We start from the raw sequence: 230,686 nt of genomic DNA on the forward strand, positions 1-230,686 counted from the left end.
CGTCAGTTACGGTTTTAAAGTTAATGATTTTCGGTTTAGCACTGACGTTAGCAATTCCGAGTGGATTCGGACGTAGTCGAATCCGCCGTAATTGCGGTTATACATTGTTGTGCTTAGTTTTTTTATTTTGTTTCGTACCAATCTTTATAATCTAGATGTTTGTTAAATTCCTCATCATCCATTTTAAACAGAATCTTTGAATATTCTCTTGATTTTGAGATTCCTTTTTCGTTCAGAAAATCGGTAATCATAAAATAAACCGAAGGATGTTCAATATCATCCATTTTCAAAGTCGAATATCTTTTCCTTGATTTCGGATATTGTTTCCAAAATCGTTTGTAATCGCGATAAATTTCATCCGTAACTTTTGAGATAATCTGATTTAACAATTCTATTGGGATTTGATTGTCCGACAGTCCAACATAATACTCTTTGATTTTCGAGTAAAAGTCTTGTTTAGGTTTAATTTTATTTTCAGTTTTCCAGAATAGCATTTAAGTCAACTGTAATTCAATATTTTCGTGTTCTTTTATTATTTCAACTATTCGGTCATAGTATTTTAGTTCCGATTTGCTTTTTTCACTACGATGCCATTTTAAGATATATTTCTCATCAACATCGTCACTCCAAATCCGCCATACAAAACATCATTAAATGCGTTTAAATTCCGTCCAATTTTCCAATTCAGTCCGAAAGTCATTTTCGATTCTATCTCTCGATAAAATCCTTTCATATTTGAAAATTTATTTCCGTTTATCTCGATTATTCGCATTTTGGGTAAATTAAGCACAACTCCCGTATAACAGGCACTCTAAAAGTAAACAAATTAATACAAAACACATAAAAAAAAGGCTAACCAATTAAGGTTAACCTTTTGCTTTGTTTAATATATTTATTTAGTTATTAAATTTTAAATGTCATTACTGGTAGTACGGCGTGGTTAGCAATATCTTCGGAGATGCTGCCTTCTAAAAAGTGGGTTATTCCTTTTCTGCCATGAGTAGCAACAGCTATTAAATCGGCATTAATTTCGGCAGCTTGGTTTAAAATACCAGCTTCAACAGAATAGTTAGACACAAAACTTGTATCGGCCATTCGGTTGGTATGGCCTTCGGCTTCTATTAAAAACGTGGCTACTTTTTCGCGCATTTCTTTCGAGGTTATAAAGCGGCTTGGTGTATTCACATAAACCAAATTCACTTTGGCATGTAAGGCTTCAAACTGTGCCACAGCGCGTTTAAACACTTCAATAGAATCGGTAGCAAAATCGGTGGCAAACAACACATTTTTAAACCCTACGGTTTTTATTTCGTCTTTTAACACCAACACGGGTATTTTAGAGTGTCGCACCACCTTTTCGGTATTACTGCCTACAAAAATTTCAGTAATACCACTAGAACCATGCGAGCCCATTACAATTAAATCGGCGCTATGGTCTTCGGCCACATCGCTAACTTCGCTAAACACTTTAAAATGCTTTACAATTGGAGTTACTTTTATACCTTGTAAATACTCACGATTTAAAAAGGATTTAAACTTTTTCTCGGCCAGTTTTAAATAAAAAACAGCTTCTTCATTTTGTTGAAAACCGCCTTTGGTAAACACAGCTTCCGACAATTCCAACATGTGTAATGCCAAAACTTCACCTTGATGTTGTTTGGCTAATATGGCTGCGGCTTCAAGGGCATATTCAGAATATATTGAAAAATCTATAGGTACAATTATTTTTTTCATGACAAATAATTTAGATGGTTTATTTCTTTATTAAAGTACAAAATTTTAAGCACTTTTTCAAGTAAATTAACGTTTATATCGTCATGGAAAACAGTTGTTTTTCAGGCTTTTTTTGCTGTAATAATACATCGAAAGCCATACAAACATTACGAACAAATGGTTTTCCTTTTTTAGTGATTTTTAATCCATTATTCTCGATAACTACAAGCTCATCTTTTAACATTTCAGACAATTTATTTAAAGTATCATCTAAATTTTTAAAAGTTGAATCACTGTTATTCCATGCGGTTTTGTAATGACACATTAAATTCAAAATATGTTGCCTTATTACTAAATCTTCTTCATTTAAAATATGACCTCGAAACACAGGTATAATGTTGTTTTCAACTAAATGATAGTACGCCTCGATGCCTTTTACATTTTGAGAAAAACCATACCAACTATCGCTAATAGACGATACGCCTAAACCAATCATCATTTGCGTTTTTGATGCGGCATAACCCATAAAATTACGGTGTAGCTTCTGGTTGACCATGGCGGTGTACAACGCATCGGTTGGTAAGGCAAAATGGTCCATACCTATTTCGGCATAACCCGCATCGGCCAACAAGGCTTTACCAACTTCGTATTGCAAACGTTTTTCTTCGGGTTTTGGTAAGTTTGCTTCGCTAAAACCGCGCTGTCCATTGCCTTTTATCCATGGTGTATGTGCATAACTGTAAAAAGCAATGCTATCGGGCATTAATTGTCTTGTTTTAGCTATGGTTTCGCGAATATGGTCAACAGTTTGAAATGGTAAACCGAAAATAATATCGTGTCCTACACTGGTAAAACCAACGCTTCTTGCCATTTCGGTAGCGCGTTTAACATGCTCGAATGGTTGTATTCTATGTATAGCCTTTTGTACGGTATCGTTGTAATCTTGCACACCAAAACTAACACGCCTAAAGCCTAAACTGCACAAGGTTAACAGATGTTCTTTTGTTGTATTATTGGGATGACCTTCAAAACTAAACTCATAATTTTCGGCTAGAATAGCTTTTCTGGTTATCCCTTTTATCAATCGGTTTAAATTTAAAGGCGAGAAAAACGTTGGAGTACCACCGCCTAAATGCAATGCTTTAATTTTTGGTTTGTCGTTGAATAATTCACAATACAAATCCCATTCTTTTAAAACGGCGGTAATATATGGCGATTCTACCTCGTGACGTTTAGTAATGCGCTTATTACAGCCACAAAACGTGCATAAACTTTCGCAAAATGGTAAATGAATGTACAAACTAATGCCTTCGGAGGTATTGCTTTCGTTAAACGATTGCCGTAATGATTGTTTCCATTGTTTTAAACTGAAGGTATTATTGTCCCAAAAAGGCACCGTTGGATAACTGGTATACCGAGGCCCTGGTACATTGTACTTTTTTATTAAATTATGGCTCATACTAATTAATTTGAGTCAAAACTAAGGGCATAAAAAAGAAAAAACCATGACAAAAGTCATGGTTTGGTTATTTGCAGTTTATTATACTTTAAAAAATATTGGATTCCATAGTACGCTGATTAATAGAATTATTAAACACTTCAATCATACGTTTAGCAATACCTGTCCAACCAAAATTACGACGTGCAAAACGCGCACCTTCAACAGAAAGTTCGTTACGCATTTTTGGGTATAATAATGGCATTGCCATCATCGCACCAAACTCTACCGGACGATGTGGATCGGCAAATAAGGCTTGATTTCCAAAATCGATTAAGTCGTACAAACCACCATGAACCGTTACAACACTTGGCGTACCACAGGCCATAGCCTCGATAGCTACCATACCAAATGGCTCGTAACGTGATGGCATTGCAAAAATATTTGCCGAACGATATACGTTTGCTAAATCTTCGTCGGCCACATAACTTTTCCAGGTAATTTTATCTAAAATACCTAATTCGCCAGCGAGTTTCTTTAAACCTTCAACACCTTTGTCGTCTTGTTTAGAATTATCGCCTCCAATGGCAGCAACTAAGCGTGCTTCGGGACATAAATCGAAAACTGTTGGTAACGATTTTATTAATAAATCATAACCTTTATTATGAGCCATTCTACCTAAAGCTAAAATATCGGTTGGTTGAATATCGTATTTGGCTCGAATTTTGTCGTTTTCTTTACTTGGTACTGGAAAAAAGCGGTTCTCATCAATACCTGGAGGAATCATACCACAATTTCGTGGTAACACATCGTATTGTTGCGTTAATAAATCGACTTGTGGTAAGGTGGTTGCAATTACAAAATTACACATTTGGTATACAAAATACTCTTTACGAATACGCTCCTTGAAACGGTACTTCTCCTCCATTTCTTTTTCTTCCATATCGCTTCCCATTGTATGTTGTTTCCACCAACCTAATGAGTGCGGTGTATGCACGTGAGAAATACCAAGTTCTTCGGCAATTTTTTGTCCTGCCCAACCAGCATCCCAATAATGTGAATATACCACATCGTAACGCTTACGCTCCTTTTTTATAGCAGCTAAACAATTGGTTACAAACTTTTTTAGGTGGTCGTGCATGTCTTCTTTTCTAATAAACTTTTTACCACCAAAAGGGATACGCCAAACGCTGTAATTTTCGTCTACATGATCGTATTCTGGTTGGTCTTCAAATTGGCGCGTTACCAAATCTACTTTTTTTCCTAAACGGCTAAACCGCTCAGCGAGCTCTAAAACATAAACTACTTGACCTCCTGTATCAGGTTTTCCTAATTCGGCATTGGCTCCTACATATCCGTGTAAGGATATCATTAAAATTGATTTCATAGTTTTAAATTTTAGTTAATCTATTTATAATTTTTAAGTCGTGACAAGCAGAAATATATTGTGCTGCCGACCACGCTTGGTATGCTTTACCCATGGCTTTTCCTGTAATTCCATGCGCCCATTCTGTAAATTCCCATTCTTCGGTTAAACCTTCTTTGTTTATTAAAGCAAGCTTGTATAATTCTGAAATAGCAACATCTTTTAAACCTAATTTATTAATAAATTTCACCCAAAAACCACCTACAAAAGGCCAAATACCTCCGTTGTGATAATGGTTTGGTAGATTTAAAAGATTTACGGTATAATACGGTCTCCAATCTGGATCACCCGGTGTAACTACTGGATACACGTTAGATACTGGAAACGGATCGTTAACCCCAACTCCTAGCATAAATTTGAAGGTTTCATGGGCTTTTTCGGAATCTGTTGCGCCGTGTAAAAAGGCCAATACATTTCCAAAAACATCGCATCGCCAGCTAAAATCGAAAGGTGTGGTTTGAGCAATTAAGTATGAGGTATCACCTAGGGTAAATTGGCGTTCTGCAAAGGACACCGATTGAAATAATTTTTGCTGTGTAGATGGCCAGAAGTTCTGCAATATTTCTTTTTTAATCACCTGAGACCATCTAATGTATTCGCCAGCTTCTTCGTAATCGCCCAACATTTCAAGCATTCTACCAAAGCACACGTTGGCTCTGTACCATAAAATTTCGTCATACAATATGTTGTAGCTTCCTCCGAATAAATCGGTCCAATCGCCTGCTTCAGGAATTTCTAAAAGGGCATCGTTATTACTATCGTGCGCGCCCAACCAACGCATGGTTTCTTTTATATCTTTTATATATTTTCTAAGGAATTTTATATCCTTGGTAACATTAACATACTCGTAAAACGCGATTACTACCCAAATACCGCTATCGATTGAACAAATACCGCCAACACCAGAATAATCGGGTTGATTATCTTTTATACGCACATTTGAAGGAATTTGTCCGTTTCTTGAAATATGTTCGAATAAGGTTTCCAAAGTTTTACGCTGACAAGCATGAATTTCTTCATCGTGAATAAGTGGTAACGAGCCAATAACGGTAATTGCACCATCGCGTGCCCAAACGCTATAATAATTTTCGTCGGTTCCTTTAGACACGTTATCTTTTATAGAGCAAGCCGAAAATCCTAAAGGCGTGATATTCTTTTTTAATGCAATTACGGCTTTTTCGTAACCTTCGCGTATCAAAGCTAACTTTTCATCTTCATCTTCCTCAGCTATATGACTTAGCTCTTGTTGAATAATATAATCGTCAGTATGATCGATATTTTCAGATACTTTAGCATCCTTTGGCAATACACCATAATAAATTAAGCCTTCAATAATACCATCGCTATGAATATTTTCGGCATGATACATTTGCTTATACTTGGTATATTTATAAAGCTCTTCATGAGCATTAGCAACCACAATTCCTTTTACACCATCCATATCGAACATGGCCGAATCGTTGCCACTATCGCCTGCTACTAGAACATTTTCAGCGTTTATATCAACATTATTTAACAGCCATTGTAAAGCATTTCCTTTATTTGCCCATTTTGGAAGTACATCTAAAAATTGATTGCCCGAATACACAATGTTTACAAACATGTTGGCATCGGCGAAATCTTTCTCTATGCTCTCAATTAAATCGTCGGTAGCATCGTGAAAAAAGTAGCTTCGTTTATAAGCGTGTTGAAACTTTGTTGGTTGTTCGCTAATAGGATGCTTTATATTTTGAACAATTTTTTCGACAGCTTCTAAATCCCAACCATCATCTAAAACATCGTTAAAGGCTTTAACGGTACGCTGCTTTTTATAATCGTAAATTAAAGTCCCAACACCAGCAATTATATAATCTGGCTCGGGCAAAGTACCTTTTTCTATTAAACCTAAAACATCGTCGATTAAACGCCCCGTATTATAGGTTAGTAAAACGTTTTGGGGTTTGTAGGATTCCCATATTTTTTTGAAGTTACTTTTATGGGTATGAAAATCGATTAAAGTGTTATCAATATCGAAAGACAGAAGTTTAATGACGGCATGATTGCCATCTTCGGTTTTGTTCATGTTTTTTTGCTTTTTTTACAAATTTTGGTAAGATTTTCTCATAATTTAAGCCAAAATGGGCTAAAAAGCAAGAAAACACGAACTATTCTAATTTCAATTTTTAATGTAATAAATTGAAAGCGTTTAACTACGAAATCTAAAATTAAACTCTATTTTTATTAAATTTTCAATAATTTAAAAATTCAATTTAAACCGTTACAAACCTTTAATAAAATTCCCATAAGGATCTTTAAATTGAATGCCTTCGGTAAAGCGTTGTTTACTTAAAAGTTTAAATTCTACCAGCGCCCAAAGCACAAATTCTTTCACAAAAAAACTATCTTCTTGAGCTATGTTAGGTTGATATTTGGCAAGCAAATCGTTTAAAGGTGAAATGTTGCTCAGCAACATATTGTATTCTTTATCGCTTAAATCGTCTAATAACTCGAAGCCTTCCTTTAAATTAAAAAACCACGACACAATATCGTCGTATGGCGTTTCTTCGTTAGCCTTTTGAAGCTTCTCAATTTTAGGAAAATACTCTACAAACAAACTCTTTACAGCTTCACCAATTAAATTGTAAGCCACCACTGCAGCGCCTTCTTGTTCGCCTTCATAAACCAACTCAACTTTACCTGTAATGGCTGGAATAATACCCACAAAATCGGATAATCGCAGCGTGGTTTGAGCATCGCCATTAACTAAAGCTCTACGCTCTGCGGTACTTAACAAATTTTCTAAAGCCGTAATGCTTAAACGTGCACTAACCCCACTTTTTGCATCAATATATTCGCTTTCGCGCGCCTCGAAAACAATTTGTTCCAATAAATCTCGTGCTAAATCGGGAACTGTAACCGTAGATTTTTGAGACTCGACCACCTTAGCTTCTTGCTCGGTAATTTTTCTTGCCGTTTCAATATCAATAGGATAATGCGTTAAAATTTGCGAACCAATACGATCTTTTAAAGGCGTTACGATACTACCTCTATTCGTATAATCTTCGGGGTTTGCGGTAAACACAAACTGAATATCTAAAGGTAATCGTAGTTTAAAACCTCGAATTTGTATGTCGCCTTCTTGTAAAATATTGAATAAGGCCACTTGAATTCTAGCTTGTAAATCGGGTAGCTCATTAATTACAAAAATGCAACGATTGGCTCTTGGAATCATCCCATAATGAATCACTCTATCGTCGGCATAACTTAGTTTTAAATTAGCTGCTTTTATAGGATCTACATCTCCAATAATATCGGCTACGGTAACATCGGGTGTGGCTAATTTTTCGGCAAAACGTTCGCTTCGGTGTAACCAAGTAATTGGTGTATTATCGCCTTTTTCTTTTATAAGCTCGGTTGCAAAACGCGATAAGGGTTGTAAAGGATCATCATTGATTTCGGAACCTTCAACCACTGGAATATATTCATCTAACAAGTTCAACATTAATCGCGCAAGACGCGTTTTTGCTTGTCCGCGTAACCCCAATAAGTTGATATTGTGCCTTGATAAAATGGCGCGTTCTAATTCTGGAATTACCGTATTTTCGTAACCGTGAACTCCTGTAAATGTGGTTTCTTTATTTTTTATTTTTTCGATTAAATTATCTCGAAGTTCATCTTTTATAGATTTCGATTGGTATCCTGAAGCTTTTAATTCGGCTAATGTTGTTATGTCGTTAACTTTCATTATGTGTTTTTAATTTTAAGAAACATCTCGACTGCGCTAGATGTAACAATACATTTTTCTTTTTCAATGCATAAAGCATTTATTACCCTCTAATTCTTTTTTTTCTGTTGGTTTCGTAATCTTCAAAAATCATTTCACCTAAACCTTTTAAGCCTGTATAAAATGCTTTACCTTGGTTGGCATAGGTAAATTCACGCACAAACTGCATTAAATAGCTATCTTTTGCTATCATGAATGTGGTTATAGGAATGTGTAATTTTCTGGCTTGTTGTGCCATCATATAACACTTATTGGTGATGGTTGGGTTTAACCCGATGCTATCTTTAAAATATTCTCCGTTTTTAAGGCGCAAACAACTGGGTTTACCATCGGTTATCATAAAAATTTGCTTGTTGGTGTTACGTTTTCTTCTAAGCAAATCCATGGCTAACTCTAAACCTGCTACTGTATTGGTGTGATACGGGCCAACATTTAAATAAGGTAAATCTTTGATTTCTATTTGCCAAGCATCATTACCAAACACTAAAATATCTAAAGTATCTTTTGGGTAGCGCGTGGTAATTAATTCGGCAAGTGCCATCCCTACTTTTTTGGCCGGTGTAATTCGATCTTCGCCATACAATATCATACTGTGGCTAATATCTATCATGAGCACGGTACTCATTTGTGATTTATGAAGTGTTTCTTCGACAACCAAATCGTCTTCCGAAAGTGTAAAATCACCAATACCATGGTTTATTTGCGCATTTTTTAAACTCTCGGTCATCGACACTCTATCTAAAGCATCTCCAAACTGATAATTTTTAAAATCGCCAGTATGTTCATCGCCAACACCTGGACTTTTACTTTTATGATTGCCTTGTCCGCTGCGCTTTATTTTACCAAAAATTTGATCGAGGGCTTGTTGCCTAATAGCGCGTTCGGTTTTTGCAGTAATGCCCATACCGCCTTTGCCATCGGGTTTTATCTCTTCGCGGATGTAACCTTTCTTTTTTAAATCTTCAATAAAATCGTCGATTGTATATTCGGCAGTAGTCAGTTTGTATTCTCTATCGAGTTCGCGTAACCAATCTATGGCTTCATCAAAATCACCAGAAGTATGCGTAATAAGTTCTTTAAAAATATCAAAAAGCTTATCGAAAGGCGACTGATCGGGAGCTTCGTATTTTTTAAACACAAACCCTTTTCTGTTAGCTTTATTTTTTGTCATAGCTGTATAAAATTAGTGAATTTTAAAACAACTTGCTAATACTAACAATTACTAAAATTTATGGGCTCATTAAAAATCTTTACAAACCGAAACGTTTAATCTTCTAAAGCCTTAATTGAATTATTATTTAAGTTGATTGAAAAGTTTACTGAAGGCTGCCCAGACATGGTTTTTAAAAATAGAGTACCGAATAATTTTAAGTCGGCATCGTTACCTTTTTGAAGTGCTTCGGATAGCATTTTATATTGATTTAAACGCGCTGCTCCTATTTGTTTATACACTAAACCATCGGAAAGTTTTAAACGATAAAAATCGACGAGCATATCGTTGATCGTCCACGAATCTAAGTCTTCTAATATTTGAAGATTAATAGCGTTTGAAGCATCTTGAACCGATAGTAGCAAAGCCTTACCCGTTTTGTTAAGCAATTTCTCTTTTAACGGTTCTGGCCAATCGTTAGGTAAAAAACGTAAGCGCACCAATTCTTTTAAATGCCAATCGGTTAAATGCAAGTACGATTGCGCTTGTAGCACTTCTTTATTCCAAATTTTAGAGGCTTGAGATGCCTTTAAATAAGCATGCTCTTTTTCGTAAAGCGGAAAAAGTTCGTTATAATTTAAAACCGAATCTAATACAACGGTTTCTACCTTAACATGCGTATCATCGTTAAAAGTGAGTACTTTATACGCTGGCATGTAGCCTGCTAACGAAGGTGTTTGAATGTTAAACAATGTTTGTCCGTTTTTAGCTTTATGCACACCAGTATCGTTGGCATGCATGTGGCCACCAAAGTGTAACTGCAAGCCCAAACTCGCAAAGGTTTCGGCTACTTCTAGATTTGGCACACGTACCAATTGCATTTTATTGTCTCCAAATAGTTGTTTAAGTTCGTTGGTTGCGCCATCGTTAAATTCAACCATTGGGTAATGACTGAAAGCCACTAACTTTTTATTATGTTTTTTAGCTTCTAAAACCACTTGTTTCACCCAAGAAACAAGATGCTTTTTATGTTGTATTACGCCATTATAACCGTTACCACTAGCACCACCAAATTCAGTGCTTGTTTCATTTTTCGGAAGATACACATTACCATCTATGGCTAACAACCATAAGCCCTCAACGGGCTCAACCACATAACTTACATCTGGAATTTTTAAGGTTGATTTCTGAACGTTGTAGGTTCTTTTATCGAGTTCGGATTGAGATTTAGCGAGATCAAAATTATATGTATCAAAATTATATGTAGAAAAGGGTGTTTGCCAAAACAAGTTAGATGCCTTCGGAAAAAAACCAAATCCTGATAAGGTTTCGGCAATATCTTGATAACCCCAAAATTGAACATCGGGTGTTATTATTGGCGGATTTTTATACGATCCTTGTCGCATTAAACTAGAATCGCTAACAATAATTTGCTCGCTGCCATCTTCGGCTAGAAAATCATGCTTCCCACCAGGTCTTGGAAATGGCCTTACCGGATCGTGATTGCCCGTGGTAATAAAAAATTGAATATCGTATTGCTTCTCAAAAGTTTCTAAAATACTTTTCAAAGCTTTTACGTTTGCTGGCTGACCATCATCTGTGAAATCGCCAGGTAAAGCCACTATTTTAATGCCCCGTTTCGCGACTTCTTGCAATGCCGATTGAAATGCAAAATAATTCTCGTTAAATAAACGCGTAGAATGCAATTGAGAATCCATAGAACGGATTACATTGTATTTTCCCGTTACAGGATTCTCAATGCCTTTATAATTGGTATTCGAAAAATTTGCGTAAATGTCATGCAAATGCACATCCGATAGAAAAGCTAGTTGCACGGGTTTTTTGGCAGGTTTTGGCGTAGAACAACTCAAAACAACACTCAACAAACAGCAAATTTTAAAAATACGAATCATTATTATTTCTGGGTTTTATGGTTTTTAATGGCGAGCATCATTTTATGGTAAATGTCATTATTTTGATAGATTCCTGCAAAATTTTCTTCACCTGCACCTTTTGCAAACACCGGAATTAAATCGCCACTATGCTGATCGTAGTTAAAATACACCTTTACTTTTTCTGGGTTTTCAGTTTTTTTACCAGTGGCTTCATCTACATCATAAAATTTACCAATACTTGCACCACCTGTTTCATGATCTGCTGTAACAACAAGTAGTGTATTTGGGTGTTTATCTACAAATTTTAAAACTTCACCAATGGTTTTATCAAAATCGGCTACTTCTTGAATAAGCATTTCATCGTTCATGGCATGCCCACCCCAATCGATATACGATCCTTCAATCATTAAGAAAAATGGTGCTTTTTGTGCTTCAAAATAACGTAAGCCTAAGTTGGTAGCATCTTGTAAAAACGAACCGCGACCATCAATTTTAGACGGCAATCCTTCGCTTGCTAGTAAATACCCGTTTTTCTTAGTTGTATCGACTTCCGATAATTTAACAGAATCTAACTTAAAACCTTTTTCTTGAAGTGCTGCGTATAAATCTTGTTTATCTTCTCGTTTATTGAAGAATTTTAATCCGCCACCAGCGAAAAAATCAACATCCGATTTTACTAAAAACTCAGCAATGTCTTCATGCATATCTCTATCTACAACATGTGCGTAATACGCTGCAGGTGTAGCATGCGTAATACTGGTTAAACTAATTAATCCGGTTTGGTAACCCTCTAGTTTTAATTGCTCTGCAATGGTAGGTAAAGCCACACTATCTTTAGAAACACCAATAGCTCTTTTATAGGTTTTCTCTCCTGTAGAAAATGCTGTTGCACCTGCTGCCGAATCGGTTATAGTATGGCTTGTACTTGAGGTTTTTATTAATCCTAAGGTATTAAATTGCTCAAAATTCGGGGTATCATCCCCAAAATAAAAGGCGGTTGATACTTGTGGTAAACCCATGCCATCGCCCACCATAAAAATAATGTTTAAAGGTTCTGGAGTTTCAGTTTTTACAGTTGATTTCTCGATTTGTTTTTTATTTGAACAGCTTAAAATAGCTAAGGATAACGCTGCTGCGGATATTTTTTTAATCATAATTTGACTTATTTTTTATTTATACAAAATGGCAAGAAGCATAAAACTTCTTGCCATAATTGCTTTTATTTTATTTTGAACAAGGCTTTACCCCCCTGATCATTTCATTTTCTTTAACGAATTAATACCCTTGGTTTTGCTCTAAATACCCAGGTACGTTTGAAGCACCATCAATAGCATTTTGAGGAATTGGGAATAATCGGTGGTTTACATCGGTGTCGGTTTTTTCGGTGTAGGTATCTTCAAAACGACCAAAACGAATCATGTCGGTACGTCGTGCCATTTCCCAGTAAAACTCAAATCCGCGTTCGCGATATAAAACATCTAAATCTAAACTCGCTAAAGCTGGCGGTGTTTGCTCAGGACGTGCCGTTCTTTGTGCACGAACGTAGTTAACATCGTCTAAAGCTGTAGCATCACCTTTTCTTAATTTAGCCTCGGCACGCATTAAGTAAATATCGGCATAACGTAATAAAACTAAATCTACGCTACTATAGTTATTACCATCATCTGATGTTTTACTAAACTGCCATTTTGCAACACGGTAACCACTCGCATAACCAATAGTTGGTGAAAAATCGATATTTTCAGTGTGATCCACATAATAAGTAACGCCACCGTTACCGTTTTCACGAATTTCGGCTAAAGGATAAATTCTATACCCTTCATCACATTGCATAGATCCGTTAGAACGGTTAAAATCAATTTTACGAGGCGCCCAAATAGTTCCTCTTAAAATACCTCTATCCATTTCAAAATCGTTAATACCATCGCCATCTTCATCACCAACACAATAGTAATGATCGGCATCGTTGGTTGGATTTAAACCTGTTAAATCTTCAAGTTCTGCAGGCACCATGGCATTTTTTTGGTAGAATCTAGCATCGCGAGAAGGATCTTCGCTACCATAAGCCTCTACCCAAGTTTGATAAAAATCTGAAGTAATTGCTGGTCCATCGGTACCGTCCATACTTCTGTAATACTCGTCTGGTCTTGGGAATAACGATCCAGACATAGACCAATATGCCCAACGGTTGTGGTCGTTGTTTAACACACCACGTAAATCTACCGCAAAAATTAACTCTGGGTTATCGTGGTTTTCATCGTTAAACAAATCGAAATACTCTGGAGAAATCGAGAATTTTTGTGAGTTAATCACGTTGTTGGTGTACTCGATAACTTTATCCATATCGGCATCGGTAAAGTTAGGCGTACCATAAGGATCGCGGTATACCGCAGCGTTTAAATGTAATTTGGCTAAGAAACCATAAACGGCAGATTGCGTGATTCTACCAGGACCAATATTATCGCTAATATCGTTTACCACAGCAGAAAATTCGCTTTCAATATAATCTACAGCATCTTGACCTTTTAAAATTTCAGAAGTTTCGTTTGATGCTTCTTTTTTAAAGGCAATACCCCAAGCATCTAAAACCAACATATTAAAATAAGCACGTAATGCTCTTAATTCGTAAACAGCTGCTTGAGCTTCAGAATCGCCAGCTTCAGCCAATGGCACTAAAGATTCTATACCTGTAACGGTTCTAGAAATATTGGTTGTAAGATAATCCCAAGACTCACCAACTAAACTGTTTGCCGTTGGGAAATTGTGTGTATGTAAACCAACATATCTATCGCCATCTTGCCATTGTGTACCTGCACCGTTGTTACCGTTTCGTGGTGGTAAAATAGCTTCATCTGTAGCTAATTCAACCAAACCAAAATATCGTGTGTGTCTAAATGTTTGCGCCATGTTTCCGTAAGCCGCAGATAACGCACCACTAACAGGCTCTGTAGCGCCATCGGTTCCCGTTAAACTTTCGTCTAACACTTGTTCGTCTAAATCTGTACAATTATAATTTAATAAAGTACAGACGCTTAATATTGCGATTATAAATTTATTTTTCATTTTCTTTTAAATAGTTTTTATTAGAATGATACGTTTAAGCTTAATAAGAATGTTCTCGCTTTTGGATACGTATAACGGTCTATACCAAAGGTTTTTATACCTCCTGTTTCGCTACCAGTGTTGACCTCTGGATCGAAGCCTGTGTATTTAGTAATTACGAATAAGTTTTCGCCTGTTAGAGATATTCTTACGGCGTTAACCCAATCGTTAATTCCTACCTTTTTAGGATCTAAGTTATAACCTAAAGTAGCGTTGTTTAAGCGTAAGAAATCGCCATCTTCTAAATAACGTGTTGAGGCTACGTTTGAGTTTAAAGGTGATTCGTTTGGATATTGAACTGCTTGATCTGTCGTGTTAGCAGACCCTTGAATATTTCCAATATTGAATGACGACATGCGTGTATGGTTGTAAATTTTATTACCACCAGCTCCGTTAAAGTTTAAACCTAAATCGAAATTTTTGTAGTTAAAGTTTAAGTAAAACGCATATAAATAATCTGGTAAAGCACTACCTGCAATGGTACGGTCTCTATCATCGATAGCACCATCGTCGTTAATATCTCTGTAGATGCTGAATCCTTCGCCGTCAATTCCTAAAAACTCACGCATGTAAAACGCTCCAATTGGTTCGTTGTTAATGTAACCGTTAATGGTTGCACCACTTTGCCCTGAACCTTGCGCAGCTCCAGTAGTTAATACTTGGTAAGGCGAATTTTCTACTTTGTTTTTAGTTAATGAGAAGTTACCACCAATGTTGAATGTAAAATCTCTTGTAGCATCACTTTGGTAATCTAAAGCAACCTCAACACCATTGTTTTTAATTTCCATGTTAGGAATGTTGGTCCAATATGTTGTTGTTGGCTGAATAGGATCTGCAGGAACTACTTCTAATAAAACATTTTCAGACACTTTATTAAAGTAATCTACCGAACCTGTTAATTGGTTATTTAATATACCAAAATCTAAACCAATGTTAGTTTGTGTAGATACTTCCCACTGAATATCTGGGTTTGCAGTACGCGAGTATACTAATCCTAACGGATAATCGGCTGCATTAACAACACCTTCCGTTAACGGATAAATATCGTTGTCGTTACCGCTTTCGCCATAACTTGCTTTTGTAATTTTTGAAGGTATTTCTTGGTTACCTGTTTGTCCCCAACTAGCACGTAGCTTTAAATTTGAAAATGGACCATTTTCCATAAAGCTTTCGTTAGAAATGTTCCAACCTGCAGCAACCGATGGGAAATAACCGTATTTGTTATTCGATCCGAATTTTGAAGAACCATCCGCACGCATAGTTGCAGTTAACATATATTTATTTGCAAAAGCATAGTTAACTCTACCAAAAAACGATTGTAACTCGTTAATTACCGCCGATGCAGAATCTCCTGTTAAGTTACCAATACCTATTTGATATCGTGGTTCAATACCGTTATCTGGAAAACTGTCGTAAGACCACCTTTTGCTTGTGTAGAAATTCTCTTGATACGATTGCCCTACTAAAGCCGTTAAGCTATGGTTTTCGCTAGCAAAGTTATAAGTTAAAGTGTTTTCAACTTGGGTGGTTTTATTTTCGTTGGTGTAGGTATTTAAAAAACCTTCAATAACATTAGCTTCGGCTAATGGCATAGTTTGTACATCGCGGTTTGCTGTTGAATAATCGACACCTAAATTTAAACGATACGTTAATCCTTTAAAAATCTCGATAGATGGCGCAATGTTTGCCAAAATACGATTGTTGTTAGTAAAGTCTCTGTATACTTTCTCGGTTACAATTGGGTTTGTTCTATCACCTAACTCGGTTGGTAAACCGTTCGTGTAAACTGGCACCGTTGGGTTAAGCTCTAACATATCTGTAATGATAGATGTTGCATCTGGACGCACATTTTCGGTTCTGGTTGCCGCTACATTAAATTCGATTTTTAATTTGTCTTTAAATGCTTTTTGAGTTGCGTTAACGCGAGCCGAGTAACGTTTTAAATCGTTATTTCTTAAAATACCTTGAATATCATCAACACCAACTGAAGCGTAGTAATTAGAACTCTCGGTACCACCGCTTAAAGAAAAGTTTGTTTTTTTAGTTACCGCAGTACGTGTAAGTTCGTCTTGCCAATCGGTATTTGCACCACCATCAGATAGTTCGCCACCTACAGCAACCACTTGTTGTCTAAACTCATCAGCAGTAAATACATCAATTTTATTTGCAATTTTTGAAAGTCCCGCAGAAACGGTTAAATTCATTTGCATTCTGCCTTTTTTACCTTTTTTAGTGGTAATAACAATTACACCATTGGCTGCTCTTGCACCATAAATGGCAGCGGCAGACGCGTCTTTTAAAACATCAATACTCTCAATATCTTGAGGATTAATAAAGTTTAATGGGTTTGTTGGCACACCGTTACCAGAGTTGTCTAATGCAAAACCATCAACAACATATAATGGTGTCGTGCCCGAACGTAAACTACCAACTCCACGAATTACGATGTCTTGACCAGAACCTGGCTCTCCAGTTACATTCGATACATTTACACCAGCGACCTTACCTTGTAGTAATTGACCCGCATTGGCTACAACACCTTTATTAAAGCTTTCGCTTTGTAGTGAACCAATGGCACCTGTAACATCAGATTTTTTTTGTGTACCGTAACCAACAACTACGACAGCGTCTAGCTCTTCATCGTTTGAAGTTAAAGTAATTTTTAGTTTAGAAAGATCGCTTATGGTTATTTGTTCTGCGTTGTATCCTAAGTAAGATACTTCTAATACATCGCCCACAGAAGCTTTAATGTTAAAGCCGCCATCAAAATCGGTAATCGCTCCTGTAGCTGTACCAATTATGGTTACGCTTGCGCCTGATAATGGAATGCCTTCTTCATCTATTACAACACCTGCAATATTAGATTGACCCCATGAAACAGACAAAAAGCCAAATAATAAAAATAAAATTAAGAGTTTTTGTTTTTTCATTGTTTGAAAATTAAGTAAAGGGATTAGTTTGATAATTTCAAGCAAAGAAATAACGAGAACCTAAAAGGTTTGTAAATTCAAGATTAAGCAATATTAAACTTTGTTTAAACGGTTTGTTTTCTCAATGTTAATTTTAAAACACCAAAAATTGCGCATTCTTAACATTACCTCACAAAACCTTTATTGATAACGCCTTACAGAAATACGTTAAAATTTACTTAAGTAATATTAAGTTAACTTTTAAATTTCTTGTTTTACTCCTGCAAATGTATTGTTAACACGTGTCTGTTTTTTAATGATTAATTTGCTTATTAATTTAATTTTAAAAGTAAGTAAACCCCTATGAAACCTAAGTTTTCAGCTATTTTAACAACATTAATATGTTGTGTGTTCTATAATGTATACAGTCAAGATTTTATGATTCACGCACACAACGATTACGAAAACCCTCTACCCTTTTGGAACGCCTATGCCAATGGTGCTAATTCTATTGAAGTTGATGTTATTTTGAAAAACGACACCTTATATGTTGCACATGAAGAAACTTCAATTAAATCCAACAGAACAATTGAACGATTATATTTAAAACCATTAACCGAAGCTTTAAATTTAGAATTAGGCTCGCTGCAAAAGCTTCAACTATTAATTGATATAAAAACGGAAGCGGTTTCAACTTTAAACCAAATTGTCGAAACACTTAAGAAACATCCGCAGTTAATTGAAAACAAATCTATATCGTTTGTTATTTCGGGTAATCGCCCACAACCTCAAGATTATTTGAAATACCCTGAGTTTATTCAATTCGATTATCAAAGTTTGGAACCTATTAGTGATCCTAAAATTTGGGATAAAATCGCGCTGATTAGTTTACCGTTTAAACGATACTCGGTTTGGAATGGTAAAGGCCGTTTTACTGAAGACAACCTTATCAAAGTAAAAAAAGCCATTGCGAAAGCACACAGTTACCATAAACCATTTCGTTTTTGGGGATCGCCCGATGGTAAAAGCGCATGGAAATCACTACACGATTTAGGTGTAGATTACATCAATACCGATGCGCCTGCGACTTGTTATACTTATTTAAGCACGCTAAAACAACGCACTTATACCAATACATTCCATTCGCCAGTGTACACACCAACTTACGAATCTGACCAAAAAGATACCGAAGTAAAAAACATCATTTTACTTATTGGTGATGGTAATGGGTTATCGCAAATATCGGCAGCTACATTGGCTAACCAAGGTGCTTTAACGCTTACACAATTAAAATCGATTGGATTTATTAAAACACAATCCGCCGATGATTTCACAACCGATTCTGCTGCTGCAGGAACCGCCATTGCTACAGGCGAGAAAACCTATAACCGCTCGATTGGTATGGATATTAACCGAAAACCTATTGAAAACCTCACCGAGTTTCTGTATAAATACGACTTTGTAACGGGTTGCATCACCACAGATGAAATTACAGGTGCTACGCCATCATCATTTTACGCGCATCAAATAGATCGCGATATGACCGATGGCATTACTGCTGATTTAATTACTAGCAAACTCAACTTATTTATTGGTGGTGGCGCCAATCGTTTTAGTGATACAAATCTTGATAAAACTTTTGCTGTCGTTAATAACCTTTCGGAAATAGAAACGTCTACCGAACAAAAGATAGGTCATTTTCTATCGGAATACGGCGTATCAAGTATGACAGAAGGTCGTGGACACATTTTAGCCGAAGCGACCAAACAAGCTTTGACATTTTTGAACAACAAAAACAAACCATTCTTTTTAATGGTTGAAGGCGCTAAAATTGATACTTATGGACATTTTAATAAAATAGACGGTATCGTTTCTGAAGGTATAGATTTTGATACTGCTATTACCGAAGCCATCAAATTTGCCGATACCGACAAAAACACCCTAGTTATTATCACGGCAGATCATGAAACCTCTGGTTTGAGCATTCCTCAAGGTGACGTAAAACAACAAATTATTGAAGGTGACTTCACAACTTTTGATCATACTGGCACTATGGTTCCTATTTTTGCTTATGGGCCACAATCGTATAAATTCTCTGGTGTTTATGAAAATAACACCATTTTTAACAAGGTTAAAGAAGTCTTAAAGTTATAACATAAGGCCATCAAATATTTGTGATTGCTGTTAAATTGCCTTAATTTCGAGTTATTCAAAAATTGAAAACCAAATGAAAAAATTAAACATACTTTTACTTTGTTTATCTTTAAGTATTATCGCTTGTAAAAACGAGAAAAAAGAAACCAAAACTGAAGAAACCGAAGCAATTGCAACCAAAAAATTTGTTGTAAAACCAGAAGCTACTTCGGTAAAATGGACAGCTTACAAAACTACTGAGAAGAAAGCCGTTGGTGGCGAGTTTACTACCGCTAAATTTGAAGAGCAGTCTGGTGACACTCCAGAGGAAGCTTTAAACAATTTAAGTTTCTCTATTCCTATTAGTAGCTTATTCACAAATGATGCTACGAACACACGTGATGCTAAAATTAAAGATTCTTTTTTTGGTAGCATGTTAGATACTGAGTTTATAAGCGGTCAACTTCATGCTGAAAATGGGAAGTATAAAGCTACCTTAACCATGAATGGTGTTACAAAAGATTTACCGCTTGATATAAAAATTACAGACGAAAGACGTGTAAGTTTAACAGGAACAATGCAACTAGCAGAATGGAATGCACTAGATGCCCTTGCTGCATTAAATAAAGTTTGTTTCGATTTACATAAAGGTCCAGATGGCGTTAGTAAAACTTGGGAAGATGTTGCTATTAATGTAGAGACTTACTTAAGAGAAAATTAAAATTCTTAATGACTACCCAACAAATTCTTGAAAAATTAGTATCGTTTCCTGTTTTAGGTGGCGATACTAATTTAGAAATTATTAATTGGATACAACAATATATAGAAAGCTTTGGTGTTACCACGTTTTTGGTTTACAATAACGATAATACCAAAGCTTCTTTGCATTGTAGAATTGGGCCAGCCGTGGGTGGCGGAGTGATTCTTTCGGGGCATACTGATGTGGTTCCCGTGAAAAATCAACCTTGGGACACCAATCCGTTTGAGTTAGTTGAAAAAGCTGACGGTAACCTTTACGCTCGCGGCAGTTGCGACATGAAAGGCTTTTTAGCCTGTTGTCTTGCGACCTTGCCTAAAATGGTAAAAGCCAACTTAACAAAACCTATTTATTTTGCCTTTTCTTATGATGAAGAAATTGGTTGTTTAGGTGCCGAAGATTTAATAAATGACATTAAATCTACATACAGCGAAATACCAAAATTTGCGATTATTGGTGAAGCCACCATGCTACAGCCTATAATTGGTCAAAAAAGTATTCATATTTTAGATATTACCGTTAACGGTTCCGAAGGTCATAGCAGTCGCATAAACCAAGAAGTAAGCGCCATTCACGAAGCCGCAAAAATTGTACTTTGGGCAGAAACAAAAATGGAAAAACTGGTTAAAACGAGTAATGACGTTCGTTTTAATCCGCCACACTCCTCGCTTCATGTTGGTACTATAAATGGCGGAATAGCTGCAAATATTATCGCAAACAACGTCACACTTTCGTTAGATATGCGATGCTTACCCAAAGATAACCCCAATAAACTACACCAAGATTTAATAAACTTTTGTAAAGAACGAGAAACCATAAAACGCGCTATTTTCTCAAATTTTACAATTAAAGTTGAAGAAAACCATCGGATTGTTCCTGCTTTTAGTACTCATGAATCTTCTGAAGCCGTTACATTAATTGGAGAAATTACAGGAAATTATAACTGGAATACAGTCTCGTATGCTTCTGAGGCAGGCTATTTTGCCAATGCAGGTTTCGAAGCCATTATTTGTGGCCCTGGCTCTATTAAACAAGCGCATCGTGCCAACGAATTTATTTCGAAAGACCAATTAAATAAAGGCACCGCAATGATAGAAGCCTTAGTTACTTATTTGGAAAAATAAGGTTTTAATTTATATGGAATATTCCTTATAAACCTAGTCATGTTTAAAACTCATAAAGACTTACTTTTCTAGTTTTCTTAAAAAAAAAATGATTGCTCAAAGAGAACAATCATTTAACTTTTTGTAATATAAACAATTACAACTAACAATTTTGTCTTACTGAGGCATTAGAAGAAATAAACTTATAATCAGTACTTTGTAGCATCTTTTTATATAACTGTTCATTTACAGTTACAGGGACTTCTAAATATGGAAATTGAATATGATAGGAATTACCTTCTTGACTCAGTACTTTAACTTTTACAGGCTTTGTTTTCATAATCCGATATTCTAAGTATTAAACCATAAAAAATTTTATATCTGCGTTCTCTCAATAGTTTTTTCACCATTGGTATTTTCATTATCCTCTTCTGGAGGAATAATATATCTATAATTGTCATTAAAAAAATGTTGTCTCAAGGCTTCCATTTGCTTCATCTTATCATCTATATTGGGTATTCCAGACTTTAAACCATTAGAAAAAAAGTCATTTATGGAAAAATTATTTGAGAAGAATTGTTTAAATATAGAATCATGGTTAGTAAAAGTATTTATATCTGGTGATTGAATCATTGAAAAATGTTTTTCCATCAAAGATTGCATCCTATTAAAAGCACTATCGGTGTCTATACTTTTCATATTGCCCGATGAGGACCAACTATAAATACTGTCAAACCTTTTAAGATTCCCATTCTCATCAAACTCCTTATTAACCTGCCATGATCCCTTAGGAACAATTTCCTCTTTATTTCTTTCTAACCCTGAAGAATTGTTTTTTTTCTGCTCACTTACTTGACCATCACAACTGAAACTTAAAAAAGCCAAAAGCAGTAATAAAATATTAGCTTTCATATCTATACGTTTAAAAATTGTTAATGAATAAAATGAATGATCAAGAAAGAGTAATATTCTTCCTTGATCATTATATGCTTACTAAGAAATAGTAATCTGTTTAGGAGGTTTTTGCTTTGCCTCTTCCTTCTTAGGCAGATGAATACTTAAAATCCCATCGTTATACCTGGCTTTAATCTTATCTTCATTCACGGTTTCTGGTAATGTAAATGATCTTTTAAATGAAGCATATCCGAATTCCCGCCTATTAAAGTTTTCATCTTCGAATTGATTCTCTTCGTTAACCTGAGTAGAAATAGATAATAGTTGATCCTCAAGATTAATTTCAAAATCTGATTTCTTCATACCTGGAACAGCCATATCAACAAAGTAAGCGTCAGAGGTCTCTCTGATATTAACTTTTGGAAGTGTCATTCCGGTATTAAAATTTGAAGTAAAAACTGATGGTAAGTCACGATTAAAAATCTCATCAATCCAACTTGACCAACTTGGAAAGTTTAAATTTGAATTAGTGCTACTTAAACTTCCATTTTTAGGAACATTAATTAAATTGCTCATAATAATAAAATTTTAAATTAAACAAAATTTCAAAAATGAAATCCATTATGATTCCATGTAATCAATTCAAAAAAAATGCCATTACAATAAAAATGTCAAAATGACATTATTTTATGATTGGTGTCGCACAAAACACCACAACGTGTATAATGCATTGCTCTGAACAATGGATATATCTTTATTTACTATCTTAGCAAGAACGCAACAAACCATACACGAACACGTTTAGCTAAAATCGAGGTAATCAATATTTTCAATTACAAAAAAATAAGCTTAACTTTCCCCAAAAAATAAGCCTATGCAACTCGAGCTTTTAGTAGAAAAGTTTCAGCAAAAAGATGAAAAAGCTTTCGAAACACTTTATAACATGTACAGCGAAAGCATGCATGGTGTTATTTTTAATATCGTTAGAGACAACGATATTGCACAAGAAGTCATGCAAGACGTATTTATAAAAGCATGGCATAAAGCAGATACCTACTCGTCTAGCAAAGGGCGATTTTTCACCTGGCTTTTAAACATTTCTAGAAACGCTGCAATAGATAAAACGCGCTCTAAGGCCTTCAAAAAAAGTAAACAAAACCTCGACTCCGATTTTTTCGTAGATATTTTAGAAACCAATGATAGTTTAGATAATAAAACCGATGCTATTGGTATAAAAAAGTTTGTAAGCAAGCTTGCCGAAAAATGTAAATCAGTAATAGAACTGCTTTATTTTAAAGGCTATACACAAACCGAAGCATCAGAAACTTTAAACATGCCCATTGGTACTATAAAAACTAGAAATAGAAACTGTATAAAAGAATTAAGAAATTTAGTTTTAAACTAAAATGGAAGAGATAAAAAATTATATAGAATCCGGAATATTAGAAATGTATGTAGCCGGTGCACTTTCTGAAAAAGAAAACAGAGAAGTGTATCAAATGATGTTGCAACACCCCGAAATACTTCAAGAAGTTTTAGAAATTGAATCGGCAGTTGTAAAATTAACCGCTTCGGTTGCACCAACAGATCAAATTACATCATTCTCAACTATACGAGAACGATTAATTGATGGTGGAAATAACTCGAAAGTTATCTCTATAAATAAACCTAAGTACAATTGGGTTACTTATACAGGTTGGGCTGCATCTATTGTTCTTGCTGGTGGCTTATTATGGACATTAAGTTTAAACAAAACTTTAGAAAACGATATTAAAGTTGCCGAAACGCAGCAAGAATTGTTAGAAACTCAAATTGAAAAATCTAAAAATAGCTTAACAGAAGCCCATACATTAATTAGTGTTTTACGTGATGACAACATTACCCAAGTACCACTTGCTGGTCAAGGTAATTTCGCGAGTACCTACGCCAAAGTGTATTGGGACAAAACCAAACAGCTTATATTTTTAGATGCCCAAGGTTTACCAGAACCTCCTGAAGGCAAAGTTTATCAAGTTTGGTCATTAACTCTAGCGCCTTTAACACCAACAAGTTTAGGTACCATAGATAGTTTTACAACCGATGAAAACAAAATTTTTGAAATAGAAAACGCAAACGAAAGTGAAGCATTTGGTATTACCCTTGAGCCTGCTGGCGGAAGTGAAACACCAACCATGGAACAATTGTATACGCTTGGTGTTGTTGAATCGTAACATTTTTAATTTTGAACTTTTTATAAATCTATTTTAATTTCTTATTATTTTTAATTAGTTCCATTTTCCTGATTAAAATAAGTTAAAATTCATTAGTTTTATAAAATCTCTTCCTAAGACAGAAACATAAATTGATAAATGGAAAAAAGTTATCGAAAATCTGGCTTTTTATTGCTTCTTATTATTCCTTTAATGCTTGTTGCATTTTACCCAAGTTATTTTAAATATTTTCCCGCGTTTAAAAATAACATGTACAAATACACTCATGTACATACAATTATCTCGGTTGTTTGGGTTTTAATTTTGATATGCCAACCTTTTTTAATAGTCAATAAAAAATATAAGTGGCATAAAATTTTAGGTAAATCGACCTATATCATTTTTCCATTATGGATAGTAAGCTTCTTTCCAATGATGTATAATCTTTTTCAAAGAAAGATGTATTACAATCTTGTTTTTCCTATTGGAGATCTTATCATATTGATAATACTTTATGCACTCGCCATAAAATATAGAAAAGTACCAAGTAAACACATGAGGTATATGATTGCCACGTCACTTGTACTCATAGATCCAATAATAGGTAGAATTGCTTTTAATAATTTACCTTTTGGTTCTTTAGCGATGCCTATAGCATATGCCCTAATGAATGGTATCCTATTACTTTTAATATGGATGGATTATAAAAATAAAAAAGACTACTCGCCATACATACATGCTTTAATCTGTTTTATTTTGTACCATATATCGTACTTTTTGGTTTACTATATAATTTAAAAACGGAAATATTTCTTATTTTACACATAACCTTTAACCGAAAGATAATATCAAACCTAAGTACTTGTTGATATTTTTATGGAATCAAAAAATCTTTTGAAATTAATACTGACATGGTTAGCCTCTTTGATCCTTACCTTATTTTTTTATTACAAATGCCTTAAATAAAATAATTCAAACTAATCAACCCGATAAAATTGTTACTAATCGTGGAATTATGATTGCCACAGGCATTTTTCTATTGCTCGCAACAGGGCTTTTTTTATATAATAAAACGGTAATATTAGGAACAACTCTATTATCACTTTACATGACATTTATCTTATTTATTCACATGTATAAAGGCAAACCATACGAGTTAATATTCCTAATCATCATAGCAACAATTTTTGCGTCTTATTTAAGAAAACCTAAGTTTTTTTAGAACATAAACCCTATAAATCAAGAAAGCGCTGATTTATTAACTAAACCAACGCTTTCACCTAACAAAAAACCTAAAAAATCAAACGCTTCGTTTAGGCTTCTTTCTCATCATCATCTATCTTTATTTCAACAATATTATTTTTAACTTAAAATCGGTATGTTACTAAACCTTTTATAAAAAAAGGTGTTCCTGGTGTAAAGTGTATTTCTTCAACGGATGCTGGTTCGTTTTGTAAACGCGATTCTGTTGCAAATTGTGTTTCATTCCAAGCCACATCAAATAAATTTTCAATAGCTACACCAAAGGTGACATTGTTCCATTGGTAATTAGCATTTATATCGGTTACCAAGTAACCTTCAGCAACAATGCTGTTATCTTCATTTGCTGGTCTATCATCAATAAACCTGTAGCGAATACCTCCGGAAAAACCATCTAAATTATTTACAGCCAAACCACCTGCCATAGTAAAGTTTGGCGCTAACGGAATGTAGTTTTCACCTTCAGGATCTTCGGTACTTCTTGCATGTGTTAAGGTAGCATCGGTATCGAAAAACAACCAATCGGTTAACTGGTAACGTAAGCCTAAATCGAGACCGTAACGTTCTGTTTTTCCGCTTGGTTCAACAATACCTGCATCACCCACATAAACAAATTCTTGCTCTAAAAACAAATACCATAACGCTCCGTTAAACACTAAGTTTGAAGTTGGTTTCCAAACTGTTCCAAAATCTGCACCATAAGCTTTTGGTAAAATATCGCGTCCTTGATTACTAACCACCACACGCGTATCATTGGAGTGAAACCCAATACCCGACTTTAAATACCATTGTAAATTATCTGTGGCATTATAAAAAAAGTTTAATTTTGGGCTTACAGTCGATTTATGCTCGGTAGCATTAGAATATGTTGGTTGTAACTTATCGTTGTACATAAACGTAAAATAATCGAAACGTAAGGCCGGAGCAATGGCAAATCTTCCCATTTCAAATTTTGTATTAACATAAGCGCCAATATTCGTTTGGTTGATATCTCCCAATTGTATTTGCTCTAAGGTTGTAGTTCGGTTAAGTGTGTGAGACAACTCGGTATCTGCTGCCACATCGTGTCTTAAACTCAGACCTGATGTTAAACTAAATTCGGTATCACCTAAAAATGTGTTGTAGTTTAACGCCGAATTAATTCCGAAAATATCTCTGTTTTCCTTTTGTTTTATTTGATCGCCATTTTCTGGATCTTCTAAAAAGAAGGTAAAGTTCGAATATAGCTCAAACCCATAATGCGAGTAAAAAGCATTGGTTTTAAAGGTGGTATTATCCGATACGTTTTTGTTGTATTCTACATTTAAATTGGTGCGTTGCGTGGTTCCGCCCTCGGTATCGTCTATCGCTCCAAAGCGTGAAATATTACCATTATCAACTTCGCGTTGCGGAATTTGCCCTGACGCATCCCAACGACTCGTAAAATGCGATGCCGTTAAGGTTAATTTATCGTTGTTTGGCGAAAACACCACGTATTTACCAAAAAGATTTAATCGGTTAAAATTTTGAGGTGATTCGAAAGGGCCATCACCTTGCAAATATTCAACAGCCATATAGGCGTTTTTATTTTTTTCTTTTTCTAACAAGTCTATCATGCCCAGTGTTCTAATGGTGTTAAATTGCCCCACTGAAAACGTGACTTGACTATCTTCTAAATAATCTTTTGTTGAAAAATCGACATAACCCGCCGTTGTAAAATCGCCATGATTAGCGTAGTAGGTACCTTTACCAAAATCTATTTTACTTACCGTTTCCGGGATTAAAAAGTGTAAATCGCTATAACCTTGCCCGTGTGCATGCGATACCATATTTACGGGCATACCATCTACATTAATTGAAATATCGGTACCGTGATCGATATCGAAACCACGTAAAAATATCTGTTCTGCTTTACCTCCACCAGCATGCTGACCAATAATTAAACCAGGTACTTTTCGTAATACATCTTGCGATGAATTCACAGGATTGGTATTTAAATCTAATCTTGCAATGGTACTTATTGGGTTTTGTTGTTCTTGTAAAACCATTTCATCTAACTGAAATAATTTTTCCTCTAACACAATCGTTAAAACCTCTGTTTCATTTAAAGCTGCAATAGCAACTATGTTAGTTTTATAGCCTAACAAACCTATTTTAAGCGAGTCGCCAACGTTAGAATTTTCAATAATAAACAATCCGCTTTCTGAAGTATGCGCATGTGTTTTCGTATTTAAATTGTAAACATAAGCGCCTTCTAAAGGTTGGTTGGCTTCATTTTTTACAACGCCTTTTACTTGCTGCCCTAAAGTGACCTGAGCCATGAACAAAGACAAACAAATCGCTATGAATTTTAGTACTTTCATTTTTTAGATTGATGTTAGATGTTTTTAATTTCTTTTGCCGTTACCGGACCGAGCTCAAAAGTACTTTCTTCCAATTCCTTTTTTAATTCTTTAACTTTTTTTAACATGCCTTTAGCTTTATAAATTTTCGCTAAGTGTAAAATCACATCAGGTTCGTGAGTTTTACCAATAACGTGCGTCTCCATAATATCCAAAGCATCATCAACTTCGCCATGGTTAAAGTATGTCCACGCTAATAAATCGTACGACTGCGGCGTTGGTCTATTTTTAACCTCAATGTGTGCATATTTTAAGGCTTTCGCCGAAGCTGTGTCGTCTTCAGCAAAAAGCAAAACGTTGTATTTGTTATACATATCGCCATACATCGGATTTTTTACAGCATTGTAATAAGAAGTCAATTCGTTTTCCTTTAAAACATCATCACCCTTAAAATCGGCTATTTCGGCTTTTAGTAAATGATAATCTGGCGCATTAAATTTGGTGTTTATGCCCTCAAGAATTCGTAAGGCTTCATTTGGATTTTTTTCATGAGAATATACAATCCAAGCAATTCCTTTTTTGGCGTAAGCATCATCCGGATTTAGCTCAAGTGCTTTTAAATAATGTGCATACGAATCGTTAATTCTTCCGGCGTGACCGTAATAATCGGCTAAATTAGTATAGACCCATTGCTTAGTTCCAGAAATGTTTGATGCTTCGGCAATTGCTTTGGCTTGCTCCATGTATTTTATAGCAGCGTCTAAATTACCACGATGGTCGCTCCATTTAGATAATCTTATTAAATAATCGAAATCATTTGCTTTTCTAATTGTTTCAAGATAAGTTTTGGCTACATCAAAGTTACCGAGTTCAAGGTGTACATCGAAAAGCATTTTTTGAGTTGCTCGTAAATTTTCGCCGTTTGTTTCGGCTTTTTTCAATAGCTCTAAAGCCTGCTTAAATTTATGTTGTGAAATATAATTTCGTGCTAATGCACACAAATAACCTGGCGTATTATAATCTGTTATTTCGTTAGCTTTTACTAGCTGTTTTTCGGCTTCAATTAGAGCATTAATATCGCCTGTTGTGCTGAATATAAGAGATTGAGATGCTGCAATTTTAGCTAAATAAGGAAATTGATTGGGCTCTTTTTCTAGCTTTTTTTCCCAGAATTTTAAATCTGCAGTTGCTAATTGCAACATCTCGTTCTCTTCACTCACAAAATAAGGCTCGTAATCCTTGGCATTGGTAATTTGTTGGTTGCTATTACCACAACTGTATAAAACAATTATTAGTAAAGCGCTTAATATTTTATATATTGGTGTCATGTGTTTGAGTTTTGTTGTTAGGATTTTTTTAATACTCTAAAACGAGACTTAAACAGCTCGTTTTAGAGTTAAAGGTATTACCATGGTGAGGCTAAGTATGGGAACGCGGGCAAAAAGGGTTTATCGTTTTCGTTAACATTATCGTTAGATAGTCCTGGATTTTCGCTAAAATCTTCACCTCCAAAAATTAGAAGTAATTCTACGGTTATAACATCATCGGCTAAGGCTCTACCAGTTAAAACATTAGTGCCATCATAAAATGTTGTTGTGCCATCTAGCGATACGTTTAAAACATCGGTAGCTAACAAACCTGTAAAGGCTGCAGCATCTTGCCCAAGGGCATTCATGTCGCCATCGTTTGCAAATGCTGGACTTAATCCCGTTAAATTGGTTTGAAACATACTTTGAAAGTTGCCACTTTGCTGCGACGGAATGGTAGTATTAAACATATCTTTACTATCTGATGAGACAAAAACAGTGTTTACGGCAGGTCGCCCCATTTGATCTTCTTGCATGTAAGTTCCAGAAAAATCTGGTTCCATTGGCATTTCCATCATAGTGTTATCATCATCATTCGAACAATTAAAGGCTAAAATTGACAATGCTATTGCGGTTATTATTTTTATAGATTTCATGTGTATTGTGCTTTAAGGTTAATTATTATTTACGTTTAGATTCTACCCAAGTGTTAATGGTTCCTGTACCACCAATCATAGATTTTGGCACTTCAACCACCACCGACATCACATTTGTTCCAGCAAAAGTATCAGCTCCTGGCATATTAAAACTTGTAGCATTTCCAGCAATAATTTCACTGTATTGCGCGAAATCCATAAAGAATGGGTCATCTCTTGGGCCAGCAAAAAAGCTCATTCCATTGCTAGTTTCTATTGACGGATCACTACCGTATGCAGAAATATATACCCAACCAGTATATGCTGCAGACGTTTCAACAACACTATTTAATCCTGTTTGCGAAGGTGCTACCGGACCAAAAAAGTACATTTTACCATCTCTTGGTAATGCTTGAATAACTAAATCTTCAACATTATCGCCTGTGTTATCGATGTTGAACTCAATCATAACATTTTCATCAAAAGTTGCCGAACCTGTGCTAGCAGGACTCAACAAACCTTGTAAGTTGGCTACAAACGCAATATTGTTGGTGTTTTCACCTTGAAAGGCATAAAAATCGGTAATATCGCTGCTACCGCCTTGAACTGCCGGCGCATCAATGTGGTCGGCTGCTAAAATGAAGCCTACAACGGTGGCTACGGCTCCAATTCCTAATAGTTTTTTTAAATTTCTCATAGTTTTTGAGGTTTTGTAGTTAATATTTTTTGAACTCTCGCAAATACCTACGGAAAATATAAATGAGTGGTTTTGTTAAAATTTTGTTAATGAAATGAATTTACCTTCAAAAGGAATCAATCACCATTACAACAAGTATATTTTATTTAGTAAATTAGCTATGTTTAAACCATAGGATAATTCATTCTAGCCCTTTAGTATATCGTTAATGACAATACATAAACTTTCAGTTATTATACCTGCCTATAACGAAGCAGAAACCATTCACAACATTTTAAACAAAATAAAATCGGTAAAACTTATAAATAACATTGAAAAAGAAATTTTAATAGTTAATGATTGCTCAACAGATAAAACTAAAAACGCCATTAGCTCCTACATTTCTGTAAACCCAGATTTACCAATTAGTTATTTTGAGCATGAAATTAACCAAGGTAAAGGAGCAGCCTTACACACTGGCATACAAATGGCAACAGGAGATGTTTTAGTAATACAAGATGCAGATTTAGAATACAATCCTGAAGAATACAACGATTTATTAAAACCTATAATAGACGGTTTTGCAGATGTTGTTTATGGTTCTAGATTTATGGGAAGCAAACCTCATAGAATATTATTTTTCTGGCACACCATAGGTAATAAATTCCTAACATTTTTATCAAATATGTTTACCAATTTAAATTTGACCGATATGGAAACATGTTACAAAATGTTTAGAAGCGACATTATTAAATCTATAAAATTAAAAGAAAAACGATTTGGGTTTGAGCCAGAAGTAACAGCCAAAATTTCGAAAATTAAACACATCCGTATTTATGAAGTTGGTATAAGCTATTACGGTCGAACTTATTACGAAGGAAAAAAAATAGGCTGGAAAGATGGCTTTAGGGCAATTTGGTGTATTTTTAAGTATCGCTTTAATTTTTAAAAATGAAAATAAGTCATTTTAAATCTATATTCCTTTTTTTTCCATTACTTATACTTTATATTTTAATTGCTTTTTTAGTAATTGATAATGGTTTAGGAGGAGACCAAGCACGCTACCTTCAATACGCAGAAAATTTAATAAACGGCACTTATGCCATTGATGGCGCTTTATTTTTATGGAATGGCCCTGGATATCCGTTATTACTGGCTCCGTTTGTATTTTTAAATGCATCCATAGTGTTTTTAAAAAGCCTAAACATTATTTTTATTTTTTCTGGTGTATATTTTTTTCATAAAACTTGTTTAGAGTTTTTCAATAAAAAACAAGCCATAATTTGTAGTTATATTTTAGGGCTATATTACCCCAATTTATTATTCTCATTAAAGTATATTTTAACAGAAGGGTTTGCTTTTTTTTTAGCCTGTGGTTTATTGTTTTACTTAACAATTGCAATTAAAAAAGGTAAACGAAAACATATTTTAGTAGCATCGATATACTTAGTATTATTACTATTAACAAAGGTAATTTTTGCTTATGTAATCTTTGGATTAATTGGTATTTCACTATTTGCTTTAGCCATTAAAAAATTTAAATCTCCGGCTAAACGAATTTTAATAATATGTGTATTTGCAAATGTATTATCGCTTCCCTATTTATTTTACACTTATACTTTAACCAATAAATTTCCCTACTACTCCAATGCTGGAGGCCAATGTATTTATTGGTTAAGTACACCCTACGAAAACGAACAGGGCGAATGGGTTTTAGCAAGCGATAAATATTTTAAAACCAAACCACAATATAAAAATCACAATACATTTTTAAGTTCAATAAGCAATTTAAAACCTGTTGAAAAGGATGCGTCATTAAAAGAAAAAGCAATTGCTCAAATAAAGCAAAATCCGAAAAAATTCGTTAAAAATTATATTTCAAATATTAGCCGATTGTTTTTAGATATACCTAATAGTTACACGCCGCAAAATATTGGTTTTATTTTTTATGCAGTTCCTAATAGTTTTGTTTTTGTGTTTTTATGCCTAAGTATTCTTTTTAATTTTTTAAACTTAAAAAAACTTCCGTTTAGTATCCTCGTTATTTTAACTTTTGTGTTAATATACCTTTTTGGAAGTTCTTTACTATGTGCCTATCCAAGAATTCTTTATCCTATTCTTCCTTTTCTTTTTCTATGGATCTTTTACTCTACGTTTAATTTTAAAACAAAAAATAATTTTAACATATAAACTAAAAATTCCACTATAATATCTAAAAACACTACTTTTATATCCTAAACCCTATTACTACAATATGAACCCTTCGGCTTCTGGTTGGATAAAAAAACTACTTAAAAACTGCGATAGTAATCATCCTGTTTTTTTGTTAGATGAAGATGCGCTTTACAAGAACCTTAGGGCTTGCGGATTTATATATGGAAGCAACCTACATGTTATTGAAAAGGTTTTTGAAAAAAGCGATTTTACCGAAGAAGAAATCTGTAAAATAAACCTGTGTTTGGCCCTACTTTATATTCACAATAAAGCTGAAACCTCAACCAATTTTACCGAAAGTGTTATTAATTTTTACAACAGCGTAAATGAAACGAAAACAACATTTTTTAAAGCTTTACTAGGTGAGAAAAAAACAACCGAACAGCTAGAAAAAATCTTTCATAAGCGTGTACAAATAGACAACAATATTGTTACCAAAAACTTTAAATACTTTATTGTTAATGCGCTTTTATTTGTTGATGTTTTAGGTTATAAACGTTATTTGGAAAATGAAAAAATTTCGGTTGATTATTTAATTAAAATTGAAGAGTCTATTGCTGCTATATCATTAAATGTACTAAACTCTAAAGCCGAAAAAAACCAATACGACGAGAGTTTAATTAAACTTTTTGAGTCTTCGTTACGCTATTTTGATAGTGATACCAACGATTATAATAAAGCCATTTTAAATATTAAATCGCCACTTGAAAAACAATATTTATTAGATTTAGCGTGTATGGCCACTTGGACTGATAAAGTTATTGACATACAAGAGCAAAAATTTTTAATTACACTGGCGCGTGATTTAAATGTAGAAAAATCGGTTTTAAAATCTTCAATAATAACCATAAACTCATTTTATACCGAAAACAAGGACAATATTGCCTTATTAAGCTCCAAAAATATTGTACAAAGCTTTTATGATAATTCTAGTAAAATGGTTACCAAACTTATATCTAGAAACAAAAAACGTTTGTATAAAGAACTGTTAGATAGCAAAGAGCTAATGGTTTTACTCACACAATCTACAGTGCGCGATTTAACTAAAGAAGAACAAAAAAAAGTACAAGAGCAGTTATTCGATATTTTTAAAAGCATCCCAAGCTTAGCTATTTTTATGCTTCCTGGTGGCGCTATTTTACTGCCTTTAGTTATAAAATTTATACCTAAACTATTGCCATCGGCCTTTGATGAAAATCGGGTTGAAGAAGATTAAAAATTTATGCGTCTTTTACTTTTTTTTGTTTTACTGCTAAATCTGCCATAAAAAAAAGTTAAAAGTGGGAACGTGGAATTACACATATTGGTATTATTGTCAAAAATAAATCCAAAAACGGAAGACTAAATTTAATAGTTCATAATATTGGAACAGAACAAGTTCTAGAGATTGTCCGTTTAATTTTAAATTTATTGAACATTATTAAATTATAAGTCTTGCTTTTTCTTCTAACAAAATTGTAATTTGGGATTTTAATTAAATGCTTTATTATGAAGATAAAAATTACCTTAACTTTCCTACTTCTCAGCCTTTATGTAAATGCTCAATACAATGATTGGACAAAAGCAACAGTTCATTTAATGAATAATGAAATATTTGATGGTCATGCTAGATTAGCTATGCTTAATGCCAAAGAATTGTTTAGCTCAAAGGAGAAGTTACGTTTTGTAAATTTTGAAATCAAACAGCGAACAAGTACAAAGTTTAGTCCTGAAGAAGTTGAAAAAATCGTTTTTGAAGTAAGTGAAAAAATTAAAGGAAGAAGGATAAAAAGGAAAGCGGTTTTTGTACCAGTAATTAAAGAAATAACTAAAAAAAAGAAAATTTTGGGTTTTGCTGAAATTGTAATTGACGGAAAGGTTAAACTTTTTAAAAGAACTGTTTATGGTCAAAATAAAATTTATGAGGAGTCATTAATTGCTAAAGAAGGTGAAGCTGTGATTCCTTTTAACTATATTGAACTTAAATCTTTTAAAAACCGTGCTTCAGAATATTTTAAGGATTGTCCGAATTTAGTTTCAAAACTTGAAAACAAAAAGTATAGAAGAAATGATTTAGAGGAAATAGTAACTTTTTACAATTCTAACTGCGCCAAATAATCATAATGTTCACCTTCACCAATCAATTCACACTTTAAGCCAACCGTTTCGCAGGCTAATTTTAAGGTGTCAAAATCGAGATACAACCATTTCATAGGTACTTCTTTTTCGCCTTTGTAACTTAAAAAATAATCAAGTTCGCCGTAGTAGCTCGCATTCATATCTTGCCAATAACCGCCGTCGTCATCTAAATACATATATTTAATATCGGATGAATCGATTAAAATTTGTCCGTTAGGCTTCAATAAACTTTTTAAATGCGTTAAATATTTTGATACTTGGGTGAGCTCTTGAAAAATTCCGGTGCCATTCATTAGTAATAAAATGGTGTCAAAGGTTTTGGTTTCATTCAAAACATTTAAAACTTCAGCTTGTTTAACACCGCGTTGTTTAGTCACAGTTATAGCACCTTCCGAAACGTCGATAGCTTTCACAGCAAACCCTTTTTTTTGAAGGTATAAACTATGGCTTCCGGCGCCGCAACCAACATCTAATATGGTTCCTTGGCATTTTTTTAAAGCCTGTTGTTCAAGTTTAGGCATTTCAGAAAAACTTCTAAACAAATAAGGAAGCGGCAATTCATCTTCATCAGAAATACTTGTTGATGTTATAATGTCTTCAGTGTAATTTCCGTTTTGGTAATCGATTAAGGCTTTTCCGAAAATATCTTTCATAGGCTGTCATTGCGAGACTTTTTTAGTCGTGGCAATCTGTTAATTTAGTGTTTCAATTTTGAAGATTACTTCAGTCACAAACTTCGTTTGGGTATTTTCAATCAAAATATATTTTGATTTTTGAATAGTCTTCGTAATGACGAAAAACAGTATTTTTGTATCATGCAAGACATCATAAATAACCTTCCAAAGCTCGCCAAAGATAAGCATAACGAAAACAAAAAGTTCTTTGCTAAGCTTAAAAAAAAGCCGCCAAAAAATTTAGATTATGTGATGCAAGAATTACATGAAGATGAATTTGAGCGCACCGATTGCCTACAATGTGCCAATTGCTGTAAAACCACAGGGCCGTTGTTTACCGATAAAGATATTGAGCGTATTGCGAAACATTTTAGGTTAAAACCGCAGCAATTTATAGACCAATATTTGCGCATTGATGAGGAAAACGATTATGTACTGCAAAGCGTGCCTTGTACCTTTTTAGATGCCGATAATTACTGTTTAATTTACGATGTACGCCCTAAGGCCTGCCGAGAATTTCCGCATACCGACAGGAAAAAATTCCAACAAATAGCCAACTTAACACTTAAAAATGTTGCGATTTGTCCTGCTGCTTATAACATTGTTGAAGCTATGAAACAACAAATAAAATAAGATACCGTTTTTTTATACGAACCTTAACATACTTAAACAAAAAATTGGCAAAAAATAGGTAAATTTAGCATTTAAACTATGCTAAAATGGAAACCTTAATTAATTACTTTGAAACCATTCCGTCGTTGCATCGCAGTATCATTATTGTTGGTGGTTTAACCTTCTTTTGGTTACTAGAAGGTGCCATACCGCTTTTTAATTTCAATTATAAAAAATGGAAACATGCGGTGCCAAATATATTTTTCACCTTTACAACCATACTTGTTAATTTAGTTTTAGCCTTTTTATTATTAAAATCATCCGATTGGGTAATGGCAAATAATTTTGGCATTTTAAATTGGTTACCCGAACTTAACATTTGGATTTATGGTATTTTAGGTATTTTTTTAATGGATTTTTTTGGCGCATACTTACCGCACTTCGTGGAACATAAAATCCCGCCACTTTGGATGGTGCATTTAGTACACCACTCCGACCACAAAGTAGACACCACCACCGCTAACAGACACCACCCCATAGAGAGCGTTATTCGATTTATTTTCACACTTTTAGGCGTTTTAATAATTGGTGCGCCAATCGCTATTGTAATGATGTATCAATCACTTTCGGTGGTTGCTACGCAATTCACACATGCTAATATTAAACTACCGAAAAAAATAGACAAAATAATGAGCTACCTACTCGTTTCGCCCGATATGCATAAAGTACATCATCATTATGTTTTACCTTACACCGACTCTAATTATGGCAACATTTTTTCGGTTTGGGACAGGCTTTTAGGAACTTACATGGAGCTAGACCGCGATAATATAATTTATGGTGTAGATGTATTTCCAGATGAAAAAGAGAACAGTAAAATATCGAGTTTATTAAAACAACCATTTCAAAAATATAAACGCCCAACAATAAAACCAAAGGAAACTTGAAACTATTAATTTGTACAAGCTTAGCTTTAATTTTAATGAGTTGTAATTACAATAATACCGATATTCAAGGGCATCGTGGTTGCCGTGGATTAATGCCAGAAAACACCCTACCGGCATTTAAAAAAGCCATCGCCCTTGGGGTGCACACTTTAGAACTCGACGTGGCAGTAAGTGCCGATAAAATTGTGGTAGTTTCACACGAACCATTTTTGAGTAGAACCATTTGTTTAGATGCTGAAGGACATAAAATCCCGAAGGAAGATGATATGAAATATAACTTATATCAGATGACTTTTGATAGTATTAAACAATACGATTGCGGATTAAAAAAACACCCAAGATTTCCAGAGCAAGAAAAATTGAAAGCCTACAAACCTTCGCTTGATGAAGTTTTTAAACTCGCAAAACAGTTAAATCCCAACATAAAATTCAATATTGAAATAAAAGCCAAACCCAAATACGATAGTGTTTTTACGCCTAAACCTAAAGAATTTGTTGCCTTAGTTTTAAACGTAATTGAAGAAAATAACGCTTTCGCGGAAAGTAATTTGCAAAGTTTCGATTTGCGTATTCTTGAAGAAATTAAACGGCAATCTCCCAAAATGAAAGTCGCTATTTTAGTTGATGAAGATGAAAACATAAACGAGAAACTGAAACAGTTAAGTTACAAACCCGAAATTGTAAGTCCGTATTTTAAACTCTTAAACAAGCATACAGTTGAAGCTTTACAAACAGACAATTTCAAAGTAATACCTTGGACGGTTAACAAATCCAAAGACCTCGAAAAAATGATTGATTACCGAGTTGATGGCATTATTACTGACTATCCCGATAGACTAATTAATATTTTAGAGTAAGAAACCTATTGGTCAGGGTGAACGCAGGCGAAACCCAATCAATTTTTTCTTAAAAACATTCGTGAATCCGAGGCAACACAAATGCCGTTTAATCCACAAAAAAAGCTTCCAATTCACTTCCTAACTTACTAATAGGAACATTACTTAAATTACTAACAATGGCAATTACGACGTCCTCTTCGGGATAAATGAGTAATAAGGTTGAAGCACCAACACCGCCACCAGAATGACTGTATTTAGGTGAATTGTTTTTGGTGTTGTACGAAAAGAATCCAACGCCATAATGCGTGCTTTTTCCTGTGGTAAGAATTTGTGGTGTTACCAATTCCTTTAAAACTTCAGGTGAAATAATCTTCGGATGAATCATTTCGTTTCCAAACTTCACTAAGTCTTCCGAGGTTGATAAAAATCCGCCACCAGCAGCTTTAAATTCATTGCAAACCGTTTTTCCTTGATAAACACCACCACTTTTTCTTTTCATATAAAATGTAGTTCTATTCGGGATTATCGAATCGCAATAATCTAACAGCGTGTGTTCCATTTTTAAAGGCTCGAAAATGGTTTTTGCGGTGTAGGTTCCAAATGGTATTTTAGCAACTGTTTGTATCACTTCACTCAACAAATTCCATCCGTAAGTACTGTACTTAAATTTTGTTTGCGGCTCAAAAAGAAGTCTATCATTTTTAAAAATCGAAATGCCTTCCGAGATACTAAGTTTTTTGTTCAATAAAAACTCTCTGCCTCTGTAATGCCTTATGCCGGCTGTATGTCCGCCAACTTGTCTTAGCGTAAAGTCGTATGCTTTTTTAGGGTAGTTGGGCAAATACAGATACAAACTGGAATCTAAATGTATCTTTTTTGCATCTACCAAAGTTGCTAAACTAACGGCAGAAATCGATTTAGAAATACTAGCAATACGAAACAATGTAGAATCTGGCGACACCTTAATCTTGTTTGTAATATCGGCGTATCCAAAACCTTCAGACCAAATCAGTTTTCCATGTTTCGATACCGAAATGGCCATTCCAGGAACCTGTTCTGTAACCATAAACCGTGCAACACTTTCTTGAGGCGTTTTAGGTTTTACCTGAGTTGTACTAACCGTACTTTTACAAGATAGCGCAACAATGAACAAACCTAAAAGCGCATTAAAAGCAGGTTTTCTCATTAATTTTCTATTCATAAATTAAATACTGCGCTCTAGTCTTTTTGAATTTTTTTAAACCGGTTTGCCATGTGGCTTTTATTTCAGTTTCACTTAAACCCGATTCAATTTGCTTTTGCAACGTTTTAGTACCCGACAGTTTTACAAAAAAGTTATTGAAAAATTTAGCTTTATCGGAGGTGTTTTGGTAAGCATCAATTAACCACGATAAGTTTAAGGTGTTTAATGTTTTGTACTTGGTTAAATCACTGCCGTGGCATAATTCATTTTGATACTTCGGGTATTTCGCGCCTTCATTAGGTTGCGGCGTAAAACTGAATTTAAACACGTTAGTATTTAAAAACGGACTACCAAATATTTGAAATTGTGTTTCTGTACCTCGACCAGCACTTACATTGGTGCCTTCAAAAAAGCATAAACTTGGGTACAAGTTTATGGCTTGGTCGTTAGGTAAATTCGGACTTGGTTTTATGGGTAAACTATACGTTTTATTGTGGTTGTAATGTTCCATAGAAATTACAGTTAACTCACATGTAACGGCATTTTTCAGCCATTTTTCACCGTTAATCATTTTTGCATACTCGCCAATTGTCATACCATGCACAATAGGAATTGGGTGCATACCTACAAAACTCTGGTTTTCTATTTCTAAAATAGGGCCGTCTATGTAATGACCATTCGGATTTGGTCTATCAAAAATAATAACAGGAATTTTAGCTTCCGCGCAAGCTTCCATAACATAATGCAAGGTAGAAATATAGGTGTAAAAACGTGCGCCAACATCTTGAATGTCGAAAATAACTAGATCTAAATCCTTCAATTGATCTGGTTTTGGCTTTTTATTGCTCCCGTAAAGCGACACAATTGGTAAGCCTGTTTTGGTATCAATACCATCTTTAACCACCTCGCCAGCATCCGCTTTACCACGAAACCCATGTTCTGGCGCAAATACTTTTTTTAAATCAATTTGTAATGCCACTAACGAATCTACCAAATGCGTGTAGCTTCCTTCTTCAGCTTTAAAAACAACACTCGTTTGGTTGGCAACAACACCAACGCGTTTACCGTTTAATAAAGGTAAATAGCGTTCGGTTCTGTTGGCTCCAACAACAATATTGGTGTTTTGGGTAACTTGATCCTGTGGTTCATTTTTTAAAACTGTTTCGGTTTTCGAGGTTTTGTCCTCCGATTTCGACAAGTTTGCACACGAAATCATGACCAAAACAAATAATAAAACTGTATTTTTGATAACTTTAAACGGCATCATATATTTTGAATTACGAGTATTTTATAGCTAAACGCTTAATTGGTAGTAAAGCGTATAAAAGTAGTGTTTCGGCACCAATAATAAAAATTGGTATTGCTGCCATAGCCATAGGCATTGTGGTGATGATGATTGCCATTGCAACCGGTATTGGGCTGCAACAAAAAATACGCGATAAAGTGGTTGCTTTTAACGGGCATGCCACTATAACGAATTACGATAGTAATAACTCGCAGGAAAGCGTTTTTCCTATATCAATCAATCAAGAATTTTATCCAGATTTTAAATCGGTCGATGGCGTTTCGCACGTTCAAGGTGTTGCCGCAAAGTTTGGCGTAATTCGTACCGAAACCGATTTTGAAGGTGTCGTTTACAAAGGTGTTGGGCAAGATTACGACTGGCAATATTTTAAAGAATTTTTAATTGACGGCCAACTGCCCAGTTTAGAAAAAAAATGGAGCGAAGAAGTTTTAATATCGCAGTATTTAGCCAACCGATTAGGCTTTAAAGTAGGCGACGAATTTCAAATGGTTTTTGCAAAAAACGATCCCGAAAAACTTCCTAATTACCTAAAATGTAAAGTTACGGGTATTTACAATTCAGGGTTTCAAGACCTTGACAAACAGTATTTAATAGGTAATTTACGTCACATTCAACGCTTAAACCAATGGGAAAGCGACCAAATTGGAAATTTTGAAGTGTTTATCGACGATTTTTCCCAGATTCAAGAAAAAGGCATCGAAATACATCAAAACACGCCATCAACATTCAACACCATCACCGTTACCGATAAATATGCTAGCATTTTCGAGTGGTTTACCATATTCATAAAAAATATAAACGGCATTATAGGCATCATGATACTAGTGGCGGGCATTAACATGATCACCGCGCTACTCGTTTTAATTCTAGAGCGCACCCAAATGATAGGCATTTTAAAAGCCCTAGGAAGCAACAATTGGAGCATTCGTAAACTATTTATCTACAACGCATCCTATTTAATTTTGTTAGGTTTGTTTTGGGGCAATCTCATCGGTTTAGCACTGCTATTTGCCCAAAAATATTTAAAACTTTTTCCGCTCGATCCAAGTGTATATTACGTTACCGAAGCACCCGTTTACATCAGTTTTGGTTACATTTTAGCGTTAAATGTTGGCACGCTCGTGTTGTGTTTAATTATGCTTTTGGTACCGTCGTACATCATCACAAAAATATCGCCGGTAAAAGCCATAAGGTTTACCTAAATTTGGGCGTTCCCTAAGGGGCGGGCTTTCACTACTCGCTTCACGCTCAAGCGTGAGAGCTCAAACATGCCGTTCAATCCCTAACGTGCTGGCGAACTCCAAAGTATCTTTACATTTTCAGAAAGCAAAATCAATAAATAAAAATTATCAAATCAATACCTATAAATAAATTTTGTTTATTTCAGTATTTAAAATAGATTTCAAAATCCGAATAAAAATTTCAATACTAATCGTAAATTTGACTTCAGAAAAAAAGAAACCATATGAAACTCGTATTATCGCCTGCTAAGTCATTAGATTTTGAAAGTGAATTACCAATAAACACACACACCGAAGCACAATTTTTAAAACAAGCCGAACGCTTAAACAAACTTTTAAAAAAGAAATCGGCCAAAAGTTTATCGAAACTCATGAGCATTTCCGATGCTTTAGGGCAATTAAATTACGAGCGTAATCAAAGTTGGGAACTTCCTTTTACAGAAGACAATGCACGACCTGCTGCCTATGCTTTTAATGGCGATGTTTATAAAGGTTTAGATGCTTACACCATTCCTACTGACAAAATAGACACGTTTAAAAACACCGTTCGTATTCTATCAGGATTATACGGCATTTTAAAACCAACCGATTTAATACAACCGTATCGCTTAGAAATGGGCACAAAAATGCCTGTTGGAGTAAAAAAGAACCTTTATGAATTCTGGAAAAAAGACATTACAAAAGCATTAAATAACGAACTTGAAGACGACGAGCTATTTTTAAACCTGGCTAGTAACGAGTATTTTAAAGCTGTTGATACAAAAGCATTAAAAGTACCTGTGATAACTGCCAATTTTAAAGATTTAAAAAATGGCGAATACAAAGTTATTTCGTTTTTTGCTAAAGAAGCTCGCGGACTCATGGCACGTTATATTGTAGATACAAACGCAAAAACTATTGATGATTTAAAAGGATTTAATTACGAAGGCTACGGTTTTAGCGAAAGTATGTCTAAACCAAACGATTTAGTATTTATTAGGTAGTATTATTTAGGTGTGGCTTTGTGACCAACGCTTATTTTTTTCTCAATAGACGGTCTTTTTTTAATTCGTGGTCTTCTATTGCCAAAAGTACCTCGGTGTATTTTTCCTCGTTTTGTTTTTTTATCGCCTTTTCCCATTAAAAGTTGTTTCTTTATAAAGTACAAAAAATAACAACGCAAGTCAAATTTTATACGTGTTTAAGCATAAGCATCCATACGATCCTTTTATTCAGCCTGATACAGAAAAACTCATTGTGGGCACTTTGCCACCTCCGCGATTTTCAATGGGAGAACTTTTAGAAAAAGATGTCGATTTTTGCTATGGCAGCTACTACAATTCACTTTGGCTGTACATTGATAAAATTCATAATCTAAACTTACGATACGACAACTCTACAGAAGCCGTACAACAGCGCAAAGATTTTTTAATAACACATAAAATTGGGGTTTGTGATATTGTAGCAAGTTGCGAACGCGAAAAAATTGATGCTTCCGATTTGGGTATGACGAACATTAAACTACGCAATATTATTGGCCATTTAAAACAAAATCCTAATATAAACACCTTACTTTTTACAGGTGGAAACAGTAAAAATGGTCCAGAGTATTTCTTTAGAAAGCATCTTAAAGAACATGGTTTAAAACTTGAATTAGTCAACAACGAAACACCAAGAATTCACCAATTTTCGCTACCTGTCATTGCGACTGAAGCGAAGCAATCTGCACAAAAAGAAACTATCATTACTAACACAGCCGAGGAATCTCATCAAAAATCACGAGTTATCAAAACCGTATCGTTAACATCTAGTTCTGGTGCAGCCAATATTTCAATCAGTAAAATCCCGCTATACCGACAATTAAAAGCTAAAAACCCCGATTTTAATACGTTTGCTTTTCGGGTTATGCAGTATCGCGAGTTTTTTTGAGCAAAGCTTATTTAAATTAAATTCGAAACCTTTTAATAGGTTGAACTAAGCCTTAAAAAACGTAATTAAAATTCTTTCGACTGCGCTCAAGATGACAAGCAAATAATCTATTAAACTTTTAGTTACTCTATTTTTAGTTTTATCTCGAACTCTAATTTATTTAGGTTCTCGTAAAATCTTTTCCATTTTACGGCCTTTGGCTAATTCGTCAACAAGTTTATCTAGATATCGAGTTTGTTTGGTTAACTCGGTTTCAATATCTTCAATTCTATAACCGCAAATAACACCTGTAATTAAATACGCGTTAGCATTAATTTTGGCTTGTTTAAAAAAGGTTTCAAAGGTTACTTTTTCGTTAATTAACTCTTGTAATTTGGCCTCATTAAAACCTGTAAGCCACTCAATTACTTGGTGTAACTCTTCAACCGTTCTACCCTTTTTTTCAACTTTAGTCACATAATGTGGGTAAACCGAAGAAAATGTCATGCTCGCAATACGTGCGTCGTGTTCTGGTGTTGTTGCCATAATTTTATTATTTAGTTGTGTTTTCAATATCACTAATATGGTGTTCTAAGGCTTTTACCGATATTTGAATTTCAACAACCAATAAAGCCAATGAAACTATTAACAACAATAAAGCCATACCAAACACCCAAACCGCAACGTTTTGCTGTTCAATATAAATTAAAAACATAGTTAACACGCACAACAACAAACTGCTAATGCCAAAAATTTGCATATAGCGCGTTAAATATAAACGGGTTTTAATATTTTTAATTTGCACCATTAAAACGGAATCTTTTTCTTTTTTATACTTATCGTGCAAACTTCTAATTACCGATGCGTATGCCAAAAACCTATTGGTATAGGCCAGCATAATTAACGAAATAGCTGAAAATAGTAAAGCTGGTGTTGTTAAGGTAAGTTGTTCCATAACTTATTTTTTGGTTTGTTTGTATTTATCATGTAAACCTATGCCGCTTAAAATTAGAGGTGTACACTTTTCTATTCGTGCAGTTCTGGTTTTAGCTTGTTTGGGTTGCGAAAAATAAAGAATATACCCACGCTGCCTACCAGGTGTTAAACTTTTGAAAGCCGATTTAAAATAGGGATCATCTTCAAATTTTGCTTCTAATTCTTCAGGAATGGGTTCGGGATTCTTTTTAAATTCAATTTGTAAGCCTGCCTTTTCTGCTTCAATAGCTTCAAAAATATAGGCTTTTATATCAGCTTCAATCGATTTAATATCATCTAAATTAGTAAACTTAAATAATCGTACAGCTTGAGAGTTTTCTCCTGGCTTCTCTAAAAGTTGTTTTTCATCGGCGAGTAAAGCACCTTTAAAAAAACCGATAGCACAATAATTTTTTAACGCAGTTATATTTAAAACATTTTTACCATTAAAGGTATAACAAGGCACGCCCCATTTACAGGTTTCGGTGAGGCCACATTGCAAAACAATGTGCCTTAACAATTGGAGTTCCCTTTGCCATGTGTGTATTTTACAATCGGGTGTCGCCCCAAGCGGACATCGACCACATCCCTCAATAAAATAATTTTCAACCGATGTATTCATTATTCTAATTTAGAATTAGTTCAACAATATAACTCTATTAAAAGCAATATCAAATAGATAATTCTCGCACGACTGCAAAAAGTCGTAATAAATTAAGAATTGAACATTACAGATATTTTAAGCAATTTATTCGAGAGTTTACATGATAAATATCATTCCATATAGGCTTCAATTCCAATAATTTTACTGTATTAAATTATTTAAGTCATGAAACCTAAAAAGAACCCAGAACTAGAAATAGGACGACATAGCAGTATATATTTTGCCATTGGGCTTAATTTAATGTTATTACTGTCTTGGAGAGCGCTTGAACACAGAACTTACCAGAAAGACGACTTTGTTATGGAAGTTCTAGATGTTAATTATAAAATTGAGGATGATATTCCTATTGTTAAAATGAATACGCCGGCTCCTCCTCCACCGCCTGCCAAAGTCCCCCAAATAATTGAAGTCATTGAGGATGATATTGTTGATATAGAAGAAACAGTTATTGAGAGCACAGAAACAGGGCAAGATGATGCCATTGAAGATTTTGTTGCTATTGGCGTTGATGAAGTGGTGGTTGAAGAAGTTGAAGAAGATGTGGAAGTTGCCTTTGCCGTAATTGAAGAAGTACCCGTTTTTCCTGGTTGCGAAGGATTAAGCAAAGAAAAAACTAAAGCTTGTTTTCAACAAAAAGTACAAGAGCATGTTGTAAAGAACTTTAATTACCCCGATGTTGCTTTACAACTAGGTATCCAAGGGCGTGTATCGGTTGTTTTTGTTATCGATTCACAAGGTAAAACTACCAAAATACGCTCTAGAGGCCCAGATAAATTACTTGAAAAAGAAGCCGAACGTATTATAAGCATAATGCCCAAAATGGAGCCCGGAAAACAACGTGGCAAACCTGTAACAGTACAATACGCAGTGCCTATTTACTTTAAATATGCTGCAACACATTAAAATGGGGTGATTTTGTTTCATGAGAGGCCGGATATGAATATGTTTTCTATCTGGCCTCTTTTTTGTTATAAAACTATCACTTTTACATTTCAGAATAAAAAAATAACAATTCGGTTATTCACTTTTTAAAAACCAATACTTCATCAAGATATTTGCAGTGTAATTAATTAAGCACTTTATTTATTAATTTTAAAAAAGTTTATAAAACATTACACCATGTCAAAATCTGGAAAAAACATATTAATCACTTTTATTTTAGGCTGTATCGTTTTTGTAATTGGCACCTTATTATCCGGTGGTTTTAATTTCGAAACGGTAAACGAAGCCATTATAAGCTTCGCCTTTTACCAATTGTACGCTTTTGTTTTAGGGTATTCAAATATGTTGTTTTTCGATTTTTTAAGTCGTAAAAACTGGAAAAAAACAGACTCTGTTAAACGCATAATTATTGGCGTAATTGGAGCCACAATTTTAACCATAATTGGGTTATTTATTTTACGAGCTTTAACCGCTCTATTAATGTATCACCAAACATTTAACGAGTTTATTACAAACGAAAAGTTTGCTTATTACAAGTTTGGTTTATGGATTACCTTAACCATTGTTGCCGTATTTCATGTAATTTACTTTTACAATAAATACCAACAAAACCGCATAAAAGAACAAAAAGTAATTGCAGGTACCGCGAGTGCTAAATTTGATGCTTTAAAAAACCAATTAGATCCGCATTTTTTATTTAACAGTTTAAATGTGTTAACTAGTTTAATTGAAGAAAACCCAGAAAGCGCACAAAAATTTACCACCTCGTTATCAAAAGTTTACCGTTATGTTTTAGAGCAAAAAAACAAAGAATTAGTTACGGTTGATGAAGAACTGCAATTCGCTAAAACCTATATGTCGCTTTTAAAAATGCGTTTTGAAGACAGTATTGTATTCAACATGCCCGAAAAAGCAAGTAACCCCGATAGTAAAGTGGTGCCATTATCGCTACAACTACTTTTAGAAAATGCCGTAAAACACAATATGGTTACAAGCAACAAACCTTTACATATAAGCATATATGAACAACAAGGCAATTTAGTGGTAGAAAACAATTTACAACCTAAACAAATCGTGAAAAAAAGTAGCGGTGTTGGCTTAAGTAATATTAAACAACGCTACCAACTTTTAACACATAAAAACGTATTCATTAATCAAGAAGCAAACCGTTTTGCAGTTGCAATACCAATGCTAACCAAACAATTATCAGTTATGAAACCTATGCATTCAAAATCAAATTTTAGCGATAGCTACGTGCGTGCACGCGACTACGTAAACGAACTTAAAGGCTTTTATTATAGTTTAATAAGCTATTTTGTAGTAATTCCTTTTTTAATTTACATTAACTACAACACCTATTGGGGCGTAAAATGGTTCTGGTTTCCTATGTTAGGCTGGGGCGTTGGTCTGGTTTTACAAGGCTTTAAAGTATTTGTTAATAATGGTGCCTTTGGTCGCAACTGGGAAAAACGTAAAATTGAACAATTTATTCGCGAAGAAGAAAATAAAAAACGTTGGAATTAAAAACTAAAAAATCATGGAAAATAAAGATATACAACCTTACAACGACGACTTTAAAAACAAAGCTTTTTTAAAAGAAGAAGCTTACCTACGAGCTAAAGAAAAAGTAAAAAAAATAGTAGGCTTTTATTGGCATTTAGCCGTTTTTATAGTAGTAAATGCCTTTATAATAATTACCATTGTTGTTAATGGTGGCAGTTTGTGGCACTTTGGTACCTGGGCAACACCTTTGTTTTGGGGCATTGGTTTACTTTTTCACTTTTTAGGTGTTTTTGGCGTTACGTTTTTATTTGGAAAAGACTGGGAAGAACGTAAAATTCGCGAGTTTATGGAAAAAGATAAATCGGAATGGGAATAACAAATTAATTAACAACACTAACCAATCAAAATTATGAATGTTATTATTATAGAAGATGAAAAACCTTCGGCACGTCGTTTACAACGTATGCTAGAAAAACTAAATATTAAAACCGATATTCTTTTGCATTCGGTTGAAGAATCTTTAGCTTGGTTTAGCAACAATACACATCCTGATTTAATTTTTTTAGATATCCAGCTAAGTGATGGCTTATCGTTCGAAATATTTGAAACAATTGCTATTAAATCGCCTGTAATTTTTACCACAGCCTACGATGAGTATGCGCTACAAGCGTTTAAACTTAATAGCATCGATTATTTATTAAAACCTATTGATGAAGACGATTTAGCAACGGCTGTAAAAAAATACCAAGAACGCCAACCACAACAACAAGCCGTTACTTTAGATTTTAACGATATAAAGAAACTTTTGGTAAACCCCATAGATCGTGAGTACAAAAAACGCTTTTCGGTAAAGGTTGGTCAGCATTTAAAACTTATTTCGGTTGATGATATTGAATGCTTTTTTAGTGAAAATAAAGGCACTTATTTACACACCACGGAAGGCCGAAACTATTTACTTGATACCACATTAGAACATTTAGAAAACGAACTAGAACCACAAACCTTTTTTAGAATTAACCGTAAATTTTTTGTGAATATTAACGCCATAAAAGATATGGTAAGCTACACCAATTCGCGTTTGCAAATAAAGCTTAAAACATACAACGAACAAGATGTTATAGTGGCTCGCGAACGTGTAAAAGATTTTAAAGCTTGGTTGGAATAATTATTTAATGTCTGACTTAAATGGTAAAAATAGTTTTAAATTGCTCGCAAATAATAATCATATTTTGTGACGGTTGATCGCCTTTAACTGCCATTTCTCTGGTATAATACGCCCAATGCACCTTTTGCCAATAGGCTAACGATTTATCGCCTTCGCCCTCAAGTTTAGCGTAATTAGCCGATATTTTATTGTAAGGTACGTGCTCGATTTTTATGGTTTTAATTATGGCCTTGGCCTCACCATTCCAATTAGTTACTATATTTAAATCGCCAACATTTGGAAACGCATAACCATAGGTTTTAAACCACCACAACGATGTTGATGTGGCTTGTTTAACACCTTGCACAACCAAACTTACGCAAGTATCGGCATCGGTTTGGTTATCGCAGAAATACCAAGCTTCGGGGCGATTATAATTTTTATGCTCTGGATTCGCTTTTACAAAGTTATTCCAAAGCGTTTGTACCGATGCGTTATTAAACGTTTTCATGTGCACAAAATACTATAATTTATACAAAGTTTGCGTTAAGGATTGCAGTGGAAAGCCCACAGGGAGGCACGACCGAGGACTTGTAACGGAAAGCCTGACCCCTTGTGGGTAACGCTCAAATAATTAAGTTTTTTTTACGGAAATACCTTTGAAACCCTGAAATAAATTCAGGGAGACAACAAGTATCTTAGAATTTAAACTTTTTGCTCTGGCAGTAATTTAAAAATCGAATTTATAGGTGGCACCTGCCAAAAACTGAATGCCCTGAACCGGGAAATTTTGCCATTTCTGGTAACTGTTGTTTGCTAAATTATTTCCTCTAGCATACACCGAAAATTTATCGTTTATATGGTAACCTACGTGTGCGTTGGCATCGAAAAAGCTATCTAGAGTTAAAGTTTGTGTAGTTGGAGAACTTTCCATTACAATTAAATCTTTTCGCTCGCCTACATAAAATAAATTTGCTCCTGCAAACCAATTTTGGTTGATTTGATAATCGAAAAACAACGACCCTTTTATGTCTGGTAAATTCCAAGCTTCTGGCTGTGTTTTGGCATCGTAAGCAAAATATTCGGCTTTTAAACCTAACTTAAAATTACGACTAACATCCACATTTATTTCGCCAGCTACTCCAAAGGTATCGACGTTATCGTAAACAATTCCGAAGGAATTCCCGTACTCGTAAGCCTCGGTAGCCGATACATCTTTTATAGCATTGGTTATAAACAAAGCTTTGTTTTTATCGGCATTGTAATGACCACTTATACTATAACTCATATTACTCGATAACTTACCTTTTAAACCAATGAAAGCTTTGTAAAGATTATCGGTTGGTGCAATATTTAAAGTTGGCGACACAAACGGGTTTTCGGCCGCAAAACCATAGTATGAATTTTGGTTTAAATCGCCTTGAACACCACCATAAACAATTAAAACATCGTTTACCAAACGATAAGTTGCTGTTACATTTGGATACAAATAAAACTTACTCGCCCCTGTTTCTTTATCGTTTAAATAATAGGTTGACACACCAAGATTTAAGGTTAAATCGTCGCGTTTAAGCTCGTAAGTTGGCGAAAGACCAACGAAGAAATTCCCATAATCGAGCGCATCGGTGGTGAAATAATTTTTATCGAACGTACCACCAAGATAATCGAATGTTAAACCTGCTGAGATTTCGATATCGTTTATAGGCAAATCGAAAGCTGTATTTACGACTAACCTATTTTCTCCCGAACCTTGGTTATCGCCGAAACGACGAAATTTAAAATCGGCCGATTTAATATAAGCATCTTCAAAAGAAATATCGGCACCAAAATGCGCATTATAAAACATATGATCGACCGCTGGGTTATTTGTCTGTACGGTTAAAACTTGCGATTCGGGCACACCATACCAGTTGTAAACTTGATGCTGAAAACCACCTTCTACATTCCAAGCGTAATCGCGCATGTGGCTACTGTAATTTACATTAACTTTTGAATTTGAAAAATGGTCGTCGAACTCAACGCCTTCAATACCGCCTTGTGAAGAATGATGACTTACATAACCACCAACACTTTCGTTACGGTTTAAAGCATGGTTTAAATACACTTCCCCTAGAAGTGTGGTGTATGTGCCCACGCCCAAAGTGGCGTAATTATCGAAAATTTTAGCAGGTTCGCGCTTTTCTACAACAGCTGCCTTACCTTTTGCAGGTGTAAATGTTGATGCCACCGGAAAAGAAAAAATATTGTATTTCACCACTTTTTTAGTTTCGGTGGTTTCGTCGTCAAGCTTTGGTGTTTCACGAACTTTAAACGCATCAGAAATAGTTGGTGTATATGGTTTTACAACATCAATAACACCAGTGTTTATAGTATCTCCTTGTCGGTTTTGAGAAAACGCTACCGTAGCATTAATTGTAAATACTACCAATAAAATATGTTTTATGTGCTTTCGCATGGGTTTTGCTTTTTTTTACTTAATCCACAACCGTGGAATTGATTTTGATTTTATTCTGATTGATATTTTGCACTATTAATTCAAGATAAACGCGTGTTGCTCTTAAAATTAATCTTCAGTTTCAATTGATGAATTTGTTTTAGCTTCTTCGGTTTTAATTTTCTTTAATTCGGCTCTCGCTTCGCTAATAACATCGTCGAAATCTGGAAAATTTTGGATCACACTTTCTAAAATATACGTGGCTTGAAATGCATCTTTTAAAGCATAAAAGTTTTTAGCCATAAGCACCAAACCTTTGGCACTGTAATATTTATAACCCGAAAAATCTTTTGCTAATTTTTGTACCGCCGTGTTTGAGGATTCATATTTTGCTTCTTTATTTTTAAAATAAGCGTTGTAATATAAAGCTTCAGCAGCGGTTTCGCCTGTGGCTACTTTTTCAACTTCTGCGTAAGAGGTTTTAGCTTTAGCTTCATTGTTTGTTTTTATAGCCGAACGTGCAATAATTACATGTGCATCACTTTTTATTTTGTTATCAATTTTTGAACTGTTCAACACTTTTTCCGCGTAAGCGACAGCCTCATTATAATTTTCTAATTGATAATTGGCTTTCATTAAATTAGACTGTGCAAACACCACGTTTTGAGGAAAATTAGCTTCGGCCTCCAAACGCTGTAGCACCGGAATAGCGTTTTTCCAGTTTTTCTTCTCTAAATGATATTGAGATAAACGTGTTAAAGCTTCTTCGGTATATTCGTTTTGCGATGTTTCCGCAATATATTGGTAATGTGGCGCTGCGTTTTCTAGCAAATCTTTTTTGTAATACAACTGTGCGATATAAAATTGCGCTTGTAAGGCGTGCAGACCATTTGGAAACTGACTTAAATATTGGTTGAATTGTTTAATGGCTCTATCGGTGTTGCCATCGACGTATTGTTTTTCGGCTGCTTCGTAAGTGGTATTATCCAAATCGGTGTCGGTAACCTCCACATAATCCAAGGTTTTTACCCAAGCAGCATACTCATCAACTTTTCCTAAATCAATATAAATTAAACGCGCCGTTGAAACCGCTTGCACTGCCTCGGGCGAACCTGCATAATTACTAGCAACGTTTTTAAACTTCACCAAAGCATCTTGGTTTTGGTTGGCGTTGTAATAAATTAAACCTTGTCGTAACAATGCTTTTGGCACAAACGAACTGTTTTTATACGCTACACTTAATTTGTTATACGTGGTGTGCGCTTTTTGAGTTTGACCTTCTTTCACATAAGAATTACCAAGTTCGTACATGGCATCGTCACGTAATTTTGACTTTGGATATGTTTCAATAAAAGTTTCTAATTCATGTATTTTTTTTGAAGATTGCCCCGCATAACCAACGCTTAAAGCTTTTTGAAAAAAGGCATAGTCGGATTCTATTTCGTTTAACTTTATGGCATTTTGATAGGCATTTATTGCATTTTGGTATTCGCTAGACACAAAATAACCATCGCCTAACCTTAAATACGCATCGTTAAGTCTTACCTTATCATCCTTATGATTACTAATGAATTGATTGAAATAGGTGGTTGCCTGCGGATAACTTTTTAACTTAAAATAAGTGTAGGCTAAATTATAATCTAAATTCTCGAATTCTGGTGTTTCTGAAGCTTCTGCCATTTGGCCAAACTGTTTAAAACCTATTAAAGCATCATCAAAATTAGATAAATTATAATCGGCTTCGGCTTTCCAAAAAGTCGCTCGTGCTGTGTAAATAGCTTCCAGCGATTCTTTTAACGAGGCATCAAATAAATTTTCGGCTTCTAAATAATCGTTTTCATTATACAACTCTAAACCGCGATAAAAAGCTACTTTTTGGTAAGCTACTTTGTTATCGTAACTATTTTTTCCTTTTAAAAGCTTTAAAGCTTCGGCATAGTTTTTTGATGTGATGTACGAATCGATTAACAGGGTTTCAATTTCTTCGCGATAGCTTGTTTCTGGGTATTTATCTAAATAAGCTGCTAAAACTTGTGGTGCCGATTGATACGGATTCCCTATTTCGTAACTAATTTTAGCATAATTCAACCAAGCATCTTCTTGAATTTTTAAATCGAAATCCATTTCTGAAGCATTTTTAAACGCATTTAAAGCTTCTTGTTTTTTATCGAGATGCACATAACTTTCGCCTAAATGATAATAGGCATTTTGAGCAATGCTGTTACTACCACCTACAATTTTATTAAACTCATTTATAGCATTTTCGTAATCTTTTTGTTTGTAATAGGTGTAACCCAATTGGTAATAATCGGTGTTATTCCACTTGGCGGTTTTATCGCGCTTTCCTTGTCGTCCTTGGTACGCTTTTAAATACGGTAAAGCTTCAGTGTAATTTTCGAGATTAAAGTAGCTCTCACCTATTATTTTTGATAGTTCGGATACTTCATTTTCGTCACTAGAATCTAATCGGTCTTTTGCTAACGCAATAGCTTTTTCAAAATTTCCTAGTTTAAAATTTAAATCGGCTTGGTAGTACGATAGTTTTTCTTTGTAACGTTCTTGGTCGCTTACCTGATCGAAATACTCGTTAGCTTCATCGTAATCGTCGCCTTCATAAGCCATAAAACCAATGTAATATTTGGCTTGTGAGCCATATTCTTTTGAGCTTTCAACACGATTTAAATACTTTTTAGCATCTTTATATTGCTTCACAGAAAACGCCGAATAACCATTGTTAAAGTAAAATTTTTCCTTTTCACTTCGGCCTAAAGCATTTTCGTTTACTTTATCATACCACTTTCTGGCATACGCATATTTAGAATTTTCGAAATAATAATCGGCTACATCAACATAAGCCGTATTTCGCTTGGTACTTGTTGGATATTCTGCTACAAAATTCTCAACCAATTGGTCGGCATTTTGCTGATTTAAACGCACCGCACAATTGGCTATATAATAAGCACAATCGGATTGTAAAATATCTTCTTCGGCCGTTTTTTTAACGCTCGAAAACAGCGATTGCGCTGCTAAATATTGCTGATTATTATAAAGCGATAATGCTTTTTGATAATCGACTAAGTTGCTAGTATAAGTGGCCGATTGCTGTGCCATTGTTGGGAAAACAAAACCCAAAACAAGCATGAGGGAAAGTATGTTTTTGTAAATCATTTACAAGTCGTTTTTTAATTTGAGTATTCAAAGATAAATGAATCTAAATTGTATAACGCAACAATCGTGCTAGAATTATAAATGGAGTTATTAAATATTTTAAATGATAAATTTTAGAATATTAAAAGTAAAAAGTAACACACTACACAATAAAAATATAAGCATATGGTTTGTTAGGTTAAACTATAAACTTTAAACTTGTACTCTTAAACTGTTATAACATGTCTACCCCTATTTTACAATTAAAAGACGTCTCTATTTTTCAAGGCGGAAGCTTAGTTCTTTCTAACATTAACTTAGAAATGAACAAAGGTGATTTTGTATATTTAATTGGTAAAACAGGCTCCGGAAAAAGTAGTTTTATGAAAACGCTTTACGGCGATTTACCTTTAACTGAAGGCGAAGGTAGCATTGTAGATTTTGACTTAAAAACTTTAAAAGAGAAAGAAATCCCGTTTTTAAGACGTAAATTAGGTGTTGTTTTTCAAGATTTTAAATTATTACCCGACAGAAACATTAATGATAATTTGCTTTTTGTTTTAAAAGCAACTGGTTGGAAAGACAAAACCAAAATGACCACTCGCGTTGAAGAAGTTTTAACCAAGGTGGACATGAAAACCAAAGGCTTTAAATTTCCGCATGAAATTTCTGGAGGCGAGCAACAACGTGTTGCCATTGCTCGTGCTTTACTAAACCATCCAGAATTAATTTTAGCCGATGAGCCCACAGGAAACTTAGACCCTCAAACCAGCATTGAAGTTATGGAGGTTTTACAAGAACTCAGCAAAAATGGTAACACTATTTTAATGGCAACACACGACTATGCGTTACTATTAAAATATCCTAGAAAAACATTAAAGTGCGACGAAAACCAAGTTTATGAAGTCGTGCAGCGAAAAAGCTAATGATTTACCATGTAATAAAACAAAAGGCCAAAACTTTAATTCCGAAAAAAGTTTTATTTAAAAACGAATTATTCTTTCGTTCGCTTTACGGTTTTTTTCACAAAGGCAAAACCCACCAATGCAATATTTGCAAGCATAAACTAAAACAGTTTGTACCTTTAAAAACCAACGATTTACTTTGCCCGTTTTGTGGTAGTTTATCAAGAAACCGTAGGTTATGGCATATTTTGAATAAAGAAGATGCTATAAATGGTTCTATCTTACATTTTTCACCATCACGAAGCTTATATAGAATCTTAAAAAAAGAATCTTCCGTAAAATACTTTAGCACCGATTTTGAAGATGAGTTTTTAGCCGATTACCAATTTGATATTACAAAAATAAATAGACCTAATAATAGTTTCGACACCATAATTTGCTATCATATTTTAGAGCATATTGTTGAGGATCACAAAGCCATGGAAGAGCTTTACCGTGTTTTAAAACCTAACGGAAAACTATTTATACAAACACCTTTTAAAGCAGGAGCTATTTACGAAGATGCATCAATTGTTTCACCTGAAGCTCGATTACAACATTTCGGACAAGAAGATCATGTAAGAATATATTCGGTTGAAGGCTTAAAAGAAAGATTAGAAAAGGTTGGCTTCACTGTTAACATACTTCAATTTAATAATCACATTGAAGACTCGAAGTTTTATGGGTTTACAATACCTGAAACCATCTTAAAACTTAGCAAATAATGCTTTCGGTATTAATTCCAACATACAACTGCCAAATTACCCAGCTTGTAAATATTTTACACAAACAAACCACCGCTTTAAATATTGCATTTGAAATAATTGTTTTTGATGATTGCTCTACAAACAAAGAAACTACTAGGCAAAACCAACGAATAACTGCTTTAAAAAACACATATTATACTATTTTAAGTAAAAACTTAGGAAGAAGCGCCATTAGAAACGCTTTAGCAAAACAAGCAAAATACGATTTGCTGCTTTTTATAGACGCTGGTACCATACCTAAAAGTAATAGTTTTATTAAAAATTATATTGACTTAAAAGTTCACAAAATAGCATCAGGAGGTATGACATTTCTAGAAATTCCTCCCCAAAAACCTAATAAATTACGATGGTTGTACACGAAACGACGCGAATTTAAGGCTCTATGCTCTTCAAATTTTATAATACAAAAAGAAGTGTTTTTATCTCATCCTTTCGATGAAACCATAAAAACCTATGGCTACGAAGATGTTTTGTTTTTTAACACCTTAAAACAACATCAATTTAAAATACATTTTTTTAATAATCCGGTTATTCATAATGCCGACGATAACGCCAAAATTTTTATAAAGAAAACGGAAACAGCCTTAAATAACTTAGTGTTACTTTATAAGAAGAAGAAGATTTCTCCAGAACAAGTTAAACTATTACATGTGTATTTAACTTTAAAATCTTTAAAAATAGCTGGTTTAACCTCCTTTATCTTTAAAATTGTTAGACCATTAGTGCTAATCAACTTAAATTCTAACAATCCCTCTATTTTATTGTTCGATTTTTACAGAATAGGTTACCTTTGCCGCCATTAACAAAAAGCGAATGTCATTTTTTTCTGTAATTATTCCTTTGTATAACAAGGAAAAATATATTGAAGCCACCTTAAATAGTGTTTTAAACCAAGAATTTAAAGACTTTGAAATTATTATTTTTGATGATGGCAGTACAGATGATAGCTTAAAGCAGGTTGAAGCATTCTCTGATTCAAGAATTTTAATAATAAAAGAGATAAACCAAGGTGTTTCGGCCGCAAGAAACAAATCAATTGAGCTGGCCAAAGGCAAGTACATAGCGCTTTTAGATGCCGATGATATTTGGGAACCAAACCATTTAACAGAATTACACAAATTAATAACACTTTTTCCAGAAGCTGGACTCTATTGTAACAACTACCGTGTGTTTTATAACAGTGCTGTGTCTCGACCTGCAAAATTTAATTTTCAATACGCTGCAAATGGGGTATTGGTTAACGATTTTTTTAAGGCGAGCATTATAAATTGTGTTGCTTGGACGTCATCGGTATGTTTTGCAAAAAATACATTTACTGAAATTGGAGGGTTTAAACCCCACTTAAAAACATCGCAAGATTTAGATTTGTGGATTAGGTTTGCCCTTAAGCACCAAGTAGCTTTTAACCCTAAAATAACTATGAGCTACAAACAATACGTTAGTAATAGTTTATCGAAAAACGAAAGCCATTATAACGAAATTCGCTATAATTTTATATCTAGTTTCTCTGAATTTGAAAAAACAAATACCTCTTTAAAATTATATTTAGATATAAATAGATATGCCGTTTCGCTTAGAGCCTTGATAAACAATAATAAACCGCTGTATAAAAAACTAAAGCAGGAAATTGACTTTAAAAACTTAAACTTTAAGCAAAAAATACTAATAAATACTCCAAAAGTGGTGTTAAAACTTCTTAAAAAGCTTCAAATAAGTTTAATTAAAATGCGTGTTTATTTAACGGCATTCGATTAATTAATATCTTGCTCTATTAATCTTTTCCAATCTTTGGCTATTTTTTCAACAGCAAATTTCTCAACACTTTTTCTAGAATTATTTTTACAAGTTTTATAAAGTTGCTTATCTATAACAAAACTATTAAATGCTTTTGCTAAAGCCTCTGGATTATGGTTTTCAACCAATAAACCATTGTGTTTATGTTTTACAATTTCACTTGGCCCCGATTTACAATCTACAGAAATCACAGGTGTTCCGCAAGTTAAAGATTCTATTAATACTCTTGGAAAACCTTCGTGATAACTTGTTAAAGCAGTAAAAACAGCATTCTTCACGTAAGGAAATGGGTTTCTTAAAAAAGGAGCATATTTAACTTTATTGTTTACTTTTAGGTTATTTATTAATCCTTTTAAAATATGGACATCGTTACCAAACCCAATAATGAGGAGATTAATGTTTTTATCTGGTAATGTTGATTTTTTATAGGCGTTTAATAACAAGGTGAAGTTTTTTACACTTTCTTCAATACGACCATACCACAAAATAAAATTGGAGGGCGTTTTTACCTCTTTATTTAACCTAACATCCAACAAGTTAACATCAATTGCATTATAAATTTGTTTAACATTTTTTAATCCATAGTTTTTTTTAATGGACTTTTCTATTTCTTTACTTACGGCAACCAATTCAATAGGTTTTTTATAGAGCAATTTTGCCAAAACTTTATTTTGCGGAAAATATTTTTGAAGCCCATAACTACGTACCACAGCAATCCTTTTTTTTGCCTTAAAAACGAAATTGTATAAAAAAAACTCCTTAAAAAAACTCGGTCGGGTCCGGTTATCAATAATAACATCAAATTTATTTCTTTTAAAATATTGGCGCAAGGTTTTAAATTTATCAAAGCTAGTAAACTTAACACCAAGCTCTTTTTCTAGATTAAATAAGGTACCTGCATATTTATAGTCTATATCGTTCTTAGTTATCATTATGTGCACATCATAACTCAAACCAGTTAGCATTTGTGAGAGTATCGCACTAGAACGTTCTGCGCCTCCTTTTCCTAAAGATGTTGCAACAATGCATATTTTTTTCATAACCTCTTGCTATAAATCCAATTAATCACCCGTTTTAAAATAGGCATCATAATCCAAAGTATCAAAAACAATCCGAGTTCTTTCCCTTAAATGTTCACTAAAAATACTACGAGAAGAATCAACATCTTTTGCCTTTATACAAAACAAATCCGCCATGGAATGAAACAAATCATCGGACATATACTTTCGGTCTTGATTAGAAAAAAGATTTCGATTTTGTTTATATTTTTCTGACTGCCAAAGCACAAAAGGAATCTCGTATACATTTTTTGTTCTTACCATGTCTCTAAAATGACCTGAAAACTCAATATCGTCATATACTTCTTCGCCATGATCGGAAAAATAAAGCACTGCACTTGTAACATTTTTACTTTTAACCGACTCAATCACAGACTTAACTATATAATCTGTATAACGTACAGCATTATCGTAAGCATTAATCTGACTATAAATAACATCCTTTTTAAACTTGCTTCTTGGAATATCTTTAAAAACATTATAATGTTCTGGATAGCGATACTTATAGTTCATGTGCGTTCCTAAAGTGTGCAAAAAAACAACCTTTTTATCGTTTTTATCTTGAAGCACTTCATGCATTTTTTTAACCAAAACTTCATCATACAATGTTTTTTCCTTTGCATTTTTAATATTCAAAAAATACGACTCACTTGCCCCCATGCCTATTTTTGTAACATAAGAATCGTTAGCTCCTAATGGTTTTTGTGCCGAAATCCAATAGGTTTTAAAGCCTGCTTGATTTAATAACTGGATGATTGAACCATTATATTTAGCATCTGGATTTTCATAATTCCCCAAGGTAAGCACTTTAGTTAAACTAGCTATGGTATAAGTATCTGGACTAATAACTTTGTTGTAAATTGTTAATTCGTCTTTCATAGCATCGAGCAATGGTGTCGTATTTCTGTAATATCCATATATACCTAAATGCGACCGCGCCGTTGATTCTCCAACAATTACTACATAGATTTCTTCTCCGTAAATTTTAATAGACCTTTCTACATTTGTAAAACTGCCCATTTTATCTTTAGCATAATCACCTAACTTACTAGATTCTATATGGTAGCCAACGGCAGATCTAGCAATCATAAAGGGCAAATTGTAAATTATTAAACCTGAAAACTTTAACAAAATAATGATACCAAAAGCAAGAAGCGACATTTTTGTAGCAATTCGAGGAAATTGTAAGCTTAACTTGTTTAATTTAGTTAACAAAAATAAGGTTACAACCAATAAGCTAATTCCTAAAACAATAATAGGTGTGTCAAAATAAAAACCTATAAATTCTTTGGTTTCTTCGGAGTTGGTATCGAATGCTACAAAAATTGCCGATTCTGTAAATATGGTTTTAAACAGATAATAAAAAGCTGTTTCAACAAATAAGAACACCGAAAAAACAACAAAAGATACATTTAAATAATATGACTTTAACTTATTATTACCAAAACAGTAAAGCGGACAAATAAGAACTATAGCAAAAAGGATATTTTCTACAAGGTTTAAAACTAAGCTTAGGGCCAATTTACTAAAAACACACTCAAACAGTATAGCAACTAAAATAAGTAATAGGTATTTTGAAAATATCTTAAAAAATTTGGACATAACTTGTTTACAACGTATTGCTTTTACCAAAAGCATAGTTTTTAAATATAAAAACCACAACAACTAAGTATATAACGTACCTAAAAAAATGTGCCATTACAACACCTTTTAGACCAAAGTTATTAATAAGTAAGTGTGATATAACTACAAATAAAACTACTGCTAAAACTTCAGTAAAAATATAAAACTTCATTCGCCTTTTTGCCAAAAACTGATAGGATAATACAAATGCAACAAATTTAATAAAATCACCCAAAAGCTGCCATAAAAACAAGTCACTTACTTCTAAAAACTCTCTAGTATACAAAAGGTTAACAATAGTTTCTCGTAATAGAAACACCAAAAACATTCCTAAAAAAATAAGAGGTAACAACAGTTTGTAAATTTGTTTCACTTCAACCTTAAATTCTGAAAAGCGATCTATTTGTGAATATTTAGGTAATATATATAACGGAAATATGGCCGCTGTAAACTGCATGTAAGTTTTAGAAATAGACGTCATTGCCGTCCAATACCCCGCAGCCGACATATTTAATTTATTTTCTATAAGATTTCTAACAATTATATCTGTTAAATTAACAGACAATACAACTACTAAAGTTACACCACCGTAACTAAGTAAATCTTTTTTTAAGTTGGAGCTAAAACTTACTTTTTTAAAACTAAAATATGTCGAAACTATTTTTCTTGAAAAAAAGATGTAATTAAAAAATTGAAGAAGAGGGTTAATAATAATTGCAAATAAACTACCCATTAAGCCCCATTTAATTGTAAAAACCACCAATAAAACAGATGTTAAAACAATTGAAACCAACGTGATTTTTGTGTATTGTTTATACTGAGAAAGCCCATTTAATAAGGCGTATAAAATCACATTAACTGCCATAAAGGGAAAAATAAACGACAAAACTTTAATAACTAACACATAGTTATTTTGTTTACCAAAAACGTAATTATTAATTGGTTCGGCAAAAAAAAACAGCACTAAAAAAGATGCTATTGTCGAAAGCATTGAAAACACAAAAGTTGCTGAAAAAAGCGCATGTAACTTTTTACTATTGTCTTTAAATTCCGCTATGTATTTTATCAATCCATTCGTCGTTCCTAAAACCGATAATTGCTCAAGAAAAACAACTAGGTTTTTTAAGTTTCCAATAATAGCTAGTCCTTCTGCCCCAACAATAACGGCAAGAATTTTTTGCGAAATTACCGAAAACCCCATTCTTACCAATACCAAAAATGTATTTGCCGATGTTGCTTTAAGTAGCAAATTACTTTTTATAAACTCCCGAAGTCTAAACATTCAAAAAAAGCGCTTAAATGTTCTCTATTTTTTCTCTGTCAGCTCCAAAAAACGAGCTGCTAAAAATTAGTAAAATAATGCCATAATACATAACATAACTTACAAAGTGAGCAACCACAGCACCTTTTACACCGCCAAATGCATTTATAAAATACACACTGGTTATATATAAAATAATAATTAAAAAAGCCTCGGTTAATACATAGTGCCAAAACATTTTTTTTGCAAGAAACTGATAGGCAATAATAATGGAAAGTACTTTTACAAAGTCCCCCAAAAGCTGCCAGAAAAACAAGTCTTCTACAGGTTGAAATTCTTCAGTAAAAACGCCTAAAATAATGTATTTTTTAAAGACATAGATGAGTAGCATTCCTGCACCCAAAAATGGCACAATAGTTTTATAAAAATGCCACACTTCCTTTTTAAAAGCCTTTGTTGTTTTAATTTCTGAAAAACGCGGTAATAAATACAACGAAATTAACGAGCTTACAAACATTAAATAATATTTAGAGAGCCTTGTCATAGCTTCCCAAAAACCAGCTTCCTTATAACCAATATTATCAATAATATACGATCGAATAGCAATAGTAACTAAAGGTAATAACAACGCCGGAAATAAAGCCATAACAGAATACGCACTTAACTTTTTCAACATTTTAAAACTTATAGCTTTAACCTGTATATGCGGCAACATACTTTTTCTGTTAATAATGCCAACGAGTGTAATTAAAAAGATAATAGACTCTGCAATAGCAACCGAAATTAAAGCGCCTTTTAACCGTTCTTGATATATTAACAATAAAGCAATACTCACACTAAGTATTTGCCCTATGATATTGATTATAATAAGAATTTTATACTTTGAAAACCCATTTATAATAGAAAAGGTAAACATGTTTAAAGCATAAAACGGTAAGGCAATAGCGAATATTTTTATAACATAACCGTAGTCGTTATAACTTGGAAATATGATGGTATTTATCCATTCAGCACCAAAATAACAGAAAAAAGAAACGAGCATGGTAGACATAAACCCGAAATAATAGGCCGTAGAAAGCGTTTTAGCTAAAGCCTTACTATTATCCTTAAATTGTGCAACATACTTAACAATACCTTTATAAAAGCCTTGAGTGGCTAAGGTTTGAAACGCAGCTACAAAATTTCTTAAATTACCAATTAAAGCTAGCCCAAATGGCCCCACAATTACGGCAATAGCTTTCGAGGTTAGTAAGCCTGCAATTATTCTGGTTATTATGGCAACCATATGCAGCGAAGCTATTTTTACTAAAACTTTATCGTTTATGTATTCTATTAATTTTCTCAATTAATAACTTTTGGATTGGCAGATTAACTCTACAACGTAAAAATTAACCTAATATTCTAAAAACACGGTTACTGTGTGCTTAAATATACAAATCATTTAGCTTTATCATAATTTAAAGCCTACGAGATATTAATGTTTCCGATAAAAAGCAATTAAAACTACTTTTTAACGATATAATATAAGTTGATAAAAAAAATAGCCAGATTAGTTATAATAATTGGCTTAGATAACGGAGTAAGTAAAAAACCGTAACAAACAAATAATAAACACCCTACGCAATTAACAATGCGCAAACGGGTAACGGCTTTCATTAAAAATGAAGTTAAAACGGTAGCGGTGGCTAGGTAACCTAGCCACTCTACCCAATGTATTCCGAAAAAATCCATATATTAAATAGATTTATTTCGTTTTCTATCTACTTCTTTTAAGTATATTTTACGAAGACGTAAGTGGTTTGGTGTAACCTCAACGTATTCATCTTTTTGTATGTATTCTAAAGCTTCTTCTAACGAGAATTTAATAGCAGGTACAATTTTAGCTTTATCATCTGCACCAGCACTACGTACGTTACTCAACTTTTTAGTTTTGGTAACGTTAACCGTCATATCATCCTGACGAGAGTTTTCACCAATTACCTGTCCTTCGTAAATATCTTCACCTGGATCGATAAAAAACTTACCTCTATCTTGTAATTTGTCAATAGAATAAGGAATAGCAGTACCATTTTCCATAGATACTAACGACCCATTTTGACGCTCTGGAATTCCACCTTTTAGGGGCTGATATTCTTTAAAACGGTGTGCCATAATAGCTTCACCCGCAGTAGCTGTTAATAACTGGTTACGTAAACCAATAATACCACGGGATGGAACAATAAACTCACAAACCATACGGTCGCCTTTAGCTTCCATACTCGTCATTTCACCTTTACGCATCGTTACCAATTCTACCGCTTTACCCGATACATTTTCAGGTAAATCAATGGTCATTTCCTCAACTGGTTCACATTTTACACCATCAATTTCTTTAATAATTACTTGTGGCTGACCAATTTGTAACTCATAACCTTCACGACGCATCGTTTCAATTAATACCGATAAATGCAGTACACCACGGCCAAAAACCATAAACTTATCAGCACTATCAGTTTCTTGAACACGTAAGGCTAAGTTCTTTTCAAGCTCTTTGGTTAAACGCTCTTTAATATGGCGCGATGTTACAAACTTTCCATCCTTTCCAAAGAAAGGCGAATCGTTAATAGTAAATAACATACTCATTGTTGGCTCATCGATAGCAATGGTTTTTAAACCTTCTGGATTTTCAAAATCGGCAACCGTATCACCAATCTCAAAACCATCAAGACCAACAATAGCACAAATATCTCCAGTTTGTACTTCATCAACTTTAATACGTCCTAAACCTTCAAAAACATGTAATTCTTTAATTCTATTTTTAACCATAGAACCATCACGTTTTACTAAAGTAATTTGTTGATTAACCTTTAATTCACCACGTGTTAAACGCCCAATAGCAATACGTCCTGTAAAGCTCGAGAAATCTAACGATGTAATTAACATTTGCGTAGTACCTTCTTCAATTTTTGGCTCAGGAATATGCTCAATCACCATATCTAATAAAGGCTCAATATTTTCGGTTGGCTTTTGCCAATCTTCACTCATCCAGTTGTTTTTCGCACTACCATAAACCGTTGGAAAATCTAACTGCCACTCCTCTGCTCCAAGTTCGAACATTAAATCGAATACTTTTTCATGTACCTCTTCTGGCGTACAGTTTTCCTTATCCACTTTATTTACAACAACACAAGGTTTTAACCCTAAATCAATAGCCTTTTGTAACACAAAACGTGTTTGTGGCATAGGGCCTTCAAAAGCATCAACAAGTAACAACACACCATCGGCCATATTTAAAACACGCTCAACTTCACCACCAAAATCGGCGTGACCAGGCGTATCAATAATATTAATTTTAGTGTCTTTATAAGTAACCGAAACGTTTTTAGAAGTAATAGTAATACCTCGTTCACGCTCTAAATCGTTGTTATCTAAAATTAAATCGCCAGTATTTTCGTTTTCTCTAAATAACTGACAGTGATACATAATTTTATCAACCAAAGTCGTTTTCCCGTGGTCAACGTGCGCAATAATTGCAATGTTTTTAATAGTAGCCATAATAGTGCTTATTTTAAGGGCGCAAAGGTAGTTATAAATTCTCGATATTCAACACATTTTTTTTATTTGGGCATTACCCTTTGCAACCCACAAAATTTCCAACTTAAAACCATGTTTATTAATAGGTTGCAAAGCGTCGCGCTTTCGTTACTCGCGCTCTGCGAGGCGCTCAAACAGGCCACTCAATCGCTAATGCACTTTTTTGCTAAGGTTGTTTTATGTAGTGCTTTAATTTTGGTGTATTAAATTCGGGCATTAATACTATCTTTGTGGCATCAAATTTTAAAGCATGACACTTCAAGACATCCCTAAAATAAAACATACCAATAGCAACAACTTCTTTTTACTTTGTGGCCCATGCGCCATTGAAGGCGAAGACATGGCTTTTCGCATTGCCGAAAAAGTGGTTAACATTACCAACAAGCTAGAAATTCCGTATGTATTTAAAGGAAGTTTTAAAAAGGCCAACCGCAGTCGTATTGATAGTTTTACAGGCATTGGCGACGAAAAAGCCTTGGAGATTCTTGCCAAAGTATCCGAAAAATTTGATGTTCCAACCATTACCGATATTCACGAAATAAGCGATGCCGCCAAAGCTGCACAATGTGTAGATGTGTTGCAAATTCCGGCGTTTTTAGTACGTCAAACCGATTTGGTTGTAGCTGCCGCCGAAACTGGCAAAGTGGTGAACCTTAAAAAAGGACAATTTATGAGTCCGGAAGCCATGAAACACGCCGTACAAAAAGTAAAAGATGCTGGTAGCGACAAAGCTTGGATTACCGATCGTGGTACCATGTTTGGCTACCAAGACATGATTGTAGATTTTCGTGGCATACCAACCATGAAGCAATACGCTCCAGTGGTTCTTGATGTCACGCACTCTTTACAACAACCTAACCAAACAGCTGGAGTAACAGGTGGTCGCCCAGATATGATAGAAACTATTGCACGTGCTGGTGTTGTAAATAATGTAGATGGATTATTTATTGAAACGCATTTCGATCCTGCAAACGCAAAAAGCGATGGCGCGAACATGCTTCATTTAGATAATTTAGAGCAACTTTTAACGAATCTTGTTACTATCCGAAAGACTATTAATAATTTATAATCGGGTATAATAAAACGCCAAAAATCCTATTAACAGGAACTTCTTTTTAGTAATTCATAGCACTTTTTAAATACATGTGCTCATTTCACCTGTGCGCTATTCTCAATAAAAAACACCTCTTATTGAAATAACCCAAAACTCTACTTCCCATAACCAATAATCACTTAAAAAATTAACACTTAAAAAATTTATTTATAATTAGTCTAAATAAATTTTGAAGTTATGTTTTTCCCTCATAGATTTGCGTTATATTATTTAGACTAATTAAAAATAAATAACTAATGACTAAAAATGTTATACTTTTAGTTTTTGCTGCGCTCTTTTCTTTTGCAGTAAAAGCCCAAACCGGAACGATTCAAGGAAAAGTCGTTTCAAATCAAAACACACCAATTAACAACGTTAATATAACCTTAGTAAACACTAACAAAGGGACTACCACCAACGCGAATGGTGATTTTACACTTAGCAATTTATCGGCTGGTGACTACACATTACATGTTTCTTTTGTTGGTTTTAAAGAAGTTAATAAAAACATCACCGTTACAAATGGTACGCTTACAGTGCCTACAATTACCTTAGTTGAAGGCAACGAAGAGTTAAGTGAAATTATTCTTGAAGGACATAAAAACAAATATTTAAAGCGAGAGGCATCTTCTTCATTACGTTTACAAGGAGAGCTGATTGATTTACCACAAAATGTTCAAATTATTAGTAGTGAATTGCTAGCAGACCAGCAAGTAACCTCTATAATGGATGGGTTAACACGTAACGTAAGTGGGGTTACTATGCTAGAACACTGGGGACATTTTGCACGTATTAACATGAGAGGTTTTAGACTACCTGCCTTTAGAAACGGTTTCAACTTTTTAGATACTTGGGGGCCACTTGCCGAAGACATGAGTATTGTTGAAAGTGTAGAATTTGTTAAAGGACCTTCTGGTTTTATGATGGCAGCAGGCGAACCTGGTGGTTTTTATAACATCGTAACTAAAAAACCTACCGCCAATAGAGTTGCAAATATTACGCTTTCTGGTGGAAGTTTCGATTACTTGAGAGGCGCTGTAGATTTAGGTGGCAAACTAACCGACGACGGCTCAATTCTTTACCGCTTTAACGCCATGTACCAAACTACCGATTCTCATCGTGGTGACGAAAATGTAGACAGATATGGTTTTGCTCCGGCACTTACCTTCAATTTATCTGATAAAACATCAATCACTACCGAGCTAACTTACGATAAAGCCGAAAGTTTAATTGGTTCTGCATATGTTTTTGCTCCTGTTACCGATGGTTATGGAAGTTTAGATCGCGATTTCAAATTTACAGACACCAATTACCCGGCTACTGATATTGAGCAAGTTGTTTTTTACACCGACTTTAAACACCAATTTAATAAAAACTGGGATGTACAAGCAAAATTCAACTATTTACGATACGACCAAACAGGTAATTCTACTTGGCTTTGGAGCCTTGATTCTACCACAGGAGATGCCGTAAGATATGTTAGCGAATGGGATGCTTTATCTCTTGGTAAATACTTCCAAGCTTATGTAAACGGTAAATTCAATACAGGAGGTATAAGCCATAAAGTGATGGGTGGTTTCGATTTTACAGAAAAACAATACTGGGCAGATTGGGCAGATTTAGTTGTTGTTGATACCCAACAACCTTTTAATATCTACAATCCACATTATGACATTGATGTAGATTACAATTTCGATCGCTCTCAAAATGTACAGGATAGAAACGGTGGTACACCTTACAACGGAAATACGGTACGCTCATTTTATGCTCAAGATGAAATTGGTTTCCTAGAAAATAAAATCCGTTTAACCCTTGCTGGAAGGTACACTAATTTAAGTACTTTAGGAAAACCAGATAACGATAAAGAATTTACACCCAGAGTTGGTTTAAGCGTAGATATCTTACCTTCTTTTGTGGCTTATGCTTTATATGATCAATCATTTTTACCACAAGCAGGACGTACACTTTCTGGAGAATTAGTAAATCCAGTAGATGCTGTTGATATTGAAGGTGGATTAAAGAAAACTTTCTTCGATGGTCGTTTGAAAGCAGCTCTAGGTGCCTACCAAATCACCAAACAAAATATAGCATTCTCCGATCCTGCTGACCCTACAGGAAATTCGGTAATCGAGCTGGGAGAAGTACAATCTAAAGGGATAGAATTCGATTTACAAGGAGAAATTCTTCCAGGACTTAACGCTGTACTTAACTATGCTAACACCAATGTTGAAATTACAAAAGACCAAGACCCAAACTTAGTAGGTAATCGTGTATCAGGACATGCTAAACATGTTACAAACGGATGGTTTAATTACAATTTTGGAGAAGGTTCAAAATTAAATGGCTTCGGTGCTTCTTTAGGCTACCAATACCAAGTCGATCGTTCTACTTGGGCTTGGGCTGCCGATAACCAAAGTGATTTACCAGATTATTTTAGAATGGATGGCGCTTTATCTTGGAAAAACAAAAAAGTGCGTGTACAACTTAATGTAAATAACATTTTAGACGAGTATTTATACGCTGGCGCCAACTACGGTTCTTACCTTTATTGGCAATCAGAACCTGGTATTAATGGTCGTTTAACTGTAACTTATAATTTTTAACCTAAACAACAAGGCAGTCTCCTTATAATTTAAGCAGACTGTTTTTGTTATAAACCGCAACTCATGAAAAAAACAATTTTCGCAATATTACTTCTGGTATTAGCAACAACAAAATCGTTTGCACATTACCTTTGGGTTGAAACCAATCCTTACGGCACCATTGGTGAACAACAAGACATTAAAGTTTATTTTGGAGAATACACTTACGGCGTAATTGAAGAAGTTAAAGGCGACGCATTTTCAAACGTAAAAAACTTTACACTTTGGATAGTCGATCAAGCAGGCAACAAAACGCAATTAACAGTAACACCAAAAGCCGATCATTACATTGCTAAGTTTACACCAAAAGCAAATGGCGTTTATACCGTGATTTTAAACAACAACGATATTGACGTTATTGATTACACCAAATACGATTTCGGAATTTTCAAAACTCATTACCACGCTACCGCTAAATTTCAAGTTGGTAAAACATTAACCGATACTTCGGCAAATAACCCTGAAGGTATTGTGGTTAAAGATGTTTCGAAAAATCCAAACGAAGTTACGCTACAAGTACTCTATAAAAACAAACCTTTAGCAAACAACGAATTGCAGGTTTATGTTTCAGATTTGTGGAGCAAAACGCTGCATACCAACGAGCAAGGTGAAGTAACGTTTAAACGCCCTTGGAATACAAAATATATTGTAGAAACCACAACCAAAGAAGAAGTTCCTGGAACTTTTAAAGGTAAAGATTATGAATTTATATGGCATTGCGCAACGTATTGTTTGCCATAGTTAATTCAATTTTTTGAGTTAGTTTTTTTAGTGGAACTCTAGGATTTTTTAATCCTAGAGTTTGTTAGTTAATAATATTATGATAACAATAGCCTTATTTTTAAACTTTTTAGCATTTTATGTGCTGTACAATACCACAAAAAGAGTGGTTATCACGCCACATTTAGGCTTTGAAAAACACATACAGCAAAACATTAAATCCTCTAAGATTATTGGTCTTATGTTGCTGTTAATAGCATTAGTTTTTAATGTTATAAGCTTTGGCCTTGGTGTGGGCACATTGTTCTTTTTTATTGTTTTAATGACCTTTGGTAGTCTTGTAATCTTACTAGCTCCATTAAAACTTATCAATACCAAAACTTTAGTGCTCTTTTTTATAGCGACATTAATTTTAGAACTCTTATTTGTATAATTATGCCTGCAAACAAAAAACACCTTTCTACACCTTGGCAACGTTTTGCTAAAATAACCGCAGGCTTTATTGGTGGTTTTTTAGTTACGGTAACGCTTCATATGGCTTTAGCCATTTGGATAAACCCCGAAAATGTAATCATCACCTCATCATTTACAGGGTTTATGCTTTGGATTACTTTAATGATTTGGGCCTTTGTAGCTGAAAATGGTTGGAAAATCTGGGGTATTTTTATAGCACTTAGCGTTCTTTTTTACGCATTGGTTTATTTAGGAAACACTTACGTCCCGTTAGTTTAAATATAATTACATCTAATAACAACAAATTAATTAATGAAAAACAGAATTTATAATATATTATTCCACACGCATACTATTAGTGGTATTATTATTAGTGCAGCACTTTACGTGATATTTTTTGCGGGTTCGTTTTCGTTTTTTAGAGACGACATCGTGAATTGGGAACGGAACGATGCACCTCCTGTTTCAGATCATATTTTTTTAGACTACGACAAAACTCTAGACTCATTAAACAGCGCTCATAATTTAAACGGACGTGATGTTGAATTTACCAAATATTATATTGAAAACCGCGTAAGCGTTAACCTCTCACCTACCAAAGACACGCTTGCCGAAGACGACTTAAAAACCAATAAATTCTTTTACATTGATGCCGATAATTTAAAAGAACACACTTACGCCGACAGCTATTCTCTTGGCGAATTTTTATACCGACTACACTTTTTTGCTCAAATAAAATATCCGTTTGGTTATTATTTATCTGGCTTTGTAGCGTTTTTCTTTTTGTTTGCTATTGTTACAGGCGTACTCGTACATTGGAAAAAAATAGTATCGAACTTCTATACGTTTAGGCCACTGGCTAAATTAAAAACCATGTGGACCGATGCGCATACAGGTTTAGGAATGATTGGTTTGCCATTTCAATTTGTATATGCCGTTACTGGTGCTTTTTTTATGCTGAAAGCTTTACTAATTGCCCCAATGGTTTTAACCTTATACAATGGCGATGATGCTAAATTTTATGATGATTTAGGGTACAGCCATCCGCATTTTGAATATGCAAACAAACCGTTATCAACTTCATATAGCATTAACAGTTATATCGAAAAAACAAAAGCTGAATGGGAAAATTTCAATGTTACTCAAATTCATATTTTCAATTATAATGATGAAAATATGCATCTTTTAATTGAAGGCCATTTAGACTACCAAGATAAATTTAACGCAACGGGTGAAGCCCTGTACAACATAAAAAATAAAACATTAATAGAAAGTAAAAGTCCGTTTGAAACTAAAACCTATCTCGATGGTGTAAAAAATGTAATGTACAGAATACATTACGGTGATTACGGCGGTTATATTTTAAGACTTATTAGCTTTATACTTGGAATTATTTCGTGTTTTGTAATTATTTCTGGGGTTATGATTTGGCTTGTAGCTCGAAACAAAAAAAATATCCCAGAGAAAAAACGTAAATTCAACGAAATACTGGTTCGTATTTACTTAGCCATTTGTTTAAGTATGTATCCTATTACAGCAGCTTCGTTTATTGCTGTAAAAGTAGCTAAACCTGCAAGTATGAGTTTTATTTATAACTTCTACTTTATTGGTTGGTTAATCTTAACTTTATTATTCATTCTTAAAAAAGACAACTATTTTACTAACAAAATATGTTTATTATCTGGAAGTATTATTGGCTTACTTATTCCATTTGCAAACGGATTTATAACAGGCAATTGGTTCTGGAAAACTTATAGCAATGGCGATGTACAACTCTTTTTTATTGATGTATTTTGGATAGTATTAAGTTTAATTACGCTTTGGGTTAGCCTTAAAATAAAACGGAAAACCGTTTAAACAAACCACGCTTTCTTACTCGCTTTTAAATGTTTTGAAGCTTCTTTTAATATGGAAACAAACTCGTTATGATTAAAGGTTTCCAGACTATAAATTTGTAATGACCGAACCTGTTTTCTATTTGAATTGTTTTTTAAAACAGGAAACGCTTTTTCTAGCAAAATGCCTTGTACAAAAGCCACATCAACATAGGTTTTTCCTTTTAAAATATTAAGGTAAAGTAGTGGTTTTTTATCGATGCGATAAAACGGAATTTTGTAGCTATAATATTCTTCAGCTTCTGGTAATGTGCTTAAAATCGAATCTCTAACACAAAGCATTATGGATTGATACGGCTCTTTTTGATTTAAAAAATATTGCTCAACTGGCTTCATTTAAACTTAATTTCTTCCAAAAAGATAAGAAATTAGAATAAATGGGTTCTGGTGTTTCTGGAGATATTTCAAAATAACCTTGGTCAACAAAAAAATTAAAAACCAAACATTTATAGTCGTCACAACATTCTTCTATCTGATTCTGAATTAAAAATTTTGAAACTTTTTTCCTAAACGCATACTCCATATCGAGTTTGGTTTGCACATACACTTCGTCTAGCTTTGTTTGAGATTGCCAATTAATTTTCATTTTTAAGAGAGGAATTGATAACGATTGCAAAATAATTTATTTACATTAATTTAACAAATAATTAACATTGAAAACTAATTCTGAATTGGTAAATGAATTTACTTTGCATTTCAAAGTACTTTAAAATGGAATCAAAAGATTATTTAAAAGACATATCAGAAATCAAAAATTTAATGAATAAATCCTCTCGATTTATTTCATTAAGCGGTTTATCTGGAGTATTAGCAGGAATTTATGCCCTTGTTGGTGCAGCCATTGCCTATTTTTTAGTTAAAAATTCTGATCGCGGTTATTTAATTTTAGATGGTTACATTTTTAAACTATGCTTACTTATTCTCGCTTTAGTTGCCATTTTAAGTATTGCCACTGGAATTATTTTAACCACCAAAAAAGCGAAAAAACAAGGTGTAAAAATTTGGGATAACGCTTCAAAACGATTGGTTATAAACTTTTTAATTCCGTTATTATCTGGTGGTTTATATATTTTAATAGTATTATGCCAAGGTAAATACGGACAAACCGCTGCTTTGATGCTCATTTTTTATGGTTTAGCGCTCGTTAACGCTTCAAAATACAGCATTGGAGATATTAAATACTTAGGTATTATCGATATTATTTTAGGTTTAATAGCTGCTTCATGTCCTGGATATGGCTTTTGGTTATGGGTTATTGGTTTTGGCATTATGCATATTGTTTACGGCACATGGATGCATTTTAAGTATGATAGAAATTAGTGGCTAGTTTTTAGTACGGTAAATTTTAGTTTACCTAACTTGAAACATTAAACCTGAAACTTTGAATCAACAACATGAGCATCATTAATAATATAAATAAAGCATTCGATCACCGAATTAGATTAGGCATCATGTCTATTTTAATGGTTAACGAATATGCCGATTTTAAAATGCTTAAAGAATTACTCGATGTTACCGATGGCAATTTAGCAAGCCACACCAAAGCACTAGAGAAAGTTGAATATATAAAAGTAGAAAAGCAATTTATAGGTAGAAAACCAAATACCCGTTACGCGACAACAAAACTTGGCGAACAAGAATTTAAAAAACATATTAATGCCCTTGAAAAATTAATTAATAAACAATAAATCCTTTTTTTTAATCATTTACTTTGAAATTCAAAGTACTTTAATTTACTATTTATGGAAACACCTCAAAAAACAGCACCACCCAACCGATTTTCAAATTGGTTAAAAACATCTATCACCTCACGCATGGTCATGATTGGGTTTTTAACCTTAGTTTTATTAGTACCACTCACCTTTATTCAAAATTTAATACAGGAACGCTCTTTCCGACAGGATGAAGTCGTAAACGAGATAAACGAACAATGGGGCAACGAAGTACTTATTTACGGGCCTATATTAAAAGTGCCCTATAAAACCTATTCGGAAAAAATAGTGACCGACAAAAAAACTAAAAAGGTGTTTACCGAAACAAATGAAGTTATTAATTACGCTTATTTTTTTCCTGAAAGCCTCAATATAAAATCGAACATTAACCCCGAAACGAAACAACGTGGTATTTATAAAACCGCGGTTTACAATAGTAACATTGAACTTAACGGCAATTTTACAAAACTCGATTTTAGTGATATTGAAGTTTCGGAAAATGATATTCTTTGGGAAAAATCGAAAATAATTATTCAAACTTCAAATGTAAAAGGTGTTAATGAAGCGCATTTAACACTTAATAAAAACACCTACGATTTATCATCAAAATATAACAGTCAAACCAATTTAGCATACAACCAAGTTGCAATGCATACGCTAGAAACTAAAACATTTACTAAAAACCCGATAAATTTTAACGCCCCAACATCCTACACCATAAACTTCAATATAAAAGGCAGTAAACAAATTCGTTTTATTCCAACAGGAAAACAAACTGAAGCACATGTCACATCAAACTGGAAAACCGCTAATTTTATTGGGGAATTTCTACCTTATAATGGAGACAAAATAAGTGACGCCGGTTTTGATGCAAAATGGAAAATTCTTGATATAAATCGTCCGTTTTCGCAACAACATTTCAACAATTTACCAAATTTACAGGCGTTCGATTTTGGTGTTAATTTTATGATTCCTGTAGATGAATATCAAAAAAGCGAACGATCGGCTAAATACAGCTTTTTGGTTATTGGCTTAACCTTTTTGGTCTTTTTCTTAATTCAAACATTAAGTAAAATAAATATTCATCCGTTTCAGTATTTAATGATTGGGTTGGCCTTAACCATGTTTTACACACTTCTCATCTCCATTTCGGAACATAGTAACTTTTTTAAAGCCTATATAACTGCTGGTATTTCGGTAATCGTTTTAATTACGCTTTACTCCAAAACCATATTAAAAACCTTTAAGTTTCCCATATTTATTGGATTGTCCTTAACGGCACTTTACACCTTTATTTATGTAATTATTCAGTTAGAGAATTACGCATTACTAGTTGGCAGTATTGGTTTGTTTTTAATACTCACAACAGTCATGTTTGTATCTCGCAAAATAGATTGGAATAACGCATAAGTTTTATTAGTTAATTACCAAAACCTTGTTTCTAAACCCCAATACATGAAACAAGGTTTTACTAAAAACATAAAAACTAGGTTTTGACTGCGCTCAACCTGACAAAAGGCATAAACCTTTTTCAATTATATAAAACAACAGTAATGTTATAAAAAACACTCTTTAAAAATTTAAAAATCATGGAACAGATAAAAGAATTATCATTTAACAAATACAGCGCTTTAAGTATTTTATTTATTGCGCTATCGTCAAGCTTTTTTTTACTAGCCGTTAAAATGAAGCTTACACATGCCTATCATTATTTATTTTTAGTTTGGAACATCTTTCTAGCAGTCATTCCCTACGCCATTACCACATATTTAAAGCGCAACCCCAAACGTTATAAATTAAGTATGGTGTTATGGCTAGGTATTTGGCTGCTTTTTTTACCTAATGCGCCCTATATAGTCACCGATTTTGTGCATTTACAATACAACTACAGTCATTATTTTTGGCTCGATGCCCTTATTATTGCAGCCTTTGCTTTAAGCGGGTTATTATTATTTTATTTTTCGCTTTTAGATTTTAATAAAATCACTGCTAAATATCTTTCATATAAAACCAGTTTATATACTACTGTGACTATTTTGTTTGCATCGGCATTTGGGGTTTATTTAGGAAGATACTTTAGGTATAACTCTTGGGATATTGTAAGTAATCCAATAGATTTAATAGTTGATATTTTTCACCTTTTAACCAACCCAAAATCTATGACAAACCCTTGGTTATTCACCATTATTTTTGGATTATTTCTTTGCGGTGGATTTTGGATAATTAAAACATTAGAACAACAAAATTTGAAGCACTAACTAGTTCTTTCTGTTTTTCTCTTGAAGTTTTCTAACTATTGAAGCTGCCATATTACGAGGAATAATACGCGGTAATGTTGCTAAAAATTTATTAAACCCACCAGGAATAGCATAGGGTTTACCTTTTAACATGGCTTTATAACCATAAAGCGCGACCGATTGCGCACAACCCATGTTAAATTTTATTTTATTTTCTGAAGTGTTGGCAGAAACCGTTTCTTGAAACGCCGTTTTTGTTGGGCCTGGGCATAAAGCGGTTACCGTAACGCCTGTGCCTTTTAATTCGTTTGCTATAGCCTCAGAAAATGATAACATATAACCTTTTGAGGCATAGTAAATAGACATTAAAGGCCCTGGTTGAAAGGCAGCCAACGAAGACATATTTAATATTTTCCCCGAACCACGTTTTACCATACCATCTAGTGCTAATTTAGTTAAATGTGTTGCGGTAACAACGTGAACGTTTAGCATTTGAGACTCACGTTCCCAACTGGTGCTGGCAAAAGTACCGAATAAACCAAAACCCGCGTTATTTATTAAAACATCTAGAGGTTCGTTGTTTATGTCGTTCATAATCTCTTGAGCGACATTTACTTGACTCAAATCCTTTTGTAAGGTAACCACCTCAACATTATAGGACGCTTCTAGTTCGGTTTTTACTTGTATTAATTTTGAAGCATCAATATCAACTAAAAATAATTTGTAATTGTCTTTGGCTAACAAAACAGCCAATTCGTAACCTAAACCAGAGGCAGCACCTGTAACTAAAGCGGATTGTTTCATACCTCAAATAAAGTAATAATTATGGAAAATCACTCTTTTTCGTCTACAAAATCTTGTAAATAGCTAAATTTTGCGGTTAACTTACCCTTTTCGGTAATTTTGGCGCGTTTTAAAATACCGTCTTTATCTCCATTAAAAAACGCAGGAATAACGTGTTGTAAAAACATATCGCCAAAACCTTCGCTAGCATCTTGCGGTAATTCGCATGGTAAATTATCGACCGCCATAACTACAATGGCGTTTTCGTTTTTATAATCTATTTCCGATTCTGTCTGCGAATCGTAACCATAAATAGGATCTGCAATGGTTGATGCACGAAGCGTTGTTGCTACTGGTCCATCGACATCGCAGCTAATATCGGCGACCACTTTTATGTTAAAATCGGACGACTTAACATCAGCTCTGGTATATAAATATGGTGCGCCATCGCCGTAAAAATGACCGGCGATATAATAGTCGGTTACTTTTGCAAATCGCATAAAGTTAGATTGATAATCTTGTGGATTATTAAAAAAATCGATATTGTTAAGTACACGTCCGTCGCGGCGTTTATTATAATCGAGCACATCAATTTTGCAATACACAGGCTCGTTGAAGCTGTCGTTTAAATACTCCTTAACCGACACCGATTTTATACGCATAGCATCTAACATTTCTTGAGCTCCGTTTGCGACTTTACCACTTCCGGTTAGCAGTATTTTGATGTTAGGAAGTTCAATTTGGTTTAATTCGGCAATTAAAGCGGCTTGATTAGGCAACGGACCTGCTTTTGGTAACTGCCAAGTATTGTATTTTAAACCCCAAGCACGAAATCCGTTGTAAGCCCCAACAATGCCTGCAAATCTTCCGAAGCCTATAAGTCGGTTGCCTTTAGCATCGACAATGGTTTCATGGTCGTAAAGCTCAATATTTTTATCTAAAATGGCTTTTAATAATTTACGGTTGTAAGGTTGCTTTTTTATGGTATGCGAAAAGAAGAAATATTTTTTATTAGGAATTAATGCCGAAATAGGCACTTCTTTTACGCCAATAAAAACATCGGCATCTGATACGTCATTAACAACTTCAATACCTGCTTGTCGATACGCCTCGTCTGAAAACACACGAATATTTGAAGCTTCTACAACAAATTGGGCTTCTGGAAATTGCCTTTTAGCCTCAACTAATTTTTCTGGTGAGAAAACCACACGACGATCGGGTGGTGTTTTACGTTCTGTGATTATTGCGAATTTCATAGATTTTATGCGCCCAAAAGTGGCAGATGTTTTATTTTATGATAGGTTAATGCAAGAGTTATGCAATGCTTAAGTTCGGTTACAGGAATCGTTTCATTTAGATTAAAAATGATAGCTCTATTGCCTTCGAATTTAAAAACGCCTTTGTAAATTATTTTAAAAGTAGAAACGAGTTGCGAGGTGCATTGAAAATACATAGCGTATTGGTTGGGTGCTTTTGGTTTCCAATCGATTCGCAACGTACTTCCGTGTTTTGTAACATAACTGGGTTCATTCCATTTTAGGGTTTCTTCTAGTTTTTCCAAGCCTTCAACGTTGTCTGCGGTATTTAAAACCAAAGCTCGCAATGCATCCATTTTGAGTTTTACTTGTGGTGGATAATTATTAAATATTTCGGTTACTTTTGGATGACTGACAATTTGCATAGCACAATACAATGGAATACTTTTTGTTGTAATTTAAGTGTATTAAAACAGATTTACAAACTTTTTAATATCTTTGCCGCCCGCGTTAAGGATTGAGGTATTGTTGGAGCTCCTCGCAGAGAGCGACTACCGAAAGCCTGACGCACTTTTGCCATTAAAAGCAAAAGTGGGTAACGCACACTGTTTAAAAATACGCTTCGACTTCGCTCAGTGTGACAGTTGAAGTGACATAAAAACTTTTAATTGATGAGCTCCCGAAACAAGTTCGGGATTAATTCAATAACGTAAATTAAAATTTACTATTTCATTAAGGGGTCGACTGGTTTTGACAGCGAGATTAATTGAACGGTAAGCACGTGGTGTAATGGTTTTGAAACACCTAAAAGGCTAGACCAAACTTTAAACGGCGAGAATAACTACGCTTTAGCTGCTTAATAACTGAATTATAGTAAGTTCAAGCCCCGGCACACAAGGTGTGCAAGCTAAATGTCTCTAGAAAGCCCTGGTTAATGGCGTTCTTTTTTGAGGCATCGTAAAGATTAACTAAGATTAGGTAGCGCTTTGATGCCTTTTCGAGATTTAAAAGCTAAGTTGTAAGTGGGTTGTCTTTAACCAGCTTGCAATCGAAAAAATAAGAAAAGAATAAACGTGTAGAAAGCCCTTTGGTTACTTGTTTGGACGAGAGTTCGATTCTCTCCGACTCCACAAAAAAACGCTCTAAATTATTTTAGAGCGTTTTTTGTTATAAATGCCGTAAAAAAGATTCTGGATTGTTTAAAAACATTTTTGTTATGGAATAATGATCAGTGCATTCTAAATCCGTTTTAACCATACTTTGATTGGTCACCTCGTAAACAATTCTTGTCCAAAATCTCGCCTAACACGATGTAATTGAAAATTTGCACTATCTTTCATTTGTTGGACAATATGTTGAGGCACCTCTTCTCCTAAATTAAATTGATTTTGTAAATTAATATTGTTTCGGTGTACACTATTTAAATAACCGCCAAAATATTCTGCTCAAAAAAAGAAACCTACCGATCGCTCTATATTCCATTGCAACTTCAGATATTAAACTAACTGCTTCGCAGCCTCAAAGCATTTTTTAGAATAACTTGTACCATCCATATGCGGTAGTTGTAGACGATACGCTAAAGTCTGAAGCAAACTAGACTTACCTGTTCCATTTTCACCAATTATAAAAGTAATTTTGTTGGATAAATCAATATGCTTCCCAAATTTTATCGCTGGCACATCGTAAGGATAAGGCTGTGTTCTATTTATATTTAAATTTATTGATGAAAGATATGGCATGATTAAAAATTTTCAACACTAAATTTAAATGGATTATTTCAAATTTCACACTAAAACTTGCTGTATACAAGTATTACCCGCGCCTATCAATAACCAAAATAGGTTTCCTGCTCATTTTCGGGAAGCGGAGTTTTTCAATCGTTTCTTTTGGATGAAGCTCTATATTTGGCGTTACCCGAAGTTTGGCTCTAAAATGATCTTTTATAGCGTTTAAAAAATCTTTGGAATTGTTTGTCGTCGCTATTTTTAAGCAAATTTCGTCGGTACCAATACTATTATGGCTAATCTCGATAACATAACTTTCCACCTCGGCAAAATCGTTTAGAATATTATCCATAGCCGGCGGATATAACGTGGTGCCTTTATATTTTATCATTTGCTTTTTACGACCAACCACAGGTCCAAGTCGTAAGGTAGTTCGACCACAAGGGCAAGCTTCGGTGTGGGCTTTTACCATATCACCAGTTTTAAAACGCAATAGCGGCATGCCTTCAACCCCTAAAGTTGTAATTGTTAATTCACCTACTTCGTCTTTTGGTACAGGTTGGTTATTTTCATCTAAAATTTCAGTAATTATTAATTCTGGATGCTGATGCCCTCCTTGATTGTGTTCGCACTCGGTAAAGGCTGTATTCATTTCGGTAGAAGCATAAGTTGAATACAAATTAATATCCCATTTTGCGGTAATTTTTTCGGCTAAGGTGTTTAATGTAAAATCTTGATTTCTTAAAGATTCACCAATACAAATTGCGCCTTTTACACCAGATTTATTAACATCGATACCATGCGATTCGGCATATTCAATAAGTTTTAGCAAAAACGATGGCACCACAATTAAATAAGTAGGATTAAATTTTAAAATAGAATCCCATTGCAATTCTGGCACGCCAGCACCAACACGAATTATGGTGGCTCCTAATTTTCTAACACCTAAAAAATAGGCTAAACCTGCCATAAATCGGCGGTCTATGGTTGTCATAAGTTGCACCACATCGCCTTCTTTCACGCCTGCGCAAGCAAATGAAATAGCCTCGTTATATGCTAAACGATCTAAATCTTTATCGGTTAAACCAAAAATTACAGGATCGCCTAAAGTTCCCGAAGTCGTCACATAATCGCGAATTTTATGCTTAGGCACGCATAAAAAATCGTCGTTGTTTTTTTGTAAATCATCCTTTGTGGTAAAGGGAATTAGGCTTAAGTCTTCAAGAGTTTTTATAGTTGAAACATCAATATTATTTTCTGAAAAAACGCGTTGATAATACGCTGAATTTTCACTTAAATACGCTAATAATGATGCTAATTTTTCTTCTTGAAAAACTTTTATGTCTTGCAAAGATGCTTTCTCTATGTCGGGAATCATTTACAACTTCCTTTTTATTTTTTTAATATATGCTTTTAAATTTTCACGATCTGGCACCGTAGTTACTTCTTTGGTTAAAGCTGCTTCAAAATTAAGCAATGCCGCGGTATAATATTTCTTTTCGTAAAAATACTTTCCTACCAAATAATAGGCTTCCCAAAAATTAGGATTTAATTGTTTAAAAGCTTCTAATTTGTTGGTATTAATGTGTGTGTTATTTGAAATAGCTTCGGATAGCTTTCTACTTTCAACACGATAATTTTCATAATTTTTATAAGCTTCAGAATACAAAAACGGATCGGTTTCTATATTCAATGCTGAAGTTTGATTCGATTTAAAATCACCTTCCGCTTTTGCGAAAACATCATTTAAATTATAAGCCACAAATTCGCCTAAATTATATGGGTTTGAAGACACCCAAACCAAACCTTGCTCAGGTTTAAAAACCACACCATGATGCGCCAACAACTGATTTAAAGCTTTTTCGTTACCATAACCTAAGGCCAAATCGTGCAATCCTTCACGATTGCGCAACATAGCCACTGCTTTTTGTGGCGTTATTTTTTCTTCTTCATTTATAAGTTCTTGCAAGCGCTCGTAACGGTATTGTGAATGGCTATTGTGAATATGTTCTGCATTGCGATCATCGGTTTTATAAGCATCACTTTGAAAATGATTGGTACAAATTAACTGATTGGCATTAGGCACTTGATACACCCCAAAGTTTTTAGGCGACACCTCGATAGTTACTGCATTTTTATCGGCGGCGCTTCCTATAAATATAGATTCGGACACAAAAACTTGTCGTTTTTTAGCAATCGCCACAGCTTCTTCTATATTTGATGCATATTGCAAAATTTCTCGTGTTAAAATGGAAATAGGCGTTTTGGCCACTAACGGAATTTTAGACTTACCAGCATTTATAGTAACAGTTAAACCTTTTTCGTTCATCCCAGAAACCACTCCAATCATTCCTGGCCAAGTTACCGACATAAAATTGTAACCACTTTCGGGTTTTACAAAGGCTATTATTTTTTGTTTGGCAAAATCGTCGCCCGCATAAAAATCTAAATTCCGACCAATTAGCATGCTACCATCGCTTGTTTTATCGCCCCAAACGGCAAACGATGAACAACCAACCAAGGCCAAGTCTTGAAAGGCATGACCAATGTCGTGCGCACCGTGTAAATAAAGAATGCGCAAATAATCATCGGCAATATAATCGTAATCATCGCCAGCATATTGGGCTAAACCGTAAATTTCGGTTTTAAATTCTTCTGGAATGTGTAAATACATTTTGCGATTATACCACGCCATAAGTTTACGTAGTAACTTCTGCTTAAATTTTGATGGCACCATGGTTTCCACCTTTCCTAAAAAATAAGCTTCCTGTTTGGCAAATAATTCTTGTGTTAAACGCCCCGTTTTTAAACCCAATTGCAACGGATTGCCACTAACCAACAATTCCCATTGCCCTTGCTTATTTTTGGTAAGAAAGTTATTGTTTAAAGCAAATGTAGAATCGTTTATTGTTGTTCTCTCTGGTATTTCTGAAGAAAACTGAGTAACATCTGGTATATCGTGCAAGGATTTTTTAACACCACAAGACACCAGCATTAAAACAGCCAAAGTGCAAAACAATTTATGTACCGACTTAAAAATCAGTTTCATGCCAAAACTACTTTATGGTTTCCGATACTTTGGTTTCCTTATTAATTTTATCTACCAGATAATCCATTCCTAAAATCTCAGAACAGGTTATTACGCCACCAATAGTAACCCCTAAAATACCATGCATATTTAAACTTTGTCCTGTAAAATATAGATTTTTCACCTTAGTTTTTGGGGATACAATAGATTGTAACGGCTTGTTCACATCCTTTACATAACCGTACATGGACCCGTTGTGACTACCAATATAATCGCGATACGATAGCGGTGTAGATGTATAGTATGATTCAATACAATCGCGAATATTAGGAAACTTTTTCTCTAATTCATCAATTAATTTTTCGGCTTTTGCTTTTTTAAAAGCTTCGTAACTTTCACCTCTTTCGTTTTTCTCTTTAACGGTATTAAACGTATCGCTCCAACCTTCAACTTCATCCCAACGCATGTAAGTCATCACCGTTAAACATTCGGCAAAATCGGAGGTGTTTTGGCCCACTCCAAACGATACCATATAACCTTCTGGCCATGTTTCTTGAGTATAATCTTGCGAATCCCACATTTTTTCTACGTCGCGAAAATGATAGAAATTATGATTATAATATTTAAATGAATTTTCTTTAAAAACCACATATAAACTAAACGGTGCTATGGTATTTTCAATAGTGTTAATACGGTTTACATAGGCTTTTTTTAAAGGGCTATCTTCCCCTAACATTTGCAAGGTTAATTTAGGCTCGATATTAGATATAAACTTATCGCCTCGAATTACTTTTCCATCGGCACAAACCACCTGAGTTACTTTCCCATTTTCTGAACTAAACTCGGTAACCTTTTGGTTTTTATAAGCTTCACCTCCATGCTTTTTTAATTGCTTAATAAGTTGTTTTGTTATTTGGCTTCCACCATTAACACAACGATAAGCACTTTCTATATACGAGTTAACCGAAAGCGCATGCACATACAACGGCGTGTCTTCTTTATAACCAGCATACAAATAATTTGTTCCTGCCAAAACCCCTTTTAACTTGCTATTATTGGTTAAAGAATCAATAAATCCTTTTGCCGATTCTTGAAAAATTTCAATATCGTAAGGGTTGCCTTTTTTTACCGAATACAGCGGAAACTTTTGGCAAACTTCAATCATTTTATTGCAATAGGTTACAATAGCGTCCTTTTCGCTGGGAAACTTTTCAATAAGTTTTTCTCTAAAGTTATCATAACCTTGAGCGTATGGAAATTCGCCTTCATAATTATCGAAAGTCACGACATCAAAACCATCAACATCTAAACGTTTTAGCTTTAAATGATCCATAATCCCGATATAGGAAAAATAAGTGTGTAGATTTTGACCTTCATCTAACCCGCCAATATAATGTACGCCCGTATCGAAAATGGTTTTATCTCTTACAAAAGTTTGTAAGTTACCCCCGTATTGTTGGTTTTTTTCTAAAACACATACGCTATAGCCTTCTTTTGCTAAAATTATGGCACTCACAAGACCTCCAAGTCCGCTTCCTACAATAACAACGTCGTAGTGCTCCTTCATTAAATCGTTTTATTTTTTTGTTAAAATAGCTAGATATGTTTCTTCGTGCTGCACCGCAAATTGATGCTCTGAAACAAACTTTTGGGTTAAAATACAACTTTCTTTGAGTAGCACCAATGTTTTAATGTTTTCTGTTGTTTTTAATTGATTTGCGACTATTTTTGATTCAATTATTAATACATCAGCGGTATTTATTTTTTCCTCAAACCCTTCAAAACCATCATTATAATTTAGTTTATAATGTGTATTAGTCAAGTATGAATTTTTAAGGATCTTCCGAACACTTAAGTCTTCAATAAAGCTTTCAATTTTTAATGCAGGATTATTTAAAGCCATCAAGAAATCTAATTGCCCGTTTTTTGTTGAAATATGACAAACTTGTTTGCTGTCATGAAGCCGTTTCAAAATTTTATAATACTGATTTTTATACTGCTGCAAATCAGTTTTTACCCAATTATACAGCGCATCGCCTTTATACCTAAAATCGCATAACACTAAATGATGAAAGTAAGTGGCATCTTCATTTTCTTTTCTAAACTTTAAAAATTCAGCTTTAAAATGTTTGCTAATAAGTTTAGTTCTGGCTCTAGTTGTTTCTCCAAAAGACACATCGTTAGCTTTAACACGATCGAGCACTTTTAGGGTAATTTTTCCTTTCCTAATTATAAAATCACCTTTGGAATTTACTTCAGAATTCCCATGAATTAAAATAGGCAAAACATCTAAATTAAACTGTTCTGCCAAATAAAATGCGCCTTTATGAAACCTGTTAATTTTATTTGTAAACGAACGTGAGCCCTCTGGAAACACCATAATACTATAACCTTGAGCTACTTTTTCTTGTAATTGTTCCAGTCCGTTTTCAATACCATCGGACACTGGGAAATATCCAGCAAGTTTCATGGCTCGTGCATAAACTGGCGAATTATAAACCCAATCGTTTACCAAAAAAATAATTTTGGGTGAGACCATTTCAATCGTCAATGTATCTAAAAAAGAGGTGTGATTTGCAATAATGACTGCTGGTTTTTCAAACGTTTCATCAACATCATTAATGATTGTTTTGGGCACAAACGGATTAGATTTTAAAACTGAGGTTAAAAATTTAGAGACAATTTTATGAAACCTTAGTAAATAAGCGTCCTTTTTTGAAGGTCGTATTTTTATAAAAATAGTGGCTACTATTGATAATAAAACCGTTCCCAAACCGTAATACGTAAACGACATGGTACTATGCAACAACTCGAACACCGTTTTTGGTCGCGATGTTTTACTGCCTATTAATAATTTAAACAATAGAGGTTGAATGGTAAAGGCCATAACCATAGCCGATAATATTCCTATTATAGACACCACCGAAATGGTATATAGCGCCGGATGTTTTGCAAAAATAAGCACACCAACACCTAAAATAGTAGTGATAACCGATAAAACAATTGAGGTTTTATGGGTATTTAAAACGCGTTCGCCAGTGCGGTATTCATGCAGTAAACCATTGGTTACAAATATGCCATAATCGATGCCTAAACCAAAAATAAAGGAGGAAATTATAATATTAAAAATGTTGAATTTTATCCCCAAAAGTCCCATTAAACCTACAGTTGCAAACCATGTTAATGCAATAGGAAGCGCCGTAATTAAAGTTAATGATGCACTGCGAAACGAAATGAACAAAATAACAATTACAACAAGCAATGAATACCAAACCAAACGATTAAAATCTGATTTTAAATTTCCTAAAAACTGCTCGTTAATTCCTTTTCGATCTATAATAACAACGCCTTCTGTGTTTTTAAACTGAGTTGAAAAAGCTTCAATATTTGCTTCATCGAGCTTTACTAAAGATGAAACGGTATAAAAATTATCGCTTTCGCTGATGAAATCTTCAATATTTAAAACTTTTAAAACCGAATACGATGCAGGTTTAATATATTGAAACTCCTTATTAATTAAATTATAAAATTGCTGATGTGTTTCGGGCTTAAATCCTAATATTTTTCCGCTTTTAATTAAGTTGGTTTTTACTGTATCTTTTTCATTTTCACTCCAGAATTGTTGCCATTGTAGTATTTTTTCTTGCTGATGTGATTCGGATTGAACCAATGCGCCTACCGAACTAAAATCGATAATTTCACCGCTAGATTTTAATTGATTCAAAACATTAAAAACCAAATCGTTTACTTGTAAAGCCTCTTGCAACGTATTTCCATGAGCGGCCACGTAAACCGATTTTGATGCCACATTTGTAATACGCTCTAAATTGCTTTGAGCTTGCATAAGTTTAGGTGGCTCGAAGTTTAACTTGCTTAAATCTTTATTAAAACCAACCTGCTTATACGTAAATATAGAGATTAATAAAACCAAGGCAATGCCTATAAAAACAGCTTTCTTTTTATGAAAATTTATACTTGCAAACGCATCAATAAATGTATTTGAATAGGATTTTGAAGCTGACTTTTTATATAAATGCGGTATTAAAACTAAGGCAAAAACCGACGAACCTAAAGCACTAACACCTGCAAATAAACCTAAATCTTGCAGCGCTTGTGAATCTAAAAACAACAAACAGAAAAACGCCAATGAGGTGGTGACGCTACTCATTAAAACAGGTTTTGTAATGTCGTTGTATAAGGTTTTTATGTTGTTATTATCTCGAATATGAGTAAGAATATGCAAGGCATAATCGAGTGTTACGCCCAACAACACCGAACCAATACCTAATGATATAGCCGAAATTTTTTCGCGTAACACAAACAATACGGTGATGGCTAAAAGTCCGCCAAAAATAGTTGGCACAAACAAAATTATAGGCAACAATAACTTGCGATAAAACAAAATGAGAATCACCAAAAGTATGGTTAACGTAATGCTAACTGTAAATTGTATATCGTGTTTTATTTGTTTAGCGTTTTCAACAGCTACCAAGGCACCTCCAAAATAATCGACACTTACTTTGTTTTTAAAATTGCTATTTAATGTACTAGCTAAAGCATATAAATGCTTCGAAAGTTGTGCGTTTTGTGCTGTTTCACTCGACTTTAATTTTGGTGATATAAACAGTAAAATGTGTTTTTTATCTTTCGTTAGCAAATAACCATTGGAAAGGTTTAAATCATCTCCTAAGGTTAAACTTTGCAGTTTTTTTAAACCTAAAAACGATAATCCCAAAGGATCTTTTACTATGGTTTTCTTTAAAACAATCCCCGATGGCGACACTAAGGTTTTATAATTATTTTTGGTAATCGCATCAATACTATCTTTACTGAGTTTGTTTTTTATATGCTCATAATCTTCAGTATCTAAAAAAAGAGGCAAGTTGTTGTATACAAAATCGAGTGTGTTTACGGTGGCATCATCGTCAATTTTTCCTTGAATATTTTCAATATATTGGCTTGATGACGCGTTTAAACTATCAATAAACACATCAGCAAAATGGGTTAAATCGTTTACACTTCCGTTTTCCTCTAAAGCAATATTGACAATTATTTTATCGGCAAACTTCATCGATTTAAACACTTTACTTGCGTTTTCGTTTCCTTTATTTATAGGAATAAGTTTGGTAATATCTTCTTCAAATTCAATTTTAGTCGCAACAAAAATCAAACTAAAAAGCAACAGTAAAAACCCGAAAACACTTAGCGTTTTCCGATTTTGAATAGCCTTGTATATACCGAAGAAAATCTTAGCCATTTTTTACAATTACGTTTTTACGTCCTACTAAATTAAACAACAAAAAACTAAGCGCCGTAAGTACTATTGATGCCACCGTTGCCAGTACAAAACTACCAACAATATAGGTTTCCAAATGTTCTAAAATCACGAAATCTTTGGTGACCTCATCGAGTTTATAGCTAAACTCTACGCCATAAAGCCACTGCCCAATTTTTGAACTGAAATAAATGATAAATGGAATACATGGTGGTATGCTAACGTTGGAAAACGCAAAGGCAATGGTTTTGTTTAACTTAAAAAACATCGCCAGAAAAATAACCGTTACCGTATGAAATCCCCAAAGTGGCGACAAACCAATAAACACACCTAAACCTACTGAAAGCGCTTTCTTTTTTGGCGAATCTTGGCTCCCTAAAAAGTCTTCTAAAAAAAAACGTTTAATGCCTTTTTTTTTTAATCTACGAAACAAATTTCGTGGTTTTATATAAAGCAACATGATTAAAACAAGCACGGTATTAAGTACGCTAATTCTAGCAAAATCCTTTACAGGCCTAAAATGTGTAACGCGCTCGCTCAAGTCGTACAACACTTTTACTGGCATATTTTTAACCGCAACACCAGCCCAAGCTAATCGTACAATAACTTCAATTTCGAACTCAAATTTATTGGTGAAAAATTTGCGTGTTTCTATAATGTGTAACGGATATAACCTAAAACCCGATTGTGTATCATCAAGTTTAATACCTGTTTCAAACCAAAACCAAAAGTTAGAAAATTTATTACCAAAGCTACTTTTTTTAGGCACTCCTTCTTGACTCATATTTCTGGAACCAATTAGCAACAAATTTTTGTCGGGATGTGATTCGAGAGCTTTAACAAAATTAGGAATATCTTCAGGAAAATGTTGTCCATCAGAATCGATGGTTATAGCGAATTCGTAACCTTTTTTAATGGCTAATTTAAAACCTTCGCGTAGTGCTTTTCCTTTACCTTTATTCTTATCGAAGGTTATAACCTCAACCCTATCGGTGTAATTTTTAAGAATGTTTGATGTATCGTCGGTAGAACCATCATTTACAACAATAACGTGGTTTGAATAGTTTAAAACGCCATCAATAACCCGTGCTAATGTTTTTTGATTATTATAGGTTGGAATGATAACGCAAATGCTAAAATGGGTTGGTTCTTTTTTCATTTGCTTTTATTTTACTGAAAATGCTTTAAAAAACTCAGTTTGCTACTTGTGCTTTTTCTTCATCAGTAAAAACTTTCGATTGCAAGATATAATCTTCTATATAATTTTTCAAATGACTATCGGAAATACTTTTTAAACCACTTAAAAGTTTGGTTTTATCTTCAGGAATATTCTTTTTGTATCCTAAAATTTTAGGCGCATTTTCTTGAATTGTTAGCCGTATTAATCGGGCTTCCAAGTTATTTGGATGCTTTTCAATAGCATGTTCTACCCACGAAACGCCTTCAATAAACCCTTCTTTTTTATCTTTAATTTTCTCGGCACTTTTAGCTTTTAAGGCAATAACCGCGCCTTTATAAGCAACCAACGCTGGCTTGTCATTTTTTGTTACAGCAATTAAGATTTTATCGAGTTGCTCTGTTTTTTCAGTATTTTCAGCCGATTGTCTATACGTTTCTCTTACCGATTTTAAATCGATTTTTTGAGGTAAAATCATCAAAAACAGAACACAAGACATTAATAGTTTCATAATTACACCACCTTTAAATTCATGCTTAATTTAAGCGCCACTGTATCGTTAAACTTGGTTACGTTTTTTACTCTATAAACACCATCAAGTTCGGTAATATTTAAGGTAAATTCTAAATCGGGCGTAACTTCAGGATTAATAATTTCCATGAATTTCACGTTGCTCGACGAAGCCATAAAAAGCAATTTCCCCACCACTTGGCTCGTTATATCTTTTACTATTTGCATAATGCAAACACCAGGTGTTACAGGATTGCCAGGAAAATGCCCTTTAAAAACCTCGTGGTCCTTATTAATAGTTACCAAAGCAATAGTTTGCTCGTTTTCGGTTTGTAAACTGTTTATTTTATAAAAATCTTGTAATAACATTAGCGGAACTTAAATTTATAAATTAACCCCAACTGAAACACTTTGTTTAATTGGTTCTCATCATCATAATAGTAGGTCTCGTCTTCGTGATTGTAATTATCGTAATCGTTAAACAAGTCCAAATCTATTAAACCTTGTTTTATACGTGCTTCAACCGTTAAACCAAACGGAAATTCGTAACCAATACCACCTAAAATACAAATATCTATCGGTGTTATATCATATTCCACATCATCATTTAAAATATTTACCCAATTATAATCAACGTTTACATCTATACTCGGTCCAACAATTAAGTGCAATCCAGTACCTTTTGCTATAAAAAACTTGTTAGCCAAAGCCACCGTTACATAATTTAAATCGATATCTTCTCGACTAGAGTATAACGACTTACCGCCTTGGCTGCTGTAACCAATTTCGGGTTGTAAGGCATAAAACTCGGTAAATTTAATTTCACCAAAAAGTCCCGCATAAAAACTTGTTTTCGTATCTACTGATTCTAAATTAGTCACTTCAGCAAAATTTGCTCCAAAACGAAGACCCGATTTAAAAGTTACCTGTGCAAAACTTGTTGTAACTGCTAACAAAAACAGTAAACTAAAAAGATTCTTTTTCATGATTTATTGATTTAAGGCCTTAAGATTGATGTGTAATTTTATTGATTGATGCACAATCTCAATTTTTTGTGCAAAACTATTCTTTATTTCGCTAAATAAAAATATTGTTTTTGGCTTTTGATGCTTAACGCTTTCAATTTTAGATAAATTTGAATTTGAAAAATAATAGTACAAATCACTTTTATCTTTTTCAGATTTTAAAATATTGAAATTATCTATTTTGAAAGATGCCCTTACCGGAAGATTCGATTTTATTAAAGTTGAAAAATCTTGTTTTAAGATATTTATGAGCATTTTTTTATTTAAGTCTTCTAAAATGAAGTTTACTTTGAAGCTATCATCTATAAAAGAAAAATCGAAAATTTTATTACCAAATTCGGTTGTAAAGGCTACACGATGATTGTTTTCGGCAAGCTTTTTCACAATTAATAAGCCGCCAAAATTATTCCCGTAAACCGTAATATTTGCTTTGTACACATAATCGGTTGATGCCGAATCAAAATAAACATTCTCAATCGTATTTATTGAAACTGGTTCGCTTTGCAACCCGTATTTTTTGCTATACGAACCGCAAGACACCAAAACAAGACACAGACTAATTATTAAAAATCGCATCGTTAATTGTGGAGTTTAAAACGCGGTTTGTAAATTCAATTTTGGTATAATCACCAGATGGCTCAGTCATTTTAATACTATCTACATCGCCTTTATCATCAAAACTAATTTGGAAGCTTTTTATAAAATCACTCAATTTTTCATCCTTGGGTTCAAAATTAACCACGCTACCCGCATCTACTTTAAAATAAGAAATATCAAACTGCTCATCGTCAAACATATCGCCTTTTACACTGTTTACGATTAAATTATTAAGCTCGGTAAACATTTTACTCGAACCTACATCAACCTCACTTTTATTGCCTTCGTTATTTATAAAAAGTGTTTCATTTTTAAAAATTATACTGTACTGAAAAGGTTTTACATAAGCCCATTTTACAAAACCAGGCGATTTATAATGTAATTTTCCTTGCGTTACAATATCGTTCGATAAAAAATCTAAATGCTTGTATTGTGTAAAATCGCTAACAATAGTCTTTTTTTGCGACGCTCTCGTTTTTACCAAAGCCTTTAAAGTTTCGGCTTCGGTGTTTGTCATTTTTTGTTGTGCACTTGCCCAAGTAGCGACCAACAAAAAGGCCATTAAAATTTTATTCATAAGGTTTTAAATCGCATAAAGCATCAATAGTTACCGATGCTAAATTTTTCTGCTGTAAAAATAACAATAATTGTTCCAAAACGATTAGTGTTTTCTCGCTAGTGTCGTGTAACAGAATAATATCACCTGCTTTTATGTGTTTTGTAATGCGATTTAAAACAGTTCCTGAATTTCGCGATGTTGTATCGAGCGACCGCACATTCCATCCAACAGATGTTAACCCTAAAACCTTAACTGCTTTACTAATATTTGGGTTTGTAACTCCAAAAGCGGGCCTGTAAAGATTCATTTTCAAGCCCGTAAAATTCTCAATAATAGTGTTTGTTTTCTTTAATTCTGAAATAACTTTTTGGGTTGAAAAAAATCCGAAGTTGTTTGAATGTGAATACGTATGATTACCAACGGTGTGCCCATCGCCTATAATTTGTTTTAGAATGTCTGGATGATTTTCGGCATGCTTACCAATACAAAAAAAAGTAGCTTTAGCATTAAACCGATTTAAAAGTGCTAAAACTTGAGGTGTAAATTGCGAGTTTGGGCCATCATCAAAAGTAATTGCAACCGCCTTTTTTGAGGTTTTAGCATTTGAAAGCACCGATTTTAAATGATAATTCCAACCAATTAAACCTGAGCCTAAACCTGTAATTACAAACCAAATTACAACTACCAAAACCATGAAAATCCAACTGCTATTACAAATAATTAAACCAAGTAAAGCAATACAACTAACAATGCTTATGGTTTTAAAATTTAGCATGATTTTAATAAAGTAAAACTATGATTTTGCCCGCGATACTGGTTGTAAAGTAATACATTTTTTATTTCTGAAGGCATGTCTCCTTTTAAAACCACAGCTTCTGGAATGGTTTGTAATTTTAAAACGCGAGCAGCAAGCCAAAACCCAAAAGAGGATGCGGTATGGAACTCACCAGACAAATGTTTGTAAAATAATTGCGACGTATCTTTTAAGCTATTTTCGGCTAAAACATCGTAAAACCCATCGAATTCTACATCGCCATTACAGCCTAAAACAACAGCACTTAAATCTTGAATGCTGAGATTTTGTTCTTCTAGAAAAGCATTAAGTTCTGTATTTAATTCATCGGCTTCCAAAGTGTTAATTAGTTTCACATCGACAACCTCAGCGTAGCTAGTTTGAGATTTTTCATTTGAAACCACAAAGAAATTAGCGCCTTCGCTAAATACAGCACCTTTTGTTTTATTTTGCAGTAATTTTGAAGCCTCAACAGCTTCAGATTTTATATGATTTACCGCTTTATGAATTTCTATAGTATGTGGCGCCAATTCATCTACTCCACCTATTAAAATAGATTGACTTTCATCGGTTTGTATTTGCAACATCGCATCTAACAATGCCGACTCGAACGACACCGAGGCATGCACGTAGGTAAAATTATAACCTTTGCAGCCCATATCTAAGGCTATTTGACCGCCAACCGTGTTGTGTGTAGATTGTATAAATGGTGTTGGCGTTAAATATTGCTCGTCGTTATCGATAATGGCACTTAAAAACTTCTCGGAATCGCGTACACAGCCCATACCTGTTCCTGTAATAATGGCATCAACATTTTCTAAATTTGCTTCTTGTAACGCAGTTCGTGATGCGGCAATTCCCATTTTAATACCTTTAGCCATACGTCGTGCGGCAGCAGGTGGAATAAAGGCTTTGTAATTAACATCGATAACTGGAATTACACGGTCTGTGTAATATTCAACATCGCTTAAAAACGCCGTATTATCAAATGTATTTTGCGCCGAAATACTTCCTAAACCATTTACGTAAACTTTCCCCATAATTATTGCTTTTTAGAAAATATTACGGTTGAACAATTTCCGCCAAAACCTAAAGAATTTGATAAAACTGTATTAACCGCCTCTTTTTTTAACTCCAATTCAGGAACTAAATTAAAAGCCGTCATTGGTGTTTTATAGTTTAAATTAGGATACACAACATCATGCTGTAATGCTAAAACCGAAAATACAGCTTCAATACCACCAGCAGCTGCCAAAGTGTGTCCTGTAAACGGTTTTGTAGAACTAAACGGCGGCATATCATCACCAAAAACTCTTAAAAACGCTTTACCTTCCGATAAATCATTATTCCCTGTGGCAGTACCGTGTGCATTTACATAATCGATAGCTTCCGGTTTTAAATTGGCCACTTTTAAAGCTTGTTGCATTGCTAAAGTAGCACCATCGCCATTTTCTGAAGACGCCGTTTGATGAAAAGCATCATTTGCATTACCGTAACCTTTTACATAGGCCAAAACGGTTTTATTTTCAGCCTTCACAACCGCATCAGATTCTAACACTAAAAATGCAGCAGCTTCACCTAAATTTAAACCCTTTCGGTTTTCGTCGAACGGTGTGTTATAGGTGTCCGATAAAATCATTAAACTTTTAAATCCGTTAATGGTGAATTTCGATAAACAATCGGCTCCACCAACAATAACACGATCTAATTTCCCTGATTTTATAAGACGCGCCCCCAACATAATGGCATTTGCCGCCGAAGAACAAGCGGTGCTAATAGTTGTAACTAAACTATTTTTTAAACCTAATTGTTCGGCTATTTTTTGGGTCGAATCGCCTGCATGATGCGCTTCAATGTATTTTTGAACTGTTTTATCTTCTAAATACTCGTAATAGTATTTCTCGGTCATATCCATACCTCCAACACTGGTTGCTGATATTAAACCTGTTTTGTATTCATTTATATCAGAAATACGAGCGCTTTCAACTGCTTCTTTTGCAGCTACTGCGCCTAATAAAGCGGTTCGAGAATAATTATTAGTTTCGGGTAATTGCAACAGGCCTTCCAATTGGCTATTGGTATAAGCAATTTCACCAACCATAATATCGTTTTTATGATTGGTGTTAATTTTAACCACACGACCAATGCCTGTTTTACTAGCAAAAAGGGCTTCGCGATTTTCATCTACATTGTTTCCAATAGCAGATATTATACCCATACCTGTAATTGCAACGCCTTTACCCATGTGTATAATTATTTTGTGCGGTGTTCTGCAATGTAAGCAGACATGGTGTTAATCGATTCAAAAATAGCACGACCTTGTTTTGGGTCGGTTAATTTTATGCCATAAGTTTTATCGAGCATCACAATAAGCTCTAACGCATCAATAGAATCTAAACCTAATCCGTCTCCAAAAAGCATATCGTCATCGCCAATTTCGGCAGGTGTTATATCTTCTAAATTTAGTTGTTCTACAAGGCTTTCTTTCAATTCTTGTTTTAAAGCGTCCATAATTCGTTGTATAATGTATTTATTTGTTGTTCTGTATGTTGTAGGTCTCCGTTGGGTGTTACAAGATATAAAAAGGCTTCGTAATCTTCATCATCTACATTTACCCAACCGCATAAAATTTTATCGGCTTTATTATCGACAATTAAACTTTGTGCGTAATTATAAAAATAATTGGTTTTAAAATTCTCGAATACAAAGAAACTATTTTCTGAGTACAATTTATATTTAATACTAATTTCGCCCAACATTATATTTGGTAAAGTGTACACAAATACCGCTGGACTTGGGTAATAACTCGTTTTATCTTGTATGCTATCTTGGTGTTTCCTATCGGTATCTAAACTCGAGGCTTTGTTTCCCATAACCAAAGCTATATTCTCTTGGTTTTCTTCGGAAATATTTTCGTACTGAAACAAAACGTCTGCTGCTAAAAAGGCTAACTGACTTAATTTATCCATTTTAAAAAACTTGGAATAATTAACATTTAGCGCTTTATAAGCTTGTTTTAAGAACGTTGATTCTTCAGGTTTAACTGAAAATAGAACCTTTCCGTTAAGACTGATTTTATTTTGCTTAACATGACAATAAGACGATATTTTAAACTGATTTTCCATTATTAATCTATCTATCTTATTTTACTTTTTTAAAGATTACTGCTGTGTTACATCCACCAAAACCTGAAGCTGTTTTTAAAAATGTATTAAGTGGTTTTTCGGTTGTTTCTTCAATAATGTTTATCGGCTGTGTTACACCCATTTCGGCAAAACCTAAGGTTTTTATCAGCTTATTTTGTTTTAAAGCCTGCATACCAATAATGGTTTCAAGCAACCCTGAAGCCCCAAGTGTATGCCCAAAATACCCTTTTAAACTGTTAACTGGCGTATGTTCTAATCCTAATCTATTTAGGGCAATGGCTTCCATTTCGTCGTTATACATCGTTGCTGTACCGTGCGCCGAAATATAATCGATGTCTTCTGAAGTTAAATTTGCTTGATTTAAAGCCGATTTTATACTTCGATACAAGCCTTCACCTGTTCGCGATGGTCCCGAAATATGATTAGCATCATTACAAGAAGCTTCACCTAAAATTTCAACAGCATCATCACTTAGGTTTGCTTCATTTTTAGTGACTAATGCACTTACTGCTACTTCGCCTATGTTAATACCAATGCGGTTTTTATCGTATGGTTTGCAAATCTCTGAGCTTAAGGCTTGAAATGAATTAAAACCCGACAAAATAAACTCGGTAACCAAATCGCCTGCCACAATAAACACCTGATCGAACATGTTACTTTTTATGTAACGTTTAGCAACCGCAACTGCTAAAACTCCCGAAACACAAGCGTTTGAGAGCACGATAGGTTCTGTTTTAAAACCAAAATAATTAGTTACATTTTTTGCTAAAACGTCAAGATATGCGCATTCTTTTGGAAAATCATTTGCATCATCTAAAGCATCAATATTGCCTTTTGTCGTTGAAATAATTAAACCAACACGATCGGTTAGCGCAATGTTAGATTGACTAAAAGTATCTTGAAGCGATGCTATAAACATCTGCTCCAATTTTGTATATTTTTTTTCAGAGGTATTGTTGAAGGCTGCTGATAATACTTCATCATCAATTAAAGAAGACATAAAAGGTTCTGGCATTATCGAAGCATCTGCAATTTGCTTGAGTCCAGATTTGCCCTGAATCACCTCTTTTGCAACCGAAACACTATCGAACCCTAAAGAGGATATAATGTTGTTATATGATACATACACTTTACTCATCTAACAGACCTACTTTTTTCTTCCAAGCTGTAAAAAAATCTGGTGGTGTTAACCATAGTTCACCTTGACCAATATTATCTACAAAAACCTGAACGGTTTCTCCTGTGCAAACCAACTCGTTGTCTTGGTTATAAATTTCGTAGCGAAAAATCATTTTTGCTGCCGAACTATCTACAAAAATGGTTTTAACCGTCGCTACATCGCCATATTTAAGAGGGCGCTTATGTTTAGTTTTCGATTCTATAATGGGAGTTGCAAAGCCGTATTCCTTTTGATCTAAATACGAAATACCATGGTGTCTTCCAAAGTTTTCTCTACCATCCTCGAAATATTGAATGTAATTTCCGTGCCATACAATACCTAACGGATCGGTTTCTACAAACCGAACACGTACTTTACTAGTATGTTCTATTTCTTTTGGTTTAGACCGCATGTTTCTTTTCGTTATAAAATATAGACAGTATGGTTGTGGCTGCAAAAAACAGTAATAGTAATAGCAATTCGGGTAAAATATCGGATAAACTACCGTTGCGTAAAAACACGTCGTAATACGCGTTTAAGCCCCAATTCATTGGTGAAATATTCGATAATACCTGCATAAACTTTGGCATAATAAACACTGGCACCCAAACCCCGCCAATGGCGGCCAAAATAACTACAAAAGTAGCTCCAAATGGTGCCGATTGCTCTTGCGTTTTGGCAATAGTACCAATTAAAACACCCAAACCTATAGCTGCTAAACCAGCAAAAATACTAACTACAAACAACAATGGCAACCTACCTGAAACATCAAGTGTTGGTAAGCCTATTTTTGGAAATACAAATACGCCAACCGCCAACATTAAAGCAAATTGAATAAGGCAAACAGCTAAATAAACAACTGTTTTACCGCCTAAAACCGTAGCATAACTTACAGGGTTGGTGCGCAACCTAACAAAAGTACCTTGACTTTTTTCTTTTACAATATTTATTGAAAGCGGCACGATAATAAAGAAAATGGCAAATAACGACCACGCTGGTACGTTATGTTGTGCCGAATTGGGCATGTACTCTTCTTGATTATCCTTTTTAGGTAAAATTTCTTTGAAGGTTACAAAGTTATCGGTTTTAAAAACGACATCGTCTGGATTATCACTTAATTGCTTTTGAAAACTGGTGTAAATGGTTTTCATTTCAATTTTCGATATCATTTTATCGATGCCATTTTTAACTGAATTTTTAAACGACACTTGCGTTGCTGGATCGAAATATAAACGCACTTCTTTACTAGTAACTTCAGGTTGCTCTAATGCTTTTTCTTCTGAATCTATTCCAAAATTTTGGAGTAAATTATCAACGTTATTATTTACTTTTTGATGTAAATCGACTGTTAAATGCTCTGGAATAATAACGGCCAATTGGTAATCGCCACCAAACACTAATTCTTTAGCTTCAGTTTCTGTATCTTTTGTAACGATTTCGAAAGCTTCAGAGGATTTTAAACCTTCTAACATGGTTTTTGCAACCTCGCCTTTATCATTATCGACCACCAAAATAGGAATTTGAGTATTTTCGATGGTTTTAAACGTGCTATCTTGAATTAAGGTGATGGTTATAATTAACACCAATGGCATTACAAACAAAATAACTACACTACCAAAATCGCGCTTAAGCAGCAAAAACTCCTTATATGTTGAAGCAAATAACTTATGCATAATCGCGCAGCTCTTTACCGGTTAAACTGATGAACACATCTTCTAAATTATGTAAATCTTCGGCTTTATTAATTAAATCCTTTGGCTTGCCTTCTACAATTATTTGTCCGTGATCAATAATGGCAACCTTAGTACAAAATTGTTCGGCTTCGTTAAGATGATGCGAGGTATAAATTATAGTTGTTCCGTTAGCGTTTAACTCCTTTAAAAAAGAAATAATTACATTTTTTGATTGCACATCAACACCAACAGTAGGTTCGTCTAAAATTAAAACTTTAGGATTATGCAAAATACTAGCCAATAAATTAACACGACGTTTCATACCTCCAGAAAAGGTGCTAATTTTTTTATTAGCAAACTTCTCTAAACCTAAAATTTCTAAATGACTTAATATTTTTTCGTTTAACGCTTTCCCTTTTAAACCATACATGCTCCCAAAATATTTTAGATTCTCGAAAGCTGTTAAGGTTGGGTACAACGCATATTCTTGAGGTACAATACCAATTAGTTTTTTTATTTCGGTTTTATGTTGTTTGTAGTTTAAATCATTAATGGTGAAACTCCCCGAAGTTGGTTTCACTAAAGCACAAAGCATAGAAATTAAAGTCGTTTTTCCTGCACCATTTGGCCCAAGAAGTCCAAAAATTTCCTGATCGTTTATAGACAGACTCAAATTAGACACCGAGTAATTTTCGGCACCTAAGTACTTCTTAGAAATCTTATCTATAACTATCATTATTTATTTAATAGCTTTTTTAAGGGCTTTAAAGAAAACTTCTTCTTTATCGGCTAACTCTAATAACATTTCTGAAACCTTATCGTACGATCCTGTGGTTGCTTTACGATTTTTATACAAACGCGAGGCTTCTAAGGCAAAATCGCGCCATAAATCGCCAATTTCGGTCATTTCTTTAGAAAGTTCTCTTAATTTTTCATTATTTAAAATACCGCTAGACTCTTGTAAAAACGCTGCAAAAATATAACGAAAACCACCACCACCGGTTCCAATTTCTTCTTGCATTCGTACAATTTGCCCTAAATAATGATTAGCTACTTTTATACCTTTCTTCTTTGGCCACTTTTTAATAAGTTTTGCCACTCGCCTAATACCTTTAACACCTACAATTGGAATAGGTGCCAACATATCGCGACACGTTTGGTTTATACCTTTTATAATAGCTTCTTTATACGGAATATCACTTTCTTTTGGGAAAGAAATAGGATAATAAATTTGTCCGTTTGGTGCAAATGGTCCTTTGGCAAAACGTGCCTTTTCCATTTGTTTTTCATCTAAAGTTGCAACCGTTTCAATAACGGGATCGCTAACTAAATAATTGTTATCTTCTTTACCGTAAACCACAATATTGTGGGCATTAAAATGAAAACGGTAATGATCTGGTAAGTATAACAAATGATAAATACCAACTTGTAAACCAACCGGATTATTGTTTTTTAAATTTTCGTCTAAACGCTGTTTCGCTTTGGTTACACTTTTAAACTTTTCGCGTTTAAAAGTAACCCCGATACGTTTTGCAAAACGCTTAAAAATAAGCCCAGGCATAACACGATAGGTTACTGCTGGACCGTGATTTACCTTTAAAAACGGAATGTAACAGTATATAAGCCCAGAACCTATACCAAAAATCATAGGTTCGCTAATGTTTAAGCCATTATGCTTCATTAAATTTGAAACCACACCATTTTCGCAATGTGCAGACTGGTGATGTTTAAAATCAATCTTCATTTAAATCTCCTTGTTTTAGTTGCTCCAAACTTATGTTAAAAGCATCGGCGTATTTTTGTAATAATTTATCGGATAATTTTTTAAAGCGCTTCGGGTTAAAATGACGCTTTACGCGAAATGGCCAAATACCAACATAACCTGCTAGAATAGTAACGTCCATTCTATTTAATTCCATATAATACTCAATAGGACTTGTTTGATTATTTATGACGCGTTGTTTCGCTTCTTCGGCACGTTCTTTAATATCTTCAATGGCATTATTTAGAGCAATTGTTTTGGGCGTCCAACCACTACTTTTTGTGGTGATGTAGTTACCGTTTTCGTCGGTAGCGTAGCATAATTCTTTTTGGTTAATAGAATCTAAACTACTTTTATCTTGAGGCACTTCGTTTGCTTTCATACCTTTAATTAATTTCGCGAATAATTAAATTGAGATTGCAAGATACTAATTCTTTATGGTCTTGAATGATTGTACATTCAATATTACACAGGCTGTAATCGTCTGCATCGAACCTAGAAATTAAATTAGCGTTAGAGGAAATGGTAGTATTTACTTTTGGTAAATGTTGAATTGTTACTTTTTTTATAGCACTAATAAAACCAATAAGTTTAACAGTACTTTTGTTGTCGTAAAACGATTTGCCAACAATACAAGAACAGGTTTGCGCCGCATATTCTATTAAACCTGCTTCGGCAAAATACCCATTATCGTTGAAGATTGATGTTTCATTAATAAAAAACTGCGTACATACCCGTTCATCATCAATAGAAATGACTTTATCAACCATTAAAAATGGCGGCCGATGTGGTAATAATTCGCTAATGTTTATTTCCGAAAGGTTCATTACGAAGCTAATACGGTTTTCATTTCACCAGAAGCAATTTCCTCATTTTCAGCATTAAAAACCGAAATTTCCACCATGGTAACCCCCATAATTTCGTGTAACACATTTACTTTTGTCGTAATGGTTTCGTTAACTTTAGGAAGCTGTGTAATATTTGTTTTTTTTATAGAACCAATATAACCTGTTGGCGCATCTTCACCTTTTACAAAATAATTGTAACCGGTATGTAAAGCAATGGTTTGCGCCATATTTTCTACCAAACCAGGTTCGGTAAATTTATTATTTTCAACAAAAATATTATTGGTTGGAATGGTGAATGCTGATACGACTTCGGTTTCAGAGAAACTTATAAGTGAATCAACCATTACAAATGGCGCTTTTTGCGGAATTAACTTAGTAACATCTTTAATAGGAAATTGTGCACTCATCCTTTAACAAACCGTTAGTAAGGCAATAGAATACGAAAATCTGGCACTTTCTGGTACCGATAGCAGTATTTTTTGACCTTTTTTAAGTTTCCCAGAAGCCACCAATTCTTCAATCATTAAATAAATTGAAGCAGCACCCACGTTACCAACGCGGTCTAAATTCATAAACCATTTATCCCATGGAATTTCAATACCTGCCGCTTTCATACCATCATATAAACCTTCTTTAAAGTAATAGGATGAAATATGCGGTAAGTAATAATCGATATCATCAACCGATATATTATGTTTAGCAAACGAGCGTTTTAAACTATCTACACCTTTTTCAAGAATATTGGCACCTAATAGTTTAACATCTTGCTGAACGGCAAATAATGTTTTTTTACTCCATTGGTCGGCAGCATATTCGCGCCACGGTTTTAAAAGTCCGTCGTCCTGTTTTTCACCTCCCGAATACATACAAGCTTCAAGCTCGTCGGCATACGAGAAGCCTTCCATCCATTCAATTTTTAATGGTTGTTCGCCTTTTGGCTCACTTTCTAGTAACAAAGCTCCTGCACCATCAGAAAGCATCCATCGTAAAAAATCTTTATTAAATGCAATAATTGGGTTTTCTTCTAAGGTTTCCAAATGCTTTACTTCATCTTCAAAAATATCAGAACGAAACCAGGTTGAACTTCTTTCAGACCCTGTTACAACGGCATTATTCGATTGTTCGCATTTTACTGAAAGATATCCGTATTTTAGGGCATTCATGCCCGAACAACATGCGCCAGACGGTGAATTTACCTCAACATTTCCATTTTTTAAAAAACCGTGTACCATTGAAGCGTGCGATGGCAAAATATGGTCTGGACTCGATGTACCACAAGACAATACTTCAATATCGGTGGTTTTAAAATTACTATCGCAAAGGCCTTTTATAGCTTCGGTGGTAAGTTGGGCATTATTATGAGTGATATTACCAGCCTCATCAATGGCATAATATCTGGTTTTTATTTGGTTATTTCGTAAAACAATGCGTCTTCCTTTAGAATGTTTACCATTAATTAAACCTAATTTAGCTTCCATTTCGTCGTTAGAAACTGGTTTATTTGGTAAAAACTTAGAAATACGAGTTATATAAACTTCTTTCATAAATTATTTAATCTGCTCTAATAATGCAACCGAAGCATAATACTCCTTTTGCCTTTTTATTTTTTGGATATTTAGTAAATAAGTTAGCAAAAATAACACAAAAACTACTGGGGAAATAATCCAAATGGCAATTAACAAATAAACATTAAACATTTTAAGTAATATTTTACGTTTTTTGGTATTGGCTTCACTTGATTTTGAGATAAAAGTAGACCATTTAGAAAAAATGATATTGGCTTTTCTATCTACAGTTATTAAAAAGGGTTTTATTTTTACTGCCTCGTGCTTTAATAAGTTTTCTTGAAGGGAATCGAATTTATTTTGAATGAGGTGTGATTTTATAATAGGGCCAAATTTGGTAGCATTATCGATATCGGTTTGACTGACACCTGGTTTCGGAAAAATTCCTAAATAGCGCTTTTTCTTTCCAGAAAACATCCAACGAACTATGGTAATTACGCTAATATGGTTTACGTGCCTATCAACTAAAGCTATGTTTCCTACCAAATTGGCTTGCAAATTTTTTAGGTGCTTTTTCACCTTTTCCTGCGCCATAATCCACATGTTTCTAGAACCGCTTACCGTTACTACGTTTGCGTTTTTAAATAGTGTTTTTGCGTAATCGGATTTTAAAAACGACGATACTGGCAACGATGGTGTTAAATACCACACTTGATAACCTAAAATAACTAAATCGTATTTTTTGTTTAAAATATCCTGAGGCACAGGTTTAACAGGCTGTTTTTTTTGCAAAAAAGTATCGGGAAAAACCCCAAAAAAATCTTCTTTTTTCCAAGGAAACGGAAAGTTTTTTTCGAGTTGCATTTCATGAAAGTTAAGTTCTACATCATCTCCTTGTGCCAAACTAGAAACAATATTATTTACTATTTCGGTAAGTTGACCAGATTGAGAATAATGCAATACGAGAACTTGCTTCATGCCTATTTAAAAATTATCGGTAAAAATAACCATTTAAAACTTTAAAACTAATTTTTATTTTTCAATCTAATTATTAGCACATTAAACATTAATAATTAACGCAGTTTCTCCCAAAAGTCGAAATAATTAAACCATTGTAATGGGTATTTTTTAAGCATCCAAGTAAGGCTTTCGGTATAATCGTTTAAAAGAGATTCTACATCGCGATGCTTTGCTTGCGATTGTCTGGCATATAAATGATAATGCAAATTTTTCTCTTTCATTACATAAACAAACAAAACAGGCACGCGTAAGCGTGAGGCCAACATAAAAGGTCCTGCCGGAAATTTTGCCTTTTCGCCAAGAAAATCTTTTTCTAAAAATTTGGTATTTTGGGTGTAACGATCGCCAGTTATACAAACAATTTCGTTTCTAGCCAATGCCGCATTTATTTCGAATATGTGCGACAAATCATCTTTTAAAATTATAAGATTGATGTTAGATTTAGTAGTTACACGTTCTAAATACTCTTTTATAGCCGTGTGTTCTTGATTTGTGGTAAGTAAACTAATAGAAGCCGATTCATCTAAATCTCCAAAAAAGTGTTCGGCAATTTCAAAATTACCTAGGTGAGCACTTATTAAAATACCGCCTTTTTTATTTTTTAAAGCTTGGTTTATTAAATGAATTCCATCGAACTCGTAAGTGAATTTTTTACGCAAGCCTGATGAAATAGCTACTTTATCAATAATAGTTTGCCCAAAAACAAAGTAACTATTGTATACATTTTTAAAGCTTTTAAATTTTGAAAATCCTTGCCGCTTATGTAAATAGTAAAAAATAGCCTTAAAGCTATCCTTTGCAAATAAAACGAAATAAAAGGAAACAAAATAAAGCACAAAATAAGCTGCCTTAACACCTAGTTTTTTAATACAGAATACAAAAATTTTGTATCCTAAAACGGTTCCTCTGGATTTACCTTTCCATTCGGCAGCCATAATGTTATTTATAAAGCGTTAGTTAAGTTTACGCTCAATTAAATCGTAAAAATCTTGAAGTACTTTAACGTTAACAAAGTCTTCGCCTACCAATTTCACACCAAAATTAGCTTCAACCGACACGACTAGATCTACAAAATCTAAACTATCTAAATCTAGAGTTTCTTTTAAATCGGCATCCGGCGAAATATCGTCGCTTTCAACTTCAAATTCATCTATAAGGAAGTTGTCTATTTTTTCAATAATAACCTCTTTTGTCATCACGCCACTATATTTTTTTTATTATTAATGCTGAATTGGTTCCTCCGAAACCAAAAGAATTGGACAAAAATACATTAATTTTTTTATCTATGGTTTTACTCACCAAATTTAATTTTTTAGCATCTTCGTCGGGCGTTTCCAAATTAATATTAGGTGCTACAAAACCATGCTGCATCATTAACATAGAGTAAATTATCTCGCTTGCTCCAGCCATCCAACACTCGTGCCCCGTCATCGATTTTGTTGAACTTACCGCTGGACCATTATCGCCAAAAACATCGTAAATAGCCTTGGCTTCGTTAGCATCACCAACAGGCGTTGATGTAGCATGTGCATTAACATAATCGATATCGCTAGCTTGGATTCCTGCCTGCTTTAAAGCCATTTTCATGGCCGAACTTGGCCCAACAACATTTGGTGTAGAAATATGCTCGCCGTTTGATGAAAAACCATAACCAATAACTTCTCCTAAAATTGGAGCGCCACGTTTTACAGCAGACTCGTATGATTCTAAAATTACAGTTGCAGCACCACCACTTGGCACTAAGCCATCGCGATTAGCATCAAAAGGTCGTGAAGCTTTAGCTGGATTTTCTGTATTTACCGAAAACACTCCTAAACCGTCGAAACTGGACATAACGTACGGATTAATTTCTTGGGCTCCTCCACAAATAACACAATCTTGTAAACCACTTTTAATTAATTGATACGCCATACCTATGGCATGCGAACCACTAGCACAAGCGGCACTAATTGTAAAATTAATTCCAGTTAATTTAAAAATGGTAGACAAATTCATGGTTACTGAAGAGTTCATACCTTTAAAAATAGCTCCAGAACCAACTAAAGTGGTATCTTTTTTTTCACGAACTTTATCAACCGATTCTATTACAGATTTGGTTGTACTATCGTTTCCGTAAAGGATACCAACTTGATTTGCATCAATAAAATCTTGATCTATTTTAGCATTTTTAAACGCTTCAACGGTCGCCATATAGGCGTATTCGCCTTCTTCACCAATACTAATGCGTTGTTTACGCGACAAAACACCTTTTAAATTAGGCTTGCTAACCATTCCTGTTAAAGGCGAACGGTAACCAAATCCAATGCGTGCTTCATCTATAACAATTCCTGATTTACCTTGATAAAGCGATTCTTTTACTTCGTTTAAGTTCTCACCAATACACGAGTAAATCCCCATTCCTGTAATTACAACTCTGCTCATTTTAAAAAATTACGAGTAAATTCCGCCATTAATATTAATAACCTCGCCTGTAATATAAGATGCTTTTTTAGAAATTAAAAACGAAACGGCATGAGCGACTTCTTCTGGCTCGCCAAAACGATTTATTGGAATTAAGTTTTTAAGCTCTTTTTCGTCGAGTTCGGCAGTCATATCGGACTTTATAAAACCAGGCGCCACAGCATTAACCGTAATTTTACGTTTTGCAACCTCTTGCGATAAGGCTTTTGTTGCACCTATTAATGCCGCCTTAGCTGCCGAATAATTAGTTTGCCCTGGTGTACCTTTTACCCCAGAAACGGAAGCTATATTTACAATACGCCCGTAACGGTTACGCAGTAATTTTTGAATAAAAAAGTTGGTTACGTTATAAAACCCGCTTAATGAGGTGTTTATAACATTATTCCAATCTTCGGCAGGCATCCACATAAACAACCCGTCTTTGGTTATACCAGCGTTATTTACAATAACTTCGACTACCGCGTCTGGGTTATTTTCTTGCCATGTTGATAAAACCGATTGTACTTGTTGCGCATCGGCTACATTAAATTGTAAAATTTCACCAGTATTTCCTTCGGCTTCTACAAATTGCAACGTTTCTTTTGCTGCTGCTTCGTTGTTGTTATAATTTATAAGAATATGATACTCTGAATCTTTTGCTAACTGAACACACACAGCTTTTCCTATACCTCTAGATCCTCCAGTTATTAGGGCACACTTCATTAAAAAATATATTATTAGTTGGTTAGATTTTTATTTTTTATTCGAAAAGTTCTAAGTTTTGGTACCACGTATTATTTAATACCTCGCCTTTAGTATTTAAAAAGGCCCACTCCTTTTTGTATTTTACACGCACTAAACCATCGATGAAGCCTTTTTCGGTTTTTACGCCAAAAAACATACCAAAATTACCTGCGGTAATTCCGTATTTTTCTTCTATCACCAATTTACCATCGGTGTTAATAAAGCCCCATTCTTTTTTTGTTTTTACTGGTGCTAAGCCATCTTCACTAAACACCTCAGCATCTTTATATTGCGCTTTAATTACCTCTTCGCCCTTTAGGTTAATATAGCCCCAAAGTTTATTTTCGTAATATGGCGCTAAGCCTTTTGTAAAACCTCTAACTCTTTCGTATTTTGGCTCGATTACCCATTCGCCATTGGCATTAATAAAACCAACTTTTTCACCTTTTTTGGCATAAGTTATATCGCCATTAAGCGTGAAATCCCAAATTTTTATAGCACCCTCAACATGAGTAAAAGTTTTGTCTTTTATTAAACCCCAAACACCTCCTTTTTTAGCTACAATTATACCATTGTAAAGATTTCCAATTTCTTCGTATTCAATTTTTATATACTCGTTTCCGGTTTTATCGATTAACCCCCATTTTTCATTTTTTTGAACTCTAGAATACCCATTATAAAAATCGAATGCCTTGGTATAATCTTTAGGAATAACTGTTTCTCCCTTCTTATTAATAAACCCAACGTTATCAACCGTTCGAACTACAGCTAAATCTTCAGAGAAATCGTAAACTTTATCGGTTACAACATCGCTTAAAATTTTGTTTCCAGTTTCATCTATATAATACCAAGAAAGGCCATCGTTTACAATTGCAATACCGCATTGAAACGCCTTTGTTTTTTTTAAAGTTGGTTTAATTACCCACTCGCCGCTTCGGTTTATATAACCCCAAAGTTTATCGTTAGCCATGGCTTGTGCATAATCGCCAGAAAAACTTTTAGCGTTTAGAAATTGAGGCTTAATTACCCAATCGCCAGATTTATTAATATACCCAAATTTTCCGTCTACTCTTGCTAAAGCTAGTTCTTGAGCAAAACATAAACTTAAACTAAAAAAAGCAACTACAAAAAACAGTTTTTTCATAACTAGAAACAATTAGATTTATTTAATTTTCATTAAATATTGTTTCACCTTATTTACGTAAGGATACATCACAATATCTTCTGTAAATATAGGAACTATTTCTCGTATATCGTCGTAAACTTTTTTGGTTTTTGAAGAAACTTTATCTTTAACTTCTAGATATTCAATAGCTTGAACAATGGTGATAAGTTCGATAGCTAAAACCTCGAACGCATTCTCTATAACCTTCTTTGTTATTAAAGCCGCATTGGTTCCCATACTAACAATATCTTGATTATCGTTGTTATTAGGAATACTATGCACATACATTGGATTTGAAAGCGTTTGATTTTCGGCCGTAGTTGAAGTCGCTGTAAATTGCACCCCTTGCATCCCAAAATTTAGGCCTAATTTACCTAAATTAACAAATGGCGGTAACATATCATTTAATCTTGCATTTAATAGGTAATTTAACTGTCTTTCGCTCAACATACTCAATTTAGTAACAGCAATTTTAAGCTTATCCATTTCGAGCGACACGTAATCGCCGTGGAAATTTCCGCCGTGATATACATGCTTACGTTTTACATCGACAATAGGATTATCGTTTGCCGAATTAACCTCATCAACTAGGATCTCTTCAACACTATTTAAAGTATCTAAAACAGGCCCTAATATTTGCGGCACGCAGCGTAACGAATAATACTCTTGTACTTTTTCTTTAAAAACCGAAACGTTTTCGTTTTTTGAGTACAAATAATGCTCGCGTTTACGCGTTAATTGACTATCGGATAAATGTTCGCGCATAAGTTCGGCAATATCTTGTTGCCCTTTATGACGCTTGGTTTCGTTTAGCTCTAAACTTAAATGATCGTCGTATGCTTTCACAATTTCGTTTATTGCAGACGAACAAACGATCATGTTATTCATTAATTCACGCGTATAAATAACATTTACAAGCCCAATACCTGTCATTGCCGAAGTACCATTCATTAATGCTAAACCCTCACGTAGCTCTACCGAAATTGGTTTAAGGTTTTCGGCCTTAAAAACATCGGCAGTATTGGTACGTTCTCCTTTATAAAACACTTCGCCTTCACCTATTAAAACCAAAGCCAAATGCGCTAATTGCACTAAATCGCCACTAGCACCAACGCTACCATGCTCAAAAATTACAGGCGTAATATCTCTATTTATTAACTCTTGCATTAATATAATAGCCGATTTATGTATACCTGAATTCCCTTTAGATAATGTGCTTAATCTCGCTAACATAATAGCTCGCACATACATAGGTGGCAAAGGTTGCCCAACACCAGACGCATGGCTTCTAATAAGATTGTATTGTAGCTTTATGCGTTGAGAGTCTTCAATTTTATATTGTGCCATAGGCCCAAAACCAGTATTTACACCGTAAATAACCTTATCTTGAGAAAAATTTACCAAAAATTTAAAACTCTCTTCTACCTTTTGTATTGTAGCATCATCTACTACAAAAGGTTCATCTTTAAAAATAATTTTAAAGAAATCGTCTATTTCTAGACTTCCTTTATAGGTTAGCATATTTATTTTATAAATTTATTGAGTAAAATCGTTAATTTCTTGCGCGAAAATAGTTAAGTTCGTCGTAAATATAAAATAATAAGTAATTATTCCAACATCTATGGATATTCAAAATGAATGTGTTGACGTATTAATTATTGGGGCTGGCCCATCCGGGATTGTAGCCGCAGCCTACCTTAATAATCAAGGCCATAACGTAAAAGTTATTGAAAAATCGAAGTTCCCACGATTTGTTATTGGCGAAAGTTTACTACCACGTTGTATGGATCATTTTGAAGAAGTAGGACTACTTGACTGCTTAAAAGCTGAACATTTTGAAGTAAAATCTGGCGCCCGTTTTTTAAGTAAAGATGTGGTTTGTAATTTCGATTTTAGCCAAAAACACACCCCTGGATGGGATTGGACCTGGCAAGTACCACGTGCCGATTTTGATAATGCCCTTGCTACCGAATTAATAAACAAAGGGGTCGATATTATTTTTGAACACGAAGTTACTAACGTTATTTTTAACCCAGACGGAAGCTCAGTTACGTCTGTAAAAAACAATATTGGCGATAATTTTAAAATTGATGCTAAATTTATAATTGATTCTTCTGGATACGGACGTGTTTTACCAAGATTACTTGGTTTAGACAAACCATCGTCTATCCCTACGCACTCCTCAATTTTCACTCATGTTAAAGATGTAAAACGCCCTGAAGGAAAGGAAGGTACATTAATTACTTTTGATGTTATTGATAAAGACACTTGGTTTTGGGTTATTCCATTTTCTAACGGCATAACAAGTATTGGTTTTGTGGGAGAAAATAGCTTATTCGACTCTTATGAAGGCAACACAACCGAGGTTTTAAATAAGATGTTAAAATTATCGAACTACTACCATGATAGATTTTGCGATTTAAACTACGAATTTGTACCTGTACACATAAAAAACTACTCGAAAGCAGTAACCAAGCTCTGCGGCAAAGGCTTTGCTTTAACTGGTAATAGTGCCGAATTTTTAGACCCTGTATTTTCTTCGGGTGTAACATTTGCTACCGAATCGGGTTTAAAAGCAGCCAAACTAATTTCGAAAGAATTACAAGGCGTAACTGTAAATTGGGACACCGACTATGCTGGCTACATTGCCGAAGGCGTAAATGTATTTGCCTCGTACGTAAAAGAATGGTATACCGGCAACTTACAGACTCTATTTTTTCATCGTCCAGAAAACTTAGAAGTAAAAAAACAAATTTGTGCGGTTCTTGCGGGTTATGTTTGGGATAAAACTAATCCGTTTGTAAAAAAACACAACCGCATTATCGCAAGTATGGCGCATGTAATTAGCATGCAAAAAGAAAAAACGACCAAATAAGGTGATTATATCTTTTTAGAATATACCCAATTGCCCTCTTCACAAAAAACCAACATGCCTTCAGAAAATAAACCCTATGGTATTATTTTTGAGATTGAACACACAGGTCTCACAATTATTTAAGTGTAAAAACTACACTTAATAAAAATAAAGCATTAAATTTACCCCAAGTACAACCAAACCAATAAGCGTTAATCTTTTAATTTACCATATAAATGAAGGCAATTATAACCATATTATTAGCACTAGTAACTTTTAATATTTCTTTAGCTCAAAACGACACATTCGACAATCCACTAGCCGAAAAGCGTGCCGATCCATGGGTTTTTAAAACCGACGAAGGTGTTTACTACCTTATTGCCACTGTACCAGAATACAATCAAATTGTTCTGCGCCAATCACAAACTATTAATGGCTTAAAAACAGCTGAAGAAAAAGTAATATGGACAAAGCATAAAACTGGCGATATGGGAAACCATATTTGGGCACCAGAATTACATAAAGTTAATGGAAAATGGTATATTTATTTTGCTGCTGCACCTGCCGAAGACTTATGGAAAATTAGAATGTGGGCACTTTCAACAGACCATAAAGACCCCATGAAGGGCAAATGGAAAGAAGAAGGCCAAATAAAAACCAAAAACGATTCATTTTCTCTCGACGCCACCTCGTTTGAGCATAACGACAAACGCTACCTCATTTGGGCACAACGTGTTGGCGATGGCACAGCTTTAATTTTATCGGAAATGCTTAACCCAACAACACTTACTGGTCCCGAAGTTATTTTAACAAGACCAGAGTTTAGCTGGGAGCGCGTTAAGTATAATGTAAATGAAGGACCTGCAGTTATTAAAAAGAACGGTAAAATTTTTGTTACGTTTTCGGCAAGTGCCACAAACCACAATTATTGCGTGGGCCTACTTTGGGCAGACGACAAAGCCGATTTACTTAATGAAAATAACTGGCAAAAATCGCCAAGTCCAGTATTTTACACCAATGCAGATGTAAAACGATATGGACCAGGACACAACTCCTTTACAACTAGCGAAAATGGCGAAGATATTATTATGATTTACCACGCCCGCGATTACAAAGATATTATTGGTCATGAGTTAAGCGACCCTAATCGTGCTACACGTGCACGTGTAGTAAACTGGACTCCAAGTGGTTTCCCAGATTTTATGCAATATATTGGAGATTAACAAAACATATTTGTTCCATCATTTTTAACACGCAAATTATTTAAAAAAGAGCTGTAATTACTCGTTACATTTCTTTTACCAATTTGTTAACAAGTTCCGTTTTTATTACTAATAAATAATCGTATTTTTACCCCTAACAAAACCAAACTAGTTAATGGGTAAAATTATTGCAATTGCTAACCAAAAAGGTGGCGTTGGTAAAACAACAACCTCAATAAATTTAGCAGCTTCATTAGGCGTTTTAGAGAAAAAAGTATTGCTTATAGACGCCGATCCTCAGGCTAATGCCACTTCGGGAATTGGTGTAGACGTAGAATCGGTTGAAATTGGCACCTATCAAATTTTAGAGCATTCGCATGGACCAAACGAGGCTATTATTGGCACAAACACACCCAATTTAGATATTATACCTGCACATATAGATTTGGTAGCTATTGAAATTGAATTGGTTGATAAGGACAACCGCGAGTACATGCTTAAAAAGGCCTTAAAAGATGTAAAAGACAATTATGATTACATTTTAATAGATTGCGCACCATCATTAGGCTTATTAACACTTAATGCATTAACAGCTGCCGATGCTGTAATTATACCAATTCAATGCGAATATTTTGCGCTAGAAGGTCTAGGTAAATTATTAAACACCATAAAAAGCGTACAAAAAATACACAATAAAGATTTAGATATTGAAGGCTTACTACTTACCATGTACGATGCACGTTTAAGGCTATCGAACCAAGTGGTAGAAGAAGTACAAAAACACTTTAACGATATGGTTTTTCAAACTATTATACAGCGTAATGTACGTTTAAGTGAAGCCCCAAGTTATGGCGAAAGTATTATTAATTTTGATGCCTCGAGTAAAGGCGCTAATAATTACTTAAGTTTAGCCAAAGAAATTATAAATAAAAACTCCTAAATTATGGCGAAGGCAAATAAGAAACAAGCTTTAGGAAGAGGTTTATCGGCCTTATTAAAAGATCCAGATAACGATATACAATCGGCGCAAGATAAAAACGCCGACAAAGTTATTGGTAATATAGTTGAATTAGATTTAGAGGATATTGAAGTTAACCCGTTTCAACCGCGTACCAATTTTAGCGAAGAATCGTTACGCGAACTAGCATCTTCAATAAAAGAGTTAGGCATTATTCAACCTATAACCGTTCGAAAAATTGGGCACAACCAATACCAATTGGTATCGGGTGAGCGTCGTTTTAGAGCTTCAAAATTATTGGAATTAGAAACAATTCCAGCATATGTTCGTATTGCAAACGACCAAGAATCGCTAGAAATGGCCTTGGTTGAGAATATTCAACGTCAAGATTTAGATCCTATTGAAATTGCCTTATCATACCAACGTTTAATAGATGAAATAAATTTAACCCAAGAACAAATGAGTGAGCGCGTGGGCAAAAAACGCTCTACCATTACCAATTACTTGCGTTTACTAAAATTAGACCCCATTATTCAAACTGGTATGCGCGACGGGTTTATTTCTATGGGACACGGTCGTGCTTTAATTGCTATTGACGATACCAGCACACAACTCGATATTTACGAAAGTATTCTTACCAAAAAATTATCGGTTAGAGAAACCGAAAGTATGGTTCGCAATATAAACACACCTAATACCAAGGCCTCAAATAAAACCGATAACGAGATTCCTACGTTTATAAAAACAGGAATTAATTCGTTTTCGGAATACTTTGGGCACAAAATTGACGTTAAAGTCTCTAAAAACGGAAAAGGAAAAATAACGATTCCTTTTCATTCTGAAGAAGATTTTAACCGCATTAAAAAATTAGTTGAAGGTGCTAAATAAAATTGTAATAGCAAGTCTTTTATTTTTATTCTGTAGTTTTTCAATACTGGCTCAAAACGAGAACAACACCAAAGAATCAAAAAAAAAACAGCTCACTAACGAAGTTGTAATCGATTCTATTATTGAAATTCGAGAACCTATAGATGCTTTGCGCCCTGCTAAAGCCGCCTTTTTTTCGGCCATTTTACCAGGTTTAGGTCAGGTGTACAATAAAAAATACTGGAAGGTTCCTTTAGTTTATGCCGCTATTGGAACGGGATTATATTTTTATATTGATAACAGCAAGCAATACAACCGCTATCGCGATGCTTATAAAAGTAGATTAGCAGGCTTTACTACAGATGAATTCTATTATGATTCAAACGGAAACTTTCTAGAAACCCCAAGAATAACCACCGAAAACTTAGAAACTGCACAGGATTTCTACAAAAAAAACAAAGAAATCTCTCTTTTAGTAACCATTGGTTTATACGCCCTAAATATTATTGATGCCAATGTTGATGCGCATTTAATGCAATATAATGTAGACGAAAACTTATCTTTGGCACCACATTACGAATTTAATCAAATTGATGCCACAAGTAATTTAGGCTTAACCTTAAATTTTAAATTTTAACCTTTTAAATAAGGAAAAAATAAACACACACACATGAAAATAGCTTTACTAGGATACGGAAAAATGGGTAAAACCATTGAACAAATCGCTTTAAAACGCGGCCACGATATTGTTTTAAAAATAGATAAAGGCGATACCAATTACGACATTACCCAAGCCGATGTTGCTATAGATTTTAGTATTCCAAACGTTGCTTTTAATAACATATCTAATTGCTTAAATAATGGCGTTCCCGTAATTTCTGGAACAACTGGGTGGTTAGATGATTTCGATAACGCTGTTAATTTATGTAACGAAAAGAAAGGCGCGTTTATTTATGCTTCAAATTATAGTTTAGGCGTTAATATCTTTTTTGAACTGAATAAAACACTTGCTAAAATGATGACTAATTTGAAACAATACAATGTTTCGATGGAAGAAATTCATCATACACAAAAATTAGATGCGCCAAGTGGAACCGCTATTTCTTTAGCTAACGATATTATTTCAAACAACGCCAATTACAACGATTGGAAGCTGGAGGAAGCAGGCGAAAACATTATTCCTATTGCAGCAAAACGCATTGAAGATGTTCCTGGTACCCACACCATTACCTACGAAAGCGAGGTAGACACCATCACCATAGATCATGTGGCACACAACCGCCAAGGTTTTGCCTTAGGCGCCGTAATTGCTGCAGAATGGATTGTTGGAAAAACAGGCGTTTTTACCATGAAAGATGTGTTAAACATTGGTTAAAATCTATTTAACAAGTAACACAGAATAACATTTTGGTACTAACAACAACATTAACCTATTGCTAAGAGGCAATAATCAACATAAAAAGTTATGACTTGGACACAGTGGTTTATATTCTTATTAATTATTCAAGTAATTCATGGTTTAGGCACCTGGAAACTTTACATTAAAGCTGGCAGACAAGCTTGGGAAGCATTTGTTCCTGTGTATAATGCCATAGTTTTAATGAAAATAATTAACCGCCCTTGGTGGTGGACTATTTTACTGTTTCTACCCATTGTAAACCTCATTATGCTTATGGTGGTTTGGGTTGAAACTGCTCGTAGCTTTGGCAAAAACAGTATTCAAGATACAGCACTAGCCGTTTTAACATTAGGCTTCTATAATTATTATTTAAATTATGTTGCCAATGTTTCTTACGTTGAAAACCGAAGTCTTCAACCTAAATCGGGTTCAGGTGAATGGACAAGCTCTATTTTATTTGCAATTGTAGCAGCAACCATTGTACATACCTATTTTATTCAACCGTTTACTATTCCGTCATCGTCTTTAGAAAAATCGCTACTAGTTGGCGACTTTTTATTTGTTAGCAAGTTTCATTTCGGTGCACGTGTGCCTATGACAACCGTTGGAGCGCCTATGGTACATGACACCATTCCGGTAATAAAAAAGAAATCCTATTTATTCGATGACCATAAAGGTAGCTCCTCTTGGAAAAACAAACTACAACTCCCTTATTTACGTATTCCAGGGTTTGAAAGTATTGAGCGTAACGATATTGTGGTTTTTAATCAACCTGCCGATACGCTTTTGGATATGAACAACTTTCATCCAGATCGTAACTATTACAAACCTATCGATAAAAAAACCAACTTGGTAAAACGTTGTGTTGGGGTTGCTGGCGACACCCTAGAAGTTCGTGATGGTTTTGTTTACATAAATGGGAAGAAAAACGAACTGCCCGATCGTGCGCATCTACAATTTAGCTATTGGGTTCAACCAAAATCGAGCCAGTTCAATCCTAAATTTTTAAAGGATCGTTACGATATTACCGATGGTTTTGGGTTGAACAATCAAAATATATATTATTTCGCTGCTATTTCCGATGAAGCTTTGGCAAAGTTTAAAAACAATCCAAATGTAGTTAGCATTACGCCTAACATTAAAGAAAAAGGTGAACGTGATCCTAATATTTTTCCACATGATCCTAATTATAATTGGAATGTCGATCAATTTGGGCCACTTTATATTCCCGAAGAAGGAAAAAGTATTAACATTACCGTTGATAACCTGCCGCTTTACAAACGTGTAATTACCGAGTACGAAGGCAATACATTAAGTGTAAAGGGCAACCAAATTATAATTAATGGTGAAGTAACAAACAACTACACCTTTAAACAAAACTACTATTGGATGATGGGTGATAACCGCCACAACTCTATTGATGCTCGCGCTTGGGGCTTTGTGCCGTTTAGCCACGTGGTTGGAAAACCCGTATTTATTTGGATGAGTTGGGATGGCTCTAGCCCACGTTGGGAGCGCTTTTTTACAACGGTACAAGGTAAAGGAGAAGCTTCGTCTATGCTACTTCCTTTCTTGATTATTCTGATCGGACTATTTTTATTTAATAGATACTTAAATAAAAATTCAGACATATTTGAATCTGAAATGCCGCTTTCTGCCTTTCAATTTGCGTCAATTTTTGATCGTGTTAAAGCCGCCTTTATTGACACTGTTATACTCATTTTAATGATGTATGTATTCTCTTTAATTTTTGACAGTTTTGAACCTGTTTCAGAAATCATAAAAATTACGATTTACATATTGCTATTTATTTTATACGACCCCTTGTTAACAGCTTTAAAAGGAGGAACAATCGGTCATTCTATTCTAAAATTAGGTGTTAGAAAAGATGAAAACTATGATGAAAAAGGCAAAAGAATTCCTTTTTTAATTGCCATAATTAGATTTATACTTAAAGGCACTCTTGGTTGGGTTTCTTTATTAACTATTTCTGGAGACAAAAAGAAGAAATCAATACATGATAAAGCGGCTAAATCAGTCGTGATCAAACTCAATAAATAATCATTTAAAAAAAATTATTTACTTAAGTTATTCACACATTTCAATTAAAAAATTCCCACTTTCGTGGGAATTTAAATTATGAATATCATCTTACACCCAACATACTTCCCAAACATTAAGCATTTTGTTGCTATGGCAAATGCCGAAGAAGTATGTTTTGAAATGGATGATAATTTTATAAAACAAACCTACCGAAATCGAGCAAATATTTATGGTGCAAATGGTAAATTAACCTTGAATATTCCGGTTGTTTATTCTCAAAAAAATCGGCAAAAATACCGTGATGTTAAAATTTTTAATGATGAAAACTGGCAGAGCAACCACTGGAAATCTTTAGAATCGGCTTATAGAACCTCTCCTTTTTTTGAATTTTATGAAGATGAATTGCAACCACTTTTTACCGAAAAAGCTGATTTTATTTTAGATTTTAATTTGAAGTGTTTTGAAGTAGTGTGTGTTTGTTTACAATTAGATTTAAACCTAACACAATCTACAACCTTTGAAAAGGAAATAACCGATAAAACAGATTTTCGACCATTAGTTAATGCTAAAAAAGAAACCGCGCCTAACTTTGATAGTTACACGCAAGTTTTTAGCAATAAACACGGTTTTATACCCAACTTAAGCATCCTAGATTTACTATTTAATGAAGGCCCAAATGCCTTAAATTATTTAGAATCTCAGCAACTAAATGTATTATAATGTTACAACCCTTTGTACATTACGGCACTCATTTTTTATTACCTTTAATAATAGCCATAGTATTTTACCGTAAACAATGGAAAATTGCTTATATAACTATGGCTGCAGGCATATTAATAGATTTAGACCATTTGCTCGCAACACCTATATTCGATCCTAATCGTTGCAGTATAGGTTATCATCCGCTGCATTCTTGGTTTGCTATTTTATTTTATATTTTTCTTTTGGTTCCTAAAAAATCGCGTTTAGTCGCACTTGGCTTAGTTATTCACATAATTGCCGATATCTTAGATTGCAGCTTTATGTAATTAAATACCACCGTAAATTAAATCTTCGGTTAAATCTAGAGTTTCAACCTGACTCAAATCGGTTACCAAACGTGTACTGTAGGCTTTACAGGCCTTCCACTCGGTTTTATAGTATTTTTTTACGGCTTTCAATTCCTTTTTATCAATAAGCGGTTCTTTAGTAAACATGCTGTCTGGCAATAATCGCGCTCCATGTAAAATGCCATAACGCAATCCGCCTAAATACAGTTTCCAAAATAAATTTAAAACTCCATTTTTAAATTTGCGTCGCTTAGTCATATTAACATATTTACCAACAAATTGCATCGCTTTTAATTGTTTTTCTGAATAGGATTTATGTTTTCTAGACAAATCTAAATCGCTTAAATTGACCGTCGTATTTAAAGCATTTGCAATACCTCCTATAAAAGCTTTTGAATCATTTTTTAAATCGTTGTAAACTAAAACCAAAGGCTTTTTATTAAAATTAGTTTCTAAAATTTTAATTTGCCTATCGTAATCCATGTGTAATTTTTTAAAATAACCTGAATCGTTTTCTACATCAAAAAAATCTTTAAAACTCCCCGTAAAACCATTTTTTACATAACGTCTATATTCCGAAGCAATGTAACTATCATGCCTTCTAAATACAATTATAGATAAAGTATCTGGGTAAGCTTTTGCGAATTTTTGAACCTCACTTTCAAAAACTCGACGATCTAACTCGCGTGATACCAAATACCTTTTATACGCGCCTTTGCTTATAATTTTTATAGATTTTTTATAGCGCGTTCGTTGAATATAAAAAAGCCCTTTAAGCTTTGGAAAGACGCGATATTGTAAAAAAGTAGTTCCTGTTTTTGCGGTACCAACATGAAAAAAAACTTCAGGTTGATTGTTTTTGGTTAACGTTTGCATTTGTAAGTTTTTGATGGTTAGCACTTAAACCACAAACATAATTGCACTATGTTATTTAAAAGTTATTGCTAATTCTTTTTATAGCTAACATTTAAAGCAACATATTAATAAAGCGTTAAACCTATTTACTACTTAAAGTTGTTGTAATGGGATAATGATCGGAGTAATGACCTTTAAACGTATTAAAACCATTTACAGAGAAGGCATCGTCGGCAAAAATAAAATCAATACGAATGGGAAAGAATTTAAAATGATAGGTTTTACCAAAACCACTCCCCGCTTCAATAAAAGCATCGTTTAAATCGCCTTTAATTTTTCGGTAAACATATGAAAAATCCGTATTGTTGAAATCACCACAAATAATCATTTTATAATGGCATTTATTACGATGCTCTAAAAATAATTCGGTTTGAAACTCTTGTTCCTTAAATGTAGAATTAACCCTTTGAAACAAACGTTCGGAATCTTCATTTTTAAGACTTTCTACCTCAGGATTTATTTTTAAAGATTCTAGGTGAATATTATAAACTCTAATGGTATCTTTTCCGTTTACAACATCAGCAAAAATGGCATTATTGGCTGTATTAGGAAACTCAATTGATCCAGAATTAATTATTGGGAAATTCGAAAAAATAGCTTGTCCAGATTTAGTTTTCTTCCCTGATAGCTTTTCATATTTATACTTAAAAAAAGATAAATCGACGTTTTTATGTGGATGATATTCTTGAATGCTCAAAATATCGGGAGAGGCGTCTTTAATTAAATCTACTATTTTGGTTTCAACATTTTCTTCAGGCAACCAATCGTAAAGATTAAATAAGCGCACATTGTAATTCATCACTTTAAAATTACCCGAATTTTCAATATGTTTTGATGATGAAAACTTATACAGCGATCCATAGGTGAAATAACCTATAACCAAAACAACTAACGACAATATTAACTGCTTTTTTAGCTTAATAAGCCAATACAATAAAAACAGTAAATTCATTAAAATTAGAAACGACACCCCCAAATTTAGCACCGCTAAAATGCCAAATGTTTTAGGTGGTAAAAAAGGCAACACATAAGACAGCAACAATAACAGCGCAAAAACGCCATTAAAAAAATAAACAACTTTATTTATAAAGCTAAGTTTACTCATGTGTTGCTTGTATTGCTTGTTTTAATTTGAAGATTTTTAAACTTTGAAAAATTACGAGTTTACTACTTACCTGCTCTAAATAAAAACTCCTTTTCCTCTGATGTTAAACTATCGTAACCACTTTTACTTATTTTATCGAGAATAACATCCACTTTTTTTTGATTATTAAACTCATTAAAATCGGCTTTAGTATAACCACCTACTTTATTTTTGTTTTTGTGTACTGTTTTTAAAGGCCCTTTTTTTGAAGACTTAAATACGTTGAAAATTTTGTCCATTAACCGTTCAAAACCACTACCAATATCACTTCCAACTTGTAACTGCTTCGCATAAATATAACCTAGTAATGCACCTCCCAAATGAGCCAAATTACCACCAGCGTTAGCACCTAATAACCCAACAACATCTAAAACTACAATACCTAAGCCAATATACCATAATTTAATATTGAAAGTAAAAAAGCGCACTTCTTGGTTTGGCATGTAAGCACATAAAAAAATAAGTAACGCCCTAACTGCAGCCGAAGCTCCCAACAACCTAGAATACTCACCAAACAAGCTAGGCAACAAGGTATAACCTAACATAAATAATATGCCCCCGAAAATAGCTCCTAAAAAATAAACGTTTAAAGCCATTTTTGAACTAAACAGATTTAAAAACATACGCCCCAAAAAGAACAACCAAAGCATATTGAACAAAATATGTAAAAAATCGGTTTCCGAATGCAAAAACGCATAACTAATTATGGTCCACGGTTTGGTAATAAACTCACTAAAACTACTTGGTAATTCAAACCAAACCATTTGATTTTTAAACACAAGTGATAGCAAAAAAACAACCACATTAATGGCTATAATTTTTTCTAATACATTTAGGTTAGCAAATTTGTATTTTAAGTCTTGAACAAAAGAACTCATTAATACCAACGATTTTGGTTAAACTGATTTTTTTTCCAATACCACATAATAATAAATCCGGTAATCGCGCCACCAACGTGAGCCATATATGCCGTATTACTTGGACTAAAAAAGGATTGTCCTGTAATGCCAGAAATCAAATCTAATATAATAATTCCAGGGATAAAATACTTAGCTTTTATAGGGATAGGAAGAAAGATCATCATAAGTTCTGCATTAGGGTTCATCATCCCAAAAGCTGCTAAAACTCCCATTATACACCCCGAAGCGCCTACCATTGATGCAAAATAAATTTCGTTAAACTCCTGCCCAATAGCTCTAAACGCTTTACCTTCTTTAAACACTTCAATAATTTGGTCTTGTGTAAAACCTAAAGCCATCGCTTCTTGTTCCATAGGAATATACCTAAAATAATAGTAGCCTAACTGTAACGCTACCGCTCCTAATCCAGCCGATATATAAATAAACAAAAAACGCTTTGAGCCTAAGGCGTTTTCTACAGGCGTACCAAACATCCAAAGTGCAAACATATTAAACAACAAATGTGTAACACTAAGGTGTTGTAAATATCCGCCACCATGCATAAACATGTGTGTAATAATTTGCCAAGGTTTAAACGCTTCATTTTTTGGAAAATATAAAGCAAACCAATCATAAAATACTCCATTGCCAATAAAAAGCGTTCCTATAAACATTAATACATTAATGATTATTAAGTGTTTTACAGTCTCGGAGATTCTCATCATAATTTAAACTTTCTTATTGTAAATCTTTAATCTAAGTTAAAGTAACATTATATAAATTTTTTATCTAATTCATCAACACTCATCGTAATAAATGTTGTTTTATTAGTAGGCGAAACATTAGGTTCTTTACAAGCAAATAACTTATTTACTAAATGTTCCTGTTCATCTTTTTGTAAAGATTGCCCGGTTTTAATTGCCAAACTTTTAGCCATTGATTTCGCTAGTAAATCGGCCGCACTAAAATTACTATCGGGCACTTCGTTTTCTACATCGCTTATTAACTGCTCTAAAATAATAGATACTTCACTTTCGGGAACACCAACAGGAACGCCTGTAATTTCGACAGTTTCTTGAGTTATTTCAGCAAACATAAACCCTGTAAATTCAAGATCTTCTTTTAATTGCTTAATAATTTCTACATCTTGTTTTGAAAAATGCAGCTGAAGCGGAAACAATAATTGCTGGCTCGTAGCTTCTTTTATTGTTAGATTTTTTAAAAAATCCTCATACAACACCCGCTGATGCGCACGGTACTGGTCGATAACCAACATACCCGATTTTATAGTACTAACAATGTATTTATTGTGAATTTGATAGGTTGTATTCGCCTGTTCAATCTCCTCATTTTCGAACATTGAAGCTGTTTGTTCTTCACTTTCAAATTGAACTTCACTAAAATCGACAAGTGTATCGTCGTTATTATTAATTTCTTTTGAAGCTACACCGACATATAAACTATCCCAATTACTTGGCGTTGTTTTAAATGAAGTACTTTGCTTAGACACAGAAGAAAAGGACGGTTTTGCTTCACTTTTAACCGCTTCATCTTGAAACGGGTTAAAGCTTCTGTCCACTTCAATTTGCGGCGCTTTTATATTGCGTTTTTGCTGTTCGTAAGTCGTATCTAAATTCGGGTCTCTATCAAAATCTAAAACTGGAGCAATATTAAACTGCCCTAAACTGTGTTTAACCGCAGCTCTTAATATGGCGTAAAGCGTATGCTCGTCGTCGAACTTAATTTCGGTTTTAGTTGGATGAATATTGATATCGATAGTTTGCGGATCGACATCTAAATTTAAAAAATAACTCGCATGTGTCCCACTTTTAAGCAATCCTTCGAAAGCTGAAGCAATAGCATGATTTAGGTAGGCGCTCTTTATAAATCGATTATTTACAAAAAAGTATTGTTCGCCTCTAGTTTTTTTAGCATACTCTGGCTTACCAACAAAACCTGAAATTTTAAGTACTTCGGTGTCTTCGTTAACAGGAACCAATTTTTCATTGGTTTTGCTTCCAAAAACATTAACAATGCGCTGTCTAAAATTACTAACAGGCAAGTTAAAACTTTCGCCACCGTTGTTATACAGCAAAAAACTTATGTTGGGATGCGCTAAAGCCACACGATGAAACTCATCGATAATATGTCGTAACTCTACAGCATCTGATTTTAAAAAGTTACGTCGCGCCGGGATATTAAAAAACAAATTCTTTACCGCTACCGATGTACCGTTAGGTGTAACCACAACCTCTTGGGCTACCACTTTACTTCCTTCAATTTGAACCGTGTTCCCTACATCATCAGTTTCTTGCTTCGTTTTAAGTTCTACATGAGCAATGGCCGCAATACTTGCCAAAGCTTCACCACGGAAACCTTTTGTATGTAGCTGAAATAAATCGTCGGCAGAACGAATTTTAGATGTGGCGTGACGCTCAAAACTCAATCGAGCATCGGTAGTACTCATGCCTTTACCATCGTCAATAACCTGAACTAAGGTTTTGCCGGCATCTTTAATAATTAATTTTATCGTATTTGCTCCAGCATCAATGGCATTTTCAAGAAGTTCTTTAACTACCGAAGCGGGACGTTGTACAACTTCTCCTGCGGCTATTTGGTTTGCTACATGATCGGGTAAAAGTTGTATAATGTCTGCCATAAATTATTATGAAAAAAATATAGATAAATCGAAATCGATTATAAATAAAAATATTAAAACTAAAATTCCCACAATTATTAAAATACGACGATTCGCTTCTTTATCTGGATTTTTATAATCTTCTAAAGCCTCGTTAAATCGTGTTTTTATGCTTTTGTTGGTTTCAACGGTTTTTCTAAAATCGTCGAATTTATGTTTAATTTCAAACGGATTACCTTCGCCTTTATCGTCGAAATAACGTGGTTGATAATTAAATTTTTTGTTTTTACGCGTTTTTAAAAGTCCCATAGTGTTTAGCTTTAAGTTACATGTATTTTTTTTCGAGTAAATACATACAAATCAATAATAATACCAAAGCCAAAATTAATGTGCGAATTGGCATAATGCCCTTTGCTTTTTTTCTGTTCCCCACACTGCTTCGCCATTTTGAGACAAAGTCTTTTTTATCGGCATCACTTTCGTTGGATTTTTCTTTATTTTCCTTTGAAAAACGAGGCTGGTAATTAAACGTTCTGGGCTTGCGTTGTTTAAACAAAATTGTGGTATTTAAACCTCAAAAATACTTAAAAATAGGCAGAATTAAGACGTAGAAATGCCAAAAATTGTTAACAACAAGGCTTGATGACCACAGACTCGAGGCCAAAATAAATGCGAACTGCTTACTGTTAACTATTCAAACGCAATTGGGCCATTTTAATAGCAGCAATCGCTGCTTCAGTACCTTTATTACCATGTTTTCCGCCAGAACGATCGATGGCTTGCTGCATAGTATTATCGGTAAGTACACAGAAAATTACGGGTGTATCGGTAGTAACATTTAAGTCTTTTATACCTTGAGTTACACCTTCGCAAACAAAATCGAAATGCTTAGTTTCACCTTGTATCACACTACCAATGGCGATTACAGCATCAACCTTTTGTTCAATCATTTTTTTACAACCGTAAATAAGCTCGAAACTTCCTGGAACATCCCAACGAATTATAGCATCTTTAGCAACACCATTATCAATTAAAGCATCAATAGCACCTTTACACAAGCCTTCGGTGATGGTTTCATTCCATTCTGAAACAACAATCCCAAACCGAAAGTTACTCGCGTTTGGGATTGTGTTTTTATCGTATTCTGATAAGTTTTTATTTTCTGTAGCCATATTATTTGTTAGCTAACACTTGTGCTTTTCCTATTAACACTTCAACTTTAGAAGCTTCGGTAGAATTAGCATAGTCTTCTTGTATTTTTTCAAAATATCCTAAAGCCCTACTTGCTTTTCCTAATTCTAAAGCAATTACACCTGCCTTGTACAAATACATTGGTGTAGTATACTCATTGTTTCTCATATTAGCAGCTTCTTCGTAATAGCTTAATGCATCTTCTTGCTGATTTAATTGTGCAAATGCATCACCTATATTTCCTTTTGCTAATGGCGCTAACACTTCATCTTCACTTTTAAAATCACTTAAATACTCAATCGCATTTTTGTAATTTTTTAAGTTTAAATACGCTGTACCTGCATAGTAATTTGCTAAGTTAGCCGATGGTGTTCCGCTGTATTCTTCAACAATATCTAACATACCAAATTTACCTTCGCCACCAGACAACGCTAAATTAAATAACGAATCTTTCGCCGTTCCTGTACTGTTTACAGCATCGTTAAAATATTTTTGAGCTTGAAACATATCGTTCATAGCATTGATTTGTTTTGGCTTCGCAATAAACTCTTTATAGCCCATCGAACCTAAAACTACTAAGGCAACAACACCAATAATAATGAATATATATTTCTGATTTTTCTCAACAAAAGCCTCTGTTTTCGACGCAGTTTCGTCTAAGGTATTAAATACTTCTGCAGTAGTAGAATCCTCTTCAATATCAATTTGCTTTTCTACTTTTGTTTGTGGTTTCCCACCTTTCTTTTTATAAGTCGCCATGCTATGCTGTCTAAATTATTGTGGCGCAAAAATAAAATTTTTCTTCATAACTAAAAGCCTATTTATTTGATATTTTTCAATAATTTGCGCTTCTTTATAGCTTGTAAGCCTTTAAATGCAAATTTAGCTGCCCTTTTTTATGATTTTAAAATCGTTATCCTTACTTAATTACAAGAATTTTGAAAGTAAATCGTTTGTTTTCAACAACAAAATTAATTGTATTGTAGGTAACAATGGCATTGGAAAAACAAATGTGCTTGATGCAATTTATCATTTATCCTTTGGAAAAAGTTATTTTAACCCAATTGCAACACAAAACATTAAACACGACGAAGATTTTTTTGTAATAAATGGCAATTACGATAAAGCTGAAGCTGAAGAAAAAATAACCATTAGCCTAAAACGCGGGCAAAAAAAAGTAATAAAACGCAACGGTAAAGCTTACGATAAATTTAGTGAACACATTGGTTTCTTACCTTTGGTAATTGTGTCGCCCGCCGATAGAGATTTAATAATTGAAGGTAGCGATACCCGCCGAAAATTTATTGATAGTGTAATTTCACAAAGCGATAAAACCTATCTAAATCAATTAATTAGCTACAACAAAATCTTAGCACAGCGCAACGCACTACTAAAATACTTTGCCTTAAACCATACTTTTAATCAAGATACACTTGAGGTTTACAACAACCAACTTAATGAATTTGGCACCCAAGTTTTTAAAAAGCGAGATGCTTTTTTACAAGCATTTATTCCTATTTTTAAATCGCGTTACCAAGCCATTAGCAATGGTAATGAAACGGTAGATTTGGTGTACAGTAGTCATTTATTTAACAATGATTTAGACACGCTTTTAAAACAAGCTATTAATAAGGACAAAGCCTTACAGTACACCAGTGTTGGTATACATAAAGACGATTTACAGTTTAATATTGAAACGCACCCAATTAAAAAATTCGGGAGTCAAGGACAACAAAAATCGTTTTTAATAGCGTTGAAATTGGCTCAATTCGATTTTATAAAAGCGCAAAGTGGCGTAAATCCCATTTTATTACTCGATGATATTTTTGATAAGTTGGATGAAAACCGAGTAGCACAAATTATAAAATTGGTTGACGATGAAAATTTCGGACAGTTATTTATAAGCGACACCCACGCCAACCGAACCGAAAATGCCGTAAAACAAGTACACCAAAGCTACGAGATTTTCAACTTATAAAACCACACCAATTCTTCCCACACGCCTTTAAAACACCGGATTTATCAACCACAACTATTTAAACAACTCAACTCGTTTTTTAAATTATATGCTCACGTTTTATCATAATTTCGATGTGCATAAAACATACAAATTATGAAAACATATAGCAGAATACTTTTAGTACTTTTTACAATAATTTTCTGCGGATGTAATAAAGATGAAGAAACCTCTGAGATTGAAAAGACGACACCATAAGCCAATGTTAACGTAACACTTACGCTATCTAACAATCAAACCCTATCATTTACCATGCATGATGCGGACTTTATTTTTGCCTGCGGACTTGAAGGTGGTATTCAAGACGATGCTCATTGGTTTATTAGAGGCCCAAAAATAACCAACGGTTCAGAATCTATTGAAATTAAATATCTAAATTTGATTATGCATGATATTGGTAATGTAAATACGCCGTACACCTACTCTGGCATTCCTGTTGATGGAGAAAGCTACAACACCGTATTAAGAAATGATATTGAATATACTATAACCGCTGTTACGTACTCTATTTTAGAGTATAATGTAATCAATTCCAATTTCAGCTCATACTTTGCAACCGCATCGGGTTCATATTTTATAGAAATTGAATCGCCTAATGGCGACAAGGAATCTATACTTATCTCGTTTAGCCCAATGCTTCAAACGGATTACGGAGGCGGTTGTTAAAAACCCTTTTGAAGCACATCGTTTTTTTAACATAAAAAATGTATTGAAACAAAATATTAATCAACAATAACGTTTTAAAATAATTACCTTTGATACTTATTTTGAAATAATAACATGCAAAAAAGAAACCATGACCATTTAAGTATTAGTGACGCGCTAAAACAATTTGTAGAAACCAATAAATTAGAAAAGGGTTTAGACAAGGTTAATGTGGCCAACGCTTGGGAAAAACTTATGGGTAACGGTATAACCAACTACACCAATTCGGTAACTTTAGAGCGTGAAACTCTTTATGTTAGCTTAAGTTCGAGCGTGCTTAGAGAAGAATTAAGCTATGGTAAACAAAAAATTATTAACATGCTTAATGAAGAGTTAGGTAAGGAAATTATTAAAAAACTGATTTTAAGATAATTACATTTTTTATTAATTTTAAATTAATACCTCAAAAAATAGTTTCAATGCTTTTTTTTAGTATCTTTCGGCTGTGTAACTTTTTGTTAAATCGATAGCTAATAATTATTATTTGGCACTGAGTTTGCAAAACATAATAATTAATTTAATATTTTAAAAAATGACAGGAACAGTTAAATTCTTCAACGACTCAAAAGGCTTTGGTTTTATTGTTGAAGAAGGTTCAAAAAAAGAACATTTCGTTCACATTTCTGGTTTAATTGATGAAATTAACCAAGGAGACAACGTAGAATTCGAACTACAAGAAGGTAGAAAAGGTTTAAACGCAGTAAACGTAAAAATTATTTAATTATATATATACAAAGTAATTGCTGACTTTTTTAAAAGTAAAAACCCGCTAATTAGCGGGTTTTTTAATTTCTATGTTTAAAAAATTTCGCTTAAAAAGTATCTCTTCCTGAAAAATGGAAAGCACCTTCAATCGCTGCATTTTCATCACTATCACTACCATGCACAGCGTTTTCACTAATTGAAGCAGCATATAATTTTCTTATCGTTCCTTCAGCAGCATCTTCAGGATTAGTAGCTCCAATTAAAGTTCTAAAGTCTTCAACCGCATTATCTTTTTCTAGAATTGCCGCAACAATTGGACCTCTAGTCATATATTCAACTAAATCTGCAAAAAACGGACGCTCATTATGAATAGCGTAAAATTCTTCAGCATCAGCTTTAGTTAATTGTGTTAATTTCATTGCTACAATTTTAAATCCTGAAGCCGAAATTTTTTCTAATATTGCACCAATGTGTCCTTTTTCAACAGCATCAGGCTTAAGCATTGTAAATGTTCTATTTGTTGCCATGTAAGTTATTTATTTGCCTGCAAAAGTAATGTATTTAAAATTAAAAACAAGCTATTCAATTTTAAAAAATTGTATCTTCGCCAACTATGAATAATGCAGACTTAACACACATAAAACACTTATTTTCAACACGAAAGCGCATTGTAATTGTTGCGCATAAAAACCCCGATGGCGATGCTATTGGGTCTTCACTTGGTTTATTTCATTATTTTAAAAAAGGAAATCACGAGGTACAAGTTATAATGCCCAACGATTATCCTGAATTTTTAAAATGGATTCCTGGAAACGAAACTATTCTAAAGTATGAAGAATCGCCCGTAAATTGCGACACTTTTATAAACAATGCCGATGTTATTTTCACCTTAGATTTTAATGCATTTCATCGTACGGGAACCATGGAAGAGTCGCTAACCAAAAGTAGCGCATTAAAAATAATGATAGATCATCATCAATCGCCAGACGCTTATGCTACTTACACCTATAGTGATGTTACCATGAGTTCTACTTGCGAAATGGTTTATAATTACATTAATATGTTGGGCGATGAAAATAGTATTGATGCCGATACGGCAACATGTTTGTATGTGGGAATAATGACAGATACAGGCTCATTCCGTTTTCCTTCAACAACAAGTAAAACGCATCAAATTATCGCTAATTTAATCGAAAAAGGAGCCAACAATTCGCAAATTCATAATAATATTTACGACACTAATAGTTACGAACGCCTGCAGCTTTTAGGTTGCGCCCTTAATAATTTAAAAGTAATACCCCAAAGCCGTACTGCATATATTACGCTGTCGCAAGACGAACTTAATCGTTATAACTTTAAAAAAGGGTTTACCGAAGGTTTTGTAAACTATGGTTTATCGTTGCAAGGCATTGTTTTAGCTGCTATTTTTATTGAAGATAAACAAGAAGGTATTATTAAAATTTCACTGCGATCAAAGGGTGATTTCTCTGTAAATTTAATGTCTCGCGAGCATTTTAATGGTGGCGGACACACCAATGCCGCTGGTGGCCGAAGCACTTTAAATTTAACCGAAACGGTTGAAAAATTTATTAGTATCTTACCAAATTATAACAATGCCCTTAATAATGAATAAATTTTTAACCTTTTTACTACTTATTTTAGTTTTTGGATGCAAATCGCCCGAAGCCAGACGACCCATTTCAGTGAAATCGGGATCGTTTATAAACGAATCTATCGAACGTAATAAAAAGCTAAACGCCAAAGAGCATGCTTTAATTGAAAAATTAATGCAAAATAAAGCCGAAAATTATATAGCTTCCGATAACGGTTTTTGGTACTATTACAATAATAAAATTGAAGCAGACACCCTAATAACGCCTAAATTTGGAGATATTGTTAACTATAATTACAACGTAAAAACCTTAAACGGACACGAAATTTACTCCGCCGAAGACATAAAAACTCAAAACTATGCCATGGATAAAGAAGAATTATTTTCTGGTATGCGTGAAGGGTTAAAACTTATGAAAGCAGGAGAAACCATAACCTTCATTTTTCCATCGCAAAAGGCCTATGGTTATTATGGCGACGACAATAAAATTCATCACAACACCCCATTAATTTGTAAAGTAACTGTAAACTCAATTACCCAAAATCAAACCCCATAAAAAAATGAATATCTACAACAAATCTATTTTCATTTTAAGCTGTGTTTTATTACTTAACCTAAGCTCTTGCAAAGCCCAATATCCTGATTTAGAAGATGGCATTTACGCCGAATTTATTACCACAAAAGGTATTATGGTAGCTAAATTAAACTTGGAAAAAACCCCAATTACCGTAGCCAACTTTGTGTCGCTAGCCGAAGGCACCAATACTATGGTAGATAGCATTTATAAAGACAAACCATTTTATAACGGCACTATTTTTCATCGTGTTATGGATAAATTTATGATTCAAGGAGGCGATCCACAAGGTACAGGCATGGGTGATCCTGGATATAAATTTAAAGATGAATTTCATCCAGATTTAAAACACGATAAACCTGGTATTTTATCGATGGCAAACTCAGGACCAAACACCAATGGCAGTCAGTTTTTCATTACCGAAATTCCTAAACCACATCTCGATAACGTACATAGCGTATTTGGCGAATTGGTTATAGGTTTAAATATTCAAGACTCTATCTCCAATGTTGAAGTAGATGGTAGAAACCGCCCTAAAAAAGATGTTGTAATTACCGAACTAAATATTATTAGAAAAGGCAAAGTAGCTAAGAAATTTAAAGCTAATGATGTTTTTATTAATCATTTTGCAGAAGAAGAACGCTTAGCTAAAGAAAAAGCCGAAAAAGAAGCTGCAATAATTAAAGCTTCGCAAAACAAATTTGAAGCTCAAAAAGTAAAAGCAACAACTTTAGAATCTGGCTTAAAATACTTTATTTCAGAAAACGGTACAGGCGAAAAACTAAAAGACGGCGATATTGTATCATGCCATTACGCGGTATATTTTGAAGATGCCAAACTACTCGAAACCAGCAAACTTGAAACGGCTGAAGCCCTTGACGCCGTTAACGAAAAACGAAAATTAGCAGACAAATACCAACCTGTTGAATTGGAATTGAGTGCCGATGCGCCGCTAATTTCGGGTTTAAAAGAAGGATTAAAACAACTAAGTTTAGGCGATAAAGCCACCTTTTTCATTCCCTATCATTTAGCCTATGGCGAATATGGCAATCGCGGTATTCCTGGAAAATCGAATTTAATTTTCGAGATAGAGACCATTGAACTTATTAATTAAAATTTAACAAAAAACACTGTTTTTAGGGCTATATTTACCCATAAAATTACACCTATGCATTTACTAAAACTCGATTGGAATCCCGTTACTGGCATTGATATTGTTGGAAATTTTAAAATCCATTTTTACAGCCTTATGTGGGTTGCCGCTTTTGTAGTTGGTTGGTACATTATGAAACGTATTTTTACTAAAGAAAAAATTGCTTTAGAAAATCTCGATCCGCTTTTTATTTATACCGTTTTAGCAACCATGCTTGGAGCGCGTTTAGGCCATGTGTTATTTTATCAATCGGAATTAATACAAGAAGACTTTTTTAGCATATTTCTGCCATTTAGTTTTAAAAATGGTGTTGAGTTCACGGGTTTTCAAGGTCTTGCTAGTCATGGTGCTGCCATTGGCATTATTATTGGCATGTATTTATACCGAAGAAAATACAAGTACAAATCGATACTTTGGATATTAGACCGCATTGTAATTGCTGTGGCTTCAGGAGCTGTTTTTATTAGAATTGGAAACTTTATAAATTCTGAAATTATTGGTAAACAATCGGGCGACTTCCCTTTAGGCGTGCGTTTTATTCAAGATTATTACAACAAATATGAAGCGGTACAAATTACAGGCATTAAAAACGTACAAAAAGCTTATGATGCCATTGCTAATAACGCTGAATTACTTAGCGCTGTACCATACAGACATCCAGCGCAATTATACGAATCGTTCTGCTATATTTTCGTGTTTTTAATTTTATTGTATTTCTACGCAAAAACTAAAAAAAGTGAACAAACAGGCTTTTTATTTGGGCTATTTTTAATTCTATTATGGTCTATTCGTTTCTTTATTGAATTCTTTAAAGAACCCCAAGGCGAAGAATACATTAACTGGTTTGGTTTAAATACAGGACAATGGTTAAGTATTCCGTTTATTTTAATTGGACTTTATTTTATGTTTGTTTACAAACCCAAAACTGTGGCAAAATAATGACTATTAAATCCTACGTTTCGTATTTCTTGTTAAGTTTGGTAATTGTTTTCACGTCGTGTAAAGAAGACAAAAAAGTTATTAAACAAACCGAAATTAGCTTTACAAAAGAAGGCGAACTTACTATTTTTAAAAGTGACAGCACACAAGTTAAATTTGACATTGAAATAGCAGAAACCAAGTACGAAACCCAAACTGGTTTAATGTACAGAAATAGCATGAAAGCGAACCGTGGTATGCTTTTTATTTTTAATGATGTGCAACCGCGTTCGTTTTATATGAAAAATACAAAAATTGGATTGGATCTTATTTTTATTGATGACAATAATAAAATTGTTAGTTTTCAAAAAAACGCGAAACCTTATAATGAAGCTTCTTTACCATCAAACGTTCCTGCAAAATATGTTTTTGAAATTAATGCAGGCTTAGTTGATGAAAAACACATTCTGGTTGGCGATAGTATTGACTTTATAAAACAATAGTTATTTCTTTTTTGAAGTCCTAAATATCCTTAAAAACAAAAAAGCCCTAATTGAAAAAGAAGAATATCAATTAAAGCTTTTTTAAAACTAACTAACTCAAAACGTGTCAAAACAATACTTTCATTTTGACAGCGCAAATATTGAATTATTATATTAATAAATTGTTACGATAATAAAAACTTACTATTATTTAATTGTTGTAACCAAAACGTCTCAATTGGTTTTGATTACTTCTCCAATTTTTATTCACCTTAACATATAAATCAAGGTGAATTTGCTTACCAAAAAAGGTTTCTAAATCTTTTCTAGCCTCAACGCCTACACGCTTTAAGGCACTACCTTTATGGCCAATTATAATACCTTTTTGTGTATCGCGTTCTACCATAATAACCGAGCGCACACGAATAATTTTTTCTTCTTCTAAAAACTCTTCAGTATCTACCTCAACGGCATAAGGAATTTCTTTTTTATAGTGCAGAAGAATTTTTTCGCGAATGGTTTCGTTTATAAAAAAACGCTCTGGTTTATCGGTAAGCTGGTCTTTAGGATAAAATGGTGGCGATTCAGGAAGTAACTCAATTATTCGGTTAAAAACAGCCTCTACTTGAAAACCTTCTAAAGCAGATATAGGAATTATTTCGGCATTAGGTACTTGCTGCGACCACAGTTGCACTTGCTCTTCTAATTGTTCTTGATTTGAAACATCAATTTTATTTAAAAGTAATAAAACAGGTATTTTTGAATTTGTTATTTTATTAAAAAAGGCTTCATCTTTTAAAGCATTTTCACCAATTTCAACCATATAAATAAGCACATCGGCATCTTCAAACGCCGATTTTACAAAATCCATCATCGATTCCTGTAACTCATAAGCGGGCTTAATGATACCTGGCGTATCACTAAAAACTACCTGAAAATCGTCACCATTTACAATACCCAAAATACGATGACGTGTTGTTTGCGCTTTTGAGGTTATAATAGAGAGTTTCTCGCCTACAAAAGCATTCATTAAGGTAGATTTACCTACGTTAGGATTTCCTATAATATTTACAAAACCAGCTTTATGCTTCATTTTAAAAAATTTATTTGCTGCAAAGGTACAACTTGGTATTTTATTTTGTTCCATAAAAAAAGGTGCTAAACGTATTTAGCACCTTTTTACGAAGTTTATTATTTAATTACTCTAATATTTCTAGTAATTCTACATCGAAAATTAAAGTTGCATTTGGCTCAATTTTTCCACCTGGTCTTGGGTTTGCACCGTATGCAATATCGCTAGGCACAAAAAACTTATACTTTGCGCCTTCTTTCATTAACTGTAAACCTTCAGTCCAACCTTTTATTACTTGTGTTACTCCAAATTCGGCTGGTGTACCTTTATCTACAGAGCTATCGAAAACTGTACCATCAATTAAAGTTCCATGATAGTGAACTTTTACTCTATCGGTAGTGGTTGGTGTTGCGCCTGTTCCTTCTTTTAAAACAATATATTGTAAACCACTTTCGGTTGTTACAACACCATCTTTTGCTTTATTTTCAGCTAAAAACTTCTCGCCTTCTTCTTTATTTTGCTTCGCTTTTTCTTGTCTTTTAGCTAACTCTTCTTGTTGTTTTTTCTGAAAATAGGTTCTTATTAATTGTTGTGCTTGAGTGGCATCTATTTGCATATCTGTAGAATCGGTAACATTCATAAAGCCTTGAATAAAAAGCTCTGTATCGAACTCATCGAAGCTATTTTTTACGTTTTTAGCCACATCCATACCAATGGCATAACTTACAGAGTCTATTTCTGTTGTTAAGGGTTTATTTGTAACACCTTGTTTGTTACATGATACAAGTAGCACTGCTACAATTGCTAAACTTAAAAATCTCATTAGTTTCATTTTATTTTTTATTGATTGCCAAAAATAGGAAAAATAATATTGAAGACTAAACTATTTAGAAATAAAAAAGGAATGCTCTCGCATTCCTTTTCCAAACAATCAATCAACTTACTAGTTGCTATTAACAACCATGCTCTTTATTGGTGTGCTATTAACCTTTCTCTTTTTTCTATAAACCCATGCAATTTGACCTAACTGCATAACTATTTTAACCGAATCTTTCATTGATAATTTTGAACCATCGGCATGAATCCATCGTTTTAATGGTTGCTCGCATAGCAATGTTCTTGCTTGTTTTAAACCAAAATGATGACTTATGCGTTTAAATATTTCAACATCAAATATCCATTGGGTAACAAATTTTTCTCCAAATGCAATGTTTATAACATCTTTTCTAAAAATTTTAGCACCACACTGAGTATCTTTAAAATCCATTTTCAAGATTTTACGGATAATATAATTAATGGTTAAACTTATAATTTTTCTTGCCGATTCTTTGGTTATGTTAGCGCCCATTCTAGAAATTCTAGAACCGCTTACTATTTTAAAGTTTGAAGCTTCAATGGTTTTTACTAAATCGTCGAAATCTTCTAAATCGGTCGATAAATCGGCATCTAAAAAACCAATAAAATCTAAATCGTTTTTGGCCGCCATATGCAGCATACCTAAACGTACCGCTTCTGCCTTTCCTCCATTTTTCTCACAATTATATACCGTGATAAAATCTTCTCTTCCTTTTTGTAAATTCTTTAAAACATCGAGTGTATTATCTTTACTTCCATCGTTAACAAAGCATAAATGATAACCAGAATACTTATCGATATAACTTAAAAACTCATCACTTAATAAGCGTTCTTCTTCGTTGTAACATGGAATAACCACGCCAACACATCGCTGTTGAATTACAACTTCGTCATTTAAGGTGCATTTTGTTTCATCGGGCACACCAATTAAACGTTTTACTCGAGCGCAAACCTCGTTTAAACTTAGCGGCTTTTTCATGTAATCGTCTATTCCTAAATCGAATCCCTTAGTAATCACATCGTCTTGTGTGTTTCCAGAAAGCACCATAATAGAAGTTTTAGGTTTATCAGATTTTCGAATATGCTCTACCACTTCTAATCCTGAAATCTCAGGCATGTTAATATCTACAATTACTAAATCTGGATTAAATGTTTTAAAAACCTCTAAGCCTTTTTTAGAGTTTGTTTCAATGGCTACTTCGTAACCAAGCTCGGTTAATCTTTTTTGTAATGGCAGTAAAACTAACTGCTGATCGTCGATTGCTAAAACTTTCATAACTAAGTTGATTTGTTACTGATTTGGATTACAAATGTATTACGATAACTCACTGAAAAAGCTTATTTTAGTTTAAGGGAATATATTGTGTAGACGAATGGTATTTTAGTATAGACGAGTGAAAAAATTTAGTACAAACCAATTTATATCTTTACTTTTATTAACAAAACAACAAGTTGAAACCCGAAAAATCTAACAAATATTTAATAGCAGCGCTTCTTTTAGGGTTGGCATTTCATGGGAGTTCTATTTTTTTTACTTTAGAAACCACTTACGATGCTTTGATACATTTGTTTTTTGCCGATCATTATGCGAATAGCTGGTTTGAACCATGGAATTACGAATGGTACACTGGTTTTACCGTACAAAGCTACCCGCCATTGGTGCATCAATCTATTGGTTTACTGTCGTATGTTGGCGGTGTAAAATTTGGAATGTTTGCAGTAGCGCTAATTGCAATTATTTTATTTATAACGGGTTCTTACCGCTTTTCTTTACTCATTTCTGGCAACCGAACTGTTGCTGGTTACGCCTCGGTTTTAGCTGTATTTTCGTCGTCGTTTGTAGAAACCTTACATATTTTTGGTCAGTTACCTAGTATTGTTGGTGTATCGGTTTTAATGCATGCCTTACCCGAAATATATTTATGGATTAAAACGGGAAAAAAATGGTATTTAGCCACCTGTTTATCGCTTATTGCTGTTACTGTAACCTCGCATCACGTTACCCCTATTTTTGGTATGGTATTTTTTATATTCCCATTAATAGGAATGGTAATTATGGATGTTTCTCGAGAGCAGGTTAACACCACTAAAGAAGTAACTTTCAAGATTTTTTTAAACAGCTTTTTTAAACTTTTTAAACGTATTGTTATTTTTGGAGGTTGCTCGCTGGTTTTAATAGTAGGTTGTATACTACCTTATTGGATAAACTCGAAAGCCAACCCAATAACTCAAGTTCCTATTCCACACGGTTCGCGCGATAATTTTTTAGAAATAACCTCGTCCGGACTCGTATTTTTCCTAATTCCTTGGGGCGTTTTATTAGTGCTTTTACCTTATATTTTTTACAGATATTATAGCAAGCGTTATATTTTTTTTGGTTTATCTATTACCATTCTAACTATTTTAGGTACGGGCGGAACGACGCCAATTCCAATTAAAGTTTTAGGCGAAACGGCATTTAACATATTAACCTTAGATAGATTTACACTTTGGGCTTCTATAATGTCCATTCCTCTTATGGGTGAATTTGCATATCGATTTGTTGAAGGCGATATGAAAGCATTAATTCAAAATAAGTTTGGTGCAATATATCATCGTATAATTGGCGGAATTTTAGCTGGTTTATTTGTGTTTATGGTCGTTTTTACTATGAGTTTAAATTATTTTAGACCATCGCAACCGCAAAAAATTAAAATGCTACCTATTGTTAATTTCTTAAATCAAGACGACCATGACAAGTGGCGATTTTTAACCCTAGGATTTGGCGATCAAATGGCGTGGCTAAGTGCACAAACAAACGCTATGACTGTTGATGGAAATTACCATTCGGCACGTCGTTTACCCGAATTAACCACGCGCCCCATAGAACGTTTAGAAAACTCTAAATTTAAAGGTGTAGCTGGCATTGGCTCGTTACAACAATTTTTAACCACTCCCGAAAAATATAATTTAAAATACATTTTCTCGAACGATAAATTCTACGATCCTATTCTATTTTTTTGTGGTTGGCAACGTCTGCGACAATTAGAAAATGGTATTATGGTTTGGGAACGACTAAATATTCCTCCAGTTTCATCTATTTTACCCAAAGAAGATGTCGCTAAATGGCTAAAAATTCACTGGGGCATTATGCCGTTTTTAACTGTTTTAATTGCTTTTATTTTAAATATACAAATGCTATGGGTTAACATGCTAAAAACCCGTGTAAAGCCTCCTAAGGCGTTTTTAAAATTTAGTATTACTTACAATAAATTTAATAGAAATGTTTTAAGAATTACACATGTGTGGTCCCTTTTTCTGGCGATAGTTGTGTGTTACGGCATTTATTTATTTTATTTAAAAAACGATTCACAACGAAGTCCTGAAAATGCAATTATAGCATATTATGATGCATTAGATTTTAAAGAATTTGAAAAAGCCCACAGCTTAATAGACCCTAAAAGCAACATACCCATTGCGCAATATATGTTAGAAATTTCGGTTACAGACGGCTTATTAAGCAGTTATGCTAAAATGGATGCCATAAAAGCCGAAGTAATAATGCATAACGATAGTACAGCCACAGCTACGGTATTTACAAACTGGATTACCCCTTTGGAAAAAATTGCTAAAACCGACTATAAATCGCTTACTAAAATAAAAGGAAAATGGTATTTATTACCCGATGATCTTGATAACGATTTACCTCCAGACCAACTTTACTCAAACAACGTTACTAAATATTACAACCAAGGTCGCCGCCGTATTACCACCGAACAAACACACCACGAGGATATTTTAAAACAACCCGTTTTAGAGGTAATTTCTGCAAAACTTGTAAAATACAATGGTAGTTATGCTATAATTGGCGAAGTACAAAATATTGACAATGTACCAGCCGATATAATTTTAAAAGGTACACTTTACAACAATAACAATAAACAACTAGCAACCTATAATGCAAAATACCATGTAAAGCATAAACTTATGCCTAAGGAAACTAGTAGTTTCAGGATTAATTTTGAAGGCATCGCATGGTCTAAAACACAAGATTCTATTCCAGATACTTTTAACCCCGATGAATTTACTCCCGTAGCATTCGAGGAACAACCCACCAAATTCAATTTACAAGCAGCTGGAAACGTAGCCGGATCTGATTTATACAAAAGTGTTGTACTAAGCGACCTAAGTATTAACCAAAACAGTATAAGCGGCAATTTATTTAATAGTGGCATTCAAGAAATTACTATTCCTCAATTACTTATAACGTATTACGATGAAAATAAATCGATGCTTTGGGTGGACCACTTATTTATAAAAGAAGGTGTTAGGCAAGAGCGCAAACAAGATTTTAATTATCCTATTTTAAATGAAGGTGCTGTAGAAATAATTAATTCTAGCATGAAAAACATTTTTGTTAATGGTTTACCTAATGAAGATATTTCGAATAAAATTGTTCCTAATCGTATTTTAAATCATGTAAATAGCGAGCTTCAACCTATAAATCACCCTGATTTTAGTTTTATAAAAATTGAAATCAACACCTATATTGCTAGTCCATTTTAAATGAAATTAAAATTAATATACATATTACTTTTAAGCTTGGTTTCAGTTATTTTTTCTGAAGCTCAGCAAAATTCATCTATAAAATTATTAACTAACACCGCATCAATACCTGTTGGCGAACCTATCGTTTTAAAATTTTCAAGCAGTACTAATTTAAAACCCCTTTTATATTGCTCAAATAGTTATGGTAGCACCGTTTTAGCATCAAAGCTAAATAACAACATTTTAGAATTTACTATCCCAACAAACATGACCAATAAAATTGGAGCTATAAACTGGAAAATACTTGGTACACCCGAAAATATTTCAGGCCATTTAACCATTGTTCCAAAACCCCAAGTAGCATCAATGGAAACCTACATTGGGCCGCCAAGTATTGAAGCCGGCGGTACAGATTATAGTATGCTTGTTGTAATTCCTACCGATAGTTTAGACAACCCTGTACCAACCAATACTTTAGTAAACGTAAAACATCAATTTATAAATATTGAAGAAACTAATGCCGTTTATACCAAAAACCTAATAGCTTACCGTAATATTTACGCACATAAAAAAGATGGACGCATTTTGGTGTCTTCTGAAAGTTTAGGAACAAATTCAAAAGAATTCACGGTAAATGCTATGCCTGCAATTCCATCAAATTTTACCATTATGGTAAATCGGCCACATAATTACGCCGATGGAAACCAAATAACCACGTGCACGACTTCTGTAATAAAAGATGCACATAACAATGTGGTAAGTGATGGTACTTTTGTTAACTTTTTTATTACGAATAATAAAGGTTACGTTTTAAAGTCATCGGGGTTAACCATTAACGGCATTGCTACTGCTAAAATTATTCATCCAGATTATGGCGACACTTGGCGCATAAAAGCCTATGTTGAAGGTATGGCCGAAAGCAACTCTATTTTGGTAAGCTACCAACAAGTTATTCAAGATTTTGAAGTTGCTTTTAAAAATAAAAACCGCAATCTAACCATTGGACCTTTACAAAGTTTTATGAAACAGATGATACCCGATGGCATGCAGGTAAAACTTCAAATTCATCAAAACAACAAACGCATTGAAACCTTTATAAAAACTTCTTTTAATGGCTATGTAACCTTTAATTTAAAACCCGAAATTTTTAAAAACGGCACATATGATATAACCGTTGAAACTGCTGGAATTACAAAAGAATTTAAAACCTTAACGTTATGGTAAGTTTAAACAAAACTATTATGCGAACCATACTTATTGCATCGTATATTATGCTTATAGCCCTTTTAACTTATGGTTTAAGTGCTATTTTTAGCTATTTAAATACAGGAGCCGACCGCAGTAAAATGCTCCATACAGAAATTGCAAAGGTGGAGCAGTATTTACCAAAAATTATTTGGCAACCATTACGTAACGAAGGTCGCCCCATGGATAATGAAAACTTAAATACCTTACAAAACGATTACCTCGATGCATGGTACGTTAAGCAAATTGCTTACAAAACCAATAAAATAGCTGGCATTAAAGATTACTATACCGAAAGTGCACGCGAAAATTTGTATCGCTTTATTGAGCTTAACAAAAAAAACAACATTTCGATTGAAGCAACAACGCTTAACCATAATCCTAATTTAGATTTTTTTAGTGAAGATGGCCAACTTGCCGTAATTACCGATAAGGATGTAACTGAATACAAACGCATATTTAAAAACGATAGTCTTTTACACGAAACCAATGAAACTTCGACTTACAAAATTGTATTTTTACTTGAAGATGGCTTTTGGCGTATAAGGCATATGGTAAAAGAACAAACACAAGAAACAAAACAAACCTCTGCAACTATAAGCACCAATAGTTTAAACATTAAAGGTATAAATTACTATCCGCAAGCCACACCATGGGATATGTTTGGCGACCAGTTTTCGACCGACACTTTAGCGCAAGACTTTAAAATTATTAAAGATGCTGGATTAAATTCTATTAGAATTTTTGTGCAATACGACGATTTTGGTGCGGCAAAAGTAAATCCTTTAAAACTTAAAAAACTATTACAAACACTGGATATTGCAAAAGAGCATAACTTAAAAGTGGTTTTAACCTTGTTTGATTTTTATGGCGATTATTCGATGATGAATTGGACACTTAACCAACGCCATGCCGAACAAATAATTAGCGCAGTAAAAAACCATGACGCTATATTGGCTTACGATATAAAAAACGAACCAAATTTAGATTTTGAATCTAGAGGTAAACAAAATGTAATAGCTTGGTTAGAAAAAATGATTGATTTAGTAAAAACAATGGATAAAAAACACCCGGTTACCATAGGATGGTCCAACACCCAAAGTGCCACAATTTTATTGAGTAAAGTTGATTTTGTTTCGTTTCATTATTACGAAGATTTAAAGCAATTAAACGAGGCGATAACATCCTTAAAAAAGCAAATAAAAAACAAAGCTATTGTTATGCAGGAATTTGGATTATCGTCGTATAACGGGTTTTGGAAACCCTTTGGAAGCACCGAAGAAGACCAAGCAAATTATCATAAAATGGCACAAAACATAATTGCTAAAAATGAGTTACAATTTATGTCTTGGACCTTATACGACTTTGCTAAAATACCAAAGGAAGTCGTTGGTCGACTTCCATGGCGAAAACGAGTTCAAGGGCATTTTGGCTTTATTAACCAAAACCGAGAGACTAAACCCGCCTTTCAATATATTTCTAAAGAATAACTTCGTTTGTAGCTAATTCTTCTCTATTATTTCGCTTTGATAGTATACTTTTAAAAGTAGCCACATACATTTGAGCTATTTTAGACATGGGGTATGCCGTAGCTGCTTTATAATTGGCTTTTCCAAGCTTAACTCGGTATTCCTCATTGGTTACAATGGCTTCAATAGCATTAGCTAAACTAGTTACCGAGGTTGGCTCGAAAAACTCACCGCGATAACCTTCATCTTTTATTAAAAGTGCTAAATCTCCTAAATCGGGCATTACAACCGCTTTCCCATAACTACCCGCTTGATGTAAAACTCCAGAACTTCCAGTAGTTGAAGTATATGGAAATACCACCACAGCACTATCGTTAAACAAACCAGGAACCTCATGCTCTTCTACATAACCTGTAAATCGTAGTTGCTTAACATGACAATATTGTTGTTTTACCCCCTCTAAATATCCTGGAACATTTGGGTTATCGGTTCCTGCAATTACAATTTCAAGATTCAATCCTGTTTTAGTTCGCACTTGCTCTACGGCTTCAATCATCTGCTCTACCTTTTTATAAGTACCAAACTTACCAAAAGTCATAATTTGCATTGGCGCTTTTGGTATGTTATAATTTGGCTCTTCAGCTATCTCAAACGTACCATGAGGTATTAATTTCACGTTTTTAGCGTGATATTTATCCTGTAAAATATCAACATACTTTTGCATAGTTAGTGCAACGGTATCGGCTTGAAGTATTAAACGTGTTAAACTAGAACCAATAAAACCATATATTTTTTGCATAAGCTTACTATTTGTAAAACCTGCACTGCCTAAATCTACCTCTTCTAAAATATTATGAAGCAAAACTATACTAGGAATACGCTTTAATTTACAAACAAGTGGCAACATTAAACCTAAAGCGGCAGCTACTTTTTTATCGCCAAATTTCATAAACTGTAAATTAAACAATACCGCATCGGGTTTCGTATTGTTAATAGCCTTAGTTACACTAAAAATATTTTTATAACTATTAAAACTCCAACATTCTTTAACAGTAATTTTACAACCTGCTTCGGTAAAGTTAAGATCCTTATTGCCTTCTGTTTTATCGGTTAGTAATATAAGTTCTGTAATATCTTCCTGTTGCCTAAATTGTTTTACAAGATGGTATGCATACTCATTTAAAGTAACCTTACTTGGCGGATAAGCTGTAACTAGTGCTAATTTCATGATATAGATTTTTTAGGATTATGGTACAAATTTGAGGATTTACCTTACTTTAATAAGTAATTTTAGATAGAACGCTATTTTAGTGTAGACGAATGGTAATTTGCTTTAGACTAGACTATTTTTTATGATTTAACTTAAAAAACGCCATTTGAATAATAAGTAAAAGTAACATAGCTATTATTTGCATATGTACAACCTGAGATAAGCTATCGTGAAAAAACACAACTAATCCCATTTGCAAAACCCCAAAAACACCCGATATTATAACGGGCAAGTATTTATCGAGCGATAAATAATAATATGCAAAAATATTTGAAATAGCGAACATCGAGGTGGCTAAAGCGTATTTCCATAATAAGGGTGCCATAGCTAAATAACTTTTACCAAATAACAGGGTAATAGCCGTTTTTGGAAATAAGGCGCATACTAATGTAATTAAAATGGCAATTCCTGCTATATAGGCCACATACTTAAATAAAACTGGAGCTGTTTCTTTTCCTTCTTTTTTTAATTGAATTACTGTTGGTAATAATAACATTACAAACATCCAAGCTATAAAATAAACGATACGTCCTATTAAAGCTAACGATGCATACAAGCCTGCATCGTACGATTCAAAATAATGCTTTACCAATAAAATATCGCTATTATTTATTATAATTTGGGTTAACTCATAAAAAGCTGTAATTACAAAAAAACTTCTAATTGCTTTTGTATTAGTTTGGCTTAACGATAAATGCTTTACCGATACTATTTTAGGCATCTTAAATGGTACTAAGCCAAACATAAACGACACTAAAATACCAATGGCTATTACTATTGAAGACTGCAAATTTAACATATAAATTAACCCTAAAGTAATAACCAAACGGCTTAACATTTCGCCTTGGTAGGTAATTGACAGCGACTTAAACGCTTTTTTCCCTTGGTAAACACCGCGATTTACGCTCATTATAAAATACAGCGGCACACCAAAGCCAAAAACCATAAACATACTGGCAGACGATGTATTGAAAACCACTTGCAATTGGTTAGCAAATAAAACAATTAGCAATCCTAAAACAACACCTACCAAAAGGGCATTCTTATAAATTTTACTAATAAAACTGTTAAACGTATCGTTCTCAAACAACACCGAAAATTTTGCTGTAACCAATTGAAATGTCATGGCTGCAAAACTTAAAACCAGCAAAAAAGTAATTAAAACGGCTGCATCTGCAAATTGCGCAGGTCCTAAAATACGACCCAGAATTAAATTGTATAAATAATTACCTCCATTAACAATTAGTACGCTAAGCATAAACAATTGTTCTGGAGTAATTTTCCTTGTTTTTAAAGTGGCTAAAAGTTGCATGATAGATTTGGAGTTTATCAATGTTGGGGCTATTAATAATTTATAGGTTACTTATGTTTTGATTATAAAATTCGCTAATTTGCTTACCTTCAACCGATAAGACTTTTTTCTTCTCAAAAGCAAATAAGTTAAGTTCTATAAAGGCTTTTATTCCTGCCAGACTTATAGACTTTACCTTATCAACGTTCAAAATAATTTCACTATAACGATTAAAAAGTGCTATAATCTCGTTTTTAAATTGCGAAACGTTAGAGGCGTCTATTTCGCCTTCTATCACAAAAATCTTATTTTTAGATATAATTTCCATAGTCATTTTGCGTAACATTAATTTATTATTCGTTTGATATTGATGCAAATATCATTTAAATATCAACCGACGGCTTTTAAATTTCGGTGAGTTGCAATTTGCTGTAGGTGAATGAAGTGCATTTTGGTATTAACTTGCAGTATCACTAATATTTAAAATTATGATTGTAAAAAGGCCACTTATCTATCTTTTAATTTTTCTTTTAAACTACACCTACGCCCAAAATATGAAAGAAGGCTTTAATTATTTAGAAACAGGTAATTACCAAGATGCAGAGATCTATTTTAAAAACATTTTAAGTGACTATCCTACCAACAAAACAGCCCGATTATGTTATGGGCGTGCTATTGGATTAAATGGTAAAGCAAACGATGCAGAAATACTATTTAAAGCTTTATTAGAAGATTTTCCAAACGATTTTGAAGTAAAATTAAATTATGGCGAATCGCTTTTGTGGAACAAAAAATTCACACCAGCAAAGGCATATTTTAAGCAATTAATAACCGAAGACCCAAAAAGTTTCGCTGCGTTACTTAGTTATGCCAATACGCTATCTAATTTAAAAGAATACCCCGAAGCTTTAACGTACGTAAATAAGGCTTTAAACGTTTCTCCTGGAAATATAAATGCATTAACCTCAAAAAAATATATGTATTTGGGCTACGCTTACCAAAAACAACAAGCACAACAATACCAAGAGGCCGAAGCCCTTTTACAAGAAAACCACAGACTTTTTAAAAATGATAAAGACACGCTAATAAATTTGGCTAATTTGTATTTAATTGCAAACCAACTAGAAGATGCAGAAAACACATATAACACTTTAGCTCAAAAGGCAGAAAATATGTTGACTGCTTTAAATGGATTAGCACTAGTTGCTCACCTAAATAATAAAGAAAAAAAGGCATTACAATTAAGCGAACAAGCCTTTTTAAGTTTAGGTGCAAATACTGATGCCAACATGATAAAACCAACCACCGAACGCTACATTCAAGCTTTAATTTGGAATAAAAAATTTAAAACAGCGAGCCAACTTATTTCTAACTTAATAAAAAGTTCCCCAAACGAAAACTGGATACTTGCGCTACGAGCAACACTAAATATTTATAAAAGTGACTTTAAAAAAAGTGTTACCGATTACAATCAAATTTTACTTAACGATAGCTCCTCTTTTGATGGCAACTTAGGAAAAGCGAACGCTTTAAAAGCCTTAGGATTTTACAAAAACGCTTATACCTCGGCAGAAAACACCTTGAAATTTTACCATAAACAAAAAGATGCCACCAATTTTATAAACGATTTAAACACCAACTTTACGCCATTTGGGGAAACAAAAGCGTCATACTCTTTCGATAATGGCGACAATAAAGCTTTTAATGTACAAACAGGTATTGAGTTTCCTACCTCAACAAAATTTAAATGGCTAGTAAACTATGCTCACCGCAATACCAGTAATAAAATAACCAATAATGAGGCAACATCAAACACCCTTTTTGCTGGTTTTGCCTATCAAATTTTAAACAATATAACATTACATGCAAATGGAGGCATAACAGCTGCAACTGCCAACGGAAACAACTTTACACAATTTGTTACAGATGTGTCGTTGCACCTAAAACCATTTAAACTACAAGTGCTAGACGTTGGTTACAAACGCGAAATACAAAGTTTTAATGCCGAATTAATTAATAGGGAAATTGTAATGAACAACCTTTACGCCAATTACAATTTAAGCACCAATTTTAACCTAGGCTGGTTTACCCAATACTTTTATACATGGCAAAATGACAATAACAACAGAAACCTTTTGTTTACCTCGTTATACTATAATATTTTAAGTAAACCTGCATTAAAAGCAGGATTAAATTACCAATATATTACATTTAAAAACCAAGTACCCACCATTTATTTTAGTCCAGAAAAATTTAATGCCGGCGAAATATTTGTAAACCTAATTAAAAACGAAATTATAACGAAACCCAACGAATGGTTTTACGAACTTACTGCTGCTACAGGCTTACAATTTATAAATAACGATAAAAGCCAAAGTACCTATCGTATACAAGGTAAACTAGGTTATAAGTTTTCCAACCGTTGTTTAAGCAATATTTATGGTACCCGCAGTAATATTGCATCGGCTACTGCTGCTGGTTTTACGTACACCGAAATTGGTGTTAGATTTAAATGGCTCTTGTTTAATAGTCCCGTTTTTAGGAAATAAAACGTTACTCCACTCTATTTAAGGTCATTTCAAAAAACTGTATCCAAGTGCCATCACGATTGTATTCTCCTGTTTCTTGCCACTGTTCGTTTTCATTAATCCAAATTATATAACGCATATTTTTATTCGGATACCAGAATAGTTTTTCATTAATTAACTCCGCCTGAAACTCAGCATTTTGCCCACTTGGTAAATACGACCGAAACGAATAAGCTTCGGTTTCTTTATTATAAGATAAGATAGCAAGTGCGTTATGTATAATACGGCCTTTCACCTTCCCTAAGCCTTCAATTAAAATTGCAGTAGAATCAAGCTTAAATTGAATATTTTCTATTTGGTTAAACTCAGATTTATTAGGACCTCGCATCATCCACCCATTTCCTTTCCAATTACCAACCATAAAACCTAATGCTTTAATTTTAGATTGGCTTATTAAATCGGTTTGCGATGACTGAGCTAGACTAGAATTCATTAAAATTAAAACAAGAAAAAAAGTTAAAGCAGCTTTCATATATGACTGATATTTAAAAGTTTACAGTTGACTCAAATTTAAGGTTTTAAAATAAAAAAAAGGGCAAAAACATAATGTTTTCACCCTTTTAAGTAAATAATCACTAAAAAATCACTCCTTCATGAACGTACCAGAGTAAACTCTTTTATTGCTATCAATCAATTTAAATTTATATAAACCTCTCGATAAATTCGGGGCGCTATATGTGATTGCTTTACCGTGTGTTAAAATATGTTGTGTATCTACAGTTCTACCTAGCATATCGTAAACTTTTATATCAACAAATTGAGCATTGCTTTTAAGCTGTACTGTTGTTTTTGTGGTAAACGGATTTGGGTAAGTATTTAAACCTTCAGCTTCTTCAACTTGAGTATTAGACAAACTTGCCTCGCTTGAAAATGCTAACTCGCTTATTGACAACGTAAATGGTTGCAGTGTTGAATAATTCCCTAAAACCGAAAACACTATGGTTTTTATATTAGTTATATCTGCTGAGTTACCATTTGCATCCTTAAAATCTGAAAAATTAATGACGTGCATAGTTTCGGTACTATTAGCTGGTAATGTGTAACGCAATCTATTATTCCAATCGGTTAATTCTTCAGGCATTAATACAATTTCTACTGGTTGCGAATTAAAAATTTCGAATTGAACACTTGTAAACTCTGAAACATTTAAGGTTTGATCGCCTGGTAAAATATGTCGGAATAAATTAACATTATCTCTAACACTTCCAGAAACCATTGGTTGTCTGTTAACCTCATAAACATTATCGCTATAATTTGAAGCTTCATTATCTACTAAAAAAGTATTTATATTGGCGGCTTCATCTAGATAATCTAACCCCCAAGGACCATCAGCTAAATACAAGGCATCTTTTTGGGCAGATGTATTCGTAGCTAACGAGAAGCCTATATCAAAAAGAACACCTGTATCAACACTTATTACTTCGTTATAAGCACCACTTAATGCTATATTTTGTTGGATATTAGAATGATTAGACACTTCTGTTTCGGCTACGTTTCCGTTAAATATAAGGCTGGTAGTTGCGGTTTTATTAATAATATTTAAATGAATTTTTCCGTTTGAATAGTAGCCAGATTTAACAAAAACCGACGGTATTTTATCTTCAACTAAAGTACTTGTTAAGGCCTTTTCGCTTGTAAACGTATCAATAATATGATTTGCTATTGCAAACACCTGCGAGAACGAACTACCCCATATTTGAAAATTATTATAATCGCCTTCTGGGTATTGATCAATATTCCAAAAACTAAATAACTTATTGCTTTCTGCCTCTAACTTTACCGAAAAACTTAAGGTGTATTCTGTTTCTCCTGTTGCTCGTTTAATTTCTGAATTAATAACGTTATGGCCTCGTACTGTTACGGTTCTAATATCTTCTAAACTCGAACTATTTAATCGGTCGCAAATTGCTTTAGAGTGGTCGTAAACACCCCCAACTGTTTTAGTAGCTAAAACCGCAGAAACCCTATTTGAATCTTGATATAAATCTACCGAAAAAACTTCTTGAGCATTAGTAATACCTAACAAATCATCGGGACTAGAAACATATGCCGTTTCATTGCCATACATTCCTGTTTCTGGCAAATATTTTTCTAAAGAGTTTGTTCCAGAATTTTTGCCAGATTTCCCTTTAGCATAAGTTTTTTGTAAGATTTTTTTATCGGCAACCTTTCCCATAATTTTACGCTTAAAGTTACGCTTTGCAATTTTACTCGCTAGGTTACCATTACTTTCTAAACCGCCTAAATTAGCCGAAGTTATTGTGGTAGACTCTGGGACAACTTCTGGTAAATTTGTTGTTTTTATAGCGTCGTAAGGGTTTGCAGTTACATAAAAAATAGCATCATTAAAATCGTTATCGCATGAACTATAATCGCGACGAATATCTTCAAAACCTAAAATAACACGGTCGTTTTCAGGATCGGCTAATAATACATTATGGTGTCTTAAATGCTCGTCGGCTTCAGGGTTAAATTCTGTATTTGAATACAACTGCCAATGTCCCCAAGTAACCAAAGACCCGTTCCACGCATTAGCTAAAAGTACCCAACCAATTACAGTATCTGGTTGAAATGTACCTATTTTAACCTTATTACCAGGTTGTAGTCCGCCACCGCTTCCAACGGCAGAAACATTAGGAAAAATTATGGTTATATCTTGGTCGGTTGGCATTACCGGATTGGGATCGTTAATATTGTAAGTATAAAACCCTAAAACATTGCGGTAGCCGGCACCTTCATCAACAAAAGTAACCCAAACATCGGCAGGTTTTTCAATTACAATATCGGTATCGTAACCCGAAGAAATATAATGTGGATTGTAGTCTGGAACCGGATAGCCTTCTGGAAGCGAATTACTTACCATTTGCATGGTAGCATCGTCAATGACATCCGAAGTCGGTTCTAAATACAGTGGCGTTCCATCATAAGTGTAGTCTCCTAAATAGTTAAAGTTTTGAGCAAAACTAAATACCGAGACAATTAAAATTAAAAGTTGTAGTATTTTTTTCATGATATATAGATTTGTTGAAACAAACTTATATCAATACATACAGTATTTTTTTAATTTTCGACTGACAAAACATTAAGTGTAGACGAATGGTAAAAACAACGGGATGAGCGTTATAGCAAATTTAAACGTTTCATTAACTCAGGGCGGTTAGATCGGCTTACAGGTATTACATCCTTTTTAATTAAAACACTATTATCCTCTATATCAACAATTTTTTTAATGTTAATAATAAAAGACCTATGCACTTTTAAAAACACATCGTTTGGTAGTTTTTCTTCAATTTTTTTTAAAGTTGAATGTACCGTGTAGTTTTTATCTTCGGTTTTTAGCTGAATATAATCGCCTCTAGCTTCAACCATATAAATACTTGGAATATCAATTTTTATTAAACGTCTATCTATATTTATATACAAATCATTATCCGATGATGCTTCTACCTCTTCGGTTGAAGTAACGGTTTGGGTTGAAGTAGGACTTGAAAGTGATTGAGCCTTTTGAATACCTTTTAAAAAGCGTTCTTGAGAAATGGGTTTTACCAAATAATCAACAATACAATTGTACTCAAACGCTTGAATTGCAAATTTAGGATCGGAGGTTGTTAAGATTATTTTAGGAGGTTTTTTTATGGTATCAATAAAATCGAACCCCGTAAAATCTGGCATATGTATATCTAAAAATATTAAATCGACTTGATTTTGATTTAAATATTTTATTGCCTGAATTGCATTAGGAAACTCTTCTAAAACGTTTAGAGACGAGACGGTTGAACATAATTGACCAATGATTGCGCGAGCAGTAGCTTCATCATCAATAATAATACAATTCATAAAGGTTAGTTATAGTTGATCTAAATACTTTGTTATATTTTGTAAAATAGCTTCAAACTCGTTTTTAAGCTCGGTTTTGCCTTCAATTAAGTTTTCTTCGTAAGCCACAGCTACAGTATAACTTTTTTCTAGCCCTAAAATACTAATTTTATGCTTAAGTTTGTGTACATTTTCGGCGGTTTCTTTATGTTTTTTCGCGGCCAAGTTGTTATAATACACTTTCTTTTCTTCTGGAAACTCTATTTTAATGATATCAATTAGCTTTTGTTCGAAGACTTTATCACCTCCAGACATGTTTTCTATATACGACAAATTTGGTTGTTCCATAGTGTTATTTTTTTATGGTAAAATAAAATGTTGTACCCTTTCCTACCTCAGATTTTAACCAAATCTCTCCGCCATACATGGTTACAATTTTTTTGGCAATAGATAGTCCCATACCTATAGTACCAACTTTAATTTCGAGTTTTTGAAAGGTTTTAAATATTTTATCGAAATACTTCTCTTCGATACCTTTACCATTATCTTTTACAAAAAATTCCCAATGGCTTTCATGTTCTGTATATCCTATTTCAACTTTACCTTGTTTTTTATCATTAAAGTTAATGGCGTTGGTAATTAGGTTTCTAAAAACTTGCTGTAATCTATATTTCTCGCCCTTAATTAAAGGCAATTGTTGCAATTTAACAACCGATATATTATCTGGTATTTCAAGTCTACCTAAAACTTCGTTTACAGCATAATCTACATCTACATTATAAATACCTTCTTGAGCTCTACCAATGGTTGAATATTCTAAAATACCATTAATTAAAAGCTCCATTTTTTCAACATGATTTCTAATTTGATAAATAGTTTGTTTATCGCTTTCGTTAAACACATCTTTATTATCATCATACAGCCATAAAGTTAAGGTATCGATACTTCGCAATGGCGATTTTAAATCGTGCGATATCATGTGGGCATAATCGCTTAATTCTTGGTTTTGATACGATAATTCTTCGAGCAATTTTTCGCTTTTCTGATTAATTTCAACAATTTTTTGCGCTTGGTCTTCAATAAAATTAGCGAGGTTTTCAACATCAAAACTGCCAACATCTTTATTTTTTTGGGTTGAAGATTGGTCTATATTTAATGTTTCAACAATGTTTTTTAGCTTATTTATTACCTTTTTTTGTGCCTCGGCCTCTTCCTGAAGTTTTTGATTTGCAGTAAACAATTCTTCCGAACTTATTTTCATAGCGCGTTGTACCATAACAAATTGCTCGTCGAAATTATTGTATGAATTATTAACGGCTTCCATAAAAGCCTTAACTTCCTTATTTTCTAAAAGGTCGTCGTTTAAATATTTACGTATTTGTCTTTTTAATAACGAATTCATTATTCACTTAATAATGTTACAGTCATGGTTTGATTGTGTAACTGACAATTATTTTCGCCGTTGAAGGGCGCTATTTCACCATAGGAATAAAACCCAGAAACCACTGTGTTTTCACCAACTACTGATATTACTTCTTCAACTTCTTCTTCTACACGTTGATCTAAAACCAGTTTTCTACCAATACAACTTACTAAAAAAGCTATTTCGGGGTCTTTTTTTCGGTTTAAAATGGCTTGTCTTGCGGCTTGTTCGGATGCATTTGCAATATTATCTACATTCGTCATCATAAGTTGTACCTTAGAATTTTCGGGAATATCGCCTGCAAAAATCATAGAATGGTCGTCTTCGTTTATGTTAAGAATTGTTCTTACAATAGAGTGGTCTTCATTTTCAATTTTCACATTCATAGGATACAGTAAAGCTGCTCCTGGTAAGTCTTTCGATTTTTCTCCTAAATATTTTTTATACAAATCTAAAGCTGGTAAATTATCGAGTTCGTAAAGCACATTACCTTTCGATTTTGTTACAATACGCTCTGGCCCAAAGGGTGTCCATCCGCCATAAATTGAAAATGAGACTTCTAAACTATCGCCATAAAACCCAACAGCTACAATTTCGCCTTCCTTAGGGTTTTCGTTATATGATGCTAACGTTTTTTCGAACCTTGCAGCATCGCCACATAAGCCACCCGTAATTAAAACATTGTTGTTTACGGCAGCGTTCATCCCTTTTGTTAATTGGCTACCGTTAACAAAACTACCTTCGCTTACTATAAAAACAAATTTTAAATTTTCTTTATTAAACTGATTTATGATATCGTTACCTGTTTTATAACTATCTTCTGTTAATGCCGATACATTACTAGTTTTTATTTCGAATGTACTTTTTTCAAACTCCATTGCGGTAATGGTAATTGAATCATCATCAACCGATTGTGATGTTATATCGCCACTGGTAGATGCAAAAATTATATGTGCATTTGGAAATAATGCACTTACTTCGCTATAAATATTATCTTGTTCTAATAAAAAACGATTACCAAAAACCAAAACTAACGGATTGTTTAAGCTCTGGTTTTCACTTAAATATTCCCAGTCGCTATTTTTTTGTTTTTTTAGTTGAACTATTTTCATGGGTTTAAGTTTTTTTTAATGTAAAATAAAAGGTTGTTCCTTTAGTAGGTTCGCTCTCTAACCAAATTTCGCCTTCATGCATTTCTACTATTTTCTTAACAATAGAAAGCCCTATACCTGTTGAATCTTTTCGTTTATTTAAGGAGAGAAAAATTTTAAATATTTTATCGTGAAATTTTTTATCGATGCCTATACCGTTATCTTTAACCGAAAACTGATAGAAATCGCCTTTTGCTTGCACATCAATCTCTACCAAACCAGCTTCTTTGTCTATAAATTTAATAGCGTTACTCATTAAGTTTTGAAACAGCTGTTGCAGTTTAACTCTGTTACCATTAAGGCTTGGTAGCGTATTTAACACGGTAACGTTTACATGACTAGGCTTGTGTAAAATTCCTATTAAATCGGTAACTAATGTATGTACATTTACCTCCTCTTTTTCACTATCTTCTGAACCTATACTGGAATACTCTAAAACATCGGTTATTAATTGTTCCATTTTTTCGAGTGTGGTTTCAATATGCGCAATGTTTTGTAAGCTAACAGCATCTAATTTGTCTTTATTATCTTCTTTTAACCAGCTTACTAAGGCATTAATACTGCGTAATGGCGATTTTAAATCGTGCGAAACCACATGAGCGTATTCGTAAAGTTCGTCGTTACTTTTTTCTAACTTTTTTAATAGATTCTCTTTTTGTAGTTGTAGGCTTTTAATATCGGTTATATCGAAATTTATTCCAATAGACCCCACAACTTCGCCTTTTAAATTATAATTTGGCGCTCCACTTACTAACCAATGCCGTAATTCTCCTGCTTTATTTTTTATACGAACTTCGTAAGAATCTGTTTTTCCTTTTTTACGATTTCTGTTTTGCTCATTTACAATTTCCTTATCTTCATCAGAGGGTAAAAAATCTTTACCTACTTTACCAATTATTTCATCTTCGGCATAGCCCGTCATGTCGTAAAAGCTTTTATTAGCCATTACAATTCTGTCGTTTACATCAACTTCCAATAAGCCCAAATTCATGTTAGAAATTATACTTGAATACTTAAACTTTTCAGCTTCTAAGCTTTTTCTATATTGGCGTCTAATGGTAAAATCTTTATACTTCCATAAATGGCCTTTGTAAACACCATCTCTAAAAATAGGTATATAATCGCGCTCAAAAATACGGTCGTCAATTGTTTCTAAATCTTCATTTAAAACAGGCTTTTTAGAATTAAATGCCGCGGTTATATCGGTAATAAATTTTTGGGAATCTTTAAAGCTGTGCTTTATTTCTTCTATTACTGGCAGACAATCTTTACCCACTAATTCGTTGGGTTGTTTCTTAACATTAAAAAACTCACAAAATTTATTATTAACAAGAATTATTTTTCGGTTTTCGTCTTCTAACAATACGCCTTCTTCTAGGTTTTGAATTAACGCTGCTAAACGCTCTTCAGACTCTATTAATTTTTCTTTTTCGTTTTTTGATTGGGTAATATCTCGAACAATACCGTGTGAAGCAATGGGCACTCCATTATCATAAATAACACTGGCATTAATTTGAACTATAATTTTTCGATGATCTTTTGTGGTAATATTAACAACTAAATCGCTTACCGAACCACCTTCTCGATAAACGACATTAAAGGCATTAAAAACGTCTATATATTGATCTGGACGCACTAAATCCATTAAGTTACAGCTATCCTTTACACTTTTTAAGCCCAAAAGGGTTACTGCTGCGGCATTCATTTTTATGATATTGCCTTCTACATCGGCCACTACATAGGCATCTACAATATGCTCGAAAACACCTTGTAGTTGCGAATCGGTTTTTGCAAAAGTAGATTCTAAACTAGTATAAGCCTCGGCTAATTTTTGATTAGACTCATACAACTCTGCCGATTTTTGTTCTAAAATAGCTTCAGCTTGCTTTCTAGCGGCTTTTTCGCGATTTAGAGCACGTTGAAGTATGTCAATTTTATCTTGACTCATTTAATTTTTCTTTATAATGAATTTTACTTCGGTAGCTACATCATTTAGCTTTTCAAACTCTATCGTCGCTGTTTCATTAAAATGCTCGAAAGTTTTATTCATTAACCCTAAACCAAAAGCATGCATTGCTCTACTAGATTTATAAATTAAAACTAATAGGTTTGGTGTTTTTTCTAAGACTTGAAATGTTGGCAATTCGGCATCGGGATATATTTTTTTTACCTCCACATGAATGTGATTTTCTATTGAAGCCAGCATTTCAATAGGATCGGAATACATTTGCAATATCCCCGAGTAGCTTCGCTTAATTACACTAAAAAAATGTTCGGCGTAAACTTGCAGTAAATCATCGGTAGAAATATTAGTATTTTCACTTAAATTATTTAGTAATTGTAACATTTCTGAAAACTCGTAGGTTCCTACAGAGGTATAAACTCCTTCAGATTTTAGATTAGAATTGGATATTATACTATCAACCATTTCTAAGCCAAATTTATCTTCGACTAAATCAAGAAACTCTGTAAAAACAATGCCTTTCATTATATTTGTTTTAGTTCGTTAATGCTCCAGTACCCTAAAACTCTTTCAATTTTAGAAACATACTCTTCATATTTTAAAGGTTTTATTACATAACCTGCAATACCTATTTTATAGCACTCTAACAGATCGCGTTGGTTACTCGATGTTGTTAAAATTATGGTTGGAATGTACCTTAAAACATCGTCGTTTTTTAAAATAGTTAAAAACTCAATACCATTTAATTTTGGCATGTTTAAATCTAATAAAATTATGTCGGGTAATTCACCTTTATTTTGTAAAATATTTAAGGCTTCTTCTCCATTGTTGGCCTCTATAATATTATGTTTAAGTTGAAGTGATGAAATGGCTCTATTTAGTTTCATAACTTCAATAACATCATCTTCAATTACTAAAACGTTTAAAACTTTGGACATGATACGCTTTTTTGTGATTTTGAGTATAAAATTATAATTATGCCTCGAAAATTGCATTATAGTTCGTTAACATAAAAATAAGTGTAGACGAATGGTAATTTGAAACAGATAAACGGTTTTTAAAAGCATCATGCCAATACGTTAAACAGGCCGAAAAGCACTGTATTTACTTACGTTTTAAGCAAATTTTATCTTTAAATTTTTATTGAATTATATAAAACTTAAAAGTAAGCGTAATATAATTATAAGTTTTATTAATCCAATTGGAAAAAGCATCTAACTCCTAGGCTTACTAAGTTGCCTATCGTACATAATTATACTACCTGCAACGGCTACATTTAGGCTTAATTCTGATTTGAACTTTACTAAAAAATGAGATTTCTCGATAGCTTCATTGGTCAATCCGTGGTCTTCGGCCCCAAGTAAATATACACAACGCCTTGGGTGATGAAATGGTTCTAAATCCTTGGCCTTATCATCGAGTTCTACTCCAACAATTCGAGCGCCTTTAGGTAGATTATTAAAAAACTCTTGAAACGTTTCATAATGAAAATATGGCATAGATTTTACCGCATTATGGGTATCACAAGCTTGTTTTGCATACCTATTACCAATTGTAAAAATGAAACTCGCCCCCATGTTTTGTGCCGACCTCCATAACACACCTAAGTTCTCTGGTGTTTTGCCGTTTAAAATACCAATTCCAAAATACTCGTTTATAAAGTTGTTGTTCATGGTTGTAAAAGTAATCTATAATTAAAAATAAAAAAAGCTCCACATTTCTGTGAAGCTTTCTCTTAGTAGCGGGAACTGGACTCGAACCAGTGACCTTCGGGTTATGAGCCCGACGAGCTACCTACTGCTCTATCCCGCGATATAGGAGTGCAAATATACAACCAATTTTATATTTTACAAGACAATTTATAAAAAATATTAAACCTTAATTTTAACAGACTAAAAACAAGACACTTAAACAAAAAAAAAAAAAAAACGAAGACCATAAAAAAACCATCGAAAAACAAATGGTTTTTCGATGGTTTTAAGCTATTACTAATGTTTATAATTATTCTTTTTCAATATCCATAATGGCTGTAGAGTTTTGCATTTCTAAAGCACCTAATACTGGAGGATTTTTTCCAGAAATACTTACATACTCTTCATTTAAATTATTATCGCTAACCATTACCGTATTTAAGTTTTTAAGGTTCATAAACTCAATTGGTAAATCGCCTGTAAACTGGTTGGTTGATAATAACAACTCTTCTAAATTTTGTAGTTGTGCAATCTCGGTTGGAATTTCACCATACATTTGGTTATCCATTAAACTTAACTTTTCTAATTTAGTTAAAGCAGAAATTTCTCTTGGTATTTCACCTGAAATAAAATTACTTCCTAACAATAGCTCTTTTAAATTATCAAGATCCATTAAAGAAACTGGAATTTCTCCGGTTAACTGATTGCTATATAACTTTAATGATTCTAAGTTTTTTAAGCTTCCTAATTCTGAGGGAATATCGCCTTCAAACCTATTCATGAATAACTCTAAAGCTGTTAAATCTTTTAAATTTTGTAGCGATGTTGGGATATTTCCTGAAATCTTATTAAAACCAAAATTAATTTTTCTAAGATTAACTAAGCTTCCAATAGCATGAGGCAATTCACCTTCTAAATTATTAAACTGTAAATTTAACTCTACAACTTTATTGTTTTCAACCGTAACACCATACCAATCGTTTACCGAGGCGTTTAAATCCCAAGTTACATTCCACGCCGTGCCATTTGTAGCATTATAAAGCGCAATTAAAGCATCTTTCTCTGAAGTTGAAATATTTGCAAACGAATAAAACGTAGAAAAAATAAAGGCTAAGGTTAAGTGTAAAGTTTTCATAGTTGTTAGATTTGGATTAACACACCACGAAGATAAAGGAGAAATCGATTACAGGTTATTTTATTCGACCAACTACGACAAATTTTAACATTTAACAGTAGTTAAAATGCGTTTTTAATCGATTAAGTGTAATTTCGAACAGATTTTGTCTTCAATTAAAAGGATATATTCAAAATTTCGCCACTTATTTTAAGTAGCTCTAATTCAGCAATTTTAGCAGCATATTTCGCTTGATTTCGAGTTAATTCGGCATTAAGTAGATTTATTTGTGCTTGCCTAAATTCTATAGAGTTTAACTGACCGAGTTTAAATTTCTCCTCGGTTCTATCGAAATTATTTTGCGAAGTTTTAATATTGGCTTCTTGTAATTTGAAGATATTAAGTTTGTTTTGGTAATCGTCCCAAGCATTGTTAAAATCGCGCTCTAAGGTTACTAAATATTCTTCTTTTTGAATGTTCTGGGTTTCTAAATTGAGTTTTGCATTTTTAACTCTAGTAATGGTAGTACCACCGTCGAATAAATTCCATGTTAAACTCACACCGCCTGAAACACCCGTACTTGTATTTTGCAAAGCAAAGGCTAATGGACTGTTATTACTGGTTTCATTCCAACCATAACTACCGGTTAAACCAATAATTGGCAAATATGCAGATTTTTCCAATTTTACAATTAAACTGTTTATTTCAATATTTTTATTGATTTGCATCAAACTCGCATTGTACTGTTTTGCTCTATCAAACAAAGTCGCTTTATCAATAAGTTCATTAAAATCAATTGTTGTATCAACATTAAAATCATCTGTTAAACTATTACCTAACACTAAGTTTAAATCGCGCTTAAAGTTTTGTAGCTGTTGTTTTGAATTCATTAAGTTGATGCTGTCGTTATTAACATCAACTTCAGCATTTAAAACACCTAACTTAGTATCTTGACCATAATCGAATTGGTATTGCGCACGCACCAAACGCTCCTTTGAAATCTCTAAAGTTTGCAAAATCGCTTGTGTATTTTCATTAAGCTCGGCAACACTATAGTACACAGTAAACAATTGTAAAACAGTATTTTCGATGGTTTCTCGGGCTTGCAACTCGGTTAATTGTTGTGTTTCTTTTAGCTGTTTATAATTATACTCGCGACCTAAACCATCAAATAAGGTATAATTTAAATTTATTGAAGCGTTATAGTTTCTAGTTTCTGCACCATTAGCTACGCGCGTTTCTCCATTCGCTAATTGCCCTTCAGAGTTTTGTTTATTAATTGATGCTCCAGCATTTCCGGTAACTGTTGGTAAGTAGCCCGAATTTAAAATACTGGTATTATTTTTTGCGACTTCAACTGTGTTATTTGCTATTTTAATACCGTAATTATGCTCTAAAGCTAAACTTACCGCCTGATCTGGCGAAAGGACTTCCTGTGCTACAAGACTTTGCAACCCTAATCCTACGCTAATTAGAAATAGTTTAATCTTCATGGATTTCATTTTGTTCTTTAATCGCGCGTTCTACTTCTTCTCTTGTTACGTCGTTACCTGTTGCTAGCCATTTACTACCCTGTTTTATGCTATTACTAAACGATAAAAATAATGGCAATACTAATAAGGTTAATACCGTTGCATAGGCAATACCAAACGAAATTGAAATAGCCATGGGTTTTAAAAATTGTGCTTGCCTACTTTTTTCTAATAATAACGGTGCTAAACCAGCAATTGTAGTTAACGAGGTTAAGAAAATGGCTCGGAAACGCGATTTTCCTGCTTCCGATAGTGCTTCCTCAAAACGCATACCTTCCTTTAAATTGCTATTAAACTTACCTATTAACACCAACCCATCGTTTACCATAATACCTATTAAAGCTATTATCCCTAACAGAGATAAAATATTTACAGGAAAACCTAAAATGTAGTGCCCCCAAGATACTGCGGTTAAACTAAACGGAATTAACAATAACAGAAGTAATGGCTGCGAATAACTTCTAAATGTAAACGCAATAGTAATGTATATGAGAAGTAAAATGATTGGACCTGCAACACGTAATGAACCGACCAATTTTCCAGCCTCACGATTTTGACCTTCGAACGATGCGTTAATGGTTGGATATTTTGATTGTAACTTCGGAATGAAATTAGATCGGATATCATCTAAAATATCGGTTGCACTGGTACTCGGGTTTTTTAAATCGGCATAAACCTGAATTTCACGCATCCCTTCCAAGTGATTAATAGCCACTTCCCCACGTTCAATGCTATAGTTGGCAATATCTTTTAAAGTAACACGCTCGCCGGTTGGTGTTACAATGCGCATTTCATCTAAATCGTTAATAGAACTTCGGTTATTTCTATCATAACGCACCCAAACTCTAATTTCATCTTGTCCACGCTGAAAACGTTGTGCTTGATTTCCAAAAAATCCTGAACGGACTTGCGCCATAACCGTTCGTAAATCTAATCCTAACAAATAGGCACTTTCCTTAAGTTCTAACCGAATTTCTTTAATGCCCGCAGGATCGTTATCACCTATATCTTTAAGTAACGGATTGGTTTTTAAATAATTTTTGAGTTCATTTTTGGCGGCCTTTAATTCACCAATTGTATTACTTAATAACGACACTGAAACCGGATTACCTCCAAAATTTCCACCAGAACCATAAATTAAACGTTCGGTGCCAATTACTGGCCCAACTAATTCTTCCAACCTATTGGTTACTAAAAACGATTGAATTTCATCGGGGCGTTCTTCACCTGGCAATAAATTAATACGTAATGTCGCACTAGAACTACTACTGAAGGTTACTATGGTATTTTCAAAAAGTTGTTTATCAGTATCTTTTAAATATTTTTCGGTAAGCTCCTTATTAACGATAAACGATTTTTCTTCAATCATAGAAATGATAGAATCTGTAATTTTTTCGTTAGTTCCTGTCGGCATCACCAGTTCTACACTTACCGCATCACTAGCTATACGAGGAAACAAGGTTACGCCAATAACACTTCCGCCAAGGGCGCCAATGGTTAAAATTAACAGTGCTAAAAATATACCAAGAGATAATAATTTAAAATTAAGCACAAAATCTAAAGCTGGGGCATACAATTTATCTCTTAGGTAAGTCATTATTTTATCGCCCACCTTATTAATATTACTCATAACAGAGAAAAACTGCTTTATTTTAGACGGATTTTCATCAACCACAGTTTTCCTTAAGGCTTTTGAATGTGCTAAATGCGCAGGTAAAATTATTAAAGCTTCTACTAACGACACAACTAAAGTGAGTATAACCACAACGGATACCTCGCTAAAAAACTCACCAATTCTACTATCTAAAAAGAAGAATAGCGAAAAGGCTAAAAGCGTTGTTATAATTGCTGAAACTACAGGCGGAATAACTTCCAAAGTACCATCAATAGCTGCTTGAACTGGTTTTTTACCTTTTTCGTAATGCTGATAGATGTTTTCGGCAATTACAATACCATCATCTACCAAAATTCCTATTACAATTATCATCCCGAACAGCGATAACACGTTTATTGTAACATCGAACTGAGAAGCAAAAATAAACATCCCTAAAAACGAAATTGGCAACCCAAAAGCCACCCAAAGTGCTAATCGGGTATTTAAAAACAATGATAAAAAAATAAGCACCAAAAGTACACCTTGCCCCGCATTAGTAAGTAACAACAAGGTTCGCTGTTTTAACGGAATGGAACGATCGCTTACTACATTAATTTTAACATTATCGTATTTTTGATTGTAACCTTCAATGTACTCGTTTACCTTTCCTGCCGACGAAATTAAATCTTCATTATTAGTACTTGTTATGGAAACATTTACTGCTAAATCTTGGTTGAAATAAGTCGCATTTGGTGTTTCTGAAAATCTATCGCGAATTACAGCAACATCTTTTAATCGCACAACTTTACCATCGTTTGATGCTTTTACAATAATATTTGAAAATTCTCTACCGTAATATTGTTTGTTATTGGCTCTAATGAGGTACTCTTCGGCTTCGGTTTTTACATTTCCACCGGTTACTAAAATATTGGCATTATTTACAGCTTGCGCTACTTCGGTAAACGTAATATTGTAAGCTAATAATTGCGTTTCGTTAACGGCGATTTCAATTTCTTCTTCTGGAAAACCAGAGATTTCAATTTGCGAAATACCATCAATAGCACGTAAATCGGTTTCAACTTGTCTTGCCAATTGTTTTAATGTGGCTAACGGAATGTTTTTTCCGCTTAAAGCGAAAGAAATCGTTTCTCTAACCGCTTCTTGTTTCGATACCACAAGTGGTTCCATACCTGTTGGAAAGGAAGGCACGCGATCTACTGCATTTTTAACCTCAAGTAACATGAAGTCTAAACTTTCGCCTTTTTCAATTTCAACTGTAATTGTTCCACTATTTTCTTTGGAAACCGAAGTTACACGATCGACACCTTTTAAACCTTTTAAATTATCTTCAATTTGAAGCACAATACCTTCCTCAATCTCAAGTGGCGCTGCACCAGGATAAGTAATTGCAATATTGATTATTCTAGATTCTGAAAGTGGAAAAAACGACGATTTTAATGATAGCGCTCCAATGATTCCGAAGACAAAAAACGCTAGAATAAACACATTTACCGCAACATGATATCGTATAAAATATTCAATTATTTTTCTCATTATTGGGAAGGTGTTTAACTATTATCGGCAGCCTTAACCTGCATACCTACATAGGCACCTGGAACTGGCTTTTTAAGTATAATAGTGCCGTTTGGTACATTTTTTAAAACCACTTTTGCATCGGAGAAATACACCGGCTTTACATCAACAACATCTAAAATATCGTCTTTTACAATAAAAATTTGATTACTTTCTAAGAGTAAATTTCTATCAATTTCAATGGCATTTGGTTCTTCCTTAGCATCCAAATTGGCTTCCAAATACATGCCTTCTTTAAGGCTATCGTCTTTTACTTCAATATATGCGGTAATGGTTTGCGTGGTTGCATCAATGCTTCCGTTAACACGGGATACCTTTCCTTTAAAAGTTTCGGTATGGTCTAAATTGTTTAACTGTACTGCTTCTCCAACTTCGAGCAAGGTGGCGTAGGTTTTACTAATGGCAACTTCCATTTCGTAAACCGACGGATTAATAAACTCGCCTAGTTTTTGTCCGCTTCTAATTAACGACCCTTCGGTTACCAAAGCTTCGGTTAAAATTCCTGAAAACGGCGCGGTTATATTGTATTTTGAAAGGCGTTGCTCTAAATTTTTAACGTTGTAGTAACTCGATACAATGCCACGACCAGTAATGAAATAGTTTTCCTTATCGGAAGACATCTCGGGAAGTTTGGGTGTTGTTTTACTTAAATCGAAACCGCTTAAATAAGTTTGCCATTTGCTAAACACATCAGGGAAATCTAAACGTAAATCGGGCATTATAGCTGCAATACTATTGTATAAATTACTTTTTGCAGCTTGCACGCTGGCGTAGTATTCTGAAGCATCAATACGAATTAAAGCTTCGCCTCTATTGTATTTTTGCCCGGGCTTAAACAGTTTATTCCCCGATTTGAAAATACCTTGAACTTCGGAATATAGTTCAACGCGTTGCTTTGCCATTAAATTACCATTTGCAGGCACCACAATTTTTACTGTGGTATTCTTAACGGTATCGGTTAGAACAGTTTTTACAACCTTTTCCTGTACAGGTTTGGGCTTGTTTTTACTATCAATAATTTTTTTTGCTCCATAGATTGAAGCAGCAATTAATAAAATACCTAATCCGGCAAGTATTAACTTTCGCATGAGTTGATTGTTTGAGCGTGTGTGGCTACAAAGCTACCGTAATCGCCAAACTATAACTCTTAAAAAAAACTTAAAACTTAGCTTTCTAAATCTTCTATCTCAAATTGAATAGCTTCCCATTTTTCCATATTAGACTGTAAACTGGTTTTTAATTTTTGGTAGTCGTCAAAAAAATTAGGGTTCGATGTAACTTCATCGTAGTTAATTTCAAGCTCTAAATCGATCGCCTTAATTTTACGTTCTAAATCGCTAATTTCTGCTTCAACATTACTTAATTTGTTGTTTAACGATTTTAGCTTTTTCTGCTCTTCGTAGCTTCGGCTTTTCTTTTCTTTAGGTGTATCTTTTACAACTGTACGCTTTTCAACCTCTCGTAAGTTTTCAACATTACGCTGTTCTAAATAAAAATCGATATCGCCTAAATATTCTTTTAGTTTATGATCTTTAAACTCATAAACTTTATTGGTTAAACCTTGAAGAAAATCACGGTCGTGCGATACTAAAATTAAAGTACCTTCAAAACGTTTTAAAGCTTCTTTTAATACGTTTTTAGATTTTATATCGAGATGGTTTGTAGGCTCATCCATGATAAGCACATTAAAAGGTTGCAACATTAATTTTGCTAATGCTAAACGGTTACGTTCGCCACCAGATAGTACTCGCACGTATTTTTCAACCTCTTCACCTCTAAATAAAAACGAACCTAAAATATCGCGTACTTTACTACGATTAGTTTCGTTGGCGGCATCAATCATAATATCTAAAACGGTTTTATTACCATCTAAATATTCGGCTTGGTTTTGGGCGAAATACCCAATTTGCACATTATGACCTAATTTTAAATGGCCGTTATGCTTTAACTCGCCAACCATTATTTTTGCTAAAGTTGATTTTCCTTGCCCGTTTTGCCCAACAAAAGCCGTTTTACTATCGCGTTCTATTAACAAATCAACTTCGCTTAAAACCTTTTTATCACCATAGTTTTTCGAAACTGCTTCGGCTTCTACAACCACTTTTCCAGGTGTTATTGAAACTGGAAAGTTGAGCGTCATTACGCTGTTGTCGTCTTCATCAACCTCAATACGTTCAATTTTATCGAGCTTTTTTATTAACGATTGCGCCATGGTTGCTTTTGATGCTTTTGCACGGAACTTCTCGATTAATTTTTCGGTTTGCTCAATTTGCTTTTGCTGATTTTTTTGCGATGCCAACTGCTGCTCGCGAAGCTCTTTACGCAGCACCAAATATTGCGAATACGGTTTTGGGTAATCGTAAATTTTACCCAACGAAATTTCGATGCTTCGGTTAGTTACATTATCTAAAAACATTTTATCGTGCGATACAATAACTACGGCACCGCTATAATTTCTTAAAAATCCTTCTAACCAAATAATCGATTCAATATCTAAGTGGTTTGTAGGCTCATCGAGAAGTAAAATATCGTTGTTTTGTAGTAGTAATTTTGCCAACTCAATGCGCATACGCCATCCACCGGAAAAAGTATCGGTAAGTTTATTAAAATCTTCACGCTGAAACCCTAACCCTTGTAATATTTTTTCGGTATCGCCTTGATAATTATAACCTCCAGCAATTTCGTATTGGTGTTGTAATTCGTTAATATCAATCATTAACTGGTTATAACCCTCACTTTCGTAATCGGTACGTTCGGCCAATTGCGTGTTAACCTCATCCATTTTCGCTTCGAGGTCTTTTATTTCGGTAAACGCTTCGTACGATTCCTCAAGCACCGTTCTGCCTAAAATAAAATCGATATCTTGTTTTAAAAACCCAATTTGAAGGTCTTTATCGGCTGCAATTTGCCCAGTATCGGGCTCTAACTCTTTCGATAAAATTTTAAGCATGGTAGATTTACCTGCACCATTCTTCCCAATAAGCCCAATGCGGTCGCCATTTCCAAGTTTAAATGTTATGTCTTCAAAAAGGTATTCGCCTTGAAAAGAAATTGATAAATTATGAATGTTCATCATAGAAATGTAACTTTTATTACAGTGGGTTTACTATTAAAAAAGTAACTTTGCGCTACTAATTTTTGATAGCAAAAATACATAAATATTATGTTTAACAAAGGCTCTAAACTATATAGCATTTTTACAGGAAGTTGTCCTAAATGCCACCACGAATCGATGTATAAAAATAAGAACCCTTATAATTTAGGTGAAGCGTTACAGATGCACGACCATTGCTCGAATTGCAAAACCAAATATAAAATTGAACCCTCATTTTTTTACGGTTCGATGTATGTAAGTTATGGGGTTGGTATTGCCTTTGCTGTTGCAGCTTTTATTATTTCCTTTTTTGTGTTTAAAGCTAGTTTAATGGGCGTTTTTATTGCTATTGTTGCAACTTTAATTGTTTTTATGCCTATTATTTTAAGGCTCTCGCGAAATATTTGGATAAACATTTTTATGCATTACGATAAAAATTTGGCTAAAAAATAATTTGGAGATTACCCCAACAAATTGGGGTCGGGCTATCCACTATATCTTTTTCTCATACTTCAAAAAAGGATGCCGTTACTATCCCTAATCCGCTTCAGTAAACCTAGCAATATTTATTTCGGTATTTAAAGCTTCTTGGTTTTCAATAAAATTATAAAGTTGTTTAGCGGCATAAGGCCCAATCATAACGCCACGTGTACCTAAACCATTTAAAACATGAAGGTTTTTATGCTTATGGTGTGTACCAACCAACGGGCGTCTATCGATAACTGTTGGTCGCATTCCCGCTACTTGATTAACCACTTTGTACTCGCAATTAATTAGTTTCTTTAACTTTTCGGTTAATTCTAACTTTGCTTTTTCTGTGGTGCTATACGAGGTATCTTTCCACTCGTAAGTGGCGCCAACCGTATACAAATGATCTCCTAACGGAATTAAAAACACGCCAGATTTTAATACAAAATCGATATTAATTTTAGGAGCATAAATGGTAACTAGTTCGCCTTTTGTACCAACTAGTGGTAAATAATTAAAAAACGGATTGCTTTTTAAGCCATACCCTTCTGCAAACACAATATGATTTGCAGTAATTTGCTTATAATTAATTTTGCTGTCTATAAATTGAATAGCTTCATAATTAAATGCTTCTTCAAAAAACAAATCTTCTTTAAACAAATCTTCTTTATAAGCATCAATCAAGGTTTTAACATCTACTTTTCCCGAATGCAACACTTCGCCAAAGCCAAAAGGCGCTTTTATGGTTTCATTTGTATTTTTTACCAATTTAGTTGATAAAAACGGAGCTAGCAAAGGCTTGTCGGAAGCTGTAAACCAATCGTTTTGCTCTTCGGTTGATGCAAATTTGCGATAAACAGGCAATTTGTAATCTAACTTTATTTGTAATCGCTTTTCAATTTTGGCGTACATTGGCAATGCTAAATCCAGTTGTTCCTTGCTTTTCCAAACCGAGGTAAACCGTCGTAATACTACGGGATTATACAATCCGCCAGCCACCACCGACGATTTTTGCGAAGCATCATCAAAAACAACAAAAGTTTTATTATTGGCTTTAAGTTGTTCGCAAAAACTAACACCTGCAATGCCTGACCCGACAATTATATAATCTACCTGTTTCACCTTGCGAATATATGCAGAAAATGTTTCTTATTTTATGTGACTATTTAAAATAAAAACGCCCACTAAAAAGCGGGCGTTTGTTTTATAAAGCTAATTTAAAATTAGTATGTCCACATATCTAATTCAAAATCTCTTATTTTATCTTTAATTCTTTCAGACTCTAGCAATTGCATTAAAGCATCTTCTGCAACATACTCGTTAATTGCACGATCTCCTTGGACATTTTGTTCTCTATAAATATATCCGTGGAAACGTCTTGCATTTAAAATATGATCGAAAGAAAATGGCATCGAACTATTTTCGTTATTAAATGCTTTAGCTCTGTGTAATACATCTCTAGCCGAAGGATAAAATACCCAAAACAAAGGAATTGGCTTTTTGTTTATTTCATCATCCGAGTTTTTAAATCGAGCTTCTGGTGCCGCAGGTGCGATAGCTAATATTCTGTATTTCATTTCTGCTTGACGCTTATCGAAATACCAGAATCCTTTAATCATATACTCCTGAATATCGGCAGCTGTAATAGTTTCAACTATTTTATACATCTCAGGTAAAATAGAAGGATCTTGTTCGTAATCCTCCATTGAATATCCCATATCATTTAAATAATTGGTACCTTCTTCAGTAACCGATGAGAAGTTTAAAACATCATCAATCTGACTCATAGAACGCTCTTCTTTAAAGTAAGAATCAGCATAAACAGTAGCTATGTCACCGTTTTGTATCGCCTCAATTAATACTGTAAATAAAGACTTTCTATCGGCGGTCATATTATTCTCATCAATAGGATATAACAGCGGAAAATTTGCTCTTTGATTTAAATCGACTCTTTCCCATACCATTTTTCCAAATAATATGTCACGATCTCCAACATAACCATATTCTAAAGGCTTGTCGTTATCTAAAGAAATTTGTTCTTCTGTTTTAAGACCAATTTCGTCTGGCGATTTAGCATTAAGTAAGTTAAACTGTGCAAAAGTAGAAGACACAGTTATTACTGTTATTAGTATGCTAAAATTTATCTTCTTTAAATTCATATTATTTTTAAATTTTATTACTGAAAAAATGGTATTAAATATAAATTAATTGGTTAATTCAACTGCAACTGATGATACCGGAGGTAAAATATAAGTTGAGTTACCTTTAATTCTTGCTTTAATATCAAGGATTTGAACTACATCACCACGCTTTGCCTTTTTAAGAGCAGATTTTGCAGCATCATTAAATTTTTGACCTGTTACAGTAACCGTTGGCTGTCCTGGTACTTTTACACTAAAAGACTTTACTTCTATTGGCAAATCGAAATCGAAATCTTCTAATAAAGCACCAACAACTCCTATTTCCACGTTACGTCTTGGTAATTTTAAACTACCTGTATTACCTGGCTTACCAATTAAAGTTCCTGTTGGCTTAGGAATGTTTTTAATTCTAAACGTAGCATTATCACTTACTTTAGAGCCATCAGGTAAAACACCGCTTACGTTTATAGTTACTTCACGACCTTTTACTTTGGTAACATCCATTATGTATTTACCATTTCCTGCTGATGATAAACCTGGTGCATTCACAGATACTTTATTTGACGGTACTCCAGCAAAAGATATAGTCATTGGGTTTTTAACACCACGGTAAACTACATTCATTTTATCTGCAGAAATAGTTGCTGCGTTTGGCTTAGCTACAGTAGCGAATGATGAATTGACAGGAACTTCAATTTCCTCTCCACCTTCGCCAAAAATAAGTTTCCCTTCAATTTTGTGTTCTCCAACACTACCTGTACCTATTTTTAATTTTACTTTACCATCTTCTATATCATATTGATTTTTGCTTAATGCTCTGCCGTCTAAAGTTAATTCAACTCTGTTTGGTTTTGTAGATGCATCTTTACGACCTAATACAATTTGCCCGTCGAACTGCTCACCGTTAAAGTAAGCTGATTTAGACGTTTCCATTAAAGTAGTATAGTTTGTCATAGACACCTCACTTGCTAATGTACCTTGTAACATACCAGATAACACTTCGCTTTCTGTAGTTTTAATATCGGCCTGTAACTGCGTCATTTTAGTTAATGATGCTACAAGTGGAAAACCTTTATAGTGATAGTCTAACCAATCGATTTTAATATTATCTCTGTTAGTAACTTGATCTGTGTTAAATTTCTTTTCCACATCTTTAATAACAGATTCCATACCTGGTTGGGTTTTTAAAACCTCAACAACTCCTTCTCTAAAGCCATTAATGTGATTTAAAAATGCTGTACCTTCTTCGGTAAGTTTATCGCCTTTAAATAAATGTTGATCTAAATAATCACCTTTATCCATTACTTCGTAATCGGTTGGATTATCAACAGTAGCTACCATCTTGCTTTTTAAATCTGCAAGAAAACCATCAAATTCGTGTGCAAGCTTATCAATTTGATCTGCTTTAGCCTTTAAAGGTAAATATTTATCTGGTTGTTCTGAAGCCTTTTGCTCTAAACTAGCAACAAAGTTTGCATTTCTGGCTTCGGTTGCTTCGTTAGACTCTACTAGCTTTTCGTTCATTAATCCGAAAGCTGAAAGTACTTCTTTTGACATATTTAATGCTAACATTGCAATGAAGATTAAATACATCAAGTTAATCATTTTCTGTCTTGGGGTTAAATTTCCTCCTGCCATTTTAAATTAGGTTTTTTGGTTAATTAATTGAGTGATTTGGGATTAAAAATTAACGTTCCTAATTAACTTTTGTTCATAGCAGAAAGCATACCACCATATACACCATTTAATGATGATAAGTTTGATGCTAAAGATTGCATTTGCTCTTTTACTTTAGCAGCGTTTTCAACAGACTCCTCGTTAATAGCAGCTTGTTTGTTAATGCTTTCTAATTGTACTTTGTAAAGGCTATTTAAAGATTCCATTTGCGCAGCGGCTAACGATAATTCTTCACCATATTTTTTAGTAGCTGCAACAGAATCAACAGTAGATCCCATGTTTCTAGCTGCTCCTTCAAAGTTTTTAATACTGTCTCCAAGGCTAGCGATTAATTCACCATCAATTTTAGCCTCTTTTAATAAATCGTCAAGTTTTTTAGATAAAACACCTTCAGCATCAGCGCTTTCTCTTTCAGTTTTTTCGCCACCAGCTAATTCTGGGTAAACTAAAGACCAATCTAACTCATCATCTACAGGTTCGAATGCCGATAGGGCGAAAATAATTGCCTCCGATACCAGACCAATTGTTAACAGTACGTTACCTGTTAAAGGACCAAACTCAATGTGAGTAATTTTGAATAATGCTCCTAGGATTACAACTGCTGCTCCTAATCCGTAAGCCATATTCATGAACTTTTTGCTTGCTTTTGACTTTGCCATAATTTTCGATTTTTAATGTAAGTAGGTTAATACTTAGTAGGTTAATAGTTATTATAAAATAGTATTGATTAAAAAATTTTTGATTGTTAAACCGTTACTGTGTTACGTTTGTCCCCATATAATCTTGAACGGTTCTAAAGCCAATGTAGCTTCTTGCTGAGTCTTGATATTCGTAGTCGCGTGAGCTAACTTGTAAAAAGTACGCTACATCTTTCCACGAACCACCTCTAACAATTTTACGTCTGTTATTTTTATCGTTAACACTTGGGTTAATTGTAGACGTGTATTGGTATGCTGAGGCATCGTAGGATGCGTTTATCCATTCTGATACATTACCTGCCATATTATATAAATTATAATCGTTAGGCTCGTAAGATTTTGCTTCGACTGTATATAATGCTTGATCTGCGGCATAATCTCCTCTTACAGGTTTGAAGTTTGCCATAAAACAACCTCTATCGCTTTTTGTATAAGGACCACCCCAAGGGTAGGTTGCAGCTTGCAGTCCACCACGTGCAGCATATTCCCACTCTGCTTCCGATGGTAATCTAAATGAATTTACAAAAGCAGCTCCTTTTCTTGATTTTTGGTATGCGTTCTTGTTAATAGTACGCCACTCACAAAAGGCTTTTGCTTGCATCCAAGTTACACCAACTACTGGATATTCACCATAGGCATCGTGCCAGAAATAATCGTTGTGCATTGGTTCGTTATACGAGTATGCAAAATCTCTAATCCAAACTGTAGTATCTGGATAAATTTCAATTTCTTCTTTTTTAATGGCTTCTTTACGCTTAATGCCACGTTTTCTAGCAGCTTCTTGAATATCCATATAACTGTATTGAAACTTAAACTTTTTAACATCCCAAGTACGTTGCCCGTTGTATGATTCTTCTAAAGGCAAATACATCGTATCCATGATCTCTGCATAATATTCGTCTGGATAGTCTGAAGTATCGAAAATTAAATCGACATCACGGTTTATTTTTCTACCTTCAAAACCAGTTGGCCCTAAACCGGTATAGTTTTCGAACATATATTTTTCGTAAACCGACATGTTTGCGGTATCTGCATCTTTAAATGCAAACTCACCAATACCACCATCTTCTGGCAATTTACCAACCTCGTCGGCAAGTACAGCTAGTTTATATCTAAGAATTGAATCTCTTACCCAGTTAACAAATTGGCGGTATTCGCTATTTGTTATTTCTGTTGCGTCCATATAAAAGGCTCTAACAGTTACTGTTTTTGAAGGGGCATCATGAACACCAGCAAGATCGTCGTCTGCTTTACCCATAATAAATGCGCCTCCAGGAATAAGTTCCATGCCATATGGCTTTTCTGGATGCCATTTTTTTCCTTTAACACCTACTAGCTCGCCTCTATCGTTAGAGCCACAACTTGCTAGCATTGCTATTACTGCAGTTAATAAAATAAACTTCTTCATATCCATAGAAAACTCGAGGTTAATTATTTTAGCTTCTTATTTGAGAGCGTAAACATATTTATATATTTTTTAAAAAACAACTTTTTATCTAAAAAATTTACATTTCATCGTATAAAATTTACATTTTACCGATGAAAAGAGCGTTTGAGCTAATTTATACCTTACACACTATTCTTTTGTATTGCCTTATACCAACGGTCTGGTACTTTGTTATTACAGGCATCGACGTAATCTTGATGCATGCATGGTAATAACGTGTGTCTTTTTAATTTATTATTAACATTCGACAAAAAAGGAATTTCAATCCACCATCGTCCTGTTTTATTACTCTTATAAAACACCAACTCCTCTGATTCTGTTAAAGTTATAAATTTTTGAAAATTATTTTCATTTGAAAAATCATCGTCGTTTACACGATAATTTACCCCTTCAACAAAGTACCAAATCATTTGTGCTATTAGCATTGCAGTTACTTCGTCGTTTTTTGAAGATTTATATTCGTAAATACCAAAAGAACTTACCTTATTACTTATACCTGCGTAACGCGTTATGGCACATATTTCTTTTCCATCGAAACCGTTTGGTGAATATTTTTGTTTTAAACTGACGTCTGAACTTTTAATAGAAGACATATCGACCGAAACAATATTTGCATCGCGCATTACTGGTTCGGCTAGTGTTATATTATTTGAAATTTCACCTAAGCGGTAATATTCGAAATACAAGCTCTCCATTAAATCTATTTCTTCCTGCGGATTAAAATAAGTTTGGTAGCCTACTGTGGCGTAATTAAATAAATTATAAGGTTTGTCTAAAATTATTTTCCCAACAAAACTGTTATTTTTTATGGGTTTACTGGAATCGCCTAAATTAAACTTCCCATCTACATTCACAATATTAACCATTGGCACCAAATTATCGTAAGCTCGATAGTTGGCATAGGTTAAATCTTGCGAACCTCCTAAAATTACAGGAATAATATCCGCTTTTATTAAGCTAATTATAGATTCTTTTAAAGCGAAGTAAGTATCGTTTACAGTTTCTCCTTTGTGAATATCTCCCAAATCGGCGATTGAAACATGCCAACCACCAGGAAATAAGCCATAAAATGCTTTACGAATTTCGTTTAACTGAAAAGTTTCTCCAATATAGTTAACATCATTACGATTTTCTAAAACACCTATTATGGCAATTTTTACACCTTGTAAATCTGGTATACCATTTTGCTCGGAGTGAATTTTTATTTTTTTGCCTAAAGCTTGCAGCGAAAGTAACTCGTTATGAGCTAACACAGTATCTGGCACTGGTGATAAAAAACTAAAATCCATTAAAAATAAGAGTGGTTATTTTACATATTGATTAACACAAATATTAAAAGAATAAATGGATTTTCTTATAGCTTTTTGAAAAAATCACAAGAATACTACACAACAAAACACAAATAGCTTAGCAAACAGTTTATTTACTTCTTTTTTGTTGCTTTTTTTCTTGTTTTCTTTTTTGGCGCATTGGCTTCTATAAGGGCTTTTGCTTCTTCTAAAGTCATGTCGCTAACATCAACTGTTTTGGCTAATTCTACCTTAACTTTACCTTGAATTACATTATGCCTACCCCAACGCGCTTTTTCAACTCGAATAGCACCATCTTCCCAAGAATGAATAAGTTTGTCTTTTTCCTTTTGAATCTTATCTTCAATAAGTGCAACAATATCATCATCGGATAAGTTATCCCAATCGTATTTCTTATTTACATTGATAAACATATTGTTCCATTTAATGTATGGTCCAAAACGTCCTTTACCTTTTTGTACTGGCAAATCTTGATAATGGTAAATTGGCGCATCTGCTTTTTGTTTTTCTTTAATTAAAACAATAGCATCATCGAGCTCCACACTTAACGGATCGGTTCCTTTTGGCAACGACACGTAGGCCTTTCCAAATTTAACATATGGCCCAAAACGCCCATTATTAACCTCAACCGTTTCGCCTTCGTATTCACCTAAAGTTTTTGGAAGCTGGAATAAATCCATAGCCTCTTCGTAAGTAATCGTATTTAACTGTTGGTCTGGACTTAAACTTGCGAATTGCGGCTTTTCTTCATCGTCCACTGTTCCAATTTGAACCATTGGCCCAAACTTACCTAAACGCACACTTACTTGTTTTCCGGTTTTAGGATCGGTACCTAAAATACGTTCTCCAGATTCTCTATCGGCATTTTCTTTAACATCTTCAACCACTGGATGAAAATTCTTGTAGAAGGTTTTCATCATTTTTTGCCAATCTTCTTTACCTTCAGCAATATCATCAAAATCTTCTTCTACTTTTGCCGTAAAGTTATAATCGAGAATGGCATCGAAATGATTTACAAGAAAATCGGTTACAATCATACCAATATCAGTAGGCACTAATTTTCCTTTATCCGACCCTACTTTTTCTGTAAGCGTTACATCTTTTATTTTACCTTCTTGAAGCGTTAATTGCGAATAGTTACGCTCTACCCCATCAACTGTTCCTTTTTCAATATAATTTCTATTTTGAATGGTAGAAATAGTTGGTGCGTAGGTAGACGGACGTCCAATTCCTAACTCTTCCAACTTCTTAACCAAAGAAGCTTCAGTATAACGTGCTGGCGGACGCGTATAACGTTCGGTTGCTGTTATGTAGCTATTTAACAAGGTTTCGTTAACCTTCATAGCTGGCAACATGCCATCTTGTTCTACATCTTCATCATCGGTACCTTCTAAATATACTTTTAAAAATCCATCAAAAGTAATGACCTCTCCGTTTGCCGTAAAGGTTTCATTATGCGTATTGGCTTCAATTTTAACGTTGGTTCGCTCTAAATTAGCTTCGCTCATTTGCGACGCAATGGCGCGTTTCCATATTAAATCGTATAATCTTGCCTGATCCCTATCTATATTTACGCTATGTGTTGCAAAGTTTGTAGGACGAATAGCTTCGTGAGCTTCTTGTGCGCCTTTGGCTTTACCAACATAGTTTCTAGGGTTGCTGTATTCATCTCCATAAGCCTTTTTAATTTCGGCTTCGGCACCTTTTCGTGCTTCGTCCGACAGGTTTACACTATCGGTTCTCATGTAAGTAATTAATCCCGCTTCGTACAGGCGTTGTGCCATCGTCATGGTTTTACTTACCGAAAAATATAATTTACGAGACGCTTCCTGCTGTAAAGTTGATGTTGTAAACGGAGCTGCTGGCGATTTTTTAGCAGGCTTTTTAGTTAAATCGGCTACTTTAAAGTTGGCCGTTGCATTTTTTTCAAGAAATGCTTGCGCTTCTGCTTTAGTTGAAAAATTCTTAGGAAGTTTTGCCTTAAAGGTTTGCCCATCTTCATTTGAAAATTCGGCATCAATTCTATAAGAAGCTACAGGCTCGAAACCAGCAATTTCACGTTCTTTTTCAACAATTAAACGTACCGAAACCGACTGTACACGACCAGCAGATAAACCACCTTTTACTTTACGCCAGAGTACAGGAGAAAGCTCGTACCCCACAATTCTATCTAAAACACGACGCGCTTGTTGCGCATCAACCAAATCGTAATCTATACCTCTTGGGTTTTCAATAGCTTTTAATATGGCAGATTTAGTAATTTCATGAAACACAATGCGCTTGGTTCTTTCCTTATCTAGCTTTAATGTTTCGGCTAAATGCCACGCAATAGCTTCTCCCTCGCGATCCTCATCACTTGCTAACCAAACCATTTCGGCTTTTTTAGCAAGGTCTTTAAGTTTTTTAACAACCGCTTTTTTATCTTTTGATACTTCGTATTTGGGATTAAAATCACCATCAACATCTACCCCTAACTCTTTACTTGGTAAATCGGCAATGTGCCCAAAACTAGATTCTACTTTAAAATCTTTACCAAGGAATTTTTCAATGGTTTTTGCTTTTGCTGGTGACTCAACTATCACTAAATTCTTCGCCATACTTCCTGTTTTATGGTACAAATTTATACTAAAAAAAATTTAACATCCTAATTTTATAAGCATTCATTAGCCATTTTAAACTAAAAAAGCCTGTATTTAACAACTTAAACACAGGCTGTTAATTTTTTTATAAATTATTTATTCTGAAATTGTTCCTATTTCATCAATAGCGCTTTTTTCATTAAACCCAACCACTTCCTTATAAATTAAATACACGGGGTGAAACAAAAAAGATTGCACAAAAATCCCTCCAAAACCACAGGTTACTAGAGTAGCCAAGGTAATACCAATGTAAGTCACAATAAGCAAACCTAATGTGATACCCCATTTTTTGTTTCCTATTTTAAATGAAAGTGACAAAATTTGTCCAACCGATAACTCTTCGTTAAAGGCAAAAATTGCAAAAATAAAGGCCAATGGCACTGCAAAATAAAATAACGGCAAATAACACATTAATGCCGAAGGTATCGCAATAAGTATAGCAATAAGCATTAACACAAAAATTTTACCCAAATACTTTCCTTTTACGAAATAGAAAAAATCTTGAGTTACTACCGATTCGTTGTAATCTATCTTTTTCATTATTCTATAAAAGGCAGCATTTAATGCCGTAGTAACTACTCCTAAAATAACAACTCCAACAATAACAACAGCAATATACAATACCGACATACTATTAAAAAAATTATCCATCGCTTCTGGATCGGCATAACCGTTTCGTTGCTGTTCAATAATCATATTAATAAAAGGCATATAGAAAATAAGAATTAAAGGCAACATTACAACCAATGTAAACAGCTGCAGCAACAACCCTTGTACCCAAGTTTTTTTAAATAGCTCTATTGATTTATTAAAAATATCGCCAAAATCTAGCATTCTAGCTTGTTCTATGCGTTTTGCAACATCATTTTCGGTATTCATAAATTAATTTGATAGTTTTATTTTCTCTAAAAGTAGTCGTTTTTTTATAATTATTACAAACAAAAAGCACTACCATATGGCAGCGCTTTAATATTTAAGGTTTTAAAATCTTAATTTAATTTATAAGTACTAATTGGTTTTATATCGTTTTCGAGGTATTCGTATTGATATAAAGTGTTTCCTCCAATCATTAATAACGAATTTTGTAGAGGAATAACATCTTTAGATTGAATATCATCATAATCCTTTATCATGCTCAAATCCAAAGGATTTTCTTTATTAAACAATTTTAAACCCGCAGTGCCATCGCAAACAAAAAGGGTATTCCCTTTAATTCCTAAACCGTAAGGATTCTCTAAAGTGTAGCGCAACGCCAAGGTTGGGTTAGCTTTATCACTTACATCGATAACTTCTAGTACACTTTCTAATTGTCCGCAGAAATTACCGCCACGCAAGGTTAAATAAGCATAATCGCCATCGACAACCACTGGGTCGCAACCTTCCCAATGAATAAACTCTGAAACATATTCTGGAGATGCTGGATTGTTTAAACTATAAATAAACATACCGTTGGTACTTCCTAAATACAAATAATCGTCGGCCTCGAACATGGTTTCAATATTCCAGCCCGCATAATGTGTATTTTCTAAAACAGGATTAGATAAATTAGAAATATTAAAAATCGTCATTTCGTAAGAACCTACGGTATATAAATAGTTGTTTTTAATTTGAAAACGCGCTAACGAACCACCTGTTCCTGTTGTAGACTCAATTGCAGCCGCATCAAAAGCAAAATCAACCATCATATCATCCCGTTTTTTTCTTCGTTCCGCAGTAACGGTCCACCCCACAATAATATCGTCTTCGTAATTAAATTTACTATAATCGGCTTCATCGGCTTCAATAGGCATTTGGTAATCGTACACGCTAAACACGTCTTCCAATCTTTCAACAAGCTTCACTTCAGTATTTATATCCGAAATATCGAAAATCAATAAATCGGTTGCACTATCGGCATATAAAAAATCATCTTTTACCGAAATATCTTCATTTCCTGGAATTTTAATAAACTTTACAATTGCTGGTGTTTCTGGATTTGCATTATCGATAACATGAATCCCTTCAACATCTCCAATAAAAATTAAATCTTTATAGGCGTAAATTTTACCGACTTCCTGTATCGTTTGTGGTGCCGCTATTTCAACGGAATTTCTAAAATCGGCTTTGGTCATTAAAAGCGGCGTTGCTACTTGTATTATTTCGTAATCGTCGTTATTATCGCAAGAAAATGCAAGACAAACAGCAAGACATAAACAAAGAAGTTTTGTTTTCATAGTTATAGATGGTTTTATTTTAAAGATACGAAAAAGCAAAAAGGTTGCGTATTTAAACTACTTATTTTTAAACATTTAGTATTTATACGATAACGCATCATCTAAACCATCAATATGCAAAATAACTTCACCGCCATTATCACTTATTTGCAATGGTTTTAAATTGAAACTTACTTGCTTTGTAAAAACCGCAAGACAAGCTTCGTTATTTACAAACTGGATTTTTAAATAGCGTTGTTCTGGATACGATTCGGCTATGGCACCAGAATCTATTAAATTAAACACCCAAGTATCGCCGCTGCAACCTGAAGCTTGAAAGTTAATACTAAGGCAATCTCCAATAATTTTAGCATTGACCACAGTAAAATAGTCGGTTTGTAAATTATTATAATTGTTAGCATCAATTACAACTGTTTTATCACAATTATCAGAATCTTCAACAGTATCTACGCTCTCTTCGCAAGTCATATTGGTTAAACTCATTAAAATTACAACAACCCAAAGAGCAACTTTTATAAAATTTTTCATTTTCATTTCACTTTTAGCAATAGCAAAAGTTAACACATTAACTATTAAGACCTTTACTTTTTATTAGATATAAGAAACACTAAAAGGTTGCGCATTTGCTTACAATATTTTCCAAAAAACTTTAAAACAAATTTAAACTGCCAATTTGTCACCAAACCATAAATAAATTATATCTTTGCATGCTTGTTGAAATGAAATATTTCAAATAATTATGGAAAAGACAATAGACGAAAGTAAACAGGGCGAATCGCTAATTCTAGAACAAAAAGAAGGCAACAAACGCAAGCTTTTTATAGAGAGTTACGGTTGCGCCATGAATTTTAGCGACAGTGAGATTGTGGCTTCAATTCTATCGGAGCAAGGTTTTAACACCACGCAAACCATCGAGGAAGCCGATTTGGTTTTAGTAAACACCTGCTCTATTCGTGATAAAGCCGAACAAACCGTTCGTAAACGTTTAGAAAAATATAACACGATAAAAAACAACCATAACCCAAAAATGAAAGTGGGTGTTTTAGGTTGTATGGCCGAACGATTAAAAAGCAAATTTCTTGAAGAAGAAAAAATTGTTGATTTAGTTGTTGGCCCCGATGCTTATAAAGATTTACCAAACCTTTTAGCCGAAGTTGATGAAGGCAGAGACGCTATCAACGTCATTTTATCAAAAGAAGAAACTTATGGCGATATTTCGCCAGTGCGTTTAAATAGTAATGGTATAACCGCTTTTGTATCGATTACTCGTGGCTGCGACAACATGTGTACCTTTTGTGTTGTACCATTTACTCGTGGGCGCGAACGCAGCAGAGATCCGCAAAGTATTATTGAAGAAGTTAACGATTTATGGAGCAAAGGCTACAAAGAAGTTACTTTACTTGGCCAAAATGTAGATAGCTATTTATGGTATGGCGGCGGACTTAAAAAAGATTTCGATAAAGCCAGCGACATACAAAAAGCTACTGCGGTAGATTTTGCGAAACTGTTAGACATGTGTGCGGTGGCGCAACCTAAAATGCGTTTTCGTTTTTCAACCTCCAATCCGCAAGATTTTACTATCGATGTTATTGAAACCATGGCGAAGCATAAAAATATATGCAACTACATTCACCTACCAGTGCAAAGTGGAAGCGACCGTATTTTAAAAGCCATGAACCGTTTACATACTCGTGAAGAATATTTCGAAATTATTGATAACATTCGTCGTTTAATTCCAGATTGTGGTATTAGTCAAGATATGATTTCTGGTTTCCCAACCGAAACCGAAGAAGATCACCAAGATACCTTATCGCTTATGCGCTACGTAAAATATAGCTACGGCTACATGTTTGCGTACTCAGAACGTCCAGGAACTTTAGCTGAAAGAAAATTAGAAGACGATATTCCTGAAGCCATTAAAAAGCGCCGATTAGCAGAAATTGTTCAGCTTCAACGCGATTTAAGTGAAGAAGTAATGAAAAGCAACGTAGGCAAAGTGGTTGAAGTATTAATTGAAAAATCATCTAAAAAATCGGATGCTGAATGGTCTGGGCGAACCTCAGAAAATTTAGTTGCCGTTTTCCCTAAAGAAAACTATAAAGAAGGTGATTTTGTAAACGTAAAAATTAACAGCTGTACCAGTGCGACTTTAATTGGCGAAGCGGTTGGGTATTCTGAAAATAATTAATTAGGTAAATGGAATCTGTTCAAGCAATAAAACAACGTTTTGGTATTATTGGCAATACGCCTGCACTAAATCGTGCCATTGAAAAAGCCATACAGGTTGCCCCTACCGATATTTCGGTGTTGGTTACGGGCGAAAGTGGTGTTGGTAAAGAAAGTATTCCTAAAATAATACATCAGTTATCGCATCGTAAACACAACAAATATATTGCCGTTAACTGTGGCGCGATTCCAGAAGGCACCATAGATAGTGAACTTTTTGGTCACGAAAAAGGTGCTTTTACAGGCGCAACACAAACGCGTAGTGGTTATTTTGAAGAAGCCGATGGCGGTACAATTTTTTTAGATGAAGTTGGCGAATTACCGTTAACAACACAAGTACGTTTACTTCGTGTTTTAGAAAATGGTGAATTTTTAAAAGTAGGATCAAGTAAAGTACAAAAAACCAATGTGCGCATTGTAGCTGCTACAAACGTAAATATGTTTGAAGCGATACAAAAAGAAAAATTTCGTGAAGATTTATTTTACCGTTTAAGTACTGTCGACATTAATTTGCCGCCTTTACGCGAGCGTCAAGAAGACATTCATTTATTGTTTAGAAAATTTGCTAGCGATTTTGCTTTAAAATACAAAATGCCAACAGTAAAACTAAGCGACGGTGCAGTACAAATGCTTTTAAAATATCGCTGGAGCGGAAATATTCGTCAGTTACGAAACATTGCCGAACAACTTTCAGTTTTAGAACAAAATCGTACCGTACAAGCTGAAACTTTACGAAATTATTTACCAACTACAGGAAGTAATTTACCAGCGGTAATAAAAACCACAAAATCGGAAAGCGATTTTAGTAGCGAACGAGAAATACTTTACAAAGTGCTTTTCGATATGAAAAGCGACCTCAACGACCTTAAAAAACTTACCATGGAACTTATGAAAAATGGTAACACTAAAGATGTTGAGAAAAACAATGAAAGCTTAATTCAAAAAATATACGGTAACGATACCAATGATGATATCGATTTTGAAGAGCACAACGACACCGATGCATTTTTAAGTATTCCAGAAACTACCGCAACGCCTATTGTAGAAGAATCTATTAACGATAAATATCATTTTGCTGAAGAAATTGAAGAGGAAGAAACCTTATCGTTACAAGACAAAGAACTGGAATTAATAAAAAAATCGCTAGAACGTCACAACGGGAAACGTAAATTGGCAGCAGCCGAACTTGGCATTAGCGAACGCACATTATACAGAAAGATTAAACAATACGATTTATAATTTTGAGTTTAATTTACATGACACGCATTAAACATATCATTTTATTCAGCCTTTTAATGACAACATTAAATAGCTGCAAAATACAATACGGATTTACACAACCAAGCTCTATTGAAGCCGACACCTTTCAAGTAAACCGATTTGAAAATACCGCTTTACTTATAGAACCAGGTCTTGACCGTGATTTTAAATTAGCGCTCGAAAATTTAATTCAAGACCAAACCAACTATACCTTAGTAAACAATAACGCCGATTTAATTTTTGAAGGTGAAATTACCGATTATCGTATCTCACCAACAACCTCAACCTCATCGAATACCGCAGCACAAAACCGACTAACCATAAGCGTTAGAGTTCGTTTTTTTAATACCAATAACGAAGAAGACGATGTTGAGCAAACCTTTTCGTTTTTCTACGATTATGCTGGAAGTGCACAACTAGTTGGTTCTCAAAAATCGACAGCTCACGAAGAAATTTTAGATCGTTTAACACAAGATATCATTAATGCTACCCTGGCTAAATGGTAAACTTTTATTACAATTTTAAAATTTTTAAATAAATTTGGAATATCTAATGAATAAAACCGATTTTACATCCATGCTTCAAAATCCGGAAACTTTAACTTCCGAACAATCTGATGCCGTAAAGTCAATTATTTCGGAGTTTCCTTATTTTCAACCTGCGCGGGCCGTTTATTTAAAAGCCTTAAAAGATCAAAACAGCTTTAAATACAATCAAGAACTAAAAACTACGGCGGCTTATACCACCGACAGAAGTATTCTGTTTGATTATATAACTTCGGAAGAATTTATTCAAAATGAAATTTCAGAATTCATCAAACAAAACACCACGCATTTAAATGATATTGATGTTGAAGCTGAAGATATTTCGGTAAACCGAAGCACGTTAGTTGATGATAACTTACATAAACAAATAGAAGAAACCGATGGCGCTTTAGACCCTAATTTGTTTCAACCAAAAGAAATCAAAAAAGCTTCAGAAACACCTTCTGATAAAAAAAAAGCGATTGAATCAACTATATTAATTGATGATTCTAATGTAAAAAAATCGCCTGAAGCTGTTTTAAATTTAGGGAAACCATTTCAATTTAATAAAACTGAAAAACATTCGTTTAACGAGTGGTTAAAAATATCACATTTTAAGCCTATTGAACGCGAAGAAGTATCAGAGCAACCGATTCCTGTTGAAAGCTCTGAACCTGATGAAATCACCACAAACACCCCAGAAGACAGCCTAGAAAAACAAAAAAAGTTCGACTTAATAGATAAATTCATTCAACAAAATCCAAGAATAAGCCCTGTAAAAGATGCTGCTCCAAAAGGCAATTTAGCCAACGAGCAAATGATTCAACCCGAAGCATTAATGACCGAGACTTTAGCGCGAATTTATGTGGAACAAAAAAATTATAAAAAGGCCATTCAATCTTATAAAATTTTAAGTTTGAAATATCCAGAAAAAAGTGGTTTCTTTGCAGACCAAATTAAAGCAGTAGAACAATTAAGAGATCAAAATAAATAAAACATAATGAGTACGTTTACAATATTTTTAGCCTTAATAATAGTAGTAGCATTTTTACTTATAGTTGTAATTATGGTACAAAACCCTAAAGGTGGTGGCTTATCATCGTCGTTTGGTGGCGGTGGCACACAGCAATTAGGAGGCGTTAAAAAAACAACCGACTTTTTAGACAAAAGTACTTGGACATTAGCAACCATACTTTTAGCATTAATTTTATTATCGAATGTTGCAGTAAACAGAAGTTCTGGCAGTTTAGAATCGAAAGCTTTAGAAGCCGACGAAACTATCGAGCAACCACTTCCTACTCCTGCAGCACCAGCAGCAACCAACGACACAACAACAGGTTCTGAAGAATAAAATTTAAAAACTCACACTTAAAAATGCCAACTTTTCCAGTTGGCATTTTTTGTTTCTACCAGTTACGACAGGCTTTCTGAAAGTTTGTCAGTTACCCCGCAATGGCACATTTTTAGCTTAACCCTATACCGTAAACATTAATTTTAAAATTAAAAATATATCACAATGGCATTAAACATTAAACCATTAGCAGACCGTGTTCTTATTGAACCAGCTGCTGCTGAAACTAAAACAGCTTCAGGAATTATTATTCCAGATAACGCTAAAGAAAAACCACAAAAAGGTACTGTTGTTGCTGCTGGACCTGGCACAAAAGACGAGCCTATTACCGTAAAAGTTGGCGACACTGTTTTATATGGCAAATATGCTGGAACAGAGTTAAAACTTGAAGGTACCGACTACTTAATAATGCGCGAGAGCGATATACTTGCAATTGTTTAATTGCAAATTCCAAAAAATCAAAAACTAAATTCCAAAAAAATCAAAAAATTCAAATATACGTTCCGATTGGAATTTGATATTTTGAAAATTGAGATTTAAAATTTTAAATAAAATTTTTCATTATGGCAAAAGACATAAAATTTGATATAGAAGCACGCGATGGATTAAAACGCGGTGTTGATGCATTAGCAAATGCAGTGAAAGTAACTTTAGGCCCAAAAGGTCGTAACGTAATTATTTCTAAAAGCTTTGGTGCGCCTCACATTACTAAAGATGGTGTATCGGTTGCTAAAGAAGTAGAATTAGAAGACGCCCACGAAAACATGGGTGCACAAATGGTAAAAGAAGTAGCTAGTAAAACCAACGATTTAGCTGGTGATGGTACTACAACAGCTACTGTTTTAGCACAAGCTATTGTTAAAGAAGGTTTAAAAAACGTAGCTTCTGGTGCAAACCCAATGGATTTAAAGCGTGGTATTGATAAAGCTGTTGAAGCAATTACTAAAGACCTTGAAGCGCAAGCACAAGAAGTTGGTAATTCTTCAGAAAAAATAAAGCAAGTTGCAGCTATTTCTGCAAACAACGACGATACCATTGGTGAGTTAATCTCTCAAGCATTCTCTAAAGTTGGTAAAGAAGGTGTAATTACTGTTGAAGAAGCTAAAGGTTTAGATACTTATGTTGATGTTGTTGAAGGTATGCAATTCGACAGAGGTTATTTATCGCCTTACTTTGTAACGGATTCTGATAAAATGATTGCCGATTTAGAAAATCCGTACATTTTATTATTCGATAAAAAGATTTCAAACTTACAAGAAATCCTTCCAATTTTAGAGCCAGTAGCGCAATCTGGTCGTCCACTTTTAATAATCGCTGAAGATGTTGACGGACAAGCCTTAGCCACTTTAGTGGTTAACAAATTACGTGGTGGTTTAAAAATCGCTGCTGTAAAAGCGCCTGGTTTTGGCGACAGACGTAAAGCTATGCTTGAAGATATCGCTATTTTAACTGGTGGTACTGTAATTTCTGAAGAAAGAGGGTTTACTTTAGAAAATGCCGATCTTTCAATGTTAGGTACTGCTGAAACTGTAACTATCGATAAAGACAACACGACAATCGTTAACGGTTCTGGTGATGCTGAAGCTATTAAAGCACGCGTTAACCAAATTAAAGCTCAAATTGAAAGCACAACTAGCGATTACGACAAAGAAAAATTACAAGAGCGTTTAGCAAAATTAGCTGGCGGTGTTGCTGTACTTTATGTTGGTGCTGCTAGTGAAGTTGAAATGAAAGAGAAAAAAGACCGTGTTGATGACGCTTTACATGCTACTCGCGCTGCTGTAGAAGAAGGCATTGTTGCTGGTGGTGGTGTTGCCTTAGTTAGAGCGAAAGCGGTATTAGCAAACCTTGAAACCGTTAATTTAGACGAAACTACTGGTGTGCAAATTGTAAACAAAGCTATTGAAGCACCGTTACGTACTATCGTTGAAAATGCTGGTGGCGAAGGTTCTGTTGTTATCAATAAAGTACTTGAAGGTAAAAAAGACTTTGGTTACGACGCTAAATCTGAAGAATATGTGGATATGCTTAAAGCGGGTATTATCGATCCTAAAAAAGTAACGCGTATTGCTTTAGAAAACGCAGCTTCTGTAGCTGGTATGATTTTAACAACCGAGTGTGCTTTAATCGATATTAAAGAAGATGCTCCTGCTATGCCTCCAATGGGCGGTGGCGGTATGCCAGGTATGATGTAAGTCGAGAGCCTCGACGGGCAAATTATCTCACTCATTTTTGAGTAAAAACAATAACACTAAAAACGTCTCAATTTATTTTGAGACGTTTTTTATTTTTTTACTATGTTTTTATTTTTCAATTACTTAGATTTATTTCATAAAATAAAAACATCATCATTTGGAGCCAATTACAATAATTTCTTCTGCAATTTTAAGTCAATTACAAGCTTCTGCGGTTGTTGGTACAATCGTCTCAAGTTTTATTGGAAGTAGATCCGACGAACTTCTTTGCAAAGGCACAAAACATCTTTTTAACAAAATAAAAAATAATGTTGACGAACCGGCAAACCATGACATCCAAAAAGCAGTAAGGAAAGCCTATTTGTGTGCTACTCATGTTGCTACTGATGAAGTAAAAAATGATACTGATTTAAAAGAAATAAAATCCTATTTAAAAAAAGAGCTTTCAAAACTTAAAAAACCAAACATTCGTTTTCCAAAAACCGAGTTGGACAGTAAGTTTGAACAACTACTAAATCCAAAAGGTAATTCAGTTGATGAGCAATTACCAACAATTAAGCTATCATTAAAAGAAATGCTTCTTGAAGAGTTGAAATTGATGAAATTGCGAGTTCCTCTGGAGCTTAAAAACAAAATCATGGATGGATGGAATGAAGGAAACAAACACTACGATTGGTATGAATTAATGTGTGCTTTTGCTACTGAGGATTTTAAAAGCAACGAAAGAATTAGAGCAGTTATACAAACAGACTACTTATCAATTTTAACACAACAAAGTAATGATATAAATATAAAAATTGATGATGTAGTAAGCCATCTTGAAGCCATTGAAGCAGCTTACAAGCCAATTTTAGTGAAGGTTGAAACTATTATTTCAATTGTAGAAAACACTAACGAGAAAGTAAACCAAATAGACAAAAAAGTTGATGACTTGGTTGAAGCATTAAAACTAAAAACAGGCGGTAAAAAAAACATCCTGTTTAACACAAAAGGTTTAAAAGCCAGCACAAACTACAACAAAATAAAAACTAAACTTGAGGCACTATACCTCGATGAAGAAAACCTAAGAATTGAAATAGAGGATTATAAACTAGAAGTTAAAGAAGCAAACAGCAACAACCTAGAAAGAAAAAAACGCCTACTAAACAATGCGGAGCAAAACCATTTGGAGGTAAATACACAAAGAATTGATACCGAAAAGGAACTAGAGGTTTTTGTTAATGATGTTTTAAACCTCGCTAAACTATTAAATAGTGAAGAATTAATAAACAACAATGACCTAAGTACAATTAAAACATTATTTGAACAAGGTAAATATCAAGAAGTTAATGAACTCCTTAACGAGGATAAGTTATATAAAGAACTTGAAACTATAAACACAGAAAAGCATGAGCTCTCACAAAAGTTTTTGGTAAAAGCACAAACCACAGTTATAGAAAAAAAAGAAAACTGGTTTAATTTAGCATATAAATATTACCAAGAAGCTATCAATTTAGAAGAAACAGCAAATAATTTATTCGAATTTGCATACTTTTTAGATATTCACAGAAAAATCTCAAATGCCATTTTTTATTACAATAAATGTCTCTCACTAAGAAGAAAACTCGCCAAGGAGAACCCAAATGCCTTTTTGGCTGACGTGGCGATGACATTGAACAATCTGGCAAGTCTACGTCAGTTACGGTTTTAAAGTTAATGATTTTCGGTTTAGCACTGACGTTAGCAATTCCGAGTGGATTCGGACGTAGTCGAATCCGCCGTAATTGCGGTTATACATTGTTGTGCTTAGTTTTTTTATTTTGTTTCGTACCAATCTTTATAATCTAGATGTTTGTTAAATTCCTCATCATCCATTTTAAACAGAATCTTTGAATATTCTCTTGATTTTGAGATTCCTTTTTCGTTCAGAAAATCGGTAATCATAAAATAAACCGAAGGATGTTCAATATCATCCATTTTCAAAGTCGAATATCTTTTCCTTGATTTCGGATATTGTTTCCAAAATCGTTTGTAATCGCGATAAATTTCATCCGTAACTTTTGAGATAATCTGATTTAACAATTCTATTGGGATTTGATTGTCCGACAGTCCAACATAATACTCTTTGATTTTCGAGTAAAAGTCTTGTTTAGGTTTAATTTTATTTTCAGTTTTCCAGAATAGCATTTAAGTCAACTGTAATTCAATATTTTCGTGTTCTTTTATTATTTCAACTATTCGGTCATAGTATTTTAGTTCCGATTTGCTTTTTTCACTACGATGCCATTTTAAGATATATTTCTCATCAACATCGTCACTCCAAATCCGCCATACAAAACATCATTAAATGCGTTTAAATTCCGTCCAATTTTCCAATTCAGTCCGAAAGTCATTTTCGATTCTATCTCTCGATAAAATCCTTTCATATTTGAAAATTTATTTCCGTTTATCTCGATTATTCGCATTTTGGGTAAATTAAGCACAACTCCCGTATAACAGGCACTCTAAAAGTAAACAAATTAATACAAAACACATAAAAAAAAGGCTAACCAATTAAGGTTAACCTTTTGCTTTGTTTAATATATTTATTTAGTTATTAAATTTTAAATGTCATTACTGGTAGTACGGCGTGGTTAGCAATATCTTCGGAGATGCTGCCTTCTAAAAAGTGGGTTATTCCTTTTCTGCCATGAGTAGCAACAGCTATTAAATCGGCATTAATTTCGGCAGCTTGGTTTAAAATACCAGCTTCAACAGAATAGTTAGACACAAAACTTGTATCGGCCATTCGGTTGGTATGGCCTTCGGCTTCTATTAAAAACGTGGCTACTTTTTCGCGCATTTCTTTCGAGGTTATAAAGCGGCTTGGTGTATTCACATAAACCAAATTCACTTTGGCATGTAAGGCTTCAAACTGTGCCACAGCGCGTTTAAACACTTCAATAGAATCGGTAGCAAAATCGGTGGCAAACAACACATTTTTAAACCCTACGGTTTTTATTTCGTCTTTTAACACCAACACGGGTATTTTAGAGTGTCGCACCACCTTTTCGGTATTACTGCCTACAAAAATTTCAGTAATACCACTAGAACCATGCGAGCCCATTACAATTAAATCGGCGCTATGGTCTTCGGCCACATCGCTAACTTCGCTAAACACTTTAAAATGCTTTACAATTGGAGTTACTTTTATACCTTGTAAATACTCACGATTTAAAAAGGATTTAAACTTTTTCTCGGCCAGTTTTAAATAAAAAACAGCTTCTTCATTTTGTTGAAAACCGCCTTTGGTAAACACAGCTTCCGACAATTCCAACATGTGTAATGCCAAAACTTCACCTTGATGTTGTTTGGCTAATATGGCTGCGGCTTCAAGGGCATATTCAGAATATATTGAAAAATCTATAGGTACAATTATTTTTTTCATGACAAATAATTTAGATGGTTTATTTCTTTATTAAAGTACAAAATTTTAAGCACTTTTTCAAGTAAATTAACGTTTATATCGTCATGGAAAACAGTTGTTTTTCAGGCTTTTTTTGCTGTAATAATACATCGAAAGCCATACAAACATTACGAACAAATGGTTTTCCTTTTTTAGTGATTTTTAATCCATTATTCTCGATAACTACAAGCTCATCTTTTAACATTTCAGACAATTTATTTAAAGTATCATCTAAATTTTTAAAAGTTGAATCACTGTTATTCCATGCGGTTTTGTAATGACACATTAAATTCAAAATATGTTGCCTTATTACTAAATCTTCTTCATTTAAAATATGACCTCGAAACACAGGTATAATGTTGTTTTCAACTAAATGATAGTACGCCTCGATGCCTTTTACATTTTGAGAAAAACCATACCAACTATCGCTAATAGACGATACGCCTAAACCAATCATCATTTGCGTTTTTGATGCGGCATAACCCATAAAATTACGGTGTAGCTTCTGGTTGACCATGGCGGTGTACAACGCATCGGTTGGTAAGGCAAAATGGTCCATACCTATTTCGGCATAACCCGCATCGGCCAACAAGGCTTTACCAACTTCGTATTGCAAACGTTTTTCTTCGGGTTTTGGTAAGTTTGCTTCGCTAAAACCGCGCTGTCCATTGCCTTTTATCCATGGTGTATGTGCATAACTGTAAAAAGCAATGCTATCGGGCATTAATTGTCTTGTTTTAGCTATGGTTTCGCGAATATGGTCAACAGTTTGAAATGGTAAACCGAAAATAATATCGTGTCCTACACTGGTAAAACCAACGCTTCTTGCCATTTCGGTAGCGCGTTTAACATGCTCGAATGGTTGTATTCTATGTATAGCCTTTTGTACGGTATCGTTGTAATCTTGCACACCAAAACTAACACGCCTAAAGCCTAAACTGCACAAGGTTAACAGATGTTCTTTTGTTGTATTATTGGGATGACCTTCAAAACTAAACTCATAATTTTCGGCTAGAATAGCTTTTCTGGTTATCCCTTTTATCAATCGGTTTAAATTTAAAGGCGAGAAAAACGTTGGAGTACCACCGCCTAAATGCAATGCTTTAATTTTTGGTTTGTCGTTGAATAATTCACAATACAAATCCCATTCTTTTAAAACGGCGGTAATATATGGCGATTCTACCTCGTGACGTTTAGTAATGCGCTTATTACAGCCACAAAACGTGCATAAACTTTCGCAAAATGGTAAATGAATGTACAAACTAATGCCTTCGGAGGTATTGCTTTCGTTAAACGATTGCCGTAATGATTGTTTCCATTGTTTTAAACTGAAGGTATTATTGTCCCAAAAAGGCACCGTTGGATAACTGGTATACCGAGGCCCTGGTACATTGTACTTTTTTATTAAATTATGGCTCATACTAATTAATTTGAGTCAAAACTAAGGGCATAAAAAAGAAAAAACCATGACAAAAGTCATGGTTTGGTTATTTGCAGTTTATTATACTTTAAAAAATATTGGATTCCATAGTACGCTGATTAATAGAATTATTAAACACTTCAATCATACGTTTAGCAATACCTGTCCAACCAAAATTACGACGTGCAAAACGCGCACCTTCAACAGAAAGTTCGTTACGCATTTTTGGGTATAATAATGGCATTGCCATCATCGCACCAAACTCTACCGGACGATGTGGATCGGCAAATAAGGCTTGATTTCCAAAATCGATTAAGTCGTACAAACCACCATGAACCGTTACAACACTTGGCGTACCACAGGCCATAGCCTCGATAGCTACCATACCAAATGGCTCGTAACGTGATGGCATTGCAAAAATATTTGCCGAACGATATACGTTTGCTAAATCTTCGTCGGCCACATAACTTTTCCAGGTAATTTTATCTAAAATACCTAATTCGCCAGCGAGTTTCTTTAAACCTTCAACACCTTTGTCGTCTTGTTTAGAATTATCGCCTCCAATGGCAGCAACTAAGCGTGCTTCGGGACATAAATCGAAAACTGTTGGTAACGATTTTATTAATAAATCATAACCTTTATTATGAGCCATTCTACCTAAAGCTAAAATATCGGTTGGTTGAATATCGTATTTGGCTCGAATTTTGTCGTTTTCTTTACTTGGTACTGGAAAAAAGCGGTTCTCATCAATACCTGGAGGAATCATACCACAATTTCGTGGTAACACATCGTATTGTTGCGTTAATAAATCGACTTGTGGTAAGGTGGTTGCAATTACAAAATTACACATTTGGTATACAAAATACTCTTTACGAATACGCTCCTTGAAACGGTACTTCTCCTCCATTTCTTTTTCTTCCATATCGCTTCCCATTGTATGTTGTTTCCACCAACCTAATGAGTGCGGTGTATGCACGTGAGAAATACCAAGTTCTTCGGCAATTTTTTGTCCTGCCCAACCAGCATCCCAATAATGTGAATATACCACATCGTAACGCTTACGCTCCTTTTTTATAGCAGCTAAACAATTGGTTACAAACTTTTTTAGGTGGTCGTGCATGTCTTCTTTTCTAATAAACTTTTTACCACCAAAAGGGATACGCCAAACGCTGTAATTTTCGTCTACATGATCGTATTCTGGTTGGTCTTCAAATTGGCGCGTTACCAAATCTACTTTTTTTCCTAAACGGCTAAACCGCTCAGCGAGCTCTAAAACATAAACTACTTGACCTCCTGTATCAGGTTTTCCTAATTCGGCATTGGCTCCTACATATCCGTGTAAGGATATCATTAAAATTGATTTCATAGTTTTAAATTTTAGTTAATCTATTTATAATTTTTAAGTCGTGACAAGCAGAAATATATTGTGCTGCCGACCACGCTTGGTATGCTTTACCCATGGCTTTTCCTGTAATTCCATGCGCCCATTCTGTAAATTCCCATTCTTCGGTTAAACCTTCTTTGTTTATTAAAGCAAGCTTGTATAATTCTGAAATAGCAACATCTTTTAAACCTAATTTATTAATAAATTTCACCCAAAAACCACCTACAAAAGGCCAAATACCTCCGTTGTGATAATGGTTTGGTAGATTTAAAAGATTTACGGTATAATACGGTCTCCAATCTGGATCACCCGGTGTAACTACTGGATACACGTTAGATACTGGAAACGGATCGTTAACCCCAACTCCTAGCATAAATTTGAAGGTTTCATGGGCTTTTTCGGAATCTGTTGCGCCGTGTAAAAAGGCCAATACATTTCCAAAAACATCGCATCGCCAGCTAAAATCGAAAGGTGTGGTTTGAGCAATTAAGTATGAGGTATCACCTAGGGTAAATTGGCGTTCTGCAAAGGACACCGATTGAAATAATTTTTGCTGTGTAGATGGCCAGAAGTTCTGCAATATTTCTTTTTTAATCACCTGAGACCATCTAATGTATTCGCCAGCTTCTTCGTAATCGCCCAACATTTCAAGCATTCTACCAAAGCACACGTTGGCTCTGTACCATAAAATTTCGTCATACAATATGTTGTAGCTTCCTCCGAATAAATCGGTCCAATCGCCTGCTTCAGGAATTTCTAAAAGGGCATCGTTATTACTATCGTGCGCGCCCAACCAACGCATGGTTTCTTTTATATCTTTTATATATTTTCTAAGGAATTTTATATCCTTGGTAACATTAACATACTCGTAAAACGCGATTACTACCCAAATACCGCTATCGATTGAACAAATACCGCCAACACCAGAATAATCGGGTTGATTATCTTTTATACGCACATTTGAAGGAATTTGTCCGTTTCTTGAAATATGTTCGAATAAGGTTTCCAAAGTTTTACGCTGACAAGCATGAATTTCTTCATCGTGAATAAGTGGTAACGAGCCAATAACGGTAATTGCACCATCGCGTGCCCAAACGCTATAATAATTTTCGTCGGTTCCTTTAGACACGTTATCTTTTATAGAGCAAGCCGAAAATCCTAAAGGCGTGATATTCTTTTTTAATGCAATTACGGCTTTTTCGTAACCTTCGCGTATCAAAGCTAACTTTTCATCTTCATCTTCCTCAGCTATATGACTTAGCTCTTGTTGAATAATATAATCGTCAGTATGATCGATATTTTCAGATACTTTAGCATCCTTTGGCAATACACCATAATAAATTAAGCCTTCAATAATACCATCGCTATGAATATTTTCGGCATGATACATTTGCTTATACTTGGTATATTTATAAAGCTCTTCATGAGCATTAGCAACCACAATTCCTTTTACACCATCCATATCGAACATGGCCGAATCGTTGCCACTATCGCCTGCTACTAGAACATTTTCAGCGTTTATATCAACATTATTTAACAGCCATTGTAAAGCATTTCCTTTATTTGCCCATTTTGGAAGTACATCTAAAAATTGATTGCCCGAATACACAATGTTTACAAACATGTTGGCATCGGCGAAATCTTTCTCTATGCTCTCAATTAAATCGTCGGTAGCATCGTGAAAAAAGTAGCTTCGTTTATAAGCGTGTTGAAACTTTGTTGGTTGTTCGCTAATAGGATGCTTTATATTTTGAACAATTTTTTCGACAGCTTCTAAATCCCAACCATCATCTAAAACATCGTTAAAGGCTTTAACGGTACGCTGCTTTTTATAATCGTAAATTAAAGTCCCAACACCAGCAATTATATAATCTGGCTCGGGCAAAGTACCTTTTTCTATTAAACCTAAAACATCGTCGATTAAACGCCCCGTATTATAGGTTAGTAAAACGTTTTGGGGTTTGTAGGATTCCCATATTTTTTTGAAGTTACTTTTATGGGTATGAAAATCGATTAAAGTGTTATCAATATCGAAAGACAGAAGTTTAATGACGGCATGATTGCCATCTTCGGTTTTGTTCATGTTTTTTTGCTTTTTTTACAAATTTTGGTAAGATTTTCTCATAATTTAAGCCAAAATGGGCTAAAAAGCAAGAAAACACGAACTATTCTAATTTCAATTTTTAATGTAATAAATTGAAAGCGTTTAACTACGAAATCTAAAATTAAACTCTATTTTTATTAAATTTTCAATAATTTAAAAATTCAATTTAAACCGTTACAAACCTTTAATAAAATTCCCATAAGGATCTTTAAATTGAATGCCTTCGGTAAAGCGTTGTTTACTTAAAAGTTTAAATTCTACCAGCGCCCAAAGCACAAATTCTTTCACAAAAAAACTATCTTCTTGAGCTATGTTAGGTTGATATTTGGCAAGCAAATCGTTTAAAGGTGAAATGTTGCTCAGCAACATATTGTATTCTTTATCGCTTAAATCGTCTAATAACTCGAAGCCTTCCTTTAAATTAAAAAACCACGACACAATATCGTCGTATGGCGTTTCTTCGTTAGCCTTTTGAAGCTTCTCAATTTTAGGAAAATACTCTACAAACAAACTCTTTACAGCTTCACCAATTAAATTGTAAGCCACCACTGCAGCGCCTTCTTGTTCGCCTTCATAAACCAACTCAACTTTACCTGTAATGGCTGGAATAATACCCACAAAATCGGATAATCGCAGCGTGGTTTGAGCATCGCCATTAACTAAAGCTCTACGCTCTGCGGTACTTAACAAATTTTCTAAAGCCGTAATGCTTAAACGTGCACTAACCCCACTTTTTGCATCAATATATTCGCTTTCGCGCGCCTCGAAAACAATTTGTTCCAATAAATCTCGTGCTAAATCGGGAACTGTAACCGTAGATTTTTGAGACTCGACCACCTTAGCTTCTTGCTCGGTAATTTTTCTTGCCGTTTCAATATCAATAGGATAATGCGTTAAAATTTGCGAACCAATACGATCTTTTAAAGGCGTTACGATACTACCTCTATTCGTATAATCTTCGGGGTTTGCGGTAAACACAAACTGAATATCTAAAGGTAATCGTAGTTTAAAACCTCGAATTTGTATGTCGCCTTCTTGTAAAATATTGAATAAGGCCACTTGAATTCTAGCTTGTAAATCGGGTAGCTCATTAATTACAAAAATGCAACGATTGGCTCTTGGAATCATCCCATAATGAATCACTCTATCGTCGGCATAACTTAGTTTTAAATTAGCTGCTTTTATAGGATCTACATCTCCAATAATATCGGCTACGGTAACATCGGGTGTGGCTAATTTTTCGGCAAAACGTTCGCTTCGGTGTAACCAAGTAATTGGTGTATTATCGCCTTTTTCTTTTATAAGCTCGGTTGCAAAACGCGATAAGGGTTGTAAAGGATCATCATTGATTTCGGAACCTTCAACCACTGGAATATATTCATCTAACAAGTTCAACATTAATCGCGCAAGACGCGTTTTTGCTTGTCCGCGTAACCCCAATAAGTTGATATTGTGCCTTGATAAAATGGCGCGTTCTAATTCTGGAATTACCGTATTTTCGTAACCGTGAACTCCTGTAAATGTGGTTTCTTTATTTTTTATTTTTTCGATTAAATTATCTCGAAGTTCATCTTTTATAGATTTCGATTGGTATCCTGAAGCTTTTAATTCGGCTAATGTTGTTATGTCGTTAACTTTCATTATGTGTTTTTAATTTTAAGAAACATCTCGACTGCGCTAGATGTAACAATACATTTTTCTTTTTCAATGCATAAAGCATTTATTACCCTCTAATTCTTTTTTTTCTGTTGGTTTCGTAATCTTCAAAAATCATTTCACCTAAACCTTTTAAGCCTGTATAAAATGCTTTACCTTGGTTGGCATAGGTAAATTCACGCACAAACTGCATTAAATAGCTATCTTTTGCTATCATGAATGTGGTTATAGGAATGTGTAATTTTCTGGCTTGTTGTGCCATCATATAACACTTATTGGTGATGGTTGGGTTTAACCCGATGCTATCTTTAAAATATTCTCCGTTTTTAAGGCGCAAACAACTGGGTTTACCATCGGTTATCATAAAAATTTGCTTGTTGGTGTTACGTTTTCTTCTAAGCAAATCCATGGCTAACTCTAAACCTGCTACTGTATTGGTGTGATACGGGCCAACATTTAAATAAGGTAAATCTTTGATTTCTATTTGCCAAGCATCATTACCAAACACTAAAATATCTAAAGTATCTTTTGGGTAGCGCGTGGTAATTAATTCGGCAAGTGCCATCCCTACTTTTTTGGCCGGTGTAATTCGATCTTCGCCATACAATATCATACTGTGGCTAATATCTATCATGAGCACGGTACTCATTTGTGATTTATGAAGTGTTTCTTCGACAACCAAATCGTCTTCCGAAAGTGTAAAATCACCAATACCATGGTTTATTTGCGCATTTTTTAAACTCTCGGTCATCGACACTCTATCTAAAGCATCTCCAAACTGATAATTTTTAAAATCGCCAGTATGTTCATCGCCAACACCTGGACTTTTACTTTTATGATTGCCTTGTCCGCTGCGCTTTATTTTACCAAAAATTTGATCGAGGGCTTGTTGCCTAATAGCGCGTTCGGTTTTTGCAGTAATGCCCATACCGCCTTTGCCATCGGGTTTTATCTCTTCGCGGATGTAACCTTTCTTTTTTAAATCTTCAATAAAATCGTCGATTGTATATTCGGCAGTAGTCAGTTTGTATTCTCTATCGAGTTCGCGTAACCAATCTATGGCTTCATCAAAATCACCAGAAGTATGCGTAATAAGTTCTTTAAAAATATCAAAAAGCTTATCGAAAGGCGACTGATCGGGAGCTTCGTATTTTTTAAACACAAACCCTTTTCTGTTAGCTTTATTTTTTGTCATAGCTGTATAAAATTAGTGAATTTTAAAACAACTTGCTAATACTAACAATTACTAAAATTTATGGGCTCATTAAAAATCTTTACAAACCGAAACGTTTAATCTTCTAAAGCCTTAATTGAATTATTATTTAAGTTGATTGAAAAGTTTACTGAAGGCTGCCCAGACATGGTTTTTAAAAATAGAGTACCGAATAATTTTAAGTCGGCATCGTTACCTTTTTGAAGTGCTTCGGATAGCATTTTATATTGATTTAAACGCGCTGCTCCTATTTGTTTATACACTAAACCATCGGAAAGTTTTAAACGATAAAAATCGACGAGCATATCGTTGATCGTCCACGAATCTAAGTCTTCTAATATTTGAAGATTAATAGCGTTTGAAGCATCTTGAACCGATAGTAGCAAAGCCTTACCCGTTTTGTTAAGCAATTTCTCTTTTAACGGTTCTGGCCAATCGTTAGGTAAAAAACGTAAGCGCACCAATTCTTTTAAATGCCAATCGGTTAAATGCAAGTACGATTGCGCTTGTAGCACTTCTTTATTCCAAATTTTAGAGGCTTGAGATGCCTTTAAATAAGCATGCTCTTTTTCGTAAAGCGGAAAAAGTTCGTTATAATTTAAAACCGAATCTAATACAACGGTTTCTACCTTAACATGCGTATCATCGTTAAAAGTGAGTACTTTATACGCTGGCATGTAGCCTGCTAACGAAGGTGTTTGAATGTTAAACAATGTTTGTCCGTTTTTAGCTTTATGCACACCAGTATCGTTGGCATGCATGTGGCCACCAAAGTGTAACTGCAAGCCCAAACTCGCAAAGGTTTCGGCTACTTCTAGATTTGGCACACGTACCAATTGCATTTTATTGTCTCCAAATAGTTGTTTAAGTTCGTTGGTTGCGCCATCGTTAAATTCAACCATTGGGTAATGACTGAAAGCCACTAACTTTTTATTATGTTTTTTAGCTTCTAAAACCACTTGTTTCACCCAAGAAACAAGATGCTTTTTATGTTGTATTACGCCATTATAACCGTTACCACTAGCACCACCAAATTCAGTGCTTGTTTCATTTTTCGGAAGATACACATTACCATCTATGGCTAACAACCATAAGCCCTCAACGGGCTCAACCACATAACTTACATCTGGAATTTTTAAGGTTGATTTCTGAACGTTGTAGGTTCTTTTATCGAGTTCGGATTGAGATTTAGCGAGATCAAAATTATATGTATCAAAATTATATGTAGAAAAGGGTGTTTGCCAAAACAAGTTAGATGCCTTCGGAAAAAAACCAAATCCTGATAAGGTTTCGGCAATATCTTGATAACCCCAAAATTGAACATCGGGTGTTATTATTGGCGGATTTTTATACGATCCTTGTCGCATTAAACTAGAATCGCTAACAATAATTTGCTCGCTGCCATCTTCGGCTAGAAAATCATGCTTCCCACCAGGTCTTGGAAATGGCCTTACCGGATCGTGATTGCCCGTGGTAATAAAAAATTGAATATCGTATTGCTTCTCAAAAGTTTCTAAAATACTTTTCAAAGCTTTTACGTTTGCTGGCTGACCATCATCTGTGAAATCGCCAGGTAAAGCCACTATTTTAATGCCCCGTTTCGCGACTTCTTGCAATGCCGATTGAAATGCAAAATAATTCTCGTTAAATAAACGCGTAGAATGCAATTGAGAATCCATAGAACGGATTACATTGTATTTTCCCGTTACAGGATTCTCAATGCCTTTATAATTGGTATTCGAAAAATTTGCGTAAATGTCATGCAAATGCACATCCGATAGAAAAGCTAGTTGCACGGGTTTTTTGGCAGGTTTTGGCGTAGAACAACTCAAAACAACACTCAACAAACAGCAAATTTTAAAAATACGAATCATTATTATTTCTGGGTTTTATGGTTTTTAATGGCGAGCATCATTTTATGGTAAATGTCATTATTTTGATAGATTCCTGCAAAATTTTCTTCACCTGCACCTTTTGCAAACACCGGAATTAAATCGCCACTATGCTGATCGTAGTTAAAATACACCTTTACTTTTTCTGGGTTTTCAGTTTTTTTACCAGTGGCTTCATCTACATCATAAAATTTACCAATACTTGCACCACCTGTTTCATGATCTGCTGTAACAACAAGTAGTGTATTTGGGTGTTTATCTACAAATTTTAAAACTTCACCAATGGTTTTATCAAAATCGGCTACTTCTTGAATAAGCATTTCATCGTTCATGGCATGCCCACCCCAATCGATATACGATCCTTCAATCATTAAGAAAAATGGTGCTTTTTGTGCTTCAAAATAACGTAAGCCTAAGTTGGTAGCATCTTGTAAAAACGAACCGCGACCATCAATTTTAGACGGCAATCCTTCGCTTGCTAGTAAATACCCGTTTTTCTTAGTTGTATCGACTTCCGATAATTTAACAGAATCTAACTTAAAACCTTTTTCTTGAAGTGCTGCGTATAAATCTTGTTTATCTTCTCGTTTATTGAAGAATTTTAATCCGCCACCAGCGAAAAAATCAACATCCGATTTTACTAAAAACTCAGCAATGTCTTCATGCATATCTCTATCTACAACATGTGCGTAATACGCTGCAGGTGTAGCATGCGTAATACTGGTTAAACTAATTAATCCGGTTTGGTAACCCTCTAGTTTTAATTGCTCTGCAATGGTAGGTAAAGCCACACTATCTTTAGAAACACCAATAGCTCTTTTATAGGTTTTCTCTCCTGTAGAAAATGCTGTTGCACCTGCTGCCGAATCGGTTATAGTATGGCTTGTACTTGAGGTTTTTATTAATCCTAAGGTATTAAATTGCTCAAAATTCGGGGTATCATCCCCAAAATAAAAGGCGGTTGATACTTGTGGTAAACCCATGCCATCGCCCACCATAAAAATAATGTTTAAAGGTTCTGGAGTTTCAGTTTTTACAGTTGATTTCTCGATTTGTTTTTTATTTGAACAGCTTAAAATAGCTAAGGATAACGCTGCTGCGGATATTTTTTTAATCATAATTTGACTTATTTTTTATTTATACAAAATGGCAAGAAGCATAAAACTTCTTGCCATAATTGCTTTTATTTTATTTTGAACAAGGCTTTACCCCCCTGATCATTTCATTTTCTTTAACGAATTAATACCCTTGGTTTTGCTCTAAATACCCAGGTACGTTTGAAGCACCATCAATAGCATTTTGAGGAATTGGGAATAATCGGTGGTTTACATCGGTGTCGGTTTTTTCGGTGTAGGTATCTTCAAAACGACCAAAACGAATCATGTCGGTACGTCGTGCCATTTCCCAGTAAAACTCAAATCCGCGTTCGCGATATAAAACATCTAAATCTAAACTCGCTAAAGCTGGCGGTGTTTGCTCAGGACGTGCCGTTCTTTGTGCACGAACGTAGTTAACATCGTCTAAAGCTGTAGCATCACCTTTTCTTAATTTAGCCTCGGCACGCATTAAGTAAATATCGGCATAACGTAATAAAACTAAATCTACGCTACTATAGTTATTACCATCATCTGATGTTTTACTAAACTGCCATTTTGCAACACGGTAACCACTCGCATAACCAATAGTTGGTGAAAAATCGATATTTTCAGTGTGATCCACATAATAAGTAACGCCACCGTTACCGTTTTCACGAATTTCGGCTAAAGGATAAATTCTATACCCTTCATCACATTGCATAGATCCGTTAGAACGGTTAAAATCAATTTTACGAGGCGCCCAAATAGTTCCTCTTAAAATACCTCTATCCATTTCAAAATCGTTAATACCATCGCCATCTTCATCACCAACACAATAGTAATGATCGGCATCGTTGGTTGGATTTAAACCTGTTAAATCTTCAAGTTCTGCAGGCACCATGGCATTTTTTTGGTAGAATCTAGCATCGCGAGAAGGATCTTCGCTACCATAAGCCTCTACCCAAGTTTGATAAAAATCTGAAGTAATTGCTGGTCCATCGGTACCGTCCATACTTCTGTAATACTCGTCTGGTCTTGGGAATAACGATCCAGACATAGACCAATATGCCCAACGGTTGTGGTCGTTGTTTAACACACCACGTAAATCTACCGCAAAAATTAACTCTGGGTTATCGTGGTTTTCATCGTTAAACAAATCGAAATACTCTGGAGAAATCGAGAATTTTTGTGAGTTAATCACGTTGTTGGTGTACTCGATAACTTTATCCATATCGGCATCGGTAAAGTTAGGCGTACCATAAGGATCGCGGTATACCGCAGCGTTTAAATGTAATTTGGCTAAGAAACCATAAACGGCAGATTGCGTGATTCTACCAGGACCAATATTATCGCTAATATCGTTTACCACAGCAGAAAATTCGCTTTCAATATAATCTACAGCATCTTGACCTTTTAAAATTTCAGAAGTTTCGTTTGATGCTTCTTTTTTAAAGGCAATACCCCAAGCATCTAAAACCAACATATTAAAATAAGCACGTAATGCTCTTAATTCGTAAACAGCTGCTTGAGCTTCAGAATCGCCAGCTTCAGCCAATGGCACTAAAGATTCTATACCTGTAACGGTTCTAGAAATATTGGTTGTAAGATAATCCCAAGACTCACCAACTAAACTGTTTGCCGTTGGGAAATTGTGTGTATGTAAACCAACATATCTATCGCCATCTTGCCATTGTGTACCTGCACCGTTGTTACCGTTTCGTGGTGGTAAAATAGCTTCATCTGTAGCTAATTCAACCAAACCAAAATATCGTGTGTGTCTAAATGTTTGCGCCATGTTTCCGTAAGCCGCAGATAACGCACCACTAACAGGCTCTGTAGCGCCATCGGTTCCCGTTAAACTTTCGTCTAACACTTGTTCGTCTAAATCTGTACAATTATAATTTAATAAAGTACAGACGCTTAATATTGCGATTATAAATTTATTTTTCATTTTCTTTTAAATAGTTTTTATTAGAATGATACGTTTAAGCTTAATAAGAATGTTCTCGCTTTTGGATACGTATAACGGTCTATACCAAAGGTTTTTATACCTCCTGTTTCGCTACCAGTGTTGACCTCTGGATCGAAGCCTGTGTATTTAGTAATTACGAATAAGTTTTCGCCTGTTAGAGATATTCTTACGGCGTTAACCCAATCGTTAATTCCTACCTTTTTAGGATCTAAGTTATAACCTAAAGTAGCGTTGTTTAAGCGTAAGAAATCGCCATCTTCTAAATAACGTGTTGAGGCTACGTTTGAGTTTAAAGGTGATTCGTTTGGATATTGAACTGCTTGATCTGTCGTGTTAGCAGACCCTTGAATATTTCCAATATTGAATGACGACATGCGTGTATGGTTGTAAATTTTATTACCACCAGCTCCGTTAAAGTTTAAACCTAAATCGAAATTTTTGTAGTTAAAGTTTAAGTAAAACGCATATAAATAATCTGGTAAAGCACTACCTGCAATGGTACGGTCTCTATCATCGATAGCACCATCGTCGTTAATATCTCTGTAGATGCTGAATCCTTCGCCGTCAATTCCTAAAAACTCACGCATGTAAAACGCTCCAATTGGTTCGTTGTTAATGTAACCGTTAATGGTTGCACCACTTTGCCCTGAACCTTGCGCAGCTCCAGTAGTTAATACTTGGTAAGGCGAATTTTCTACTTTGTTTTTAGTTAATGAGAAGTTACCACCAATGTTGAATGTAAAATCTCTTGTAGCATCACTTTGGTAATCTAAAGCAACCTCAACACCATTGTTTTTAATTTCCATGTTAGGAATGTTGGTCCAATATGTTGTTGTTGGCTGAATAGGATCTGCAGGAACTACTTCTAATAAAACATTTTCAGACACTTTATTAAAGTAATCTACCGAACCTGTTAATTGGTTATTTAATATACCAAAATCTAAACCAATGTTAGTTTGTGTAGATACTTCCCACTGAATATCTGGGTTTGCAGTACGCGAGTATACTAATCCTAACGGATAATCGGCTGCATTAACAACACCTTCCGTTAACGGATAAATATCGTTGTCGTTACCGCTTTCGCCATAACTTGCTTTTGTAATTTTTGAAGGTATTTCTTGGTTACCTGTTTGTCCCCAACTAGCACGTAGCTTTAAATTTGAAAATGGACCATTTTCCATAAAGCTTTCGTTAGAAATGTTCCAACCTGCAGCAACCGATGGGAAATAACCGTATTTGTTATTCGATCCGAATTTTGAAGAACCATCCGCACGCATAGTTGCAGTTAACATATATTTATTTGCAAAAGCATAGTTAACTCTACCAAAAAACGATTGTAACTCGTTAATTACCGCCGATGCAGAATCTCCTGTTAAGTTACCAATACCTATTTGATATCGTGGTTCAATACCGTTATCTGGAAAACTGTCGTAAGACCACCTTTTGCTTGTGTAGAAATTCTCTTGATACGATTGCCCTACTAAAGCCGTTAAGCTATGGTTTTCGCTAGCAAAGTTATAAGTTAAAGTGTTTTCAACTTGGGTGGTTTTATTTTCGTTGGTGTAGGTATTTAAAAAACCTTCAATAACATTAGCTTCGGCTAATGGCATAGTTTGTACATCGCGGTTTGCTGTTGAATAATCGACACCTAAATTTAAACGATACGTTAATCCTTTAAAAATCTCGATAGATGGCGCAATGTTTGCCAAAATACGATTGTTGTTAGTAAAGTCTCTGTATACTTTCTCGGTTACAATTGGGTTTGTTCTATCACCTAACTCGGTTGGTAAACCGTTCGTGTAAACTGGCACCGTTGGGTTAAGCTCTAACATATCTGTAATGATAGATGTTGCATCTGGACGCACATTTTCGGTTCTGGTTGCCGCTACATTAAATTCGATTTTTAATTTGTCTTTAAATGCTTTTTGAGTTGCGTTAACGCGAGCCGAGTAACGTTTTAAATCGTTATTTCTTAAAATACCTTGAATATCATCAACACCAACTGAAGCGTAGTAATTAGAACTCTCGGTACCACCGCTTAAAGAAAAGTTTGTTTTTTTAGTTACCGCAGTACGTGTAAGTTCGTCTTGCCAATCGGTATTTGCACCACCATCAGATAGTTCGCCACCTACAGCAACCACTTGTTGTCTAAACTCATCAGCAGTAAATACATCAATTTTATTTGCAATTTTTGAAAGTCCCGCAGAAACGGTTAAATTCATTTGCATTCTGCCTTTTTTACCTTTTTTAGTGGTAATAACAATTACACCATTGGCTGCTCTTGCACCATAAATGGCAGCGGCAGACGCGTCTTTTAAAACATCAATACTCTCAATATCTTGAGGATTAATAAAGTTTAATGGGTTTGTTGGCACACCGTTACCAGAGTTGTCTAATGCAAAACCATCAACAACATATAATGGTGTCGTGCCCGAACGTAAACTACCAACTCCACGAATTACGATGTCTTGACCAGAACCTGGCTCTCCAGTTACATTCGATACATTTACACCAGCGACCTTACCTTGTAGTAATTGACCCGCATTGGCTACAACACCTTTATTAAAGCTTTCGCTTTGTAGTGAACCAATGGCACCTGTAACATCAGATTTTTTTTGTGTACCGTAACCAACAACTACGACAGCGTCTAGCTCTTCATCGTTTGAAGTTAAAGTAATTTTTAGTTTAGAAAGATCGCTTATGGTTATTTGTTCTGCGTTGTATCCTAAGTAAGATACTTCTAATACATCGCCCACAGAAGCTTTAATGTTAAAGCCGCCATCAAAATCGGTAATCGCTCCTGTAGCTGTACCAATTATGGTTACGCTTGCGCCTGATAATGGAATGCCTTCTTCATCTATTACAACACCTGCAATATTAGATTGACCCCATGAAACAGACAAAAAGCCAAATAATAAAAATAAAATTAAGAGTTTTTGTTTTTTCATTGTTTGAAAATTAAGTAAAGGGATTAGTTTGATAATTTCAAGCAAAGAAATAACGAGAACCTAAAAGGTTTGTAAATTCAAGATTAAGCAATATTAAACTTTGTTTAAACGGTTTGTTTTCTCAATGTTAATTTTAAAACACCAAAAATTGCGCATTCTTAACATTACCTCACAAAACCTTTATTGATAACGCCTTACAGAAATACGTTAAAATTTACTTAAGTAATATTAAGTTAACTTTTAAATTTCTTGTTTTACTCCTGCAAATGTATTGTTAACACGTGTCTGTTTTTTAATGATTAATTTGCTTATTAATTTAATTTTAAAAGTAAGTAAACCCCTATGAAACCTAAGTTTTCAGCTATTTTAACAACATTAATATGTTGTGTGTTCTATAATGTATACAGTCAAGATTTTATGATTCACGCACACAACGATTACGAAAACCCTCTACCCTTTTGGAACGCCTATGCCAATGGTGCTAATTCTATTGAAGTTGATGTTATTTTGAAAAACGACACCTTATATGTTGCACATGAAGAAACTTCAATTAAATCCAACAGAACAATTGAACGATTATATTTAAAACCATTAACCGAAGCTTTAAATTTAGAATTAGGCTCGCTGCAAAAGCTTCAACTATTAATTGATATAAAAACGGAAGCGGTTTCAACTTTAAACCAAATTGTCGAAACACTTAAGAAACATCCGCAGTTAATTGAAAACAAATCTATATCGTTTGTTATTTCGGGTAATCGCCCACAACCTCAAGATTATTTGAAATACCCTGAGTTTATTCAATTCGATTATCAAAGTTTGGAACCTATTAGTGATCCTAAAATTTGGGATAAAATCGCGCTGATTAGTTTACCGTTTAAACGATACTCGGTTTGGAATGGTAAAGGCCGTTTTACTGAAGACAACCTTATCAAAGTAAAAAAAGCCATTGCGAAAGCACACAGTTACCATAAACCATTTCGTTTTTGGGGATCGCCCGATGGTAAAAGCGCATGGAAATCACTACACGATTTAGGTGTAGATTACATCAATACCGATGCGCCTGCGACTTGTTATACTTATTTAAGCACGCTAAAACAACGCACTTATACCAATACATTCCATTCGCCAGTGTACACACCAACTTACGAATCTGACCAAAAAGATACCGAAGTAAAAAACATCATTTTACTTATTGGTGATGGTAATGGGTTATCGCAAATATCGGCAGCTACATTGGCTAACCAAGGTGCTTTAACGCTTACACAATTAAAATCGATTGGATTTATTAAAACACAATCCGCCGATGATTTCACAACCGATTCTGCTGCTGCAGGAACCGCCATTGCTACAGGCGAGAAAACCTATAACCGCTCGATTGGTATGGATATTAACCGAAAACCTATTGAAAACCTCACCGAGTTTCTGTATAAATACGACTTTGTAACGGGTTGCATCACCACAGATGAAATTACAGGTGCTACGCCATCATCATTTTACGCGCATCAAATAGATCGCGATATGACCGATGGCATTACTGCTGATTTAATTACTAGCAAACTCAACTTATTTATTGGTGGTGGCGCCAATCGTTTTAGTGATACAAATCTTGATAAAACTTTTGCTGTCGTTAATAACCTTTCGGAAATAGAAACGTCTACCGAACAAAAGATAGGTCATTTTCTATCGGAATACGGCGTATCAAGTATGACAGAAGGTCGTGGACACATTTTAGCCGAAGCGACCAAACAAGCTTTGACATTTTTGAACAACAAAAACAAACCATTCTTTTTAATGGTTGAAGGCGCTAAAATTGATACTTATGGACATTTTAATAAAATAGACGGTATCGTTTCTGAAGGTATAGATTTTGATACTGCTATTACCGAAGCCATCAAATTTGCCGATACCGACAAAAACACCCTAGTTATTATCACGGCAGATCATGAAACCTCTGGTTTGAGCATTCCTCAAGGTGACGTAAAACAACAAATTATTGAAGGTGACTTCACAACTTTTGATCATACTGGCACTATGGTTCCTATTTTTGCTTATGGGCCACAATCGTATAAATTCTCTGGTGTTTATGAAAATAACACCATTTTTAACAAGGTTAAAGAAGTCTTAAAGTTATAACATAAGGCCATCAAATATTTGTGATTGCTGTTAAATTGCCTTAATTTCGAGTTATTCAAAAATTGAAAACCAAATGAAAAAATTAAACATACTTTTACTTTGTTTATCTTTAAGTATTATCGCTTGTAAAAACGAGAAAAAAGAAACCAAAACTGAAGAAACCGAAGCAATTGCAACCAAAAAATTTGTTGTAAAACCAGAAGCTACTTCGGTAAAATGGACAGCTTACAAAACTACTGAGAAGAAAGCCGTTGGTGGCGAGTTTACTACCGCTAAATTTGAAGAGCAGTCTGGTGACACTCCAGAGGAAGCTTTAAACAATTTAAGTTTCTCTATTCCTATTAGTAGCTTATTCACAAATGATGCTACGAACACACGTGATGCTAAAATTAAAGATTCTTTTTTTGGTAGCATGTTAGATACTGAGTTTATAAGCGGTCAACTTCATGCTGAAAATGGGAAGTATAAAGCTACCTTAACCATGAATGGTGTTACAAAAGATTTACCGCTTGATATAAAAATTACAGACGAAAGACGTGTAAGTTTAACAGGAACAATGCAACTAGCAGAATGGAATGCACTAGATGCCCTTGCTGCATTAAATAAAGTTTGTTTCGATTTACATAAAGGTCCAGATGGCGTTAGTAAAACTTGGGAAGATGTTGCTATTAATGTAGAGACTTACTTAAGAGAAAATTAAAATTCTTAATGACTACCCAACAAATTCTTGAAAAATTAGTATCGTTTCCTGTTTTAGGTGGCGATACTAATTTAGAAATTATTAATTGGATACAACAATATATAGAAAGCTTTGGTGTTACCACGTTTTTGGTTTACAATAACGATAATACCAAAGCTTCTTTGCATTGTAGAATTGGGCCAGCCGTGGGTGGCGGAGTGATTCTTTCGGGGCATACTGATGTGGTTCCCGTGAAAAATCAACCTTGGGACACCAATCCGTTTGAGTTAGTTGAAAAAGCTGACGGTAACCTTTACGCTCGCGGCAGTTGCGACATGAAAGGCTTTTTAGCCTGTTGTCTTGCGACCTTGCCTAAAATGGTAAAAGCCAACTTAACAAAACCTATTTATTTTGCCTTTTCTTATGATGAAGAAATTGGTTGTTTAGGTGCCGAAGATTTAATAAATGACATTAAATCTACATACAGCGAAATACCAAAATTTGCGATTATTGGTGAAGCCACCATGCTACAGCCTATAATTGGTCAAAAAAGTATTCATATTTTAGATATTACCGTTAACGGTTCCGAAGGTCATAGCAGTCGCATAAACCAAGAAGTAAGCGCCATTCACGAAGCCGCAAAAATTGTACTTTGGGCAGAAACAAAAATGGAAAAACTGGTTAAAACGAGTAATGACGTTCGTTTTAATCCGCCACACTCCTCGCTTCATGTTGGTACTATAAATGGCGGAATAGCTGCAAATATTATCGCAAACAACGTCACACTTTCGTTAGATATGCGATGCTTACCCAAAGATAACCCCAATAAACTACACCAAGATTTAATAAACTTTTGTAAAGAACGAGAAACCATAAAACGCGCTATTTTCTCAAATTTTACAATTAAAGTTGAAGAAAACCATCGGATTGTTCCTGCTTTTAGTACTCATGAATCTTCTGAAGCCGTTACATTAATTGGAGAAATTACAGGAAATTATAACTGGAATACAGTCTCGTATGCTTCTGAGGCAGGCTATTTTGCCAATGCAGGTTTCGAAGCCATTATTTGTGGCCCTGGCTCTATTAAACAAGCGCATCGTGCCAACGAATTTATTTCGAAAGACCAATTAAATAAAGGCACCGCAATGATAGAAGCCTTAGTTACTTATTTGGAAAAATAAGGTTTTAATTTATATGGAATATTCCTTATAAACCTAGTCATGTTTAAAACTCATAAAGACTTACTTTTCTAGTTTTCTTAAAAAAAAAATGATTGCTCAAAGAGAACAATCATTTAACTTTTTGTAATATAAACAATTACAACTAACAATTTTGTCTTACTGAGGCATTAGAAGAAATAAACTTATAATCAGTACTTTGTAGCATCTTTTTATATAACTGTTCATTTACAGTTACAGGGACTTCTAAATATGGAAATTGAATATGATAGGAATTACCTTCTTGACTCAGTACTTTAACTTTTACAGGCTTTGTTTTCATAATCCGATATTCTAAGTATTAAACCATAAAAAATTTTATATCTGCGTTCTCTCAATAGTTTTTTCACCATTGGTATTTTCATTATCCTCTTCTGGAGGAATAATATATCTATAATTGTCATTAAAAAAATGTTGTCTCAAGGCTTCCATTTGCTTCATCTTATCATCTATATTGGGTATTCCAGACTTTAAACCATTAGAAAAAAAGTCATTTATGGAAAAATTATTTGAGAAGAATTGTTTAAATATAGAATCATGGTTAGTAAAAGTATTTATATCTGGTGATTGAATCATTGAAAAATGTTTTTCCATCAAAGATTGCATCCTATTAAAAGCACTATCGGTGTCTATACTTTTCATATTGCCCGATGAGGACCAACTATAAATACTGTCAAACCTTTTAAGATTCCCATTCTCATCAAACTCCTTATTAACCTGCCATGATCCCTTAGGAACAATTTCCTCTTTATTTCTTTCTAACCCTGAAGAATTGTTTTTTTTCTGCTCACTTACTTGACCATCACAACTGAAACTTAAAAAAGCCAAAAGCAGTAATAAAATATTAGCTTTCATATCTATACGTTTAAAAATTGTTAATGAATAAAATGAATGATCAAGAAAGAGTAATATTCTTCCTTGATCATTATATGCTTACTAAGAAATAGTAATCTGTTTAGGAGGTTTTTGCTTTGCCTCTTCCTTCTTAGGCAGATGAATACTTAAAATCCCATCGTTATACCTGGCTTTAATCTTATCTTCATTCACGGTTTCTGGTAATGTAAATGATCTTTTAAATGAAGCATATCCGAATTCCCGCCTATTAAAGTTTTCATCTTCGAATTGATTCTCTTCGTTAACCTGAGTAGAAATAGATAATAGTTGATCCTCAAGATTAATTTCAAAATCTGATTTCTTCATACCTGGAACAGCCATATCAACAAAGTAAGCGTCAGAGGTCTCTCTGATATTAACTTTTGGAAGTGTCATTCCGGTATTAAAATTTGAAGTAAAAACTGATGGTAAGTCACGATTAAAAATCTCATCAATCCAACTTGACCAACTTGGAAAGTTTAAATTTGAATTAGTGCTACTTAAACTTCCATTTTTAGGAACATTAATTAAATTGCTCATAATAATAAAATTTTAAATTAAACAAAATTTCAAAAATGAAATCCATTATGATTCCATGTAATCAATTCAAAAAAAATGCCATTACAATAAAAATGTCAAAATGACATTATTTTATGATTGGTGTCGCACAAAACACCACAACGTGTATAATGCATTGCTCTGAACAATGGATATATCTTTATTTACTATCTTAGCAAGAACGCAACAAACCATACACGAACACGTTTAGCTAAAATCGAGGTAATCAATATTTTCAATTACAAAAAAATAAGCTTAACTTTCCCCAAAAAATAAGCCTATGCAACTCGAGCTTTTAGTAGAAAAGTTTCAGCAAAAAGATGAAAAAGCTTTCGAAACACTTTATAACATGTACAGCGAAAGCATGCATGGTGTTATTTTTAATATCGTTAGAGACAACGATATTGCACAAGAAGTCATGCAAGACGTATTTATAAAAGCATGGCATAAAGCAGATACCTACTCGTCTAGCAAAGGGCGATTTTTCACCTGGCTTTTAAACATTTCTAGAAACGCTGCAATAGATAAAACGCGCTCTAAGGCCTTCAAAAAAAGTAAACAAAACCTCGACTCCGATTTTTTCGTAGATATTTTAGAAACCAATGATAGTTTAGATAATAAAACCGATGCTATTGGTATAAAAAAGTTTGTAAGCAAGCTTGCCGAAAAATGTAAATCAGTAATAGAACTGCTTTATTTTAAAGGCTATACACAAACCGAAGCATCAGAAACTTTAAACATGCCCATTGGTACTATAAAAACTAGAAATAGAAACTGTATAAAAGAATTAAGAAATTTAGTTTTAAACTAAAATGGAAGAGATAAAAAATTATATAGAATCCGGAATATTAGAAATGTATGTAGCCGGTGCACTTTCTGAAAAAGAAAACAGAGAAGTGTATCAAATGATGTTGCAACACCCCGAAATACTTCAAGAAGTTTTAGAAATTGAATCGGCAGTTGTAAAATTAACCGCTTCGGTTGCACCAACAGATCAAATTACATCATTCTCAACTATACGAGAACGATTAATTGATGGTGGAAATAACTCGAAAGTTATCTCTATAAATAAACCTAAGTACAATTGGGTTACTTATACAGGTTGGGCTGCATCTATTGTTCTTGCTGGTGGCTTATTATGGACATTAAGTTTAAACAAAACTTTAGAAAACGATATTAAAGTTGCCGAAACGCAGCAAGAATTGTTAGAAACTCAAATTGAAAAATCTAAAAATAGCTTAACAGAAGCCCATACATTAATTAGTGTTTTACGTGATGACAACATTACCCAAGTACCACTTGCTGGTCAAGGTAATTTCGCGAGTACCTACGCCAAAGTGTATTGGGACAAAACCAAACAGCTTATATTTTTAGATGCCCAAGGTTTACCAGAACCTCCTGAAGGCAAAGTTTATCAAGTTTGGTCATTAACTCTAGCGCCTTTAACACCAACAAGTTTAGGTACCATAGATAGTTTTACAACCGATGAAAACAAAATTTTTGAAATAGAAAACGCAAACGAAAGTGAAGCATTTGGTATTACCCTTGAGCCTGCTGGCGGAAGTGAAACACCAACCATGGAACAATTGTATACGCTTGGTGTTGTTGAATCGTAACATTTTTAATTTTGAACTTTTTATAAATCTATTTTAATTTCTTATTATTTTTAATTAGTTCCATTTTCCTGATTAAAATAAGTTAAAATTCATTAGTTTTATAAAATCTCTTCCTAAGACAGAAACATAAATTGATAAATGGAAAAAAGTTATCGAAAATCTGGCTTTTTATTGCTTCTTATTATTCCTTTAATGCTTGTTGCATTTTACCCAAGTTATTTTAAATATTTTCCCGCGTTTAAAAATAACATGTACAAATACACTCATGTACATACAATTATCTCGGTTGTTTGGGTTTTAATTTTGATATGCCAACCTTTTTTAATAGTCAATAAAAAATATAAGTGGCATAAAATTTTAGGTAAATCGACCTATATCATTTTTCCATTATGGATAGTAAGCTTCTTTCCAATGATGTATAATCTTTTTCAAAGAAAGATGTATTACAATCTTGTTTTTCCTATTGGAGATCTTATCATATTGATAATACTTTATGCACTCGCCATAAAATATAGAAAAGTACCAAGTAAACACATGAGGTATATGATTGCCACGTCACTTGTACTCATAGATCCAATAATAGGTAGAATTGCTTTTAATAATTTACCTTTTGGTTCTTTAGCGATGCCTATAGCATATGCCCTAATGAATGGTATCCTATTACTTTTAATATGGATGGATTATAAAAATAAAAAAGACTACTCGCCATACATACATGCTTTAATCTGTTTTATTTTGTACCATATATCGTACTTTTTGGTTTACTATATAATTTAAAAACGGAAATATTTCTTATTTTACACATAACCTTTAACCGAAAGATAATATCAAACCTAAGTACTTGTTGATATTTTTATGGAATCAAAAAATCTTTTGAAATTAATACTGACATGGTTAGCCTCTTTGATCCTTACCTTATTTTTTTATTACAAATGCCTTAAATAAAATAATTCAAACTAATCAACCCGATAAAATTGTTACTAATCGTGGAATTATGATTGCCACAGGCATTTTTCTATTGCTCGCAACAGGGCTTTTTTTATATAATAAAACGGTAATATTAGGAACAACTCTATTATCACTTTACATGACATTTATCTTATTTATTCACATGTATAAAGGCAAACCATACGAGTTAATATTCCTAATCATCATAGCAACAATTTTTGCGTCTTATTTAAGAAAACCTAAGTTTTTTTAGAACATAAACCCTATAAATCAAGAAAGCGCTGATTTATTAACTAAACCAACGCTTTCACCTAACAAAAAACCTAAAAAATCAAACGCTTCGTTTAGGCTTCTTTCTCATCATCATCTATCTTTATTTCAACAATATTATTTTTAACTTAAAATCGGTATGTTACTAAACCTTTTATAAAAAAAGGTGTTCCTGGTGTAAAGTGTATTTCTTCAACGGATGCTGGTTCGTTTTGTAAACGCGATTCTGTTGCAAATTGTGTTTCATTCCAAGCCACATCAAATAAATTTTCAATAGCTACACCAAAGGTGACATTGTTCCATTGGTAATTAGCATTTATATCGGTTACCAAGTAACCTTCAGCAACAATGCTGTTATCTTCATTTGCTGGTCTATCATCAATAAACCTGTAGCGAATACCTCCGGAAAAACCATCTAAATTATTTACAGCCAAACCACCTGCCATAGTAAAGTTTGGCGCTAACGGAATGTAGTTTTCACCTTCAGGATCTTCGGTACTTCTTGCATGTGTTAAGGTAGCATCGGTATCGAAAAACAACCAATCGGTTAACTGGTAACGTAAGCCTAAATCGAGACCGTAACGTTCTGTTTTTCCGCTTGGTTCAACAATACCTGCATCACCCACATAAACAAATTCTTGCTCTAAAAACAAATACCATAACGCTCCGTTAAACACTAAGTTTGAAGTTGGTTTCCAAACTGTTCCAAAATCTGCACCATAAGCTTTTGGTAAAATATCGCGTCCTTGATTACTAACCACCACACGCGTATCATTGGAGTGAAACCCAATACCCGACTTTAAATACCATTGTAAATTATCTGTGGCATTATAAAAAAAGTTTAATTTTGGGCTTACAGTCGATTTATGCTCGGTAGCATTAGAATATGTTGGTTGTAACTTATCGTTGTACATAAACGTAAAATAATCGAAACGTAAGGCCGGAGCAATGGCAAATCTTCCCATTTCAAATTTTGTATTAACATAAGCGCCAATATTCGTTTGGTTGATATCTCCCAATTGTATTTGCTCTAAGGTTGTAGTTCGGTTAAGTGTGTGAGACAACTCGGTATCTGCTGCCACATCGTGTCTTAAACTCAGACCTGATGTTAAACTAAATTCGGTATCACCTAAAAATGTGTTGTAGTTTAACGCCGAATTAATTCCGAAAATATCTCTGTTTTCCTTTTGTTTTATTTGATCGCCATTTTCTGGATCTTCTAAAAAGAAGGTAAAGTTCGAATATAGCTCAAACCCATAATGCGAGTAAAAAGCATTGGTTTTAAAGGTGGTATTATCCGATACGTTTTTGTTGTATTCTACATTTAAATTGGTGCGTTGCGTGGTTCCGCCCTCGGTATCGTCTATCGCTCCAAAGCGTGAAATATTACCATTATCAACTTCGCGTTGCGGAATTTGCCCTGACGCATCCCAACGACTCGTAAAATGCGATGCCGTTAAGGTTAATTTATCGTTGTTTGGCGAAAACACCACGTATTTACCAAAAAGATTTAATCGGTTAAAATTTTGAGGTGATTCGAAAGGGCCATCACCTTGCAAATATTCAACAGCCATATAGGCGTTTTTATTTTTTTCTTTTTCTAACAAGTCTATCATGCCCAGTGTTCTAATGGTGTTAAATTGCCCCACTGAAAACGTGACTTGACTATCTTCTAAATAATCTTTTGTTGAAAAATCGACATAACCCGCCGTTGTAAAATCGCCATGATTAGCGTAGTAGGTACCTTTACCAAAATCTATTTTACTTACCGTTTCCGGGATTAAAAAGTGTAAATCGCTATAACCTTGCCCGTGTGCATGCGATACCATATTTACGGGCATACCATCTACATTAATTGAAATATCGGTACCGTGATCGATATCGAAACCACGTAAAAATATCTGTTCTGCTTTACCTCCACCAGCATGCTGACCAATAATTAAACCAGGTACTTTTCGTAATACATCTTGCGATGAATTCACAGGATTGGTATTTAAATCTAATCTTGCAATGGTACTTATTGGGTTTTGTTGTTCTTGTAAAACCATTTCATCTAACTGAAATAATTTTTCCTCTAACACAATCGTTAAAACCTCTGTTTCATTTAAAGCTGCAATAGCAACTATGTTAGTTTTATAGCCTAACAAACCTATTTTAAGCGAGTCGCCAACGTTAGAATTTTCAATAATAAACAATCCGCTTTCTGAAGTATGCGCATGTGTTTTCGTATTTAAATTGTAAACATAAGCGCCTTCTAAAGGTTGGTTGGCTTCATTTTTTACAACGCCTTTTACTTGCTGCCCTAAAGTGACCTGAGCCATGAACAAAGACAAACAAATCGCTATGAATTTTAGTACTTTCATTTTTTAGATTGATGTTAGATGTTTTTAATTTCTTTTGCCGTTACCGGACCGAGCTCAAAAGTACTTTCTTCCAATTCCTTTTTTAATTCTTTAACTTTTTTTAACATGCCTTTAGCTTTATAAATTTTCGCTAAGTGTAAAATCACATCAGGTTCGTGAGTTTTACCAATAACGTGCGTCTCCATAATATCCAAAGCATCATCAACTTCGCCATGGTTAAAGTATGTCCACGCTAATAAATCGTACGACTGCGGCGTTGGTCTATTTTTAACCTCAATGTGTGCATATTTTAAGGCTTTCGCCGAAGCTGTGTCGTCTTCAGCAAAAAGCAAAACGTTGTATTTGTTATACATATCGCCATACATCGGATTTTTTACAGCATTGTAATAAGAAGTCAATTCGTTTTCCTTTAAAACATCATCACCCTTAAAATCGGCTATTTCGGCTTTTAGTAAATGATAATCTGGCGCATTAAATTTGGTGTTTATGCCCTCAAGAATTCGTAAGGCTTCATTTGGATTTTTTTCATGAGAATATACAATCCAAGCAATTCCTTTTTTGGCGTAAGCATCATCCGGATTTAGCTCAAGTGCTTTTAAATAATGTGCATACGAATCGTTAATTCTTCCGGCGTGACCGTAATAATCGGCTAAATTAGTATAGACCCATTGCTTAGTTCCAGAAATGTTTGATGCTTCGGCAATTGCTTTGGCTTGCTCCATGTATTTTATAGCAGCGTCTAAATTACCACGATGGTCGCTCCATTTAGATAATCTTATTAAATAATCGAAATCATTTGCTTTTCTAATTGTTTCAAGATAAGTTTTGGCTACATCAAAGTTACCGAGTTCAAGGTGTACATCGAAAAGCATTTTTTGAGTTGCTCGTAAATTTTCGCCGTTTGTTTCGGCTTTTTTCAATAGCTCTAAAGCCTGCTTAAATTTATGTTGTGAAATATAATTTCGTGCTAATGCACACAAATAACCTGGCGTATTATAATCTGTTATTTCGTTAGCTTTTACTAGCTGTTTTTCGGCTTCAATTAGAGCATTAATATCGCCTGTTGTGCTGAATATAAGAGATTGAGATGCTGCAATTTTAGCTAAATAAGGAAATTGATTGGGCTCTTTTTCTAGCTTTTTTTCCCAGAATTTTAAATCTGCAGTTGCTAATTGCAACATCTCGTTCTCTTCACTCACAAAATAAGGCTCGTAATCCTTGGCATTGGTAATTTGTTGGTTGCTATTACCACAACTGTATAAAACAATTATTAGTAAAGCGCTTAATATTTTATATATTGGTGTCATGTGTTTGAGTTTTGTTGTTAGGATTTTTTTAATACTCTAAAACGAGACTTAAACAGCTCGTTTTAGAGTTAAAGGTATTACCATGGTGAGGCTAAGTATGGGAACGCGGGCAAAAAGGGTTTATCGTTTTCGTTAACATTATCGTTAGATAGTCCTGGATTTTCGCTAAAATCTTCACCTCCAAAAATTAGAAGTAATTCTACGGTTATAACATCATCGGCTAAGGCTCTACCAGTTAAAACATTAGTGCCATCATAAAATGTTGTTGTGCCATCTAGCGATACGTTTAAAACATCGGTAGCTAACAAACCTGTAAAGGCTGCAGCATCTTGCCCAAGGGCATTCATGTCGCCATCGTTTGCAAATGCTGGACTTAATCCCGTTAAATTGGTTTGAAACATACTTTGAAAGTTGCCACTTTGCTGCGACGGAATGGTAGTATTAAACATATCTTTACTATCTGATGAGACAAAAACAGTGTTTACGGCAGGTCGCCCCATTTGATCTTCTTGCATGTAAGTTCCAGAAAAATCTGGTTCCATTGGCATTTCCATCATAGTGTTATCATCATCATTCGAACAATTAAAGGCTAAAATTGACAATGCTATTGCGGTTATTATTTTTATAGATTTCATGTGTATTGTGCTTTAAGGTTAATTATTATTTACGTTTAGATTCTACCCAAGTGTTAATGGTTCCTGTACCACCAATCATAGATTTTGGCACTTCAACCACCACCGACATCACATTTGTTCCAGCAAAAGTATCAGCTCCTGGCATATTAAAACTTGTAGCATTTCCAGCAATAATTTCACTGTATTGCGCGAAATCCATAAAGAATGGGTCATCTCTTGGGCCAGCAAAAAAGCTCATTCCATTGCTAGTTTCTATTGACGGATCACTACCGTATGCAGAAATATATACCCAACCAGTATATGCTGCAGACGTTTCAACAACACTATTTAATCCTGTTTGCGAAGGTGCTACCGGACCAAAAAAGTACATTTTACCATCTCTTGGTAATGCTTGAATAACTAAATCTTCAACATTATCGCCTGTGTTATCGATGTTGAACTCAATCATAACATTTTCATCAAAAGTTGCCGAACCTGTGCTAGCAGGACTCAACAAACCTTGTAAGTTGGCTACAAACGCAATATTGTTGGTGTTTTCACCTTGAAAGGCATAAAAATCGGTAATATCGCTGCTACCGCCTTGAACTGCCGGCGCATCAATGTGGTCGGCTGCTAAAATGAAGCCTACAACGGTGGCTACGGCTCCAATTCCTAATAGTTTTTTTAAATTTCTCATAGTTTTTGAGGTTTTGTAGTTAATATTTTTTGAACTCTCGCAAATACCTACGGAAAATATAAATGAGTGGTTTTGTTAAAATTTTGTTAATGAAATGAATTTACCTTCAAAAGGAATCAATCACCATTACAACAAGTATATTTTATTTAGTAAATTAGCTATGTTTAAACCATAGGATAATTCATTCTAGCCCTTTAGTATATCGTTAATGACAATACATAAACTTTCAGTTATTATACCTGCCTATAACGAAGCAGAAACCATTCACAACATTTTAAACAAAATAAAATCGGTAAAACTTATAAATAACATTGAAAAAGAAATTTTAATAGTTAATGATTGCTCAACAGATAAAACTAAAAACGCCATTAGCTCCTACATTTCTGTAAACCCAGATTTACCAATTAGTTATTTTGAGCATGAAATTAACCAAGGTAAAGGAGCAGCCTTACACACTGGCATACAAATGGCAACAGGAGATGTTTTAGTAATACAAGATGCAGATTTAGAATACAATCCTGAAGAATACAACGATTTATTAAAACCTATAATAGACGGTTTTGCAGATGTTGTTTATGGTTCTAGATTTATGGGAAGCAAACCTCATAGAATATTATTTTTCTGGCACACCATAGGTAATAAATTCCTAACATTTTTATCAAATATGTTTACCAATTTAAATTTGACCGATATGGAAACATGTTACAAAATGTTTAGAAGCGACATTATTAAATCTATAAAATTAAAAGAAAAACGATTTGGGTTTGAGCCAGAAGTAACAGCCAAAATTTCGAAAATTAAACACATCCGTATTTATGAAGTTGGTATAAGCTATTACGGTCGAACTTATTACGAAGGAAAAAAAATAGGCTGGAAAGATGGCTTTAGGGCAATTTGGTGTATTTTTAAGTATCGCTTTAATTTTTAAAAATGAAAATAAGTCATTTTAAATCTATATTCCTTTTTTTTCCATTACTTATACTTTATATTTTAATTGCTTTTTTAGTAATTGATAATGGTTTAGGAGGAGACCAAGCACGCTACCTTCAATACGCAGAAAATTTAATAAACGGCACTTATGCCATTGATGGCGCTTTATTTTTATGGAATGGCCCTGGATATCCGTTATTACTGGCTCCGTTTGTATTTTTAAATGCATCCATAGTGTTTTTAAAAAGCCTAAACATTATTTTTATTTTTTCTGGTGTATATTTTTTTCATAAAACTTGTTTAGAGTTTTTCAATAAAAAACAAGCCATAATTTGTAGTTATATTTTAGGGCTATATTACCCCAATTTATTATTCTCATTAAAGTATATTTTAACAGAAGGGTTTGCTTTTTTTTTAGCCTGTGGTTTATTGTTTTACTTAACAATTGCAATTAAAAAAGGTAAACGAAAACATATTTTAGTAGCATCGATATACTTAGTATTATTACTATTAACAAAGGTAATTTTTGCTTATGTAATCTTTGGATTAATTGGTATTTCACTATTTGCTTTAGCCATTAAAAAATTTAAATCTCCGGCTAAACGAATTTTAATAATATGTGTATTTGCAAATGTATTATCGCTTCCCTATTTATTTTACACTTATACTTTAACCAATAAATTTCCCTACTACTCCAATGCTGGAGGCCAATGTATTTATTGGTTAAGTACACCCTACGAAAACGAACAGGGCGAATGGGTTTTAGCAAGCGATAAATATTTTAAAACCAAACCACAATATAAAAATCACAATACATTTTTAAGTTCAATAAGCAATTTAAAACCTGTTGAAAAGGATGCGTCATTAAAAGAAAAAGCAATTGCTCAAATAAAGCAAAATCCGAAAAAATTCGTTAAAAATTATATTTCAAATATTAGCCGATTGTTTTTAGATATACCTAATAGTTACACGCCGCAAAATATTGGTTTTATTTTTTATGCAGTTCCTAATAGTTTTGTTTTTGTGTTTTTATGCCTAAGTATTCTTTTTAATTTTTTAAACTTAAAAAAACTTCCGTTTAGTATCCTCGTTATTTTAACTTTTGTGTTAATATACCTTTTTGGAAGTTCTTTACTATGTGCCTATCCAAGAATTCTTTATCCTATTCTTCCTTTTCTTTTTCTATGGATCTTTTACTCTACGTTTAATTTTAAAACAAAAAATAATTTTAACATATAAACTAAAAATTCCACTATAATATCTAAAAACACTACTTTTATATCCTAAACCCTATTACTACAATATGAACCCTTCGGCTTCTGGTTGGATAAAAAAACTACTTAAAAACTGCGATAGTAATCATCCTGTTTTTTTGTTAGATGAAGATGCGCTTTACAAGAACCTTAGGGCTTGCGGATTTATATATGGAAGCAACCTACATGTTATTGAAAAGGTTTTTGAAAAAAGCGATTTTACCGAAGAAGAAATCTGTAAAATAAACCTGTGTTTGGCCCTACTTTATATTCACAATAAAGCTGAAACCTCAACCAATTTTACCGAAAGTGTTATTAATTTTTACAACAGCGTAAATGAAACGAAAACAACATTTTTTAAAGCTTTACTAGGTGAGAAAAAAACAACCGAACAGCTAGAAAAAATCTTTCATAAGCGTGTACAAATAGACAACAATATTGTTACCAAAAACTTTAAATACTTTATTGTTAATGCGCTTTTATTTGTTGATGTTTTAGGTTATAAACGTTATTTGGAAAATGAAAAAATTTCGGTTGATTATTTAATTAAAATTGAAGAGTCTATTGCTGCTATATCATTAAATGTACTAAACTCTAAAGCCGAAAAAAACCAATACGACGAGAGTTTAATTAAACTTTTTGAGTCTTCGTTACGCTATTTTGATAGTGATACCAACGATTATAATAAAGCCATTTTAAATATTAAATCGCCACTTGAAAAACAATATTTATTAGATTTAGCGTGTATGGCCACTTGGACTGATAAAGTTATTGACATACAAGAGCAAAAATTTTTAATTACACTGGCGCGTGATTTAAATGTAGAAAAATCGGTTTTAAAATCTTCAATAATAACCATAAACTCATTTTATACCGAAAACAAGGACAATATTGCCTTATTAAGCTCCAAAAATATTGTACAAAGCTTTTATGATAATTCTAGTAAAATGGTTACCAAACTTATATCTAGAAACAAAAAACGTTTGTATAAAGAACTGTTAGATAGCAAAGAGCTAATGGTTTTACTCACACAATCTACAGTGCGCGATTTAACTAAAGAAGAACAAAAAAAAGTACAAGAGCAGTTATTCGATATTTTTAAAAGCATCCCAAGCTTAGCTATTTTTATGCTTCCTGGTGGCGCTATTTTACTGCCTTTAGTTATAAAATTTATACCTAAACTATTGCCATCGGCCTTTGATGAAAATCGGGTTGAAGAAGATTAAAAATTTATGCGTCTTTTACTTTTTTTTGTTTTACTGCTAAATCTGCCATAAAAAAAAGTTAAAAGTGGGAACGTGGAATTACACATATTGGTATTATTGTCAAAAATAAATCCAAAAACGGAAGACTAAATTTAATAGTTCATAATATTGGAACAGAACAAGTTCTAGAGATTGTCCGTTTAATTTTAAATTTATTGAACATTATTAAATTATAAGTCTTGCTTTTTCTTCTAACAAAATTGTAATTTGGGATTTTAATTAAATGCTTTATTATGAAGATAAAAATTACCTTAACTTTCCTACTTCTCAGCCTTTATGTAAATGCTCAATACAATGATTGGACAAAAGCAACAGTTCATTTAATGAATAATGAAATATTTGATGGTCATGCTAGATTAGCTATGCTTAATGCCAAAGAATTGTTTAGCTCAAAGGAGAAGTTACGTTTTGTAAATTTTGAAATCAAACAGCGAACAAGTACAAAGTTTAGTCCTGAAGAAGTTGAAAAAATCGTTTTTGAAGTAAGTGAAAAAATTAAAGGAAGAAGGATAAAAAGGAAAGCGGTTTTTGTACCAGTAATTAAAGAAATAACTAAAAAAAAGAAAATTTTGGGTTTTGCTGAAATTGTAATTGACGGAAAGGTTAAACTTTTTAAAAGAACTGTTTATGGTCAAAATAAAATTTATGAGGAGTCATTAATTGCTAAAGAAGGTGAAGCTGTGATTCCTTTTAACTATATTGAACTTAAATCTTTTAAAAACCGTGCTTCAGAATATTTTAAGGATTGTCCGAATTTAGTTTCAAAACTTGAAAACAAAAAGTATAGAAGAAATGATTTAGAGGAAATAGTAACTTTTTACAATTCTAACTGCGCCAAATAATCATAATGTTCACCTTCACCAATCAATTCACACTTTAAGCCAACCGTTTCGCAGGCTAATTTTAAGGTGTCAAAATCGAGATACAACCATTTCATAGGTACTTCTTTTTCGCCTTTGTAACTTAAAAAATAATCAAGTTCGCCGTAGTAGCTCGCATTCATATCTTGCCAATAACCGCCGTCGTCATCTAAATACATATATTTAATATCGGATGAATCGATTAAAATTTGTCCGTTAGGCTTCAATAAACTTTTTAAATGCGTTAAATATTTTGATACTTGGGTGAGCTCTTGAAAAATTCCGGTGCCATTCATTAGTAATAAAATGGTGTCAAAGGTTTTGGTTTCATTCAAAACATTTAAAACTTCAGCTTGTTTAACACCGCGTTGTTTAGTCACAGTTATAGCACCTTCCGAAACGTCGATAGCTTTCACAGCAAACCCTTTTTTTTGAAGGTATAAACTATGGCTTCCGGCGCCGCAACCAACATCTAATATGGTTCCTTGGCATTTTTTTAAAGCCTGTTGTTCAAGTTTAGGCATTTCAGAAAAACTTCTAAACAAATAAGGAAGCGGCAATTCATCTTCATCAGAAATACTTGTTGATGTTATAATGTCTTCAGTGTAATTTCCGTTTTGGTAATCGATTAAGGCTTTTCCGAAAATATCTTTCATAGGCTGTCATTGCGAGACTTTTTTAGTCGTGGCAATCTGTTAATTTAGTGTTTCAATTTTGAAGATTACTTCAGTCACAAACTTCGTTTGGGTATTTTCAATCAAAATATATTTTGATTTTTGAATAGTCTTCGTAATGACGAAAAACAGTATTTTTGTATCATGCAAGACATCATAAATAACCTTCCAAAGCTCGCCAAAGATAAGCATAACGAAAACAAAAAGTTCTTTGCTAAGCTTAAAAAAAAGCCGCCAAAAAATTTAGATTATGTGATGCAAGAATTACATGAAGATGAATTTGAGCGCACCGATTGCCTACAATGTGCCAATTGCTGTAAAACCACAGGGCCGTTGTTTACCGATAAAGATATTGAGCGTATTGCGAAACATTTTAGGTTAAAACCGCAGCAATTTATAGACCAATATTTGCGCATTGATGAGGAAAACGATTATGTACTGCAAAGCGTGCCTTGTACCTTTTTAGATGCCGATAATTACTGTTTAATTTACGATGTACGCCCTAAGGCCTGCCGAGAATTTCCGCATACCGACAGGAAAAAATTCCAACAAATAGCCAACTTAACACTTAAAAATGTTGCGATTTGTCCTGCTGCTTATAACATTGTTGAAGCTATGAAACAACAAATAAAATAAGATACCGTTTTTTTATACGAACCTTAACATACTTAAACAAAAAATTGGCAAAAAATAGGTAAATTTAGCATTTAAACTATGCTAAAATGGAAACCTTAATTAATTACTTTGAAACCATTCCGTCGTTGCATCGCAGTATCATTATTGTTGGTGGTTTAACCTTCTTTTGGTTACTAGAAGGTGCCATACCGCTTTTTAATTTCAATTATAAAAAATGGAAACATGCGGTGCCAAATATATTTTTCACCTTTACAACCATACTTGTTAATTTAGTTTTAGCCTTTTTATTATTAAAATCATCCGATTGGGTAATGGCAAATAATTTTGGCATTTTAAATTGGTTACCCGAACTTAACATTTGGATTTATGGTATTTTAGGTATTTTTTTAATGGATTTTTTTGGCGCATACTTACCGCACTTCGTGGAACATAAAATCCCGCCACTTTGGATGGTGCATTTAGTACACCACTCCGACCACAAAGTAGACACCACCACCGCTAACAGACACCACCCCATAGAGAGCGTTATTCGATTTATTTTCACACTTTTAGGCGTTTTAATAATTGGTGCGCCAATCGCTATTGTAATGATGTATCAATCACTTTCGGTGGTTGCTACGCAATTCACACATGCTAATATTAAACTACCGAAAAAAATAGACAAAATAATGAGCTACCTACTCGTTTCGCCCGATATGCATAAAGTACATCATCATTATGTTTTACCTTACACCGACTCTAATTATGGCAACATTTTTTCGGTTTGGGACAGGCTTTTAGGAACTTACATGGAGCTAGACCGCGATAATATAATTTATGGTGTAGATGTATTTCCAGATGAAAAAGAGAACAGTAAAATATCGAGTTTATTAAAACAACCATTTCAAAAATATAAACGCCCAACAATAAAACCAAAGGAAACTTGAAACTATTAATTTGTACAAGCTTAGCTTTAATTTTAATGAGTTGTAATTACAATAATACCGATATTCAAGGGCATCGTGGTTGCCGTGGATTAATGCCAGAAAACACCCTACCGGCATTTAAAAAAGCCATCGCCCTTGGGGTGCACACTTTAGAACTCGACGTGGCAGTAAGTGCCGATAAAATTGTGGTAGTTTCACACGAACCATTTTTGAGTAGAACCATTTGTTTAGATGCTGAAGGACATAAAATCCCGAAGGAAGATGATATGAAATATAACTTATATCAGATGACTTTTGATAGTATTAAACAATACGATTGCGGATTAAAAAAACACCCAAGATTTCCAGAGCAAGAAAAATTGAAAGCCTACAAACCTTCGCTTGATGAAGTTTTTAAACTCGCAAAACAGTTAAATCCCAACATAAAATTCAATATTGAAATAAAAGCCAAACCCAAATACGATAGTGTTTTTACGCCTAAACCTAAAGAATTTGTTGCCTTAGTTTTAAACGTAATTGAAGAAAATAACGCTTTCGCGGAAAGTAATTTGCAAAGTTTCGATTTGCGTATTCTTGAAGAAATTAAACGGCAATCTCCCAAAATGAAAGTCGCTATTTTAGTTGATGAAGATGAAAACATAAACGAGAAACTGAAACAGTTAAGTTACAAACCCGAAATTGTAAGTCCGTATTTTAAACTCTTAAACAAGCATACAGTTGAAGCTTTACAAACAGACAATTTCAAAGTAATACCTTGGACGGTTAACAAATCCAAAGACCTCGAAAAAATGATTGATTACCGAGTTGATGGCATTATTACTGACTATCCCGATAGACTAATTAATATTTTAGAGTAAGAAACCTATTGGTCAGGGTGAACGCAGGCGAAACCCAATCAATTTTTTCTTAAAAACATTCGTGAATCCGAGGCAACACAAATGCCGTTTAATCCACAAAAAAAGCTTCCAATTCACTTCCTAACTTACTAATAGGAACATTACTTAAATTACTAACAATGGCAATTACGACGTCCTCTTCGGGATAAATGAGTAATAAGGTTGAAGCACCAACACCGCCACCAGAATGACTGTATTTAGGTGAATTGTTTTTGGTGTTGTACGAAAAGAATCCAACGCCATAATGCGTGCTTTTTCCTGTGGTAAGAATTTGTGGTGTTACCAATTCCTTTAAAACTTCAGGTGAAATAATCTTCGGATGAATCATTTCGTTTCCAAACTTCACTAAGTCTTCCGAGGTTGATAAAAATCCGCCACCAGCAGCTTTAAATTCATTGCAAACCGTTTTTCCTTGATAAACACCACCACTTTTTCTTTTCATATAAAATGTAGTTCTATTCGGGATTATCGAATCGCAATAATCTAACAGCGTGTGTTCCATTTTTAAAGGCTCGAAAATGGTTTTTGCGGTGTAGGTTCCAAATGGTATTTTAGCAACTGTTTGTATCACTTCACTCAACAAATTCCATCCGTAAGTACTGTACTTAAATTTTGTTTGCGGCTCAAAAAGAAGTCTATCATTTTTAAAAATCGAAATGCCTTCCGAGATACTAAGTTTTTTGTTCAATAAAAACTCTCTGCCTCTGTAATGCCTTATGCCGGCTGTATGTCCGCCAACTTGTCTTAGCGTAAAGTCGTATGCTTTTTTAGGGTAGTTGGGCAAATACAGATACAAACTGGAATCTAAATGTATCTTTTTTGCATCTACCAAAGTTGCTAAACTAACGGCAGAAATCGATTTAGAAATACTAGCAATACGAAACAATGTAGAATCTGGCGACACCTTAATCTTGTTTGTAATATCGGCGTATCCAAAACCTTCAGACCAAATCAGTTTTCCATGTTTCGATACCGAAATGGCCATTCCAGGAACCTGTTCTGTAACCATAAACCGTGCAACACTTTCTTGAGGCGTTTTAGGTTTTACCTGAGTTGTACTAACCGTACTTTTACAAGATAGCGCAACAATGAACAAACCTAAAAGCGCATTAAAAGCAGGTTTTCTCATTAATTTTCTATTCATAAATTAAATACTGCGCTCTAGTCTTTTTGAATTTTTTTAAACCGGTTTGCCATGTGGCTTTTATTTCAGTTTCACTTAAACCCGATTCAATTTGCTTTTGCAACGTTTTAGTACCCGACAGTTTTACAAAAAAGTTATTGAAAAATTTAGCTTTATCGGAGGTGTTTTGGTAAGCATCAATTAACCACGATAAGTTTAAGGTGTTTAATGTTTTGTACTTGGTTAAATCACTGCCGTGGCATAATTCATTTTGATACTTCGGGTATTTCGCGCCTTCATTAGGTTGCGGCGTAAAACTGAATTTAAACACGTTAGTATTTAAAAACGGACTACCAAATATTTGAAATTGTGTTTCTGTACCTCGACCAGCACTTACATTGGTGCCTTCAAAAAAGCATAAACTTGGGTACAAGTTTATGGCTTGGTCGTTAGGTAAATTCGGACTTGGTTTTATGGGTAAACTATACGTTTTATTGTGGTTGTAATGTTCCATAGAAATTACAGTTAACTCACATGTAACGGCATTTTTCAGCCATTTTTCACCGTTAATCATTTTTGCATACTCGCCAATTGTCATACCATGCACAATAGGAATTGGGTGCATACCTACAAAACTCTGGTTTTCTATTTCTAAAATAGGGCCGTCTATGTAATGACCATTCGGATTTGGTCTATCAAAAATAATAACAGGAATTTTAGCTTCCGCGCAAGCTTCCATAACATAATGCAAGGTAGAAATATAGGTGTAAAAACGTGCGCCAACATCTTGAATGTCGAAAATAACTAGATCTAAATCCTTCAATTGATCTGGTTTTGGCTTTTTATTGCTCCCGTAAAGCGACACAATTGGTAAGCCTGTTTTGGTATCAATACCATCTTTAACCACCTCGCCAGCATCCGCTTTACCACGAAACCCATGTTCTGGCGCAAATACTTTTTTTAAATCAATTTGTAATGCCACTAACGAATCTACCAAATGCGTGTAGCTTCCTTCTTCAGCTTTAAAAACAACACTCGTTTGGTTGGCAACAACACCAACGCGTTTACCGTTTAATAAAGGTAAATAGCGTTCGGTTCTGTTGGCTCCAACAACAATATTGGTGTTTTGGGTAACTTGATCCTGTGGTTCATTTTTTAAAACTGTTTCGGTTTTCGAGGTTTTGTCCTCCGATTTCGACAAGTTTGCACACGAAATCATGACCAAAACAAATAATAAAACTGTATTTTTGATAACTTTAAACGGCATCATATATTTTGAATTACGAGTATTTTATAGCTAAACGCTTAATTGGTAGTAAAGCGTATAAAAGTAGTGTTTCGGCACCAATAATAAAAATTGGTATTGCTGCCATAGCCATAGGCATTGTGGTGATGATGATTGCCATTGCAACCGGTATTGGGCTGCAACAAAAAATACGCGATAAAGTGGTTGCTTTTAACGGGCATGCCACTATAACGAATTACGATAGTAATAACTCGCAGGAAAGCGTTTTTCCTATATCAATCAATCAAGAATTTTATCCAGATTTTAAATCGGTCGATGGCGTTTCGCACGTTCAAGGTGTTGCCGCAAAGTTTGGCGTAATTCGTACCGAAACCGATTTTGAAGGTGTCGTTTACAAAGGTGTTGGGCAAGATTACGACTGGCAATATTTTAAAGAATTTTTAATTGACGGCCAACTGCCCAGTTTAGAAAAAAAATGGAGCGAAGAAGTTTTAATATCGCAGTATTTAGCCAACCGATTAGGCTTTAAAGTAGGCGACGAATTTCAAATGGTTTTTGCAAAAAACGATCCCGAAAAACTTCCTAATTACCTAAAATGTAAAGTTACGGGTATTTACAATTCAGGGTTTCAAGACCTTGACAAACAGTATTTAATAGGTAATTTACGTCACATTCAACGCTTAAACCAATGGGAAAGCGACCAAATTGGAAATTTTGAAGTGTTTATCGACGATTTTTCCCAGATTCAAGAAAAAGGCATCGAAATACATCAAAACACGCCATCAACATTCAACACCATCACCGTTACCGATAAATATGCTAGCATTTTCGAGTGGTTTACCATATTCATAAAAAATATAAACGGCATTATAGGCATCATGATACTAGTGGCGGGCATTAACATGATCACCGCGCTACTCGTTTTAATTCTAGAGCGCACCCAAATGATAGGCATTTTAAAAGCCCTAGGAAGCAACAATTGGAGCATTCGTAAACTATTTATCTACAACGCATCCTATTTAATTTTGTTAGGTTTGTTTTGGGGCAATCTCATCGGTTTAGCACTGCTATTTGCCCAAAAATATTTAAAACTTTTTCCGCTCGATCCAAGTGTATATTACGTTACCGAAGCACCCGTTTACATCAGTTTTGGTTACATTTTAGCGTTAAATGTTGGCACGCTCGTGTTGTGTTTAATTATGCTTTTGGTACCGTCGTACATCATCACAAAAATATCGCCGGTAAAAGCCATAAGGTTTACCTAAATTTGGGCGTTCCCTAAGGGGCGGG

Annotated in this window: 210 protein-coding genes, 1 tRNA gene, 1 other RNA gene and 2 pseudogenes; 81 read left to right on the plus strand and 133 right to left on the minus strand. The window is 34.1% G+C overall.

Features of this window, described 5'->3' with window-relative positions; translation table 11 throughout:
* Positions 1 to 122 precede the first annotated feature (122 nt).
* The 12 genes from PK35_RS17605 to PK35_RS10570 form a co-directional block, all read right to left on the minus strand.
* Positions 123 to 284, minus strand: a complete 162-nt coding sequence (locus tag PK35_RS17605) for a hypothetical protein (protein ID WP_157841064.1) — start codon at positions 282 to 284, stop codon at positions 123 to 125.
* A 311-nt stretch (positions 285 to 595) separates the two neighbouring features.
* Entirely contained in the window at positions 596 to 772 is a 177-nt protein-coding gene (locus tag PK35_RS17755; protein WP_202903831.1) for a barstar family protein, read from the minus strand.
* 131 nt (positions 773 to 903) lie between these two features.
* A complete protein-coding gene (locus PK35_RS10525) occupies positions 904 to 1,734 on the minus strand; it encodes a universal stress protein (protein WP_044626689.1) in 831 nt (276 codons plus the stop codon).
* Positions 1,735 to 1,807: 73 nt separating this feature from the next.
* Positions 1,808 to 3,172, minus strand: a complete 1,365-nt coding sequence (hemN, locus tag PK35_RS10530) for an oxygen-independent coproporphyrinogen III oxidase (RefSeq protein WP_044626690.1) — start codon at positions 3,170 to 3,172, stop codon at positions 1,808 to 1,810.
* Positions 3,173 to 3,260: 88 nt separating this feature from the next.
* Positions 3,261 to 4,538, minus strand: a complete 1,278-nt coding sequence (locus PK35_RS10535) for a glycosyltransferase (protein WP_044626691.1) — start codon at positions 4,536 to 4,538, stop codon at positions 3,261 to 3,263.
* A gap of 4 nt (positions 4,539 to 4,542) precedes the next feature.
* Positions 4,543 to 6,639, minus strand: coding sequence for an HAD-IIB family hydrolase (locus PK35_RS10540; protein WP_044626692.1), 2,097 nt, complete (start codon positions 6,637 to 6,639; stop codon positions 4,543 to 4,545).
* A gap of 195 nt (positions 6,640 to 6,834) precedes the next feature.
* Positions 6,835 to 8,301: a MoxR family ATPase gene (locus PK35_RS10545; RefSeq protein ID WP_044626693.1), complete on the minus strand. Its 1,467-nt coding sequence runs from the start codon at positions 8,299 to 8,301 to the stop codon at positions 6,835 to 6,837.
* A gap of 82 nt (positions 8,302 to 8,383) precedes the next feature.
* The gene (locus tag PK35_RS10550; RefSeq protein WP_044626694.1) at positions 8,384 to 9,511 is read right to left on the minus strand and encodes a vWA domain-containing protein; all 1,128 of its coding nucleotides are present in this window, start codon (positions 9,509 to 9,511) and stop codon (positions 8,384 to 8,386) included.
* A gap of 95 nt (positions 9,512 to 9,606) precedes the next feature.
* On the minus strand, positions 9,607 to 11,325 hold the full coding sequence (locus PK35_RS10555) for a metallophosphoesterase family protein (protein WP_238320908.1): 1,719 nt from the start codon (positions 11,323 to 11,325) through the stop codon (positions 9,607 to 9,609).
* 80 nt (positions 11,326 to 11,405) lie between these two features.
* A complete protein-coding gene (locus tag PK35_RS10560) occupies positions 11,406 to 12,539 on the minus strand; it encodes an alkaline phosphatase (RefSeq protein ID WP_044626696.1) in 1,134 nt (377 codons plus the stop codon).
* A 121-nt stretch (positions 12,540 to 12,660) separates the two neighbouring features.
* Positions 12,661 to 14,448, minus strand: a complete 1,788-nt coding sequence (locus PK35_RS10565) for a RagB/SusD family nutrient uptake outer membrane protein (protein WP_044626697.1) — start codon at positions 14,446 to 14,448, stop codon at positions 12,661 to 12,663.
* Positions 14,449 to 14,468: 20 nt separating this feature from the next.
* Positions 14,469 to 17,417, minus strand: coding sequence for a SusC/RagA family TonB-linked outer membrane protein (locus PK35_RS10570; protein WP_082048573.1), 2,949 nt, complete (start codon positions 17,415 to 17,417; stop codon positions 14,469 to 14,471).
* 342 nt (positions 17,418 to 17,759) lie between these two features.
* Here PK35_RS10570 and PK35_RS10575 point away from each other — a divergent pair, with 342 nt between their 5' ends.
* The 3 genes from PK35_RS10575 to argE (PK35_RS10585) all read left to right on the plus strand — a co-directional run bounded on the left by PK35_RS10575 (position 17,760) and on the right by argE (PK35_RS10585) (position 21,410).
* Positions 17,760 to 19,550 (plus strand): alkaline phosphatase, encoded by a 1,791-nt coding sequence (locus tag PK35_RS10575; RefSeq protein WP_082048574.1) that lies wholly within the window; start codon positions 17,760 to 17,762, stop codon positions 19,548 to 19,550.
* Positions 19,551 to 19,623: 73 nt separating this feature from the next.
* The gene (locus PK35_RS10580) at positions 19,624 to 20,250 is read left to right on the plus strand and encodes a YceI family protein (RefSeq protein ID WP_044626698.1); all 627 of its coding nucleotides are present in this window, start codon (positions 19,624 to 19,626) and stop codon (positions 20,248 to 20,250) included.
* 8 nt (positions 20,251 to 20,258) lie between these two features.
* A complete protein-coding gene (gene argE / locus PK35_RS10585; RefSeq protein ID WP_044626699.1) occupies positions 20,259 to 21,410 on the plus strand; it encodes an acetylornithine deacetylase in 1,152 nt (383 codons plus the stop codon).
* A gap of 354 nt (positions 21,411 to 21,764) precedes the next feature.
* Here argE (PK35_RS10585) and PK35_RS10590 read toward each other — a convergent pair whose 3' ends face one another.
* Together PK35_RS10590 and PK35_RS10595 are read right to left on the minus strand one after the other, a co-directional pair.
* A complete protein-coding gene (locus PK35_RS10590; RefSeq protein WP_044626700.1) occupies positions 21,765 to 22,301 on the minus strand; it encodes a hypothetical protein in 537 nt (178 codons plus the stop codon).
* An 81-nt stretch (positions 22,302 to 22,382) separates the two neighbouring features.
* Positions 22,383 to 22,859 (minus strand): Hsp20/alpha crystallin family protein, encoded by a 477-nt coding sequence (locus PK35_RS10595; RefSeq protein ID WP_082048575.1) that lies wholly within the window; start codon positions 22,857 to 22,859, stop codon positions 22,383 to 22,385.
* A 298-nt stretch (positions 22,860 to 23,157) separates the two neighbouring features.
* On the opposite strand from PK35_RS10595, the gene PK35_RS10600 reads away from it, so the two are divergent.
* The 3 genes from PK35_RS10600 to PK35_RS17610 all read left to right on the plus strand — a co-directional run bounded on the left by PK35_RS10600 (position 23,158) and on the right by PK35_RS17610 (position 25,270).
* Positions 23,158 to 23,688 carry an RNA polymerase sigma factor gene (locus PK35_RS10600; RefSeq protein WP_044626701.1) on the plus strand — a complete coding sequence of 177 codons (531 nt, stop codon included), beginning with the start codon at positions 23,158 to 23,160 and terminating at the stop codon, positions 23,686 to 23,688.
* A 1-nt stretch (position 23,689) separates the two neighbouring features.
* Complete coding sequence (locus PK35_RS10605) at positions 23,690 to 24,493, plus strand: anti-sigma factor (RefSeq protein WP_044626702.1); 804 nt, start codon at positions 23,690 to 23,692, stop codon at positions 24,491 to 24,493.
* Positions 24,494 to 24,931: 438 nt separating this feature from the next.
* On the plus strand, positions 24,932 to 25,270 hold the full coding sequence (locus PK35_RS17610; protein WP_157841065.1) for a hypothetical protein: 339 nt from the start codon (positions 24,932 to 24,934) through the stop codon (positions 25,268 to 25,270).
* A 569-nt stretch (positions 25,271 to 25,839) separates the two neighbouring features.
* Here the strand turns inward: PK35_RS17610 and PK35_RS10615 are convergent.
* From PK35_RS10615 to PK35_RS17970, 4 genes are all read right to left on the minus strand, one after another.
* Complete coding sequence (locus PK35_RS10615; protein ID WP_044626704.1) at positions 25,840 to 28,074, minus strand: TonB-dependent receptor; 2,235 nt, start codon at positions 28,072 to 28,074, stop codon at positions 25,840 to 25,842.
* Between the two features lie 14 nt (positions 28,075 to 28,088).
* Positions 28,089 to 29,381, minus strand: a complete 1,293-nt coding sequence (locus tag PK35_RS10620; RefSeq protein WP_044626705.1) for a tetratricopeptide repeat protein — start codon at positions 29,379 to 29,381, stop codon at positions 28,089 to 28,091.
* Between the two features lie 77 nt (positions 29,382 to 29,458).
* Positions 29,459 to 30,016, minus strand: coding sequence for a DUF4331 family protein (locus PK35_RS17965; protein ID WP_044626706.1), 558 nt, complete (start codon positions 30,014 to 30,016; stop codon positions 29,459 to 29,461).
* A 25-nt stretch (positions 30,017 to 30,041) separates the two neighbouring features.
* A complete protein-coding gene (locus PK35_RS17970) occupies positions 30,042 to 30,692 on the minus strand; it encodes a DUF4331 family protein (protein ID WP_044626707.1) in 651 nt (216 codons plus the stop codon).
* 208 nt (positions 30,693 to 30,900) lie between these two features.
* Between PK35_RS17970 and PK35_RS10635 the strand changes: the two genes are divergently transcribed.
* The 4 genes from PK35_RS10635 to PK35_RS10650 all read left to right on the plus strand — a co-directional run bounded on the left by PK35_RS10635 (position 30,901) and on the right by PK35_RS10650 (position 34,982).
* Positions 30,901 to 31,620: a glycosyltransferase family 2 protein gene (locus PK35_RS10635; protein WP_044626708.1), complete on the plus strand. Its 720-nt coding sequence runs from the start codon at positions 30,901 to 30,903 to the stop codon at positions 31,618 to 31,620.
* Positions 31,621 to 31,622: 2 nt separating this feature from the next.
* Entirely contained in the window at positions 31,623 to 32,861 is a 1,239-nt protein-coding gene (locus PK35_RS10640; protein ID WP_044626709.1) for a hypothetical protein, read from the plus strand.
* A 64-nt stretch (positions 32,862 to 32,925) separates the two neighbouring features.
* Positions 32,926 to 34,101 carry an LETM1-related biofilm-associated protein gene (locus PK35_RS10645; RefSeq protein WP_044626710.1) on the plus strand — a complete coding sequence of 392 codons (1,176 nt, stop codon included), beginning with the start codon at positions 32,926 to 32,928 and terminating at the stop codon, positions 34,099 to 34,101.
* 272 nt (positions 34,102 to 34,373) lie between these two features.
* On the plus strand, positions 34,374 to 34,982 hold the full coding sequence (locus PK35_RS10650) for a hypothetical protein (protein WP_044626711.1): 609 nt from the start codon (positions 34,374 to 34,376) through the stop codon (positions 34,980 to 34,982).
* On the opposite strand, the gene PK35_RS10655 is transcribed toward PK35_RS10650, so the two are convergent.
* Positions 34,958 to 35,656 (minus strand): class I SAM-dependent methyltransferase, encoded by a 699-nt coding sequence (locus PK35_RS10655; protein ID WP_044626712.1) that lies wholly within the window; start codon positions 35,654 to 35,656, stop codon positions 34,958 to 34,960. The two genes, PK35_RS10650 and PK35_RS10655, sit on opposite strands and share 25 nt — an antisense overlap.
* A 162-nt stretch (positions 35,657 to 35,818) precedes the next feature.
* Here PK35_RS10655 and PK35_RS10660 point away from each other — a divergent pair, with 162 nt between their 5' ends.
* The 3 genes from PK35_RS10660 to PK35_RS10670 all read left to right on the plus strand — a co-directional run bounded on the left by PK35_RS10660 (position 35,819) and on the right by PK35_RS10670 (position 38,093).
* On the plus strand, positions 35,819 to 36,310 hold the full coding sequence (locus PK35_RS10660) for a YkgJ family cysteine cluster protein (protein WP_044626713.1): 492 nt from the start codon (positions 35,819 to 35,821) through the stop codon (positions 36,308 to 36,310).
* A gap of 86 nt (positions 36,311 to 36,396) precedes the next feature.
* On the plus strand, positions 36,397 to 37,236 hold the full coding sequence (locus tag PK35_RS10665; RefSeq protein WP_044626714.1) for a sterol desaturase family protein: 840 nt from the start codon (positions 36,397 to 36,399) through the stop codon (positions 37,234 to 37,236).
* Entirely contained in the window at positions 37,233 to 38,093 is an 861-nt protein-coding gene (locus PK35_RS10670) for a glycerophosphodiester phosphodiesterase family protein (RefSeq protein WP_238320909.1), read from the plus strand. The genes PK35_RS10665 and PK35_RS10670 overlap by 4 nt, the downstream gene beginning before the upstream one ends.
* Positions 38,094 to 38,181: 88 nt before the next feature.
* Here the strand turns inward: PK35_RS10670 and PK35_RS10675 are convergent, their stop codons facing one another.
* On the minus strand, positions 38,182 to 39,276 hold the full coding sequence (locus PK35_RS10675; protein WP_082048576.1) for a serine hydrolase domain-containing protein: 1,095 nt from the start codon (positions 39,274 to 39,276) through the stop codon (positions 38,182 to 38,184).
* Positions 39,269 to 40,522, minus strand: a complete 1,254-nt coding sequence (locus PK35_RS10680) for an exo-beta-N-acetylmuramidase NamZ family protein (RefSeq protein WP_202903832.1) — start codon at positions 40,520 to 40,522, stop codon at positions 39,269 to 39,271. Before PK35_RS10680 ends, PK35_RS10675 begins: the two co-directional genes overlap by 8 nt.
* An 8-nt stretch (positions 40,523 to 40,530) precedes the next feature.
* On the opposite strand from PK35_RS10680, the gene PK35_RS10685 reads away from it, so the two are divergent.
* Together PK35_RS10685 and yaaA are read left to right on the plus strand one after the other, a co-directional pair.
* Positions 40,531 to 41,766 carry an ABC transporter permease gene (locus tag PK35_RS10685; protein WP_044626717.1) on the plus strand — a complete coding sequence of 412 codons (1,236 nt, stop codon included), beginning with the start codon at positions 40,531 to 40,533 and terminating at the stop codon, positions 41,764 to 41,766.
* Between the two features lie 263 nt (positions 41,767 to 42,029).
* Positions 42,030 to 42,788, plus strand: coding sequence for a peroxide stress protein YaaA (gene yaaA, locus PK35_RS10690; protein ID WP_044626718.1), 759 nt, complete (start codon positions 42,030 to 42,032; stop codon positions 42,786 to 42,788).
* Between the two features lie 2 nt (positions 42,789 to 42,790).
* On the opposite strand, the gene PK35_RS17405 is transcribed toward yaaA, so the two are convergent.
* Positions 42,791 to 42,925, minus strand: a complete 135-nt coding sequence (locus PK35_RS17405; RefSeq protein ID WP_082048577.1) for a 30S ribosomal protein THX — start codon at positions 42,923 to 42,925, stop codon at positions 42,791 to 42,793.
* 56 nt (positions 42,926 to 42,981) lie between these two features.
* Between PK35_RS17405 and PK35_RS10695 the strand changes: the two genes are divergently transcribed.
* Positions 42,982 to 43,713 (plus strand): uracil-DNA glycosylase family protein, encoded by a 732-nt coding sequence (locus PK35_RS10695; RefSeq protein WP_044626719.1) that lies wholly within the window; start codon positions 42,982 to 42,984, stop codon positions 43,711 to 43,713.
* Positions 43,714 to 43,869: 156 nt separating this feature from the next.
* Here PK35_RS10695 and PK35_RS10700 read toward each other — a convergent pair whose 3' ends face one another.
* From PK35_RS10700 to PK35_RS17530, 3 genes are read right to left on the minus strand one after another with little or no spacing between them, the layout of a single operon-like run.
* On the minus strand, positions 43,870 to 44,238 hold the full coding sequence (locus PK35_RS10700) for a DUF2200 domain-containing protein (RefSeq protein WP_044626855.1): 369 nt from the start codon (positions 44,236 to 44,238) through the stop codon (positions 43,870 to 43,872).
* A 7-nt stretch (positions 44,239 to 44,245) separates the two neighbouring features.
* Positions 44,246 to 44,647 (minus strand): DUF2721 domain-containing protein, encoded by a 402-nt coding sequence (locus tag PK35_RS17525; RefSeq protein WP_044626720.1) that lies wholly within the window; start codon positions 44,645 to 44,647, stop codon positions 44,246 to 44,248.
* A gap of 3 nt (positions 44,648 to 44,650) precedes the next feature.
* Positions 44,651 to 45,289 (minus strand): YdeI/OmpD-associated family protein, encoded by a 639-nt coding sequence (locus PK35_RS17530; RefSeq protein ID WP_117624670.1) that lies wholly within the window; start codon positions 45,287 to 45,289, stop codon positions 44,651 to 44,653.
* Between the two features lie 207 nt (positions 45,290 to 45,496).
* Here PK35_RS17530 and PK35_RS10715 point away from each other — a divergent pair, with 207 nt between their 5' ends.
* The 4 genes from PK35_RS10715 (at position 45,497) to PK35_RS10730 (ending at position 48,941) form a co-directional block, all read left to right on the plus strand.
* Entirely contained in the window at positions 45,497 to 46,234 is a 738-nt protein-coding gene (locus PK35_RS10715) for an energy transducer TonB (RefSeq protein ID WP_044626721.1), read from the plus strand.
* Between the two features lie 216 nt (positions 46,235 to 46,450).
* Positions 46,451 to 47,797, plus strand: coding sequence for a histidine kinase (locus PK35_RS10720; RefSeq protein WP_044626722.1), 1,347 nt, complete (start codon positions 46,451 to 46,453; stop codon positions 47,795 to 47,797).
* Between the two features lie 13 nt (positions 47,798 to 47,810).
* Entirely contained in the window at positions 47,811 to 48,152 is a 342-nt protein-coding gene (locus PK35_RS10725; RefSeq protein ID WP_044626723.1) for a 2TM domain-containing protein, read from the plus strand.
* 33 nt (positions 48,153 to 48,185) lie between these two features.
* Positions 48,186 to 48,941 carry a LytR/AlgR family response regulator transcription factor gene (locus PK35_RS10730; protein ID WP_044626724.1) on the plus strand — a complete coding sequence of 252 codons (756 nt, stop codon included), beginning with the start codon at positions 48,186 to 48,188 and terminating at the stop codon, positions 48,939 to 48,941.
* Positions 48,942 to 48,957: 16 nt separating this feature from the next.
* Here PK35_RS10730 and PK35_RS10735 read toward each other — a convergent pair whose 3' ends face one another.
* The 3 genes from PK35_RS10735 to PK35_RS10745 all read right to left on the minus strand — a co-directional run bounded on the left by PK35_RS10735 (position 48,958) and on the right by PK35_RS10745 (position 54,522).
* Positions 48,958 to 49,431 carry an ASCH domain-containing protein gene (locus tag PK35_RS10735; RefSeq protein WP_044626725.1) on the minus strand — a complete coding sequence of 158 codons (474 nt, stop codon included), beginning with the start codon at positions 49,429 to 49,431 and terminating at the stop codon, positions 48,958 to 48,960.
* A 219-nt stretch (positions 49,432 to 49,650) separates the two neighbouring features.
* Entirely contained in the window at positions 49,651 to 51,375 is a 1,725-nt protein-coding gene (locus PK35_RS10740; RefSeq protein WP_044626726.1) for a porin family protein, read from the minus strand.
* Positions 51,376 to 51,483: 108 nt separating this feature from the next.
* Positions 51,484 to 54,522, minus strand: a complete 3,039-nt coding sequence (locus PK35_RS10745) for a tetratricopeptide repeat protein (RefSeq protein ID WP_044626727.1) — start codon at positions 54,520 to 54,522, stop codon at positions 51,484 to 51,486.
* Positions 54,523 to 54,743: 221 nt separating this feature from the next.
* Here PK35_RS10745 and PK35_RS10750 point away from each other — a divergent pair, with 221 nt between their 5' ends.
* Genes PK35_RS10750 through PK35_RS10765 form a run of 4 tightly spaced genes read left to right on the plus strand, consistent with a single transcriptional unit; the run spans position 54,744 to position 57,967 of the window.
* Complete coding sequence (locus PK35_RS10750; RefSeq protein WP_044626728.1) at positions 54,744 to 55,427, plus strand: cell division ATP-binding protein FtsE; 684 nt, start codon at positions 54,744 to 54,746, stop codon at positions 55,425 to 55,427.
* Positions 55,427 to 56,170: a class I SAM-dependent methyltransferase gene (locus PK35_RS10755; RefSeq protein ID WP_238320910.1), complete on the plus strand. Its 744-nt coding sequence runs from the start codon at positions 55,427 to 55,429 to the stop codon at positions 56,168 to 56,170. The genes PK35_RS10750 and PK35_RS10755 overlap by 1 nt, the downstream gene beginning before the upstream one ends.
* Positions 56,170 to 57,015 (plus strand): glycosyltransferase family 2 protein, encoded by an 846-nt coding sequence (locus PK35_RS10760; RefSeq protein ID WP_044626729.1) that lies wholly within the window; start codon positions 56,170 to 56,172, stop codon positions 57,013 to 57,015. Before PK35_RS10755 ends, PK35_RS10760 begins: the two co-directional genes overlap by 1 nt.
* Before the next feature lie 10 nt (positions 57,016 to 57,025).
* Positions 57,026 to 57,967, plus strand: a complete 942-nt coding sequence (locus PK35_RS10765; protein WP_044626730.1) for a glycosyltransferase family 2 protein — start codon at positions 57,026 to 57,028, stop codon at positions 57,965 to 57,967.
* Here PK35_RS10765 and PK35_RS10770 read toward each other — a convergent pair.
* From PK35_RS10770 to typA, 5 genes are all read right to left on the minus strand, one after another.
* Positions 57,964 to 59,046 (minus strand): glycosyltransferase, encoded by a 1,083-nt coding sequence (locus tag PK35_RS10770; protein WP_044626731.1) that lies wholly within the window; start codon positions 59,044 to 59,046, stop codon positions 57,964 to 57,966. The two genes, PK35_RS10765 and PK35_RS10770, sit on opposite strands and share 4 nt — an antisense overlap.
* Before the next feature lie 21 nt (positions 59,047 to 59,067).
* Positions 59,068 to 60,666 (minus strand): sulfatase-like hydrolase/transferase, encoded by a 1,599-nt coding sequence (locus PK35_RS10775; protein ID WP_157841066.1) that lies wholly within the window; start codon positions 60,664 to 60,666, stop codon positions 59,068 to 59,070.
* Between the two features lie 7 nt (positions 60,667 to 60,673).
* Positions 60,674 to 61,969 (minus strand): O-antigen translocase, encoded by a 1,296-nt coding sequence (locus tag PK35_RS10780; RefSeq protein WP_044626733.1) that lies wholly within the window; start codon positions 61,967 to 61,969, stop codon positions 60,674 to 60,676.
* A 13-nt stretch (positions 61,970 to 61,982) separates the two neighbouring features.
* Positions 61,983 to 63,293: an O-antigen translocase gene (locus PK35_RS10785; RefSeq protein WP_044626734.1), complete on the minus strand. Its 1,311-nt coding sequence runs from the start codon at positions 63,291 to 63,293 to the stop codon at positions 61,983 to 61,985.
* Positions 63,294 to 63,682: 389 nt separating this feature from the next.
* The gene (gene typA, locus PK35_RS10795; protein ID WP_044626736.1) at positions 63,683 to 65,482 is read right to left on the minus strand and encodes a translational GTPase TypA; all 1,800 of its coding nucleotides are present in this window, start codon (positions 65,480 to 65,482) and stop codon (positions 63,683 to 63,685) included.
* Positions 65,483 to 65,771: 289 nt separating this feature from the next.
* Between typA and kdsA the strand changes: the two genes are divergently transcribed.
* From kdsA to PK35_RS10825, 6 genes are all read left to right on the plus strand, one after another.
* Positions 65,772 to 66,590 (plus strand): 3-deoxy-8-phosphooctulonate synthase, encoded by an 819-nt coding sequence (gene kdsA / locus PK35_RS10800; protein ID WP_044626737.1) that lies wholly within the window; start codon positions 65,772 to 65,774, stop codon positions 66,588 to 66,590.
* A 281-nt stretch (positions 66,591 to 66,871) separates the two neighbouring features.
* Complete coding sequence (locus PK35_RS10805) at positions 66,872 to 69,217, plus strand: TonB-dependent receptor (RefSeq protein ID WP_044626738.1); 2,346 nt, start codon at positions 66,872 to 66,874, stop codon at positions 69,215 to 69,217.
* 63 nt (positions 69,218 to 69,280) lie between these two features.
* Complete coding sequence (locus PK35_RS10810) at positions 69,281 to 69,997, plus strand: DUF4198 domain-containing protein (RefSeq protein ID WP_044626739.1); 717 nt, start codon at positions 69,281 to 69,283, stop codon at positions 69,995 to 69,997.
* 79 nt (positions 69,998 to 70,076) lie between these two features.
* Positions 70,077 to 70,409 carry a hypothetical protein gene (locus PK35_RS10815; protein ID WP_044626740.1) on the plus strand — a complete coding sequence of 111 codons (333 nt, stop codon included), beginning with the start codon at positions 70,077 to 70,079 and terminating at the stop codon, positions 70,407 to 70,409.
* 2 nt (positions 70,410 to 70,411) lie between these two features.
* Positions 70,412 to 70,708 carry a hypothetical protein gene (locus PK35_RS10820; protein ID WP_044626741.1) on the plus strand — a complete coding sequence of 99 codons (297 nt, stop codon included), beginning with the start codon at positions 70,412 to 70,414 and terminating at the stop codon, positions 70,706 to 70,708.
* A 33-nt stretch (positions 70,709 to 70,741) separates the two neighbouring features.
* Positions 70,742 to 72,286, plus strand: coding sequence for a PepSY-associated TM helix domain-containing protein (locus tag PK35_RS10825; RefSeq protein WP_044626742.1), 1,545 nt, complete (start codon positions 70,742 to 70,744; stop codon positions 72,284 to 72,286).
* On the opposite strand, the gene PK35_RS10830 is transcribed toward PK35_RS10825, so the two are convergent.
* Together PK35_RS10830 and PK35_RS10835 are read right to left on the minus strand one after the other, a co-directional pair.
* Entirely contained in the window at positions 72,283 to 72,660 is a 378-nt protein-coding gene (locus PK35_RS10830) for a DUF1801 domain-containing protein (protein WP_044626743.1), read from the minus strand. The two genes, PK35_RS10825 and PK35_RS10830, sit on opposite strands and share 4 nt — an antisense overlap.
* A complete protein-coding gene (locus PK35_RS10835) occupies positions 72,647 to 72,910 on the minus strand; it encodes a hypothetical protein (protein ID WP_044626744.1) in 264 nt (87 codons plus the stop codon). Before PK35_RS10835 ends, PK35_RS10830 begins: the two co-directional genes overlap by 14 nt.
* 125 nt (positions 72,911 to 73,035) lie before the next feature.
* Between PK35_RS10835 and PK35_RS10840 the strand changes: the two genes are divergently transcribed.
* The 4 genes from PK35_RS10840 (at position 73,036) to PK35_RS10855 (ending at position 76,294) form a co-directional block, all read left to right on the plus strand.
* On the plus strand, positions 73,036 to 73,644 hold the full coding sequence (locus PK35_RS10840) for a hypothetical protein (RefSeq protein ID WP_044626745.1): 609 nt from the start codon (positions 73,036 to 73,038) through the stop codon (positions 73,642 to 73,644).
* Between the two features lie 74 nt (positions 73,645 to 73,718).
* Entirely contained in the window at positions 73,719 to 74,012 is a 294-nt protein-coding gene (locus tag PK35_RS10845) for a winged helix-turn-helix domain-containing protein (protein WP_044626746.1), read from the plus strand.
* 54 nt (positions 74,013 to 74,066) lie between these two features.
* Complete coding sequence (gene creD / locus PK35_RS10850; RefSeq protein WP_044626747.1) at positions 74,067 to 75,446, plus strand: cell envelope integrity protein CreD; 1,380 nt, start codon at positions 74,067 to 74,069, stop codon at positions 75,444 to 75,446.
* Positions 75,447 to 75,625: 179 nt separating this feature from the next.
* Positions 75,626 to 76,294 (plus strand): DUF1361 domain-containing protein, encoded by a 669-nt coding sequence (locus PK35_RS10855; protein WP_044626748.1) that lies wholly within the window; start codon positions 75,626 to 75,628, stop codon positions 76,292 to 76,294.
* Here PK35_RS10855 and PK35_RS10860 read toward each other — a convergent pair whose 3' ends face one another.
* Genes PK35_RS10860 through PK35_RS10870 form a run of 3 tightly spaced genes read right to left on the minus strand, consistent with a single transcriptional unit; the run spans position 76,295 to position 78,737 of the window.
* The gene (locus tag PK35_RS10860) at positions 76,295 to 77,077 is read right to left on the minus strand and encodes an SDR family NAD(P)-dependent oxidoreductase (RefSeq protein WP_044626749.1); all 783 of its coding nucleotides are present in this window, start codon (positions 77,075 to 77,077) and stop codon (positions 76,295 to 76,297) included.
* A 29-nt stretch (positions 77,078 to 77,106) separates the two neighbouring features.
* Positions 77,107 to 78,312: an NAD(P)-dependent oxidoreductase gene (locus tag PK35_RS10865; RefSeq protein WP_044626750.1), complete on the minus strand. Its 1,206-nt coding sequence runs from the start codon at positions 78,310 to 78,312 to the stop codon at positions 77,107 to 77,109.
* A gap of 5 nt (positions 78,313 to 78,317) precedes the next feature.
* Positions 78,318 to 78,737, minus strand: coding sequence for a DUF1801 domain-containing protein (locus PK35_RS10870; RefSeq protein ID WP_044626751.1), 420 nt, complete (start codon positions 78,735 to 78,737; stop codon positions 78,318 to 78,320).
* A 311-nt stretch (positions 78,738 to 79,048) separates the two neighbouring features.
* Here PK35_RS10870 and ssrA point away from each other — a divergent pair.
* Positions 79,049 to 79,445, plus strand: a transfer-messenger RNA (tmRNA) gene (ssrA, locus tag PK35_RS17415).
* Positions 79,446 to 79,808: 363 nt separating this feature from the next.
* On the opposite strand, the gene PK35_RS10875 is transcribed toward ssrA, so the two are convergent.
* From PK35_RS10875 to flxA, 32 genes are all read right to left on the minus strand, one after another.
* A complete protein-coding gene (locus tag PK35_RS10875; protein ID WP_052825981.1) occupies positions 79,809 to 80,051 on the minus strand; it encodes an AAA family ATPase in 243 nt (80 codons plus the stop codon).
* 73 nt (positions 80,052 to 80,124) lie between these two features.
* Complete coding sequence (gene flxY / locus PK35_RS10880; protein ID WP_044626752.1) at positions 80,125 to 81,414, minus strand: flexirubin biosynthesis putative acyl-CoA ligase FlxY; 1,290 nt, start codon at positions 81,412 to 81,414, stop codon at positions 80,125 to 80,127.
* A complete protein-coding gene (locus tag PK35_RS10885; protein ID WP_044626753.1) occupies positions 81,415 to 83,085 on the minus strand; it encodes an acyl-CoA--6-aminopenicillanic acid acyl-transferase in 1,671 nt (556 codons plus the stop codon).
* A 7-nt stretch (positions 83,086 to 83,092) separates the two neighbouring features.
* Positions 83,093 to 84,631: a phytoene desaturase family protein gene (locus PK35_RS10890; RefSeq protein ID WP_044626754.1), complete on the minus strand. Its 1,539-nt coding sequence runs from the start codon at positions 84,629 to 84,631 to the stop codon at positions 83,093 to 83,095.
* A 9-nt stretch (positions 84,632 to 84,640) separates the two neighbouring features.
* Positions 84,641 to 88,321 (minus strand): MMPL family transporter, encoded by a 3,681-nt coding sequence (locus tag PK35_RS10895; RefSeq protein ID WP_044626755.1) that lies wholly within the window; start codon positions 88,319 to 88,321, stop codon positions 84,641 to 84,643.
* A complete protein-coding gene (locus PK35_RS10900; protein ID WP_044626756.1) occupies positions 88,314 to 89,498 on the minus strand; it encodes a DUF2062 domain-containing protein in 1,185 nt (394 codons plus the stop codon). The genes PK35_RS10895 and PK35_RS10900 overlap by 8 nt, the downstream gene beginning before the upstream one ends.
* 34 nt (positions 89,499 to 89,532) lie before the next feature.
* Positions 89,533 to 90,027, minus strand: coding sequence for a hypothetical protein (locus PK35_RS10905; protein WP_044626757.1), 495 nt, complete (start codon positions 90,025 to 90,027; stop codon positions 89,533 to 89,535).
* 2 nt (positions 90,028 to 90,029) lie between these two features.
* Positions 90,030 to 90,395 carry an ApeI family dehydratase gene (locus PK35_RS10910; protein ID WP_044626758.1) on the minus strand — a complete coding sequence of 122 codons (366 nt, stop codon included), beginning with the start codon at positions 90,393 to 90,395 and terminating at the stop codon, positions 90,030 to 90,032.
* The gene (locus tag PK35_RS10915; protein WP_044626759.1) at positions 90,395 to 91,012 is read right to left on the minus strand and encodes a porin family protein; all 618 of its coding nucleotides are present in this window, start codon (positions 91,010 to 91,012) and stop codon (positions 90,395 to 90,397) included. Before PK35_RS10915 ends, PK35_RS10910 begins: the two co-directional genes overlap by 1 nt.
* A 3-nt stretch (positions 91,013 to 91,015) precedes the next feature.
* Positions 91,016 to 91,627 (minus strand): flexirubin biosynthesis protein LolB2, encoded by a 612-nt coding sequence (gene lolB2 / locus PK35_RS10920; protein WP_044626760.1) that lies wholly within the window; start codon positions 91,625 to 91,627, stop codon positions 91,016 to 91,018.
* A complete protein-coding gene (gene lolA2, locus PK35_RS10925) occupies positions 91,608 to 92,225 on the minus strand; it encodes a flexirubin biosynthesis/transport protein LolA2 (protein WP_044626761.1) in 618 nt (205 codons plus the stop codon). Before lolA2 ends, lolB2 begins: the two co-directional genes overlap by 20 nt.
* Positions 92,218 to 92,982, minus strand: coding sequence for a polysaccharide deacetylase family protein (locus PK35_RS10930; RefSeq protein WP_044626762.1), 765 nt, complete (start codon positions 92,980 to 92,982; stop codon positions 92,218 to 92,220). Before PK35_RS10930 ends, lolA2 begins: the two co-directional genes overlap by 8 nt.
* Entirely contained in the window at positions 92,976 to 94,040 is a 1,065-nt protein-coding gene (locus PK35_RS10935; protein ID WP_044626763.1) for a beta-ketoacyl synthase N-terminal-like domain-containing protein, read from the minus strand. The genes PK35_RS10930 and PK35_RS10935 overlap by 7 nt, the downstream gene beginning before the upstream one ends.
* A gap of 2 nt (positions 94,041 to 94,042) precedes the next feature.
* Complete coding sequence (locus tag PK35_RS10940; RefSeq protein WP_044626764.1) at positions 94,043 to 95,245, minus strand: beta-ketoacyl-[acyl-carrier-protein] synthase family protein; 1,203 nt, start codon at positions 95,243 to 95,245, stop codon at positions 94,043 to 94,045.
* Positions 95,246 to 95,253: 8 nt separating this feature from the next.
* Positions 95,254 to 95,511, minus strand: coding sequence for a phosphopantetheine-binding protein (locus PK35_RS10945; RefSeq protein WP_044626765.1), 258 nt, complete (start codon positions 95,509 to 95,511; stop codon positions 95,254 to 95,256).
* Positions 95,499 to 96,125 (minus strand): 3-oxoacyl-ACP synthase, encoded by a 627-nt coding sequence (locus PK35_RS10950; protein WP_117624672.1) that lies wholly within the window; start codon positions 96,123 to 96,125, stop codon positions 95,499 to 95,501. The genes PK35_RS10945 and PK35_RS10950 overlap by 13 nt, the downstream gene beginning before the upstream one ends.
* A gap of 16 nt (positions 96,126 to 96,141) precedes the next feature.
* The gene (locus tag PK35_RS10955) at positions 96,142 to 97,284 is read right to left on the minus strand and encodes a beta-ketoacyl synthase N-terminal-like domain-containing protein (protein ID WP_044626767.1); all 1,143 of its coding nucleotides are present in this window, start codon (positions 97,282 to 97,284) and stop codon (positions 96,142 to 96,144) included.
* Positions 97,277 to 97,717, minus strand: a complete 441-nt coding sequence (locus PK35_RS10960; RefSeq protein ID WP_117624673.1) for an acyl-CoA thioesterase — start codon at positions 97,715 to 97,717, stop codon at positions 97,277 to 97,279. The genes PK35_RS10955 and PK35_RS10960 overlap by 8 nt, the downstream gene beginning before the upstream one ends.
* Positions 97,707 to 98,978, minus strand: coding sequence for an ABC transporter permease (locus PK35_RS10965; RefSeq protein ID WP_044626768.1), 1,272 nt, complete (start codon positions 98,976 to 98,978; stop codon positions 97,707 to 97,709). Before PK35_RS10965 ends, PK35_RS10960 begins: the two co-directional genes overlap by 11 nt.
* Entirely contained in the window at positions 98,971 to 99,714 is a 744-nt protein-coding gene (locus PK35_RS17670) for an ABC transporter ATP-binding protein (protein ID WP_044626769.1), read from the minus strand. Before PK35_RS17670 ends, PK35_RS10965 begins: the two co-directional genes overlap by 8 nt.
* A gap of 3 nt (positions 99,715 to 99,717) precedes the next feature.
* Positions 99,718 to 100,722 carry a BtrH-related acyltransferase DarH gene (darH, locus tag PK35_RS17675; protein WP_044626770.1) on the minus strand — a complete coding sequence of 335 codons (1,005 nt, stop codon included), beginning with the start codon at positions 100,720 to 100,722 and terminating at the stop codon, positions 99,718 to 99,720.
* Positions 100,712 to 101,122, minus strand: a complete 411-nt coding sequence (gene DarG / locus PK35_RS10980) for a flexirubin biosynthesis protein DarG (RefSeq protein WP_044626771.1) — start codon at positions 101,120 to 101,122, stop codon at positions 100,712 to 100,714. Before DarG ends, darH begins: the two co-directional genes overlap by 11 nt.
* 4 nt (positions 101,123 to 101,126) lie before the next feature.
* Positions 101,127 to 101,567, minus strand: a complete 441-nt coding sequence (locus PK35_RS10985) for a hotdog family protein (RefSeq protein WP_044626772.1) — start codon at positions 101,565 to 101,567, stop codon at positions 101,127 to 101,129.
* The gene (locus PK35_RS10990; RefSeq protein WP_044626773.1) at positions 101,567 to 101,995 is read right to left on the minus strand and encodes a hotdog family protein; all 429 of its coding nucleotides are present in this window, start codon (positions 101,993 to 101,995) and stop codon (positions 101,567 to 101,569) included. Before PK35_RS10990 ends, PK35_RS10985 begins: the two co-directional genes overlap by 1 nt.
* Positions 101,996 to 101,998: 3 nt before the next feature.
* A complete protein-coding gene (darB, locus tag PK35_RS10995; RefSeq protein ID WP_044626774.1) occupies positions 101,999 to 103,132 on the minus strand; it encodes a dialkylresorcinol biosynthesis protein DarB in 1,134 nt (377 codons plus the stop codon).
* Positions 103,133 to 103,135: 3 nt separating this feature from the next.
* A complete protein-coding gene (locus PK35_RS11000) occupies positions 103,136 to 104,071 on the minus strand; it encodes a hypothetical protein (RefSeq protein WP_044626775.1) in 936 nt (311 codons plus the stop codon).
* Positions 104,072 to 104,166: 95 nt separating this feature from the next.
* Positions 104,167 to 105,048: an LpxL/LpxP family acyltransferase gene (locus tag PK35_RS11005; protein WP_044626776.1), complete on the minus strand. Its 882-nt coding sequence runs from the start codon at positions 105,046 to 105,048 to the stop codon at positions 104,167 to 104,169.
* 18 nt (positions 105,049 to 105,066) lie between these two features.
* Positions 105,067 to 105,309 carry a phosphopantetheine-binding protein gene (locus PK35_RS11010; RefSeq protein WP_044626777.1) on the minus strand — a complete coding sequence of 81 codons (243 nt, stop codon included), beginning with the start codon at positions 105,307 to 105,309 and terminating at the stop codon, positions 105,067 to 105,069.
* Positions 105,310 to 105,316: 7 nt separating this feature from the next.
* The gene (locus PK35_RS11015) at positions 105,317 to 106,534 is read right to left on the minus strand and encodes a beta-ketoacyl-[acyl-carrier-protein] synthase family protein (protein WP_044626778.1); all 1,218 of its coding nucleotides are present in this window, start codon (positions 106,532 to 106,534) and stop codon (positions 105,317 to 105,319) included.
* Between the two features lie 9 nt (positions 106,535 to 106,543).
* On the minus strand, positions 106,544 to 107,275 hold the full coding sequence (gene flxB / locus PK35_RS11020) for a flexirubin biosynthesis SDR family reductase FlxB (RefSeq protein WP_044626779.1): 732 nt from the start codon (positions 107,273 to 107,275) through the stop codon (positions 106,544 to 106,546).
* Between the two features lie 37 nt (positions 107,276 to 107,312).
* The gene (locus tag PK35_RS11025; protein ID WP_044626780.1) at positions 107,313 to 108,440 is read right to left on the minus strand and encodes a WG repeat-containing protein; all 1,128 of its coding nucleotides are present in this window, start codon (positions 108,438 to 108,440) and stop codon (positions 107,313 to 107,315) included.
* Between the two features lie 18 nt (positions 108,441 to 108,458).
* Positions 108,459 to 109,982: a flexirubin biosynthesis tyrosine ammonia-lyase FlxA gene (gene flxA / locus PK35_RS11030; RefSeq protein ID WP_044626781.1), complete on the minus strand. Its 1,524-nt coding sequence runs from the start codon at positions 109,980 to 109,982 to the stop codon at positions 108,459 to 108,461.
* 106 nt (positions 109,983 to 110,088) lie between these two features.
* Between flxA and PK35_RS11035 the strand changes: the two genes are divergently transcribed.
* The 10 genes and pseudogenes from PK35_RS11035 to PK35_RS11075 all read left to right on the plus strand — a co-directional run bounded on the left by PK35_RS11035 (position 110,089) and on the right by PK35_RS11075 (position 118,812).
* Complete coding sequence (locus tag PK35_RS11035) at positions 110,089 to 111,336, plus strand: NAD(P)/FAD-dependent oxidoreductase (RefSeq protein ID WP_044626859.1); 1,248 nt, start codon at positions 110,089 to 110,091, stop codon at positions 111,334 to 111,336.
* A 215-nt stretch (positions 111,337 to 111,551) separates the two neighbouring features.
* Positions 111,552 to 112,538 carry a glycoside hydrolase family 43 protein gene (locus PK35_RS11040; protein WP_044626782.1) on the plus strand — a complete coding sequence of 329 codons (987 nt, stop codon included), beginning with the start codon at positions 111,552 to 111,554 and terminating at the stop codon, positions 112,536 to 112,538.
* Positions 112,539 to 112,692: 154 nt separating this feature from the next.
* The gene (locus tag PK35_RS11045; protein ID WP_044626783.1) at positions 112,693 to 113,457 is read left to right on the plus strand and encodes a ParA family protein; all 765 of its coding nucleotides are present in this window, start codon (positions 112,693 to 112,695) and stop codon (positions 113,455 to 113,457) included.
* 3 nt (positions 113,458 to 113,460) lie between these two features.
* Positions 113,461 to 114,363, plus strand: coding sequence for a ParB/RepB/Spo0J family partition protein (locus PK35_RS11050; protein WP_044626784.1), 903 nt, complete (start codon positions 113,461 to 113,463; stop codon positions 114,361 to 114,363).
* Positions 114,353 to 114,979: a DUF5683 domain-containing protein gene (locus tag PK35_RS11055; protein ID WP_044626860.1), complete on the plus strand. Its 627-nt coding sequence runs from the start codon at positions 114,353 to 114,355 to the stop codon at positions 114,977 to 114,979. Before PK35_RS11050 ends, PK35_RS11055 begins: the two co-directional genes overlap by 11 nt.
* A gap of 33 nt (positions 114,980 to 115,012) precedes the next feature.
* The gene (dapB, locus tag PK35_RS11060) at positions 115,013 to 115,717 is read left to right on the plus strand and encodes a 4-hydroxy-tetrahydrodipicolinate reductase (RefSeq protein ID WP_044626785.1); all 705 of its coding nucleotides are present in this window, start codon (positions 115,013 to 115,015) and stop codon (positions 115,715 to 115,717) included.
* A 90-nt stretch (positions 115,718 to 115,807) separates the two neighbouring features.
* Positions 115,808 to 117,367, plus strand: a pseudogene (gene lepB / locus PK35_RS11065) (signal peptidase I); the annotation flags it as partial.
* Between the two features lie 54 nt (positions 117,368 to 117,421).
* Positions 117,422 to 117,802 (plus strand): annotated as a pseudogene (locus PK35_RS17875) (RDD family protein); the annotation flags it as partial.
* 78 nt (positions 117,803 to 117,880) lie between these two features.
* Positions 117,881 to 118,504 carry a WbqC family protein gene (locus PK35_RS11070; RefSeq protein WP_044626786.1) on the plus strand — a complete coding sequence of 208 codons (624 nt, stop codon included), beginning with the start codon at positions 117,881 to 117,883 and terminating at the stop codon, positions 118,502 to 118,504.
* Positions 118,504 to 118,812 carry a DUF6122 family protein gene (locus PK35_RS11075; protein ID WP_044626787.1) on the plus strand — a complete coding sequence of 103 codons (309 nt, stop codon included), beginning with the start codon at positions 118,504 to 118,506 and terminating at the stop codon, positions 118,810 to 118,812. Before PK35_RS11070 ends, PK35_RS11075 begins: the two co-directional genes overlap by 1 nt.
* Here PK35_RS11075 and PK35_RS11080 read toward each other — a convergent pair whose 3' ends face one another.
* The 9 genes from PK35_RS11080 to PK35_RS11120 all read right to left on the minus strand — a co-directional run bounded on the left by PK35_RS11080 (position 118,813) and on the right by PK35_RS11120 (position 126,379).
* Positions 118,813 to 119,709, minus strand: coding sequence for a hypothetical protein (locus PK35_RS11080; protein ID WP_044626788.1), 897 nt, complete (start codon positions 119,707 to 119,709; stop codon positions 118,813 to 118,815).
* A 121-nt stretch (positions 119,710 to 119,830) separates the two neighbouring features.
* Positions 119,831 to 120,853 carry an endonuclease/exonuclease/phosphatase family protein gene (locus tag PK35_RS11085; protein ID WP_044626789.1) on the minus strand — a complete coding sequence of 341 codons (1,023 nt, stop codon included), beginning with the start codon at positions 120,851 to 120,853 and terminating at the stop codon, positions 119,831 to 119,833.
* Positions 120,854 to 120,915: 62 nt separating this feature from the next.
* Positions 120,916 to 121,770, minus strand: a complete 855-nt coding sequence (locus PK35_RS11090) for a rhomboid family intramembrane serine protease (protein WP_044626790.1) — start codon at positions 121,768 to 121,770, stop codon at positions 120,916 to 120,918.
* On the minus strand, positions 121,770 to 122,516 hold the full coding sequence (locus PK35_RS11095) for a rhomboid family intramembrane serine protease (RefSeq protein WP_044626791.1): 747 nt from the start codon (positions 122,514 to 122,516) through the stop codon (positions 121,770 to 121,772). The genes PK35_RS11090 and PK35_RS11095 overlap by 1 nt, the downstream gene beginning before the upstream one ends.
* A gap of 47 nt (positions 122,517 to 122,563) precedes the next feature.
* Positions 122,564 to 124,450, minus strand: a complete 1,887-nt coding sequence (gene mutL, locus PK35_RS11100) for a DNA mismatch repair endonuclease MutL (protein WP_044626792.1) — start codon at positions 124,448 to 124,450, stop codon at positions 122,564 to 122,566.
* 6 nt (positions 124,451 to 124,456) lie between these two features.
* Positions 124,457 to 124,738 (minus strand): hypothetical protein, encoded by a 282-nt coding sequence (locus tag PK35_RS11105; RefSeq protein WP_044626793.1) that lies wholly within the window; start codon positions 124,736 to 124,738, stop codon positions 124,457 to 124,459.
* Between the two features lie 16 nt (positions 124,739 to 124,754).
* Positions 124,755 to 124,985, minus strand: coding sequence for a hypothetical protein (locus PK35_RS11110; RefSeq protein ID WP_044626794.1), 231 nt, complete (start codon positions 124,983 to 124,985; stop codon positions 124,755 to 124,757).
* A 130-nt stretch (positions 124,986 to 125,115) separates the two neighbouring features.
* The gene (ribH, locus tag PK35_RS11115; protein WP_044626795.1) at positions 125,116 to 125,601 is read right to left on the minus strand and encodes a 6,7-dimethyl-8-ribityllumazine synthase; all 486 of its coding nucleotides are present in this window, start codon (positions 125,599 to 125,601) and stop codon (positions 125,116 to 125,118) included.
* Position 125,602: 1 nt separating this feature from the next.
* Positions 125,603 to 126,379: a tetratricopeptide repeat protein gene (locus PK35_RS11120; RefSeq protein WP_044626796.1), complete on the minus strand. Its 777-nt coding sequence runs from the start codon at positions 126,377 to 126,379 to the stop codon at positions 125,603 to 125,605.
* A gap of 139 nt (positions 126,380 to 126,518) precedes the next feature.
* Between PK35_RS11120 and recF the strand changes: the two genes are divergently transcribed.
* The 4 genes from recF (at position 126,519) to PK35_RS11140 (ending at position 129,063) form a co-directional block, all read left to right on the plus strand.
* Positions 126,519 to 127,598, plus strand: coding sequence for a DNA replication/repair protein RecF (gene recF, locus PK35_RS11125; RefSeq protein WP_044626797.1), 1,080 nt, complete (start codon positions 126,519 to 126,521; stop codon positions 127,596 to 127,598).
* A gap of 291 nt (positions 127,599 to 127,889) precedes the next feature.
* Positions 127,890 to 128,303, plus strand: coding sequence for a hypothetical protein (locus PK35_RS11130; protein WP_044626798.1), 414 nt, complete (start codon positions 127,890 to 127,892; stop codon positions 128,301 to 128,303).
* Between the two features lie 114 nt (positions 128,304 to 128,417).
* Entirely contained in the window at positions 128,418 to 128,714 is a 297-nt protein-coding gene (locus PK35_RS11135; protein WP_044626799.1) for a DciA family protein, read from the plus strand.
* 160 nt (positions 128,715 to 128,874) lie between these two features.
* The gene (locus PK35_RS11140) at positions 128,875 to 129,063 is read left to right on the plus strand and encodes a cold-shock protein (protein WP_044626800.1); all 189 of its coding nucleotides are present in this window, start codon (positions 128,875 to 128,877) and stop codon (positions 129,061 to 129,063) included.
* A 91-nt stretch (positions 129,064 to 129,154) separates the two neighbouring features.
* Here the strand turns inward: PK35_RS11140 and PK35_RS11145 are convergent, their stop codons facing one another.
* Positions 129,155 to 129,574, minus strand: a complete 420-nt coding sequence (locus PK35_RS11145; RefSeq protein WP_044626801.1) for a nucleoside-diphosphate kinase — start codon at positions 129,572 to 129,574, stop codon at positions 129,155 to 129,157.
* A gap of 86 nt (positions 129,575 to 129,660) precedes the next feature.
* Here PK35_RS11145 and PK35_RS11150 point away from each other — a divergent pair, with 86 nt between their 5' ends.
* Genes PK35_RS11150 through PK35_RS11170 form a run of 5 tightly spaced genes read left to right on the plus strand, consistent with a single transcriptional unit; the run spans position 129,661 to position 133,807 of the window.
* Positions 129,661 to 130,680 (plus strand): DHH family phosphoesterase, encoded by a 1,020-nt coding sequence (locus tag PK35_RS11150; RefSeq protein WP_044626802.1) that lies wholly within the window; start codon positions 129,661 to 129,663, stop codon positions 130,678 to 130,680.
* A complete protein-coding gene (gene gldI / locus PK35_RS11155; RefSeq protein WP_044626803.1) occupies positions 130,673 to 131,215 on the plus strand; it encodes a gliding motility-associated peptidyl-prolyl isomerase GldI in 543 nt (180 codons plus the stop codon). Before PK35_RS11150 ends, gldI begins: the two co-directional genes overlap by 8 nt.
* A 4-nt stretch (positions 131,216 to 131,219) precedes the next feature.
* Positions 131,220 to 132,347, plus strand: coding sequence for a peptidylprolyl isomerase (locus tag PK35_RS11160; RefSeq protein WP_044626804.1), 1,128 nt, complete (start codon positions 131,220 to 131,222; stop codon positions 132,345 to 132,347).
* A gap of 54 nt (positions 132,348 to 132,401) precedes the next feature.
* Positions 132,402 to 133,325, plus strand: coding sequence for a prolipoprotein diacylglyceryl transferase (gene lgt, locus PK35_RS11165; RefSeq protein WP_044626805.1), 924 nt, complete (start codon positions 132,402 to 132,404; stop codon positions 133,323 to 133,325).
* Positions 133,325 to 133,807 carry a DUF192 domain-containing protein gene (locus PK35_RS11170; RefSeq protein ID WP_044626806.1) on the plus strand — a complete coding sequence of 161 codons (483 nt, stop codon included), beginning with the start codon at positions 133,325 to 133,327 and terminating at the stop codon, positions 133,805 to 133,807. The genes lgt and PK35_RS11170 overlap by 1 nt, the downstream gene beginning before the upstream one ends.
* Positions 133,808 to 133,997: 190 nt before the next feature.
* On the opposite strand, the gene era is transcribed toward PK35_RS11170, so the two are convergent.
* The 3 genes from era to PK35_RS11185 all read right to left on the minus strand — a co-directional run bounded on the left by era (position 133,998) and on the right by PK35_RS11185 (position 136,989).
* Positions 133,998 to 134,879, minus strand: a complete 882-nt coding sequence (gene era / locus PK35_RS11175; protein WP_044626862.1) for a GTPase Era — start codon at positions 134,877 to 134,879, stop codon at positions 133,998 to 134,000.
* Positions 134,880 to 134,985: 106 nt separating this feature from the next.
* On the minus strand, positions 134,986 to 135,681 hold the full coding sequence (locus PK35_RS11180; RefSeq protein WP_316930180.1) for a BamJ family beta-barrel-assembly machinery protein: 696 nt from the start codon (positions 135,679 to 135,681) through the stop codon (positions 134,986 to 134,988).
* 120 nt (positions 135,682 to 135,801) lie between these two features.
* Positions 135,802 to 136,989, minus strand: a complete 1,188-nt coding sequence (locus PK35_RS11185; RefSeq protein ID WP_044626808.1) for a response regulator — start codon at positions 136,987 to 136,989, stop codon at positions 135,802 to 135,804.
* A gap of 176 nt (positions 136,990 to 137,165) precedes the next feature.
* Here PK35_RS11185 and PK35_RS11190 point away from each other — a divergent pair, with 176 nt between their 5' ends.
* The 3 genes from PK35_RS11190 to PK35_RS11200 are packed head-to-tail and all read left to right on the plus strand — an operon-like array spanning position 137,166 to position 142,975.
* Complete coding sequence (locus PK35_RS11190) at positions 137,166 to 140,258, plus strand: membrane protein (RefSeq protein ID WP_044626809.1); 3,093 nt, start codon at positions 137,166 to 137,168, stop codon at positions 140,256 to 140,258.
* The gene (locus PK35_RS11195) at positions 140,259 to 141,464 is read left to right on the plus strand and encodes a hypothetical protein (RefSeq protein ID WP_044626810.1); all 1,206 of its coding nucleotides are present in this window, start codon (positions 140,259 to 140,261) and stop codon (positions 141,462 to 141,464) included.
* Positions 141,458 to 142,975, plus strand: a complete 1,518-nt coding sequence (locus PK35_RS11200) for a glycoside hydrolase family 2 TIM barrel-domain containing protein (protein WP_044626811.1) — start codon at positions 141,458 to 141,460, stop codon at positions 142,973 to 142,975. Before PK35_RS11195 ends, PK35_RS11200 begins: the two co-directional genes overlap by 7 nt.
* On the opposite strand, the gene PK35_RS11205 is transcribed toward PK35_RS11200, so the two are convergent.
* The 3 genes from PK35_RS11205 to PK35_RS11215 form a co-directional block, all read right to left on the minus strand.
* On the minus strand, positions 142,965 to 144,182 hold the full coding sequence (locus PK35_RS11205) for a glycosyltransferase (RefSeq protein WP_044626812.1): 1,218 nt from the start codon (positions 144,180 to 144,182) through the stop codon (positions 142,965 to 142,967). The genes PK35_RS11200 and PK35_RS11205 overlap by 11 nt on opposite strands.
* 115 nt (positions 144,183 to 144,297) lie before the next feature.
* Positions 144,298 to 145,536, minus strand: a complete 1,239-nt coding sequence (locus tag PK35_RS11210) for an oligosaccharide flippase family protein (protein ID WP_044626813.1) — start codon at positions 145,534 to 145,536, stop codon at positions 144,298 to 144,300.
* A gap of 40 nt (positions 145,537 to 145,576) precedes the next feature.
* Complete coding sequence (locus PK35_RS11215; RefSeq protein ID WP_238320911.1) at positions 145,577 to 145,843, minus strand: STAS domain-containing protein; 267 nt, start codon at positions 145,841 to 145,843, stop codon at positions 145,577 to 145,579.
* 160 nt (positions 145,844 to 146,003) lie between these two features.
* On the opposite strand from PK35_RS11215, the gene PK35_RS11220 reads away from it, so the two are divergent.
* Positions 146,004 to 148,064 carry a tetratricopeptide repeat protein gene (locus tag PK35_RS11220; RefSeq protein ID WP_044626815.1) on the plus strand — a complete coding sequence of 687 codons (2,061 nt, stop codon included), beginning with the start codon at positions 146,004 to 146,006 and terminating at the stop codon, positions 148,062 to 148,064.
* A 4-nt stretch (positions 148,065 to 148,068) separates the two neighbouring features.
* Here the strand turns inward: PK35_RS11220 and PK35_RS11225 are convergent, their stop codons facing one another.
* The 16 genes from PK35_RS11225 to PK35_RS11300 all read right to left on the minus strand — a co-directional run bounded on the left by PK35_RS11225 (position 148,069) and on the right by PK35_RS11300 (position 167,056).
* On the minus strand, positions 148,069 to 148,536 hold the full coding sequence (locus PK35_RS11225) for a hypothetical protein (RefSeq protein WP_131474413.1): 468 nt from the start codon (positions 148,534 to 148,536) through the stop codon (positions 148,069 to 148,071).
* A 150-nt stretch (positions 148,537 to 148,686) separates the two neighbouring features.
* The gene (locus PK35_RS11230) at positions 148,687 to 151,113 is read right to left on the minus strand and encodes a DUF4114 domain-containing protein (protein ID WP_044626817.1); all 2,427 of its coding nucleotides are present in this window, start codon (positions 151,111 to 151,113) and stop codon (positions 148,687 to 148,689) included.
* Between the two features lie 110 nt (positions 151,114 to 151,223).
* Positions 151,224 to 151,940 (minus strand): LytR/AlgR family response regulator transcription factor, encoded by a 717-nt coding sequence (locus PK35_RS11235; protein ID WP_044626818.1) that lies wholly within the window; start codon positions 151,938 to 151,940, stop codon positions 151,224 to 151,226.
* Between the two features lie 9 nt (positions 151,941 to 151,949).
* Positions 151,950 to 152,267 (minus strand): hypothetical protein, encoded by a 318-nt coding sequence (locus tag PK35_RS11240; RefSeq protein WP_044626819.1) that lies wholly within the window; start codon positions 152,265 to 152,267, stop codon positions 151,950 to 151,952.
* A gap of 4 nt (positions 152,268 to 152,271) precedes the next feature.
* On the minus strand, positions 152,272 to 153,321 hold the full coding sequence (locus PK35_RS11245; RefSeq protein ID WP_044626820.1) for a sensor histidine kinase: 1,050 nt from the start codon (positions 153,319 to 153,321) through the stop codon (positions 152,272 to 152,274).
* A complete protein-coding gene (locus tag PK35_RS11250) occupies positions 153,321 to 154,454 on the minus strand; it encodes an FIST signal transduction protein (protein WP_044626821.1) in 1,134 nt (377 codons plus the stop codon). The genes PK35_RS11245 and PK35_RS11250 overlap by 1 nt, the downstream gene beginning before the upstream one ends.
* 4 nt (positions 154,455 to 154,458) lie before the next feature.
* Positions 154,459 to 156,441, minus strand: coding sequence for a PAS domain-containing sensor histidine kinase (locus PK35_RS11255; protein WP_044626822.1), 1,983 nt, complete (start codon positions 156,439 to 156,441; stop codon positions 154,459 to 154,461).
* Positions 156,442 to 156,981, minus strand: coding sequence for a heme NO-binding domain-containing protein (locus PK35_RS11260; RefSeq protein ID WP_044626823.1), 540 nt, complete (start codon positions 156,979 to 156,981; stop codon positions 156,442 to 156,444).
* On the minus strand, positions 156,981 to 157,394 hold the full coding sequence (locus PK35_RS11265; RefSeq protein WP_044626824.1) for a response regulator: 414 nt from the start codon (positions 157,392 to 157,394) through the stop codon (positions 156,981 to 156,983). The genes PK35_RS11260 and PK35_RS11265 overlap by 1 nt, the downstream gene beginning before the upstream one ends.
* A 276-nt stretch (positions 157,395 to 157,670) precedes the next feature.
* On the minus strand, positions 157,671 to 158,129 hold the full coding sequence (locus tag PK35_RS11270; protein WP_044626825.1) for an RNA methyltransferase: 459 nt from the start codon (positions 158,127 to 158,129) through the stop codon (positions 157,671 to 157,673).
* Positions 158,130 to 158,195: 66 nt separating this feature from the next.
* Positions 158,196 to 158,268, minus strand: a tRNA-Met gene (locus PK35_RS11275).
* 189 nt (positions 158,269 to 158,457) lie between these two features.
* Entirely contained in the window at positions 158,458 to 159,282 is an 825-nt protein-coding gene (locus tag PK35_RS11280; RefSeq protein ID WP_044626826.1) for a Two component regulator three Y domain protein, read from the minus strand.
* Between the two features lie 155 nt (positions 159,283 to 159,437).
* A complete protein-coding gene (locus tag PK35_RS11285; RefSeq protein WP_117624674.1) occupies positions 159,438 to 160,754 on the minus strand; it encodes a TolC family protein in 1,317 nt (438 codons plus the stop codon).
* Entirely contained in the window at positions 160,744 to 163,941 is a 3,198-nt protein-coding gene (locus PK35_RS11290) for an efflux RND transporter permease subunit (RefSeq protein ID WP_044626828.1), read from the minus strand. The genes PK35_RS11285 and PK35_RS11290 overlap by 11 nt, the downstream gene beginning before the upstream one ends.
* A 14-nt stretch (positions 163,942 to 163,955) precedes the next feature.
* Positions 163,956 to 165,068, minus strand: coding sequence for an efflux RND transporter periplasmic adaptor subunit (locus tag PK35_RS11295; protein ID WP_044626829.1), 1,113 nt, complete (start codon positions 165,066 to 165,068; stop codon positions 163,956 to 163,958).
* Between the two features lie 77 nt (positions 165,069 to 165,145).
* Complete coding sequence (locus PK35_RS11300) at positions 165,146 to 167,056, minus strand: ABC-F family ATP-binding cassette domain-containing protein (protein ID WP_044626830.1); 1,911 nt, start codon at positions 167,054 to 167,056, stop codon at positions 165,146 to 165,148.
* A gap of 87 nt (positions 167,057 to 167,143) precedes the next feature.
* Between PK35_RS11300 and PK35_RS11305 the strand changes: the two genes are divergently transcribed.
* Entirely contained in the window at positions 167,144 to 167,527 is a 384-nt protein-coding gene (locus PK35_RS11305; protein ID WP_044626831.1) for a DUF983 domain-containing protein, read from the plus strand.
* An 84-nt stretch (positions 167,528 to 167,611) separates the two neighbouring features.
* Here the strand turns inward: PK35_RS11305 and PK35_RS11310 are convergent, their stop codons facing one another.
* The 10 genes from PK35_RS11310 to PK35_RS11355 form a co-directional block, all read right to left on the minus strand.
* Positions 167,612 to 168,664 (minus strand): NAD(P)/FAD-dependent oxidoreductase, encoded by a 1,053-nt coding sequence (locus PK35_RS11310; RefSeq protein WP_044626832.1) that lies wholly within the window; start codon positions 168,662 to 168,664, stop codon positions 167,612 to 167,614.
* A gap of 101 nt (positions 168,665 to 168,765) precedes the next feature.
* Positions 168,766 to 169,701 (minus strand): type IX secretion system ring subunit PorN/GldN, encoded by a 936-nt coding sequence (gene porN / locus PK35_RS11315; RefSeq protein ID WP_044626833.1) that lies wholly within the window; start codon positions 169,699 to 169,701, stop codon positions 168,766 to 168,768.
* Positions 169,702 to 169,746: 45 nt separating this feature from the next.
* Complete coding sequence (gene porM / locus PK35_RS11320) at positions 169,747 to 171,321, minus strand: type IX secretion system motor protein PorM/GldM (protein ID WP_044626834.1); 1,575 nt, start codon at positions 171,319 to 171,321, stop codon at positions 169,747 to 169,749.
* 62 nt (positions 171,322 to 171,383) lie between these two features.
* Positions 171,384 to 172,019 (minus strand): type IX secretion system motor protein PorL/GldL, encoded by a 636-nt coding sequence (gene porL, locus PK35_RS11325; protein WP_044626835.1) that lies wholly within the window; start codon positions 172,017 to 172,019, stop codon positions 171,384 to 171,386.
* 94 nt (positions 172,020 to 172,113) lie between these two features.
* Positions 172,114 to 173,466, minus strand: coding sequence for a T9SS ring complex lipoprotein PorK/GldK (gene porK, locus PK35_RS11330; protein WP_044626836.1), 1,353 nt, complete (start codon positions 173,464 to 173,466; stop codon positions 172,114 to 172,116).
* Between the two features lie 161 nt (positions 173,467 to 173,627).
* Entirely contained in the window at positions 173,628 to 174,794 is a 1,167-nt protein-coding gene (locus PK35_RS11335) for a formimidoylglutamase (RefSeq protein ID WP_044626837.1), read from the minus strand.
* Positions 174,795 to 174,928: 134 nt separating this feature from the next.
* Complete coding sequence (gene topA, locus PK35_RS11340; protein WP_044626838.1) at positions 174,929 to 177,412, minus strand: type I DNA topoisomerase; 2,484 nt, start codon at positions 177,410 to 177,412, stop codon at positions 174,929 to 174,931.
* Positions 177,413 to 177,550: 138 nt separating this feature from the next.
* Positions 177,551 to 178,333 carry a hypothetical protein gene (locus tag PK35_RS11345; RefSeq protein WP_044626839.1) on the minus strand — a complete coding sequence of 261 codons (783 nt, stop codon included), beginning with the start codon at positions 178,331 to 178,333 and terminating at the stop codon, positions 177,551 to 177,553.
* Positions 178,334 to 178,443: 110 nt separating this feature from the next.
* Entirely contained in the window at positions 178,444 to 179,667 is a 1,224-nt protein-coding gene (locus PK35_RS11350) for an LVIVD repeat-containing protein (protein WP_044626840.1), read from the minus strand.
* 75 nt (positions 179,668 to 179,742) lie between these two features.
* Positions 179,743 to 180,195, minus strand: a complete 453-nt coding sequence (locus PK35_RS11355) for a hypothetical protein (protein ID WP_044626841.1) — start codon at positions 180,193 to 180,195, stop codon at positions 179,743 to 179,745.
* 211 nt (positions 180,196 to 180,406) lie between these two features.
* Between PK35_RS11355 and miaB the strand changes: the two genes are divergently transcribed.
* The 8 genes from miaB to PK35_RS11395 all read left to right on the plus strand — a co-directional run bounded on the left by miaB (position 180,407) and on the right by PK35_RS11395 (position 188,913).
* Positions 180,407 to 181,855, plus strand: coding sequence for a tRNA (N6-isopentenyl adenosine(37)-C2)-methylthiotransferase MiaB (gene miaB / locus PK35_RS11360; RefSeq protein ID WP_044626842.1), 1,449 nt, complete (start codon positions 180,407 to 180,409; stop codon positions 181,853 to 181,855).
* 8 nt (positions 181,856 to 181,863) lie between these two features.
* Positions 181,864 to 183,132 (plus strand): sigma-54 interaction domain-containing protein, encoded by a 1,269-nt coding sequence (locus PK35_RS11365; protein WP_044626843.1) that lies wholly within the window; start codon positions 181,864 to 181,866, stop codon positions 183,130 to 183,132.
* A gap of 17 nt (positions 183,133 to 183,149) precedes the next feature.
* Positions 183,150 to 183,659, plus strand: a complete 510-nt coding sequence (gene lptE, locus PK35_RS11370; RefSeq protein ID WP_044626844.1) for an LPS assembly lipoprotein LptE — start codon at positions 183,150 to 183,152, stop codon at positions 183,657 to 183,659.
* Between the two features lie 46 nt (positions 183,660 to 183,705).
* Positions 183,706 to 184,671, plus strand: coding sequence for a hypothetical protein (locus PK35_RS11375; protein WP_044626845.1), 966 nt, complete (start codon positions 183,706 to 183,708; stop codon positions 184,669 to 184,671).
* Between the two features lie 6 nt (positions 184,672 to 184,677).
* Positions 184,678 to 185,028: a preprotein translocase subunit SecG gene (gene secG / locus PK35_RS11380; RefSeq protein WP_044626846.1), complete on the plus strand. Its 351-nt coding sequence runs from the start codon at positions 184,678 to 184,680 to the stop codon at positions 185,026 to 185,028.
* A 165-nt stretch (positions 185,029 to 185,193) separates the two neighbouring features.
* Entirely contained in the window at positions 185,194 to 185,469 is a 276-nt protein-coding gene (locus PK35_RS11385) for a co-chaperone GroES (protein ID WP_044626847.1), read from the plus strand.
* 122 nt (positions 185,470 to 185,591) lie between these two features.
* Positions 185,592 to 187,223 (plus strand): chaperonin GroEL, encoded by a 1,632-nt coding sequence (groL, locus tag PK35_RS11390; protein WP_044626848.1) that lies wholly within the window; start codon positions 185,592 to 185,594, stop codon positions 187,221 to 187,223.
* Positions 187,224 to 187,380: 157 nt separating this feature from the next.
* Positions 187,381 to 188,913 carry a hypothetical protein gene (locus tag PK35_RS11395; protein WP_044626849.1) on the plus strand — a complete coding sequence of 511 codons (1,533 nt, stop codon included), beginning with the start codon at positions 187,381 to 187,383 and terminating at the stop codon, positions 188,911 to 188,913.
* 104 nt (positions 188,914 to 189,017) lie between these two features.
* On the opposite strand, the gene PK35_RS17615 is transcribed toward PK35_RS11395, so the two are convergent.
* The 12 genes from PK35_RS17615 to PK35_RS11455 form a co-directional block, all read right to left on the minus strand.
* Positions 189,018 to 189,179: a hypothetical protein gene (locus PK35_RS17615; protein WP_157841064.1), complete on the minus strand. Its 162-nt coding sequence runs from the start codon at positions 189,177 to 189,179 to the stop codon at positions 189,018 to 189,020.
* Positions 189,180 to 189,490: 311 nt separating this feature from the next.
* The gene (locus tag PK35_RS17760; RefSeq protein ID WP_202903831.1) at positions 189,491 to 189,667 is read right to left on the minus strand and encodes a barstar family protein; all 177 of its coding nucleotides are present in this window, start codon (positions 189,665 to 189,667) and stop codon (positions 189,491 to 189,493) included.
* 131 nt (positions 189,668 to 189,798) lie between these two features.
* Complete coding sequence (locus tag PK35_RS11410) at positions 189,799 to 190,629, minus strand: universal stress protein (RefSeq protein WP_044626689.1); 831 nt, start codon at positions 190,627 to 190,629, stop codon at positions 189,799 to 189,801.
* A gap of 73 nt (positions 190,630 to 190,702) precedes the next feature.
* Entirely contained in the window at positions 190,703 to 192,067 is a 1,365-nt protein-coding gene (gene hemN / locus PK35_RS11415; RefSeq protein WP_044626690.1) for an oxygen-independent coproporphyrinogen III oxidase, read from the minus strand.
* An 88-nt stretch (positions 192,068 to 192,155) separates the two neighbouring features.
* A complete protein-coding gene (locus PK35_RS11420) occupies positions 192,156 to 193,433 on the minus strand; it encodes a glycosyltransferase (protein ID WP_044626691.1) in 1,278 nt (425 codons plus the stop codon).
* Positions 193,434 to 193,437: 4 nt separating this feature from the next.
* Positions 193,438 to 195,534 (minus strand): HAD-IIB family hydrolase, encoded by a 2,097-nt coding sequence (locus tag PK35_RS11425; RefSeq protein WP_044626692.1) that lies wholly within the window; start codon positions 195,532 to 195,534, stop codon positions 193,438 to 193,440.
* A gap of 195 nt (positions 195,535 to 195,729) precedes the next feature.
* Positions 195,730 to 197,196, minus strand: coding sequence for a MoxR family ATPase (locus PK35_RS11430; protein WP_044626693.1), 1,467 nt, complete (start codon positions 197,194 to 197,196; stop codon positions 195,730 to 195,732).
* A gap of 82 nt (positions 197,197 to 197,278) precedes the next feature.
* Positions 197,279 to 198,406 carry a vWA domain-containing protein gene (locus PK35_RS11435; RefSeq protein ID WP_044626694.1) on the minus strand — a complete coding sequence of 376 codons (1,128 nt, stop codon included), beginning with the start codon at positions 198,404 to 198,406 and terminating at the stop codon, positions 197,279 to 197,281.
* A gap of 95 nt (positions 198,407 to 198,501) precedes the next feature.
* Entirely contained in the window at positions 198,502 to 200,220 is a 1,719-nt protein-coding gene (locus tag PK35_RS11440; RefSeq protein WP_238320908.1) for a metallophosphoesterase family protein, read from the minus strand.
* Positions 200,221 to 200,300: 80 nt separating this feature from the next.
* Positions 200,301 to 201,434, minus strand: coding sequence for an alkaline phosphatase (locus tag PK35_RS11445; RefSeq protein ID WP_044626696.1), 1,134 nt, complete (start codon positions 201,432 to 201,434; stop codon positions 200,301 to 200,303).
* A 121-nt stretch (positions 201,435 to 201,555) separates the two neighbouring features.
* The gene (locus PK35_RS11450) at positions 201,556 to 203,343 is read right to left on the minus strand and encodes a RagB/SusD family nutrient uptake outer membrane protein (RefSeq protein ID WP_044626697.1); all 1,788 of its coding nucleotides are present in this window, start codon (positions 203,341 to 203,343) and stop codon (positions 201,556 to 201,558) included.
* A gap of 20 nt (positions 203,344 to 203,363) precedes the next feature.
* Positions 203,364 to 206,312, minus strand: a complete 2,949-nt coding sequence (locus PK35_RS11455; protein ID WP_082048573.1) for a SusC/RagA family TonB-linked outer membrane protein — start codon at positions 206,310 to 206,312, stop codon at positions 203,364 to 203,366.
* A 342-nt stretch (positions 206,313 to 206,654) separates the two neighbouring features.
* Here PK35_RS11455 and PK35_RS11460 point away from each other — a divergent pair, with 342 nt between their 5' ends.
* The 3 genes from PK35_RS11460 (at position 206,655) to argE (PK35_RS11470) (ending at position 210,305) form a co-directional block, all read left to right on the plus strand.
* Positions 206,655 to 208,445, plus strand: coding sequence for an alkaline phosphatase (locus PK35_RS11460; RefSeq protein ID WP_082048574.1), 1,791 nt, complete (start codon positions 206,655 to 206,657; stop codon positions 208,443 to 208,445).
* 73 nt (positions 208,446 to 208,518) lie between these two features.
* Positions 208,519 to 209,145: a YceI family protein gene (locus PK35_RS11465; RefSeq protein ID WP_044626698.1), complete on the plus strand. Its 627-nt coding sequence runs from the start codon at positions 208,519 to 208,521 to the stop codon at positions 209,143 to 209,145.
* Positions 209,146 to 209,153: 8 nt separating this feature from the next.
* Positions 209,154 to 210,305, plus strand: coding sequence for an acetylornithine deacetylase (gene argE / locus PK35_RS11470; protein ID WP_044626699.1), 1,152 nt, complete (start codon positions 209,154 to 209,156; stop codon positions 210,303 to 210,305).
* Between the two features lie 354 nt (positions 210,306 to 210,659).
* Here the strand turns inward: argE (PK35_RS11470) and PK35_RS11475 are convergent, their stop codons facing one another.
* Both PK35_RS11475 and PK35_RS11480 read right to left on the minus strand, forming a co-directional pair.
* Positions 210,660 to 211,196, minus strand: coding sequence for a hypothetical protein (locus tag PK35_RS11475; RefSeq protein WP_044626700.1), 537 nt, complete (start codon positions 211,194 to 211,196; stop codon positions 210,660 to 210,662).
* An 81-nt stretch (positions 211,197 to 211,277) separates the two neighbouring features.
* Positions 211,278 to 211,754: an Hsp20/alpha crystallin family protein gene (locus PK35_RS11480; protein WP_082048575.1), complete on the minus strand. Its 477-nt coding sequence runs from the start codon at positions 211,752 to 211,754 to the stop codon at positions 211,278 to 211,280.
* Between the two features lie 298 nt (positions 211,755 to 212,052).
* On the opposite strand from PK35_RS11480, the gene PK35_RS11485 reads away from it, so the two are divergent.
* The 3 genes from PK35_RS11485 (at position 212,053) to PK35_RS17620 (ending at position 214,165) form a co-directional block, all read left to right on the plus strand.
* The gene (locus PK35_RS11485; protein ID WP_044626701.1) at positions 212,053 to 212,583 is read left to right on the plus strand and encodes an RNA polymerase sigma factor; all 531 of its coding nucleotides are present in this window, start codon (positions 212,053 to 212,055) and stop codon (positions 212,581 to 212,583) included.
* 1 nt (position 212,584) lies between these two features.
* Positions 212,585 to 213,388, plus strand: a complete 804-nt coding sequence (locus PK35_RS11490; RefSeq protein ID WP_044626702.1) for an anti-sigma factor — start codon at positions 212,585 to 212,587, stop codon at positions 213,386 to 213,388.
* Between the two features lie 438 nt (positions 213,389 to 213,826).
* Positions 213,827 to 214,165 (plus strand): hypothetical protein, encoded by a 339-nt coding sequence (locus PK35_RS17620; protein ID WP_157841065.1) that lies wholly within the window; start codon positions 213,827 to 213,829, stop codon positions 214,163 to 214,165.
* 569 nt (positions 214,166 to 214,734) lie between these two features.
* Here PK35_RS17620 and PK35_RS11500 read toward each other — a convergent pair.
* The 4 genes from PK35_RS11500 to PK35_RS17980 all read right to left on the minus strand — a co-directional run bounded on the left by PK35_RS11500 (position 214,735) and on the right by PK35_RS17980 (position 219,587).
* The gene (locus PK35_RS11500) at positions 214,735 to 216,969 is read right to left on the minus strand and encodes a TonB-dependent receptor (RefSeq protein WP_044626704.1); all 2,235 of its coding nucleotides are present in this window, start codon (positions 216,967 to 216,969) and stop codon (positions 214,735 to 214,737) included.
* Positions 216,970 to 216,983: 14 nt separating this feature from the next.
* Complete coding sequence (locus tag PK35_RS11505; RefSeq protein WP_044626705.1) at positions 216,984 to 218,276, minus strand: tetratricopeptide repeat protein; 1,293 nt, start codon at positions 218,274 to 218,276, stop codon at positions 216,984 to 216,986.
* Positions 218,277 to 218,353: 77 nt separating this feature from the next.
* Entirely contained in the window at positions 218,354 to 218,911 is a 558-nt protein-coding gene (locus PK35_RS17975; RefSeq protein WP_044626706.1) for a DUF4331 family protein, read from the minus strand.
* A gap of 25 nt (positions 218,912 to 218,936) precedes the next feature.
* Positions 218,937 to 219,587 (minus strand): DUF4331 family protein, encoded by a 651-nt coding sequence (locus PK35_RS17980; RefSeq protein WP_044626707.1) that lies wholly within the window; start codon positions 219,585 to 219,587, stop codon positions 218,937 to 218,939.
* 208 nt (positions 219,588 to 219,795) lie between these two features.
* On the opposite strand from PK35_RS17980, the gene PK35_RS11520 reads away from it, so the two are divergent.
* The 4 genes from PK35_RS11520 (at position 219,796) to PK35_RS11535 (ending at position 223,877) form a co-directional block, all read left to right on the plus strand.
* Positions 219,796 to 220,515: a glycosyltransferase family 2 protein gene (locus tag PK35_RS11520; protein WP_044626708.1), complete on the plus strand. Its 720-nt coding sequence runs from the start codon at positions 219,796 to 219,798 to the stop codon at positions 220,513 to 220,515.
* Between the two features lie 2 nt (positions 220,516 to 220,517).
* Complete coding sequence (locus PK35_RS11525; RefSeq protein ID WP_044626709.1) at positions 220,518 to 221,756, plus strand: hypothetical protein; 1,239 nt, start codon at positions 220,518 to 220,520, stop codon at positions 221,754 to 221,756.
* Between the two features lie 64 nt (positions 221,757 to 221,820).
* The gene (locus PK35_RS11530) at positions 221,821 to 222,996 is read left to right on the plus strand and encodes an LETM1-related biofilm-associated protein (RefSeq protein ID WP_044626710.1); all 1,176 of its coding nucleotides are present in this window, start codon (positions 221,821 to 221,823) and stop codon (positions 222,994 to 222,996) included.
* Between the two features lie 272 nt (positions 222,997 to 223,268).
* Positions 223,269 to 223,877, plus strand: a complete 609-nt coding sequence (locus tag PK35_RS11535) for a hypothetical protein (RefSeq protein WP_044626711.1) — start codon at positions 223,269 to 223,271, stop codon at positions 223,875 to 223,877.
* On the opposite strand, the gene PK35_RS11540 is transcribed toward PK35_RS11535, so the two are convergent.
* Complete coding sequence (locus PK35_RS11540) at positions 223,853 to 224,551, minus strand: class I SAM-dependent methyltransferase (protein WP_044626712.1); 699 nt, start codon at positions 224,549 to 224,551, stop codon at positions 223,853 to 223,855. The two genes, PK35_RS11535 and PK35_RS11540, sit on opposite strands and share 25 nt — an antisense overlap.
* Positions 224,552 to 224,713: 162 nt before the next feature.
* Between PK35_RS11540 and PK35_RS11545 the strand changes: the two genes are divergently transcribed.
* The 3 genes from PK35_RS11545 to PK35_RS11555 all read left to right on the plus strand — a co-directional run bounded on the left by PK35_RS11545 (position 224,714) and on the right by PK35_RS11555 (position 226,988).
* Positions 224,714 to 225,205: a YkgJ family cysteine cluster protein gene (locus PK35_RS11545; RefSeq protein WP_044626713.1), complete on the plus strand. Its 492-nt coding sequence runs from the start codon at positions 224,714 to 224,716 to the stop codon at positions 225,203 to 225,205.
* Positions 225,206 to 225,291: 86 nt separating this feature from the next.
* A complete protein-coding gene (locus tag PK35_RS11550) occupies positions 225,292 to 226,131 on the plus strand; it encodes a sterol desaturase family protein (protein ID WP_044626714.1) in 840 nt (279 codons plus the stop codon).
* Entirely contained in the window at positions 226,128 to 226,988 is an 861-nt protein-coding gene (locus PK35_RS11555; RefSeq protein ID WP_238320909.1) for a glycerophosphodiester phosphodiesterase family protein, read from the plus strand. Before PK35_RS11550 ends, PK35_RS11555 begins: the two co-directional genes overlap by 4 nt.
* An 88-nt stretch (positions 226,989 to 227,076) precedes the next feature.
* Here PK35_RS11555 and PK35_RS11560 read toward each other — a convergent pair whose 3' ends face one another.
* Positions 227,077 to 228,171 carry a serine hydrolase domain-containing protein gene (locus PK35_RS11560; protein WP_082048576.1) on the minus strand — a complete coding sequence of 365 codons (1,095 nt, stop codon included), beginning with the start codon at positions 228,169 to 228,171 and terminating at the stop codon, positions 227,077 to 227,079.
* Positions 228,164 to 229,417 (minus strand): exo-beta-N-acetylmuramidase NamZ family protein, encoded by a 1,254-nt coding sequence (locus PK35_RS11565; RefSeq protein ID WP_202903832.1) that lies wholly within the window; start codon positions 229,415 to 229,417, stop codon positions 228,164 to 228,166. Before PK35_RS11565 ends, PK35_RS11560 begins: the two co-directional genes overlap by 8 nt.
* An 8-nt stretch (positions 229,418 to 229,425) precedes the next feature.
* On the opposite strand from PK35_RS11565, the gene PK35_RS11570 reads away from it, so the two are divergent.
* Positions 229,426 to 230,661, plus strand: coding sequence for an ABC transporter permease (locus PK35_RS11570; protein ID WP_044626717.1), 1,236 nt, complete (start codon positions 229,426 to 229,428; stop codon positions 230,659 to 230,661).
* Positions 230,662 to 230,686 lie beyond the last annotated feature (25 nt).

Source organism: Neotamlana nanhaiensis (assembly GCF_000943555.1).
Lineage (GTDB): Bacteria > Bacteroidota > Bacteroidia > Flavobacteriales > Flavobacteriaceae > Neotamlana > Neotamlana nanhaiensis.

Bases quoted from the DNA above. Each gene is read 5' to 3' on its own strand.
- PK35_RS11535 (WP_044626711.1), top strand. From the start codon at position 223,269: ATGAAGATAAAAATTACCTTAACTTTCCTACTTCTCAGCCTTTATGTA.
- PK35_RS11010 (WP_044626777.1), bottom strand. From the start codon at position 105,309: ATGACAAAAGAGGTTATTATTGAAAAAATAGACAACTTCCTTATAGAT.
- PK35_RS11235 (WP_044626818.1), bottom strand. From the start codon at position 151,940: ATGAATTGTATTATTATTGATGATGAAGCTACTGCTCGCGCAATCATT.
- darB (WP_044626774.1), bottom strand. From the start codon at position 103,132: ATGAAAGAAGTTTATATAACTCGTATTTCTAAGTTTTTACCAAATAAA.
- PK35_RS17605 (WP_157841064.1), bottom strand. From the start codon at position 284: ATGGATGATATTGAACATCCTTCGGTTTATTTTATGATTACCGATTTT.
- PK35_RS17610 (WP_157841065.1), top strand. From the start codon at position 24,932: ATGTATTACAATCTTGTTTTTCCTATTGGAGATCTTATCATATTGATA.
- PK35_RS11345 (WP_044626839.1), bottom strand. From the start codon at position 178,333: ATGAATACCGAAAATGATGTTGCAAAACGCATAGAACAAGCTAGAATG.
- PK35_RS11385 (WP_044626847.1), top strand. From the start codon at position 185,194: ATGGCATTAAACATTAAACCATTAGCAGACCGTGTTCTTATTGAACCA.
- PK35_RS10755 (WP_238320910.1), top strand. From the start codon at position 55,427: ATGATTTACCATGTAATAAAACAAAAGGCCAAAACTTTAATTCCGAAA.
- PK35_RS10575 (WP_082048574.1), top strand. From the start codon at position 17,760: ATGAAACCTAAGTTTTCAGCTATTTTAACAACATTAATATGTTGTGTG.
- PK35_RS11560 (WP_082048576.1), bottom strand. From the start codon at position 228,171: ATGAATAGAAAATTAATGAGAAAACCTGCTTTTAATGCGCTTTTAGGT.
- PK35_RS10565 (WP_044626697.1), bottom strand. From the start codon at position 14,448: ATGAAAAATAAATTTATAATCGCAATATTAAGCGTCTGTACTTTATTA.
- lolA2 (WP_044626761.1), bottom strand. From the start codon at position 92,225: ATGAATAAAATTTTAATGGCCTTTTTGTTGGTCGCTACTTGGGCAAGT.
- PK35_RS10955 (WP_044626767.1), bottom strand. From the start codon at position 97,284: ATGAGTAAAGTGTATGTATCATATAACAACATTATATCCTCTTTAGGG.
- PK35_RS11140 (WP_044626800.1), top strand. From the start codon at position 128,875: ATGACAGGAACAGTTAAATTCTTCAACGACTCAAAAGGCTTTGGTTTT.
- PK35_RS11040 (WP_044626782.1), top strand. From the start codon at position 111,552: ATGAAGGCAATTATAACCATATTATTAGCACTAGTAACTTTTAATATT.
- PK35_RS11180 (WP_316930180.1), bottom strand. From the start codon at position 135,681: ATGAGATTTTTAAGTTTAGCAATTGTAGCAGTGCTACTTGTATCATGT.
- PK35_RS10915 (WP_044626759.1), bottom strand. From the start codon at position 91,012: ATGAAAAAGAATCTTTTTAGTTTACTGTTTTTGTTAGCAGTTACAACA.
- PK35_RS17755 (WP_202903831.1), bottom strand. From the start codon at position 772: ATGCGAATAATCGAGATAAACGGAAATAAATTTTCAAATATGAAAGGA.
- PK35_RS11205 (WP_044626812.1), bottom strand. From the start codon at position 144,182: ATGAAATTAGCACTAGTTACAGCTTATCCGCCAAGTAAGGTTACTTTA.
- PK35_RS10805 (WP_044626738.1), top strand. From the start codon at position 66,872: ATGACTAAAAATGTTATACTTTTAGTTTTTGCTGCGCTCTTTTCTTTT.
- PK35_RS11135 (WP_044626799.1), top strand. From the start codon at position 128,418: ATGCAAAAAAGAAACCATGACCATTTAAGTATTAGTGACGCGCTAAAA.
- PK35_RS10635 (WP_044626708.1), top strand. From the start codon at position 30,901: ATGACAATACATAAACTTTCAGTTATTATACCTGCCTATAACGAAGCA.
- PK35_RS10940 (WP_044626764.1), bottom strand. From the start codon at position 95,245: ATGGGTAAAGGCGTTGCAATTACAGGTATGGGTATAATATCTGCTATT.
- PK35_RS11105 (WP_044626793.1), bottom strand. From the start codon at position 124,738: ATGGGACTTTTAAAAACGCGTAAAAACAAAAAATTTAATTATCAACCA.
- PK35_RS11530 (WP_044626710.1), top strand. From the start codon at position 221,821: ATGAACCCTTCGGCTTCTGGTTGGATAAAAAAACTACTTAAAAACTGC.
- PK35_RS10570 (WP_082048573.1), bottom strand. From the start codon at position 17,417: ATGAAAAAACAAAAACTCTTAATTTTATTTTTATTATTTGGCTTTTTG.
- PK35_RS10845 (WP_044626746.1), top strand. From the start codon at position 73,719: ATGAGCATCATTAATAATATAAATAAAGCATTCGATCACCGAATTAGA.
- recF (WP_044626797.1), top strand. From the start codon at position 126,519: ATGATTTTAAAATCGTTATCCTTACTTAATTACAAGAATTTTGAAAGT.
- PK35_RS17670 (WP_044626769.1), bottom strand. From the start codon at position 99,714: ATGATAGTTATAGATAAGATTTCTAAGAAGTACTTAGGTGCCGAAAAT.
- PK35_RS11195 (WP_044626810.1), top strand. From the start codon at position 140,259: ATGAAATTAAAATTAATATACATATTACTTTTAAGCTTGGTTTCAGTT.
- PK35_RS10615 (WP_044626704.1), bottom strand. From the start codon at position 28,074: ATGAAAGTACTAAAATTCATAGCGATTTGTTTGTCTTTGTTCATGGCT.
- PK35_RS11485 (WP_044626701.1), top strand. From the start codon at position 212,053: ATGCAACTCGAGCTTTTAGTAGAAAAGTTTCAGCAAAAAGATGAAAAA.
- hemN (WP_044626690.1), bottom strand. From the start codon at position 3,172: ATGAGCCATAATTTAATAAAAAAGTACAATGTACCAGGGCCTCGGTAT.
- PK35_RS11410 (WP_044626689.1), bottom strand. From the start codon at position 190,629: ATGAAAAAAATAATTGTACCTATAGATTTTTCAATATATTCTGAATAT.
- PK35_RS11215 (WP_238320911.1), bottom strand. From the start codon at position 145,843: ATGGAAATTATATCTAAAAATAAGATTTTTGTGATAGAAGGCGAAATA.
- PK35_RS10680 (WP_202903832.1), bottom strand. From the start codon at position 40,522: ATGCCGTTTAAAGTTATCAAAAATACAGTTTTATTATTTGTTTTGGTC.
- topA (WP_044626838.1), bottom strand. From the start codon at position 177,412: ATGGCGAAGAATTTAGTGATAGTTGAGTCACCAGCAAAAGCAAAAACC.
- lptE (WP_044626844.1), top strand. From the start codon at position 183,150: ATGACACGCATTAAACATATCATTTTATTCAGCCTTTTAATGACAACA.
- PK35_RS10890 (WP_044626754.1), bottom strand. From the start codon at position 84,631: ATGAAGGAGCACTACGACGTTGTTATTGTAGGAAGCGGACTTGGAGGT.
- PK35_RS10745 (WP_044626727.1), bottom strand. From the start codon at position 54,522: ATGATTTACAAAAACATACTTTCCCTCATGCTTGTTTTGGGTTTTGTT.
- PK35_RS10840 (WP_044626745.1), top strand. From the start codon at position 73,036: ATGGAATCAAAAGATTATTTAAAAGACATATCAGAAATCAAAAATTTA.
- PK35_RS11475 (WP_044626700.1), bottom strand. From the start codon at position 211,196: ATGAAAGCTAATATTTTATTACTGCTTTTGGCTTTTTTAAGTTTCAGT.
- typA (WP_044626736.1), bottom strand. From the start codon at position 65,482: ATGGCTACTATTAAAAACATTGCAATTATTGCGCACGTTGACCACGGG.
- PK35_RS11050 (WP_044626784.1), top strand. From the start codon at position 113,461: ATGGCGAAGGCAAATAAGAAACAAGCTTTAGGAAGAGGTTTATCGGCC.
- PK35_RS17530 (WP_117624670.1), bottom strand. From the start codon at position 45,289: ATGAATACATCGGTTGAAAATTATTTTATTGAGGGATGTGGTCGATGT.
- PK35_RS10725 (WP_044626723.1), top strand. From the start codon at position 47,811: ATGGAAAATAAAGATATACAACCTTACAACGACGACTTTAAAAACAAA.
- PK35_RS10990 (WP_044626773.1), bottom strand. From the start codon at position 101,995: ATGAGTGCACAATTTCCTATTAAAGATGTTACTAAGTTAATTCCGCAA.
- PK35_RS10875 (WP_052825981.1), bottom strand. From the start codon at position 80,051: ATGCCATATCTTTCATCAATAAATTTAAATATAAATAGAACACAGCCT.
- PK35_RS10950 (WP_117624672.1), bottom strand. From the start codon at position 96,125: ATGGAAAATCAGTTTAAAATATCGTCTTATTGTCATGTTAAGCAAAAT.
- PK35_RS10770 (WP_044626731.1), bottom strand. From the start codon at position 59,046: ATGAAAAAAATATGCATTGTTGCAACATCTTTAGGAAAAGGAGGCGCA.
- PK35_RS10780 (WP_044626733.1), bottom strand. From the start codon at position 61,969: ATGTTTAGACTTCGGGAGTTTATAAAAAGTAATTTGCTACTTAAAGCA.
- PK35_RS10835 (WP_044626744.1), bottom strand. From the start codon at position 72,910: ATGAAAATTAATTGGCAATCTCAAACAAAGCTAGACGAAGTGTATGTG.
- PK35_RS10985 (WP_044626772.1), bottom strand. From the start codon at position 101,567: ATGAACCTTTCGGAAATAAACATTAGCGAATTATTACCACATCGGCCG.
- PK35_RS10810 (WP_044626739.1), top strand. From the start codon at position 69,281: ATGAAAAAAACAATTTTCGCAATATTACTTCTGGTATTAGCAACAACA.
- PK35_RS10910 (WP_044626758.1), bottom strand. From the start codon at position 90,395: ATGTTATTACAAGATTTTTATAAAATAAACAGTTTACAAACCGAAAAC.
- PK35_RS17615 (WP_157841064.1), bottom strand. From the start codon at position 189,179: ATGGATGATATTGAACATCCTTCGGTTTATTTTATGATTACCGATTTT.
- PK35_RS10525 (WP_044626689.1), bottom strand. From the start codon at position 1,734: ATGAAAAAAATAATTGTACCTATAGATTTTTCAATATATTCTGAATAT.
- PK35_RS11545 (WP_044626713.1), top strand. From the start codon at position 224,714: ATGCAAGACATCATAAATAACCTTCCAAAGCTCGCCAAAGATAAGCAT.
- PK35_RS17980 (WP_044626707.1), bottom strand. From the start codon at position 219,587: ATGAGAAATTTAAAAAAACTATTAGGAATTGGAGCCGTAGCCACCGTT.
- PK35_RS11420 (WP_044626691.1), bottom strand. From the start codon at position 193,433: ATGAAATCAATTTTAATGATATCCTTACACGGATATGTAGGAGCCAAT.
- PK35_RS11355 (WP_044626841.1), bottom strand. From the start codon at position 180,195: ATGAAAAATTTTATAAAAGTTGCTCTTTGGGTTGTTGTAATTTTAATG.
- PK35_RS11000 (WP_044626775.1), bottom strand. From the start codon at position 104,071: ATGAAGCAAGTTCTCGTATTGCATTATTCTCAATCTGGTCAACTTACC.
- PK35_RS11520 (WP_044626708.1), top strand. From the start codon at position 219,796: ATGACAATACATAAACTTTCAGTTATTATACCTGCCTATAACGAAGCA.
- lolB2 (WP_044626760.1), bottom strand. From the start codon at position 91,627: ATGCGATTTTTAATAATTAGTCTGTGTCTTGTTTTGGTGTCTTGCGGT.
- PK35_RS10640 (WP_044626709.1), top strand. From the start codon at position 31,623: ATGAAAATAAGTCATTTTAAATCTATATTCCTTTTTTTTCCATTACTT.
- PK35_RS17405 (WP_082048577.1), bottom strand. From the start codon at position 42,925: ATGGGAAAAGGCGATAAAAAAACAAAACGAGGAAAAATACACCGAGGT.
- PK35_RS10775 (WP_157841066.1), bottom strand. From the start codon at position 60,666: ATGTCCAAATTTTTTAAGATATTTTCAAAATACCTATTACTTATTTTA.
- PK35_RS17975 (WP_044626706.1), bottom strand. From the start codon at position 218,911: ATGAAATCTATAAAAATAATAACCGCAATAGCATTGTCAATTTTAGCC.
- dapB (WP_044626785.1), top strand. From the start codon at position 115,013: ATGAAAATAGCTTTACTAGGATACGGAAAAATGGGTAAAACCATTGAA.
- PK35_RS11085 (WP_044626789.1), bottom strand. From the start codon at position 120,853: ATGAGTAAACTTAGCTTTATAAATAAAGTTGTTTATTTTTTTAATGGC.
- PK35_RS11430 (WP_044626693.1), bottom strand. From the start codon at position 197,196: ATGAAAGTTAACGACATAACAACATTAGCCGAATTAAAAGCTTCAGGA.
- PK35_RS11240 (WP_044626819.1), bottom strand. From the start codon at position 152,267: ATGGAACAACCAAATTTGTCGTATATAGAAAACATGTCTGGAGGTGAT.
- PK35_RS11490 (WP_044626702.1), top strand. From the start codon at position 212,585: ATGGAAGAGATAAAAAATTATATAGAATCCGGAATATTAGAAATGTAT.
- PK35_RS10870 (WP_044626751.1), bottom strand. From the start codon at position 78,737: ATGCAAATTGTCAGTCATCCAAAAGTAACCGAAATATTTAATAATTAT.
- PK35_RS11335 (WP_044626837.1), bottom strand. From the start codon at position 174,794: ATGGATTTTAGTTTTTTATCACCAGTGCCAGATACTGTGTTAGCTCAT.
- PK35_RS11285 (WP_117624674.1), bottom strand. From the start codon at position 160,754: ATGAAGATTAAACTATTTCTAATTAGCGTAGGATTAGGGTTGCAAAGT.
- kdsA (WP_044626737.1), top strand. From the start codon at position 65,772: ATGACACTTCAAGACATCCCTAAAATAAAACATACCAATAGCAACAAC.
- PK35_RS10660 (WP_044626713.1), top strand. From the start codon at position 35,819: ATGCAAGACATCATAAATAACCTTCCAAAGCTCGCCAAAGATAAGCAT.
- PK35_RS10900 (WP_044626756.1), bottom strand. From the start codon at position 89,498: ATGAAAAAAGAACCAACCCATTTTAGCATTTGCGTTATCATTCCAACC.
- PK35_RS11505 (WP_044626705.1), bottom strand. From the start codon at position 218,276: ATGACACCAATATATAAAATATTAAGCGCTTTACTAATAATTGTTTTA.
- PK35_RS10960 (WP_117624673.1), bottom strand. From the start codon at position 97,717: ATGCGGTCTAAACCAAAAGAAATAGAACATACTAGTAAAGTACGTGTT.
- PK35_RS17760 (WP_202903831.1), bottom strand. From the start codon at position 189,667: ATGCGAATAATCGAGATAAACGGAAATAAATTTTCAAATATGAAAGGA.
- PK35_RS11280 (WP_044626826.1), bottom strand. From the start codon at position 159,282: ATGAAAACTTTACACTTAACCTTAGCCTTTATTTTTTCTACGTTTTAT.
- PK35_RS10645 (WP_044626710.1), top strand. From the start codon at position 32,926: ATGAACCCTTCGGCTTCTGGTTGGATAAAAAAACTACTTAAAAACTGC.
- argE (WP_044626699.1), top strand. From the start codon at position 20,259: ATGACTACCCAACAAATTCTTGAAAAATTAGTATCGTTTCCTGTTTTA.
- PK35_RS10820 (WP_044626741.1), top strand. From the start codon at position 70,412: ATGCCTGCAAACAAAAAACACCTTTCTACACCTTGGCAACGTTTTGCT.
- secG (WP_044626846.1), top strand. From the start codon at position 184,678: ATGAGTACGTTTACAATATTTTTAGCCTTAATAATAGTAGTAGCATTT.
- PK35_RS10600 (WP_044626701.1), top strand. From the start codon at position 23,158: ATGCAACTCGAGCTTTTAGTAGAAAAGTTTCAGCAAAAAGATGAAAAA.
- PK35_RS10580 (WP_044626698.1), top strand. From the start codon at position 19,624: ATGAAAAAATTAAACATACTTTTACTTTGTTTATCTTTAAGTATTATC.
- PK35_RS10620 (WP_044626705.1), bottom strand. From the start codon at position 29,381: ATGACACCAATATATAAAATATTAAGCGCTTTACTAATAATTGTTTTA.
- PK35_RS10730 (WP_044626724.1), top strand. From the start codon at position 48,186: ATGAATGTTATTATTATAGAAGATGAAAAACCTTCGGCACGTCGTTTA.
- PK35_RS10650 (WP_044626711.1), top strand. From the start codon at position 34,374: ATGAAGATAAAAATTACCTTAACTTTCCTACTTCTCAGCCTTTATGTA.
- PK35_RS10735 (WP_044626725.1), bottom strand. From the start codon at position 49,431: ATGAAAACGTTTAATAACGCATCGGTACAAACGCTTTGGAATAACTTT.
- PK35_RS17620 (WP_157841065.1), top strand. From the start codon at position 213,827: ATGTATTACAATCTTGTTTTTCCTATTGGAGATCTTATCATATTGATA.
- PK35_RS11540 (WP_044626712.1), bottom strand. From the start codon at position 224,551: ATGAAAGATATTTTCGGAAAAGCCTTAATCGATTACCAAAACGGAAAT.
- PK35_RS17965 (WP_044626706.1), bottom strand. From the start codon at position 30,016: ATGAAATCTATAAAAATAATAACCGCAATAGCATTGTCAATTTTAGCC.
- PK35_RS10765 (WP_044626730.1), top strand. From the start codon at position 57,026: ATGTCATTTTTTTCTGTAATTATTCCTTTGTATAACAAGGAAAAATAT.
- gldI (WP_044626803.1), top strand. From the start codon at position 130,673: ATGAATAAATTTTTAACCTTTTTACTACTTATTTTAGTTTTTGGATGC.
- PK35_RS10855 (WP_044626748.1), top strand. From the start codon at position 75,626: ATGGAACAGATAAAAGAATTATCATTTAACAAATACAGCGCTTTAAGT.
- PK35_RS11465 (WP_044626698.1), top strand. From the start codon at position 208,519: ATGAAAAAATTAAACATACTTTTACTTTGTTTATCTTTAAGTATTATC.
- PK35_RS10590 (WP_044626700.1), bottom strand. From the start codon at position 22,301: ATGAAAGCTAATATTTTATTACTGCTTTTGGCTTTTTTAAGTTTCAGT.
- PK35_RS10700 (WP_044626855.1), bottom strand. From the start codon at position 44,238: ATGGCAACAACACCAGAACACGACGCACGTATTGCGAGCATGACATTT.
- PK35_RS11525 (WP_044626709.1), top strand. From the start codon at position 220,518: ATGAAAATAAGTCATTTTAAATCTATATTCCTTTTTTTTCCATTACTT.
- era (WP_044626862.1), bottom strand. From the start codon at position 134,879: ATGAAGCATAAAGCTGGTTTTGTAAATATTATAGGAAATCCTAACGTA.
- PK35_RS10895 (WP_044626755.1), bottom strand. From the start codon at position 88,321: ATGGCTAAGATTTTCTTCGGTATATACAAGGCTATTCAAAATCGGAAA.
- miaB (WP_044626842.1), top strand. From the start codon at position 180,407: ATGGAAAAGACAATAGACGAAAGTAAACAGGGCGAATCGCTAATTCTA.
- PK35_RS10665 (WP_044626714.1), top strand. From the start codon at position 36,397: ATGGAAACCTTAATTAATTACTTTGAAACCATTCCGTCGTTGCATCGC.
- PK35_RS11480 (WP_082048575.1), bottom strand. From the start codon at position 211,754: ATGAGCAATTTAATTAATGTTCCTAAAAATGGAAGTTTAAGTAGCACT.
- PK35_RS11305 (WP_044626831.1), top strand. From the start codon at position 167,144: ATGTTTAACAAAGGCTCTAAACTATATAGCATTTTTACAGGAAGTTGT.
- mutL (WP_044626792.1), bottom strand. From the start codon at position 124,450: ATGGCAGACATTATACAACTTTTACCCGATCATGTAGCAAACCAAATA.
- PK35_RS11090 (WP_044626790.1), bottom strand. From the start codon at position 121,770: ATGAGTTCTTTTGTTCAAGACTTAAAATACAAATTTGCTAACCTAAAT.
- PK35_RS10655 (WP_044626712.1), bottom strand. From the start codon at position 35,656: ATGAAAGATATTTTCGGAAAAGCCTTAATCGATTACCAAAACGGAAAT.
- argE (WP_044626699.1), top strand. From the start codon at position 209,154: ATGACTACCCAACAAATTCTTGAAAAATTAGTATCGTTTCCTGTTTTA.
- PK35_RS11455 (WP_082048573.1), bottom strand. From the start codon at position 206,312: ATGAAAAAACAAAAACTCTTAATTTTATTTTTATTATTTGGCTTTTTG.
- PK35_RS11300 (WP_044626830.1), bottom strand. From the start codon at position 167,056: ATGATGAACATTCATAATTTATCAATTTCTTTTCAAGGCGAATACCTT.
- PK35_RS10885 (WP_044626753.1), bottom strand. From the start codon at position 83,085: ATGAAACTGATTTTTAAGTCGGTACATAAATTGTTTTGCACTTTGGCT.
- PK35_RS17525 (WP_044626720.1), bottom strand. From the start codon at position 44,647: ATGGAACAACTTACCTTAACAACACCAGCTTTACTATTTTCAGCTATT.
- PK35_RS10945 (WP_044626765.1), bottom strand. From the start codon at position 95,511: ATGGACGCTTTAAAACAAGAATTGAAAGAAAGCCTTGTAGAACAACTA.
- PK35_RS11435 (WP_044626694.1), bottom strand. From the start codon at position 198,406: ATGACAAAAAATAAAGCTAACAGAAAAGGGTTTGTGTTTAAAAAATAC.
- PK35_RS11265 (WP_044626824.1), bottom strand. From the start codon at position 157,394: ATGTCCAAAGTTTTAAACGTTTTAGTAATTGAAGATGATGTTATTGAA.
- PK35_RS11080 (WP_044626788.1), bottom strand. From the start codon at position 119,709: ATGCAAACGTTAACCAAAAACAATCAACCTGAAGTTTTTTTTCATGTT.
- PK35_RS10930 (WP_044626762.1), bottom strand. From the start codon at position 92,982: ATGCTAAATTTTAAAACCATAAGCATTGTTAGTTGTATTGCTTTACTT.
- PK35_RS11220 (WP_044626815.1), top strand. From the start codon at position 146,004: ATGATTGTAAAAAGGCCACTTATCTATCTTTTAATTTTTCTTTTAAAC.
- PK35_RS17970 (WP_044626707.1), bottom strand. From the start codon at position 30,692: ATGAGAAATTTAAAAAAACTATTAGGAATTGGAGCCGTAGCCACCGTT.
- PK35_RS10550 (WP_044626694.1), bottom strand. From the start codon at position 9,511: ATGACAAAAAATAAAGCTAACAGAAAAGGGTTTGTGTTTAAAAAATAC.
- porL (WP_044626835.1), bottom strand. From the start codon at position 172,019: ATGGCAAAGTCAAAAGCAAGCAAAAAGTTCATGAATATGGCTTACGGA.
- PK35_RS10720 (WP_044626722.1), top strand. From the start codon at position 46,451: ATGTCAAAATCTGGAAAAAACATATTAATCACTTTTATTTTAGGCTGT.
- PK35_RS11015 (WP_044626778.1), bottom strand. From the start codon at position 106,534: ATGAGCAGAGTTGTAATTACAGGAATGGGGATTTACTCGTGTATTGGT.
- PK35_RS10825 (WP_044626742.1), top strand. From the start codon at position 70,742: ATGAAAAACAGAATTTATAATATATTATTCCACACGCATACTATTAGT.
- PK35_RS10605 (WP_044626702.1), top strand. From the start codon at position 23,690: ATGGAAGAGATAAAAAATTATATAGAATCCGGAATATTAGAAATGTAT.
- PK35_RS11270 (WP_044626825.1), bottom strand. From the start codon at position 158,129: ATGAACAACAACTTTATAAACGAGTATTTTGGAATTGGTATTTTAAAC.
- PK35_RS10815 (WP_044626740.1), top strand. From the start codon at position 70,077: ATGATAACAATAGCCTTATTTTTAAACTTTTTAGCATTTTATGTGCTG.
- PK35_RS10935 (WP_044626763.1), bottom strand. From the start codon at position 94,040: ATGGGGAAAGTTTACGTAAATGGTTTAGGAAGTATTTCGGCGCAAAAT.
- PK35_RS10545 (WP_044626693.1), bottom strand. From the start codon at position 8,301: ATGAAAGTTAACGACATAACAACATTAGCCGAATTAAAAGCTTCAGGA.
- PK35_RS11185 (WP_044626808.1), bottom strand. From the start codon at position 136,989: ATGAAAGTTTTAGCAATCGACGATCAGCAGTTAGTTTTACTGCCATTA.
- flxB (WP_044626779.1), bottom strand. From the start codon at position 107,275: ATGAAGTGTGCCCTAATAACTGGAGGATCTAGAGGTATAGGAAAAGCT.
- PK35_RS10905 (WP_044626757.1), bottom strand. From the start codon at position 90,027: ATGAAACTATTAATGTCTTGTGTTCTGTTTTTGATGATTTTACCTCAA.
- PK35_RS11075 (WP_044626787.1), top strand. From the start codon at position 118,504: ATGTTACAACCCTTTGTACATTACGGCACTCATTTTTTATTACCTTTA.
- porN (WP_044626833.1), bottom strand. From the start codon at position 169,701: ATGAATTTAAAGAAGATAAATTTTAGCATACTAATAACAGTAATAACT.
- PK35_RS11565 (WP_202903832.1), bottom strand. From the start codon at position 229,417: ATGCCGTTTAAAGTTATCAAAAATACAGTTTTATTATTTGTTTTGGTC.
- PK35_RS10865 (WP_044626750.1), bottom strand. From the start codon at position 78,312: ATGAAATTCGCAATAATCACAGAACGTAAAACACCACCCGATCGTCGT.
- PK35_RS11145 (WP_044626801.1), bottom strand. From the start codon at position 129,574: ATGGCAACAAATAGAACATTTACAATGCTTAAGCCTGATGCTGTTGAA.
- hemN (WP_044626690.1), bottom strand. From the start codon at position 192,067: ATGAGCCATAATTTAATAAAAAAGTACAATGTACCAGGGCCTCGGTAT.
- PK35_RS11500 (WP_044626704.1), bottom strand. From the start codon at position 216,969: ATGAAAGTACTAAAATTCATAGCGATTTGTTTGTCTTTGTTCATGGCT.
- PK35_RS11460 (WP_082048574.1), top strand. From the start codon at position 206,655: ATGAAACCTAAGTTTTCAGCTATTTTAACAACATTAATATGTTGTGTG.
- ribH (WP_044626795.1), bottom strand. From the start codon at position 125,601: ATGGCTACAGAAAATAAAAACTTATCAGAATACGATAAAAACACAATC.
- creD (WP_044626747.1), top strand. From the start codon at position 74,067: ATGGAAACACCTCAAAAAACAGCACCACCCAACCGATTTTCAAATTGG.
- PK35_RS10540 (WP_044626692.1), bottom strand. From the start codon at position 6,639: ATGAACAAAACCGAAGATGGCAATCATGCCGTCATTAAACTTCTGTCT.
- darH (WP_044626770.1), bottom strand. From the start codon at position 100,722: ATGAAGATTGATTTTAAACATCACCAGTCTGCACATTGCGAAAATGGT.
- PK35_RS11225 (WP_131474413.1), bottom strand. From the start codon at position 148,536: ATGAATTCTAGTCTAGCTCAGTCATCGCAAACCGATTTAATAAGCCAA.
- lgt (WP_044626805.1), top strand. From the start codon at position 132,402: ATGCATTTACTAAAACTCGATTGGAATCCCGTTACTGGCATTGATATT.
- porK (WP_044626836.1), bottom strand. From the start codon at position 173,466: ATGAAGAAGTTTATTTTATTAACTGCAGTAATAGCAATGCTAGCAAGT.
- PK35_RS11445 (WP_044626696.1), bottom strand. From the start codon at position 201,434: ATGATTAAAAAAATATCCGCAGCAGCGTTATCCTTAGCTATTTTAAGC.
- PK35_RS11295 (WP_044626829.1), bottom strand. From the start codon at position 165,068: ATGCGAAAGTTAATACTTGCCGGATTAGGTATTTTATTAATTGCTGCT.
- PK35_RS11045 (WP_044626783.1), top strand. From the start codon at position 112,693: ATGGGTAAAATTATTGCAATTGCTAACCAAAAAGGTGGCGTTGGTAAA.
- PK35_RS10595 (WP_082048575.1), bottom strand. From the start codon at position 22,859: ATGAGCAATTTAATTAATGTTCCTAAAAATGGAAGTTTAAGTAGCACT.
- PK35_RS11365 (WP_044626843.1), top strand. From the start codon at position 181,864: ATGGAATCTGTTCAAGCAATAAAACAACGTTTTGGTATTATTGGCAAT.
- PK35_RS10675 (WP_082048576.1), bottom strand. From the start codon at position 39,276: ATGAATAGAAAATTAATGAGAAAACCTGCTTTTAATGCGCTTTTAGGT.
- porM (WP_044626834.1), bottom strand. From the start codon at position 171,321: ATGGCAGGAGGAAATTTAACCCCAAGACAGAAAATGATTAACTTGATG.
- PK35_RS11290 (WP_044626828.1), bottom strand. From the start codon at position 163,941: ATGAGAAAAATAATTGAATATTTTATACGATATCATGTTGCGGTAAAT.
- PK35_RS10740 (WP_044626726.1), bottom strand. From the start codon at position 51,375: ATGCGAAAGCACATAAAACATATTTTATTGGTAGTATTTACAATTAAT.
- PK35_RS11160 (WP_044626804.1), top strand. From the start codon at position 131,220: ATGAATATCTACAACAAATCTATTTTCATTTTAAGCTGTGTTTTATTA.
- PK35_RS11255 (WP_044626822.1), bottom strand. From the start codon at position 156,441: ATGAGTCAAGATAAAATTGACATACTTCAACGTGCTCTAAATCGCGAA.
- PK35_RS11025 (WP_044626780.1), bottom strand. From the start codon at position 108,440: ATGAAAAAACTGTTTTTTGTAGTTGCTTTTTTTAGTTTAAGTTTATGT.
- PK35_RS10965 (WP_044626768.1), bottom strand. From the start codon at position 98,978: ATGCATAAGTTATTTGCTTCAACATATAAGGAGTTTTTGCTGCTTAAG.
- flxY (WP_044626752.1), bottom strand. From the start codon at position 81,414: ATGATTCCCGACATAGAGAAAGCATCTTTGCAAGACATAAAAGTTTTT.
- flxA (WP_044626781.1), bottom strand. From the start codon at position 109,982: ATGCTAACCTATAAAGGAAGTCTAGAAATAGACGATTTCTTTAAAATT.
- PK35_RS11250 (WP_044626821.1), bottom strand. From the start codon at position 154,454: ATGAAAATAGTTCAACTAAAAAAACAAAAAAATAGCGACTGGGAATAT.
- PK35_RS11130 (WP_044626798.1), top strand. From the start codon at position 127,890: ATGCATGATGCGGACTTTATTTTTGCCTGCGGACTTGAAGGTGGTATT.
- PK35_RS11150 (WP_044626802.1), top strand. From the start codon at position 129,661: ATGAATAATGCAGACTTAACACACATAAAACACTTATTTTCAACACGA.
- PK35_RS11350 (WP_044626840.1), bottom strand. From the start codon at position 179,667: ATGAAAACAAAACTTCTTTGTTTATGTCTTGCTGTTTGTCTTGCATTT.
- PK35_RS11200 (WP_044626811.1), top strand. From the start codon at position 141,458: ATGGTAAGTTTAAACAAAACTATTATGCGAACCATACTTATTGCATCG.
- PK35_RS11095 (WP_044626791.1), bottom strand. From the start codon at position 122,516: ATGATGAGAATCTCCGAGACTGTAAAACACTTAATAATCATTAATGTA.
- DarG (WP_044626771.1), bottom strand. From the start codon at position 101,122: ATGAAAGCAAACGAAGTGCCTCAAGATAAAAGTAGTTTAGATTCTATT.
- PK35_RS11120 (WP_044626796.1), bottom strand. From the start codon at position 126,379: ATGGCGACTTATAAAAAGAAAGGTGGGAAACCACAAACAAAAGTAGAA.
- PK35_RS10535 (WP_044626691.1), bottom strand. From the start codon at position 4,538: ATGAAATCAATTTTAATGATATCCTTACACGGATATGTAGGAGCCAAT.
- PK35_RS11210 (WP_044626813.1), bottom strand. From the start codon at position 145,536: ATGCAACTTTTAGCCACTTTAAAAACAAGGAAAATTACTCCAGAACAA.
- yaaA (WP_044626718.1), top strand. From the start codon at position 42,030: ATGAAACTCGTATTATCGCCTGCTAAGTCATTAGATTTTGAAAGTGAA.
- PK35_RS10750 (WP_044626728.1), top strand. From the start codon at position 54,744: ATGTCTACCCCTATTTTACAATTAAAAGACGTCTCTATTTTTCAAGGC.
- PK35_RS11005 (WP_044626776.1), bottom strand. From the start codon at position 105,048: ATGGCTGCCGAATGGAAAGGTAAATCCAGAGGAACCGTTTTAGGATAC.
- PK35_RS11375 (WP_044626845.1), top strand. From the start codon at position 183,706: ATGAATAAAACCGATTTTACATCCATGCTTCAAAATCCGGAAACTTTA.
- PK35_RS11245 (WP_044626820.1), bottom strand. From the start codon at position 153,321: ATGAATTCGTTATTAAAAAGACAAATACGTAAATATTTAAACGACGAC.
- PK35_RS11230 (WP_044626817.1), bottom strand. From the start codon at position 151,113: ATGAAAAAAATACTACAACTTTTAATTTTAATTGTCTCGGTATTTAGT.
- PK35_RS11170 (WP_044626806.1), top strand. From the start codon at position 133,325: ATGACTATTAAATCCTACGTTTCGTATTTCTTGTTAAGTTTGGTAATT.
- PK35_RS10560 (WP_044626696.1), bottom strand. From the start codon at position 12,539: ATGATTAAAAAAATATCCGCAGCAGCGTTATCCTTAGCTATTTTAAGC.
- PK35_RS10760 (WP_044626729.1), top strand. From the start codon at position 56,170: ATGCTTTCGGTATTAATTCCAACATACAACTGCCAAATTACCCAGCTT.
- PK35_RS11070 (WP_044626786.1), top strand. From the start codon at position 117,881: ATGAATATCATCTTACACCCAACATACTTCCCAAACATTAAGCATTTT.
- groL (WP_044626848.1), top strand. From the start codon at position 185,592: ATGGCAAAAGACATAAAATTTGATATAGAAGCACGCGATGGATTAAAA.
- PK35_RS11550 (WP_044626714.1), top strand. From the start codon at position 225,292: ATGGAAACCTTAATTAATTACTTTGAAACCATTCCGTCGTTGCATCGC.
- PK35_RS10860 (WP_044626749.1), bottom strand. From the start codon at position 77,077: ATGAAACAATCCGCTTTAGTTACAGGTGCTGCCTCTGGTTTAGGTTAC.
- PK35_RS10830 (WP_044626743.1), bottom strand. From the start codon at position 72,660: ATGAAGCCAGTTGAGCAATATTTTTTAAATCAAAAAGAGCCGTATCAA.
- PK35_RS11260 (WP_044626823.1), bottom strand. From the start codon at position 156,981: ATGAAAGGCATTGTTTTTACAGAGTTTCTTGATTTAGTCGAAGATAAA.
- PK35_RS11425 (WP_044626692.1), bottom strand. From the start codon at position 195,534: ATGAACAAAACCGAAGATGGCAATCATGCCGTCATTAAACTTCTGTCT.
- PK35_RS11450 (WP_044626697.1), bottom strand. From the start codon at position 203,343: ATGAAAAATAAATTTATAATCGCAATATTAAGCGTCTGTACTTTATTA.
- PK35_RS10715 (WP_044626721.1), top strand. From the start codon at position 45,497: ATGAAACCTAAAAAGAACCCAGAACTAGAAATAGGACGACATAGCAGT.